This is a genomic window from uncultured Imperialibacter sp. (assembly GCF_963974565.1).
Taxonomy (GTDB): domain Bacteria; phylum Bacteroidota; class Bacteroidia; order Cytophagales; family Cyclobacteriaceae; genus Imperialibacter; species Imperialibacter roseus.
Genome location: NZ_CAXBCJ010000006.1, coordinates 1 through 230,686 on the forward strand (window position 1 = coordinate 1; position 230,686 = coordinate 230,686).

Here is a 230,686-nt window from a genome sequence, read left to right on the forward strand (position 1 = left end):
AAGCAGCTCAAAAGGCTGCTTTTCCTTTTTCGACTATGTTCACCGTTTACGCACTCCCTCCTCATGCTTTAGGATCAATCTGTATTTCTGAGGGGATTGATTTTTGGCATGGTTATTTTGTGCTTGCATAAAAAAGCAAAAGGTCCAAACCTATCCGACTGGAGAAGCCCGACCGGGCGAGACGCATTGAGCCAGTTTTACTTTTTTATTGCCGCCTATTTACTGCATCGAATAACTTTCCCTTTGAGTTTTATCGTTCAGGTTTTCCGCTTGATCCATGCGTTATTGGTTCCGAAAATATATTTGACATCAGTTGAGACTTGAGCATATTCGCTAAATATCGTTAAGGTTTAATTGCATATTTTTACCAACGCCTATAGCTACTTAAACTTATTCTAATGAAGGATTCACCTACTAAAACTACTGTTCAGCAGCTTCAAAGTATTCCCGTAATGGTGGCTGCACTGGGGTACCTTGTCGATATGTATGATCTATTCTTGTTTAGCATCGTTAGGGTGCCAAGTTTAAAGTCGCTTGGTCTTACAGATGAACAGGTGTTGAGTGATGGAATTCTACTGCTGAACCTGCAGATGGTGGGGATGCTCATTGGCGGGTTGTTTTGGGGTGTGCTTGGCGACAAAAAAGGAAGGTTGTCTGTTCTGTTCGGGTCCATTTTAATTTATTCGATTGCCAATATTGGAAATGGGCTGGTGACAACTATTGAGCAGTATGCCGTGCTAAGGTTTATTGCAGGATTCGGTCTTGCCGGCGAATTGGGAGTGGGAATTACTTTGGTCGTAGAAATCCTCCCTAAGAATATTCGGGGTTATGGAACGACATTAGTAGCTACTATGGGCGTTTTTGGCGCATTGCTTGCCTTTTTGATTGTCCAGTTTTTTGAGTGGCGAGTTTCCTATTTTATCGGAGGTGGACTTGGGCTGTTGCTCATGGCATTAAGATTAAAAGTTTTTGAATCTGGTATCTTCCTGCAATTAAAACAGCAAAACGTCAGGCGGGGAGACATACGTATGCTGTTCAATAATAAAGCGAGATTCTTAAAATATATGACCAGCATTGTTGTTGGCATGCCTATATGGTTTGTGGTCGGCATCCTGATTACCTTCTCTCCTGAAATTGGCAGAGCGATGCGCCTTGGCCAACCAATTGATGCGGGACAGGCAGTGCTTTTTGCGTTTGCGGCACAGGTGGCGGGCAATCTGGCAAGTGGTTTTCTCAGTCAATATTTACAAAACAGAAGACAGGTGATTTTTTCGTTCATGCTGGGCTCATTTTTTCTGACAGTTATCCTCCTATTAGCACCTTTCTCAAGCACAACTCTGTTCTACCTGCTATGTGGTTGCCTGGGCTTTTTCAGCGGCTATTGGACACTTTTCATCACTGTGGCAGCCGAGCTGTTTGGCTCCAATCTGCGTGCAACCGTGGCTACCACCGCCCCTAACTTTGTGAGGGGAACGATCATTCCACTCACCTCTATTTTCCTGGTAATGAAAGGCTATATCGGAACCATTAACAGTGCCCTGGTTACCGGAGTTCTCACTTATTTAGCAGGCATGATCGCACTTTACTATCTGGAAGAAACCTTTAAGAAAGACATGAGCTTTGTCGAAGAAGCCTGATATGAGTAAAAGTGATTTCATATTGCGGCCGCTGAAATTGAACGATATCAGTGCAGCAATGAACTTATCAACTGCTGAAGGCTGGAACCAAACAGAAAACGATTGGGCACTGCTTATTACGGAGAGTGAAGGCACTTGTGTGCTGGCAGACCATGATTCAAAAGTTATTGGCACCACCACGGCTATCAACTATTCACGCCAGCTAGCGTGGATTGGTATGGTGCTGGTCGATAAATCGTACCGTGGCCAGGGGGTAAGCAAAGCTTTGCTCGACCATGTTTTCAAGAACACAAGCGACATATCGATCAAACTGGATGCTACTCCCGATGGGCAGCGGGTGTATCGACGGTTTGACTTCAAAGACGAGTACCTTATCGACAGAATGGTGAATGTATCGTTGGCTAATTTTGCGTCATTCGACAACAGCGGCATAGAACCAGAGCCAGTGAAGCCCGAGAATATCAAAGAGATTGTTGCTTTTGATGCTGCTGTTTTCGGCACAAAAAGAGAGCAGCTCATTACCTCACTTGTAAAGGAATATCCAGGTAAGGCATGGATGGTAAGGCATAACAATCGGGTGACCGGGTTTGTGCTGGGAAGAGATGGCAGTAAATACCATCATGTGGGGCCGGTTTCTGCCTCAACTATTGAGGACGCTCAGGCCCTCATTGCAAAATCGGTCGGGGTGCTGATCCAAAAACCCGTGGTGGTAGATGTGTTGCAAGACAAGCAAGCTTTGATTGCTTCGTTAAAATCGCTGGGATTCACCAAACAAAGGCACTTTGTGAGAATGTACAAGGGCGAGAATCATTTCCCAGGCATTACCGGGCATTACTACTGCATCTGCGGCCCTGAATTTGGCTAGCCCACTTATTAAACCCGGGTTTTAAACCGGTTTGGGAGAACTATTGAGAATTATTTAACAGTCCTGCTTTGCAGAAATGCCTGCACAAATTCATCATCAGTCAAATGCCTGTAACTTTCACAAATCCGATCAATCTCTTCAGCCTGCCCGCCCGAAAGCACTTCCTCTGCATTTAGACAAAACCCTCCTGGTAAAAGGCCCTGCCTGCGCAGTACTTCATGAATGCCAGGAATACATCCCTTGAAAGCGTTCCTGGCATCAAAAATAACGGCATTCATATCAGTTACCTCCACCCCTTTTGCCAGCAATGTTTCTACACCTGCATAATCATTTGCGACACACACCTTTATTTCATTGAACAGCTCAACTGCTTGCTTCGTCCAAACAGCCCAATGCCCTAACAGCCCACCAACAAACGTTTTTTCAACCTTGTCTCCATTCACCATGAATTGGTAAGGTGTGAGCAAGTCGGCAACGATGTTGTCGTCATTGCCCGTGTAGAGTGCGATTTCCTTTCTTCTGCTGGAGTGACACACCGCCCTGACCACGTCCAGCGTCTGGTACCGGTTGAAGGCGGCGACCTTGATTGCTTGCACATTGGGGATTTCGGCGAAGTCCCTCCAGAAATCATAGCTCAAATAGCGACCTCCCACGGCAGGCTGGAGATAAAAACCAAAAACCGGAATTATTTCAGCGACCGCCTCTGTGCGCTTGATGAGTTCAGCTTCTGTGTAATTGTTCAACCCACCATTGCTGAGCAAGCCAAGGTGGTAGCCGTACTTCCGTGCTAACTCAGCTTCTTTAAGCGCTTGCTCCACCGGCCCGCAAATACCCGCTACTTTAATAAAAGGACGTGCCAATTGCGCTATTGCAATTTCATCAGCAGTCATTTTGAGTACCGGCTCCAACAAATTGATTTCTGGTTTACGGATTTCGAACTGCGTGGTGTGAACGCCTACTGCCACCCCTCCTGCTCCACTGCCTATATAATAACGGGTGAGCTGTCGCTGCCTGGCTTCATCCAAATGCAATGCTGATGTGAGCGCCAGTGGATGGGCCGGAATAACCGTCCCCTTGTTTAATAAATTCGCCACAGAGGAATCGAGTTGTATATGTTTAGGCATGGGCTTAGAATTTTCCTTTTCTTTCTGAAAAGTGAGTGGGCTTATTTAAAATTTCACCCCCCTCAACGTACCATTCAAGGATAGCCTCCATCATTTGTTTCAAGCTCACTTTGGGGTAGCCAAAAAGACGAAAGGACTCGGCTGCATTCGATAATAATGAGGTGGATTGCTCTTCGTTGATAAACTGAGGCGCTATGCCCAGTATTTCTCCAAATTCTTCAGCCAGCCATCGGACTGAAACAATTTCGGGTCCGGTGACATTCAATATCTTGGCTGGTGTAGCACAATGGTGAAGCGCTCGTAAAGCTATTTCGTTGGCATCGCCCTGCCAAATCACGGTTACCGTGCCCATGGCCAGGTCAATCGGTTTGCTCTCCTTCACGGATTTGGCTATTTCCAGCAACACGCCATACGAGACGTCGTTGGCATAGTTCAGCCGGTAGATTAAAATGGGTGTGTTGCTTTTGGTGGCGAAGTATTGGAAAATGCGTTCACGGCCCAGGCATGACTGGCCATACTCGCCAATGGGCTCCGGTGGCAGCGATTCGGTAGCCCCGCCACTTACTACGGGGACGAACGGATAGACATTTCCTGTGGAGAAAACGACAATGCGGGAATTTTTGAACTTCTCTGCTACTCGTCCGGGCAGGTAGGTATTCATGGCCCAGGTAAAAGATTCATTCCCTGTGGTGCCAAACTTTGTTCCAGCGAGGTAGAGGACATTAGGCGCCTCCGGAAGCGCCTGTAGCTGGTCTTCATCGAGCAAATCAGCTGTAATTGTTTCAATACCATTTTGATGCAGCCTGGCCTGAAGACCTGGTTCAGAAAAACGGGAGACACCAATAATCCGCTTTTTTATTCCTGACTGATCCACCGCCTGCCTTGCTAACAGGGCAAGCGCCGGCCCCATTTTGCCCCCTACCCCTAAAATAAGTATGTCTCCTTCAAGCCTGGCTATGTCAGCGATAAGGGCTTGGGATGGCTGTAAATACTGCTGGTATCGTTTTTCTAAATCGTTCATCTTAATCATTCAATACAAATTCCTTTTTTGCGGCCAATTGAATCAAGGCAGCTGATTGATAGCAGTGACGTGGTGGCAATTCAGCATTCCTTCGCTCGTTCTTCTTCTTCGGAATCGTTCACCACATATTTGGAGACGAGCGGATTCTTCTAAATGTCTGTCTCACATTTTCCGTCAAGCAATGATGTCTGTAAAACCACTACTAGCCGTCTTATTTCTGGCAGCAATGTCAATTTTCAACTCTCAGTGGCGAGTTCCAACAAGTGATTAACTCCAGTTAGAAGTGCGTCAAACTTCATCAAGTTAACCCCTTCACAAGGTATAATTTTGCTGATAGTTTTAGATAGAGAAATCTAAAAATGTTACCGAAGGGAGATTACACTATTCAATAGACCTCATCAGTTCAAAACAAAGATTGTCAATCAATTGCTTCCTGCTATTGAAGGTAGCACCGACGTTAGTGAGGACGATCACCGCCGTTTTTTTATCGGGGTCTATCGCCATCGAAGTTTTGAAGCCCCCGCTCCCACCATTGTGCCACAAGAATGGTTTTTCCGTTTTGTTCTTAATGATATGCCAGCCAAGTGCAATATCAGTGTCAGGTGTTACCGAAAAGCTCATCTGCTTCATTAAACTAAGTTCACCGTTTAAAGCATCAAAACTCCAAAGGGCGTATTTCGCAAGGTCTGCTGTAGTCGAATAAATGCCCGCTGCGCCTTCCAATGTCCCCATGTCCCAGTAGGGTGTCCGTTTTCCGTTGCGGTTATAGCCCTGAACGAGGTTTTGTTTGACAGCCATCCTGTCGGCCGTTGTATTGATCATGTTGAGGCGATCAAATATCTGCCGCTGAAGCATCGTTTTGTAGTCGGTATCCTTCATCTCCGCCAACACATATCGGAGCAACCCCATGCCCAGGTTGGAGTACTCATATTTTTCACCGGGAATGCCATTGAGTTCAAGTTTTTCTGACAGATAAGTCTTCAGCTTAGTCTCTGAGCACTTCGCATAGGGGTTGTCAGCATTGAATATTGTCGTACCCATATTGGAAGGGATACTTGGCAGGCCTGAGGTGTGATTGGCTAATTGCCGGAAGGTAAAATCGGGGTTTCCCTTGAGCTTTGCACTGCTAATTTCTTTCACTAGGCCATCCAAATTGATTTTTCCCTCGTTGACCGAATTGATCAATAAATTCGTGGTGAACACTTTCGACAGAGAGCCAAGTTCAAAGACGTTATTTGAGTTAAATACTCTATGAAGTTTGTCCTCCTTTCTTTCGAGTCCATAAAAAACCAGCTTGCCATCATTAATAATCGCAATTGAAAACTGTGTCTCATTTGGAAACATGGAAACAACCTCAGCAATACTATCAATTTGAGGATCGGTTAGCCCACCCGACTGCCCCAAGTTCTCGTAGGCTGCTTGCTTGACTGGTTTAGTGACCTTGCAGCTAGCAACAATCAGAAGAAATAAGCCCAAAATCATTTTGCTAAATAGGAGGCTTGTGGATAATGAACTTGTCTTCAATTTGCTCTTGTTAGTTATTGCTTGATAGATGCGCAAATCGTAAAAAGGTTGTTTATGTAATTTCGTCTTTTGCTGCTATTCTTAAAAAATGTCACTTCTCAAGCTTAAGCCTGATTTTGGTCATAACCAAAAACGAGGCCCTTTTCTTCCTTTGTAGAAAATATAGTGAATTATGCAGCAGCAGTCATCCCTTCTTTCCAAATACAATATACCAGGACCCCGCTATACCAGCTACCCAACCGTGCCTTATTGGGAGTCGGACGATTTCACCTGCAAGCAATGGACCCGAAGCTTCCAGCAAGCATTTGCTGAAACAACCGATGAAGAGGGCATTAGCCTGTACATTCACCTACCCTACTGCGAAAGCCTGTGCACATTTTGCGGGTGCAACAAGCGGATTACCAGGAACCATGGAGTGGAAACGCCCTATATCAGCACTTTGCTGAAGGAATGGGACTTGTACATAGCAAGGCTTCCAAGAAAACCCGTGATTAAAGAGATACACCTGGGCGGCGGAACACCCACTTTTTTTTCTCCCGTCAGCCTGCAATGGCTAATTACCGGTATCCTTTCAAAGGCCCATATGCATCCCAAAGCATCTTTCAGTTTTGAAGGCCACCCTAACAACACCTCCTATGAGCATTTGAAAACACTGGGCGAACTGGGTTTTAACAGGGTAAGCTATGGCATTCAGGATTTCGACCCGGTAGTGCAGGAGGCCATCCATCGCCATCAGACGTTTGAAACAGTGAAGCAGGTGACAGAGTGGTCAAGGGAATTGGGCTATACATCTGTCAACTACGACCTGGTTTACGGTTTGCCTTTCCAAAGATCAAACTCCATCATAGATACGATTAAGAAAGTAAAAGAACTGAAGCCGGATCGCATAGCATTTTATAGTTATGCCCATGTGCCATGGATCAAAGGAAATGGGCAAAGGAAGTTCTCAGAAGCTGATTTACCAAAAGATGATGAAAAACGAGCATTGTATGAACTTGGAAGAGACATGTTGCTGGACAACGGCTTGGTGGAAATAGGCATGGATCATTTCGCCACAAAACAGGATGAGCTTTATGAATCATCAATTAACGGACAGCTTCACCGTAATTTCATGGGCTATACAGCGTCTTCGACCAAATTACTGATCGGGTTGGGCGTTTCTTCTATCAGCGACTCATGGTATGGTTTTGCGCAGAATCACAAGGATATTGAGACCTACCAAGAGTCCGTCGAAAGTGGCTTTTTGCCCGTTTTCAGAGGGCATATACTCAACCAGGAAGATCTCATCCTCCGACAGCACATACTCGATTTAATGTGCCGGTTCTCAACAACACTGCATGAGGCACAAATGTCGTACCGCTCCATACTGGAAAGGCTGGCTGAGCCTATGCAAGATGAGCTAATTGAATTGAGCGGAGACGATGTCCGCATCACTGAAAAAGGACGTGCGTTTATCCGCAACATTTGCATGGCATTCGATAAGCGGCTTTGGCGCAAGCAACCCGAAACCCAACTTTTCTCATCCACTATCTGATGGTATGAGAGGTTTGGTGACTGAAAGGTTTGTGCTTTACTTTGAGCAAAGCCTTTTACCCAATGAAAAAACCTACCTACCTGTTATTTGCTTTGGCACTCACGATGGCCGCTTGCCAACTGTCATCAAAAAAACAAACGCTGAATGAGCTGAAGCAAAACATCGCAGCGGATTTTGAAGCCAACACCGGCGACTATGCCATTGCCTTCAAGGATCTCAGCAATCCTGACAATCAACTGTACATCAACGAAACGGAGACGTTTCATGCTGCCAGCACGATGAAAACGCCGGTCATGATTGAGCTGTTTAAGCAAGCCCGTGCGGGTGAGTTCAGCCTTTCCGACTCCATTCTGGTTGTTAATGAATTTAAAAGTATTGTGGACTCATCGGCCTATACCATGGATATAGGCGAAGATAGTGGCGAAGGACTTTACAGCTTTATTGGCCAAAAGCTCACCATTTATGATCTGACGTATGAAATGATCACTGTGAGCAGCAACCTGGCCACCAATATCCTCATAGAATTGGTAGGTGCTCCGAACGTAATGACAACCATGAAATCATTCGGAGCTAACGACATCCAGGTGCTGCGTGGCGTGGAAGACCAAAAGGCCTATGAATTGGGCATGAACAACACCACAACAGCTAAAGACCTGGCCATTGTGATGGAAATGATTGCAACAGACAAGGCCGGTGCCCCGGAAGACTGCTCAGCAATGATTAAAATTCTGAAAGACCAGCGATTCAATGACATCATCCCAGCCTATTTGCCGAATTCAGTTTCTGTGGCGCATAAAACAGGCTCCATCACCAAATTGCATCACGATTCTGGCATTGTTTATCTACCAGATGGACGGAAATATGTGTTGGTACTGTTGTCTAAGAATCTGAATACCATGGAAGAAGGCACTGAGGTGCTGGCAAGGGTGTCGGAGAAGGTTTACAGCTATCTGAATCAATAGTCGGCAACAGCACTAGTGTCAAAAAGAACGCAACCGAATCAATCGGGCAAAAGCAGTCTGTCTCGAGGTTAACATGTTTACCGCCCTCCTTTGAGATATTTGTCTACCAGAGTTGCCGTATATCTACCTATTTTGCTTGCTCAAATTAATTTGACATATATTGATGAAACAACACCTACTTGAAAAGGCATCGTTGAAGCTTCTGCCTTTCGTCTTTATCACCCTCATTGGATTTTCTTGCAGCGAATCACGTGACAGCTCACTTTTGGTTGTTTACGAAAAAAACCATGCGTTATCGGCATCAATTGGCCAACTGATGGCCGATGCTACTGCAAAAGGCATAAAGACCGATACATTGTCTATCACCAGCGAACGCCCTGGCGACAATCTTTGGAAAAGCAAGGGAGTACTTTTGCTGGCAAATACAAATCACTTTACTCCACAGTGGCAGACCGACATTGAACGTTATGTGCAAACAGGTGGAGCGCTCCTCGCTCCCAGCGACACGGTTAACCAATATCAATGGCCCTGGCTATATGCGGCAGGAGGAACCGGCTCAAAAAACTATGATGGTGGAAAAATCACCTTTTTCACAGCAAGCGACTTGAGCAGTGAGATGATCACATCCTCGTTATCGGACAACGCTATCGTGGAAGAAAGTGTGAAAAGTTTAGCCGCACCAGATGTCAGTAGATTCACCAAAATCATTCTCGACGCTGAGGTCAACGAGCCAATGGAGCTGGATATACTTCCTGATGGCAAGCTGCTATTTATCGAGAGAGAAGGCAACCTGAAAATGTTTGATCCGGAGTCGAACGAAACAAAGATTCTTCACACCTTCAAAGTAAATACTGAAGGTAACTACGAAGACGGCATGCTTGGCCTGGCAGTAGACCCGAACTATGACCAAAACAACTGGATCTATATCTACTACTCTCCCCTTGGTGGTGCTTCCAGGCAAAACCTATCCAGGTTCACGCTGCTGGCCGACAGCCTGATAGTGGGCAGTGAAAAAATTGTACTGGAGGTAGGCGTGCAACGGGAAACCTGCTGCCATTCGGGCGGAGGTATTGTGTTTGGCCCTAATGGTCATCTTTACCTCAGCACGGGCGACAACACCAGCTCGAAGGAATCGAGCGGCTACTCCCCTCTTGACGAGCGCCCTGGCCGTGGGCCTTTCGATTCACAAAAGGGCTCTTCCAATACGCATGATCTTCGTGGTAAAATTCTAAGGATCAAACCTACAGCGGACGGCTCCTACACCATCCCCGATGGCAATCTATTTCCGAAGGACGGTTCACAGGGACGACCCGAGATTTACGTCATGGGTTGCAGAAACCCATTCCGGTTCACAGTAGATATGAAGACCGGCTACGTGTATTGGGGCGATGTGGGGCCCGACTCTGGCAGAGACAGTGAAAAAGGCCCTCAAAGCTACGACGAATGGAACCAGGCAAAAACACCTGGTTTTTACGGCTGGCCTTACTTCGAAGCGAACAACATTGCCTTTCCTATGGTTGATTTCGCAACAGATGAAATTGGCCCCAAGCAGGATCCTGCCCATCCTATCAACGAATCGCCCAACAATACCGGCTCCAGAGAATTGCCTCCTGCAAGGCCTGCCATGATTTGGTATCCTTACGGCCAGTCGGACATTTGGCCGATGCTGGGCACCGGCTCCAGAAGTGCTATGTCTGGCCCTATGTACTACAAGCCAGCTGGCGCTTCCAAAGCTGGATTTCCTGAGTATTACGATGGTAAGCTCTTCATTTATGAGTGGGCACGTAGCTGGATCAAGGTGGTATCGTTTGACGAGGACTGGAACCCGACGCAAATTGAATCTTTTCTGCCTGACGAGCCATTCGTGAAGCCCATCGACATGGAGTTTGACAAAAACGGTGTGATGTACCTGCTGGAGTATGGCTCCAACTATTTTGCCAACAATGTGGACGCAAGGTTGGTAAGGATTGAGTACGCCGAAGGCAACAGGGCGCCTGTGCCAGCGATAGCCACAGATAAGACAAAAGGTGCAGTACCCCTCACCGTTAATTTCTCAGCTCAGGGCTCTTTTGACTACGACAAAGACGATGCTTTGGTATTTAGCTGGACAACCAAAGACGGCAAGAAGTATGAAGGCCGTGATGTGAGCATTACTTTTGATCAACCCGGTGAACAAGAAGTGAAGCTTACTGTTACTGACTCCAAAGGCGAAACTTCATCAGCCTTTACCAGGATCATAGCCGGTAATGAGCCTTCCAACATCGTTTTTGACTACAGCGGTAACCAATCCTTCTATTTTGGTAAGGAAACCAATTCTTACAAAGTAATCGTAACCGACAAAGAAGACGGCAGCACAGAGGATGGCAGTATTACCAGCGAGGCAGTAAGCGTCAACTTCAGCTATCTGGAAGGCGGCTACGACCAGGCCAACCTGGGTGAGGATTTCTTCAAGAACCCTGCTATCAATGTGAAGGGCAAAAACATGATCGCTAACAGTGATTGTTTGTCGTGCCACTCCGTCGATCAGAAGTCGATAGGCCCGGCCTATATCGAAATTGCCAAAAGGTATGCTGATGATCCATCATCACGAGACATGCTGGCAGGCAAAATCATCGAAGGCGGCAATGGCAACTGGGGCCACAGCCTGATGGCAGCCCACCCGCAGCTAACACTCGACGAAACAAGGGTGATGGTGGACTATATCCTGTCGCTGGTGAAGGAAAGCCCTACGACAAGTTTGCCTTTGACGGGCAGTGTTACGCTGACTAAACAGACCGCTGAAAACCAAGGCGCTTATGTTGTCGGCATTCGGTATACCGACAAAGGAAATGGCACCATTCCTGCCATCGAGTCTTCAAAGATGATTATGATCAAGGCGCCAGTACTCGAGGCTGAAAACTACAATTTCTTCAACGATGTGCAACAGCAGCGGCCCAACGGTGGCGACTTTGCCTTCCTGAGCAACATCAACGATGGCTCATATATTGGCTACAAAAACATTGACCTGAAGGGAATCAGCAAAATTTCTGTGACCTTAATGGCTGTGGAAGGTGGAACTATCAATATTGTTTCAGGTAGCCCCACAGGCAAGGTAATAGGCACGGTGGATGTACCTGCATTCGAAGGTTCATGGAGAGATCGCAAATGGACAAATGCTGACATCACTATTGGTAAAGTGGATCAGATTGGCAATCTGTATTTTGTTATTTCTCATCCTGAAAAGGAAACTAATCTGATGAGCCTGGATAAAATCAGCTTTCTCAAATAAATAGAAAGTAAGTCATAGTCGAATAGGAAAGCACCTGTCTTAGTGAGATGGGTGCTTTTTTGTTTCCAGTCATTTATCATGAGCTGGTGAGATACAGCTTTTCATTTTAGTGCCACTATGGTCCCTAATGTCCAGTTAGAGTCCAGTTAGATTGACCTAACCTTCACTGTCCTGCTGAATCTGTTTTTGTGGACGAAGGACTGGCATCAACATCCACTGGTGCCATTCCAATTCTCCCAACGGCTGGAAGCTCAAGCGCCAAATCAAAAACATCCAGCTCCACGCTGAGCCCCAGCACATTCATTTCCAAGCCTTCCTGAAAACCTACTGTCAGACCCAGTAAGCCATATACGGAAGCTTGCACACCAGTTCCGCTGGCTGACCATCCAAAGGTTTCTTTCCATGGCCGCCAGTCCTTTCCAATGGCTGTAGATGGAAGGTCGAGACCAAGCCCGGGCACTTCAAGACCAAGCCATGCAATAAACGTATTGCTATTGGGCCCCGGCCAAACTGTATAAGTATCAGCGTATGGATATCTCTCAATAGCTGCTTCCACCTGGCCGATGAGCATTTGTGCTTCGCTTCCCCTTTTATCCAACAGCAATGTGGGTTCATTGCCATACCAGCTTTTGTCGGGAATACCAGGCTCTGTAAACAAGGCAGTTCCATTTCTGCTTAGCGCCCAACCAATGATCTGGCTGACCTGATAGTGGTCAGCACCCTGGCGTTTTGTGGCAATCCAGGTGTGTACAGCAAGTATTTTTTTGGCACCCCATGTGCGAGCGGCATACACCTGGATCACCGCACCTTCATACTGTTCGGGTTTGGGGGCCAAGCCATAGCTGTAGGCCGAGCCACCAATGTCAGAGGCAGCGAGGCGTTCCCGGTGAATCTTAAAAGGTTCGATCAGGTATATACCATAAACATAGCATAGCCCAAACACTAACCAGGCCACTTTCGATAAGCGAAATTTTTTCTTTGGTTTGACATTGAGTTGACGATCCATAAAAGCGATTACTTCCAATTTACGGCTAGTGACTCAAAAGGTGACACTGCCTCATCACTTTAGGCTAATCACCTCCCCGATTAAACGACAAAAGCAGCCCCCGTATCCGAAAGCTGCTTTTTGTATTCAATATGATAGGCCTTATTTTTTTATCCCTTTTCCAGTAGCGGCCCAATAAATACCACCATATAAGTGATCAAGGAAGGTTTGATCAGAGTAAATAGCACCAATATGGCCCAGGCCTGTGTAGAAAGCCCTGCCCCCATCGTAGTTGTGGTACCAGGCAATTGGATGGAAATCGCCCATGCCCTTTCTGGCAGTGCCTCCCCAGTTGGTTGACGCATCGTAGCTTTTTTCATCAACAGTCAGTAGAAACTTCAAATCATCAGACTTAAATGGCTTTTGGTACTCATACCATTCATCAGTCCATAGTAATCTTTTGGGAAAGCGCTCCATGCCAGGGAAATTACTATCTACTACATCCAAATAGGCGGTTTGCTGCTGGGGGTGAACCTGAAACATCATTCCCACCATTTTGGTGTACCATTCCCATTCATATTCAGTGTCGGCTGCGGCGTGAATGCCTACCCAGCCCTTACCGGACTTAATGTACTTTTCGAAGGCAGCCTGCTGCTCATCGTTCAGGATGTCGCTGGTGGTGCTGAGGAAGATCACCACATCGTAGTTGGCCAGCTGCTTGTCGTTAAAAACCGACGCATTTTCCTGCCAGTCGACACTGAAATTGTGGCGAGCTGCCAGCGCACGGACGCCATCTACTCCTTCATGAATAGACACATGATGGAAACCGGCTGTTTTAGTGAAAAGGAGCACTTTGAACTGCTGTGCTTGTGCAACAGACACCATACAAATGGCAAAAAGCAATGAAAGTATGTTTTTCAACATGGTTTTTAGGGGTTTTAAGTCTTCGTAAATAATTGATAGAAAGTAAACATGCGAGTATATCACGCCCTGCACATCTCAGCTTATGAAAAGTGCTCAGGCTCCTGCTCAATCAAAGTTTATGTATCAACTGTAATTACGCCAGAAACTATGAATTTACCTACAATGCTGTGTAGCAGACACCCATGAAAGGGATGAATGGCCTCCCTCCTGCTACAGCTCCCTGAGAAACCTGCCATTTTGAAGTATTGCTGCTAAATTCCCGTCGTTTGTTGCAGCCTATCTACCATTTTATTCACTAAATTGACAAGAAAGTTTTGCCTTGAAAAGAGCCATTACCATTTGCATTTTACTCTTTGAAATTGCTTTATGCTCATTTGCACAAGGCCCTAAAGTGGACAGTCTTCGTCAGGTAGCAAAGCAGCACCCCAAAGACACAACAGGAGTGAATGCATTGCTAGGGCTTGCGAGCGAATTTTTGAGAACCGATCTGGAAGAGGCCAAATCGCTTGCCTTTCGGGCAGTTCCTCTTGCGGACTCTCTTAAGCAACTGCGGGGATTGAGTGTTGCTTACTTGTACCTCGTTGTTATTTACCAAAACGCTGCTCAACAGGATAGCGCTGTTTATTACCTCGATCAATTGAAGGCCTTAGCAGAGGCTAATCCTTCTGACTGGAAATTAGTCGTCAACTACAATCAGTCGGCTGGGTTGTATTACAAAAACCAGGGCAATTACAACAAGGCACTACCCTATCTGCTCGAAAATCTCAAATTTACTGAGCCTGACAGCGAAGGAACTGCGGGCCTTTATCTGAACATTGGCAACCTCTATTTCAATCTCTCCGACTATCGCAACGCCATGCACTACCATTTGGAGGGACTTACCATTTTCGAAAAGGTCGGCAGCCTGAGAGGCCAGTCATTTTGCATGCACAGCCTGGGAAATGATTTTTTTCATCTCAGTCAGTTCGAGTTGTCAAAGAAATACTACCTCCAGGCGATGCAAATCAAGCAGCAGCTTAACGACAAGCGAGGATTGATTACCACCTGGACAGGTCTTGGCGACGTGTATGGTCAGCTAATGCAATATGCCCTTTCTGAGAAGTATTACTTACAAGCAATAGCTGCGGCCCGGGAAATGAAGCTTCGTGGAGAGGAGATGAAACCTCTTTACCAGATAGGGTTATTGTACAAAAAAATGGGAGGCTTTGATCAGGCGATAAAAAACATTACCAGTAGCCTGCTCCTTGCACGGCAAATGGGCGACAGCACTGCCAGCGCCAAGGCCCAATCGGAGCTGGTGGGAATCGACATTGCACGGCAGACCAAAAAAAATGACGAAAGCACCCTCCTTGCCAGTCTTAAAACAGTGATTGAGGCCGGGAATAGAGATGGGGAGTTGGTCGAGTATGGTCGGCTTGGTGAGTACTATGCAATGAATAAGCAATTTGAAAAGGCTTATGAGTATCTGAAAAAATATGAGCAGCTAAAGGATGAAATTGAGGGCACAGAGGTGCTGCTGGAGTTAAAAGAATTGGAGGGACAATATCAAACTGAAAAAAAGGAGCGGGAAATTGAACTTTTAAAAAAGGATCAGGAGCTTCAGACCCTGGCACTGGACAGGGAACGAGCCAATGTGATCATCATCGCCATTATACTGGTATCAGTAGTGCTGACCGGCTTTTTGCTTGTCAATAGGTACAGGGTGGTGGCTCGTGCCAAACGAACAATAGAAATGGAAAGGATGCGCAACACCATTGCCAGAGACCTTCACGATGACATTGGTTCAACGCTCTCCAGCATCAATATTATGAGCCAACTTGCCCTCAAAGACAATAACGGGCAGGCAGGGCAATATTTTCAGAGTATCCATGAGCACTCGTCCAAGATCATGGAGAGCATGTCGGACATTGTTTGGTCTATTAACCCCAACAACGACTCGCTGGAGCAGGTTCTGGTGAAAATGAAGGAATTCGCTGCCGAAATACTCGAGCCAAAAGGGATCGCTTTTTCCTTTCAGGGGGTCGACGAAGTAAAGAACATCGTGCTGGCTTCTGAAAAGAGAAAAAATGTCTTCCTCATTTTCAAAGAAGCCATAAACAACGCAGCCAAGTACAGTAACGCTTCAGAAATTATCATTCAGGTGGCAGGCCAAAATGGGAATATCATTTTCTCCATTAGCGATAATGGCAACGGCTTTGACTCTGAGAAGGTGAAGCCCGGAAACGGGCTGAAGAACATGGAAGCCCGGGCAAAAAGCCTGCTCGGCGCACTTCGCCGCACCAGCGCCATTGGAAACGGCACACATATTAATCTTGAATTCCCTATCACATGATTAGGGTATTGTATCAACTCAGGTATTAGCCGACTTTTATCATTTACCACTAATCGACCTCGTTATGCCCCTTTCTGTGCTGCTATATGAAGACGATGAGCTCCTTCGCAGCAGTCTGCAAAGTATGATTAGCCTCAATGAAAACTTTCTATGCTTGGGTGCCTATAGCGACGTGCTACAGGCGACCGATCAAATCCAGCACCTCCGCCCCGATTTGGTTTTCATGGATATTGACCTGCCTGGCATGACCGGCATAGAAGCGTTGAAAAAAGTGAGAGCCTCCAATCAGGAATTGCCCATCATCATGCTTACCGTATTTGATGATAGCACCCACGTACTTGATGCCATTTTCGCAGGTGCTTCCGGATATCTGCTAAAAAAACATATTTCTACCCGCCTTTTCAACGCCGTAGAGGAAGTGCTGGCTGGTGGTGCCCCCATGTCGCCCAGCATAGCCCGTATGGTAATTGATTCGATGAGGCAAAAGCCTGTGGAAAACAATTATCAGCTTTCCCCCAGAGAGAAAGAAATCCTTACTTCCCTCAGCCAGGGCAACAGCTACAAGATGATTGCTAGCGATTTTGCAATAAGCATAGACACTGTTCGCACCCACATCAAAAGAATCTACGAAAAGCTCCAGGTGCACTCCCAAACTGAAGCTGTGAGTAAGGCGATCAATGAGGGGCTGGTTTAGGCTCATTGTCAACTGCTGTCCCCTATTGGAACTGCCTACTCACTTTCTGTAACCTGCCTTCACAATCCCGTCACATCATCATGCGATTTACTTCCTTCTTTGTTTTGGTGAGCTTTGATTGAAGTTAGTTCTCTGGTTATCAGAGGAGTAATACATTTTTTCAAGTAAGTAAAAACCGATAACTTTTTATGAAAAGTGCTACCGGAAAGCTCACTACCCGCAAGTTATTGTCCCTCAGTACCTTGTTGTTTTCGCTTCTGATCTTATGCTCAAAAAATGTACTTGCCCAACCAGGCTCTCTTGACCCTGCTTTTTCGGGAGATGGAAAGCAAACAACGGATTTTGGGGGTCTTAGTGATGAGGCTTACGCCGTTGGTTTTCAAAGCGATGGAAAAATAATCGTCGCCGGCTATTCTTTCGTCACAACCGACGATTTTGCGGTTGCCCGCTACAACACCGACGGGTCGCTGGATGCCACTTTTGGAACCGCTGGAAAGGTGATCACACCTATCGGTACTTTCGACGACTATGGCTGGTCACTGGCCATTCAGTCGGATGATAAAATAGTGGTGGCTGGCTACTCATTTAATGGTTCCAACGAAGACTTTGCGTTGGTGCGCTACACAAGCAACGGTGCCCTGGATACTTCATTCGATACTGACGGAATTCTCACAACGGCTATTGGTACAGGCGATGACCAAGCCTTTGCCGTAGCTATTCAAAGCGACGGCAAAATACTGGCAGCAGGGAGGAGTCACAATGGTTCAAATTTTGACTTTGCGCTGGTGCGTTACAATACGGATGGTTCTCTGGATACTTCGTTTGACACCGATGGCAAACTGACAACCCCCAATGGGAGTGCCGGTGACGAGGCCTGGTCTATTGTTATTCAGCCGGATGGCAAGATTGTTCTGGCCGGTACAAGCACCAATTTACAGGCGGACTTTACCATGGTGAGATACAACGCTAATGGCTCCTTAGACACTGGCTTCGATACCGACGGAAAGGTCACGGTGAACATTGGATCAGGGACAGCAGATGACCAGGCCTATTCTGTTGCCTTGCAAACTGATGGCAAAATAGTGGTGGGCGGCTCCCACAATTCCGGAAACCTGGATTTTGCTCTGACTCGTCTAAATGGCGATGGCTCTCTGGATACCGGGTTTGGCACAGCCGGAAAGGTCATTACCGCTGTCGGTAGCTCGCACGAAACCGGACGTAGCGTTGCTATTCAAGCCGATGGTAAAATTCTACTGGCGGGCTGGAGTAACAATGGCTCCAACTACGATTTCGCATTGGTTCGCTATAACACCGACGGCTCGCTGGATGGCAGCTTTGGTACTGCGGGAAAGGTAATTACCCCTTTCGGCGCATCCAACGACCATGCCTATGCCGTAGGCATTCAAAGTGATAAAAAAAAAGTCCTTGCCGGGAGAACCAACGCCTCAACCTGGGACATGGCGCTCGCCCGCTACATCGCTGCCATCGACCAATCAATCACGAGCTTCTATCCCCTATCGGGTGTTGTTAGCACCGAAGTTACTATTACGGGGACGGGGTTCAGCACCACGCCGGCCGACAATGCAGTTGCTTTTAATGGAACGGCGGCCATTGTAACTGCAAGCACGGCGACAACAATCACCACTTCGGTACCTGCCGGGGCCAGCAGCGGCCCCATAACGGTGACAGTTGCAGGCAATACCGTGGCATCAGACGTCGATTTTTACGTTACCGCAGCATCAATATCCATGAGCGATGGAGACGTTTCGGGGTGTGATTTTCAATTTACAGACTCAGGCGGGCCAGACGATTACGGAGCTAGCGAGGATTTCACTTTCACCTTTGCTCCTGAGAACCCAGGTGAGAAAATGAAAATCTCTTTTCTGTCCTTTGATACCGAAACCAGCGAATATTTAATCGTCTACGATGGGCCAGATACTTCCTCTCCATTCCTGAGCTATATGAGTGGCACCACTGTACCAAAAGACGTCATAGCAACCAGCGCTACCGGCGAAGTCACTTTCTTCTTTCACTCCAATAACGACGGCGAAAGGCCTGGATGGGAGGCCCTGGTTTCGTGTGTAACCGACCTGATTACCATCGATACCCAACCTCTGAACTACACTGGTTGCGTAGGTGATATAGCCACTTTTGAGGTCGCAGCGAGCGGTACAACCAACCTCACCTATCAGTGGCAGGAGTCAGACTACGAAGGTGGCTGGTATGATTTGACTGATGTCGATGGTTTTTCGGGCACCAGCACTTCTGTTCTTTCAGTGAATACTGCCGCATATTTTGGTCAAAATTATTACCGGTGCATGGTTTCCGGAGACCTCTCATCTAATGCATTCTCTGATGAGGTATATCTCGAGATCGGGCCAGATAAACCTGCTGTTTCTAACGTGGTCAATTGCGGGCCGACTTCTTTTACGCTCACAGCATCTGGAGGTGCTGAAGGGCAATTCCGGTGGTACACAACCTCCACCGGAGGCTCACCTATTATCGGAGAGACGAGCAGTACGTACACCACACCTCCCCTAACCAGCACAGCTTATTACTACGTTGCTATTAACGACGGCACATGCGAAAGCGAACGAAGCGAAATCCAGGCTGGCATTAGCACCTGTGAGCCTGAACCTGGGTTTGTTTGGGCACTTGGCGCTGGCTCTGGTGGAGGTACATCGGCTGCTTCAGAAACTATCTACACATCCGATGGCAACCTTCTTGTATTTGGGTCATACGGAGGCACCATCGATTTTGATACCGGACCCGGGGAAGCTATCGTTACAGCTACAGGCAGCGATGCATATATGTTCAAATTAGGCCCTGATGGTAATCTCCTTTGGGTAAAAACCGCCCAGGGAACCGGATTAACCAGTGTGGCTGCTGCATCCGAAAACGGAGCAGGAAATCTGTATGTCCTGTTCAGGTTCTATGGCACCACGGACTTTGACCCGGGTGTAGGGGAAGCCTTTCTCACAAGCGTGACAAGCTCTCCCAACAATAAAAGTGACCTGGCCATAGCGAAGTACGATGCCGACGGCAACTTTATCTGGGTGCGGCAAATTGGCGGAAATAGCGACGAATTTGGAGGTGGAATTACAACCGATGCAGATGGAAATGCCTATGTAACGGGAGCCTTTCGGAGCACCACCAGTGTAGGTGGTATGTTCTCGCTCACAGCCAGAGGCAGTGGAAGCACAGACGCTCTGTTCTGCAAAATCGACAAAGACGGCACTTTCTTGTGGGCTTATAATATTGGCTCAGATACCACCACGGGCGCCAACCTTTTCAGTGACTATGCTTCCGGAGTCGCTCTGAGCGGCTCCAACCTTTACATAACCGGGAGGCTACACAGCAGTGGCGTTGTTGACTTTGATCCGGGTGCTGGAACCGCTAACTACACTTTAACATCAGGCACCGCTTTTATTTTGAAGCTGAATTCCGACGGAATCTATCAAAGCCATCAGGTAATCGAAAACAGTGGTGCTTCAGGTTCCATTGGTATCGACAGCGAAAGCAATATATACGTTTGCGGCCAGTTCGCTGGAACCATCGATATTGACCCCGGGCCTGGCACCTTCGAGGTAACTTCAACAGGAGATGCCGCTTCCTACCTACTAAAATTGAATCCTGCCGGGGATTTCGTTTGGGGCTTGTCATTCGGCGGTCAATACAACTCGTTTGCAATGGGTAATATTACGATCGATGCTAACGACAACATTTTCACCTCGGGGTATTTCCAAAGCACCACTGATTTTGACCCCTCTGATCTGGTGGAAAGCAGGGGAAGTAACGGCCTTTTTCTCAACACTTTCACTCTGAAACTAGACAAAGATGCCAACTTCAAATGGATGATTGACATGCGAAAAATCGATGGGGGTTTTACCTCAACGAGTGCCGGCCCTTTAGCATTAAGCCCCGAAGGCGATATTTATCTGGTGGGTGGTTTCGCCCGGCACATCGATTTTGATCCAAGTGAGTGCGTCTTCGAAATGAATAATGTAAACGGCACCGACTTCTTTGTCAGAAAAGTAAGCCCCGCTGCGCCCACTGTTTGTTTTGACGCAGAACCTGTTAATAAATTTGCTTGTACAGGCTCTACTGCCACATTTGCCACCACGGTACTTGGTACCGACCCATATAACTTCCAATGGCAGAAGTTGAATACTTCAACGTCTATCTATGAAGACATTTCCAACACCGGGGGATATTCGGGAGTTTTGACTTCAACTCTTTCCATTAATACAACCGGCGACTTCGGTGCCGGAACGTACCGATGCAAAGTGTCAGGTAATTCAACCATCGATGACTTCTCGGGAAGTGCCACACTCACTATTGGCCCTTTGACGCCCCCAAAAGCAACAGACGTCAGCACTTGCACACCGGAAAGTGTAACACTCACCGCCTCCGGCGCTACCACCGGCCAGTATCGCTGGTATGATGTTGAGACAGGCGGCACTGCCATTGTTGGGCAGGTGAATAGCTCCTTCATCACTCCCGAGCTCTCCCAAACAACTACATTTTATGTGGCCATCAACAACGGTTCGTGTGAAAGCGAAAGAGTTCCAGTGACCGCCACACTCAATACCACGCTGGATCCACCTTTAGCTACTGAGGCTGCCATTTGCGGCGGTGAAACAGCGGCACTGATCGCCACAGGAGGCACCGATGGCCAATACCGATGGTATGAGGTTGAAAGTGGTGGCACTGCCATCAGTGGAGAAACAAATGGCATCTACACCACACCCGCTCTCTCGACCACTTCCACTTATTATGTTGCGCTAAACGATGGAAGCTGCGAAAGTACAAGGACGCCGGTTGTCGTCACGGTAAACTCACCTCCTTCCGCACCTTCCACCACCGATGCGGTACTTTGTGGATCGGGTTCTGCTGCAGTAACTGCCTCGGGAGGCTCGGACGGGCAGTACCGTTGGTATGACACGGAAACAGGTGGAACTGCCATTGCCGGAGAAGTGAATGGCGCCTACTCTACTCCTATCTTAACGGCCACAACAACTTACTATGTTTCCATCAATGATGGTTTTTGTGAAAGCGCCAGAACGGCCGTAACTGCTGGCATTAGCCCAGCCGTGACGCCCCCGACAACGACAGATGTCTCTATCTGTGCGCCGGAAAGTGTCACCCTTACTGCCACTGGTGGTGCGGAAGGTGAGTACCGTTGGTACGACGTCGAAACAGCCGGAATCGCAATTTCCGGTGAGGTAAACAGCAGTTTCAACACTCCCATCCTATCGGCAACCTCTAGCTATTACGTCGCTATCAACAACGGAACTTGCGAAAGCAGTCGAACACGTGTTACCGTCGAGATTGGCTCCGACGTTACGCCACCAACCGCTGCTGCCGAAGTAAGCACATGCCCTGACGAAAGTGCGACCCTTACAGCTACCGGAGGCACCAACGGAAGCTACCGATGGTATGAGGTGGCCACTGGCGGCGCTGGTATACCCAATCAAGTCAATAGTACGTTGGTCACTCCTGCGTTGACTTCCGATGCTACTTACTACGTCGCCATTAACGATGGCACTTGTGAGAGCACCCGGGTACCAGTGGCGATTTCGCTGCTGCAGGAAATAGCAATCACCAACCAACCTGCCGACCAGTCGGTGGAAGTGGGTGAGCCTGCCTCCTTCTCGGTCCCGGCCTCCGGCGATAACCTAACCTACCAGTGGCAAAAAGACCTGGTAGATTTGGAAGGAGAAACAAGCGCTGAACTTGCCTTGCCAGCAGTAAGTCTCGAGAGTGAGGGAAGCTATTTATGTATTATTAGCAATGACTGCGGCAGCCTAGTGAGCGAGGCTGCCATTTTAACGGTATTGGAGCCTGTGGTAGGCCAAAACGGGGACGAGATCATCGTCTACAATGCTGTAGCGCCCAATGGCAACAACAAAAACGAATTCCTCAAAATAGCCAACATCGAAAGTCACCCGGATAATTCCGTAGAAATCTACGACCGCTGGGGCGTGAAGGTGTTTGAGGTATCCAACTACGATAACCAGGACTCAAATGCCAGGTTTGAGGGACGTTCCAATGTTGGAAGCAGCCTCAACCTGGTAGAAGGCACCTATTTCTATCTTGTTCAGGCCTCAGGACAAAAACTGACAGGCTTTTTACACCTAAGAAGATAATATGAAGAACGTCCTCTGCTTATCCGGCCTTTTATTTGTTGTTCAGTGCTGCCTTGCCCAGCAGGATGCACTCATGAGCACCTATCAGCTGAACCAGCTATTTATTAATCCATCGTACGCTGGTGTAAACGACATCACAAGCTTCGATCTGCATTACCGCAGCCAGTGGGGCAACCTCAAGGGTGCACCCAGAACCATGCTGCTTTCAGGCAACACTTCACTTGTCGACAACCAGGTAGGCTTGGGTGTGTCGGTGCAGCACGACAATATTGGTGTGATCGAAAAGACCGACATTAACCTGGCACTGGGCTACAAAATCAGGCTGGACAGCACCTACAGTTTGTCGTTTGGTTTGCAAGGTGGAGTGAATGCGCTCAACTACAATTTCGGAAAACTGACCCTGGACGACCCTTCTGACGAGGATTTTGTTTTCAGCGGCCTGTCCTACTCCAAACCTAATTTTGGTACGGGCATCTTTCTTTCGTCCAAAAATTTTTACCTGGGACTGTCTGCCCCAAGGTTGCTCAAGGTAACCCAAGAGCTTGACGGTGGCAACCAACGGTACCACAGGCAGCTGTATGTCTCCAGCGGGCTCATCTTCGACAAAATACAGGCGGTAAAGCTAAAAGCATCAACGCTGGTTCGTTACAGTGCTGACACTCCCCTCTCCTTTGATCTTGGAGCCAGCGTGCTGATGCTGGATGCGGTATGGGCCGGGCTCTACACAAGAAGCTTCAATACAGTAGGCATTAACATCTTCTTTATGGCGGAAGGTGGCCTCAGGCTGGGCTATTCGGGAGAACTCGCCACCAACAGTTTGGCACCTTCGAGCTTTAGTACTCATGAAATCACACTTGGCTATGACCTCAGTCTATTTCCTAAACAGGTGCCCAAGGTGAGGTATTATTAACCTTCCAAAACGGGAGTTCTGATCTGCATAGAAAAAGAACTAAATACCTCTAAATCACACAAAAAGCTACATCTTCTTTCTCAAACTGAACAGCGTCTCTAAACATGCAAGAGCTGGGTCAAATCTTCCCTCCGGGCTTTTGTTGTATTTTTACAAAAAATATAATGCCAATTAGTAGAATTGCGTATATTCATCCTTGTGTATACGCCTACTCCATTTCGGAGATTTTTTTAACAAAAGCTCAAGTCTGCTGACCCATAGTATAGCTTGGACTTCGTGTAACTTTAAATATCTACTGGGGTATCTTTTCTGGGAACACTAGTAATCAGGATTTATTAACGATGAACAACAGACTATCGGGTACAATTTTTTCAAAGGTCTTCTTTTTGCTGACCCTAATCTACGGCATTACTATCGCCGGATGTAAGTCACAAAACACCGGTACTTCTGAAACCAAAGAGAACGACGTTGGCGGAAGCAGTACTACAAGCCCCTATGCGCTAACAATTCAGCAAAGCGATAACACTTCTATCCAAATACTAGGCAAAGGCAACAGGCAAAATCCTTATACCGAAACCATTGACGGCTATACTATCCTGAGAAACGAATCCAAAATATATGAATATGCGGTACCCCGATCGAACGGTAAACTTGAGTTAAGTGGTGTTAAAGCCAACGATCCTGATCAGAGAAAGCCTGAAGAAGTCCAGTTTTTGAAAACGATTGAAACACATTTAAGAAACCAATAGCTCTAATACTTTCACTATGAGAACCAGCTTTAAAGTGTTTTTTTTACTCGCACCATTTTTTGTTTCACAACTCTGTGCACAACCCGGTTTGAGTCCTTCAAATTGTCCTGCATCTCCCTACGCTGTGGAAGTCACCCAGCCCGACAACTCTAAACTACGGGTAGTTGGCAAAGGCAATATGGCCAACCACCACACGGAAACGGAGGATGGTTATACGGTAGTAAAAAACGCAAAGGGTATTTATGAATATGCAGCGCTAAAAGATGGGAAACTGGCCCCGTCTGGTACAAAAGCTTCCAACCCGTCGGCCCGGGAAGCTTCTTCCAAATCGTTTCTAAACAGCCAACCCAAACACTTACGAGGAGCGATAAGCAAATCTGCTTCAAGCAACTCTCCCATGAATGTCAATCAAAGTAACTCGCCAGGCATCGAGTACGCCTTCCCTACCGCAGGAACCAGAAAAGTGCTGGTAATTCTCATTAAATACCCCGACCTGGCCAACACCTACACCGGTACCGACTTTGATGACATGATGAACGAAGTCAACTATAATAGCACGGGAAGCTTCAGAGACTATTTTCTGAAAGTTTCTGATGGCGAACTGGACGTAGACGCTGATGTATTCGGGTGGTACACCGCAGAAAATAATTACGAGTACTACGGGGATGAAAATGGCGATAATGTGGCCAGAGAATTGGTGGGCGAGGCCATTGATGCTGCAGAAGCTGCCGATGTAGATTTTTCAATTTATGATAATGACAATGACGGCTTTGTTGATGGGGTGATCATAGTGCATGCAGGCCCCGGCGCTGAGGAAGGTAGCCAAACACAATATATCTGGAGCCACAGGTGGACACTTCCTGGCAGCTATGGCAGAACTTACGATGGCGTAACGTTCTATGATTACATGATCAACCCCGAAATCCGTCAAACCGACAACATGGTGGGTATCGGCGTCTTTTGTCATGAATTTGGACATGGTCTTGGCCTGCCAGATCTATATGATATCGACGATTCGAACGGAGATTCAGAAGGCATTGGTAACTGGGGGCTGATGGCAGGAGCCGGCTGGCTAAATAACGAACGAACACCTGGTTTTATGAGTGCATGGTCCAGGGCAAAATTAGAGTGGGTCAGTCCTACTTTAATAGGCAGCGGCGACTATTCACTGGATCCTTCGGTTAGCAGTACTACAGTGTATAAGATAGCCACCAACGACCCGAAAGAATACTTCTTGCTTGAAAACCGACAAAAGACCGGTCAGGACGCTTACCTACCCGGAGAAGGGCTTGCGATTTGGCACATCGACGACAATAAAATCACCAACGGTGACGAAACCCACAAACTTGTAGACCTTGAAGAGGCAGATGGGTTAAACGGTCTCGATAATGAAACCAACCGTGGCGATGCTGGCGACCTCTACCCTGGCACGAGCAGCAATACGTTGTTTGACGATACATCTAACCCAAACGCCAAGCTGTATTCTGGCAGCGTCAGCAATATTCAGGTGTCTGCAATTATTGAAAACGATTTGCAGGTTTCATTCACACTCCTACAGGGAGATATCCCTAATCCCTGCGAAGATGCCATATCAATAGCTGGTACCGGAAGCGAAAATTCAGAAACTTTTACCGGTGGTGGTGAGGGAGATTGGGACCTCGCTCTGTGCGACAGTTCTGCACCTGGGACTGAGCAAATCTATAGTTTCACTGCTCCTTCCACTGGTCTCTATAGCCTAGAAGTAACCTCAGCCACCGGAGCCGTAGATTATGCCTGGAACACAGCTTGTGGGCCGGCAGGTTGGGTTTGTATCGGCGATATTGATGCTATTGGCACCTATGGGTCAATGCCGTTGACTGTCGGAGAAACATACTATCTGCTGCTGGATGACGAAGATGATGACACTGGAAGCACCCATGAATTTTACATAAATGAACCAACCACCCCGTGTGAAAATATCACAGCGATTACAGGAACAGGGTCGGAAAACAGCTATACATATGCCAGTGAGGGTACGGGTTTGTGGAACACTGAGTTTTGTGACTACTCTACACCAGGAACAGAGCAGGTTTACAGTTTCACTCCTTCCGAAACAGGTTTCTACAGCCTCGTAGTGACTTCTGCCACAGACTGGGCTGACTATGGATGGAGCACCAGCTGTGATGAAGTGGGGTGGAATTGTATTGGGGACATCAACGGGGGTGGAACTTATGGCTTTATGGAATGGACTGAAAGCGTGACATACTATGTTTTAATTGATGCTGAAGACATCACGTCAGTTACACATGAATTTTATATCGAGGGTCCTGTTGGTGGCGGTACCGTGTGCGAAAACGTGATTGCAATATCTGCGACAGGGGAAGGAAATACTCAAACCTATTCTGGAGCTGGAACAGGGCAATGGAGCACCAGCTTTTGCGGGTTCTCCACACCTGGTATTGAACAGGTTTATAGCTTTACGCCAAGTGCCTCTGGTTCCTACAGCGTCGTGATCACGTCAGCCAATGGCTGGGTTGATTATGCCTGGGGTACGAGCTGTAACATCGATGGTTGGGACTGTATAGGTGATATTGAAGAGGGCGGTACATATGGAGAAAGATCTTTGACTGAAGGGGTAACTTATTACCTGTTGCTTGATAGTGAAAGTAACGTTTTAGGTACCCACGAATTTTACATAAGTGATCCTGTTGTAGGCCCGTGTGATGAGGTGATTGAAATTACTGGCACAGGGGCCGAAAACCCTATCGCTTTTGAGGGAGGGGGTACCGGGGCATGGAGCACCAACTTTTGTGGATATTCAACCCCTGGAAAAGAGCAAATATATCGCTTTGTAGCTCCATATACCGGAGACTACTCAATTACTGTGTCATCAGCAACTGACTACGTCGACTATGCCTGGGGCACCAGCTGTGGGTCGAGCGCCGGTAATTGGAGTTGCATCGATGACATTGTCTACCCTGGCACCTACGGATCCTTGGCATGGACTGCCGGCACGACGTATTTTCTGCTACTTGACGACGAAACGATAAGTGGAAGCAACCACGAGTTTTATATCAACCTCCCTGAAAGGCCCGAAATTGAAGTCACCCCTACCTCCCTCACACAAACGCTAACAGAAGGCAGATCGGGATCTAAAGAACTCACTATCCAGAATACAGGCGATGGCGAGCTTACTTATTCTATCAGCCTGGAAGAGGATTGGACGGGTGTAGACCCTGCTTCCGGAACCATTGAACCTGGTGAATCAGCTTTGATCACCGTCACCTTCGATGCAACAGCACTGACGCCCAACGTATACCAGTCAGATATCACCATAGCCAGCAATGACGATGATGAGGCAGAAACCGTAGTGACGACGTCACTGACTGTCGAGGAACTCATTGAATACACCATTTCCCTTGCAGCTAATCCCGAAGAAGGAGGAGAAGTAACAGGTGCTAAAACCTATGAAGCCGGTGAGACAGTGGAAGTGACAGCGGCAGCGGCAGCCGGCTATGCTTTCCTCAATTGGACTGAAGGAGCAACAGAAGTCTCATACAACGCTGTTTATAGCTTTACTGCCACCGGAGACAGGTCGCTTGTCGCCAACTTTGAAGAAGTGATTAGTATTGCTGCAACGGCAAGTCCATCAGCCGGAGGCACGGTAACAGGCCACGGGGATTTTAGCCCAGGCACAGCGGTTAGCCTTACAGCAATAGCCTCAGAGGGTTACAACTTCGTTGACTGGACGGAAGGCGAAACAGAAGTATCGACAGAAACGGAATTTAGTTTTACTGCTTCTGCTAACAGAACCCTGGTTGCCAATTTCCAGATACAGTCATTTGTCATAACGGCGGTTGGCGACTTTACCGATGGTGTAAATGTGACTGGCGGTGGCACGTACAACTTCGGAGAAACAGTTTCGCTGCTCGCAATTCCAGGCATAGGGTATGACTTTGTCAACTGGAAGGAAGACGGAGAAATAGTGTCTGAGCTTACTTCAATGAGCTTTCTCGCCAAAGCGAACAGAGACCTGATCGCCCATTTCCAGCCACAGACCTATGAAATACAAGCCACTCCGAATATCGCAGGTGCTGGGGAGATAAGCGGTGCAGGAGCCTATAGTTATCTGGCGTCCGCAGAGGTGACAGCCACCCCTTCTGCCGGATATAGTTTTGTCAATTGGACAGAAAATGGGCAGACACGGTCGAGCAATGTCACTTTTGGTTTTACGGTAACGGGGAACAGAACCCTCGTGGCAAATTTTGAATTAAAATCATTTGCAATCACAACCACTTCCAATCCAGTGGAGGGTGGTTCTACAGTAGGATCAGACAACTACTCCTATGGAAGTTCTGTTTCTGTAGTCGCAACTCCTGGAACAGGGTATAACTTCGTAAACTGGACCGAAAACGGCACTGAAGTCTCGACAGATTTGACCTACACGTTTGTCATCGGGCAAGCCAGAAACCTCGTCGCCAATTTTGAACTCAAATCTTTCGAAATCACAGCATCAGCAAGCCCTGCCGAAGGAGGTGCCGTAGAAGGTACAGGCATCGTCAACTTCGGAACGACAGTTACCTTGACCGCAAGTCCTGCCACCAGCTACGAATTCATCAACTGGACAGACAATGGATCTGAAATAGGCACCAATCTATCCCTTAGCTTTACAGCCGAACAAAGCCGCTCGCTGACGGCCAATTTTGAATTCAACCCATCCACTTCGGTAAAGTGGGAAGCCGAACTGGCTACCGTCTACCCCAATCCGGTTACAGACTACCTAACCGTTGAAATGGATGATTTTGTACAGGCTGTAGTTTTCGAGTTGACCGGAAAAGAAATTCACAGGTCAACATCAAAAAGTCTTGATCTGAGAGATTTGCGGCCCGGCATGTACCTGATCAAACTGGAGGATTCGGATCATAGGCAGATGTCGTTTAGAGTGATAAAGGAGTAATCTTGAGCTTTTATATATCATAATTTTGCAATAAATGGAGGAGACCACCCAAACCTACTATCCCACCCTCAAGCAATCGTTTGGATTAATAGGTCTCCTCCTGCTTTTTTCTCTGGCCGGAGCTATTCCGATGATCATTATTAAAGGAATGCATTTGAACAACGGTGTTTATGAGCAGGTAGCCCAACTGGCTATGTATGTGATTTCGTTTGCTCTTGTTATCGAATTGGCCTGGAAAAACATTCGGAAACAAGGGCTTTGGGATCCAACTCCTAAACGGCAAATGGTTGGCATGGAAATAATTGCAGTACTAGTGATAATGACGATTGCCACGATCATCATTGTCGATCCAATTATAGAGCTTATTCCCATGCCGGAATACTTCAAACGGCTTTTCGAAGAGCTTATGAAGCCGGATCTGACTAGCTTTCTCACATTAGTTGTTGCTGCGCCTATTCTCGAAGAGCTACTTTTCAGAGGTATTATTCTTGAAGGACTTCTTAAAAACTACAGCCCCCCAAAAGCCATCATCTGGTCCGCACTTATTTTTGGAATCGCACACTTCAACCCCTGGCAGGCAATTGGCGCCACAGCGACAGGCGTCTTGATTGGTTGGGCTTATGTCAGGACAAACTCCTTAATCCCTGGCATCATCATACACTTTTTCAATAACCTGTTTGCCTTCGCTCTGATGGCATTCATCAGCGGTGATGTAGAGGACATGACGCTGCCCAATTTAATCGGGAATAATGCGGTGTACCTGGCCATACTAGCTATTGCTTTGGCAACACTTGTCGTTGGCTACCGCTTTATTGAGAGGTGGAGTGAAATAAAAAGTTGATTCCCCAGCGCAAAGATCCTCTTTTGCCAATCTTCTTTCTGGCGTCCGCCTCGAGTTTCAATCCACCTTACCTCACCCCCATCTCCTCATACACAATCGTATGGATCGTTGGTCTTACGGCCAGGTCGTAGATGGCCGTGCTGTTTCTGGTTGGATACACCCGGTTAGACAAGAACACGTACATGAAATCGTACTCGGGGTCGAGCCACACGAAAGTGCCTGTGTAGCCTGAATGCCCAAAGCTTGAAGGCGATGCCTGGCGGGCTACGCTGCTGCTTCTCTTATTGTATTCAATCAGTGGCTTGTCGAAGCCGATCGCCCGGCGGTTGCCCTCCTCGCAGAACTGGCAAACAGAAAACTTCTCCAGCGTTTGAGGCGAAATATAGCGCTCTCCACCGTAGGTACCCTCATTCAGGTACATCTGCCACATGGCCGCCAGGTCGTAGGAGCGGGCAAATAGCCCGGCGTGACCCGAAACTCCATCGAGCATGGCAGCCCCCTCGTCATGCACCACGCCATGCAATTGGGTCATGCGGAAGTAGTTGTCGTTCTCTGTCGGAATAATACGATCCAGAGAATACTTCCTTCCCGCATTGTAACCAAGTGTTGTGCCACCTATTCTATCATAGAAATTCTCATTCAGGTATTCCTGAAAGTCAGTGCCAGTCAACGTTTTTACGATATCCGGATACAGGTAGAAGCTCATGTCGGAATACACATAGCCAGGCTCAGGATTGAGCTTCGACTTTTTGATCTTCTTCAGCAGTGTTTTTTTGTAGTCTTTGTACTCATACAAATTATCTGTGAGCTTGATAGGATAATCGGCAGAGGGCGTGAGTGACAACGTGTGACGTTTGTAGCTGCTATCTTTTTTGTACGCTGATTGATAGAACGGAATCCACGACTTTAGCCTCGCCTGGTGTGTGAGAATATCAATGAACTCCAGCTTGGCTTTGTTTGACCAGCCGAAGTACGGATAGTAGTCTTTTAACCTGGCATGCAGATCGAACTTGCCGTCATCGTGCAGCTTCATGATCGCTGCCAAAGCCGCCGTAATCTTTGTTACCGAGGCCAGGTCGTATATGTCTGTTTTCTTCACTTCCAGCAGGCTGTCGTAGGTGTGAAAACCGTAAGTTTTATGGAAGAATACTTTCCCCTCTTTGGCCAGCATCACTTGTCCCCCAGGAAAAGCTTTTTTCTCAATAGCCAGTGTCATGGCACTATCAATTCGGGTTTCCAGCGTCCGACTGTTGATGCCCAGCTCCTCTGGCAACGTAAATTTAAAGCGCACCCCACCCTCAGTGGTCAGTCCGTGTCCGGCAGGCCATCGCTCATTCACCGTTACAGGCAAGTGCCCTTTGGCTCCAATGCCTCCGAAAATAAGCTGAGCTGCCATGTCTTCAGCTGTTGCGTGCTCCTGATAGGTCGTAAATACCGCATCCGGCTCTGCTATCCAGTCAAGTTTGGAAAGCGTATAAGGATTCCTCATGGCCGCTACCACGGTTGCTTTGCCTTCGACAAGCTCTTTCACAAACGCCTGCACGTTGGCTGACATCCCTTCCCTGTTATTAGCTCTGAGCCCGGAGTGCAACCCAATGAGTACCATGTTGTAGCTTTTCAAGCTATCCCTCACTGCCTCTATTTGCGCTGGGGTTGCATCATTGGGCAATACCAGATGAGGCATTTCAGTATAATCATTCAGTCGGTGCTGGAAAGGAGAAATCGCCTCTACTCCTACGCTAAGGCTTGCCAGCTCCAATGTATCGAGTCGCTTGAGAGGCAAAAGGTCGTTCTTGTTTTCCAACAAAGTAACAGATTCCTCAAACAGCCTCCTGTTAAGCATTTCGTCGCTGGGCCGGTGCAGGTCTTCTAAAACGTGCTCATTGCTCAAAGGACTCCAGCGAGTCATGCCTGTCACATATTTGCCCATCAAAATCTTTTTCACGCTCTCAGCCAATCGCTGCTCTGTGATCTCTTTCTTTATCACAGCCGCTTTCAGGTACTCAAAGGCAACATCCACGTCCTCTGCAAACTCCAGCGCATCGTTGCCGGCCAGAAAAGCCTTTTTCTCCAGCTCGCCTGAAGCGTGGTATTTGGTGACGCCTTTCATATTCAGTGCATCGGTATAAATAATCCCCTTGTAGCCAAGCTTTTCTTTCAGCAAGTCGGTTACCACAGGCTTCGACAAGGTAGTCGGCAAATTCGGCGTATCGTCCAATGTCGGAATTGACATATGGGCCACCATAATACCGGACACGTTGGCTTCGATCAGCTTTTTGAAAGGGTAAAGCTCTACACTATCAAGCCTTTGCATGTCGTGCTTAACAACCGGAAGGTCGTAGTGAGAATCCGTACCTGTGTCGCCATGGCCGGGAAAATGCTTTGCCGAGGCCAACACCCCCTGGCTTTCCAGCCCTTTCACATACGCCAACCCTCTTTGGGCCACCTCGTCCCTGTTCTCGCCAAAAGAACGGTAATTGATCACCGGATTGTTAGGGTTGTTATTCACGTCTACTACAGGCGCAAAATTGACCTGCGTCCCTACCCTCTTTAGCTGCCGGGCAATCGCCTGCCCCATTTGCTCGATCAAGGTAACGTCTTCGATAGCACCCAGGGTCATCTGGTAAGGAAACGACATCGTGCTGTCGAGCCGCATGCCTACACCCCACTCGGCGTCCATAGCGATGGTTAAAGGAAGTTTGGCTTCCTTCTGTAGTTTGTTGATCAAATTGATTTGCCTGACCGGGCCACCCTGAAAAACCACCAAGCCGCCAACATGGCGCTCTTTGATAAGTCGGATAAGTTCCTGGGTGTGGGCTTCGTCTCTGTTCGAATATGCCGCTATCATGAGCAGCTGCCCTATTTTCTCATCAAGTGTCAGGGAGGAATAAACCGAATCTACCCATGCTCTGGCTTTCTCTACTTCGTTGAGTTGCTCAAAGGGCCGTGGAATGGCAGTCTGAGCATAAGCCGAGGTGAAATGAACAAGGACAAGAGAAAAGAAAAAGGTAGCTCGCAGGTAGGTTTTAAACATCATCGATCAGGTTTACTAAAAATACAATTCTACTTAGAAGTTAGCCAGCAGGCAAAACCCATTAACTAAAGCTTCTTAACGCCCAATCCGGGCTTATCAATCAAACTCATCATGCCTTCTTTGATGGTAAAGCCGCCCGACACCACATCTTTGGCCAGATCGAGGCTACCATCGAGGTCTATATACTTTGTGTGAGGGCACGAAAAGGCCACATGCAAACCAGCTGCAATGCTGATGATGCTTTCGTCGTTGCAGCCCCACATCAGGTCAATGCCTGCCTGTCTGGCTATGGTGGCAATTTCTCTGGCTGGCTGAATGCCCCCGCATTTCATCAGCTTGATATTGTAGATGCCGGCTGCCTTGGGATTGTTGGCCAGGCTGAAAGCATCTGCCGGGCCCACCAGTGATTCATCGGCAGCCACCAGGTTCTTCACATAATCGGGAAACTTGCGGTACTCAGCAATGGCCGACTGCTTCAGCGGCTGCTCTATCAGTTCAATGTCAAGATCCTTTGTCGCACTTACATAGGAGATCGTTTCGTCAAAATTCCATCCCTGGTTGGCGTCGATCCTTATCAGGGCCTTATTCCCAATATGCTTGCGAAGGGCGATCGTTCGCTCGATGTCCTCCTCTATCGTCTTACCAAGTTTGACCTTGAGTATTTTGAACCCACCTTTAATAAAATCATCTGCCTCTCTGTGCGTCTCTTCAATACTCATAATCCCAATGGTAACCGAAGTAGCCATCGATTTGTGGTGAGCACCCAGAAAGTGAACCAATGGCACACCCAGGGACTGTGTGAATAGATCGTGCAGGGCCACGTCGAGTGCTACTCTGCATCCCGCACTGGAATCAAAATTGGTATGTATTCCATTGAGTAGTTCGTAAAAGCACGAAACGTCAGAACCCTTCAGAAAGGAGAGATCACTGGAGGTTAAAGTTTTATAACATTCACCTACATCCTCATTCACCACATACTTACTGGGGTTGGCCACGCCCATGCCAACCATACCGTTGTCTGCAACAAGCTCCACAATCACGTTTTCCACCGAATCCACTGTTTTGTAAGAAATGGAGTACGGCTTAGCCAGTTCCAGATTTTCCTTGCGGATATTAATTTCCTTTATTCGCATTCTTTCGTTTGATCAACTCTCTAATTGGTCCTAAAATGTCATCCACTCCTCTTTCCACTGGCAAAGCCACCGGAATACCCAGTTTTTGCTCATACTCCTCTTTGTGCCGAAGCGCCTGATCAATAGTAAGGCCTCTTGTGTTGAGCGTCACTGCAATAACTTCCTTGCCATACATTTTTATCAAAGCAATGTCCTCAGTAATTGGGGGTATCTTGGCATCCAGGTACTCAAAACCGTCGTAGTGAACCCTGGCGGGAGCATGTTGCAAAACCACACCGTCCACGTCGCCAGAAAGCAAAAACTCGGAACCGCATGGCCCGCTAATGTTACGCAAGGCTGCCTGTCCTTCAATCACCATCAGGTCCGGGTTCAGGTCCCTGTCACAGGTTACGAGGGCATTTTCCAGCTCGCCCGACACATAGTCGTTGTAAGTGGAGTCGAGGATAAACCCGTACTTCCATCCTTGCATCCACCCCGTTTGTCCTGTGTAAATCATTTCGGAAATCATACCCTCCTTACGGATGGCCTCCACTATAAACTTGGAGGTGGTGCGCTTTCCAAGTCCGCAGTCGGTGCCCATTACTGCAATTTTGGCAGATTTTATTTTGTATACGTCACCCGTCCAGAACTTCAGGTATTTCCGTTCCCTTGGCTGCCTGATGTCGTGAATTGTGACACCCTTCTCTCTGGCAATAGCAACCAGTCTCTCATTGTCGTTAAGAAATGAGTGAAGTCCGCTGACCACGTCCATACCATTTTCCATGGCAGTAACAACGTCTTCTTCCATCGACTTTGGCAGCTGACCACCTTTCGGAGCCACTCCCACCACACAGTTTTCGGCCTTGCCGCCTGCAGCTATGAAGTCTTTAACTGTTTTGTAAATAGGAATTCCTCTTTCCCTACCATCCAGCACTTTGCCTGCATCCTGGCCAAAAAACACTGGATCGATGACAGCGAGGATATCATATCTGACAGATCCCCTGATAAGCCCGTGGGCAGTTTTGGCCGACTTCGTATCAAAGCTGCCATTGGACAATACGATTGATTTTAATTGCATAGATTGTGAAAAGACAAATAACAAACTCCAAAGCACAAAGAAATTCCAAAAGCCAAAGTTTAAAAACCCAAATGGCATACCCGAGGTAAATCAGCCACATGCGGTCAGCAGATGGTTCGATTGCTTCGGGAACTGGCGCCTATTTGACATTTGTCTTTCGTTATTTGGCGTTTTCGGTCTTCGGTGTAAATTTTACTAAAATTCCACACTCTTCGTTCATAAATTAGAATTTTTCATTGAAGCATTATTTATTCGGGCAATGGTAAGGATAGCAGCTACAAAAAACCATATGAAAAGAAAAAGTACAGCGTTCCCTGCTGATAGACCGAAGTCTCTTGACTACCTGTGGTTTACGTTGGCAGTAGTGCTCCTGGCCACTCAGTTTTCGTGCTCACCGCAACTTGTGCTCAGCAAAAAAATAGTGCTGAAACAAATGGTCAGCAGGTCGCCGGATTTTGCCGATCATTTTACTGGCTTTGTGCTGTATGACCCTGAAACGAAGACTTACCTCGCCGAGCAGAATGGCGACAAGTATTTCACACCCGCCTCCAACACCAAACTATTCACCTACTATTCCGGCCTCCGATTGCTAGGCGATTCCATCCCAGCCTTGAAGTACGCCGAAGCCAACGACACGCTTTTCTTTACCGGCACAGGCGACCCCACCTTCCTGCATCCCGACTTCGAGTATCAACCGGCTTTTGAGCTTCTGTCAGACTCCACTAAAGCGCTGATATGGCAACCTGAAAACTACAAGGATCCGGTTTTTGGGCCAGGCTGGTCGTGGGACGACTACCTCTATTATTATCAGCCAGAAAGAGCGGGGTTGCCAATGTATGGCAATTTCATCCGATTCAGCATGTTCCCGGGAGACACAATGCCGAAGGTAAACCCTCCCTTCTTCCAACAGTTTGTGGAGGCGAGACCTTTCGAAAAGCAAAGAACATTGGTAGAAAGAGACCTTAGCTACAACTCTTACCTGTTTTTTACACCTGAAAAACTCGATACAATAGAGAGAGACGTACCTTTCAAGTACTCATTTTCGCTGGGAAGGGAGCTGCTTCAAGACACCTTAAAGAAGCCTGTCGTCTTTGGTTACAAGCCGGATAGTTTACCATGGAAAACCCTCAAAGGCTATCCCTCGCAAAAAGTGTATCAGGCCATGCTTTGGCCAAGCGACAACTTTATTGCGGAACAGATTCTGGTGATGTGCTCGTCTGGGTTTGGGGATACCCTAAGTGGCAACAATGCCTTGTGGTTTGTGAAGAACAAATACCTCAATGATTTGCCAGATGCACCTATATGGCATGATGGCTCTGGGCTATCGAGGTACAACATGTTCACGCCACGAAGCCTGGTGGCCTTGCTGGAGGAAACTTCTACGCTAGTTGAACAAAAGGAGTTATTCAGGACGCTGGCTATTGGTGGCCAGGCTGGCACCATACGCCGATGGTATGCAGGCGAAACAGAGCCCTATGTTTTTGCCAAAACTGGCACCTTGAGCGGCGTGCACTCTCTCAGCGGATTTATAAAAACCAACTCAGGAAAAGTGCTGATCTTCAGCTTTATGCACAACAATTACCCAGGGTTCACTAACCCTATCAGAGAGCAGATGCAGGAAGTGCTGGAGTTTATAAGGGACAGGTATTGAGGAATTTGAGATTTCTGATTTGAAATTAATGGTTCGCTTAACTTCAAATCAGAAACCCCAAATCAAAATCTTCATGGTTATTCGGTTTCGTATTCTTCCAGAATGCCGCCGGTAAGGCGCATTAGCTCCACTTCTGACTCCACAAGGTTATACTTGGTCTGAAGTTCACTCAACGCAGACCGCAAATAGTTCAATTGCAAATCACGGAAGTCGAATGAGCTGATCGTTCCATTACGATAACGATCCTCACCAAGGGTCAAATTGAACTCAGCTGTTTGTCTGTTTTCAATAGCAATCTGGTAAAGCCGTGCCCGAAGGCGATAAAACTCCAGTGTATTGATTAGATTGTTCTTAAGGCTTTGTTTCAACTCATCAACCCTAATAGCGGCTATTTGCTCGTTGACCTTTGCATTTTCAATTTGTCGACGGATTCTACCTCCGTTAAATATCGTAAAGCTGAGTGTAAAGTTGGCGTTGTAGTTGGTGTTGCCCGACTTGATGCCTGACTCACCCGCCATTCCGTTTGAAAAACTAGCTTTAGTTAGGTTCTGTACCTGGTTATTGTCAGACCCACCCAACGTCATGGTTACGCTAGGATACATCGCCGACCTGGCAATGCCAATGTCTCTTTTGAAAATCTCCTGATTGATGTACTGATTCTTTAGGTTGCTGTTGTTCGCCACCATCCTTGCATACAGCTCATCCAGCGTAAATGGCTGAATTTGCACGGTCAGTGAATCAGTCAAATCGTAGCTCGTTTCCACATCAATACCAAGCAGCAGGTTCAGGTTTCTTATGGCATTCTGAACATTGTAAAGCTGGGTGATGTAATTGGAGGAATCAGTCAGGTAGGCGCTTTTGTCCTGAAGAATGTCAAATGTAACGGCACTTCCCAACTCCCCCTTGAGCTTGCTGTAGTTGTATTTGTCCTTAGAAAGCTGAAGACTGCGTTCGAAAATAGTCAATTGCTCTTCCTGAAGACGAACAGTATAGTAGGCTTCAACTATCCCCTGTATGCTGTTTTCAATCACAATGGTCGCATTTCCCACACTCTGCTGTTGTAAGAACTCCAGCCTCTCCTTGGTGATTTGAACATTAAAGCCATTAAACAGCGTCCAGTTAAGCGACAAGGAAGGTTGCAGATTTCTCGACTGAATAGCTCCCTGCACAAAAGAAGTTGGGTTATTGATTTCAGTCCGGCTGAATCCCTGAGAGAGGTTGAAGGTTAGCGACGGATACAAACCAGCCTGCCCCCATGAGTTGTTACGGGTGGCAATATCAATATTCTGCTTTTCAATCTTAATTGAGAAGTTATTGTCCAGACCTGTGGCAATCGCTTCAGAAAGCGACAGTTCCGTTATGTTTGGTTCTTCGGTCTGGGCATATGAGTTCAGGATGGCCAACGCCATCCCGAACGTTAAGAGTATTTTCTTCATTACAATTGTTAGATCAATGATTAGCTAAGGGCGTAGCCCTTTTTCATTTCTTTCACTGCCGGCTCCACCTCTTCTTTGTTAGGCTTCTCTCCACCAAATAGCAGCCACTTGGAGTATACCCTGATGTCGTTCATCACCATCAAAAACACGGGGAAGAAGAAAAGGATAAACAGCGTTCCCAGCGCAACCCCATAGGCAATAGATATGGCCATTGGGATCAGGAACTGTGCCTGGAAGCTCGTCTCAAGAATGATAGGATAAAGCCCTGCTACGGTTGTTGCCGACGTAAGTACAATAGGTCTGAATCTACTAACACCGGCATCAATCACGGCATCGTGCATGTTCATGCCTTCTTTGAGGTTTCTGTTGAATTGGTCCACCATCACAACGGCATCGTTGATAATTACACCCGATAGCGCCAGCATACCGTAGGCACTAAGAATAGACACTGTCTTGTCCTCAATCCAGTGCCCAAAAATAGCGCAAATGAATCCTAGTGGTATGAGCGAGAAAATCATGAATGGCTGTAGGTAAGACCTTGTCGTAAGCATCAACAGAAGCAAAGTAGCCACCAGACAAAGGCCGAAAATAACCGCACCCGAATCAAGCTCTCTTGAAGCACGACGCTGCTGGCCTTCGAAAGAATATTCCAGCGAGGGGTGCTTCGCCATAATCGGCGGCATTATATCAGCAGTAATTTTCTCAATCAGTGGAGGCATGGATGTGTTATTATTGGCCAGGTCGGCTTCGACTCTTACCTCCCTCTTTCCATTGAACCGGTTAATGCTTAGCACACCTCTTTCGACTTCGTAACTGGCCAGCTGCGATAAAGGATACTCAGCACCATTAGCTGTTCTGATTTTCATCGACTCGAGCTGGCTTACATTAATCCTATCCTCTTCAGGGTAGCGCACCCATACTCTTACTTCGTCGGTACCAATGATGAGCCTCTGCACTTCTTCACCGAAAAAGCCCTGGCGAATTTGCTGAGTTATATCCTGATGATTCAAGCCCATGAAATACGCCAGCGGCTTTAGCTCAAGCTTAATTTCCCGCTGCCCTATGGCCGAATTGTCCGTAATATCTTTCAGTAGATCAATCCTTCTCAGGCTTTCCTTCAGCTCAGCTTTTGCCTCCTCTATTTCGTCAATAAACTTACCTTTCAGTGCAATAGAAACAGGCTTCCCCCATCGCTGAGCCGCCCCTACTGTAAAGTTCTCAGCTTCGGGAATGGGCCCTATTTTCTTCCGAATTTGGTTAGCAACCTCGAACGCTGAAATGTTTTTACCCTCAAGGTCTTCGAAATTAACTCCAACATATCCTACATGGCTGCCGCTGCTACTTCTGCTTGCGCCGGTGCCAATTATTATGTCCACTGATGAGAAGAACGGTTCTGTTAACCCAGCCTCCTTCTTCATTTCTTCATGCACTTCCCATACCTGATCCTGAAATCTTCTCAGGTAGTCTTCGGTGATGCTTTCTCTGGTGCCAGGCTTGAGCATCAAATCGACCTGCAAATCGTCGAAAGGCGTTCGGGGGAAAAACTCAAACCTTATCAAACCTCCTTGTGACATCCCCACTACCATCATCACAAACACCAACGGCCCCATCATGGCAATCCAACGCCATTGAACCAAAAACTTAATGGAGTTTCCGTACAACTTGAAACGAACAAAGTCAATGCCTTTCTCCATTGTTGTCCTGAACCGGTCATACAACGTATCCGGCTTTCTCTTCGACAAAATGGCTTTAGAGGCCAGGTGAGAAGGCAGAATTAAGAAAGCTTCCACAAGCGAAAAGCCAAGGCAGGCAATTACCACCACTGCCATTTCATAGCTGAATCCACCGTTGTCCAGGAAAATCAGTGTTACAAAAGCCAACATAGTAGTGGCAACCGAAGTAAACACCGAAGGCATCATTTCTAATGTACCATCCACCGCAGCCTGTTCGGGTGTTTTCCCTTTTTCAAAATGGGTATAAATATTTTCGGAGATAACAATACCATCGTCCACGAGTATCCCTACTACCAGGAGCATCCCAAATAACGACAGCATGTTAATAGTGATACCTGCTATGCTGCCGACCACAAACATGGCCAGAAAGGAAATCGGGATACCTGCAGCCACCCAAAACGAAAGTCTCAATGACAGGAATAGCCCTAGTGTGATCATTACCAACACGAGGCCCAGCACAAAATTGCTGGTTAACAGGTCTATTCGCTGCTCAAGTATCGAATAGAAATCAAAGTTTGTAAACAAAGTTACGCCTTCATTCTGTGCATTGAAATCTGCTACGTACTTGTCCAGATATTCAGAAATGGCAAGCAGATCCTCCTCAGGCAACTTGCTTACAGAAATATTTACAGCCCTTACATTATTGCTATAATACTTGTTGGGGATGTCAGCAAAACCTAGTGTAACGGTGCCAATATCCTTGAGCAGCACCCGTGTGCCATCGGCATTGGCCTTCAAAACGATATTCCCAATTACTTCTGGGTCATAGTCTTTGGCATTAGCCCGTATCCTTATTTCTTCCTCTGATGTTTTGATAGTACCGCCCGATACGTCACGGTTGTTTACACGAACCGCATTGGCTACTTGCGTAAACGTGATACCGTAGCGAGATAGATTCTCCTCCGGCACCTCAATTGATATTTCCAGATCAGGGAAACCCGACACCCTTACCTGGGTAATCAGGCCCGATTTAAGAAGGTCGTCTTCAATCTTTTCTGCAATGGTCTTAAGTTCCCTAAGGGGCACATTCCCTTTGAGGCCGAGGAAAGAAGCCATGCTGGTGGATTGCTGCTTGAAGACCGTCGGCTTCTCAGCACCTACGGGAAAGGAGTTGATCCTGTCAACTGCGTTTTTTACTTCGGTGAGAACTTCGTCAAGTTCATAGTTGGTTGATGTTTCAATGGTGATGGAAGCTGAGTTTTCGCTCGACACAGACCTCACCTCCACAATACCAACAATTCCCTTCAGTGCCTCCTCTATTTTAATAGTAATACCCTCCTCCATTTCCTCCGGAGCCGCACCCGGGTAAGACACCGACACGGTAATCATGTTGGGCGTTCTTTCAGGGAAGAAGGACTTCTTCATGGTCAGGAAGCTGGCCAGCCCCAGAAGAAACACCGCAAACAGTATTACGTTGGCCCAAATTGGATACTTAATAAAGAATGATAAAATTGTTCTCATATCCTCGGGGTTATTTAATGATTTCCACTTTCATTTTCTCAAATGCATTCAGCGGGGCCTCGGTCACTAGCGAATCTCCTTCCTTCAGTCCTGTAATCAGATAAGTATTTTCATTGTTTTTGATCACTGACACACTTCTGCTGCCCAGCTGTCCATTATTGTAAACAAAGACTTCACCTTTATTCCTCACCACACCTCTTGGCACTTCTATAGCGTTGTCGACCATTTTCCCCGGAATCACAACCTTCAGGTATAGCCCGTCATACAAAGCCTGCTTCTGGTTGTTTTCCACCGACACATACACATGGAAAGTCTGTGTAGTGGGATCGATATAGTCTGTCATTCTGATGACTCGTCCCGTCAGAGGGTTCGACTCATCCTCACCCTTTATCACCTTCACCCGCTTGCCAAGCTCTACAAACTGAATGTCCTTGGCTTCAATGGGCACCTTAATTTCGAAGGCATCAGTACGCAGGATTCGGCCGATATTGGATCCGGGGTTTACATAAGTTCCAGGCTCTATATTAACGACAGAAATACTGCCATTATAGGGAGCAATCATGTGGTACTTTCTCAGGTTCTCCTCAAGTCCCCTAATAGAATAGAATTCACTTAGAATGTTCTTGGTGGCTAAAAAAGTCTTCTCCTTGATGTCTGTTATTTCAGGAAGTTCCGGAAGCGGGCTATCTGTTTTAATGTTCCCAAAATAGGTTTGCCACGCTGGGAAACTGCTGGCATAGTCCACTTTCAGGTCTGGCAAAATTGAAGCGATGAGGTTAAGGAAACTGCTTTTTCTCGCTTGAAGATTCAGCCTTGTTTCTACGTCATTGACCCTAACCAGCAGTTGGCCTTTCTTAAAATTCTGGCCTTCCTTCAGTGGTACATCACCCATGATCAACCGTCCTCCAACCTCTGCCAACAAATCGATGGGCTGCGAAGAACCTACTCTGCCATAGGCTTCAACTTCCGTTTCAACGTTCTGGAAAGCCACTTCCCTCACCTTCACATAGTTGACAACAGCAGGGGCTTCTTTTTCAGGGGGTAGTTCCTTTTTTGCCGCCAAAAAGCTGTAAAGGCCAATGGAACCAGTCACCATTAACACGACAACGAGAAACGCAATGAGTTTTCTTCTTAAAGACATAGAAATTTATAGGTCAAAATTATATTACTTAGTTATGTGAAGGCTGTCTAATGCTAAATAATGGATTCTATTTTTACAATAGGCTCTAATCTCGAATAAACCCGCTCAGGGTGGGCTTTGTTTTCTGCTGTGGATTAATAAAAGCAATACGCCGACAGTTTGCTGCGTACTGTCTATCGGACGCAAAAAGCTTGCAAAGGTTGTTTAAAATGCGGATAATTTTCCTGGTTTCGGACGATTGGCTGAATTATCGGGAAGTTCTACCAAATTTCATAGAAGAGTGGAAGCTGTTCGGGGAAATGCCTGCTAATTGGTAGCTGCATCAGTTGATATTACCTCAGCAATTGGCTAAATTGAGCAAGACTCAAAGGCATCAACCCACTGTCAAACTTGCGAAGAATGGATGACAAGGAGAAAATCCTGACACTTCACCCACAGGGTAAAAAGGGTGTGAATATTATGAAACATAAATATGATGTGATTTATGATTTCATAGCAAAGGAGTTGAAAGACGGAAAACTCAGGACATTCGAAAGCCTTTCTGACCAGGCAGTGAGGGAGTTGACAGCCTCATTCGATGGAAAAGTGATGTGGTATTTCGTTACCGTTAAACTGGATATGGAAGCCAGAGGAATTATTGAGCGAGTTCCTAAGACCAGCCCCCATCAAATTCGGCTGCGAACGTAGCATCACACCTTCCCAAACCTTTCAAATGCCTTCCTTTCCAATGCCTCCCTGTGGTCGGGGTGGGCTATATCAATTAGCAAACGAGCTCTTTGATGCAGTGTTTTTCCGTACAGGTAGGCCACCCCCCATTCGGTAACTATATAATGAACATGGGCTCTGGTAGTCACCACCCCGGCTCCTTCTTTGAGAAATGGTACAATCTTGCTTTCTCCTCTGCCCGTGACCGAAGGCAGGGCTATGATCGGCTTTCCTCCTTTTGAATAGGACGCTCCTCTTATGAAATCCATTTGTCCCCCTACTCCGGAGTAGTGCAGCGTGCCGATGGAGTCAGCGCAAACCTGGCCTGTGATATCAATTTCGATGGCCGAATTGATTGATGTTACTTTGGGGTTGCGACGGATAGTGGCCACATCGTTAACAAAAGCGACATCGTAAAGATTGACCGATGGGTTGTTGTCGATAAAATCATAGGTAAGCTTGCTGCCCATTACAAAGGTTGACACAATCTTGCCTCTGTTAATAGCCTTCATGCTGCCGTCGATTACGCCGGATTCTACCAGCGGCACCACGCCATCCGAGAACATTTCGGTGTGAATACCCAAATGCTTGTGGTTGGTAAGCTGAGAAAGCACTGCGTTGGGAATGGCTCCAATACCCATTTGCAGGGTGGCACCGTCTTCTACCATGCCTGCAATGTGCTGACCAATCTTTTTCTCAACCTCACTGATCGGAGGCGAAGGCACTTCATGTATCGGCACTTTTCCATCAACCAAATAGTGAAACTTACTCACCGGTAAACAGCTGTCTCCGAAAGTACGAGGCATCAATGGATTCACCTGAGCAATCACTACCTTAGCCGTTTCAATCGCAGCCAGAGTGGCATCCACAGACACGCCGAGCGAACAATAGCCGTGTTTGTCAGGTGGGGTAACCGAAACAAGCGCCACATCAATCGGGAGGATTTTCTCTCTGAAAAGCCTAGGAATCTCACTTAAAAATATGGGTATGTAGTCAGCTCTATGCTCCTGCGTAGCTTTGCGCACATTGGCACCCACAAAAAGCGAATGAACGTGGAAGCTTTCGGCATATTCAGGCTTTGCATAGTCAGCAGAGCCCTCGGTGTGGAGGTGCATAATTTCCACATTTCTTAGCTCGGGCGCTTTCGCCACAAGGGCGTCTATCAGTACCTTGGGTGCCGCAGCCACACTGTGAATAAAAACCCGGTCATTAGACTTTACAACCTTCAGCGCTTCCTCGGCACTTACAACTTTCCTTTCCATGATTGAGATGATTTATGTTGGTACAAAGGTATTACCCACTATAAAACGTCAGGATGATTTCGCTACCAAAGTATACTGATTATTATCATGCAGTTATAATTCACCTTTGAGTCTTATATTCGCAACATCAACTGAAAAGCATGCAATACGATATTACGATCATTGGTGGAGGGATTGTGGGATTGGCCACCGCTTACCAACTAAAAAAGAAACGACCCGGACTTAAGGTTTTGCTCATCGAAAAAGAGCCCAGACTGGCAGCTCACCAAACGGGCAACAATAGTGGGGTTATCCATTCCGGCTTATATTATAAGCCAGGGAGTCTGAAAGCGACGAATTGCATCAATGGCTATAACATGCTGCTTGAATTTTGTAACGAACAAGGAATTGAGTATGACCTCTGCGGGAAAATTGTGGTAGCCACGTCGAAAGAAGAGTTACCGCTGCTGAATAATCTTTTTGAAAGAGGTATCCAAAATGGTCTGGTGAAAAATGAACGGCTTACTGCGGAGCAATTAAAAGAAAAGGAGCCATACGTAAATGGCATTGAGGGGATTTGGGTGCCTTATACCGGCATTATCAGCTACAAAGATGTATCGGCCAAACTGGCCGAAGTGATAAGAAAAGATGATGGTCAGATTCATATAAGCGAAGCAGTTAGGGAAATCAGAAAGGAAGCCGGAGGTTGCACGGTGGTCACTAATAAGGACACCTACCAAACGAAACTGGTGGTGAACTGCGCCGGTCTCTATTCCGACAAAATCGCCCGGATGACCGGACAGGAAGTCAATATCAAGATTGTGCCATTTAGAGGTGAGTACTACAAGATAAAAGAAGAAAGAAAGTACCTGGTCAAGAACCTGATCTACCCGGTACCGGATCCTAATTTCCCATTCCTTGGCGTACACTTCACACGAATGGTGGGCGGCGAAGTGGAAGCTGGCCCCAATGCGGTGCTGGCCTTCAGAAGAGAAGGATACAGCAAGTCAAAAATCAACCTTTTTGAGCTGGTAGAAACACTGGCCTGGCCAGGATTTCAGAAAGTGGCCTGGAAATACTGGAAAACAGGCTTTGGCGAAATGTACAGGTCGTTCAGTAAAACAGCTTTCACCACTGCCCTGCAAAAGCTCCTTCCTGATTTGAAAGAGTCGGATCTTGAACCGGGCGGAGCAGGTGTGCGTGCCCAGGCTTGCGACCGAAACGGTGGCCTGCTCGACGACTTCCTGATTTTGGAAAATGACATAGCTGTGAATGTTTGCAATGCGCCGAGCCCGGCAGCCACCTCCAGCCTTTCGATAGGAGAAACCGTATCGAATATCGTACTCAAGAGGTTTTGAGTGCAGCGTGAGAAGTGCGAGGGTGAGGATAAACCTTTTTACTTTCACTATTAACTGATAAATTTCTTCCATGTCCAGATACGCTCGTCATTTGTCGCTTAAAGAAATAGGCCCAGCTGGTCAGCAAAAGATTGCGGAAGCCAGGGTACTGGTGATTGGTGCGGGCGGATTAGGCTGTCCCGTCTTGCAATATCTTGCTGCAGCCGGCGTAGGGCGGATTGGCATTGTTGACAACGACGTCGTTTCCATCAGCAACCTGCAACGACAGGTACTCTTCAGAGAAAGTGACATAGGCAAAAATAAGGCTGGAGCTGCCAAAAGCCACCTAATGGCGCTGAACTCCACTATCGAGTTAGTAGCTTACGAGGAGAAAATCACCTCTGCAAATGCACTCGATATTGTCGCCGGGTTTGATCTTGTGATCGACTGCACCGACAACTTCCCCACCCGCTACCTCATGAACGATGTATGCCTTTTGGCAGACAAGCCATATATCTATGGTGCGATTCATCGGTTTGAAGGGCAGGTGGCCGTGTTCAACCTCACAAAAGAAAGTGCTAACTACAGAGACCTCTACCCTACTCCTCCAGCGGCCGGTTCGGTGCCTACTTGCGAACAAGAGGGCGTATTAGGTGTGCTTCCAGGACTTATCGGAACCATGCAGGCCATAGAAGCACTCAAAATCATTACCCAGTCTGGCGAAGTGCTGGATAGTGCCTTAGTAATGCTTGGTGCGTGGGACAACACCCGCCAGCGGATGATGATAAAGCCAAAGGGTACCAGAGCCAAAGTGACCAAGCTTATCGACTACGAGGCGTTTTGCGGCATTAAGAACTACCAGGAAAATATGAAAGAGATAACCGTTCAGGAGCTAGACTCATGGAAGAAAAACGGCGTCAGCTTTCAGCTGATCGATGTAAGGGAGGCCCACGAATATGAAACGGTGAATATGGGTGGAGAACTGATGCCCATGAGCGAGCTTCAGGAGTATCTGGACTTGATTGATAAAGACCGTCAGGTGGTAGTTCATTGCCACCATGGAGGGCGCAGTGCCTCGGTTATTCAAGCGCTGCAATCACGGTACGGGTTCGACAACCTCTATAACCTCATCGGCGGCATTCATGCCTGGGCCGAAGAGATTGATCCAAATCTTCCAACTTATTAAAGATGTCACTTACAATCGAAGTAGTCTGCTACAACATCACTTCAGTGCTCAACGCCATTGAAGGTGGTGCCAGTCGCATAGAGTTATGTGATAGCCCTGGCGATGGAGGCACCACACCCTCCGCTGGAATGATCCTGACTGCTAAAGAAAAGGCACGAATACCAGTGTTCGTCATGATCAGGCCAAGAGGTGGCGACTTCCTCTATTCCGATGAGGAGTTCGAGGTAATGAAAAAAGACATTGAATCGGCGAAAAAACTAGGTGCAGACGGTTTGGTCTTTGGCATACTCAAAGCCAATGGGGAAATAGATACGGAAAGAAACAGGGAGCTTGTGCAGCTTGCCAGGCCGCTGAAAGTCACCTGCCATCGGGCATTTGACATGACCAATGATCCCCACGAAGCCCTCGAAGCCTGCATTGAAGCTGGCTTTGACAGGATCCTCACCTCCGGGCAGCAGGCCAATGTTTACGACGGCAGGCTATTGCTAGCGGAGCTGGTGAAAAAAGCCGGCGACCGAATCATCATCATGCCAGGCGCTGGCGTAAGCGAAGAAAATGTGGCCGATCTGGTGAAAACCACTGGAGCGAAAGAAATCCATATTTCAGGGAGGAGCTTTGTCGACAGCCCCATGGCATACAGAAACCCCGCCGTGTCTATGGGAGACGACCCAAGAGAGTACCAGAAGCTGGTGGTAAGTGTGGCAAGAGTGAAAAAAATTCGCTTTCTAGCAGAAGGTGTCAAAAAATAGTAAGGGGCTGTCTCAAAAGCCCAATTGGTTTATTGAGACAGCCGCACTATGGTGTTACCTCTCCCAAAAGAACGGCGGCTGAATGCCCAGCGACCGAAGGTACACATAGCCTTGTCCCCTGTGGTGAATCTCGTTGTCGATGAAATAGAAAAGGTTGGACACCACCGTTCCCTCATACTGCCCAAAAAGCTTGATTTGCTCCTGGAATCTTTCTGCTGAAAGCTGCTTCCAGTAGGAGTTAATTTGCTCTGTAGAGTCGTCCCATGCCTTCAGTACATTTTCTTTTCTTCCTTCAAACTGCATCTCTTCATTGAAGGGCGATGTTTTGCCGGTAACAATTTCCTTAAGGCCTGGCACCGCTATGGCAAGCATCTCACTAACGAGTTTCGAAAATGGTCGCATGCCGCCAATGGAATGTTCAAAAAACTCCTTTTCAGGGAAAGATTCTATCACCCGGCGGGTCAGGCTTCTATGTCCCTGCCAGTGTTTGAGCAACTGCTCTGGTGAAATTACTCCGGCTTCAATCTGAGTGTTTAGCTGATTCATGATGTGTGATTTTAGGTTTAAAATTTCTTTGATGAAGCCAAGCTAGCACCGGCCACTGACAGCTGTCTGTCAGTGGATTTTTTTACATAAAAACTTTTTTCTTCAATTAGTAAACCAGCCAAATGTCTGTTCAACTTTGTAGTTTGATAATACTCTCAAAAATTCTAGCTTCAACCCTATGAAACAATACCTACTCGCCGAGTGCAACTGGAAAGACATCAAGGATCGCCAAATCGATTTGGCCATTTTACCCTGGGGCGCCACAGAGGCCCACAACTACCACATGCCTTATGGCACCGACGTATACGAAGCTGACAGCATAGCCGCTGAGGCAGGTCGTATCGCCTGGGAAGCTGGCGCAAAATTGACAGTGCTACCCACTATCCCCTTTGGCGTAAACACCGGCCAAACTGACATCAAGCTAGACATTAACCTCTACCCCAGCACGCAGCTGGCTATTCTCAACGATATCGTTGAGGTGCTCAACCGGCAGGGCATTTTCAAGCTACTGATTGTCAACAGCCATGGCGGCAACGACTTCAAAACCATGCTGCGAGAGTTGGGGGTTAGGTACCCAAAAATGTTGCTCAGCACCTGTAACTGGTTCCAGTCAATGGACAAGAAACAGTACTTTGAAGAGCCTGGAGATCATGCCGACGAAATGGAAACCTGCCTCATTATGCACCTGAGACCCGAGCTGGTGCTGCCGCTCGACCAGGCCGGAGACGGGAAAGACAAAAAGCCACGTATTCAGGGTTTCAAAGAAGGCTGGGCCTGGAAAGAAAGGGAGTGGTCAAAAGTATCGGCAGATACAGGTATTGGTAATCCGAAAAAATCTACGGCGGAAAAAGGAGCCAGGTTCTTCACAGACGTTACACAAAAACTTGGCAAGTTGATGTTGGAGCTTTCGCAAATTGGTAAAGAGGACTTTTATGAATAGTTTTTTCACCCGCTTAAAAAGTAATTAAGCGGGCCGTAAGCATTTCTTTGGCTTTTTGATAAATCCGCAGCATCTTAGAAATGGATTGAATCAATTCGTTCCATTGCTACATTATGAAAAAGACATATACCTACACCCTATTTATTGCTTTAGCATTATTAGTCGCCGCTGCCATTGCCGGCATTGGACTTAGCTCCCCAATCAGTGGACCCTTGTTGATTGCAGGCCTTCTCTTACTGGCGTTTGCATTTCGAGGAAGTGAAAAAGCAAAAGGCTATAGTTACTCTGTAGTCATTTTTTCATCGGTTGCTGCCGCTATGTACTACCCCGCACCGTTTCAGCAAATCGGCGACTTCAAGCTGGGCACTTTGATAGTTCCGCTGCTTCAAATCATCATGTTCGGCATGGGCACGTCCATGAGCATCAAAGATTTTGAAGGAGTGGTCAAAATGCCCAAAGGAGTAGGCGTTGGTTTGCTGTGTCAGTTTACCATTATGCCGCTGCTCGGATTTGGAATAGCCAAGCTTTTTAACTTCCCTTCTGAAATAGCCGCCGGTATTATACTGATTGGCTCGGCTCCAAGCGGGTTGGCCAGCAACGTGATGGCCTACCTGGCTAAAGCTAATGTGGCCCTTTCGGTAACAATGACAGCCGTAGCCACTATGCTGGCCCCGCTAATGACACCCTTATGGATGAAGTTACTAGCCGGACAATATGTTCCCATCGAATTTTGGGGGATGATGTGGAGCATTGTCAAAATTGTGATCATCCCGATCATTGGTGGCCTGATCTTCAACAAACTCTTTCACGGAAAGGCCCCCTGGGTCGACAGAGCGATGCCCCTTTTGTCAATGGCGGGCATTGCCATCATCATCAGTATCATTACCGCCTCTGGCAGAGATGCTCTCCTCACTTATGGCGTTGTCCTCGTTTTCGCAGCCCTGCTGCACAACACGGCTGGTTACTTTCTAGGTTATAAGCTTTGTAAAGCCATCAAATTACCAGAAAGAGACTGTAGAACAATTGCCTTTGAGGTAGGTATGCAAAATGGCGGACTCGCTTCGGGAATAGCGCAGGGGATGGGAAAAGTTGCTACTATGGGCCTCGGCCCCTCTGTCTTTGGTTCATTGATGAACATTACGGGATCTATCCTGGCAAATTGGTGGAGAGATAAACCAACGGGTGAAAAAGACCCAAAATGAAAAGGCTTCTGCTTCCGGCAGCCGTTTGGCTACTTTTCACACAAGGTGTTTTCGCCCAAACGGCCTCTTCCTTTGATGTCAACGACAGGCTGGGGCGTGGCATCAACATGGGCAATTCCTTTGAGGCACCTACCGAAGATGCCTGGAGCAACCCCTGGCAGCCGGAGTACTTCAAAATAATAGCTGACCTTGGCTTTCAGCATGTGAGGCTCCCCGTCCGCTGGGAAACACCGGAACGGAGCATGGTCGACTCGCCTTATACGATCAATGCAGACTTTTTGCAGAGAATTCAGGCCGTTGTCGACACGGCACTGAAATACAAGCTGCATATCATCGTGAATATGCACCACCACGACTCGCTTTTTGAGAACGTGGCCCGGGAAGAGACCCGGTTTCTTTCGCAGTGGAATCAAATTGCCAACCATTTCAAAGATTACCCCGACAGCCTCTTGTTTGAAGTACTGAACGAGCCACACGGAGAGATAACCCCAGCACTATGGAACGACCTTTTTGCGAAAGCGCTGACTGAAATCCGAAAAACGAATCCTACAAGAAGCGTGATATTGGGAGTGGCAGAGTATGGTGGACTTACTGCTGTTCCTCAATTGGAGATTCCTGCTGATGACCACCTCATTCTTAGCATCCACTATTACAACCCCTTTCACTTTACCCACCAGGGAGCTGATTGGGTGGGCCCGGAAACCCAGGCATGGCTTGGTACTGAGTGGAATGATACGGAAGCCGAGCGACTGACAGTCGTCAACGAATTCAAGGTGGCCCAGGCTTTCGCCGAGGAACACAACCTGCCGTTCAATGTTGGTGAGTTTGGTGCCTATAGCACAGCCGATATCGACTCAAGGATTCGCTGGACTACCTACCTCGCCCGCTGGTTTGAGTCGCAAAAGATGAGCTGGGCCTATTGGGAATTTAGCGCAGGATTCGGCATTTACGATCCTGCCAACAAATCGTTTCTTGAACCTCTGGTAGATGCCCTGCTGCACAACCCCATGCCGGAGCCCACCCAAGTCAATACCAAAGTGGTGTACCAAAGTGATTTTAGCTCTGGTCGGGATGGTTGGCTTGTGGTGAATCAGGGAGGTGCCGCCTCGCTATTAGACAATGCTGGCAATAAACTCACAGTGGCGATATCAGGCGGTGGCACTGAAGGCTGGCATATTCAACTCACCAAAACCGGTCTTTCGTTCACGAAAGGAAAGACTTACCAAATAGGCTTCAGCGCCAAAGCAGATGAAGCCCGGGCGGCTACCTTCTATGCCGGCAAAAACAGCGACCCATGGACGGCATACAGCGGATACAATGGTGTGACCATACCGGCAACAGAAACGAGGTTTATTTTCACCTTTACGATGAACGAACCCACCGACGATCAGGCGAGATTGGTGTTTGATCTTGGTAAATCGGTAGTGGATTTGAGCATCTCCGATATTTTGGTTGAAGAGGTTCTCAACTCAGTTACTGCACTGGACGATGAGTCGGGGGGAAATATTAGGGTATTCCCCAACCCTACTTCGTCCCAATTGTTTGTGAGTGGATTGGAAAATTACCACAGTGCCCGGGCATTCGATATGCAGGGCCGTTTTGCTGGTATGCTCCCCTTTGAGCCAGCCAGCAGATCAATCGACATGGGTCGGCTTCCGGCGGGGCTCTATTTGGTTAGGCTAACGAAGGGAGCGATCAGCGAGACTTTTCGGGTAATAAAAGAGTAGCTCTCAGAAAATTATTTAAGAATTTCGCCTTTTGAAGGTGATATTCTCCCTCTTTTCTGCACTTATAATAAAAGCTATTACATGGAAGTAACCGAGAACCTTGAAAGAAAGCCCTTCATGGCGGCGACGGCTGACGACAGACTCGCCTTTTTTGAGGCGCTCTACGAAGACGCTTTCCCCGCAGCAGCCAGGTTCGTTCACCGTATGGGTGGCAATCTGGAGGATGCCCGTGATGTTTTTCAGGACGCCCTGGTTCTCTTTTATGAGAGCCTCACTGCGAAAAAAGTACATGTGGAAATTTCCCACAAAGCGTATTTACTTGGAATATGTAAACACTTGTGGATTCGAAAAGCAAAAGCCCGAAGCAACGAAGTCCACCTGGAAGAGTGGGAAAAGTGCCTCAACGTGCCCGACCTCAACGAAGCGCATCCTTCGGCTAACAAACTGCTCGCCCTGCTGGAACTTGCAGGCCAAAAATGTCTGGACCTGCTGAAAAGCTTCTATTATGATCGCCTGAGCATCCCACAAATAGCCTCCAGTTTCGGCTTCGGCAGCGAGCGTTCAGCTACGGTGCAGAAGTACAAATGCATGGAAAAGGTAAGAAACGAAGTAAAATCAAAAGCACTGCACTATGAGGACTTCACTGACTGAAATAGCGCAAATTGAAAGCTACCTTCAGGGGAATCTCGGTATCGCTGCCACCCTCCTCTTCGAGGTAAGGATGCTGCTGGAGCCATCGCTTAGCGCTAGCGTAAAGCTCCAAAAGATCATTTCAGAAACAGTTCTTCTTCATGGACGAAACCAACTTAGAAAGGAACTTACTGCAATAGATCACAAGCTTTTTACGGCTGCCGACAAAAGAGCTTTCAGAACGGAGATCGATCAAATTTTCAACCAGGATAAATAACATGAACATCCAAGCCAACCTTGTTCCCATGGTGATTGACAACAATAGCCGTGGGGAGCGAGCCTACGACATATTCAGTCTGCTGCTCAAAGAGCGCATCGTTTTTCTTGGAACCAAAGTCGACGACGTGTCGGCCAACCTGGTGGTTGCCCAACTGCTCTACCTCAACAGCATCGACCAAAAGTCGCCCATCAACTTGTACATCAACAGCCCAGGCGGGGTGGTGTACGCAGGCCTGGCCATTTACGACACGATGCAGATGATACAGGCGCCGGTATCTACGGTAGCAGTAGGCGTAACAGCCAGCATGGGCACAGCGCTGCTTTGTGCAGGTGCAAAAGGTAAGCGCTATGCTCTACCCCACTCCACCATCCACATGCACCCGACCGGCGGCGGTGCTCAGGGCTACACCGAAGATGTACGAATTGCCACCCGGGAGCAGGAAAGGCTGCAAACTCAGCTATTCCACTTAATGGGCAAGCACACCGGGCACAGCTGGGAAGAAATTGAGGCGTTTTTTCTGCGTGACAAATACCTGAACGTCCTCGAAGCCAAAGCCTTCGGCATCATCGACGAGGTACTCGGCAGCACCGACGACATCGTTGTGCTGGAAAAAGAGGGTTTTAAAGTGCGTTTGGCCTCTCCCAAATAAATCGCCCAAGTGCAGAAACTTCAGAACTACGATTTACCACCATGGCGGGTGGCCGAAAAATTGGCGGGCAGATGCGGGTAAAGGCCTGTGCGTTTAATTTTTCAAGACTTTTGCTTACTTTTTGTCGTTTGAAAAAGTAAGAGCCCAGCGGCTTGAGCGAGATTACTCGCTTGCACACCTCCCGTTCTCTCCCTATCTTACTCGACCAACCCGCTTAACTCATGAAACTACTCTACACCCTACTTCTACTTATGCCCTTTGCTGCCAACGCCCAAGCCCCCGGAAGCCTGACCATCAAAAAAGTGGCCGACTTCGACGTAAAAGAAACTCCCGACAAAACCTGGGAAGCTGCCAGCTGGGTAGAAGTACCTCAGAGAAGCGATAACGGTGTGACCTATGCCACCAAAGCGAAGATCTTGTATTCTGAAACCGGCATTTACTTTCTCTTCCACTGCGAAGACAACAAGCTCACCGCCACCATGACCCAGGATTTCGACGACCTGTTCAAAGAAGATGTGGTGGAAGTATTTCTATGGACTGATGAAAGCACCCCAATCTATTTCGAATACGAGCTTTCCCCTCTCAATTATGAGCTACCCATCCTCGTGCCCAATTACGGTGGCAAATTCCTGGGCTGGAGGCCCTGGCACTATTTCAACGAAAGAAGAACAAAGCACGTAACGACAGTTGAAGGTGGCCCAAAACGAAGCAATGCCGACATCAAAGCGTGGACGGCCCAATTTTTCATTCCCTATGTGTTGTTAAACCCGTTAAAGAATGTACCTCCCACCAGTGGCACGAAATGGAGGGCCAATATGTACCGCCTCGATTACGACGGCGGCAAGCAAACCCGCTGGGCCTGGCAACCCATCCGCACCAACTTCCATGATTATGAGATGTACGGGACTTTTGTGTTTGAGTGAGGTGACTATCTACGGGTATGCTTTCGTAAGACTTCCTTATTGCTTTTCACCTCTCCCCTTTCTATTTGACCTTCTGCGACATCCAGTCGCTGCAACTGAGCATTTGTAAGAGTAACAGCTTCCTCTGATTCTTTGAGAATATCATAGATTTCGCTAAGAAGCTCCTCATTCTGGTTTTCTTTTACCAGGGTCATTATTTTATCCTTGATAGTCATATATCAAAAATAGAAAAAGTGGCCAAATACTTTTCTGCTCAACAACAGATTAAAATTCAAAATCCCCAACGGACTCGGCAGCCCATCCGCACCAACTTCCATGATTATGAGATGTACGGGACTTTTGTGTTTGAGTGAACCGACAAGAGGCTATTTCTGGCCGATTCGCTTCACTCGACTTTCTTCAAGCTTGTCATTGATATAATGTTGCCGTTCCTTGAAAGTCACTCCCTGTCCCTCACTGCTAATTTCATTCCTGGCAGCCAGCATCATCTTTGCTGTATCGAAAGACTTTACTTTTTTAATCGCTTCTATATTTTAAAAAGTCGTTAGGGCTTCTGGCGTCGATGATGGAGTAGCCCCGTCTCAAATTTAAATCTGGAGTACTCAATCTAAAAGGTAGCTACACAAAGACAAAAAAGCTTATAGCTGTTAAATATGCTAGAGAGTGGTAAATTTAATTCCTTTGAAAGCCATCTTTAGAATTTTGCGGCGGGTTGAGCTAAAATCTTTCTTCGGATGCCCAAGTGATATTCTCCCTCTTGAACCAGAACGTTACATAGTCATCCGAGGCAATTTCTTTTATTAGGGCCATGGCGATATCATAACCATTGTTATGATAAATAACAATCTTATTGAGATCGTTACAATAATATAATGTTCTGTCTGGATATTCTTTACTGTCCAGAACTTGATAGATATTTTCTTGAATTCTTTGCACATCTATCATCTTAAATGATATCAAAAAACCATCTCCATCAGTTAGAAAATACCATTTGGCCTCACCATCAAAATGTTTTACATCACCAGATTTATCAAAAACCTTATAAAACCCTTCGAATTCATAAATTTTATGAAGGTTTGATTGACAAGTGGCTGAAGTAAACCCCAACGAGAGCAAGAAACTAAGTGAAATCTTCAATGATCTCATAAAGACTTGTGTCGAGCTATATGATAAATGTTTTTTACATAGGTTCAAATTAACCGATGTTTCAAATGAATGGAAATTAAAAAATAGAAGAGGAAGACTCTTCCAGTCTCCCAATAAAAGGGGCTTAATCCCTCTTAATATCAAATCAGTAATCATTGATCACCATTTAACAGAAACCTGAGTCCTCCCTGTCTAAAAATAACAGCATTAAATGTCCTAAGCAAATAATCTCTTCACTTAGACAAGCCGTCTAAGACGGGAAACTAAAAAAGTAACGAAAAGAACTGACAAATAGGGGTAACTCCTGCCTTCGAAATGATGCCAGTACATTTAAGGACATTTTAACTATCAGTAACTGGCGGGGATTTTACTAGTTTTCTGGCACAATGTCTTGCCTATCGTACTTCAAGACATTCGATAAAAAACCTGCATCAGAAATCTCAAATCCAAAACCCCCTACAACTCCACCGTCTTCCCAGTCCTGAAGCTTTCATCAGCTGCCAATACTATGCGTAAACTGTTTACCGCATCGGCCAGGTGGTCAGTCAGGTCAAGGTCTTCTTTGATGGCTTTGAGCAGATACAATTGCTCAAGCTCGCAAAGCCCGTCGTGGTCAGGTTCGCTGGAAGTGTCCACAATTTGGTCGGGCTTTACATACTCACCTTTGTCGTTAGTTGCCGCATAGTGTACTTTCAGGCTGCCCGTTTTGCTGTGGCCGTCAATGTCCTGTGAGCCATCTCCTTTGGGAGCATCCACTATGTTGACGCAACCTTTCGGCCCAATCACATCTTTGACAAAGTAAGCCACCTCGCTCATCATCGGCCCCCAGCCAGCTTCGTACCAGCCTACTGAACCATCGTCGAAAGTCACCTGAAGCTGACCGTAATTGTACATGGTAGGTTTGATCTCATCCGTCAGCCTGGCGCCAATAGCACTTACACGAATCGGCTTGGCCCGGGTCATCATGCACATCACATCTACGTAATGCACACCACAGTCCACAATGGGCGACATCGTATTCATCAGGTTTTTGTGGGTTTGCCAGTGCTTGCCGTTGCTTTGCTGGTTCAGGTTCATGCGCATTACCAGCGGCTTACCGAGCCCCTGCGCTATTTCCACAAACTTGGCCCAGGCCGGATGCACTCTTAGTATATAACCTACTACTACTTTCTTATTCACCGACTTCGCCATGTCCACCACACGCTGCGCTTCCTCTACGGTAATGGCCAATGGCTTCTCCACAAACACATGAGCGCCAGCTTTCAGGCTCTTCAGTGTATAGTCCACGTGGGTTTCGGCGTAAGTATTTACCGAAACAACATCTGGTTTGGCAAGTGCCAGTGCCTCGTCAAAATCGGCATAACAAGGATAATCTCCACCCAACTCCTTATTCAGTTTCTCCCGGCTTTCTGCCGTGCGGCTTACAAGCCCCACAATTTCAAAATCGTCCAACTTGTGGTAGGCCCTTGCATGTGATGCACCCATATTGCCGCATCCGGCTACTAATACTCTCAATTTATCGCTCATGTCTTTGGTGTTGTAATTTTGCTACTTCAATTAACCCTCCAGGGGCTCGCAGCCCTTGGAGGGTTGAAACCTGCTTTAAATAGAAACTTTTTTGCCCTCTTTTCAAAGTAAGAGATGATTTGCCTAAAGAAGCAAAGGATAACTGGTCAATCTGCTTCCTTAACAATAAATTGACCTCGAATTATCTAATATTGCCTTTCTAATGTCTGCTTATTCCATCTCTCACATAAAAAAGGAACTTCAAGTCCTTGATCCTGAACAACTCCGGCAGGTAATCCTTCGCCTGGGCAAATACAAAGTGGAAAACAAAGAGCTGCTCTCCTACCTCCTTTTCAAAGCACACGATGAAGCCATTTTCATTGAAGAAGTAAAGGAGGGGATCGATGAAAGCCTTTCCACTTTGAACGATAGCAACCTCTACTGGGCCAAAAAAACCATCAGGAAAGCCCTCCGATTCGCCAACAAAAACATCAGGTATTCAGGCATCAAAGAGACAGAGGTAGAGATCAGGATTTATTTCTGTCAGCAAATGAAAGCGACCGGTCTCCCCTTTCAGCGCAGCACCACTCTTGACAACCTCTATACCGGCCAGCTCAAAAAGATCGAAAAAGTGCTCAGCACCCTGCACGAAGACCTGCAGTTCGACTACCAGCAGCAAATTGACGAATTGAGATAAGGGATCGAAGGAGACGGGAGGCCGAGTTGATGCAAGAGAGAGTGGCGACACCTTGCACATTTAAGTCCTGAAGGTTTAATTTTTCGATGACTTTTGCCTACTTTATGAGCCCTCCTGAAAGAGCTTGAAAGCCAGGAGCGCTATTGCCTGCCGACGAATGGTGGGACTTGAAGAAAAAATGATCGTTTAGCTTAGTAACCAGCGCCACCCGAAAACCATGAACAACAGTAGCATAGTCGCCGGCATTGCCTTTGTCTTTCTCATTTCGTGGCAGAGCTCGATGGCTCAAAAATTCAAATTCACAGAAACCCCGGAGGGCATCAGCCTCACTGAAGGCACTCACCCCATCTATTTCTACCAGCAGAAAACAAAATCCCTCGACGGAAAATACCCCAGGGCGAACTACCTGCATCCTCTTTATGGTTTAAACGATGAGGTACTGACGGAAGACTTCCCGGCCGACCACCTGCACCAAAGAGGAGTCTTCTGGGCCTGGCATCAACTGATTGTCGACGGTGAACGCATCGGCGACGGCTGGGAATGCAAAGGCATTGAATGGAATGTGACCAGCACGGCTACCAAAGTAAGCAGCAAGGCTGCCCGACTGGAGCTGGCAGTAGACTGGAACACGATATGGAACGGCGACAGCATTACCTTCGTCAAGGAAAACACAGTCATCACCACTTACAAGACCACGGCAGACTACAGGGAAATAGATTTTGATATCAGCCTTACTGCCAACGGGCACGACGTGTGGATCGGCGGGTCGGAAGACCACAAAGGCTACAGCGGCTTTTCTGCCAGAACCATCCTACCCGATGATATAAAATTTCGTTCTGAAAAGGGAGTTTTGACCCCCACTGATCCGGCTATGCAGGTGGGTGGTTGGGTCGATATGATTGCTACCTTTGGAGAAACAAAGTCGGGATTCACCATGATGGCGGATACGACACAGATGGCGTCGTGGCATGGCTGGATATTGAGAAATAAGAAAAGCATGCAAAACGCAGCTTTTCCGGGTAGGGAGCCTTTTAAAATTGCTAGTGGAAAAACTTTGACGATGAGCTATAAGCTGGTCATACATAAAGCCGATTGGCCTCTGCAGGAAATAGAAAGCAAATTCAAAACCTTTATCGATAAGAAATGAAGCACTTAAATTTCAGGAATGGAGATCAAATGCCAGCCATTGGGCTGGGTACGTGGAAAGCAGCTCCAGGCGATGTTTACAAGGCAGTAAGAGAAGCTATTAAAATTGGCTACAGGCATTTTGACTGTGCCCATATTTACGGCAATGAAGATGAAATTGGAACAGCCTTCGCCGACGCTTTCAAAGCTGGTGAGATAAAACGAGAAGAGCTGTGGGTTACCTCCAAGCTGTGGAACAACAGCCACCGGAAAGATCAGGTAGAACCAGCGCTGAAAGTCACTCTCAAAAACCTACAACTCGACTACCTTGATCTTTATCTCATTCACTGGCCGGTGGCTCTGCAAGAAGGCATCGGTTTCCCTGCTTCACCAGCCGACTTTATTCCTATCGATCAACTTCCGCTGACAGTTACCTGGTCAGGCATGGAGGCTGTGGCCAAACAAGGCCTGACAAAACACATTGGCGTTTCCAATTTCAATATCAAAAACCTGAAGGTCATAAGCGAGGGAGCCACCATCATTCCTGAAGCCAACCAGCTGGAGTTACACCCCTACCTGCAACAAAATGAGCTGGTGGACTACTGCAAAAAAAATGAGATCGTTGTCACAGGCTACTCTCCTCTTGGCTCCTCCGACCGGCCAGCCAGATTGATTAAAGAAAGCGATCCTACCCTTTTGGAGAATGAAGTGATCAAGCAGATAGCAGCTACAAAAAACTGCTCGCCAGCACAAGTACTTCTTAGCTGGGCGGTGACAAGAGGAACTTCGGCCATTCCAAAGTCAGTGAACCCGAAGCGTTTGAAGGAAAACCTGGAGTCTGCCGCTATTGAGCTTTCTACGGACGACCTGAAAAGGATCGCAGACTTAGACCTGAATTTCCGATATATCAACGGAGAAACCTGGGCAAGCCCTGGGTCACCGTATACGCTGGAGTATTTGTGGGGTAAATAAAAAATGATTGAGAGGCTGTGTCCCCAAACGATTTACAGGAATTAGCACGGCCTCTTATTTTTTTTGTAATCATCAGATAAACATAGTGCTACCTATCTACTCTACTTTGCCAAATAGTGTTCCGACCACGGCAAAGAAACTAGTAGAGTGATCCTCAGCTCGCTAGCTTGACCAGACTTGGTTTATTCATTCCTCAAACTATCCACCGGGTTGGCATGGGCCGTTTTCCAGCTTTGCCAGAACACAGTCAGCAGCGCAATCGCCAACACGGCAGCACCAGCAACAATGAATATCCAGGGATGGAGCTGCATGCGGAAAGCATAGTTATCGAGCCAGTTGTCAGCTAATAGCCAGCTAACAGGGATGGCTACTAAAAATGACACCACCACCAGGGTGATAAACTGCCTGCCCAGCAAAGACAAAATTTGGCCGAATGAAGCGCCCAGCACTTTGCGGATGCATATCTCTTTTGTGCGAGTGGAAGCCACATAATACACCAACCCTAGCAGCCCCATGCATGCCACCAGGATGGCCAGGCCAGAGAAAATACCAAACACCTTCCCCACCTGTTTATCCCGCTCATACTGCGCATTGAAATGATCATCCAGAAAATATTCCATGTACAGTTCATCCGGAAATATTTCCATGAAATTTTCCCGGACGCTGAATGCAGCCTGATAGACATCGTCGCCGTTCAGACTGATGGTGAAATAGTCTGGTTTGAACTGCCACCAGCCTGATTCATTGAAGGGGCAGAGAACCAGCGGTTGTACTTGCTGAGACAATGATTGAAGGTTAACATTTCTAAAAATGCCTAAGATTTCATAGTCTGCCTGTCCCTCTAACTTCATTTGAATCTTACTTCCTATGGCTTCAGCGTTTGATGCGTAACCCAACATATGCGCCGCCATTTCATTGATCAAAACCTTTTGTTTGTCGGCAGGAGCGTCTTTGTGGAAATTCCGCCCTTCCAAAAGTTCAATCTGATAAGTTGGTATAAAAGAATCGTCGGTAAATATGTAGGGTGAAAGTATCGCCTCACTTTCAGTGTCTTCCTTTCTCTTAATGGATGAAATTGTTTCGCTGGTATGCCCGGGGATATCCGATGAAGCCACAAAGTTGGTTATATTCGGATGCGTCAGAAGAATATTTTCAAACCTTTCGACACGTACTCTCATAAGGGAGTCATAGACAAGTGGCGCTTTTACCACCAGCATCTCATTCGTCTTAAATCCCAGCTGCTGTCGCTGCATATATCTAAGCTGACTGACCATCACTATCGTGCCTGTAATAAGGGCATAGGAAATACCAAACTGAAAAATTACCAGGGTGTTTCTGAGACCGAATTTTTGACCAGAAGCTTGAAACTTACCTTTTAGCACTTTGATCGGCAGGTAGGATGACAAGACAAGTGCCGGGTAAAGACCCGCCAAAAAACTGCCTACGATCAAAATGCAAGCAAAAATTGATAGGTTATTTTCTACGACCCAGAATTTGTAGGTAGATAAACCAGTTACTACAGGATTTCCTATTAACTCATTGAATGCCGATGCTGATAGTTGAACCCAAATTAGTGAAAGCCCAAGAGCCACAGCGTTGATCAGTGTAGATTCCACAAAAAACTGAATGATCAGTGTACCCCGACTCGCTCCAATCACTTTCCGAATCCCCACCTCACTGGCCCTTTCGAAGGCCCTGGACGTTGATAGGTTAATAAAATTGATCCATGCAATTACGAGAATCAAAATCCCTACTGCAGACAAAAAAAGAACGGTTTGATAACTCCCGTTTGACTCAGCTTCTCTCAGTAAATGGCTGTGAAGGTGAATATCAGACACAGGTTGAAGGTTCATGTGTTCGGTGATGCCGTTGGCATGCATCGCTTCGCCCAGATATTTATCGACAAAAGAATCCAATTTACGTTCAAGCATTCTGACGTCAGTCCCCGGACGTACTTTCACATACGTATAGTAATTGACATCACTCCAATCGTTGAGAGACTGTGGGGTTTCCGTAGAATGGATACTTCCAATACAATCGATCTGCAGGTGACTATTTGCCGGCAGGTCTTTATAAATACCTGCGACCTTGAAAGTGTAATGAGAGAACTTAACGGTTTTTCCAATGGCATATTCATCGCCGAAAAGTCGATTAGTCACCGTTTCGGACAGCACAATGTTAAAAATGCCTGCTAAAGCCGAGTGGGGATCGCCATCAACAAACTGCAGGTCAAAGATATCAATGAACCCCTGATCTCCGGCGTACGAGTTCTCCAGTGAAATTTCTCGCTTATCTCCTTCATTCGGTATGTAACTAATACGCTGATCAGTCAAACCCCATGAAGTAATCTTCAATATTCTACTGGTTTGTTCTATCTCGGGAAAATCAGATTTGATAGCAGACCACACAGGTTTATGGTTGACCGCATAAATACCTGACCCCAGTGACTTGGATCCCTCAATTCCCAATGTCACTCTGTAGACATTATCCACATCTGGAATAAACCGATCGTAGCTCAGCTCAAACTTCACATACTGAAAAATGATGAAGCAGGCAGCCATGCCAATGGAAAGGCCCATGATGTTGAGCGCAGAGAAACGCTTACGCTTCAAAAGGTTGCGCCAGGCAGAGGTGAGATGATTTTTGAACATACCGTAATTGTTTAGTCTGTAAGCACCACCCAACGGCCTTATGATACCCGGCCGGAATAATTTGAGAACCTCAAGCCATACGAGTAACCCTGCCCTTCCCGCACCAACCAGCTCAAGATGTTCTTCATAAAGTTCGTGTACATCTCCCTCCACATCTTCCAGCAGCACTGGATGGCAAAACAGCCGGAGAAACCTGATGGCAATATGTGGCTTCTGGGATTTCAAGTGATTTTAAAATCAAAAGCCATTTTGGGTATTGATTCCCACAGCAGTTGGCGACTTTCCATGACTTGTTCAAGCGCCCGCTTGCCGGCAGGAGTAACTTTGAAATAGCGCTTCCTCTTCCCTCCCCTTACGCTGGTAGCTTCTCCGAACTCTGATTTCAAAAAACCTTTCTTTTCCATCCGGCTGAGCGCAACCCGCATCGCTCCCACGCTCACACCCCGCTTCAACCGAATCTCTATCTCCTTTTTGATCGCAATCCCATAGGCTTCCGGGTACAGCACCGCCGCTGTCAGCAAAACCACCTCTTCAAACTCTCCTAAACTCGCATTTCCCATTACCATAATCTTATTGCAATTCATTATTAAAGTCCTAAATGTCGCTATTATTTATTAAAATCCTATTTGTTGCTTTAATATTTTTATTCTACACCCAAGAGTTCTTATTTCCACCCAAATAATTCTGTCTGCATTTAATCAGAAGAATAGCTACATTGAGTCAAATCTCTGAAGCTATGAAAAGGGTTCTATTTGCTTTGTTGGCGTACACATTTACTTTCAGTGTTAGTGCACAGGTATTTAATGCCTATACACCACCCACACAAAAGCCTCCTCTCCACGGGAAAAACTGGATGGCCATTACCGGCAAACCATTGGCCGCCACAGCCGGAGCCATGACTTTCCAGAAAGGTGGTAACGCCGTAGACGCAGCCTGTGCTATGATTGCAGCTACCAGCACGATGTGGGACGTGCTCAGTTGGGGTGGTGAAACCCAGGCCATGATCTACAACCCCAATACCAAAAAAGTAATCGCCATCAATGCGCTGGGCGTAGCCCCTACCGGTGCAACTCCGGAATATTTCAAAGGAAAAGGTTTAGACTACATTCCCGAATACGGGCCTCTGGCAGCCGTTACTCCGGGCACCCCCGGTGGCATTATGGTGATGCTGGCTGAATATGGCACCATGAGCCTGAAAGAGGTGCTAGCCCCCGCCATGGAGCTGGCAGCGGGCTACCCTATTGAGGCTCAAACTGCCAACGCTATTGAACGGGGTAAGAGTGAAATCAAAAAATGGCCGTATTCCACCAAAGTGTTCCTCACCCACCCCGGCGAAGAAAGAGAAGCACCTGAGGCCGGAGAAATCTTCGTTCAGAAAGACCTGCTGGCTATGCTCACCAAATTAGTGGAAACTGAGCAGGCTGCCCTTAAAAAGAAGAAAAGTCGTAAAGAGGCTATTTATGCCGCCTATGATCGTTTCTACAAAGGCGACATTGCCAAAGAAATTGCCCGGGGCACACAGGAACAGGGCGGATTGATTACCGAACAAGACCTCGCCAACTGGGAAGTGAAGATCGAAGAGCCTATGATGGTCAACTACAAGGGCATTGACGTGTACAAGCTTTCCCAGTGGACACAGGGGCCTGCCTTATTGCAGTCGCTCAATATGCTGGAGAACTTTGACCTGAAAGCGATGGGCTACAACTCAACCAAATACATCCACACCTTGTACCAGGTCATGAGTATGGCATTTTCTGATCGTGACTTCTACTACGGCGACCCTTACTTTGGCCCCGAAGAGCCCATGAAAGGGATTCTTTCGAAAGAATATGCCAAAGAGCGTGTGAAGCAGATCAACTGGGAAATGAACGATGCTAAAATTGGCCCTGGTGATCCCTACCCTTTTGAAGGCAAAGTGAACCCCTACAGCGAGCTGCTGAAGCAAAAAAGTCAGGCCTCACTCTCCGCACCCGATTCATATGAAGATTTCATGAGAGGCTTTCTGGCTGGCACCACTTCTGTGCAAACAGCCGACAAAGACGGCTGGGTAGTGTCGGTCACGCCAAGTGGTGGGTGGATTCCAGCTTGTATTGCTGGCAATACTGGTATTGGTCTGAGTCAGCGCATGCAAAGCTTTGTGCTGAATGAAGAAGAAGGCCCTTTCAATGTGGTGGCGCCCGGCAAGCGACCTAGAGTTACCCTCACTCCTTCTATGGCATTGAAAGAGGGCAAGCCATTCCTTTCATTTGCCGTGCAGGGTGGAGACACGCAGGATCAGAACCTGCTGCAGATGTTCCTTAATGTGGTGGAATTCGACATGACTATTCAGGAAGCTGTTGAAGCCGCCAATATTAACAGCTACCAGGTGAGTAGCTCCTTTGGTAACCATGAAAGCATTCCGGGCTCCCTTTTGTTGAGAAACGACACACCACCCTGGGTACAAAAAGAGCTCATAAGAATGGGGTACAAACTGCGATTTGACGACCGCAGCTCCGGGCCTATTAACGCCATCTACTTCGACTGGAAACATGGCAGCTTCTGGGGCGGCTCAAGCAATTATGGAGAGGATTATGGGATTGGGTGGTGATCACATACTAACACCAGGTAGGAAAAATAACCAGGAGAGCTCGCTTCCCAGCATTTATGCAATTTTCAGTTCAAATAATCGTTGATATGTAGTTGCCAAAAACCACTTAATCAACTGTAATGAAATCGAGCTACACTGTTATCATCATCTTCATTCTCCTGTCATGCGGAAAAGCTGATGACACACCGGAAACCGGTGCTTTTGGTGAAGTAAGCTACAAAATCAATGATCTCGAGCAGACCACCACAAACGTTGCCCTCAAGTTGGATGTATCACCTAATTCAAAATTGTGTGATGGAGAACATTTCACACTGACGATCGACAACCCTGAAAGCAGGTTAAAAACCAGAAGCAACGCCTACGAAACTCTATATTTTGATAAACTAACACTGGAAGCGGGAAAAAGACAGGTTGGCGCCACCAGGTGCGAGAATGGCCCCCAGGTCGGAGTTGCCCTCTTTTCGAGCGCTGGCGATGTGCTGTATGCCAGTTATAAGTTGATTGGCAATGAAGAAGAAAACTGGATTGAAATCGCCAGCTACGATGAGCTGTCTAAAACGCTAACCGGGGAGTTCAACCTAAACTTTGCCGTCGAAAAGGAGCATCCAGACAACCCAGTGCCTGACACAGTCCATTTCACGAATGGAAGAATTGTAGCTGTGTTGCAAAACTGAAGCTTTCCAAAAAAAACTATATACTCTCTTTTGTGAGGTTGCTGACAGCTCCACGATTGTGATAGGCTCTCTTTAGCTTAATGTGTACGCAAACACCGCCTACTACCCATCCATCCCTTTTCCCTCACATTTGTATAATCAACAAAGCTTTGCTTCATGATAATTCTTATATTGAAGTTAATTTAGGAAGTGCCTTAAATCACTTCCACGGTGCTGACAAACAAAAGTACAACCCATAAACACCCATATCACATGGACAATAAAAGAACAAGAAGGGATTTCCTTAGAAATACCGGAACCCTGGCAGCTGCTTCTGCCCTGCCCTTTTTCAGTAGAGTGCCTGCCTTTGGCAACCCGCTGGATACGAAAACGCTGAGAGTAGGCCTTATTGGATGCGGTGGTCGTGGCACTGGTGCTGCCAACCAGGCTTTGGCAGCTGATGACAACGTGGTGCTGGTGGCTATGGCCGACCTGTTTGATGACCGGCTGACCGAGTCGCACGCTAACCTGACTAAAATCCATCCCGATAAAATGAAGGTGGACAAATCAAGAAGGTACCTTGGGTTTGATGGTGCTGATAAGATCATCAATGCCAAAGACATAGATGTGGTCATACTTACAACTCCTCCGTATTTCCGTCCCGAGCATTTCGAGAAGGCTGTCAATGCGGGCAAGCATATTTTCTGCGAAAAGCCAATGGCCGTAGATGCGCCTGGCGCCAGAAGAGTGATGGAGGCAGTAAGGGTAGCCGAGCAAAAGAAACTCAATATTATGTCGGGCTTCTGCTGGAGATACCATACTCCGAAAAGAGCCACCTTCCAGAAAATACTGGACGGTGCGATTGGCGAAGTAACTACGGTTTACAACACATACAATACCGGAGCGCTTTGGCTTCGTGATACTCAGCCCGGGTGGTCCAAGCTGCGCAAGGATATGAGAAACTGGTTGTATCACACCTGGATTTCTGGAGACCACCTTATCGAGCAAGCCATCCACAGTGTGGATATGCAGTCGTGGGCATTGGGGGATGTGCTGCCAGCCAGCGTGACTGGCACGGGTGGGCGTCAAAGCAGGGTTGAGCCTGAATTTGGCAATGTTTACGACCACTTTGCCCTTGTTTACGAGTACGATAACGGAGCAAGAGGCTTCCATTTCAGCCGTCAACAGAAGAACTGCAGCAACAGCTACGCCGTGGAATCAATCGGCACGGAAGGTACAGCCATGGTTAACTGTATCCGCAACCGCCATACCATTACCGGTAAGGAAACATGGAAATACGATGGAGAGGACAACGACATGTACCAGCAGGAGCATGACGAACTATTTGCCGCCATCAGAGCAGGTAAGCCTGTCAACGATGGAAAACGCATGGTGCAGAGTACTATGTTAGGCATTATGGGCAGAATGGCTGCCTACACGGGGCAAACCATCACCTATGAGCAAGCCTGGAACTCTCAGGAAAAGCTGGGCCCCGATACTGTGGACGAAGACACCAAGTGGGAAGATGCACCAGTGGCACAGCCCGGCATCACACAGTTTTCATAACTAATACCTAAAACCTCCGGGGTTTGTCTCTTGTCTGTTTCAGGCAAGGCAAGCCTCGGAGGTTTCTCTTTTTCCGCAACACCCCACCTATCCAAATACTATGAACAGAAAAGAATTTATCAAGAAATCTACCGGAGCGATTGCTTCTGCAGCTATTCTGGGTTCAGGAGCCATCAGCCCTCTGTCTGCATCACCTGAAAAAGAAACCCTGGCAAAAGTCAGCATCAAAAAGAGCCTTAAGTGGGGCATGGTAAAGGAAGACCTGTCCATCATGGACAAATTCAAGATGCTGAAAGACCTTGGCTATGACGGTGTGGAGCTGGACAGTCCCAACGACCTTGACAAGAAACAAGTGCTTGCTGCCAGAGACAAAACCGGACTGGTAATTCCCGGCGTTGTCAATTCTGTTCACTGGAAAAGCCCTCTCTCCCATGCCGATCCCAAAGTTAGACAAGCATGTGCCGATTCGATGAAAACTGCCTTGCAAGATTGCAAAGACTACGGCGGCACCACGGTACTGCTTGTGGCAGGCGTAGTCAATAGCGAAATCAGCTACGACGATGCTTACCGCCGCTCCCAGGATGAGATCAGAAAGATGATTCCATGGGCGCATGAAACAGGTGTGAAGATTGCCATCGAAAATGTCTGGAATAACTTCCTGCTAAGCCCAATAGAAGCCGCCCGCTTTATTGACGAGCTTAATGACCCAATGGTAGGATGGTACTTCGACATAGGCAACGTGGTACGTTATGGCTGGCCCGAGCAGTGGATCAAAGTGCTGAATCGCCGCATTATGAAGCTGGACGTAAAAGAATACAGCCGGAAAAAACAGAGCGATGAAGGCATCTGGAAGGGCTTCGACGTGGAACTGCTTGAAGGAGACAACAACTGGCCCGTGATCATGAGAGCCCTTGAAGCTATCGACTACAAAGGTGGCTGGATGAGTGCCGAAGTGAATGGCGGCGACAGAAAAAGACTCCAGCAAATAAGCGAATTGATGGATAAAATCATTGCGCTCTAAGCTTGCTTTTGAGAGCAAATTGGGAAGGATGATGGCCAGGCTGGCTATCGTCTTTCTTTTTAATAGTACTTGGTGTCGATAGTAACAGAGCACCCACTTTCTCTTACCACGAAACTGCACTCTTCGAAGTTCGGCGCCCTCATCCGTACTTTAGGGTTGTTCGAAAAACCGAAACCTTCCGATGGCATTCCAAGCCACGAGTATTGCATTTCTCCATCCAGGTTTTCGTCGTGCATAAAGGTGATAGCATAGGTGCCGAAAGATGCTGGCAAGGAAACGGTCGCCTTATTATTGGTAATTTTAGATGTGGTCGCTATGGCTGATTTTTCCAGTTCCTCCGGAAACCCGTCCGAGTTCCTAAACAGATACAGCCTTACCTCCCCGTTATCATTCCTAAGACCCGTCACTGTGATCTCGCAGTATTGTGCGACCAACTTTAAGGAGGAAAAAAGAAAAAGCAAAAAGACGACTGGTAAAAAACGTATCATAGAATTTCAAATCCGCCTGATTGCACTCAGGTCGCTGGCGAAATGGCCACTATAAAACGTGGGCTCACTTAGGCCCTTGACTGTTCATCCTATCTTCAATTTCCTTGATCTTCGCATACACAAGACCAAGTTCCTGGTCTTGTGCATCAGAGAGTTCGTTAAAGGCCTCATAAAGAAGGGTCATGTGATCACGAAGAAATTTCAGTTTAGCATCTATTACAACTCGAAGTCGCTCTACTTTTTTATTTATCTCTTCTATTGTCATGTTGAAAGGCTTCCATTATTAACGATAATATACAAGTTAAAAGTTTGTTCCACAACACCGAACATTCAAAGGCCTCACTTGTATCCCAATAGTTCAAGCGTTCGCCGGGCCACGTTGGCTTGGACATAGATAACCTCCCATACTGAACTATTTCCCGCCCCTCCGATTCGCTAGCTGATCGCTTCCAAAAACTCCAACGCCCTCCGCTCAGCCCAGTTTACCGCATCGCCCGTCTGCGTAAACCCAACATGTCCGCCAACTTTTGGGGTTTCCAAATACAAGTAGTTGCTCTCTCTGGCCATTTCATAAGGGTAGCATTTGTCTCCCAGCATAGGATCATTCAAAGCATTGGCAACCAGCGCCGGTCTTTTCAGGTTGGGATAAAATTGATCCGACGTGGCTTTGAGATAGAAGTCATCTCTGCTGCTGAATCCATGCAGAGGCGCCGTATATCTATCATCAAACTCATCGAAGGTCGTGATGAGGTCGATACCTGTGGCATCTACCACCTCCGGATGCCTCAATGCTTTCACCTTCATTTTTATCTTAAGCTTATCGAGAAAACGATCCTTATAAAACCTATTGCTTCGCATGGTGAGTTGCACAGCACTGTCCCACAAATTGCACGGAACTGAAAAAGTGGCAGCACCTATTATCTCTTTCCTGACCTGCGCCCCTCTTTCGCCCAGGTACTTCAGGCTCATGCTCCCTCCCATGCTGAATCCTATCAACGCCACTTTGCTGTATCGGCCCGATTTCAAACCATGCTCTACAACAGCCGAAAGATCTTCGGTGGCCCCGTGGTGATACAGTCTGGGCAGTCTGTTCATTTCACCGCCACAGGTCCGGCAGTTCCATGCCAGCGCATCCCAGCCGTTGGCTGCGAAGTACTTTGCCATCCCGGTAATGTAGGGCCTGTGACTACTGCCTTCAAGCCCGTGAGTCAACACCACCAACCTGTCATTACCTCCCTTCAACCAGTCCGCATCCAGGAAATCTCCGTCCTCCAGTTCCACCCTTTCCCGGACGTAGGTAACACCCTTAACTTTTCTGAAAGCGGAGGGGACAACTGTTTCCAGGTGGGGGTTAAAAAGATAAGCTGGGCGCCGCTTGTAACTGCTTTCGGGAATTAGTGGCATCTAATTATCTCATCTAAATCGTTTGCGGCTTAAAAATACATGAAGAGGTTTTTATAAGAACCCTCCATTGCATATTTTTCAAAACTATTTGCTTAGCAATTTAACTCTAACAACCCCTTTTCATGAAAGAAATTGCCATCGGTATTGACATTGGCGGTACGAACACCAAGTTTGGTTTAGTAGACAAAGATGGAGAGACCCTTTTTCAAAAATCGATCCCAACAAGAGCCGAAGGTGATGTCAACGAGTTCTTTAAAGACCTTCAGGAAAGTATCCAGGGAGCCCTTAAAAACTTCCCTGACGTCGACATAAAAGGTGTAGGCATTGGCGCCCCAAACGCCAACTATTACAAGCAAACGATAGAACACGCTCCTAACATCCGCTGGGGGACAATTGTCCCTTTCGGAGAAATTTTCAAAAAATACTTCAAGTACCCGATGGTGATGACCAACGACGCCAATGCTGCTGCTATTGGGGAAATGGTGTATGGGGCTGCGAAGGGAATGAAGGACTTCATCGTCATTACGTTAGGCACAGGTTTAGGAAGTGGCATCGTCGTTAACGGCCAGCTGGTATACGGCCACGATGGTTTTGCCGGAGAGCTCGGCCATGTAATAGTAAACCCCAACGGGCGATACTGCGGCTGTGGCAGAAAAGGCTGTCTTGAAACCTACGTGTCTGCTACAGGCATCAAACGCACAGTTTTTAAGCTCCTGGCTGATTATACCTACAAGAGCGAACTGCGTGCTATTGCCTTCGATGATCTAACCGCCGAGTTCATCACCCAGGCAGCTATGCGCAAGGATCCTATTGCCATTGCTGCGTTTGAGTACACCGGCAGAATACTCGGCATCAAACTGGCCGACACCATGGTGCACACCAGCCCCGAAGCCATTTTCCTTTTCGGAGGCCTTGTAAAAGCTGGAGACTACATCTTCAAACCAACGCTGGAGCACATGGAGAAAAACATGTTCCCGGTCTTCAAGAATAAATTAAAGCTCATTCCTTCTGGCCTTATGGATAAAAATGCGGCCGTGCTTGGCGCAGCGGCACTGGTATGGAAAGAGTTTGAAACGCCTTAAACAAGAATCCTTACACATACAGAAAAGGGCCGGAAGTATTTTCGGCCTTTTTGTTTTTATGAGTGCCTGTCAACCCTTTACTTTTGCACGCATATGACACCAATGCACATCGCAGTAGCCGGAAATATCGGAGCCGGAAAGACCACCCTTGCTGAGAAGCTTGGTAAGCACTACAACTGGAAAGTGCAGCTTGAAAGCGTGGAGGAAAACCCCTACCTCGAGGATTTTTACAGCGATATGAAGAGGTGGGCATTTCATGTTCAAATACATTTTTTGAACAGCCGTTTCAAACAGGTTAACGAATTAAGAGACTCCAGGGTGTCTATTGTCCAAGACCGCACCATATACGAGGACGCTTACATATTCGCTAAGAGCTTGTATAGCTCAGGGCATTTTTCAGAAAGAGACTATGAGAGCTACCTCAACCTTTTTGAGCTGATGATCACTTATGTGCAGCCACCAGACTTGTTAATTTACCTAAAAGCAGATATTGGCAAGCTTGTTTCACAAATCGAGAAAAGAGGCAGGTCGTTTGAAAACGCTATTCGCATCGACTACCTGAAAACCCTCAACCAACACTACGAAGATTGGATTGGTAGCTACAAACTTGGCAAACTACTGGTAATTGATGTAAACAACCTGGACTTCGTATCGAAAGTGCAGGACTTCTCCTACGTTGTTAATCAGATAGACGTGGAATTACACGGGCTCTTCAGCGGCGACAGCAGGTAATCCAAGCCTTCTTCTCAAATACTTAACGAACGACACATAGTGATCTCCTGAGGGAGATTTTATCAACTCTCCTACTGTAAGCAGCTTCCCTCCTGACATAATTTGGTCGTAAATAGAAAAGTGTAAAACTTCATACCCCTCCAGCTTGGCCAGCATGTCTCTTAACATGTTCCGAAAAGCAAGCATTTTCCAGCCAGAGCTACCGTTTCCAAAAAAATCCCCGGGATCGGATGCCTCCCCAAAATGATTGTTGCCAACGGGATTGCTCCAAACACCGGCAATAAGGCCAACTTTCTTGCAACCAACTTCAAACTGCCGACAGTACCGAAGAGACGCCTCCACGTTCAATCCTTCGATGTCTGAATAAAATGGCGCTCGGAGGCAAACGGCGGCATAGCGGTTGTAGGCCAGCTCGTCGTTTCCAACAATCACCTTCCCTTCAAACACAATCGGGTAAGCTGGTACTTCGATTTCAGTAATACCTCCAGTAAGTTGGCCTCCAAGTTTTTTGTAGATGTCGTCTACTTGTGGCCGAAAATCACTTCTCCACAGGCGTTGCCGATTCCCAGATCGCACCTCTGTCTCATATGAGAGTTTCTCACCTTCTAAAAACGCCTCTATTCTCCTTAACACGATATTAGACATGCACAGATTTGTTCTTGATCAACACAAAACTAGTTACTTTTTCAAACCTAATTATTTGGGGCTCCATCTGTCACCCAGCAAACAATCTTGTTGATCTCATCTTCTTCCAGTTGAGCAATTCCCTCCTGCATGGGAGGCATTCCTCTGTTTCCTACTCTCAGCCCAATTTGCTTTGCGTTGTCCTGTATGCCTTTAAAGCTCGTCATGTCAGGAAACTGACTTCCTGTGACATGGCAACCATCTACAGCGCACTTATTTTTAATAATTGTAGCAATTGCTGTATCGAAACTTAAACCGGACGGCACAATAGCTTTGGTGTGAAACTCACAAAAACCGTCCTTCACGGCGACTGAATACTCTCCGTTTGCCAGGCCGCTAAAAACCGAAGATTCTACGAAGTTTTTACCGTCGATACTGTATAAGTATGTGCCGCTACCGCCCGTTGCCGACAACTCAACTGAGCCTTCCGAGCCTTCACAACCAGCTACATTTGCTATAAAACTTAGCGTTAAGTCGTTCTCCACCGCCAACCCAACCGAGGTAGTAGCTGTACACTCGTTGGCGTCCATTACAGTCAAAGTATACGTTCCGGGGGCGAGACCGCTAAATTTACTGCTTGATTGGAAATCGAGACCATTGATGCTAAAGGTGACAGGATCTGTTCCACCAGAAACAGCGACGGTAACAGTTCCCGGAGTGCTGCAGGTAGGGGCTGCCGTGGACTCCACACTTATTGCCGGGCCGGACACTGAGCAGTTGACGGTCATGTCATCATTGCGTCCGCAACCTGATATCATAATCACAAAAATGCACAAGCAAAAGGCAGCAAAAAAAAGTCTAAACAAGGTGGTCATAGTTCATTTGCTTTTTCCACCCCGGTTACCCAAACATCAGCCTACTTATTAACTCCCCGGCTGGCATAAAACATCTCTTGAAGGTGGTCATCAATACAACAACAAACATATCACAGCTACCTATAACAAGTGAAAAAAACTAGCCAACATGAGACTCCAAAATTTCCCAGGTGTGATCGCTCAAGAGTTTTACCTTTGAGAGGTATTGCTGAAACGGCTTGCTTCTTCCCCACTCCGTCGGAGCAATCATCGACAGCACATCATCCCCATCGGCCCTGGAATACAGATAGTAAATCTTCCCGATGATGGGCTCAAAACTAACCTGAGCCTTGTAGATTCTTTCCGACACTTCTACCCTGGATTGTATGTCTTTTGCCTGCCTGGCAAGCAGCTGCATTTGCTCGTAAATCTGGCTGAGTTCCCGGTCGGTTTGCTCGTACATAGCAGCCACCGATCTACCCCTTATTTTGCCCCGGTCTTCAGGCTTTACCAGGGCACTGCCGGCGTGATGCGGATAGGCAAGAATTCCCGGATTGGCAGCAACTTTCTCAGCCTCCTTTTCCATGTCAATCTTGTCGATATCAATCTTCTTTCCCGCTTCCATTTTTGTGCTATTTATTATCACCCGGAGCTACTTCATTTCTGAGATGAGACTTAGATCCTGGGAAGGTCGTCCGCCTCGAAATGTCCCAACCGATGATGATCATGATGACCATAAAGACAGCCGCCACCACCAGAAATATTTTCTTCGATTTACTCATGCCTACCTCTTGTTGTGATTAACTTCATTCCAACACTGAATGTTCAAAGTTAGTCAACTTGACAAAAAGATTCAGAAAGGTTCAGAGAAATGAAAGCTGTAGAAGGTCAGTTTCCTTTGAGATAAAATGAGCCTTATCACCATAAATCAACACCGGGGTTTTTAGGTAATCGGGGTGCTTCACGATCAGGTCGATGTACTGCTTCGGGGTGCTCAGGTGCAGGTAGTATTCCTGGCTCTTCAGCTGCTCGCAGTCATGATCGACGAGGTCCTGATACCCCACCCCAAGCCTGCCTGACAGGTCAGCTAGAAATGAATACTCCAGCGCAGAAGACTGAACGTCCAGCTTCACAATTTTGTCAGAAAAAACACTGATATAGGCAAGCGCCTGCTTGTCAAGATCACGCTTGCTATTGTACACAAAAATCATCTCGCTGGATCCGCCCTCTATCATGGCCATTGTTCATATAATTCAGAAACCGAAGTTAAAGGGTGGCCCTATCATTAACCTTGATGAAGATCAGTAAAGCGCCCGTAAACTGATGATTTTAGTCAAACAATCAGAGAAAGGTCACCTCCTCAAAGGGGCATTAGTAAGTAAAAATCAAAAAAAGATATCCTCTAAATGACTTGAAATAACCACTGCTAATTCACTCGCTACTAAATTACTATACTATCCCAACGTAGTTTAAGCTTTAATATATGACATAATGACAAAGCCCATTTTTTTCGATTCAAATTGGCCTCATTGAAGATAGTGGCTACCTTTGAAGCCTAAACACGACTAACTTATGGATATCAAGGGAAAACTTCTCGAGAAAAGTGAAACAACTAACGTGACAGCCTCTTTCAAAAAGCGTGAATTTGTTGTGGAATTTGCGGAGAATCCTCAGTATCCGGAGTACGTTAAGTTTGAGCTAATCCAGGACAAGTGTGACCTACTCAACGACTTTCAGCCAGGTCAGGAAATTGAAGTACACTTTAACTTGAAAGGCAGAAAATGGACTGATCCGAAGGGCGAAGTAAAGTACTTTAATTCGCTTCAGGCATGGAGGATTTTGCCAGTCGGTGCCCAGACTTCAGCGGGTAGTTCTCCTTCGGGCGAGGCACCCCCACCAGCAGAAGAACCGGAATGGCTGAGTGCCTCATCAGAAGACGACGATCTTCCGTTTTAAGGTTATCTTCTTACCTTCCTTCGGCCTCCCCCGCCTCCTCCACCTCTTTCTCTTGGAGAACTTTTAGGGTGCTTGGCATCGTACACCGGCCCCTCGCCTATCGATGACGGAAGCTTCACCATGCGTATGCTCTTGCCAATAAGATTCTCTATTCGGCTGAACTTTCTCTGGTCATCTTCATTCACCAGAGTGAACGCAATGCCATCCGTTTCTGCCCTCGCTGTCCGGCCAATTCTGTGCACGTAATCCTCCGGATCCTGGGGCACATCATAGTTGATCACAAGGTTAATATTCTCTATGTCAATACCCCTGCTCAGCACGTCTGTTGCAATAAGAATATTGATCTCCTTGTTACGGAATTTTAGCAGGCCCGACTCCCTTTCATTTTGCTCAAGATCCGAGTGAATCGACTCCACCTTTCTGCCGTCTTTTCGCAGCTGTCTGTCCAGCTCTTTCACAGTGGTTTTCCGTGAGCAGAATATCAGAATCCGGGGCAGCTGTCTGGCGTCCAATATGTGGCTAAGCAGCAAATTCTTCTGAGGATTGTAGACTGAGAAAGCGGCCTGAAATATCTTCTCAGCTGGCTTCGAAATAGCTATGCTTATCTCCACAGGGTTGTTCAGCATTTGAGCAGTGAGCGTTCTTATTTTTGGCGGCATGGTCGCAGAGAACATCAGGTTCTGGCGCTTAGCCGGAAGCATGTTAACGATCTTTATCAGGTCATCAATGAAACCCATGTCCAGCATCCTGTCTGCCTCATCAAGGATCAGGTGCCGGAGGTTGCTGAAGTCGGCATAGTCAAAACTCATGTGTGTGATAATCCTGCCGGGCGTAGCCACAATAATATCGGCACCTTCCTGCAAAGCCTTTTTCTGCGAATCCCAGCTCGAGCTGTCAGAGCCACCGTAAACAGCAAAGGAACTCACTCCCGCAAAGTAGCTCAGTCCATTTATCTGCTGATCGATTTGAATAGCCAGTTCCCTTGTCGGTGCCAATATCAGCGTCTTGATCTTTCCGTCAGCATTCTTCTGATTGTCATTAATAACAGGTATCAAATAGGCACCCGTCTTTCCAGTTCCCGTTTGTGCGCAGGCGATGATGTCTCTTCCAGATAAAATCACAGGGATGGCTTGCTCCTGTACCGGAGTCATTTTCTCAAAGCCCATCGCTTGTACAGCATCCTTGAGCTCAGGAGAAATCTCTAATTCTTTAAAATCCACTTTTGAGTCTTTACGTTTTTATTGTGCTTTCCTTTCTATCATCAAACTTTGATACCATTCATCAATTACGAAAACGAAGTGTTTGAAGCATCCTTCTATATTCGGGGTTAGGAGGACTACATGAGAGGAATTTTACTACTAACAACACTGACCATTTTTGCTTATGGTATTTCTATTCAACTAACGAAGGCACAAAATACACTTCCATCGTTACATATACAGAAGGCAAAGGGAAAAATAATTTTGGATGGCGCTCTGAATGAGGCAGATTGGGAAAGTGCAGAAGTCGCTGGAGACTTTATGCAGTACTTCCCTTACGACACTTCTCTCGCCAATTCGCAAACTGAAATCCGGATTACTTACGACGACGAGTTTCTGTACATGGGTGCCAAAATGTACAACCAGGCGAAAGACCGAAAGTATGTGACCCCTTCCTTAAGAAGAGATTACCGGGGAGAAGCCAACGATGGCATCACGCTTATTTTGGATCCATTTCAGGACAAAACTAATTCATTTCAGTTCGGCGTTAACCCGTTTGGAGTTCAAAGAGAAGGTCTTATTGCCAATGGCGGCTCCGGAGGCGGGCAAAACCTCAGTCTGTCGTGGGATAACAAGTGGTACACGAAGGCCGTGCAGTACGAGGGCTACTGGATAGCAGAGCTGGCCATACCATTCAAAACCATCCGGTTCAAGGAGAACTCACAAAAGTGGAACATGAACTTCTACCGGATCGATAGTGAAAATGGCGAACGATCATCATGGGCTCGCATACCACGAAACTTCAGCCTCATCACGCTGGCATTTAACCGGGAAGTAGTCTTTGATAAACCACTCAAAAAACCGGGAGCCAACATCTCACTTATTCCCTTTGTAGCGGCGGCATATGAACACGACCAGGAAGAAGGCTTGTCGCCAGCCAAATCAGCTGACTTTGGCGGCGATGCAAAAATAGGTATTGGCCCATCGCTCAACCTGGACCTGACTTTCAACCCCGACTTTTCGCAGGTTGAAGTCGACGATCAGGTTACCAACTTAGACCGATTTGAAATTTTCTATCCCGAGAAAAGGCAGTTCTTTCTGGAAAATGCCGATCTCTTTGCTGACTTTGGTACGCAGAACCTCCGTCCGTTTTTTTCCCGTCGCATTGGCGTAACCAGAGACGAGAGCACCGGGCAAAATCTGCAAAACAAAATTCACGCAGGTGCCCGCCTTAGCGGCAAGATTAACAACAACTGGCGGGTGGGACTGCTGGACATGCTAGCTGCCAAAGATGATGCACTGGGACTCCCCTCCACCAACTACTCTGTAGCCAGCTTTCAGCGCAAACTATTTACCCGCTCCAATGTGGGAATGATTTTCGTGAACAAAGACCCCACGGGGCCTTTGCAAGCGGCTGACGGCAGCGATAGCATACGCACCTACAACAGAGTGTTGGGAATTGACTACAACCTCGCTTCAGCCGACAACAAATGGAATGGTAAGTTCTTCGCTCATCGAACCTTTAGCAATGAAGGCCTCAATGATGCCTTTGCTCTGTCTTCAGAAATAGAATACAATTCACTCCGCTGGGAAATTTCAGGAAGGCTACAATCCATAGGCGCTAATTATGACCCTGAAACCGGTTTTGCCCGCAGAAACGGTTACAACCGTGCGTCGCAGAGTATTTGGTACAACTTCTACCCAAACTCAACCATTGTGAACAGGCATGGGCCCGGCTTTGACACCGACAATATATGGAACAGTACATATGGCACCACCGATAGGGACATCAACCTGATGTACCGGATACAGTTCAAAAACACCTCAATGTTCAATATGCGGCTCAGGCATGATTATGTGTTCTTGTATTTCTCTTTCGACCCGACAAATACCGGCGGCATAGAGCTGCCAGAAAGCTCTGAGTACGGTTACTACTCGGTTATTGCCAATTATGACTCTGACGCAAGAAAAAAAATGTTTTACAGCCTTAATACAAGATCTGGTGGCTATTTCAACGGAACACGAGTGAACCTTGACTCGGAAATTGGATACAGGATACAACCCTATGGGATTATTTCGTTGGTCACTAATATCAACCGGCTGCGGCTTCCGTATCCTTACAACGATGCCGACCTGCTCCTGATTGGGCCAAAGTTTGATGTCACGCTCAGCAAGTCATTCTTTCTGACCACCTACTTCCAATACAACAACCAGATCGATAACATTAATGTCAATGCACGGCTCCAGTGGCGCTTCAAACCTGTGTCCGACATTTTCCTCGTTTACACAGAGAATTACCTGCCAGAAACATTTTACTCACGAAACCGCTCACTAATTTTCAAAGCGACCTACTGGCTCAATCTTTAAAGCTGACAAGGTTATCGTATCCAGCCCAAAATGGTTGGGATTTACTGAGAAAGGCTTACCTTTTTGAGGAAAGAAGAAACAGCTTCAACCGACTGGCTACCAACTTCCTGAAGAGTGGATTGGCTTACCAAAGGCTGATCTTGAGGAAGCTCATTTGGAAACATCACCAGAGATGAAAGATCAAGGAAGCCAGGGGTTAACAAAACAGCAAGCAGAGCCACTATCACCCCGAGGGTAATTAATGTAGTGCTCATTTTATTTCTTGCCTGTTGCATGACTAGTTGTAATACAAAGTTGATGCCAATTATATAAAAACCTATTTTACAGGTAGTTACATTTTCATTCTACTACTTAGTGACCAATAGTGTACAGTTTTTGATCACAGTATCGAACGCTTTGTATTAGTACTCTTGTAGATCGAAAAGATTACAACTTTGCGTTAAAAAAAATAGAAGGTCTCGCCTGGATCCGGGAAACGGCGAAATGAAACTGGCTTATTCTATGAGTTCGACCTCGAAAACCAAAGTGGCATTGGCAGGAATTTGGCCACGGGCCATGCTTCCGTAACCAAGGTTGGCCGGCACCCGGATGTAAGCCCTGGAGCCTTTCTTTAGCAGCCCTATGCCTTCGTCCCATCCCTTGATTACCTGGCCGGCACCCAGCACAAAGCTAAAAGGCTTACCCCTGTCAACCGAACTGTCAAACTTTGTCCCATCTTCAAGGTAGCCGGTATAATGAACCGTGACTCTGTCGCCTACATTAGGCAAGTCACCAGTGCCTTCTACAAGCATCTTCACTCCGAGGCCGCTGTCTCTATAGGTGTAGCCAAAATTTCTTCTTTCTATTTCCCATGCCGACAGTGCCTTCTGGAGAAAGAGTATCTCCAAAGCAGACAGCTTCAACTTAGAATCGGCAGCCAGAGAAATGAGGTACTCCTCTGTGGCTTTATTGACTGATGGGATGTATTTCCCCTTCTTTCCGTTTTGAATGAGGAAGTTTGGCTGCGTTTCCGAAAACTGAACGCATATGCCTGCAAACTTACTGTCCGTGAAACAGAAATCTGCCACATAGGCCAATTTCGATTCACACTCAGTGCACTGCGCATAACCTTCTGATACCAAACCCAACAAAATCACCGCTACCAGAAACTTCCGACAAAGATCTTCCATAATGCTTTCGTTAAAAAGAAAGCAAAGAACAGGCGCTTAGAAATAAAAATCAATAATTTATTTCCTCTTCTTCCTGAACGTGATTGGAATGAAATCGTCGGTCGGGATGCCGATGTGGGCCAAATCCCATTCAGGGTTGTATCCGCTAATGAGGCGCTTAATACATTCGACCCGGTCATGGGTTGGAAATTCGCATTCTTCCCAATAAAAAATCTCGACCCTGTAATGATACTGTTTTTTGATTCCGTTGATTCTTACTTCAACTTCGATCTCCTGCTCTTCTAAAGTGCGGGGAATCTCTATACCAATAACTGCCATATAATATGTTTCATTTGCATCAGGTGTACATCAAAAAACATACCTGTATACTAAATTACTGATTATCAATTATTTGATTGATTGGTGCAAAATGAAAATGAACGATTTCAGGACAATAAAGTGTTCATTTTTAAAGAGTTAGTTGAGCCACTATTGATATTGAAAGAGTAGGTTTGCAGTTTTCACAGCAAATAACGCGGCTCGTTACAACGAATCAGCTAATAACGCCGTTAAACCCATCCCATGGTAGAATGAAGTAAGAATTTTGTTTATTTACGAACTTGAAATAATTATAATAATATCTTATGAAAACGCCAGATTCTAACCTTTTGACTAAGTTGAGCGCTATTGGATTACTTGTACTTTGCGGACTAACGTTCGCAAGTTGTTCCTCTTCCTCTAAAAGCGAATTTTCTGATTCAGAAACCGTTGTGGAAACAGAAGATGATGCCGAAGACGACAAATCGCAAAGACCGAGCCCTCCGGCATCAACAACTGCCAATGTAAGTGGAGTAAACGTAACTATAGACTATAGTGCCCCTGCCGTGAAAGGCAGAACCATTTGGGGCGAGCTGGTTCCTTATGGTAAGGTAGACAGAACGGGAGCCAATGAAGCCACTGTGTTTTCAGTCGACAAGGATGTCTTGATAAATGGAGAGCTGCTGCCCGCTGGCCAATACAGTTTGTTCAGTATTCCAACAGAGACTGACTGGACACTTATTTTCAACAAAGAGGCCGAGCAATGGGGCGCCTATGATTACAAAGAGTCTGAAGATGCCCTAAGGGTTACTGTCACGCCATCCATGGTGGACGATTTCAAAGAAAGGCTTGAATTCAAAGTTTCATCCGACGGCACAGTAAATTATCACTGGGAAAAACTTGTATTCAGTTTTACTGTAGCACCTTCTCCGAATAGCTAAAAACAAAAATAGGGCGGTGCTAATAATTGAACCGCCCACTCTCTCTTAATTGTCATTGACAATCGACCCTGAGCCATTGTCGGTCTCATCAACAACGGCATCGCCTCGGTAAAAAATAGATCCGCTGCCGGACACAACCGCTTCAAGTTCATCAGTCACGTGCACTTTGGACGACCCGCTTCCCGAGTTAACTACCTGCGCTTTTGTGGCAGCCATTTCATAGGCGTCAATACCACCCGATCCTGAACAAGTCGCTTTCAAGAAGTCAGCTGCCCCGCTTAACAAAACACTTCCCGAGCCAGAGTGAGAAACCGTGACATTGGTAAAATCTCCTGTAAAAGTGATTTTACCAGAGCCTGTTAGTGCCACATTTGCCTTCTCTCCTTGCCCTGCATAGGTTATCTTACCCGAGCCCGACAATAAAATATCTACGTCATCGTCAAACGAGTCCAGCGTTGTGATACTACCCGAACCAGTAAGTATAATGTTTTCAAGCTCCGGCAGAGTGATAAACACCGAAAAGTCTTTGTGATTGGAGATGCAGCTTCGGGGATAGATAGTCCATTGTCCATCTTCCACATCGGTGCTGATGAGGTCGAGAATGTTGGGCTGCCCCTCAATCTCAACGCTCAGCGTCTCCCCTCTTTCTATGGTTACGGTGCCTGCCATGGTCATGTTTATGCCTGTAAACGCTTCTATGTCCAGAGCTCTTCGCACAATATCACCTTTACCCCTCTCACAAGGGCCATCTACGATACTACATCCCTGACTAGCGATGCCAAAAGCTAAAACAGTCACCAATCGCCAATGTGTCAATACAGTTTTCATAATAGTTAATTGCGTAATTTTTACCGCTTACTCCCCTATAGTCGTTATTCAACGGAATAAGGTTGCCGTTGTGTGAATATTATTCTCGCACTATTGACTTTTTTTCATTTACATTTGCGATTCTTTTTTCAATAAGCATGACGAAAATAGCAGATTTAGCGAAGTTCAAAAGGGAGGTACTGGAACAATGCATTCAGCGCCAGGAACAGCAAATAGCGAGCTTGAAAGAAGCCATTGAGGCTGCCATTGAAAGTGCGCTGAGCGAAAGTGGCAGTTCGGAAGACAGCCAGGATTCCTTCCGAGAGCAGATGCAGCAAGAGCGAAGCATGTACAACAACAAGCTGGCGGAAAGCAGTGAGCTTTTGGCAGGTCTCAAAAGAATCAATCCAAATGCGGTGTTTAGCCAAATTGGACAGGGTGCGCTCGTAGTTACTGACAAGCAGATTTTCCTTATTGCAGGAAGCATCGGCAAAATCACCTTTGACTCACAGGATATCTTTGTCATTTCTACACAGTCTCCTATCTATGATGCGATTGCCGGACTGAAAAAAGGAGACAAATATGAATTCCGGGGGCAGCATTTTGTCATTACCGACTTGACGTAATTTTTCCGGATAAAATTTTTCCGGTTTCAAACGATTGAAAACTGCCTTCTCTCTACAAAAGTATTCGTAGCACTGGTTCAACTGCCAATTTCAAAGTCAAAATTGTATATTCGGTGCCGCCTTTTATTAGGATGTATCTGGAAATTGAATGTGTAGTGTATGACTGTAGAAAAGAGAAGACTTGAAGAGTGCCGAAATGGAGTTCGCTGGAAAGAATGGGGCCCTTATCTTTCAGAAAGGCAGTGGGGAACAGTTCGTGAAGACTACAGCAAATACGGTTCGGCCTGGGAAAGCATACCACACGACCATGCCAGAAGCAAAGCCTATCGGTGGGGGGAAGATGGCCTCGGCGGTTTCAGCAACGAGGATCAGCGAATTTGTTTTGCATGGGCATTTTGGAATCACAAGGATCCTATTCTAAAGGAAAGGCTATTCGGGCTGTCTGGTATCGAGGGAAATCATGGTGAAGACGTGAAGGAGCTGTACTATTACCTCGACAGCACTCCTACCCACTCCTACATGAAGATGCTTTACAAGTATCCTCAAGCAGAGTTCCCCTACAAAAGCCTGCTTGAGAAAAATCAGAAAAAGAGCAAGCTCGAAACTGAGTACGAGGTCATGGATACCGGTATCTTCGACAAAGACGAGTATTTTGACATATTTCTTCATTATGCCAAGGCTGATGTTGAGGACTTCCTTTTTGAGGTTGAGATAATTAACCGCAGCAATAAAAAAGCCCCAATCACAGTACTACCCACATTTTGGTTTCGCAACACATGGTCCTCTGGTAAGGACAAATTCATCCCCTCCTTGGAAGAATTTGACAAGCAGCATATGTTTTTGTCTCACCACCTACTTGACGACTTCCACGTCTATTTTGACGAAAATATTGAAGAGCAAGCTTTTACAGACAACGAAACCAACAGATCGAAGCTATACGGCATTTCCAATACGGCTAAATTTTTGAAAGACGGCATCAACGACTACATAGTTGATGGAAAAAAAGAGGCCGTTAATAAAGAAAAAAGAGGCTCGAAAGCGAGTGGAATCTACACCTTTAGCATAGCAGCCAATAGCAGCAAAAAGGTGCAAGTTAGGCTAAGCAGAAAAAAACTCGATAACCCATTTGGGGATTTTGATGCTGTGATGTCGCTTAGAAAAGCGGAATGCGATTCGTTCTACCGTTCTTTGCAATACAAAGTAGCCGACAGGGACTTGCGAAACATCCAACGGCAGGCATACGCCGGCATGATGTGGAGCAAGCAGTTTTATTACTATAATATTAGAGAGTGGCTTGGTGGTGACCCCGGAAGAATACCTCCACCTCAGGAACGTCGTCATGGCAGGAATCACGACTGGCAACACATGGACAGTGCCGATGTCATTTCAATGCCCGACACGTGGGAGTATCCCTGGTATGCTGCATGGGATCTTGCTTTCCATTGCATACCTATAGCGAGGCTGGATCCTGATTTTGCCAAAAATCAGCTCCTGCTGTTACTCAAAGATGAGTACATGCACCCCAACGGACAGATTCCCGCCTATGAGTGGAACTTCAACGACGTTAACCCTCCTGTTCATGCCTGGGCCGTTTTAAGAGTGTTTAAAATGGACAGGAAAATGCAGGGCAAAGGTGATTTTGATTTCCTTCAAAAAGCCTTTAATCGTCTGTTGCTGAACTTCACCTGGTGGGTCAACCGAAAAGACGCCGATGGCAAAAACATCTTTCAGGGAGGCTTCCTTGGGCTGGACAATATCGGAGTGTTCGACCGCAACCGTCCACTTTCGGAAGGCTCCTCACTCGAACAAGCTGATTCCACAAGCTGGATGGCCATGTTTGCCCTCAATATGCTTCGCATGTCGCTGGAACTGGCTGAAGTTTATCCCGCCTATCAGGACATGGCCAACAAGTTTTTTGAGCACTTCCTTTACATCGCCAGTGCTATGAACAGCTCTGATGATGATACGGTGAACCTCTGGGATGATGAAGACAACTTTTACTATGATGTGATGCATGTAAAAGGCCAGGATCCTCAGCAAATGAAGGTTCGTTCAATGGTTGGTCTGATTCCGCTTTTTGCAGTAGAAACGCTAAGGTTGTCGACTTACGAAAAGTTGCCGGAATTCAGAGAAAGGCTGGACTTTTTCATGAAGCAACGCCCAAAGCTCGCTTCGCTGGTAGCCCGATGGGAAGATCCGGGGCGGGGAGAAAGAAGGCTACTCTCACTTCTTCGTGGCTTCAGGATGAAGAAGATCCTGGAAAGAATGCTTGACCCTAATGAGTTTTTATCCGACTATGGCATCAGAGCCTTATCGAAATACCATAAAGAAAATCCGTACGTACTTGAAATGGAGGGCGAAAAATTCGTTGTTGAGTACCTTCCCGGAGAGTCAGACTCTTCGTTTTTTGGTGGTAATTCGAACTGGCGGGGGCCGATTTGGTTCCCTCTGAATTACCTCGTTATTGAGTCGTTATACAAATTTCACTTTTATTATGGTGACGACTTTAAAGTCGAATATCCTATCGAGAGCGGAGAATATGTTACCATTAAAGATCTGGCTGGAATGTTGGCAGAAAGGTTGATGAAGCCATTCCAAAGAGATGAAAACGGCAATAGACCTGTGTTTGGAAACAACGAAAAGTTTCAAAAAGACCCTCACTTCAAGGACTACATTCTGTTTTATGAGTATTTTCATGGAGACAATGGAAGAGGTCTTGGTGCCAGTCACCAAACTGGTTGGACAGGACTTGTGGCAGACATCATTCACAAATACTACAACCCTTAAACCCTGCAGAGGATGTTTTCTTTTTTCAAAAGAGAGAAAAGCAAAGAACTACCAGCGATAATGGTATTCACCTCAAAAGTACAGCTATACAAATGGCTGATAGCCGATGCCGTGCAATCTCCATCTACTATTTTCTATTTCTTCGAAGAAACCGGCAATGAGCTAAGAGCACTTCTTGATGCGGCTGGGGCTGAGGAGATAAAGTTATTAAACTGGAAAGGTGCTGATAAGAAGATGATATCGGGCAATGTGTATGTTGCCGAGCTTTACCCTCTATCAGGCCCATATACCAACCTCATCAACGGCCTTCAGCAAAATTCAAAGACCAGCGTACAGACGCTATCTCATCTTGACAGCCCTATTTTCACGAAGATGGGAGGCGAAAATCTAAAGGCTCTTGTGGCACGCCTTGGGGTCAAGGCGGACGAGTCTATTTCCCATTCCATGGTTACACGAGCAATCAGCAATCTCCAGTCAAAACTTGATCAAAAGGTGGCCACAGAAAGAGAAGCGAATTCTATTGAAGACTGGTTTCGTATCAATCTAGGTGACTAGTCTGTAAAATATATATCTGGCCAAAAGCACCACTACGTTACGGAATCGGATATTTTAGTATATTCGCTTAACTATTTCCTTTTTTTAACTTACTAGTAGCGTCTTTTTAATCAGAATGTAATGAAAAGATTTTCTTGGTCATCAATCCCGTTCTTGCTTCTATTGTTTGCAGGCTGCGGCGATGCTGGAATTGGCTTCAATATTACACGGAATGTTCCCATTATTTTCGAAATAGCCGTCCCCGGAAATGATCCAGGCATCGAAATAGACCCTCCGGCATTCAATAAGACTTTCAGGCTGTCCGACGTCAGCGCTTTCAAGGATGCTTTATCTGACCTGGCTGAGTCTGATGCAGTAACCGTTAATTCCGTTACCTATACCATCACCGATGTCTCAAATGAGGAAGAGGTAGAACTGGATGAAATAAGTCTGAGTGTAGCGTCGCAAGTCACTCAACAGCGTAGTGTTTTAGCAATCACTGGTAAGCTTCAAAACACCTCAGAAAAACCTGCTGGCGTGAGTGATGCCGAGGCCGGCACGATTAAACAAATCCTTACAACCTACAAGGAAGTAGACAACACACTCACATTTGATTTCGCTGAGGTGCCCAGCTCCGATCTCAACTTCACTTTTACACTTTACTACAACATTACCTTAAGAGTAAGGTATTAATCACCAACTTGGTTATGAAAAAGCTAATACTATTTTTTGCTCTTGTGTATGCCCCATTTTTGAGCCAATCCCAAAGCTTAGACGTCTTCATCGAGGGGGGGGTAGATGATGCAGAAGAGTTGTTGAAAAATTACTTTGAGCCTGCTTTTTTGGGTTTCGGCTATGGGCTTACCAACAACTGGGCTAATACCGCCAAGCCTCATCAACCCCTGGGATTCGATATTACACTGTCGCTATCGGTCGCCTATGTACCGGAAAAAGCCACTTTTTTCACATTTAAGCCAAACGACTACTCAAACGTGACACTGGCCGATCCAAACAAAGATCAACTGCCAACAATTTTTGGACCCAATCTGGATGCAGATGATATCCCGGAAATTATTTTCAATGAGGGCAAGCAAGAAAGTGAAGTGAAATTCACAAGCCCAACCGGCCTTGGCATGGAAGAAGTTATCGGGTTCAATGCGGTTCCGGCCCCAATGATACAAGCCGGATTAGGCTTGATCAAAGAAACAGATTTGAAAATCAGAACGATACCAACCTACACTTATAAAAACGGTGACACAGAAGTAAAACTAGGCATGCTCGGTTTCGGTATTCTGCACGACATGAAGCAACACGTGCCTGCTTTCGCATTTGCACCTTTCGAACTGTCTATTCTTGCTGGTTTCAGCCGAATTTCTGTCGAAACAACGCCTGATATTAACACCCCTGATAACGTGACCAGATTAAGCGTGAAAGGAGCTACAATACAAGTGCTCGGCAGCAAAGACTTCGTGAAAATTATCACACTGTACGGTGGCGTGGGATTAAACGGAGCATTTACAAGAGTGAGGCTCGACGGCAGCTATAAAATAGAAAGCTCGCTGCAATCGCTGGTAAATCCTATTGATTTTAAGTTTAGCAATTTCAGTCCACGAGCAACAGTGGGCGTCAAACTAAACCTGGCAATCATTACTATCAATGCAGATTACACAGTCCAGAAATACAACACTCTCTCAATGGGTCTCGGTGTGAGCGTAAGATAGTGGGGAGTTATTTGGCTGCCGCTATAGCAGTCTAATAAGGTGCCACACAGCCATTATCTTTACTTTCGGCGTGCCGTCGGTTAAAGCTTAATGAAAACCTTCTTCTTGTAGAGAAAATAGACGGGTATGAAGCAAATGACGAGCGAATAGAACAACGCCCAAATAAGGGATGAGAGCTTTTCCGGAACTCCCACTGCGACCAGGCCGTCAAAAAAACCGCTTCTCAATGGAATATTGGCTAATGCCAACAATTTCAAGATCACACCATGAAGGACATAGGCCACCACAGCGTTGGAGCCAAATATAACACCAAGCTTTGTCCAGCTTACCTTGCCCTGAACATCTACCAGCCATACGAAAAAGGCTAGAGACATCGCTGCCAGACCAGCGGCATATAACACATAAGAGCTGGTCCAGATGTGCTTATTGATGGGAAAAAACCAATCAAATACGTTACCGGCCACAAAGGCACTGAATCCTGCCACAAACAACCAAATTACCTTTTTATCCGAATCCAGTTTACTCAGCAGCAACCTTCCGGTCAGCATACCGGCAATGCCAGTTCCTATAGCAGGAAATGTGCTCAGGAAGCCCTCAGGATCCCAGGTTTTTTCCCACAGTCTGCCAGGCACAAGCCTTCGGTCAAGCCAGGACTCCATGTTTGTGCCAGGTTCGTAATTAGCTGCAATAAGCCCCTCGCCAACCTTCCTTATTCCGTCCACGGTTACCATACCCCCGCTTCGCAAAGTCTCACCCGTGCTGAGCGCCTGCTGAATCACGTCATCGATTGGAACAGGCACAAAAGTCATTATCGCCCAATACCCCACAAGGAGACCAACCGCCCACTTTACCTGAGCTTTCCAGTCGCCGTAAATGTACAGCAGTGAGCAGGCGAGAAAAACGATACTGATACGTTGAAGGACGCCGGGAATCCGAATATTTCCCAGGTCAAATTTTGGAAACATCCACAGAAAAATACCCAGTATAAATATTTTCAAGGCCCGTACAAGCACTTTTTTCACCAGTTCTTTTTTACTCTTTCCCTGATCTAGCTGCCGCTCAAAAGCCAGCGCAATAGAAACACCCACTATAAACAAAAAGAAAGGAAAAACGAGATCCGTTGGCGTAGCACCATGCCAATGGCTATGGAGCAATGGTGAGTAAACATGGCTCCACGAGCCGGGTACATTCACTATGATCATAGCCAAGACGGTAAATCCCCTCAGTGCGTCAAGTGATACAAGACGGGAATCAGCCGTAAGTCCTTCAAGTTTGCCTGCCATATTCAATTTTAGTATCAACCTACGCCCCCGTTCTCACTACCGCCACTAAATATTTACTTAGGCCACCAGAAAGTTGTGAACGGCAAATTTTTAAGTTTGAGCCCGACTGACCAAAGTCATGGCGAGATAAAAGTGTACTTTTATATCTTTTACTAAATTAGGCCTCAAAAAATTGAACTAAACAAGGTATATGAGAAGGCTATTAGATGCACTGGAAGATGTGGAGAGAATTTGGGTAAAGTGGCTGGATAAGCATGCTTACGATTGCCTGAGAATTAGCATTGGGCTCATTTACCTTATTTTTGGCTTGCTCAAGTTTTTTCCACAATACAGTCCCGCTGAGCAGCTCGCTGCCGACACCATCTGTATCATCACATTCGATGTGCTTTCGGGGAATGCCGCATGTATCGTTCTTGCAATTATGGAAACCCTCATTGGAGTGGCCCTGATTGTCAACTTTAAAGCCAGGGCAACCATCTTAGTAACTATCTGGCATATGTGCTGCACTTTTCTGCCGCTGGTACTACTCCCGCAGTATGCATTTAATCAGGATCCTTTCAGCTTTTCAATCGTGGGACAGTACATTTTCAAAAATCTGATTATTCTGTCTGCGTTGATGGTGCTTTACAGGAACCTTGCGAGTAAAGCATCAAAACACGCTGTGCTTGACGTAACAGAAAGGAAAAATTAGGCGTCTATGATGATCAGCTAAAAGCCCGTCTTGGTCAGCTCGCCCCCCACTTTCATAAGCACCTGACTAACAGGCTATTTCTTGGCAAAGTCTAGCTTCACATGTGCATTTGTCATGAATCCCATTAAAATATTCCAAAGCTGCTCGTAAGGAACAATCTCAACTTCAGCAAAAGCGTCACCCGGCTCAGGGGTAATTTTGAGTCGTTCCAAATACCGCTTGCCTTTTTTGGCTGCCATGTCGGGATTGAAACTACACTGCACAATAATGGAGATCAGTTTAAGAAATAGTTTCTCTCTTTGACTTTCCGGATTCTGATTTAAGTACCTGTAAATGTAGCGCTCAGAGTTGGGCAACTTGGTCAATGCCAGATCAAGCCTGTCTTTCTTAAGAAAGTCCATAAACTCTAAAATGAGAATCGCTACCATGAATCCCTGTTTGTCTTGGCTGTAGAAAGGGAGTCGTTCATAGATGTCCTTAAAACTCAGCACATCTTCCACATTCCGATCAGGCATTATAAAATATAAATATCCCTTGTATAGCTCCCACCTTTCCTTCGACTGAGTGCTAATTTTGTCCACATAGGGGTTTCTGGTTACCTGGTGAATCACTTCATCGGCCAAAAGATAGTTCTTATTGTGAAGCGCCAGCAGTACGTAATTCTCCATGTGAGAAAACCAGTTCCTCGAAGACCTTGATATGTGGTTCATCCCCTCCTCAGCATATTTAATGCCCTTGTCGTAGTCCTTGGCTCTCAAACAAGCATAGGTACGAGTGTAAACGTGGTGACGCATGTCAAACCTCAACGGGTTTACGGCACCTTTATTCACCAAATCATAAGCTTCATCGGCAATTGCAACAACACTTCCGTAGTCGCCCAAAAGCTCATTTGTCCACAACCGAAGCCTGTAGTAATTTTCAAAAAGTGCGTATGATCCTCCTTTCTCCCATAATTTCCTAAGAACTTCCACCGCCTTAATAGTAGACTCCAGGTGTACTTTCCTCGAATGGACAGACTTGCCCAATTGCATCCATTTTAAATAAAAAATATCAAGCGACTCCTCCTCTAGTCGATTGATCACTTCGTATTTTTTTATCTGTCCAATGGCTTTCCTTAAGTGGTTCGGGCGAAATGACTCTGAGTATATTACTCTCAGCATCTTCAGACCGATCAGTGTCAGGTCAGTAAACTCTGATTCCTTAGAGATGGTCAGTGCCTTTTTTATACTTTTTTCAGCGAGCTCGTATTCTCCTTCCTTGTAAAGTATCTTGGCTCTGAAAATATGACTGTGGCACTCCTGCTCAAAAGGAAAACTAATGTTACCCCTCGAGTCATTAAAATCAGCAAAATACAAAAGGTTATTCAGCTTGGTACGCAATCTGGACTTAAGCATCCTATAGCGTTGGTCTGTGCCATTTGTGCCATACATCCCAAAAGCAGCGTCATCATCTGTCGTGTAAACGCCACTTTGTATGCTATTAAACAGTTGCTGCTCTTTACCTGGGTTGTCTTCATTATTTACAACATCGATAAGAGAAACATTTTTTTTGACTCTGTTTGTTACAATTCTGACTATTTTTTTGATCTCATTCATAGTGAACACTTCAAATTTTAAGCTTCAGGAGGAATTTCACCGACTTTATACCGTAAACTACTAAATTTTTTATAGTTAGCAAATGTTACAAACTGTCGTAAATGGGTAGTAGGTATTCCACCATCTTCGAGGCGTGTAATTCACTTAACTTAACCAATGAGACTATGGCACAGTATGTTTTCTTCTTGATTCTTTCTCTAGGCCTCTATTTTGCTTCGCCTTCAACAACTTCATCCTCATCTACCAAAAAACCAAAGCAATCATTGCGAATTATTAAAACAGACGATGGTGGACAGGGTGGCTGGGTAGGAGGCGGCAAATAATACATATTGCTGAAAGTTTACTTGTTAAAAAAGGGTAGTCAGAACATCTCCCTTTTTTAACAAGTTAATGGAGCCGTATCGCCCCACCCTGTTTGGTGTTTTCTGCTGAAACAAATTCTTTTAAGTTATTCCAACCCAACTATTGCCTTTTGCCAAATTGGGTAGTTTGAAATATTTTGAATGCCGGAAAGACACCATTGACGCTAAAAAGCCAAAGAACACTCTGACAAACTAAGAAAAAGAGTTTGAACAAAAGGTACGAGTATTGGCCTTAAAATGCTAGTATGAGCGGATTCTCCCCGATTCGTCGGCAAGTTTTCTTAAATAAGTGCTAAAACCATCTTCCTTAAGCAGTTCCTCAAGTGTAAGGTGAAGTCTGTATTTCCAATAATGCTGCGGGTTTGCCGGCACATTAATCCTTTCCTCGCTGGGGGAAGATCTTCGAAGCCTTTCATCCATTGCCAGCAAATCCTGTATAGGGAAGATTGCCCACATGGCGGGTGCTTCCATATGTTGCCGGATAATTTCTGAAGCAATCCATGGCTCGCAGTGAACAGGCGCTTCGCCGGTTTGCCTCAAAATGGAATTGAAAAATCTTTGAACCTCCTGCCTGTCCTCTTCCCACCAGCCTCTCAAAGTAGAAGTATCATGACTTGAGGTAGTAGTAACCGACAAATACGGGGTTTGAGAGGGAGGCCAAAACTCCCAGTCCGGGTTATTGGGCATGCGCTGCACAGCAAGACTGAGAATTTGCATTTCGGCCATAACGCCCGGAACGCTTTCAGGAACCATACCCAAATCCTCGCCACATATCAACATATTAGTAGCTGCCTTCAGCGCAGGGAGCTTTTCCATGGCCCGGTGTTTCCAAAAATCGTTGTGTCGTTTGTAGAAATAATGAACATACAGCCTGTTCATTACCTCTTTGCTTCGATCGTCGAGATCTCTGTAGCTATAGGTACTGTGAAATCCAATTCTGGGATTGAACAGACTTGCATCATCCGTCGGCAGGAAAAGTACTTCCGCATGCAGCCTGAAAAGTTGACTTCGCAACCAAATCAAATGCTCACTATCAGCATTGCCGCTCTGCATTATTTCCTCAATATGAGTACTGAGCTTCCGTTGAGTAGTGTATTTCTCCTTAAACCGATACTTACCCTCTTCAAATTCATCCAGATAAGTCTCCTTTACTTTGTCGCTGTGTGCACCGAAAATTTCTGAGAGCATATAAGCCCTGATAAATGGCTCGCAATAACGCTCTTTGTTAAATTGCAAGCCCCAATTGCCCAATTCGTCAACGCCGAACGGCAAACAGGGGTTAAAGTGCCCGAAAAGCCCCTCCACTGCGTGCATGGGTATTTCCCAAATTCTAAAAAAGCCAAGGATGTGATCGATACGGAATACATCAAAGTAGTCCGCCATTTTCTTCAAACGCTCTTTCCACCAGGCATAGTCATCTTTGGCCATCTCTTCCCAATTGTAGGTTGGGAAGCCCCAGTTTTGCCCCGTAACAGAAAAATCATCCGGTGGTGCACCCGCCTGGCAGTCCATGTTGTAGAGCCTGGGTGCTATCCATGCATCCACGCTATTTCGGAATATCCCGATAGGAATATCACCTTTGAGCACCACGCCTTTCTGCCTGGCATAGGCAGTGGCCTCCTTGAGCTGCTTGTCGAGATGAAACTGGATAAAGTAGTGGATAGCAACATCATCATAGTGCTTTTGCTTCGGGTCAGCAAATTTGGCTATTTCCTTTTCGGAATAGACCGAATATTGGGGCCATTGACTAAAGTCCGGCGTGCCGAATCGGTCTCGCAGGCATGAGAATACCGCATATGGCAACAACCAGTGTCCATTTTGAGCAAAGAATGTTTTGAATTCCTTACTTTTCAAAACGACCTCTTTGTGTTCAGCATAGGCAAGCTTAAAATACTCAGCTTTGGTATTCATCACCTGCTCATGATCAACATGATCGAGACGGTTCAGCGCTATTCTCTTTTTATCAAATTCCTTCTGCCGCTTACGGTCACTGAGCGCTCCCATTGACTGGAGATTAGCATAAATGGGATGAAGAGCAAAAACTGAAATGCCGGCGTATGGGTAAGAGTCTACCCAGGTGTGAGAAGCTATGGTGTCGTTAACAGGAAGTACCTGGATAAGTTTGTTGCCCGTTTTAACAGACCAATCGACCAACTTTTTGATGTCTTCAAACTCACCTACGCCCGTGCCCGACTCTGACCGCAATGAAAAAACGGGAATGGCCACCCCAGCGCCCCGCCAGTTGCCCGACTGGAACCGAAAGTGCTCATCGGCCTGAATGGTAAGCCCACCTTCTTGCGCCGAAGCACTTCGTGGCAGGTAGCGATTCTCACCCCCCTCCCATTCTTCAACTCGTTTGGTCTTCGTATTGTAAAGGACATATTTATACTCAACGGGAAGCTCTTCCAAAGCAAAGTTTACGTCCAATTCCCATACCGGAAATTCAGCATTGCCCATGAGCACCACCTTCTCTTCCTCCCACTCACCGAGAGCTTTATGGCTTCCTATCAATCCCACCTGGTAGTCTTCTGCAACCCTGGGCAAACGAAGTTGCAGTCTGTAAGACAAACCAGGGCCACCAACTACATTTTTCTTTGGTTTCCCCTTTTGCTTAAAAAACGCCTGCATAAAGGGCGAAGTGTTCAATAAATTCTGATCATCAGTCGTAGGCCTCCAGTAGTCCCGCACCTCAACAGTCTCATACAGACTTGCGTCAATATTCTGTCTTCGTTTGTCACCAAATTCCCATTCCGTAGTGCCAAATCTCTCATCAAGCAGGTAGTATTTATAGTCAAAGGATTTACCCTCGGCTTCATCCATTTCAACCGCTATCGACCACTGGTCGCCACCAGTTGGCACCAAAGGAACAGCCTTGGCCTCGCTCCAGGAGCCCAGGCTTTTCGCCGAACCACAAATGAAAAGGCGTTGGCCCCAAACTGTTCTGTAGTCAATATTGAACCTTACTTTAATCATACAAATCAAAATATGTGGAACGGCCTCCCGAAGTAAAATGAAACGAATCGATGCACCTTGTTGGCATTTTTTTTATCGTATTGGTCTAAATTATCCCGACGCAATTAAAACATGGCGATCAAGAGCCGCAAATATAAAGGGACAAGCCTCATTGTATCACCTTCCTTTTTAGAATATCAAGTGATAGATGTTTCAAGATTGCTTACTCGGAAGGCCCCTTTCCACTGCAAAAAACAAATCAGTTCTCGTCTTTAACCAGCAGCACCATGACAGCGGCAACCATAAACGAGACTCCCCCAATGATAAGTGCGTAAATAGCTTCCCCTTCGAAGACCCGTTTAACCAAAAATCCCAAAAGAGAGGCGGCACATATTTGCGGGATAACTATAAAGAAGTTAAATATCCCCATGTAAACCCCCATTTTCCTGCCTGGTATAGCGCCTGCAAGAATAGCATAAGGCATGGCCAAAATACTTGCCCAAACCAGGCCAACGCCTAAAAAAGGAATAACAAGTAATTCAGGAGACTTTATGAAAGAAATTGAAATAAAACTCACGCCCCCTATGATCAGGGAAATCGTGTGAGTGATTTTTCTTGACGTCTTGCCTGCCAGCCAGATAAGTCCGAAAGCCAGCAAAGCCGCCGCACCATTGTAAACTGAAAACAACACTCCCACCCAGTCAGCTCCATCATTATACAGCTGAGACGTGGCATCCTGTGTGCCGTAAACGTGGGAAGTGATGGCGGCTGTGCTGTAAATCCACATAGCAAATAGGGCAAACCAGGAAAAGAATTGCACAACAGCCAGCTGTTTCATAGTAACTGGCATGTTGTTCAGGTCCGTAATAATAGATGTAAGCCCATTACTAATACCGGATTTTGACATCCAGCCAACTATCACCTCTATAAGCCCAAAAACGATAAGTCCAATCGCCAGTATGTACACTTCCTTTTCTGCATTTACATACGCCAACGCCAGGGTCAAACCGATTCCCAGCGCCAGCAAAACCAGCCCCACGTTGAGGAAAGTTGATACTTTGGCGACCCCCTGTTCTGGCTGGGCCAAGCTGGCTCCCTCATCGTTGTCAAACTGAGCAAGTTCATCCGGCGGATACTCTTTTGTCTTCAGCACCGTCCACACAATGGCTATCATAAATATGATTCCCCCGATATAAAAAGAGTACTTAACAGAGGGCGGGATAATTCCCTCGGCTGCCGTATTGGGTATTCCCAACCAGTTAGTAAGCACATAGGGAAGTGCCGAAGCAACCACAGCGCCAGTACCTATGAAGAAGCTTTGCGTGGCGAAACCTGTGGTACGTTGATCAGGAGGAAGCATGTCGCCAACAAACGCCCGAAAGGGTTCCATGGAAACATTGATGGATGCATCCATGATCCAGAGCATGCCGGCTGCCATCCACAGAGTGGGCGAGTTGGGCATGATTATGAGCGCCAGCGAAGCCATAATAGCACCCGCCAGAAAATAAGGCCGTCTTCGGCCCAGCCTGGTCCAAGTGTTATCGCTCATGTGGCCAATAATAGGCTGTATGATCAAGCCCGATACCGGCGCAGCGATCCAGAGAATGGGGATATTGTCAATTTCTGCACCAAGTGTTTCAAAGATTCTCGACACGTTGGCATTTTGCAAAGCGAATCCAAACTGGATGCCCAGGAAACCGAAACTCATGTTCCAAATCTGCCAAAAACTAAGACGGGGTTTTTCCATGTTGTTTAAGCAAGTAGGTAAAATCAAAAAATCCGAAATGCAAACATATCGGATTCGGTTATAATGCTCCGAGCTCAAATTGGAGCAGCCGGATACAAACAAACGGGAAGGTAATACGCTTGTTTGAAGACTATCTCATTGAAGATTTTCTGATAATGAGTTTTGTTTTCAACACCTCAGTACGAGGCACAAACTCATCCTCATCTGCTTCACTTTGCTCAATAAAAAGCTGAGCCGCCTTCTGGCCCATTTCAAAACCAGGCTGCGATACGGTTGATAGTGACGGTTGCATAAGGGAAGAAATTTCCCAGTCACTAAAGCCAACGATAGCCACATCCTTTGGAACAGAAATGCCTCTGTCACGCAGCGCTATCATTGCACCGATCCCCACCATGTCGTTGTTGGCAAATATGCCATCAAAAGTCAGCTTTTTGTCAAACAGGGTGGCTATTTGCCGACTCCCCTCATCAAAGGTTGTTTGCTCACAGTGGATGATAAGGTTTTCGTCTATCGGTATATTATTCTTTTTCAAAGCCGCCAAATACCCGTCTCTCCTGTTCTTTGTGATATCAAGATTTTTTGGCCCTTCGAGGTGCACAATCGTTTTGCAACCTATGCTGATCAAATGCTCGGTGGCTTGAAAAGCACCATCGTAGTCATCCACAATCACACGACTGGTATTCAGCTCTTCACAAACCCGATCAAAAAAGACAAGAGGAATTCCTCTGTCAATAAGGTTTTTAAAATGATCATACGAAACTGTTTCCTTGCTTACAGATGCAAGTATGCCATCCACCCTACTGTTGACCAGGGCGTTGGTATCCGACACTTCTCTGAGGAAAGACTCATTGGTTTGTGAGATGATTACGTTGTAACCAGCCTTATAGGCAACATCTTCAATTCCACTGATGATGGTAGAGAAAAAGAAATGAACTATCTCAGGGATGATAACACCAATAGTGTTAGTCTTACTCTTTCTTAGGCTGAGGGCAATCAAATTAGGCTGGTAATTCAGCTTTGCAGCCAACTCGCTAACGGCCTTTTTTGTCTCTTTGCTTATGTCCGGATGGTCTTTTAGCGCCCTGGATACTGTAGAGGGAGAAATGTTCAACTCCCTTGCAATGTCTTTAATGGTTACCGGTGGGTTCTTCATTTATATCAAGGTTTATCCGCAAGGCGAAGAGCGAAATTAAAAGTAGGCATCAAATTCTACAAACTTGGCTAAGAAGTTATAAATTTTTCAACTAAAAACCGATTTAGGCTATTTGCCAAGTCTAAACTTAGCTCCCTCTTTGCTTATTTGTCTTTTAGGGATAATTTTGATTTTTCCCTCTGTAAATAACAAATTCAATAAAATATAATACTATGAAATTCAGACCAGGCGTAATATCAGGCGACGAAGTAAAGGAAGTGTTTGACTATGCAAACAAAAACGACTTCGCCCTTCCTGCGGTCAATGTGATCAACACCAACACGGTGAATGCAGTACTTGAAACAGCAAAGGCTGTTAATTCACCCGTTATCATACAGTTCTCCAACGGAGGCTCTTCTTTCTTTGCAGGCAAAAGCCTGAGCAACGACAACCAGTTCGCTGCTATTGCGGGCGGTATTTCAGGCGCTCAGCACGTGCATTTAATGGCAGAAAAATACGGTGTTACAACCATTCTTCACACCGACCACTGCGCTAAAAAACTTTTGCCATGGGTTGACGGACTGCTTGACGCTGGTGAGAAATTTTACGAAACACACAAAAAGCCTTTGTATAGCAGCCATATGCTCGACCTATCCGAAGAGTCGATTGAAGAAAACATGGAAATAAGCACCAAGTACTTCAAGAGAATGGCAGCAATGGGCATGACACTTGAAATCGAATTGGGTGTGACTGGTGGAGAAGAGGATGGTGTCGACAACTCCGACGTTGACAGCTCAAAGCTTTACACACAGCCCGAAGAAGTCGATTTCGCCTACACACAGCTGAAAGCCATTTCCGACAATTTCACAGTAGCCGCTGCCTTCGGCAACGTTCACGGCGTATATAAGCCAGGCAACGTGAAGCTGATGCCGGTAATTCTTAAAAACTCCCAGGAGTTTATCATCAAAAAGCATGGAACTGGACCATTGCCAGTTAATTTCGTATTCCACGGCGGATCAGGATCAAGCAGAGCTGAAATCCGTGAGGCTATTTCTTACGGAGCCATCAAAATGAACATCGACACCGACATGCAGTGGGCATATTGGGATGGTGTGAAAGACTACTACAAGAAAAACGAAGGCTACCTGCAGTCGCAGATTGGCAATCCTGAAGGCTCCGACAAGCCGAACAAAAAGTTCTACGACCCAAGAGCCTGGCTCAGAGAGGGTGAAAAAACTTTTGTAGCTCGCCTGAAGCAATCGTTCGAAGACTTGAATTGCATCAATCGTAACGCTTAGTTGCCTTGGTGACTTTCAGATTATTGGAAGTAGTTAAACTGACGGCAACTGTCGTTGTCTCTTGTTTTCTTATCCAATGCTCAACCCCTGAAAGTCACCAATCTTCTTCCACCCTAGACTCCTCTTTTATGGCTGGTAAATCAGATAAAATAATCGTTTACCAAATAATGACACGGCTTTTTGGTAACAAGGTCAATGCCAATAAGCGGTATGGCACCATTGAAGAAAACGGAGTTGGCAAAATGGTTGACATCAATGCCAAAGCGCTCAAAGAGCTAAAGAAATTTGGCGCTACACATATTTGGTATACCGGTGTGCTTGAGCATGCCACGATGTCGGACTACACCTCGATAGGCATTGCGCTTGACGATGTGGATGTAGTAAAGGGCAGAGCAGGCTCGCCTTACGCCATCAAAGACTACTATGACATCAGTCCAGACTTAGCCGTAAACCCAAAAAACAGGAAAAAGGAATTCCTTGCTCTTGTCGACAGAACCCACAAAGAGGGACTGAAAGTGCTTATCGACTTTGTGCCCAACCATGTGGCCAGGGGATATTCCTCCGATGCCGCACCTGAAGGTGTAAAAGGATTTGGTGCTGACGACGATGTGTCGGTAGCATTTAAAGCATCTAACAATTTCTACTACATTCCAGGCCAGCCATTTCAGATTCCGGCGGGGTATGATCCCTTGCCCGGCCATGAGCACCCTACCAAAGACCAATTCTACATGGAGTCGCCCGCAAAAGCCACGGGGAATGACGTTTTCTCCCCTACTCCATCCATCAACGACTGGTTTGAAACGACAAAACTTAACTATGGGGTTGACTACGTCAATTTCAGAGAAAGACATTTCGATCCTATTCCAGACACCTGGAACAAAATGCTGGAGATTCTGACCTATTGGACTGAGCAAGGGGTAGATGGTTTCCGGTGCGACATGGCAGAGATGGTGCCCGTGGAATTTTGGGAATGGGTCATTCCGAAAGTGCAGGCCATCAATCCTGACATCATTTTCATTGCAGAAATTTACAACCCCAACGAATATAGAAACTACATCGAAAAGGGGCATTTTGACTATCTGTACGACAAGGTAGAGCTTTACGATACGCTGCGGCACATCATTGAAGGCAAAGCCAACACAGATCACATTACCACTGTGTGGCAGAGACAAGAAGGTATTGCCCAACACATGCTGCGCTTTCTTGAAAACCACGACGAGCAAAGAATCGCCTCTCCTTTTTTTGCTGGCAACGCAAAATATGCTATACCGGCCATGGTACTAACGGCCGCCATGCACACGGGGCCAGTCATGGTTTACTTCGGTCAGGAAGTAGGTGAGCCAGCTACTGGCAGTGAAGGATTTTCGGGAGAAGATGGCCGAACAACCATTTTCGATTACTGGGGCGTACCCAATCACCAGGCATGGATGAATGGTGGTAAGTTTGATAGTGGAAACCTGTCTGCTGAAGAACAAGAACTACGAGAATTCTATCAGTTTATTCTGTCCTTTTCTTCAAAAGAACCAATCATTGCATCAGGCGGCTTTTACGATCTGCACTATTTCAACCGGAGCGCTGAATTTACAGGGCACAGCAACAATGTATTCACTTTTTTGCGCCACAGCGACAAAAACGCCTTCCTGATAGCGGTTAATTTCAACAAGGAAGGAAGCGAGCAAGTGCGTTTAAAAATACCTGCTGATGCGCTAGCGGTGTTTAATATGCATCAGAAAAAATCGATCACCTTTACTAGCTACCTCGACAAGGGTGAAGCGGTTGTTGTGCCGACCGATGACCTGACATCGAAAGATTCGTCGAATGCGTTGTCTTTTGAAATGGAACCGAATTCCTTTAAAATATATCGGCTAACTGGCAAAAATTAACTCCTATGACCAGGCGAATAATTCTTATTTTTCTGTTGGCGGGGCTCTTTTCTTGCCAAAGCCCCAGACAGGAGGCGTCGGCCCCTGAAACGGTAAAAGCCCCATTTCTTTGGGAGAATGCTACTGTCTATTTTCTGCTAACGGACCGCTTCAACAATGGCGACACAACTAACGATGTTAATTTCGATAGAACCGGTGAAGCTGCACCGCTGCGAGGGTTCATGGGCGGCGACATCAAAGGAATCAATGCGAAAATTTCGGACAACTACTTCACCGACCTTGGGGTAACGGCGCTTTGGTTTACGCCTGTTGTCGAGCAGATTCACGGCTCAGTTGATGAAGGCTTTGGTAACAACTATGGCTTCCATGGCTACTGGGCCAAAGACTGGACAACCCTTGACCCCAACTTCGGTACGAAAGAAGATTTGGCAGCATTGGTCAAGGCAGCTCATGAAAAAGGAATCAGGGTGGTGCTGGACGTGGTGCTGAACCACACCGGCCCAGTTACTGAAGTAGATCCAGTTTGGACAAACTGGGTAAGAACTGAGCCACAGTGCGTTTACCAGGACTATGAAACTACGGTAGCGTGCACCCTCGTAAAAAATCTGCCAGATTTGCTGAGTGGAAGCGATGAGGAAGTGGCGCTTCCCCCTCATTTGGTAGAGAAATGGAAAGTTGAAGGTCGATACGAGCAAGAGCTGGCCGAACTTGATGACTTTTTTAAGCGCACAGGCTATCCTAGAGCACCCAGGTATTACATCATCAAGTGGTTAACTGACTACGTGAGGGAATTTGGTATCGATGGTTTCAGGGTGGATACTGCCAAACACGTAGAAGAATCGGTTTGGAGCGAGTTGTACAAAGAAGTGATAATCGCTTTTAATGACTGGAAGCGCTCCCACCCCGATGAGGTGCTCGACGACAATGCGTTTTACATGGTGGGCGAAGTGTACAATTACGGTATCAGCGGTGGTCGTTGGTATGATTTCGGCGATAGAAAAGTCGACTACTTCGACAAGGGGTTTCACAGCCTGATCAATTTTGAGTTCAAGTATGATGCACAGAAGGACTATGAATCTATCTTCAAAAAGTACGATACATTGCTACACACGAGCCTCGTAGGCAAAGGAGCACTGAATTATTTAAGTTCGCATGACGATGGGCAGCCATTTGATGCGACCAGACAAAGAGCTATAGAAGCGGGAACCAAACTCTTGCTAACCCCTGGTGCCGCCCAGATCTATTATGGCGATGAATCGGGGCGCCTTCTACAATACGAGGGAGCATCGGGCGACGCAGTGCTTAGGTCTTTCATGAACTGGGAACAAATCTCTGACAATGCGAGTATTGGAGACCAGCGTGCGCAAAGCATTCTCGATCATTGGAGGAAACTCGGCACGTTCAAAAGAGACCATGTGGCCGTCGGTGCCGGACGCCATGAGCAAATCAGTGAAATGCCTTATGTTTTTTCACGCATTTACAAAAACAGTGTACTAGAAGACCGGGTTGTAATTGCATTGGATGCGCAGCAGGGTGAAAAACTAATACCGGTTGGTGGGGTTTTTCCCAACGGAACCCAATTAAAAGACTATTATAGCGGCCAAACTGGAGAGGTAAGAGACGGGGAGGTTGCTATCAAGTCCGGCTACAATATTGTTTTATTAAGTCCAATAGGCACTTAGTGCTTTCATATCGCTGGATAGAGATACCTGCGATTTCCGCCCGAAGGTTGACGGCCAACGCCATTCAAACATTAATTCCCGGGAAATTTTGCTTAGTTCTGTTTACTTGCAAGAATATTTGACTGGATCAATCTTCCGTTAGGTTAATACTTACTACATATGAGAATATTGAGATATTTTACGCTAGCCGTTCTAACTGCCTTCTTCTTAACCTCCTGCTCTGATCATTCAGCTGAAGAAAGTGCGTCAGTTGAGGTTCCCGACGCCCTTCCAATGAAGCTTGTTTCTCTATCGGACTTATCCGGGTTCACTGATATTGGCAAAGAGTGGGCTATTGCAGGCGAGGTGCTGGCCGTTCCAGGTGGCTTCGAAGCGAAAGCAGGAAGCGGAAGCCTGGTAAAAAGCGGCAAAGACTCTGGACAAATTTCCAGCGGAATTAAGCACGCTGATTTGGAACTGGAATTTAGCTTTGCTCTATCAGAGGAGGCAGATTTAAAAGTAGTTCTACTGGAGCAATACCCACTTATCGTGTCAGAATTTGCCAATGGGCAACAAACCGAAAAGTCTGGCGGAGGCATTCCAGTACGAATTGACAGTACTCAGCGTACAACTGTCAACGCCTTAAAAATGCCCGGCCTGTGGCAAACTTTGAGGATAACGTTCAAAGCGCCTCGGTTTGGCAGCGACGGGCGGAAAACTAAAAACGCTATATTCTCCGAAGTGTATTTAAACGGGTTTCTCATTCAATCCGGCGTAGAAGTGAAGGAAGCAATATTCACGCCCGACAACGAAGAGTCGGCTTCTGGCTCGTTTATCTTTACTGCGGCAAACAACTCAGTTGCTCTGAAGGACATTAAGTACAAATCTTTTGGCCTTGAAAAACTTACACTAAGTGACCTTGAATATTCGCTTTATCAGGGCACGTGGGACAAGCTCCCCGACTTTACCACAATGACCCCGGCTAAAACCGGCAAAGTAGATGAGCTATCTATTGTCGGTCTGGCTGACGGTAACGACCACTATGGCGTGATTTTCAAAGGCAATCTCTCGGTGCCAAATTCTGGCGACTACCTTTTTGAAACTTTGATTGATGATGGTGGGGACTTAATCATTGACGGGCAAGTTGTTGTGCACAATGACGGAGAGCCCGGTTTTGGTGCCGTCAAAGGGCTTGTCACGCTGGAAAAAGGGGTACACACCTTTCAAAGCTCGTATTTTCAGGATGTGTGGAGCTCCATGTTGATGATTTACTACGAAGGCCCTGAGATTTCCAGGCAATCGTTCGGGGTAAACCCTTACGGTGGTTCAGGGCGAAAGCAGGAGCCGATGGTCGTTAAACCTGAAACCGAGCCCCGGCTGGTAAGAAGTTTTCTCGAGTACAAAAACACCCGAAAGACTCATCCAATATCTGTAGTGACCAGTGAAAGGGTCAATTATTCGTATGATTTGCTAAATGGTGCCCTCATCAAGGGGTGGAAAGGCGCTTACGCCGACGCAAGCGAAATGTGGCGGGGACGTGGTGAACCTCAGCTTTTGAAACCGCTCAACTTTAGCATCGACTTTTCCGACCAGATTCCGGTAGCCAGGCTGGTAACACCTAGCGACAAGTGGCCTTTAGAAAACCCCGAGGGATTTAAAATGTTGGGTTACGACATCAATGGGCAAGGATACCCTGTGGTTCGCTACGAAATGAATGGGCTTAAATTTGAAGATTCCACCAGGCCTTCTAGTGACCTTAAGGGAATCTCAAGAGAAATTAACTTTACAAATCCGGACTCCAATGGCCTCCATTGGTTCCAGATTGCCTCAGGAGAAAATATTTACCAATTGTCTAATGGCTGGTATTGCGTAGACGGAAGCTACTACATCATAGTCGACGAAAAAGCAGACGCCAATGTGACAAACAGGTTCGATAAGGAGCTCATTCTTCAACTACCTAATGCTCCTGAAAAATCGAGTCTCACCTATTCTATTGTATGGTAATTGAATTGTATCCAACGTTATGAAATTTAAAAACACAACTTCGCATATACTTCTTATACTGTTTATTGGATTGTCTGCTAGCGTACAGGCCCAAACGGATATCCAAAAAAAGGAGGCCGCTCATTTTAGCATCTCAAAAGTTCCCATTCCCTCTGACATCGTATTAGAAGTTGGTGGTCTGGCTTTTGATGACAATGGGAAGCTTGGAGTAAGTACCAGAAGAGGCGACATATGGCTGATTGAAAACCCGTCTGGCAGCACTCCGATATTTAAAAAATATGCCACGGGATTGCATGAGCCGTTGGGGCTGGCATTCAGAGACGGTATTTTTTACACAGCTCAAAGAGGCGAATTAACCAGGTTGTCCGACCTTAATAAAGACGGTAAGGCCGACAGATATGAAACGATTTACAGCTGGCCGCTTGCTGCCAATTACCATGAATACTCTTATGGCCCGCTGATCTTGCCAAATGGCGACATGATAGTAACGCTCAACCTTGGTTGGGTTGGTCGTGGTGCCAGCCTTTCAAAATGGCATGGATGGATGGTAAAAATTACTCCCGACGGAAAAATGACCCCCATTGCCGTGGGCATGCGTTCACCGGCCGGTTTCAATGTCAATGCCGAAGGAGATATCTTCTATGCAGAAAACCAGGGCGACTGGGTGGGTTCTGGCAGAATGACCCACATAGAGTCGGGCGATTTTGTTGGGCACCCTGAAGGGCTCAAATGGTCTGGGGAAAAAGGCTCCCCTATCAGCTTGAAAATGGAGGACATCGTGGACACGCTTGGCTACACCCTGCATGAATATGCCCAGATCGTGCCTGAGATGAAAGCTCCGAGCGTTTGGTTCCCTCATACGCTGATGGGCATCTCTACTTCCGACATTCTGCTAATCGACAACGACAATTTTGGGCCTTTCAAAAATCAGTTTCTTGTTGGCGACCAGGGGCATAGCAAAATCATGAGGGTGTACCAGGAAAAAGTAAATGGCCAATACCAGGGCGTTTGCTTTCCTTTTAGGGAGGGGTTTTCATCTGGTATTCTTCGCATGCAGTGGTCACCGAAAAGAGATGTTATTTACGTGGGCATGACGAGCAGAGGCTGGTCTTCAACCGGACAGGACAACTTCGGGTTGGAAAAACTTCAGTACACCGGAAAGCTTCCATTTGAGATGAAGACAATTCGAGCATTGGAAGACGGCTTTAGCATTGAATTCACTGAGAAAGTGGATCTCGCCACAGCTTCCAATCCGTCTAACTACTCAGTTCAGGATTTTACGTATCTGTACCATCACAACTATGGCAGCCCTGTAACCGACCTTCAAAAAAGAAACATAACCAGTGTGGAAGTTAGCTCCGACCAGCTAAGAGTGAAGCTTGTCATTGATCAGGTAAGGGATGGCTATATATATGAAGTGAAGCCTACAGGAGTGAAAAACAGCAAAGGACAAACCCTGCTTCACAACACCGGCTACTACACCATGAACAATGTGCCTGGCCGGGTAAGGGGAAGTGGCGAATCGGCCGATCATTCTGACCACAAGGCGTCAGCAGCTGGCACTACCAATGTGACAAGTAGCAAACGAGTAGTTGAGATGCCTGCATCCTGGACTAACGGGCCAGATCAGACCGTTACGTTGGAGCCTGTTCCAGGCCTCAAATTTGACCAATCTGAAATAACCGTAAAGGCCGGAAGTAAGATCAAGATGGAGTTCAACAATCCTGACGATATGCTTCACAACATGGTTATTGTGAAACCAGGCGCTGCCGACAAAATTGCTCAGTTGGCCATTGACCTTGGTTTGGAAGGACAAAGCAAAGCTTATGTTCCGGAGGCAGAGGAAGTTCTTTATCATACCAAGCTAATAGGCCCTGGTGAAAAAGATGTTATCTATTTTGAAGCACCTACAGCGCCAGGCAGATACACCTATGTGTGTACCTTTCCCGGTCATGCTGCCAGCATGAGAGGGACACTAATTGTTGAATAAAACACATTGGGTAGCGGTGGACAGCCAACATCGCCATCTCCTTTATCCACCTGAACTATCCATCCGGTGGATAAAGGAGGTCGATCCAACTCTTTCAATCAGCAGCACATAACCTGCGATAACCATCGGTAGCGATATACGCAGGCAATCGCACACAAAGTAATTGCCCCATCTCCTTTCCAGGTATCTGCCGATGGCACCGCTCTAATTCCACGCCTTTGAGGGCGTAGAAAGCCAAAAAGTTGAGGTTTTTCAAATGAATCAAAATCCTCTTTGAGAATTACTCAACAAAGCATAAGTTCTATTGCCAATTATACTTTTCCAAGATTTCACGGGGCATTTACGGAAACGTTTTCGCAAACGATTACATTATTATAATGACAACAAAAACGTTTTTGTTTGAATTTTTTTAGCCTTATATTTTAGCTAAATTGATTTTTTTTAAGAAAATTGTAAGGATTTTCACCCGTCTAAAAAGGACTATCGCAACATTTGCTCTTCATGCTTCTGCATGTTTGGCTATATTTCGGCAGTCCCGAAACGGACGAGTAGATCACTTTAAACAAGTTTTACCAAACAACTATTAAACTACATTTTTATGAGACAACGACTACTGAAGTACGTTTTCCCTGTGGTTTGTCTTGTGGCACTGACAGTGGGTCAGGTGCTGGCACAAGACAGGCAAGTCAGCGGAAAGGTAACAGATGCGGAATCCGGAGAAGGCCTACCGGGTGTTAACATTTTGGAGGCTGGAACCTCCAATGGTACAGTCACAGACATTAATGGAAACTATACTATTAGTGTGGGTGCAAATGCTTCTATTTCTTTTTCTTTTGTTGGCTACACCCCCCAGGTTATTGTTGTGGGTTCCAGAGCAGTCATTGATGCTGCCCTTGAGCTTGATGTGCAATCACTTAGTGAAGTAGTGGTGGTGGGATACGGTACTCAGGACAAAAAAGAGATCACTAGTTCAGTAACTAGTGTAAAAGCCGAAGACTTTAATAAAGGAACAGTAAACAGCCCCGCTCAGCTTCTACAGGGCAAAGTGGCTGGTTTGAACGTAGTAAGACCTGGTGGTGACCCCAACGGTGGGTTTCAAATTCGCCTGAGAGGTGTGTCAACAGTAGGTGCCAACGCTGAACCGCTTGTTGTTATCGATGGTGTGATCGGCGGTTCGCTAAACACAGTTGACCCTAACGACATTGCTTCTATCGACGTTTTGAAAGACGGATCTGCAGCTGCGATCTACGGAACGAGAGGTTCCAGTGGAGTAATTCTTATTACGACCAAGTCTGGTAAAGCTGGTAAAGTATCTGTTGAATACAACGGATCCATTGCTATGGAAAATGTTGCAAGAAAAATTCCTGTGATGGACGCAACGGAGTACAAGAAGCTTCCTGGCGCCATCGACCTTGGCTCAGACACCGACTGGCTCGATGTACTCACAAAAACCGCCTACTCTCAAGTGCACAACCTGTCACTTGGTGGAGGAACAAGCAGCACTACCTACCGTGCATCGCTAAACGTGCGTGATGCCGAAGGTGTGGGGATCAACTCTGGTTTCCAGCAACTTAATGGTCGATTGAACCTTACTCAAAAGGCACTGAACGACAAGGCGGTTTTCACTGTGAACATTTCGTCCACTTCGAAAGACGCCACTTATGGCGATGCCAACTCATTCCGTTATGGCATTATTACCAACCCAACAATGCCTATCTATGACAACACCACAACCAGCCCTACTGCTGGTGGTAACTTTGCAGGCTATGCAGAAAGGGACATTTTCGACTGGTACAACCCTCTTTCTATTGCTGAGCAGAATATTCACGATGGCAAAGACACTCGTTTGTTGACAAGTATCCGTGGTGAATACAATTTCACAAGTAACTTTAGAACAGCCGTGTTCTACTCTCGCCAGTGGGAAAGTGACTGGAGAGGTAATTATTCTCCTAAAACTGCCAAGTTTGGTGGTGGGTTCGGCAGATCTGGTCTCGCTGACATCTCACGCAACGACAGGTTCAACGAACTGTTCGAAACAACAGTTAACTACGACATCTCAGCAGGTGATGCCAACATCGCTCTATTGGGTGGTTATTCTTACCAGGACTTCCAGAACGAAGGCAATTACATGCAGGGTGGCAACTTCCTGACTGATGCTTTTACCTACAATAACATGGGAGCTGCACTTGACTTTGCCAATGGACTTGGTACCATCTCAAGTTACAAGAACTCCAACAAACTGGTGGCATTTTTTGGCAGGGCCAACATGAACTATCAGGGAACCTATTTCCTTTCAGCCAGTGCTCGTTATGAAGGATCTACAAGGTTTGGTGCTAACAACAAGTGGGGCTTATTCCCTGCCGTTAGTGGTGGTGTTACATTGTCCAACCTGTTCGATCTTCCTGGTGTTAACAGCTTGAAATTCAGAGCCAGCTGGGGTATTACTGGCAACCAACCTCCTGGGTCTTATGCCTCTCTTCAGCGATTTGGACGTCAGGGCAACTTCTTCATCAATGGAGCCTATGTACCTTCTTACGGTCCTGTATCGAACGCCAATCCTGATCTTGCCTGGGAAACTAAAAACGAAATTGACTTCGGTTTAGATTTTGCCATGCTCGACAGCAGGTTGACTGGTACCTTAGACTTCTACAAGAGAAATACTAAGGATCTTATTCTTTCTGTAAACGTTCCTGTGCCACCCAACTTGTTTGGACAGACCCTTGTAAACATTGGTGAGTTGGAGAACATTGGATTTGAAGCAGCGTTCAATTATGCAGCTGTGAACACCTCCGACTTCAGCTGGACACCCGGCATCAACTTCTCAACATTCAGCACGACGGTGGTTAGCTTGACTTCTGGTGATTTGAGTTTTGGTAGCGGAGGCGTTCTTTACAGAGCCAACATGGGATCTCCTGGTCAGAATGCTACTAACCTTGTTCGTGTGAAAGAAGGTGAAAAACTGGGTCAGCTTTGGGGGCCTGTTCAAGTAGGTATCCTTGACAACGGCACACCGGAATTCAAAGATATCGATGGCGACGGCACTTTCTGTGATTGCGATGATGACAGAACTGTTGTTGGTAACGGCTTGCCTGACTTCACCTTTGGATTCAACAACTCCTTCACTTACAAAAACTTTGATGTGAACTTATTCTTCAGAGGAGCCGTAGGCCATGAGCTTTACAACTCGTACAGAGGCTTCTATGAAAACACTCAGGGTACTACAACAGACAACTATAATGTAGTAAACACTAAGTACTTCGATCCAGAGATCAAAGATGCCAAGGTAAACAGCAGCCACGTGGAGAAAGCAGATTTCATCAAGCTGGACAACGCTACGGTAGGTTACAGGGTCAACCTGGCTCCTGGTAGTGCTTTTAGTAACTTTAGAGTTTATTTGTCAGCGCAGAACCCATTTGTTGTTACAGGTTACACGGGCATTGATCCCGAGGTGAGATTTGTTGACTCTGGAGACGATTCAAACCCAAACAACGATGATCCCCTGTCTCCCGGTATTGAAAGAAGGGTGACCTACTTCACCACTCGCATATTTACTTTCGGCATCAATCTTGGATTCTAAACTTTAAAGAATTAAAAAATGAAAAAATCATTCTTAAGACGTATTCTTTTAGTTGGGCTGGGATTGACAGTTTTTAGTCAGTCTTGTACCGACCTGGAAGAAGAACTATATAGCGATATTACTGCAGACAACTTCTTCAAAAATGAAGAAGAGTTCATAGCAGCGCTTGGCCAGGCTTATTCAGCCTTTGGCGGGCTGGGCAACCACTTCAACCTTTGGTCAATTAATGAAATTTCATCCGATGAAATTGCAATTAGCCAAAAAGGTGGTGACTGGTACGATGGTGGTGTACTTATTCAGCTTCATGAGCACAATTTCCCTGCCAACAACGGGCTGTTCAACAGTGCCTGGAGCATGATTTACGGTGGCATCAACACCACCAACCGGTTGATCTACTCATTTGAGCAGCTGGGAACACCTCAGGCCGACGCATTTATTGCAGAATTGAGAGCGGTGAGAGCGCTTTGGTACTATTGGGGAATGGATGCCTTTGGCAACATTCCTTTGGTGACTGACTTTACTGACACTGAGCCGCCGACAAATGCACCAAGACAGGAAGTATACAACTTCATTGAGTCTGAGTTGGATGCGGTAATTGGTCTGCTCCCTACCGAGAAAACAGCTGCAACTTATGGAAGGATGACCAAATGGGCTGCCCTTGCTATTAAAACAAAGATGTACCTGAACGCAGAAGTGTACACTGGAACAGCCCAATGGGCCAAAGCAGCTGATGCAGCGGAGCAGATCATCAACAGCGGGCTTTACTCACTGGAGCCAGTTTACTCAGATAACTTCGCCATCAGTAATCAGAATTCCGGAGAAAACATCTATGTATATCCTTATGACAAGGTGTTTGCCGGCGGATTTAACTGGGTAATGATGACCCTTCACCTTGCTAGCCAAACTACTTTCAGCTTGACTCAGCAGCCCTGGAATGGTTATCAAACGGTAGAAGAGTTTTACAATTCTTATATCGATCCGGTAAAGAACCCCGGTCCACAAGGTGATGTTTGGGCTGGCTTGGCATTGGAGCCTTCTACTGGTACTCAGGATGACCGTTTGTCTAACTTCCTTGTTGGTCCGCAATTCAATCCTGATGGCACGAGAACACAGGATCCGGGAGTGGATGCCGCTGACCCTGACGGTCCGGATCTTACTTTCACGCCTGCTTTGAATGAGTTATTCCCCAATGGATGGAGACAAGGTGGTGCCAGAATTGGTAAATACGAAATTGAGCGTGGTGGTACTAACAACATGAGCAATGACTTCGTTATTTTCAGGTTGGGAGACATCATTCTTTCTTTGGCGGAAGCCAAGTTCAGGATGGGCAATACAGGCGAAGCATTGGTTTTGGTTAACCAAATCCGTGAAAGAGCTGGCGTAGATCCTTTCACTACTTTAACCAGCGACATGTTGTTTGAAGAAAGAGGAAGAGAAATGTACGTAGAAATGACTCGTCGTCAAGATCAGATTCGCTTTGGCAAATGGCACGATGCGTGGTGGGCAAAAGCAGCTGACCCTGCGGACACTCATGAAATCATCTTCCCGATCCCTCAGCAGCAAATCGATTCTAACGACAAGCTGGTTCAGAACCCTGGATACAATTAATTAAATCAGGGCGATTTCCTCACCCTGGAAATCATCCAAAAAATATGGACTCCTGAGCTGCTTGCTCAGGAGTCCTATTTTTTAGCATTCCTTTCACCAAAAAAACGCATGGCAATAGCCAATTGCTTAATTTGCAACTTATTTCAGACAGAGGGGAAGTGAAATCAATTCAGTCTACATTTATTTGTCTTATCTTGATTGCAGCATTTTTAAATGGCTGCAACCAGGCTGCAAAAGCGCCAACCCAGACCAATCCCCTATTTTCGCTTCTTGATGCCAGTTCCACAGGCATCGAGTTTAACAATGAACTAACCTACACCGAAGAACTCAACCCCTACACGTTTAGAAATTTCTTCAACGGTGGCGGCGTCGGCCTTGGCGATGTCAATAATGACGGGCTCATCGACATATTTTTTTCAGGCAACCTGGTGGACAATAAGCTTTACCTCAACAGAGGCAATTTTAAGTTTGATGACATTTCGGGCAAAGCCGGCATTACCAGCCAGGAAGTGTGGACTACTGGTGTAAGCATGGTCGACATCAACGCAGACGGTTGGCTGGATATTTACCTTTGTAAGTCAGGCCCGTCAGGAGGCCCCAATCGAAGCAATGAACTGCTGATCAACGACGGAGATACCGTTAACGGCCCTCATTTTACTAACCAGGCTGTGGCTTATGGGATAGCAGATATTGGGCTCTCTGTTCACGCAGCTTTTTTCGACTATGACAAAGACGGGGACCTCGATTTGTACCTTCTGAATAACAGCATCCGAACTGTCGGTGGCTATGACCTGCGAAAAGGGCAGCGTGACATTCCCGACCTGGATGGTGGAAACAAGCTCTACAAAAACGATGGCGGGAAATTTACCAATGTAAGCCAGCAAGCAGGTATTTACACCAGTGCCATTGGGTTTGGACTTGGTGTGACCATTGGTGACCTCAACAAAGATGGCTGGTCAGACATCTACGTTTCGAACGATTTTTTTGAAAAAGATTACCTCTATATCAATAACCAGGATGGCACCTTCACTGAAGATCTCGAAAGTTACATCACGGAGCTCAGCATGGGCTCGATGGGTGCGGACATGGCCGATATCAACAACGACGGCCTACCTGAGGTTTTTGTAACAGAGATGCTCCCGGAGGGCGATGCCAGGCTTAAAACCACCACACAGTTCGAAAAGTGGGACAAATATCAGGTAAGTGTCGATCAGGGATACTACCACCAATTTAGCCGAAACGTGCTTCAACTTAACAATGGCATCGGGCCCGACGGTAAGCTTAGCTTCTCCGAAGTTTCAAGACTAACAGGTACACATGCCACCGACTGGAGTTGGGGTGCGCTGATCTTTGACATGGATAACGATGGATTAAAAGACATTTTCGTTGCCAATGGCATTGGGAAAGACCTGCTTGATCAGGACTATGTAAATTTCATCGGAGATCCGGAGGTAGTAAGGAGCATCCTTCAGCAGAAAAACAATGTGATAAAGCAGCTAATAGACTCTATTCCCTCCAACAAGGTGCCTAACTATGCTTTCAAAAACATCAACAACCTGCATTTCGAAAACTTCGCCGGCCAGTGGGGACTAGACCTGCCCTCTTTTTCCAATGGCTCTGCCTATGGTGACCTCGACAACGATGGAGACCTGGACCTGGTTCTCAACAATGTGAACATGCCTGCCTTTGTGTATAGAAACAACACCAAAGAACAGCACCAGGAAAATCACAGCCTGACCGTCTCGCTACGTGGCGAACAACAAAACTATTTTGCCGTGGGCTCAAAAGTAACACTCTTTAGCAACGGCCAGGTGTTTTATCAGGAGCTTTCTCCCATGAGAGGGTTCATGTCGTCAGTCGACTATCGTTTGCATTTCGGACTCGGCCCAATCGATATGATCGATTCGCTGGTGGTGGAATGGCCCAATGAAACGATTTCTGTATCGACAAATCTCTCCCCCGACAAAACAGTTGAGTTCTTCCAGACAGAGGGAATAAGAAAACCAAATGCGGCAACTAGCGGTCCACATAAAACGATATTCACCCGGGAAACTTCCCCTAAGGGAGTGAATTTCAAGCATATCGAAAGTTCGTTTGTAGATTTCGACAAGGAACGCCTGCTATTCAACATGCTTTCCAATGAAGGCCCCTGCACCTGTGTGGCCGACATCAATGGCGACGGCCGGGACGACTTCTACATCGGAGGTGCGAAAGGGCAAGGTGGCAGGCTGTTCAAACAAACCAAAGACGGCAACTTCCAGGAAACATCGAGTCAGCTTTTTGATGGCGACAAAGAAGCTGAGGATACCGACTGCGTGTTTTTCGATGCCAAAGGAGACAATTTGCCCGATTTGTATGTCACCAGTGGAAGCAACGAAGTACCCAACATTTCTCTTTCTCTGGTTGATCGGCTCTATATCAACACCGGGAAAGGCCAGTTTGAGAAAAGCCAGCAAATTCTCCCCACCAGCACCAAATTGGAAAGCACGTCGGTGGTAAGAGCGATGGACTATGACAATGACGGGGACACTGATCTTTTTGTGGGCGTGCGGATGACGCCAGGGTTTTATGGAGAACCAAAAAATGGCTACCTTCTCAACAACGACGGCCAAGGTATATTCCAGAATGTCACCGTTGAATTTGCACCAGATCTCAACAGCATAGGTATGATCACCGATGCGCTTTGGAGCGACGTGAACAACGATGGAGCAGTGGACCTGGTGGTCGTTGGAGACTGGATGCCAATAAGGGTTTTTCTTAACCGAGATGGGAAATTTGTTGAGTCCTCTAATACGTCTGGCTTGACTGGTTCCGGTGGCTGGTATCAGGCTGTGGCTGCCGGTGATTTTAATGAAGACGGTCTGATTGACTTTGTAGTGGGCAACCACGGCTTGAACTCGAGGTTCAAAGCAAGTCAGCTTGAGCCTATTTCGATGTATATCAATGACTTTGACAGAAACGGTTCTAAGGAGCAAATACTTACCCGCTATGACGGCGGTAAGGAGCTGCCGCTGGTCATGAGAACAGACATGGTGATGCAAATACCTGCACTGAAAAAGAAATACCTGCGATTCAAAAACTACGTTGGCCAGGGCATGGATGAAGCATTTACTTCCGAGCAAATTTCAAATTCTATCATTCTGCAAGTCAATGACCTCTCCTCCCAGTTACTTCTCAACAAAGGCAATGGCCAGTTTAGCTCGCAACCTCTTCCGTTGGAAGCTCAATTTGCTCCTGTATACACCCTGCTCGTTGAGGATTTTGATAATGACGGCCATTTGGATGTATTTTTAGGTGGTAATCAATACAGGGCAAAGCCGGAGACAGGGATTTATGACGCCAGCTATGGCTTAATGCTTAAGGGTGATGGAAAAGGAACCCTGACCACTGTCAGAGGTGCCGAGTCCGGCATACATACCAAAGGAGAAATCAGGTCAGCACAAAAAATCAAAGTGGGAAACCAACAAATGATAGTAATAGGGAAAAATAATGACGTCCCGGAATTTTATAGTTATTAAAATGATAAAAATGAAATTTAGATCAATTGGTGCAATAGCTACCTGCATGTTTTTAGGTACCACATTGTTTTTTTCATGTGATTCTTCGGTTGGCAGCAATAACAAGAAGGAAAACTATGACAGTCTCTTCCTGGGCTTCCATTTTGGCATGGATCGCAAAGAGTTCTTCCGGTATTGCGCCGAAATGAATCAGAAAAAGCTTTTTGCCCATGGTACGGGCGCAACAAGCGTACAATACGAACTAAAAAATGAATTCAAGGCTCCTGTGATAATGAGGTTCTACCCGTCGTTTCACGAGGAAAAAATATATGAGATGCCCGTAACCTTCACCTATGAGGCCTGGGCACCGTGGAATAAGCAATACTGGTCGGACGTTCTACTGGAAGAGATGTATGAACAATTTAAGATCTGGTACGGCGACGATTTTCAGGTGATTAATCACCCAAATCAGGGCAAAGTGTATGCAAAAATGGACGGGCGCCGGAGAATCAACTTGTTTATCAGAGACGACCAGTTTGTGCAAGCTGTATTTTCAGACATGAAAGTGATCACAGAATTAGAAAAACAGAAAGAGAACTAGTCCCCTTCAAAAGACGGTAAAATGACCAAATATCAAACAGCGAAGAGTTTTTTCCTTAGCCGTGTGGCTCCCATCATCACACTGATGTTTACTGTCGGCTGTCAGTCGGAATTGGACAATGCGGCCCCTACCCTCTTCAGAACAGTGAAAAGCAGTGAAAGCGGTATCGACTTTGAAAATAACCTGACTTTCACCAAAGAATTTAACATATATACCTACAGGAACTACTACAACGGAGGTGGTGTAGGTTTGGGTGACATGAACAACGACGGGCTTATTGACATCTACCTGACCGCCAATATGTTGCCTAACAAGTTATACCTTAACCAGGGTAACTTCAACTTCAAAGACGTAACGAAGACAGCAGGTGTAGCTGGAACAAAGGCGTGGTCTACTGGTGTAAGTCTTGCCGACGTTAATGGCGACGGCCTTATAGATATCTATGTTTGCAACTCAGGCGATATAAAGGGCGACAACAAACAAAATGAACTGTTTATCAACCAGGGGCTTGATGCGGAAGGGCTTCCTGTTTTCAAAGAAAGCGCTGAAGAATACGGAATAGCGGATCAGGGGTTTTCAACTCATGCGGCCTTTTTCGACTACGACAATGACGGTGATCTGGATCTTTACCTCCTCAATAACTCCTATCAGGCAATAGGAAGCTTCAACCTTCGAAAAAACGAGCGACCTATAAGAGATGATGTGGGTGGCGACAAGCTATTTAGAAATGATGACGGCCACTATAGCGACGTGAGCATTGAAGCCGGTATTTACGGCAGCGTCATCGGGTTTGGCCTGGGCGTTACCATCGGCGACATCAATAAAGACGGTTGGCTGGACATCTATGTTTCTAATGACTTTTTTGAAAGGGACTATCTTTACCTGAACAACGGAAATGGTAGCTTTAGAGAGGTGCTTGAATCAGAAATGAGGAGCATTAGTGCTGCGTCGATGGGCGCTGACCTTGCCGATATCAACAACGACGGCTACTCCGACATCTTCGTTACTGATATGCTGCCTGAAGCCGAGGAACGGATCAAAACCGTTACCACTTTCGAAAACTGGGACAAATATAAACTTAACCTTGACAACGGATACTGGCACCAATTCAACAGAAATATGCTCCAGTTAAATAACGGAGACGATACTTTTAGTGAGATTGGGAGACTGGCCAATGTGTCGGCTACAGACTGGAGTTGGGGAGCGCTCATTTTCGATTTCGATAATAATGGCTATAAAGATATTTTTGTTGCCAACGGCATTTATCAGGACCTGACCAATCAGGACTTCCTCAAGTTTGTCACCGAAGAGAGTACTATTCAGCGTATTATTTCGTCGGAAGGAGTTGACTACAAGCAGCTGGTGGAATTGATACCTTCTCAGGCTGTGCCTAACTATGGCTTCATGAACAACGAGAATTATTCTTTCACCAACAAAGCCAAAGAGTTGGGGTTGGGCCAGCCCAGTTTCTCCAATGGGTCTGCGTATGGCGACCTGGACAACGACGGTGATCTTGACCTCGTGGTCAACAATGTGAACATGCCGATATTCCTGTATGAAAACAAAAATGAAGATTTCAACCCTGACAATGGTTTTTTGAAATTCAAATTGGAAGGTGTTGGAAACAATACATTTGCCACTGGAACCAAAATAACTGTCGTCGCCGGAGGAAACAGGCACTATATCGAGCAAATGCCTATCAGAGGGTTTCAGTCAACCGTCGACTTTCGCCCTAATATTGGATTGGGCAAGGCCTCCAAAGCCGACTCCGTGATTGTGCAATGGCCAGATGGATCTGTTAGTATACTGACAGATGTACCCACCAGGCAGACACTGACTCTTAGCCAGAAAGATGGAGTGCGTTCACAAAACAATCAGATGAAAACTGGCGCAAATTCCAGAGAAACGATGTTTGAGGCCATTGCCGCAGATCAGGTAAAGGCAAGTATAGACTATAAGCACAAAGAGAATCTGTTCGTCGATTTCGATAGAGACAGGCTGATCTTTCATATGTTGTCGACAGAAGGGCCATGCATGTGCAAGGGCGACGTAAATGGCGACGGAAGAGAAGATGTGTTTATCGGTGGCGCACGAGAAATGACCGGCGAACTGTTTATCCAGAATCCCGACGGAACCTTTCGGTCCGAAAGCAAGCTGACTTTTGAAAAAGATAAGAGCGCTGAAGACATAGATTGTGTCATATTTGATGCCAATGGCGATGGCAAAAATGACCTGTATGTGGCCAGCGGAGGTAGTGAAGTGACAAACAGCTCCCCTTCCCTATCCGATCGTCTTTATATAAATAAAGGCAGTGGCAGCTTTGAAAGAACTGCCCAGGTGCTTCCGGCCAATAAGTTTGAAAGTAGCTCAACCGTAAATGCAGCTGACTATGACGGCGACGGTGACGTGGACTTGTTTGTAGGCATAAGAACAAAGCCCTATTTCTATGGAGTGCCCGGCAATGGTTATCTCTTGCAAAACGATGGTCAGGGAAATTTCCAAGAAGTTAGCAGCACAATTGCGCCGGGTCTCAAAAATATCGGAATGATTACTGACGCCGTTTGGTCAGACGTTGACGCAGACGGTGACCAGGATTTGTTGGTTGTCGGAGAATGGATGGCAATAAACCTTTTCAGAAACGATGGCGGAAAGTTTACCAATACCTCTACCGAAGCTGGCTTTGCGAATACTGAAGGTTGGTGGAACGCCATTGAAATGGCCGACCTCAATGGTGATGAACTGCCCGATTTCATTGTGGGCAATCACGGACTGAACTCCAGGTTCAAAGCCTCAGTTCAAAAGCCCATCAACCTCTTTTTGAGCGACTTCGATCAAAATGGCTCATTGGAGCAAATACTGACTCAGTATAATGGTGATTTCTCGTATCCCGTGGCGCTTAAGCATGACCTGGTGATGCAACTACCCGGTCTCAAAAAGAAATACCTGAAGTACGAAAACTTCAAAGGACAGAAAATGGAAGACATTTTCACTACAGAGGAATTAGCGAATGCCTCCAGGCTTACTGCAAATATGCTGGAATCAGTGGCTCTTATTAATAAATCGAATGGGCACTTTGAAATCGTGAAACTGCCACAGGAAGCCCAGTTTTCACCAATCTACTCTATTCTTGCCAACGATTTTAACCAGGACGGGTCGACGGATATTCTTTTAGCAGGTAATCTTTATGATACTAAACCTGAAGTTGGCCGATACGATGCCAGTTATGGTGTGATGCTTCAAGGCAACGGGCAGGGAGGCTTCAAAAACATTTCAGCCAAGCAGTCGGGCTTCTCACTAAAAGGTCAGGCAAGGGAAATGGCCTTCATGAAGGTAGGAAGCCAGCAAATGATCCTCGTAGCCAACAACAATGATGCGCTGCAAATGTTTGTCTACCATCCAACCTCTGTCATTATTCCGCAGAAAACAATCGAAATTAACAAATGATGCTGTACCTGCGTCATCCAAAATATGGGCTACCAGGCCTGATTTGTATTTGTCTCCTGCTATTCTCAGGCTGCAACGATGGGCAGCCTAAGGCCACTCATTTGTTTGAAGCAGCTTCACATGATCAAACGAATATTGCCTTTTCCAACACCCTCACAGAAGACGAAGAATTCAACCTCATAGATTACCTCTACTTCTACAACGGAGGGGGTGTAGCCATTGGTGATGTAAACAACGATGGGCTGCTCGACATCTATTTTTCTGCCAATCAGGAAGATAACAAGCTATATATCAACAAAGGCGACTGGACGTTTGAGGACATTACTGACAAAGCTGGCGTGGCAGCCTCAGGCGCATGGAAAACCGGCGTGACGATGGTTGATATCAACGGTGACGGCTTTCTCGATATTTACCAATGCCGACTGGGTAAATACAAGGGTATTGAGGGCTCCAATCAGCTCTTTATTAACAACGGAGACCTTACATTCTCCGAAAAGGCATCCGTGTATGGTTTGGATTTCAGTGGCTTCAGCACGCAGGCCGCATTTTTCGACTACGACCTCGATGGCGATCTCGATGCCTACCTGCTCAATCATTCGGTGCACACCGAACGAAGTTACGGGAGGGCTACACTACGCAAATACGATGATGGAAACGCCGGAGACAGGCTTTTCAAAAACGACAATGGGAAGTTTACCAGTGTGACCAAACAGGCTGGCATCTATTCAAGCAATATCGGCTATGGCCTTGGGGTTGGCATCAGTGACGTCAACGCCGATGGCTGGCCAGACATCTACGTTTCCAACGATTTCAATGAAAACGACTACCTGTACATCAACAATGGGATGGACACGCTTGGGCTGGTCAGCTTTACTGAGTCTATAGCGCAGACAATTGGACACACCAGCCGATTCTCCATGGGAAATGATTTGGCCGACTACAACAACGACGGTCTGATCGATATCATCTCGCTGGACATGCTCCCTGAGGATGAAGAAATTATCAAGCGATCAGCCGGTGACGACTCGTACGAGATTTATAGTCTCAAGCTCAAATTTGGGTACGGTCGGCAATTTACCAGAAATGCTCTCCAGCTCAACAACGGTGTCCAAAGCGATGGGCTGCCCAACTTTTCCGAGATCGGGCAGCTGGCTGGTATCCACGCCACCGACTGGAGCTGGTCTCCCCTGCTCGCCGACTACGACAATGACGGTTACAAAGACTTGTTCATATCGAACGGTATCAAAAGGAGGCCCAATGATATGGACTACATCAATTTTCTTTCAAATAGGGACTTAAGAGACGGGCTCGTCAATAATCCAAATTTGAGTGATCGCCGGCTGGTGGATGAAATGCCTGACGGAGCTGTGCACAACTACCTGTTCCGAAACAACAAAGACCTGACTTTCTCCGATGTGAGCGACCAATGGGGAATGACAACTCCTTCCCTATCCAACGGTGCCGCCTACGCCGACCTTGATAATGACGGCGACCTTGACCTCATAGTCAACAACATCAATGAGGTCGCTTCCTTGTATAGAAACACTACGGCTGAGTCGGCCAGCAAAACAAAACAATCGTATTTAAAGGTAATTCCACTGGGTAAGGGGAAAAACACGTTTGGGATAGGCGCCAAATTGTTTGCGTACGCAGGTGGTAAAGTCTTTTATCAGGAAAATTTTGTCGCCAGAGGTTTTCAATCTTCCGTGAGTCCATGGGTACATTTTGGCCTTGGGGAGATCAAAACACTTGACTCGTTGAGGGTGGTTTGGCCTGGCGGAAAAACGCAGCTTCTGACAAAGGTTGAAGTTAACAGGTCAATTCAGCTTGACGAGACTGAAGCCAAGTTGTTTTACCGTGCCATTGAACGAAAAGAACGCCCCTTTTTGACAGACGTAACCGATAGCCTGGGTATTGACTTTATCCACAAAGAAAACAACTTCAATGATTTCAATAGAGAGTTTCTTATCCCTCATTTGGTTTCCAAAGAAGGTCCCAAAGTCGCAGTAGTGGACTTTAACGCAGATGGAAGGGACGACTTCTACATCGGCAATGCATCCGGTGCATTGGGCTCTTTCTTCATTTCGGCCAGCGACTCCACCTTTTCTAACTTGCTACTGCCTCGCCAGGTCGACAACATGAGGATGGAGGAAACCAATTGCCTCTTTTTTGATGCCAATGGGGATGGTCTTCCGGATCTCTATATTGTTTCAGGAGGCAACGAGTTCTCTCCACGAAATAGTAATCTAAAGGACAGGCTCTTAATCAACAATGGAGTTGGAGGATTTACCGATCAGAGCAACGGGCTGCCAGACGCCTACCAACACGGTTCGGTAGCCGCTGCCGCCGACATTGACCAGGATGGCGACCAGGACTTATTCGTTGGGGGGCGGGTGGTGCCAGGGCAGTACGGTGCGCTGCCACTCAGCTATGTGCTTCTCAATGATGGTACGGGCAAATTCATCGACGCAACCGCTGACATCGCTCCTGCCCTGAGCGAGGTGGGCATGGTAACCGATGCACAGTGGATCGACCTCAACGGCGATACTTATCCTGAGCTTGTGGTCGTTGGGCAATGGATGCCCATTGCCATTTATGGTAACAACAAGGGGCAGCTTACCAGGCTCTATTTCGAAGGACTTGCCCATTCGAATGGATGGTGGAGTTCTTTGAAACTAAGTGACGTAGACAACGACGGTGATACTGATTTTATCGTTGGTAATCTGGGAACAAACAGCCGTCACAAAGCATCGCTGGAGTTTCCAATGCATCTCTACAGCAACGACTTTGATGACAACGGCTCACTGGATCAGGTTCTTTGCTACTCTACTCCGCAAGGGGTTTTCACCGTGAATACCAAAGACGAGTTGATCAAGCAAATCCCCTCTTTGAAAAAGAATTTCGTAAAACATGCAGACTTTGCGGGCAAAACGGTAGAGGAAATTTTTGGCGAAACGGCGCTGAACAACAGCCTCCACTTGCAGGCTACTAACTTTCAGTCAGTTTGGATTGAAAACATCAACAATCAGGGCTTTACCATTCATGCCTTGCCTGTAGAGGCGCAGTTTGCTCCCGTTGCGGCTATCGAAACAGCTGACCTCAATGGTGACGGACATATCGACATGTTGCTGGGTGGAAACAGCTTCAGCAGCTCCCCCTATTTTGGAACTTACGACGCCAGCCAGGGCCTGGTACTTTTAGGAGACGGAAAAGGGAAGTTCACCTCTGTGAGCGTCAGAAAAAGTGGGCTAAAGGTCGCCGGTGAGATAAAAGACATCAAAACGCTACATTTTCCAGGAAAACTGCTTTTCGTCATTGCAAGAAACAACGATAAGCCCGTCATTTACATGTTAAACAATACAGTCGAGAATATTTTTTAATTTTGCACCCAGAAGAACAAAGGAGAAAGTGATGTTAAAACGTTTTTTACTAGGAACATGCAGTTTGGTCATTATTGGTTTAACCCTAGATGGCTGCAATTCATCAAAAGGTGAATACAAGGAGGTGCTGAAAGACCCCCAACTTTACCATGCGTCTGTAAAAAAACTTACAGACATTATCGTTCATGATATTTTTTCGCCGCCCGTCGCCAGCCGTATTTATGTATACCCCAACATTGCGGCCTACGAGGTGCTTGTCAACCAATACCCTGACTATCAGTCGCTGGCTGGCCAACTAAACGGCCTGGGCGAAGCTCCGAAGCCAGACCCTGCCAAAGAAATGGATCTGCACCTGGCTTCAATACATGCTTTTCTTACCGTTGGCAAAGCGCTGATATTCTCTGAGGATAAAATGGACGTTTTCAGAAACAAGCTTTACAACAAAATACAGGAGACAGATATTCCCTCAGATGTTTTTGACAACTCTATTGAGTATGGTGAAACAATGGCCAAGCATATCATGGATTGGGTGGCGCTGGACAACTACAAGCAGTCCAGATCCTTCCCTAAATACACTGTGATGGACAACCCAGACTACTGGAAGCCGACACCCCCTGACTACATGGAAGGCATTGAACCACACTGGATGAAAATCAGAACTCTTGCCCTCGACTCATGTAATCAATTTGTACCGAAACCACCTACTCCTTACGACATGGCAAAAAACAGCCAGTTTTACAAGGAGCTGATGGAGGTATACGAAACGGGCGTTAACCTAAGCGAAGAGCAAACGGAAATTGCCAAGTTCTGGGACTGCAACCCCTATGTATCGCACCACAAAGGCCACGCAATGTTTGCCACCAAGAAGATAACGCCAGGCGGACACTGGGTGGGGATTACCGCCATTGCCACCAAGCAAGCCAACTCCAACTTCATGCAAACCAGTGAGGCATATACCATGGTGACCATCGGCCTCTTCGACGGGTTCATTGCCTGCTGGGATGAAAAGTGGCGCAGCATACTGATCAGGCCCGAGACTGTTATTAATCAATTTGTGGATGAAGATTGGGTACCCCTGTTGCAAACTCCTCCCTTCCCGGAATACACCAGCGGACACAGCGTTATTTCCAACGCAGCTGCCTCCGTGCTGACCAAGCTGTATGGCGAAAAATTCAGCTATCACGACACCACTGAGATGGAATATGGCCTGCAGCCCAGAAATTTCGACTCGTTCTTTGCTGCCAGTGAAGAAGCCGCTATAAGCCGCCTCTACGGAGGCATTCACTACATGCCAGCTATCACTGAGGGCATTACCCAGGGCAGGCAAGTGGGTAGTTGGGTGCTCGACAACGTGAAGACCAGAAAAGGCTCGTTATCGGAGGCTAAAAAGGAAGATTAGTACCCACTAATAAAAATGCCCGCAATCGAAGAATCGATTGCGGGCATTTTTATTTATTTGATCAGTCTTTGTTGATAACAAGGTTGATAACAAAAGCGAGAGCGATAACGCCGAAGCAGCCAATGACATTGTACCATAAATAAGCGATGTCGGTAGTTTTGAAGAGCACTATAACGACAAGCTGAGAAATGACGGCTGCCCAAAAGACTGCTGGGCCTTTAATAACCTTGATAAAAAAGGCGACCAGGAATATGCCTAGAATGCTGCCATAAAATATGGAACCCAGGATGTTCACGGCTTCTATGAGGTTCTCCACCAGATTGGCGAAAAGGGCAAATCCAATGGCTACAAGTCCCCAGAAGGCGGTGAAGAACTTCGACGCATGGACAAAGTGTTTTTCAGCCCCGTCTTTTTTCACCAGCCGCATATAGAAATCGACGGTGGTGGTCGAAGCAAGGGCATTCAGTTCCGAAGCCGTCGACGACATGGCCGCAGAAAATATGACAGCGAGCAACAGCCCAATAACCCCCACTGGCAGGTATTCAAGAATAAACGACAGGAAGATATAGTCCGAATCTTTGGTCTCTGTTGACTCGTCTACAGACGTCAGCAAATCCTTTACCTCCTGTCGTGTAGCCTCGGTCTCCGCCTGATACTGGCGTACTAAAGACTCGCTTTCTTCGATCTGATTTTCATCTCCTGCCATGCGAGCAGCCTGAAGATTGGCAAGTGCTTCCTTTTTCTCATCAAAAATCTCCCGGTGCCTTGCCTCCAGAGCCAGATATTCGTCAGCTTTAGCAGATCCCTCAATCATCTCAACATTCGACACCTTGAAATGAACGGGAGGCAGATTGTACTGGTAAAAAACAAACACCATTACCCCCACAAACAGGATGAAGAACTGCATGGGTATTTTCAAAATGGCATTGAACATCAAGCCCATCCGGCTTTCCGCAATGTTTTTGCCTGAAAGATAGCGTGACACCTGCGACTGGTCAGTACCAAAATATGACATCTGCAAAAGCAACCCAGCAAACAAGCCGTTCCAAAATGTATAACGCACACTGCCATCAGTTGAAAAATTCACTACCTCCAGCTTACCCAGGTTGCCAGCCACGCTCAGGGCTTCTTTGAAGCTGATATGCTCAGTAATGAGGTAAATCAAAATACCAAAGGCGACAAACATACCAATCATTATTACCGCCATTTGTTGTTTTTGCGTGATGCTAACTGCTTTGCTTCCCCCACTCACAGTGTAAATAACCACGAGTCCTCCAACCAGCATAATTGTGTAGGAAAGATCCCAGTGGAGCACCGTGGAGATGATAATAGCTGGCGCATAGATGGTAATACCGGCCGCCAGGCCTCGCTGCAGTAGAAAAAGGAAGGCACCCAGGAGTCTCGTTTTAAGATCAAACCTCTTTTCTAAAAATTCATAAGCAGTGAATACCTTCAGCTTATAGTAGATCGGGATGAAAACTGCAGAAACGATAATCAGGGCAAGGGGCAATCCAAAGTAGTTTTGCACGAAACCCATACCGCTTTCGTAGGCCTGGCCTGGCGTCGAAATAAAAGTGATGGCTGAGGCTTGCGTGGCCATCACGGAAAGCCCTATGGTTCCCCATTTAAAACTTTTGTCTCCCAGTAAATAGCCGTCAATATTGGAGTGGCTCTTATATTTCAGCGTGCCGTACCCTACAATGAACGCAAGGGTACTTAATAATACAATCAGGTCAATGTTGCTCATGCGTAGGAATTAGGGTCAGGATTGATACGTGACAGTGAACCAGTAAAACAGCCCAATCAGTACCGCAAAAAATGCCATTACAAAAAGGTAAATGGCCTTCCATGAGCCCAAAAAGGGTGCGTCATCCATCTCATCCTCCCGAAGTTCTTTTTTTTCAATCACAGTAGTTGTAGGTTATTTTTTTCCTAATGAAATCAAGTTAGTAAAGAGGCGATAAGCACCCGGAACCCCTGCAGGAAGCTCCCGAAACCATGAATACCCCGTATATACATAATATCCTTTGCCATACTGTGCCACAAGCAGTCCTCCTGAAAGAGGCTCTTCTCCCGGGTCGTTGCTGCTCAATACTGGCTTGAAATGGTCATCCCATTCCGATGCGAAGTAGAGACCACGCTCCTGCACCCAACCCTCAAAATCTTTTTCGGTGATCTTGTTAGGGTAGCTGAGCACCTCGCTTTTTTCATCCAGGAACCTTACAGGAGCTTCCTCCACTGTCACCCTGTCCCTCCCAATCTTGATTGGATAGGGGGCTATTTTATCGGTAACCATGCCACCGGAAGTCAGGTATTGGACAATCACCGTTCCACCATTCTCTGTGTATTTGAACAGCTTCTCATTTTCATACTTAAGCTGATCCATTGTGTTAAAGGCCCTTACCCCCAAAATGATGGCGTCATACTTTTGCAAATCCTTCGATGCCACGTCTTCCACCGTAAGCTCATCAACGGTATAGCCAATTTGTCTTAGGCTCGCCGGAATCTCATCGCCAGGACCCATCAGATAGCCTACAAGCTGCCCCTTCTTTTCAAGGTCTATTCTCACCACCTGCGCCGAAGATTCAGGAAAGAGCGTTTGCACAGGAATATGTGCGTAGTTGATTTCGATCAGGCCCTTGCTGTAAATTTTGCCACCAACCGTGGCAACAGCCGTTACCGTGCCGGTTCCCTGCTTTTTCGGTGGTGTTACTGAAAACTCAAACACCTGACTTGCCCCTTTTACTGCCAGGTTAAATGGCTGGCTGGCTGGTTTCGACTCCCATCCTTTTGGTAAACTTAGAGCAATAGTTCCGTCAATATTAGCCTTGCCCGACTTCACTGTTACTTGAACCATTCTGGGCTCACTGTCGGCAAACACGTAAACCTTTTCATTGATGTCGGCAAACACAGGCGGCGTCACCACAAAAGGCCTGTAAACCTCGCCATCAACTCTATCGTTTCTTTTAAAGATCAAAGGCATTTCCAGGTCCAGCTCCAGGCCATCAACAGCCACAACATAGTTGACCATTACAGCAGGCGGATTTTCAGGAAGCCCTCTCATTAGTTGATCATCTACAGCATACATTCCAATTGTTCCTTCCTTTTGCAGCCAATAAGGCTGCGAGTAAGCCATGCTGGCCGGGATAACGAAGCTCTTCTCCAGTTGAAACCCCTGATTGTTTTCCAGTTTTTGATCCAGCGATATACGGTCATTCAAAGCATTGACAACTAGCGCCTTGAGGGTAAGCGTGGCGGGGGACCGGTTGATTACCTCAAAATTCACTTTTATTGAGTCGCCGGGAGTCACTGCATAGTCATTAGCCTTCGCTTCCAGAAAAAGGCCTGTGATACCTTTGATAAGTGTTCTGATTTCTTCCTGCTTCACCTCTCTCCAATACACATCACTTATGCCATTCAGTGCCTGATAAGCCTGCATCAAGTCAGGAAGAATAAGTGTGGGGTTTTCGGGGTCAAAGTTGATAAATGCATTTTCGGTATGAAACGCTACTTTGTCGCCGCCTTTTACCCGCCTCCAGGTGGTTTCTACACCCTCCATCACATCTTCTTTGGCCGCTTCTCCACCAAGATGCTGAAGGTATTCAACGTTTGTTCCTCTCGAACCAGTGGCACCAAATCCCTGGCTCTTGTGCATACTCCTGCTTTCAGCAGACAGCTCTGTGTACGACTTTCCCAGCAAGGTGCTATAGGCGCCCACGTCCACGCCAATCCAATCCTTCGAGTCGTACTCTCCCGGGTTGGCATAAAACCATCGGGAAGTATTCCAAAGGATGCGTTTCGGCTGCCAGGTGGTGACGTATTTCAGTTGTTCAGGAAATCTCTTTGGGTCAGCTGCGGCTTTAAAAGCCTCGACTGCCAGAATCGCCGAGGCAGTGTGATGCCCATGGCTCTGTCCGTCTGGTGGGAATCTGGTGATCAAAACGTCGGGGCGAAATTTTCTGATGTTCCAGATCATGTCTGAAAGCACTTTCTCCCTGTCCCAAATTTGAAATGTCTCCTCCGGGTTCTTTGAGTACCCAAAGTCATTGGCTCGTGAAAAAAACTGCTGTCCACCGTCGGTTCTTCTCGCAGCCAGCAGCTCCTGAGTTCTTATCAACCCCAGCAGCTCTCTAATCTCAGGGCCAATTAGGTTCTGTCCCCCATCGCCTCGGGTGCAAGCCATGTAGGCGGTTTGGTACAGCCGCTCATTGGCCATATAGGCGATCATCTGCGTGTTCTCGTCGTCCGGATGAGCCGCTATGTACATAACCGAACCCAGCACATTGAGCTTTTTTAGCATTTGCTTTAGCTCAGCGCCATTGTATCGTGCTGGTTTTTGTGCTTGTAAAGAAACGGAGAGTAATGTGGCAACAAAGAATAAAACAATAGGTTGGGTAAAGAACCTCTTTTTCAAACGCATAGACAGGTGGTTTAACTTGCAACTTAAACGCCTCAAAGTTAGGAAGGTTTGGAAAATTAATCGGGTGGTGAAATAGCAGGAGTAGTGGCAGAACTGTCAGGTTAGGCACAAAAGAAAGACCACAGGGCGATTACCTCCGTGGTCTTTCTTAATGAGTTGAAATTAACCTCCTTTGCCTACAAATTAGGCTGGGGAGTAAGCCTCAGGTACGGCTTTATCTTCTTATATCCTTTGGGGAACTTCTTGTCTGCATCTTCATCGCTGATAGCCGGTGCGATCACCACTTCCTGACCACTTTCCCAGTTAGCCGGAGTAGCTACTGAATAATTGGCTGTTAGCTGCAGGCTGTCGATCACTCTCAACAACTCGTTGAAGTTTCTGCCGGTAGAAGCCGGATACGTAATCATCAGCTTTACTTTTTTGTCGGGGCCAATGATGAACACGGATCTCACCGTCAGCTTTTCGTTGGCATTTGGGTGAATCATGTCGTACAACTCAGCCACTTTCCTGTCGCCATCTGCAATGATCGGGAAATTCACATTCGTATTTTGGGTCTCGTTGATGTCTTTGATCCAGCTATTGTGGCTATCCAGTGGGTCAACGCTGAGTGCCACCACTTTCACGTTCCGCTTTTCAAATTCACCTTTGAGCTTGGCTGTTGTTCCCAGTTCGGTGGTACAAACCGGCGTAAAATCGGCAGGGTGCGAGAACAATATACCCCAGCCATTGCCCAGCCACTCGTGAAAGCTGATAGGCCCTTCTGTCGTTTCTGCTTTGAAATCCGGCGCTATATCGCCAAGTCTTAGTGTTGCCATAATTGATGTTTATTAATCTACTTAATTGATAGAATAAAGGTAAAGTACTTCACCAGAACTTTACAACACCGGACAATGAAAAAGAGTTTGGGGAAATTAAAATCCTGTGCCGGTGGTATCGGCTGCGTCCAGAGGTAGCTCAGGCTCCAAAGCTTCGTCCTTTGGCTTTTTGTTCCTTTTTCGGAAAAGCCCTTTCTTTTCTACAGGGGATTCATTGCCCAGGGAATCCAATTGCGGGGTAGCTGCGCCATCAGTCTGAAGAGAATCTTCTGCAGCTGGCGCCTCCTTGGGAGCCACGAACACCTCGCCAAACAGCTTGTTGTAGAATATTTGCTCTTCATTAAACTGGTCTTTCGGATCGTAGTTTCTGATGTACTTCTTCGGTGCGGGCTTTGTCGGAGGCGCTGTGGCAGGCTTGTCTACACCAGAAGAGTCGGTTGACACAGGTGCAAGTGAATCTGTGGCTGCCATTTCATCCTGGTACAAATCTTCATCGAACGTAACCGAATCAGCAGAAATAGGAACGAACTGGTTCTCCATTTTCACTGTCTTCAGGTTATAATTCTTGACCAGATAAGGATCACGGGTGATAATACCATTCTTATTCTTCTTCACCCAGGGCCCATATTTAGGCATAGAATCAGGGCCGAATGGCGAGAAAGCCAACATCCGCAGTGAGTCGTCAAGGATAAAGGTGCTTTGAAAGGCAGGGCAAATTTGATTGCTTTTACAGGAGATCAGTCCGGCAATTGTTATAACTACAATTAAAAAATAAAGGCCAGAGCGATATCTCATTAAATGCCGATGGGTTGATAGTCAGTCAGACTGAAAATTGTATTATAAAAAGCTAGCCGGCGATATTTGATTTACTAGTAAACGCCAAATATAAAAATATTATTGGAGGCGAAAAAGGTTCTTTCTATTTGATCATCTCTTCAACTATGGGGAAGATTTCGGATACCCATTGAGTATACATCTTTCCTGAAGGATGCAAACCATCGCTTGCCACCAATTCAGGGTCGTTGGCTGCTTCTCTCGACCCCGGGGTGATGTTTACAAATGCCACGCCAAACTTTTTGGAAATAGCCTCAGCTGCTCTATTAAAAGCATCTATCTCCTTCCCTATCTTCTCAGGGTTTCGGTCAGCGGCGAAAGGGGTGACACCATAATCAGGAATACTAACCACGAACACCTTTTCAGCTTTTCCATCTGCAAAGTTGATGGCTTGTACCAAAAGCGCTTCAAATTGTCTCTTGTATTCATCAAGCGAGCGGCCCCTGTATTGGTTATTCACGCCGATCAGCAAAGATACAAGATCATACGGGGGCTTCGGGGAGGCCTTTTCAATACCTTTTTGCAGCTCATCGGTAGTCCAGCCAGTGGTGGCGATAATTTTCGGAGGTGCCACGGAGACCCCACTTTGGCTAAGCGCAGCAGCCAGTTGAACAGGCCACCTCTCGTTTTCAGCAACGCTTTCACCAATGGTGTAGGAATCACCAAGCGCCAAAAACTTCAAACTGCCGACCTGATCCATACTTTCAGTATTTTGTTTATTTTCCTCGTTGCACCCCAAAAGTGCTATATACGAAAGTAGGAAAATGGCTAGAAAAGTGTATTTCGATTTACTCATAGTTGGCAAGCTCCTCCTTCAATTTCTTTGGCAGGCTGTCAACAATCAACATATAGGAGTGATCGATCAATTCGTACAAGAGTTTGTCTCCTACCGACCCATCGGTGTCCACGGTGTTCCAGTGCTGCTTGTTCATATGGTAGCCGGGCTTAATTCCTTCGTAACTTTCTCTTAGCTGAATGGCCCTGTCGGGATCGCATTTGAGATTGATGCTTCTGAAAAGCTCCACGTCGGCAAGGGCAAACATCTTGCCCATTACTTTAAACACGAGCGTATTGCTGTCAAAAGGGAATCCTTCGGTGACACCCGGTTTGCGAATGCAATACTCTCTATACTCTTCTATATTCATTACATCAAGCGGCGAATGGTCCAGATAATTAGTGCCATTAAAAATAAAAGGATCGATATTTTGTTGATCCCATGCATCATCCTAAGGTTGAAGTTTGGCTTGTTATTGGGATCCTTTTTACGGAAGTAGTATTTAAACACTTCGCTAAAGTCGAAGTAGTTGGTGCTTTCTTTCTTCTCCTGATTCTCTGAGTTTGCCATACTGGTTATGCCTCCACTTTTTCGGGATCCGTCCATCGGCCGTCTTCCCTGATGATTTCTATTAATTCGTCCACTGCCTTTGCTGAGGCGACTGACCTTTTCACTACCTCCTTGCCTTTGTACAGGGTGATTTTACCTTTGCCTGAGCCCACATAGCCATAATCGGCATCGGCCATTTCACCCGGACCGTTTACAATGCAACCCATGATACCAATCTTCACGCCTTTCAGGTGATCAGTGCGCTTGCGAATCATGGCGGTGGTTTCCTGCAGGTCAAACAGCGTTCTGCCACAAGAAGGGCAAGAAATGTATTCGGTCTTCGACATTCTGGTGCGAGCCGCCTGCAAAATGCCGAACGAGGTATCGTTGTACAACTTAATCTGTGGCTTGACAGCGTCGTTCCCTTCCAGCGTTTGATTGGCCCAACCCAACATAATGCCGTCGCCGTAGCCATCGATAAGCAGTCCGCCTACGTCGGTGGAAGCAAATAACATCAGTTTGTCGTCAGAAATGGGCTCAAAATCTCGCCGGATAATAACTGGTAACTTCACTCCTGCGTCCTCCAGCACAAAGAACATTCGGCGCAGCGCCGGGTAGGCATGTGCATTGTCTGTTTTTATAATGAGCACAATGTTCTTCCTAGCGGCCAGCATTTTCCAGTCAACATCAAAAGCTTCCTCATCCGAGAGCTGAACAAAATTGAGCTCCGGGTGCAATTTGGCAATGCTTAAATCGTTGATATCAATCAGCGGATAAGTGTTTTTCTGATCAGCATGGTTAACCCAAACGGCGTAGTCTATGATCTCTCTCAGGCCATTGGGCAACATAAACGGAACTGGCGTGCTTCCTGAATACACATAGTCAGTGCCGTAGTCGTTCATTCTCCATTTGTCGGGCTCCGGTAGATAAAAATGACCCGTTACCTTCAAATCAGGATACTCCGGGTTTTGCAGTCTGCTGATGTCCGTAATTACCCGGGGAACATTGTCACCACCGATATTGGAGACTTCCTGAGAATGGCGTTTCGTGTATTCGAAGGGGCTGTAAGGCGGATTTTCAACCGGAACAATGGTGTTGTGCCTAGCCCGGTGATCATATCTTTCGACCAATGCGCTCGCCACTGGCAGCTCCAGCTCAGGCTCTTCAGTCAACGACACCCTGACTGTATCACCCAAACCGTCCTCCAGCAAAGTGCCGATGCCCACAGCCGATTTGATTCTGCCGTCCTCAGCCTCACCAGCCTCAGTTACTCCCAAATGCAGCGGATAGGGCTTGAATCCCTCGTCGTCCAGCATCTTCACCAAAAGGCGGTAGGCCTGCACCATCACCTGGGTATTGCTCGACTTCATGGACAGCACAATGTTGTAGTAGTTCAACTCTTCAGCAATCCGCAGAAACTCCAGGGCCGACTCCACCATGCCGAGTGGTGTGTCGCCATAGCGGCTCATAATGCGATCGGAAAGTGAACCATGATTGGTGCCAATGCGCATGGCAGTGCCATACTCCTTGCAGATCTTTACCAGCGGAATAAACTTCTCCCTGATGCGTTCCAACTCCTGCTGATAAGCGTCGTCGGTGTAGTCAATGACTTCAAATTTCTTCTTGTCGGCATAGTTGCCAGGATTCACCCTTACCTTTTCCACAATTCTTGCGGCAAGCTCAGCTGCATTGGGGGTAAAATGAATATCAGCTACCAACGGTGTGTTATACCCTCTTTTGACCAGCTCTTTTTTAATGGCCTCCAGGTTCTGGGCTTCCTTTACGCTTGGTGCCGTGATACGCACATACTCACAGCCCGCCTCGATCATTCTGATAGACTGCTCAACCGACCCCATCGTATCCATGGTATCGATAGTAGTCATAGACTGCACCCTGATCGGGTGATGGGCACCCATGGGGGTATCTCCAATGGTTACCTCAATGGTTTTTCGCCTCGAATAAGAGGTGAGACTGTTGCAGAAGTTGATTTTTGACAGAAGGGCTGCGTCCGCAGTGTGCATAAACTAATCGAATTATAGATTCTGCAAAGTTAACTAATAAAGTGTTTAAGTGTTTGGAAGTGGAGGAGGAAAGAGTGGCCGGGAGGTTTGAAGACGGAAGACCGGAGTCGGGAGAGGCGTTGGTAGGTGAACTGGCCTGAGCGGTGGAGACGACAGCCTCCAGTGAGGGTCTGAAAGACAGGAGGCCAAGTACGGCTGAGAACCCTGGTACATAGGGCTTTATCCGATGTGGCGGTATATCGCTTCGTCCAGGCCCTTTCAGGGGCGCCCCGGCTCTCGGCTTAGATGATGACAAGCCCTGAAAGGGCGACATACACCCAGGATGGCGGTGAAGCCGCATCCTGAAAAATGGTGCTCAGAAAAACAACCGGTGTCTGACGGCTCTTGCATTGTGGCTAGGTGCCGTGCCGACACCTATAACCTCATCCTGAAAAAGCCTTAAATATCTCCCAGCTGAGGTCTTATCAAAATATCCTCCACCACGGACCTGGGTGACAGACTATACGCTGCCCAAACCATAGTAGCTACGTCTTCTAACGGAATAAAACGTTCTTCAGGTATATTGGCTTTTTCCCAGCTGGCGGTAAAAGTCGCTCCGGGCAGCACTGAACTGACCCTGATTCCAAAAGGCTTCATTTCTTCCCGCAGCACCTTGCTCATGCCGTACATGGCAAACTTGCTGATGGCATAGCTGCCCCCATTGGCATAGGCAACAATGCTGGCAATCGAACAAATATTAAAGATGTGGCCCTTGCCAGCCTCTTTCATTCCGGGAATAATTCCTCTCGAAAGATGATAGGCACTGTACAGATTGGTGTCAATCATTGTTTCCAATGCGTCCTCCTCCTCAGTATGCACCTGCCCGGGGATAAACACACCCGTGTTGTTGACGAGCACGTCTACTGGCCTGCCTGTTTTTTTAACAAATTGCAGAAAGGCATCAACTTCAGCTCTTTTGCTTAGGTCGGCTTTAAAAGTGTGCACTACAGCTTTAGGCGCCATCTTACTTACCGCCGTTTTCAACGACGCAAGCTGGTCTTCTGACCTTGCACAGGTGACTACGTCAAACCCATGCTGAACAAACGCTTCAATAATACCCCTGCCAATGCCTTTTGTGCCCCCAGTGACAACAATTAATTTATTCATTTTACTATCGTTTAACCTGACTTTCAAGCAACTAAGTGCCGGATTCTCTTTAAAATTGTGGAATTGCGCTACCCGAAGGGTAACCAATATCCCCGAAAGTTAGTTTAATCTTCTTTTTTCCTGTCCGAAACTTTCTTTAACGGTGGGGATGTTTTTTCTTGGAACAAATTTGAGCAAATGGAAAGCATAGGCAAATTCATGATCTTTTTGGGGCAGCAGTTTACCCGCATGGAGTCGTTCAAGACTTACGCCAAGAGAGTTGTGGATGAGGCCATTCTGATCGGCTACAACTCCCTTCCCCTATTTGCTATTATTGCCACTTTTATGGGGGCTGTTACCACCCTGCAAACAGCCTACAACCTTGTGAGTCCGCTTGTTCCACTTTACATTGTATCAATGGTAGTGCGTGACATGACTCTCCTCGAACTGGCCCCAACTATCATGGCCATTGTGTTTGCGGGTAAAGTTGGTTCCAATATTGCCGGCGAGCTGGGCACTATGAGGATCACGGAACAGATCGATGCGCTTGAGGTAATGGGCATCAACGCAACCTCTTATCTCGTGCTGCCAAAAATTATCGCCTCTATCCTAACCTACCCTATGCTCGTTGTGTTCTCAGGCTTTCTGACAATCCTGGGAGGCTACCTGATTTCTCTTGCTACAGGTGTGCTTACAGGCACGGAATACATCTACGGCATTCGATACGAATTCGTGCAATTTAACGTCTCCTTTGCGCTGATCAAATCGGTGGCATTCGGCTTTTTAGTAGCAGCCATCTCTGCTTACAAAGGGTATTATACTGTGGGAGGTGCGCTGGAGGTAGGCAAATCGAGTACCAGCGCAGTGAACAATAGCTGCATTGCCATTCTGGTTGCCGACTACGTACTGGCCCAACTTCTTATTTGATTTTGTATGATCGAGATAGAAAACATCAAGAAATCTTTTGACGGAAAGGCCGTATTGCATGGCATTTCCGGCAAATTCGAAAAGGGCAAAACCAACCTGATCATTGGTGCCAGCGGCACAGGAAAAAGTGTGCTTCTCAAGTGCATTGTGGGCCTGGTGAAACCCGACGAGGGAACGGTGACCTACGATGGGCGGGATTTCACACACGGCGACAAGAGCCTCAGAACGGACATCAGACGTGAAATAGGCATGTTGTTTCAGGGCGGAGCGCTGTTCGATTCCATGAATGTGGAGGCCAATGTGATGTTTCCACTCAATGTGCTTACCAAGATGCCTCAGGCCGAAAAGCTCGATAGGGTCAACTTCTGCCTCGAAAGAGTGGGACTGGCCGGTGTGAACAAAAAAATGCCATCGGAAGTGAGTGGAGGTATGAAAAAGCGGGTTGGGATTGCCAGGGCCATTGTCAACAACTCCAAATACCTGTTTTGCGACGAACCCAATTCCGGCCTGGATCCACAAACATCGATCACAATAGATAACCTGATTCAGGAGATCACCTATGAATTTGATATTACCACGGTGGTCGTTACCCATGATATGAACTCAGTGATGGAAATCGGGGACTACATTCTGTTTATGCATCAGGGGTACAAAAAATGGGAAGGCAGCACCGCCACTATTGCACAGGCAGATGTGCCCGAACTCAAAGATTTCATTTTTGCCAACAAGCTGATGAGGACGATGATAAAAAAGTGAAGTAGGACTATGGCCTTTCACTCATTTCGTTTTACCCACGAAATAAAAAATAGATTTGAATTATCAATCAGGGTTGGTCAATGAAGCATGACCTAACAACCGTTTTTTCCAAATGAATAGCAAGGTTTCCTTTTTCCGTTTTGTTGCCACCGTTGAAGGCATTTCATTCCTCGTATTATTATTAATCGCTATGCCATTGAAGTACTGGATGGGTCAGCCACTAGCCGTCAGGTATGTGGGAATGGCTCACGGTGTCCTGTTCCTGCTATACATTCCAGCCTTGTTGTTAGCGGCTCCTGTGTTAAAATGGGGCTTTTTAATGATATTCAGAGCGTTCCTGGCCTCACTTCTGCCGGGTGGCACTTTTTTGCTCGACAGGCAAATTATAAAAGACTGGAAAGAGATCAATTCTTCAGCAAACAACAGCTAACTGCCGGCATTTAAGTGCCCTGAAATAGTACCTTGATAGAATATTGGCTTTCTTTATCGCAACCACCGGATCATTTAACCTATGAAAACCCTTCTCTTTTCCTCGCTGCTCCTAGTCACCCACTGTCTCTTTGCCCAATCACCACAGGCGTTTGAAATCTACAATTCAAAAGGCAAGCAGGTTGCTTACGAAAAAATGCTAAAGGACATTTCCCGGGCTGATGTGGTCTTCTTCGGTGAGCTGCACGACAACTCCATCAACCACTGGCTCGAGCTGCAGGTAACTAAAAGCTTATACGCTGAACATGGCAAAGACCTGGTAGTCGCTATGGAGATGTTCGAGGCTGACGATCAGCTAGTGCTGGACGAGTTTATGACAGGCCTGATTGAAGAGAGGCATTTGCTCAAGGAGGCTAAAATGTGGGATAACTATAAAACAGACTACAAACCCATAGTAGAATTTGCCAAAGAGCACCAGCTGAAGGTGGTGGCATCAAATATCCCCCGAAGGTATGCCAATCTTGTATACAGAAAAGGGCCTGATGCGCTCAATAATCTGCCCGACGAAGCAAAAAAAAACATTGCCCCTCTACCCCTGGAAATTGACTTTAACTTGCCTGGCTATCAGGAAATGATAGAGTCGATGGGTGGGCACGGTGCCCCGGGAAGCGCCGAAAACCTGGCCAGCTCTCAAGCGAGCAAAGACGCAACAATGGGCTGGTTCATCAGCAAAGAAAGCAAGGGCAAGGTCATTCACTTCAATGGCTCTTACCACTCCAAAAATGGGGAAGGCATCATTTGGTACCTGAACAAATACAATAAGAAAGCGAGCGTGGCCACCATACATTGTGTGGAGCAGGAAAACATTGGAGAGCTGTCCGAGGGGAATGTTGGTGCTGCAGATTTTATCATTGTGATTCCCTCTGATATGACGAAAACCTACTAAACTTACTGTCCACATAAGCTCAAATCGAATTTCGACACACAGATATCGGATTATTTTTTTACTTTCATACAATTTTAAGCTCCAACAGGCTTCTATTTTTTCAACCAGCAAAATGAAGTTACTTACGAAAGCACTCCGGAGGCTCCTACCTACCAGAGATGCCTCCAGGCCTATAGAAGAAAGGCTTTTTGAGATCACACTCTGCCTCACTATTCTCACGCTGCTGCTATGGTCGTCAGTCGGTATATTTTCCCAATTCAATCCGACTGTCCTCGGCATCTATCTGTTCGCACTGTGTTTTTACTCTGCGGTCTATTTTGCTGTTAAAAAAGGCATATCCTTTCGCCTCACTACCTCTGTTTATTACATCTCTGCGTTGCTTATCATCTCGTTTGGCTGGCTCCCCTCTGGCGGCATCCGTGGCGCTGTGATGCACATGTGTGTGCTCATCTACATCTCAGGGCTTTTGGTTTTACCTATACGCCGTTATATCTCCTTTATCATATCCACGATTTGCATGGTGATCATTTTCGTCACCATCGAGTACTACCACAGAGACCTGGCCGTGCCCTACACTGACTATGTGAATGAATGGAGAGATCTTTCGATAGCGGGAGTGGTCATGCTGGTGGTGATGGGCTTTGCTTTCTACATTTTTAAAAAAGAGTATTTGCACGACAGAGCGCATTTGCAACAAATGAACCTCGAGTTGGGTGCTGCCAAAGAAAGGGCTGAATCGGCTGACAAAGCTAAAAGTCAGTTTCTGGCTACTATCAGTCACGAAATGCGGACGCCTTTAAATGGCATCGTGGGGCTTGCCGAACTAATCGAGAAAACTAATCTTGACAAAGAACAAAGCGAGCTTGTAAAAAACCTCTCCACCAGCAGTCAAATTCTATCAGGCTTGATTACCGATGTGCTTGACATCACCATGATTGAAAACAATCGGGTGACCTTACAAGAAGACGCTTTTGAACTGAAGGACGTAACGAAAGATATCAGCCAGCTATTTTATGGATTTGAGTCGGTGAAAACCGGCAAGGTTTCCATCGAACTGGTGCACGCCAGTAAATCCGACATTCACCTGATGGGTGACCTTAAGAGGATCAGGCAAATCCTTATTAACCTGGCAACGAATGCGGTCAAATTCACGCCCGCAGGAAAAGTGACCATAGCTACGACCGTTGTGAGAAAAGAAGATAAGACCGCCATAGTTCTTTTCAAAGTTGACGACACTGGCATTGGAATTCCAAAAAACCAGCACCCAAAAGTGTTTTCCAGGTTTTTTAAGAATGAAACTGACTTGGCGGTGGGAGGCACCGGGTTAGGGCTTTCCATTGCCAAGAGCCTGACCGACTTGATGCATGGGAAGATTTGGTTCTATTCCACCGAGGGCAAAGGCAGTTCGTTTTATGTGGAACTGCCACTACCGCTCGCTACCCATGGCGAGCATTCGCCCGCTGAGAAACATATCCAACCGATAAATTTCAGCGAACTATCCATTCTTGTAGCCGAAGACGTACACATCAACAGGCTTGTGATGCTTAAAATACTCAAGAATATTGGCATCACTAAAATAGAAGTGGCTGAAGATGGAGAGCAGGCTGTAGCCCTTGCTTCTTCCGTGGACTTCGACTTTATATTGATGGACGTTTTGATGCCCAGAATGGACGGCATTGAAGCAACCAGGGAAATTCGCAGGATTTTTCTGGAGAGAAAGCAAAGCCCTCCTTTCATCGTCGCCGTTACGGCCAATGCCACTACAGAAGATGAAAACAAGTGCAGAGAGGCCGGAATGGTTGACTTTATCACCAAACCATTTACTACAGACGTCCTCAGTGCGGTTTTCACCCGCCTTTGGGCTTCAGTCTAGCTGTCGTCACCAGCATCATTATTTATACACAAATCATTTCCAACAGCCACTCGACACATCGGCTTGGCTAACTTTGAGAAAAATGTTTAACTTACTACGAAGCTTTAGCAGTCAACCTTTGACTTTGCCGACCTTATAAAAAAACTCACTGTTCTTTATATAATTTTTTCTTGAAATAATTAAATTATTTACAGAACCGTGCTTTTTTGTCTATATTTAAGTGATCAGCCTAGCCATGGGAAATACCGTTGCCATTTACAATTTTAAAGGAGGGGTGGGTAAAACCACAACCGCTCTCAATCTTGGCTACGCCTGGTCCCGGCAATTTAAAGTACTTTTGATCGATTGCGACCCACAGTGCAACCTCAGCAACTCCCTGGGTGCCGACAATTCTACCAAGTCCATTTACAGATACATCAAAGACCTGCTGCACGACAATCTTCCGGAGAGCATTGAAGCACAGGAAGTAACACCGTATATGCATCTGCTACCTGGAGACTACCTGATGACTGAAATGGAGTCGAACAGCAGGTTTATTTCGTTTGGCCCTAATATCGTGCAGAAGCTTGGATACGTACTGCGAAAGGACTACGACATCGTGATCATGGACATGCCCACTCATTTTGGAGGACTTGTAAAGTCTATGCTTACCGATGTCGACAGTATCCTGATTCCGGCCCTTGCTGATTCGTTCTCCATCGATGGCATTAAGAAGTTACTGACTTTTCTCTACACTGTTGAAAGAAAAAGGCCGCTGAACATATTGGGCATCTATTTCAACATGTACAAGCAGTCACTTATCCACCACCGGGAAAAGTACGCTGAGGCAATGACCGAATTTGAAGACTTGATACTGGAGAGCACTGTATCCAACTCCATCAAGGTAAGCGAAGCCATAGATATCGGGAAATCCATGAACAGGGTCAACCCTGAAAACAAGTCAGCCATCGACTTTCTCAAGCTCAGCGACGAGCTGATGGCCAAGTTCAACAACACTTTTTTGTCATCGAAATTCATCTCAGAAGAGTTTCTGGAGAATATCAAAACGAGGTAAGCCGCTGAAAAGGATTCAACCGCTGAGAAAACCGAAAACACAGCGCTAGGGAGAAATATCGCCCGGCTTTCGGTAAACGCAAACTCCTCACAGTAGTCCCGTAGGGACGACACATAGGTAAACTCCACCAACACGTAAAACAAGCACTGCCAGTGCCGTCAGGTACGGCACATGGCGCACCCACGTGCCTGCCAAAAAACTCCTGACACTATCTGAGCTATACAAAATCCACTCTTCACCTTTCAGATGTTGAAACCGCAGGGCAAACGCATTTAAAACAAAAAGGAGTCAAATTTTTTTCAAAGCTGTTTTTTTACCCCGTTCCACGTCGGCGACCCTTAAGGGTGAAACAGCTTTGAAATTCGTCTTTCCCTTTAGGGCTAGGGTAAAAAGAAGAATTTCGAAGCCAAATGGTTTTAAATGCGTTTGCCCTGGTTAAAACCGCCTCAATCGCCCCATCGCTTCTCATCAAAAAGGCTAAGCATCGTTCTCCTCAAATTCCTATATTCAATCAAAACATACCTTAACTACAAATTATACCATGGAAAACGAGAACAATAAAACCAATATTGGCCGCCGGGAGGTCATCAAAGGACTGGGCCTTGGGGCCACCGGCACGTTTCTGGGGGCTGCCAATCCGGCCGTGGCTGGCGTATACGAAGCTGCCACCAAAGCCCTCCCTCCTCTTACCATCACCAATGTCAAGGCTATTTCTACCTGCCCACACGGCATAGAGCTGATTGTGGTGAAAGTGGAAACCAGCGAACCCGGATTGTATGGCCTAGGCTGTGCCACCTTCCGCCAGCGGGCCAGGCCTGTTATCTCAGCCATCAACGACTACCTCAACGATTTCTGCAAGGGCAAAAGCGTCGACAACATAGAAGACATGTGGCAAACCGCCTATGTTAGCTCCTACTGGCGCAATGGCCCCGTGCTCAACAATGCCCTTAGTGGCCTCGATCAGGCCCTGTGGGACATCAAAGGCAAGCGTGCCAATATGCCGGTGTACCAGCTACTGGGAGGCAAATGCCGGTTTGCCATCCCCTGCTACTCTCATGCGTCAGGCAACTCCCCGGAAGCCGTCGCCGACGATGCCAAGCGCATCATGAACGAGGGCTACAAGTACGTGCGCATTCAAATGGGCGGCTATGGGGCTGCCGGCGTGGCGTCAGTGCCCGACTTCAAAGCCAAAGGCTTTGGCATGCCCGACGACAACTACATGGATCCCTACTTCTACATGAAAAGCGTGCCCGAAATCTTCGCCAAAACCCGGGAGGTGTGCGGTGAAAGAGTGGAGCTATTACACGACATCCATGAACGCCTCCAGCCCAACGATGCCATCAACATGATCCGCCAGCTGGAAGAGTTCAGGCCTTTCTTTATAGAAGACCCCTTCTCTCCCGAAAACATTGGCTATTTCAGGCAGCTTCGGCAGCAGAGCAGCGTGCCGCTGGCCATGGGAGAACTCTACAACAACCCCCACGAATGGGTGGGCCCCATGAGCGAAAGGCTGTTTGACTTTATCCGTATTCATATTTCACAGATAGGTGGCATTACCCCCGCTATGAAGGTGGCCAGGCTGGGTGAAGCGTTCAATGTGAAAACAGCGTGGCACGGACCTGGAGATGTGTCGCCGGTAGGCCATGCTGCCAATGCCCACATCGACTTTGCGGTATGGAACTTTGGCATTCAGGAGAGTGTGAATTTCTCCGACACGCTGAGAGAGATCTTCCCCGGCAGTCCTTTTATGAAAGATGGCTATATGTACGTTAACGAAGCGCCTGGCCTTGGTGTAGATATCAACGAGAAGCTGGCGGCCAAGTACCCTATTCCTGAGAAGCAGCTGAACGGCTGGACACAGCTGAGAATGCATGATGGTACGCCGGTGCGGCCTTAGGATTTCTCCCTTTTAACCCTCCAAGGGGTTTTGAACCCCTGGAGGGTTTGACTACCATCCTGACTTTAGAGATGCCTGCCTGCGCAGGGTTGGCGGAACAGTGGATCCGTATCGAGCATTGAGACCCTACTCCTTCCGAATCACCAGGGGAAAGTCCTGCCCTCTGGAAAACGTATAGGGATACTGCGGCGTGCCCTTTAGCTTCTGAGTGAGCTCGGGTACCTGGTCGTCGAGGAAGGACTTGAGTTCGTAGATCGTGACCTTGCCATCTTTAGGTGCGCCATCAGCTACCCCTTGCAGGCCGGTGATGAGCAGGTAGGTAAACAGCCCATGGCCCAGCTCGGCAAACTCCGTGGCAAACTGCTCACTGCCCGCCGACGCCATTACATGAATGCCTGCACTCCGGGAAAGCTGCGCAATGGCCTTCTCTTCCGCAGCTCCACGGGTGGCCAGCAGCTCTATAGAAGCACCCGACTGGCAGGCATCCATCACAATAAGCTGCTTAAGTGCATGGATACTTTTCAGGTGTTCCTGTAGCTCACTGGCCTCAATGGCGTTCTTTTTCAAAGAGGAGACGTCGTACAGCCTAAGGCTTTCTGTGGGGATAAAGTAAAAACTATTGTCGACCATGCTGCCATGACCGGCATAGTAGAAAATGAACACATCTTCGGGGTGTACTACAGCGCTGAGCTCATCCAGCTTTTTAATGATGTTTTCTTTCGAAGCCTGGTCATCGAACAACGTGTGCAGCTTGATTTCTTTGAAAAGGGATGTGCCGTTGTCGTCAATCATGCTGCTGAACGACTCAGCATCGGGTCGGGCGTAGTTCAGCGTCATTTTAGGGTTTTGGTACTTATTGATGCCCACAGCCAGGATATGGCAGGTGGCACTTTTGGAAGAATGATCCGCCACTACCTCCACGTTACTTACCGCCGATTCAATATTGTCATTATTTGCCGCCCTGGCTTCGAAAGTGTTAGCACCCCCTATCAGGTCGACCGTGTGACGGTAAGTCGTGCTCCTGCCTTTGCCGGAAGGGTAGCTAAGGCCCTGCGTGTTCAACGACATGCGCTTGCCGTTGTGAAAGAGGCGGAGTTCACTTACTCCGCCGCCATTGTCAATCATTTTAACATATACTTCAGCTTTGGTAACATCATCGGCTGGCATCGTTGCAATCTTTACCGTGGGAGGCGGGGACTTCAGCAGCTTGGTCTGAATGTCTTTTAGGTTGCCTGCCCCTCCCCTGTTCGAAAAAATCTGCGGTAGCAGGTCAGGGCGATAGAACTCCTCAAAAAACTGATCCACAGAATAGGTGGTGGTTTTATCAACAAAGTGGATATACTTTCTGGACTCGTCGGTGCCGTTGAAGTAGCCTTCCGGGTTTTTCACCATCCATTCGTTGGCACCAAAGTGGATGTGCTCGAAAAACTCCTTCCCTGAGGCCAGATCCCAAAACTTAGTGGTGCCATCCAGGGCATGACTGATCAGCATTTTGTTGTCGTTGCCCAGCAGCAGGGAAGTGACTTCGGCGGTGTGGCCTTCAAATGTCTTTACCTGTAAAGAAGTGTTGTAGTCCCACACTCTGATGACCCTGTCGGCCCCCGCAGAATAAACAAGGTCTCCGTCAGGGCTGAAAATCGCTTTGTGCACCGGGCCGCCGTGGCCCGTCAGCTTCTTCGTCATCAGGCCGGTGGCAATGTCCCAAATGCGGATGGAGCCATCCCAACTCGTTGTGAGCAGCTCTTTCTGATTGGGGCTCAGGGTCAGTGAGGAAACAATATCGGTGTGCCCGATGAAAGTGCGAACGGGCAGATGTGTGTCCAGCTCAATCATTGCCAGCGAATTGTCGAGCCGGGCCACAAACACATACAAGTCGGTGGGGTGAAATAGCAGGTTATAAACCGAGTTGGACTGGAAGTCGTAGTAGTTCACTCGCTCGCCAGTGGCCACATCGTAGATCTTGATGGTGGCGTCCCAGCTGGCGGAGATGAGGTGCTTTTCGTCATTGCTGAATTTCACATCGAAGATGGGCTCCCTGTGGGCTTTGATGGTACGGAGCGTATCGCCGGTAGCCACGTTCCAGAGGATGATTCGGCCATCGCCGCCACCCGTGGCCATGGTAAGGCCATTGTCCGTCAGGTCATAGCAAAGGGCCGCCTTCTCGTGGCCTTTGTACTCCATGACAGTTTTGCCTGAGGCGATGTTCCACCGCTTTACCTTGGTACCAAACTTGCCTTTGATCAGCTCCGTGCCGTCTTTGGAAAGCATCAGGTCATTTTTGAATCTGATGTATTTGGCAATGTACGAGTCCCAGTAAGAGTTGGGGTCGTAGTTGATGCCCCCTTTGTCCCGCTCGTTGAGTAACCCCGTGAGGGTCGTTTCAATTTGATCGGTTTTGGTATTGAGCTGGTAGGCGGTGTTGTTGTCGCATGCCAGCAACAGACTGCCATTAGCTGCCATGTGGGCTTCGTTGATTTCCGTCTCTGTGTCCGGCGTTATTTCCTTCACAAGCTTGCCTGACTGATTCTCCCAAATGATGGCCTTTGCTTTGGTCACCGCCCACACCTCGTCTCCATTTTTGCTGAAACCAACGCCGGAGAGCTCTTCCACCTCATCGCCATAGGTTCGAATCAGGTCTCCGTTAGAAAGCTTGTATTTTCTTACGACAGTTTTGTTGGACGCTACCAGCAGCGTTTTGCTGTCGGCGCTAAAAGCCACCCAGGTAGCGCAGCCCCCACACCAGCCCTCTGCCTGATCGAACATGTATACCTTCTCCCAGGTAGCTGTGCTGTACACATTGGCTGTTCGGTTGTCCTCTCCTATCGCCAGCCACTTGCCATCTTTTGAAAAAGCCACATTAATGCCATAGCCCAGGCCCTGGTCTGCATTTACTCTAAAGGACTGAACTATCTTTTTCGTCTCAAAATCCCACAGGTGTGCTTCGTCGGGATAGCCCCCTGTGAAGAAAAACTTGGCATCAGCACTAAAGGCGACTGCTGTAAGGAACTTGCTTGCCACCGGCGTAGTGAAAATGGTTTTGCCTGTAGCCACTTCCCAAATGCGGGCTGTTTTATCCCCGCTACTGGTGATCATGTATTGGCCATCGGCAGAGAAATCAATGCAATTGACGCTACCGGTATGGCCCAAAAAGCTGCGCACTTCCCTGCCCGTAGAAATCTCCCAAAGCTTCGCCGTTTTATCCCGGCTGCCAGTGGCTACCAAACTACTATCAGGGCTTTGAGCGACGCTCAGCACAGCCAGCTCATGGCCTTGTTGGATGACTGTTTGGAGGTTTTGGGCAATCGCTGCAAAGAACTGGAAAAACAGCAAAGAAGAGGCTAAAAAGTGCTTCATGGATTCGTATGGTCAGCTAGATGTGGCAAGTTAATAAAGTTGACTGGTTGAAGCGGCGGGGAATGGAGGGAAGTTGCGTTTGGGGGTTGGGTATTGAGTTTTGGCGACAAGGGCCTTTTAGAGAGATTCAGGCGGGGGATTGACCGAGAGCTACGAACTCTCTCCTCTTTTTTAGTAGATACCGAGTGAACGAAGAACTTATTTAGAAGAACTCACTTTACTATTTCAAAACAGTAAATCTTGGAGCCGTCACTTCCTATCAATAAATCACCCTGGTATGGTCTCCGAACAAAATTAATATTTGTAAGATCTAATTCGCTATCATATATCCCACCGGCAATATCCTTCGAAGGGAACTCCTCTGATGTAAAAGTTGCATATTCAATTTCATGAGAACTTCTGCTAAGAGCGGACAAAGCATCAACTCCTCCTTCACGTCCTTTTTGGTAGAAAAATATAAATTCGTTATGAATGATTAAATCGGATCGAATAGGCAAGTCTTTCGAAACCCAAAATTGATCGCCTGTACTCGCACTGAGGCAATAGACGTTAGTCGGCGACTTTGCAAAGATAGTATCTCCATCAAAAGCAATTTGCATTGTGAAATCTGACACTTTCATGTTTGTTAACCATTTTTCCTTCACTGTTCTCTTGGCCAAATCAATAACGATAAGTCCATCTTTTCCAGCCCATAAATAAAGTAGGTCACCTGATATATTTATCTCAGAATTGAGCGAACCTTCGTTTTCTGTAGTAAGAGCCACATTCCAAATAATTTCTCCAGTATTTTTATCTATCTGATAAAAGGTAGTCTTGGTTGTGAGGTTAACGATACTGTCTCCCCCTTCTATAAAAGCATAAATCATTTCTGGAAATGACCGCTGCCAAACGATTGACTTAGTTAATATGTTTACACAGTTAAGGATATTGTTTTTTTCCTTGAATAAAAATGTATTTGATTTCAGTAGAATTGGAGTTTTGCTTTGAATTTGATAGCCTCGCTGTTTACCTCTCTTATATAGAATCTCTCCCGTATAGAAATCTTTTACTACAACCAAATTCATCAAATCGTAAAGGACTAAACTATCTTTTAATTTAGACCTGATAATATCATCGTATTCTTTATCACCCACATGAAGTCGTTTTCGTTGGCTGAGATCGTAGACAAAGCTGTTATCGAAATGTTCTATCAAAATTCCATTTTCAATTAATGGCTTCTTATCATAGATGCTCAAGTCATTTCGAGTCACCTCGAATTCGAAGGTTAAATCCAAAATCTCTGACAACGGCTTGTCAGCGTATGAATTCATCTGTGAATAACATGGCTCGCAAAAATTAAGTAGTGCTATTAGCGCCAATGAAATTCTCACACTCTCAAAATCTATTAGTTTCCACATATTCAAAATGCATATAGTCTTTTCTATCACCCCAATCCCCTCCCCAGGATATAACTTCATTTCCATTGGTGTCACGGGCAGTATAGAATTCTCTTACGAACGATTCGTCAATTACAATAAAACCTTCCAGGGCGATCCTCTTCATTAAATCCAAATTTCCTTTTACGACGTCTGTTAATTTTGCATACGGCGCAGCACCCAAAATAGCAATCAATTGCTGAGTAGAATTTTCTAAATATCTAGTCACCCCAGAATAAGACTGAGTATTCGGCACATCCTCTGGCAGCAAAATGTTAACACCGGTCACCCAACCACTATATTCACCATTTTCCGGTTGAGCGCACGCCTCTTTCAAACTTTCAACACAAGAAACAATATTCAGTCCATTTAAAAGGTGCATTAATTTAGAGTCAAGCGTTGGTAAGTGTTTTTGAACCAATAGTGCCTTTCGAAATCCCATTGTGTAGCTGGAACTCAATACGGTCAAATTCTGCTTAAGAATTTTTAGAAGATCATCTGCTTTCCTTGGAAGAAGGACATGTAAGCTCTCGATTAACTCCTGCTGATCTGCTAGACTTTTTTGGTTGAGAAAATGTATCTCATTTCGGAGGAACTTGTTTTCTTCGACCAAATTATTGAATTGATTTGAAAACTGGCCAATGAGACTCGCCACCGACTCAATATGATTACCTAATTCTGACACTGAAAGTTCATTTTCATTAATATAAGCTACTCCAAGCGCCAATGAATCAATTTCTATTTCTTCTAGCTCTAGGTCAAGTAGGCGCTGGTTGATTTCCTTTTGCTCCTCGACCGTCGATCTGTTATTGAAAAACTGAAAATTAGCAAGAATCCCCAGGAAGGCTAGCGATGGGCGTACAAAGAAGAGGTTCCGATCTGCTCCAATATCTAAGGCCATTCCATAGGAATGATTACTCACATACTTGTCGGATCCTCGTTGAAACCGGATATTGAAACCACCAATCGTATAATATGGGTTATTGAAATATTCACGACCAAGTCTAGTCTCAATAGTACTAACGTACGGCCAGTAGCTATCATGGATCATTATTTCTCTACCTAGAAACGTTCGAGCTCTGACTTTCTGTGATAGATAGTCGAGACTTCCTTGATAGCGCAGCTTCCACTCTTCATCTTTCTCTCTAGAAATTTCCAAAAACATGGGGCCAGCGAGCTTAATAAAATATTTAAATTTATCTAGCTTGGTTTTTGCTTCAATGTATTTGGCAATTTCATAGTTATCTAAAAAAGTGTCAACATATTGATTAACAGAGGCATTTGATTCGTCCTGAAAACTATTATTGAATTCCGAATCCACACTTGCACTAATTTTAATAGTGAAAGGCGATTCATCGGTTCTTATGAAAGATTGATCGGAGCGTGCCTCGGCTTGACTTATGTGGCCAGTCCAATAAAAGATACCGTTGTCAACTATTTGTATCTTTTGGTTATTTGAATATACTAACTCCCCATCGTTCTTATATATTTCTATTTTTGCATGGCTCAACGGGAATTTTTCGGTCTTTTCAATCGAGTAATGTATTTCAACGGAATCTTCTGCTATTCCTGGAATGAACATATTATCGTCTATCGGTTCAATCGTCACCAACTTAGGGCGCTCCTCTTGTGTATCTTCGATAATGAATGGGCAAACCATTTCCAAAAGCTTTGTTTTCACTCCATCGGACAGCTCTGGGTAAAACGGCGGCACCTTTTCTAAAAATGTAAGTCCTATCACTTTCAATAACTCTGAATTATTCTCATCGGCGGCTAATTGTTTCAAGAAATCATCCACAGATTCGGTCAGTTTTTGAATATTCTCTAAAATAGTTTCGGCGCCTGCTTCCCTATGCACAAAGCAAGCATTAAGCTTCTCCCAGGGCCTTTCAACATTTTCTTGAACCGCCTTTTGCCATTCTTCTATATTTTCTCTCGCACTCGCTAATGCTTCTTTAATAATTATTTTCTGTATCCCCTCTAACGAAGCGTCGGCCGCTTTCTGGTCTTTCATTTCCACAGAGCCTGTCTCCACCCGCTGCAACGCCGCTATCAACGCACTCACTACTGTTTCTTTGGCTTCGTTGGGCGTGGCGAAGGCGGTGTTGCCCAGCTGCTGCTGGCTGGTGGAGGCGGCAATGGAGTCAACCTCGGCCTGGCTGATGCTGAGCAGCTCATAGACCGTCGATGTTTTGCCCGTCAGCTCCAGCCGGGTGGTGTAGCCAGTGGGTGGCCCCTCGGTGGAGGCAGGTACAAAGATGATCTTAGCGGCCAGCAGGTTGTCGTTGTCTGCCTTGTTGATTTTGTTGAGACGCTGTTGGCGGAAGATCCTGGGCCAGAACTCATCGCTGTCGATGTAGCCGATGGTGAGCACCTGGATATTGTTGCGCTGCATAAAGCCGTCGGTGAAGGCGGTGAGGCGCTCGTCTTTGGCAATGCGGCCCAGGGCCAGGGAATGCGTGAGCCGGGGCAGGTCGAACAGGCCTTTCATGATGTTGCGGGCTTCGTCCTCCGATATGGTGACGTTATCGAGGGTGTCGCCTTCTTGTGGAGAGACTGAAGGCTGCCGGGCATGGCTTTCAGGCACAATTGCCAGCAGAAGCACCCATAAAATCAGGTAAAATGCAGGGCTATATACCTTCGATATCATGCCTGCGGAGATGAAATTAATAGATGGTATCCCGCTATTTTAAAAAATGATTTATACGAAACCAACTGTAAAACTAACTCCATCCGGCTAAAAATAGGTTCTAGGCTGAAATAATATAATGAGATATTAAAATACGTACTTATTTTTTATTTGCAAATAGGCGTTGGTTTTAAGGAAGAAAGTAATGCTGGAAACAGCGGTTGGTGAGGTTTGAGGTGATGGCGCTTTGGTACGAAGGGTGGCGGCCCTTCGCATGGGTATCACACTCCGTACGGGCCCTTTCAGGGCTCGAATGCGACCTGCATGCAGCACCACCAGTCCCATTAGGGACAATATGGCGGATCAAAAAGACGTTACTATGGAAGGTTGAGCTTACACTCCTTCGAATCAAGGCCGTCAATCAACTATGTATTCAAACTCTTTAAGGTCTTTGTTCCAAGCCAACTTGTGAATATCCCAGTTTTTAGAAGCCGCAGGTCTTTCAAGTTTTTGGGCGATCATTACCCTTTCTCCATCAGAGCGCACATTGATCATCCCATAAACAGTGACGACCCTTTCCATTTTCTTGTTTGGAGGCAGTTTTGTTAAATCAATAAACTCTTTGCCTGACCGGGCCAATTCAGTGCAAAAAATCAAAGACCGCTCACCCCGACTGAATTTGCCAATGGTACCGAGCGTATCCGGCCTCGGATGGCAGTATGGTTCCTCGTCACCGCTAGAAATGACGGTGGCAATCGGATTAAGTGCCTGAAGAAATTCACTGGTAAAATCGGCACTACCATGATGGCACGATTTGGCAATATCCACTTGGAAGTGTTTTCTGGCTTTGCCAATGGCATCTGCCAGCTTTTCCTGGGCTGCGGCCTTCTGCTCAGGCGTAGCAGCCTTGTCCTTTATCTTTTTCACAAGTTCCCCAACATTCTGCTTACCAAAGTGCGTAAGCAAATATTCTTCCGAATCAGTATTCAGGTCACCCCCTAGCAATATCTTAAGCTTACCAATGCTCAGCTTTAAAATGACTGAATGGCCATTTTTTGTTTTTCCTTTATTATCATCGAAAACAGGAAGCGCATCTTTTCCTGCGACCTTTTTTGCGACAGGGCCAAGCACTTCTATTTTTAGTCCACCCTTGTCGTAGATAGTCCCGCTACCATACCGCAGTGACTTCTTCGGTGCGCTGGTCTTCTCCAGTAGTTTGATATAGTTGCCCTTTTTTGAGGCAGTAGCTGCCCGCTTTTTAAATGAAGCTTCGTCATCACACAGGTCGGTAATGTAGTCCTGGCCATTTCCCACCACTGTTCCAAGTGTTTCAACAGGGGAGCCGCTCTCTTCTACCATCCCATTGTGATAGATAGTATCGAACGAAAACTGATTTTTCGAATTCTTCTGAGCGGTGAACAGTTTGGCAAATCCACCATAGTGGTCGGCGTCGGAGTGGCTAATGATCCCGGTGAAATTTGGTGGTGATGACTTGGCATATTTTAGGTTAAACCGCCAGGCAAGAAATCGAAACATGTTATCGCCCTTCCCGGCATCAATGATAAAGTGTTTGTCATCGGGAGTCACCACGTGGCAGCCATCGCCCTGCCCTATGTCGATAAAATTGACCTCGAGAACCCTGTCTGGAATAATCTCCGACGGCTTGATATAGCCATCTGCATTTCTGGCCCTCACCATTAGGTAACTGCTCTTGCCTATCTTAACTTCGACAGGCTGGCCATTTTTAAGTATAGGCCTTACATAGTCACCGAACAAGAGCTCTTTCCTAAAAGAAAAGGTTTGCTTCCCCGTTTTAGTGTCCGTTTTAAAGTACTTCAGCTTTACGGATGGGTAATTGGCAAATCCAAACCCCTGATTGAGAATTTTGGCATCCATGGTGTTAGTAATTAAGAGTCACTTGGTTGAATTATTTATTTTTCTATCAAAAAGAGGAGTGCCACAGAGGCAAGGGTGGTCTAATCCTACCCACAAGCCTGAAAAAAGACAACAAGGTAAAGCGCATCGCCATCAGAGCGCTTCTTACCTATTGAATTCGGCAGGACTATGGCGCTTTAGCGGGACTTCTGTTTTTCAATCTCCCCTTAATTGAGCCAACTGCTGACTTATGTCGTTTGAAGGAGCTACCGCACTATTGAAGTAACTGTTAAACTTGTTGGCGTAGTAATCATAAATGAACCTTTGTTGCTCATTGCCTCGCTCCACTTTGAAATAAAGTCCACCAAACAATAGATTTTCATTGGCTTGCTTGTAGGGGTAAAGCTTTAAAAACACCTCGCTAGTGCCATCGTTTAATGTTACAACATGGATTCGCTCATCCATTTGAGCATTAAGTAACCTTATCTCGGCTGGATTAGACGGGAACTCAGCATTCAGGTCAGTTACTTCAATAATAGTTTGGTTGATCAGGGAGGCAGTAAGCCTCACCTGATGAACGCTAACTGATTCAGTTTTTTTAGCACTGCCTCTTTCTGTCTGTCGGCTAATGGTAATTTCGTCAGTGGGGTCAGTGATGGTAATGCGCACTTTACCACCATTTGAAAGAATCCGCCTTATTTCGGCCAAAATAGCGGCTACGCCATTTTGTAGATGAGCACCGGCAATGTCTAAAGACTTAATTTCTTCTACGTGAGCTTTTATGTAGTTGTACAGGTTCCCATCGTCATAAAGGCTTACTTCGGCAACCCCGATGGGCGCTTCGTTTTGCTTTTGACGATCTTCTTCAGGAATTTTAGAAGCATCGTTTGAAACGATTTCTTGCTTACCGTTCTTCAATTCGGCCACAAGGCCAGCAGAGAATAGGAGCAGCGTAAAAAACATGTAGACGAAAATACTCACAAGCATCATCTTCCTAACGGGGTCTTTCTTTTGTTCCAGGTAAAGCAGGTAGCCCGAAACGATGAAGAGAAAGAAAGCGACACCCAGAATACCGTGTTTTAAGAATTCTGGTGCTTTTGATAGAACATTAACAATCGAATCCATTTTGATTTAGTTAAGTGGTTAGTATTAGCAAGTTTTCATAAAGGTCCTATATTCATAATATTGGGAACAGTTCGCCTAACGCCCCTTTAATGTCGATGGCATGCTTTTAATTGCCTTCTGAATGCCGATCATTCGAAGTCGCTAGCTGAATTTTACATGAACTAATACAAGAAAGGAACGGGAGGATGGTGAAAATGATCCTCTGCTTGACCATAATAGTATCATTTAAGTTATGTGAGATAACTATGAGGGTAGCTCCCTTTTCTCAAAAAAAATCAATCTATTGGCGCAAATCCAAAGTAGCTGTAACATAAAGCCAGAAGTACCGAGACTAATTGCTTAAATACACTCTAATATCGAAATACTATTATTCTATAAAAATACCGATTTATAAGTATTTGCCCACTGTCAGCCTTATCATCGAAAAACTAGTTTTTGGTCAGATTGCAGGCAGTATGTCTGGGGGATTCCTCTCCGCCTCCCGAGCTATCGGGGTGGCGGATCGAAATGACGTTGTTATGAAAGGATTGGCAGGTCAGCAGCCGAACTTGCAAAACCATTAAAGAGGTTACTACTTGCAGGAGCGCACAGAGTAACCTCTTTAATTGGGCACAAAAAAATCCCGCACTCTCATGCGGGATTCTAGGTTGGGCTTTTACACCTCTGGTGATTGATCATTCTTCGTCAGGTTCGTTCGACAATAGGGTGCTTGATAGCTCGGTGTACTTGGTATACCTCACTGTACCCATGTTTTCCCTCATCTCTGCGCTTGGCAAGAAGCTGATCTTGTTGCGCTTGATGCTGTAGTTACCCACCTCATCAGGCGTGTCGTAGCCTTTGCTGCTGATGTTCACCCGAAAGCTTCCCAGCTGACTCAGGTTCACTGTGCGACCATTGCGCAGAAACTTGGGTATCAACTCGAGAAAGTTCTCGATCACTGCCATGGCATCGGCGGTAGTCACGGTGCTGCGAGACGATATCTCCCGCACCATTTCTCTCAGTGTAACTTCTCGCTCTCTTTTGATGCCAGCGTAGTACTTGATTTGTCCTCCTCCAGCCACTCCCGGCTGGGTACGACCTATTGCTTTATATAAGATAGACATGACTTTAAAATTTAAATGGTTAAACAAATGATTTAAAACTGCTTTTCTGCATCGTTTAGTTAAGAGGTTCGGTCTCCCAATTCTATTTTTACCCCTCCCCTAAGCCGGGCGCCCCTAAAGGGTGATGAATTACCATTAGCATGCCCCTTCAGGGATAAAAGGGTAAAATGCTCTTAACTAAACAACATTGAACTGTGTCTCAGCCTGTGAAGGGTGTGCCAATTTTACTCCTCCTGCTATGCGAACTCCCACACGGGCATGTTCTAAGAGGATGACTCCGATGACCTGGTCTTCTAGAGCATCCCGATACCCGGTGAGCCCACAGAAGGAAAGGCAAAATGCACTACTTCAAAAGATAAAACGGTAATTGATTTTGGAAATCCGGCCGGTTTTCCTGGAGTGAAAAAGTGATTCGTTTGAGGCCTCAGCGGAAGTGATTCTTACTCCTTGTGTACGGTAAATTCTAATTCAATATTGATGCCAAAAATGAATTTCACCGTGCCAAATGTGGAATTTTTTTCTATTATTTTTTCAATTTATAATTTTATAGAAAATCATAAGGAAAACCCCTCTTTTAAGCCAACCAAAACAGCACTCCTCCCGTTTAAACACCCGGCGTTTTAGGGTTGATTAATCAATTACAATCGTTTGCATTTGGCTATTCGCATGTTGACAACCTGCATCAGCTCACGTTCTACTTCCGCCGCCCTCAATTGAGCGATATTCCCCCATTACAATTGTACTTTTCCGTGACAATTGCGCTACTCACCAGACCTCAATAGTTGGATTTTTGACTGCCGGCTTTTGGCCCTCCGGAGACAAGCGCTTGTGCCACTATGTGTTAAGCGCTTATGCCGGTACCTGATAAGCGCTTGTGTGGGTACCTGATAAGCGCTTGTCTCACCCCCTCATAAGCGCTTAACACGAGACGAATAACAGCAAGACTTGAAACGAATAAGCGCTATACATGAGGCGGATAAGCGCAATACACCCACCAGGGTTAAAAAAGTTCGATTGCAGCCAATAGAGAAGGTTTTTGATAGGCTGGCGCAAAAGAGAAACCGGTAACCGGAATAGTGGGCAGGAAAAGTAAAACAACCCTATTGGCTGCGATATGTAATAGGATTAAACCATTCCTCTTAGTAGAAAAGCCAGTTCGCTCACAGCATCGAATAAATCAGGGTTGGAAATGTCAATTATAACGATTTTTATATATTACCAACTCATAACTGTTACATAACCTATCCGTCAGGCAAATGAACCGACCAGTCAACGTAAAAAATCTCTCTTTCTTCCTCCTTTTATGCCTCCTCGCCTTTAGCTCCCTCACCAGGGCTCAGTCTATCCTCCCCGACACCCTCGGCCTTGTGAACAAGCCCATGACATTCTACTTTACTTACAGAGCCGAGCCTTTCACCGACCTGTCGTACATGCATTTCAAATTCAGGGAGGTCAACGACCATCAGCTCATGAACAGCTACTACAAATACCAAAAGACCCACAAGGCCACCCGAATTACCAGCGCTGCTGGCGCCTTCCTGATTGGTTTTGCCGGCGCGGCATTGCTCCTCAACACCCGACGACAGGAATTCGACAAGCCGCCCATGTACGCCCTGCTGGGCACAGGCATAGTTACTACCGGTGTTTCAATATGGCTGGAACGGAAATCGATCAAACATGCCCGCAAGGTGGTAGGGCGGTACAATAGTTTGGTGAGGTAGGGGGCTAACAATTAATCTTTGCTCTCATTGATTAATTCAAAGTACTTTTTATCTGTATGCAGTGAATAAAAATGATAGTAAAGCTCTGCACACTGCCTGTAAAACAGTTTGAGATAATTCTTAAACATTACGAAAAAGCAAGCAAAGAAAATGATCAGTATGATCCAATTTGAAAACTTCATGGGGCTTTCAAAAAACCAGCTAAACACAACTATTCGCATGAATGTATATACCAGTATTGATGCGGCTATATTCCGGCTAAATCCATATAAATTCAGGAAGTGAGATACTCTGTTGAATGCTACCGGGGTATACTTGGAAATATCGGAGAAGCACAGCCAAAAATAGTCCTTAGGTCGAGGGTTTTTTCCAAACCTTTTCTCAAACACCCTCTTAAAGTCGCTTATAAAGCTCTCATTGAAGTGACTTGTATAGTTTCTGAACAACTTCTGAAGCCCTTTTCTTTCATGTAAACTGAGCAGATTTTCAGAAGGAAACCCCAGGAGCGACTGATTCATCCATCTCTCTATTACCAGGCTTGAAATAGCTGCGATGATGTGCCCCAGCACATAGCAGAAAAACAGGAGCAGAATCAGTGTGGTAAACTTGAAATCATCGTCGGAGTTCCAGGTAAGGAAGTTGAAAAGGTAGTCGAATTTGAATTTTAGGTTTGCTTCCTTTAAGCCATCGAGGGTATCGTTCTCCCAATAGAAATTCAAGATGCTACTTATATCATACTCGATAATAATCAAGCACAAGAAGAAAAAACCAGGCAGAAAGTACCCGAAGATATCGTAGACGAAAAATGAGTTTCGAAATGACTTGATGTTTATCATGAGGAAGGTTTAGTGTCGAAATTTTGCTTTGAAACTTTGCAGCTTTAGATGATTCTTGCCTTTACTGAAAATTTGCTGGTGATGAGCATCAACATTGGCATGGCATTCTGTGCACAAAACCTCCAAGTTTGAGGCCTTATTATTTAGTCTGTTCCTGTCTTTGTGATGTACTTCAAGGAAATTAGCATTATTGAATTCCAATAATATGCCGCACCTTTCGCAAGAAAAATCCTCCTGAGCCCTTCTGGCAAAAGATACCTGATTCCAGTCTTTTGAATAGCCATCTTGCCTCACTGATGTTTCATCATACTCATTGTTGCGGGTTCTTTTCTCTGCAATTTCTATGATCACATCGAACCAATTCTTATTCGGCTCTCCGTAAGAGAAGAAGTTGAGTTTTCGGTTACAGTTTCGGCAGAATTTCAGGCGCTGCTCCCCAATCGACTTATTTTGATCAGTACAGAAGACTTTGACAGGCATCGAAGAGGCAAATACATAATTACTATACTGCTCTCTTGTTTGACACTCTTCTATATGAAATCGGGGTAAATCATTCCAATGAATAGTTGCATACCTATTTTTGTAGGCGAACATATATGCCTCGTTTTCGCCATCATCGTAGACGAACCGATCATTTTTTATTTTGATTCGGTTCCATACGATATTTTCAACATGCTTATACTGATATACGCTACCCTCCTTTAGTTTCCGATATAGCTTCTCTTCCAGCCAGTCGGCGGTAGGACCTTTGAGGAAATCATAGATCTTGCTCATCGTAGATTTCTTTGACGAGCTTTTCACTCGAAGTTACTATTCTGAACTCAACCCTTCTTGATTTATCATTGTCTATGGCCTTATTTTCACTTGTGTAAACGACTTCTCCCTCACTGTTTAATGCTCTGGAGTATGACATTCCATTAGCAGTAAGCAAAAACTCCAGTCTCTTTTTGATGGGTAACTCAAGTGAAAGAAAATCGTGCGAACCTCGCACCTTTTCAAGCACACTTTGTGCTCTGGAAGACGAGAGAGCAAGATTGTAGCTATAGCTATCCATTCCTGATCTCGGCGGAACGGTGTCTGTATGCCCTTCTATCCTAATCTCTTTGATGTAGTCGAGATTTCCGTAGGTGGTGATTGTTTGAAGGTACCTTGGTATGAAATCATCCAAAATTTCGTGGAAATCAGACGTCAAGAGATTGCTGCCCGTGCGAAAAAGTACTTTATCCGCTGGATTGAAAGTTACCGTCCCGTCCGGACTAAGCTGGATTTCCTGCTCCTCAATCTCTTGCTGGAACTCCTCTGACAACGCATTGTATACATCCTGCTCAACAAACTTGTACTCTATCACCTGCATGATGTAGTTGATAGCAATGAACATAAAAACGACCATCAAACCGGTCATCATGTCTGAGATAGAAATCCAGTTCGATTCGTCCTTTCGAGACCTCATTTCTTGAATTTGCTTTCCAGGTAAATGATATACTCTTTCATCACATTGTCAAGCCCCTGAAAAGTAGCGTTGAGGTTATCCATGAACTTATCGTCCAATTTATTAAGACTTGATATCTCAAACTTCTTGAGCTCCTGCAAGCTGTGCGAAAGTGCATTAACACTGTCCCTCACTCCGTCCTCCCGCTCCAACCACAGCGATATCTCATCTTTAGATTCAATAAATGCGTCCTTTACCTCGCCCAGACTGTCGGCATGCTTCACAAGTGCCTGAGAAGCATCCTTCATGTTGGAAGCTGAATCCTTGACCTGATAGATTATTTCACTGAACCTCGACTCATCATCTGTAATCGCCTTGAACTCTTCAATGATAGCAGCCAGGTGACTGGTTTGGCCAGCAATTTCATCGAGGGTATCCACCCAGTTCTGCGTCGTTGCTACAAAAGTTTGGTGTCTTTCAACAAGTTGTTGATAGGCATTTTTAATGCTCTGTATTTCATCAAAATATTCCTCCTGCCATGTTGTAAGGCGGTCTATCGACTCGGTCAGCCGATCAAAGTTCTTTTCTATTAGTTGGTCAATGAAAGATTTGAAGGTATTGTTAACGTCATCCACCACTCCCTTTAAAGATTCTACAATAGCATTATCGATGGAGTTGGCAAGGTTGGCAGATAGGCTAGCGAGGTGATCATTCATCTTATTGAGCTCGGCCATCTCGCTTTCAAACTCTGGCTCCCTGGCATGGCCTGCATGCATCTTGTACTTCACAATGTTGCCAAAGATCAAGTTCAACACTATACCATAAATTGAAGTGTAAAAAGCAGTCTTGAGTCCATCCAAAAGGTCGCCAATACTGTCCTTTATCAAATCTGGAGAAGTATCAAAATTGATCAAACCATAGGCAATTCCCATAAAGGTGCCCAAAAGACCAAGAGTTATGAATATTTGAGGAATAGACTCAAATACGTAAAAGTTGGTCATCTTACTTCTAAGAGCAGCAGAGAAGTTCAAGCAAACCATCACCGAGTAGACTGTCCAGCCTATTAATAGAAACCATGGAAGCTCTGTTAACAAAAACTCCATGGCATCAGACCGTTAAAACCTTCGTGCTCTCCTCTCCAAACTGGCTGATCACCCGGACAGCGATCTTTTGGCCTTTCTTCTTCGCAGGTATTGGGTGCGACTGGAAGCCGTACAACCTGTCGAAGGCTTCGTCGTCGATTTCCACTTTGAGGGTGCGCTCGGCGTTGCGCTTGGTGGTTGCTTTGGCAAGGTCAGAAAGGCCCCTTTGCCATTTGCTGAACTCGGATTTTTCGCCGCCGCAAAAGAATACCTGCTTCACCACAAAGTTGCTGCCATCGTAGTCGTCGTCCACCATCCAGTAGGCGATGTCGTTGACATTGCGGCTTTTTACCTCGTCTTTGATAGGGTCGTAAATGTCGAGACCACGGATTTCAACGTGCACGGTGTCTTTGCCAGGCACCAGCACTACATCCGGTTCTCCGATAGTAATGAAACTGCCTGCTTTTTTGTCCTTTTTCAGCAGACCTTCCTGCAGCAGGTCGTCGTGCATACGCACCTTGGTGACTTCGAAACTGCCCATACTGGTGGTTTGCTGCTGGTTTTGGATGTCGCTTTCGAAGCTGAAGCCAAGAATAATGAGCCAGTCGGCATCGCCCCGCTGGCGGCACTCCTTTACTGCCTCGCTGACGGCCTGCTTGCTCACGGTGCCAAATTGCGGGCCAATGTGCAGGTAGGCCTTCTTCTCGCCACCCGTGCTCATATAGAAGCCCTCCGCATGCAAAAAACCCGACACTAAACGCTCTACCCGAATGAATCGGGCTGTTTCGTTTTTATCTCCATTTTTGACACCGGCGGTACGCAGGTGTTCAAATACCTTTTCTTCAAAGTCTTGTGCTGACGCTGCTTCGGCATACCCTTCCGTTTCTGCCGTCAGTGCTTCTGGCGATATCGGCTCAAAGTTTTGTAACGTTTCTACTGTAAAGGGGCCCGCTACCCTTAGGCGCTTCTTGTCTTCGTAAGGTTTGTCGTACAGGGTTTCAGTTTCCGGCGGTTCGTCATTAGCCAGACTCTTGAGCGTGATGTGTGGCACTTCTTCGTACACAAAACCCTGACGGATGTCTCCCTCAGGTTTGGCCCTTGGTGTGATCGTCTTTTTGATTTTTCCCTCTTTCACTTCCTGCTTCACGTCCACATCGCTGTAGAGATGGTAGTAAGGGAAAGTAGCCGTCATGAGGCGGGTTTTGGCAATATTGAGAGCAATACGGCTGGTATCGACGGTGATCCATCGCCGACCCCATTGCTCCGCTACAAATGCACTAGTACCACTTCCACAGGTTGGGTCAAGAACTAAATCGCCAGGATCAGTGCTCATAAGAAGGCATCGAACAATTGGCAAAAATGGTGTTTGAACAACATAATGTTTTTCACTAAACGTGCCAATTATCGTGTCGGGCCACACATTATCGTAGGGCATTAGCGGGAAGTCGTTTTCATATCTTTTGTAAGCGAGTCTTTTACCATTTACTACCACTCTCCCCTTGTCAATGAGTTTGTACATTCCTGAGATTTTTGTTTTCCAGTGAGAACCTGGGCTTGGAAAGAACTCCCTGTCATCAAATTTTATCGGCTGAGAGCCACTCGTTGTCTCTCCGGGGCTAACTATATTATCCGCACGGAATCTCTGTCCGGCTGGCATTGGGTCAACTCCGTCTCGCTCTTTACTTGTAAGCCGTCTTACACTACCATCCCGAAGTTCGATCATGTTAAACGTACCACCCTCAGTTCTTTCAACTCGTTCTTGCCACAAACGGCGAAATTTCAAATTTTGGCCATCCTTGGCGAACCAAATAATATAATCATAGGTGGAACTGAGAGCGTTTGTTGTAAAGGAAGAGGTTTTAGCGAATCCAATTAATGAAACAAAATTTTCGCTCCCAAACACTTCATCCATTAAGCAACGCACCAGGTGCACATTCTCATCACTGATCTGCACAAAACAGGAACCGCTTTCGGTGAGCAATTCTTTCGCCACCAAAAGCCGATCTCTCATATAGCTTAGGTAGCTATGGATGCCCAGCTCCCAGGTATCCCGGAAGGCTTTGATCATTTCGGGCTCGCCAGACAGGCTTTCGTCAGCGCCATCCTTCACATTGCGATCGTTGAGCTTGTTTTGCCAGTTGCTGTTGTACTTGATGCCGTAGGGTGGGTCTATATAAATCATCTGCACCTGGCCGGCCATCCCTTCCCGTTCCAGCAGGCTGGTCATGGTGAGCAGGCTGTCACCTTGTATAAGTCGATTCATCCATCCATCTGAGTAAGAATAGTAGGAGCTTACCTTTTCTAATTCGTCATGCTCAAGTGCATTACCAAATACTTCGTTCGTGGAAAAAAGATCCAGCTGGTCAGGATTGTTCTTTTCTTCCACTATCTCATACAGTCCTTTGATCAGCATTTCGGGGCTGATATGCTCGTGGCGGTAGAGCGAGCGGATGTCTACCTTCAGCCGGTCGTTGGTGTCGTCGGCTCCGTACTTATTCATCCAGAATAGCTCCGGGTCTTGCCCACGGTGTACCACTGGGTTTTTCGGCAAATCAAGCACCTTTTTACCTGCTTTTACTTTGGGGTTGGCTTCTTCGTAACCAGCCTCTTCTTTGGAAGGGATGTGGGCACGTTTGTCGGAGCTATGTTTGTATGATTCAGGCATGGTTTTCAGGTGTTATGGAAGTAATCGGGTTTATTCAATCTCTTCTCTTCGGCTTTGGCAGCTTTCTTCGTTTTGCATGACAAAGTTCGGTATTCAAGGTCTTTCAAGTTATTAGCTATATCAGCCTGCTTTCTTTTATTGTTTCTTGTTCCCGTTCCACCGCACTCAGGAGGAAGAAGTGACGTCATTCGAACTGCCACATTCTTGCTTTCTCCGAAGAGCAACCGTTGGCCGGTTCTAGCATTTTTTATTTCATATACTCCAGGCCCAATAGGAGCTTTTAGAATTCCATGATCCAATGGATCGGGAAACTTATACCATTCTGACCAGCTCATATCAGCGTTATTTTTGAATTGAACCTTACGAAGTCCTTCGAATTCATAGTGAAGAGTCTGGTGATACCATGCGATACCATGAAAGCCACAATGCGGGTGTCGTGTGCATTTTTGCCGGAAACAGCATGCTCTGCTACCAATTGCTTCCAGTTGTCAAACAGATCTTCCTTATCAGGAATGAGGGTGTACACAGACAGCAGATCGTTTATTTCCTTGCTAGCCACGTCTGGTGCAAGGCCAAAGCCTCTCTTGTCGGCAGGTCGGGTCGCCACCACATAAAACTCGTAGATTACCTGGGGACAGATGCTCAGGTTGGCCCCCTCAGCTTTTAGCCTTATAAGCGTGTCGGTGACTGAAACATGGTCGGGGTGGCTGGGCTGCTTGGATGCAACGAGGATGTTAGCGTCGAGTAGTATCATCTGCCATCCTCCCCGTACAAGTTTTCTCTTCTCAGGTCTTCCGCCGTGATGACCACATCACTCTTGATGGTGCCAAACGACTTCTTTAATCTGGCCACTGGGTCTTCTTCAATATCAAGTGAACGAATCTTATCTATCAGGTCGTTTCTTATGTTGCGGATGTCATTGGCCACTTCAATAAATGCCCACTCATTCATTTCATATTTTTCACGCACGGCGTTTATGGCAGGTAGCCAACGGTTTTCCACATACCATTTCTTCTCAGCCTTTTCCTTGTTCATGCCGGTGATCTCCACCACCAGGTTCACTTTTTTACCCTTTGGGGTGGCTACCTCAGCAATAAAGTCAGGGAAGTATTGCCTGTCTACCCCATCCTTCACATATGGAATGGCGAACCCGAGGAACTGATTCTTGACATAGCTCCCCACCTCCTCCAATTCTTCAAAAGTTTTCGCAGCAATCGCCTCCCAGTCGGAGTCCATGACTACTTTGTTGACATGGGATTTTGTCGTGTCAAAGGTATCCTTTATCGTGTGGCCCGAAACGTATTTGGTGCTATTGAACGGGTTGTAATGATTGAGCACCGGCCGGATGAACTCGACGGTGTTGAGATGCTGATTAATAGCGGTGGCTATGTGATCCGATATCCGTTTTGGATCCTCATAATACAGCAGTCGCTTGAACTCGTCTCCACGAATGTTTAGCAACAGGACTTTGGTATTATACCATTCGGTCACAATCTCTTTCAGCTTGAAGAAAAGGTGATGCTTGGGTGCCCCGTCATCATCAGAAAATTTATAGTGGATCAAATCTTTAGTGATCAGGTAAATAATCTCCTGATCCCTTTTTTCCAGCACCGTTGCTACCTTCATTACCTCCCGCTGGTTGGTAAATGCATTTCCCATCTCGGTTTGAGTGGGAAATTTCGACCCGTCAAATTCAAAATTCCCGATGTTAGAAAAGTCCCAGGTCAGGTCTTCACCTTTAAAGTCGACCCTATAGCCTGCTACCACAGGAAACACGATCTCATGGGCACGTTGCCTTTCAGGTAGTGCCTTCACCATGGTATAGGCAGGAGGAGGTGGCGTAGGCCCTACGTCGCCTCCTTTGAACATATTGAACGGCACGCCAATGATATGCGCATACTCTGGCGGAAACTTATAATTGGCGATCTTTCTCTTGTCGGCCGTCGGCAGTCCCTCCTTATCGTAGCCCTGAAGTTCGTAGTTCATTCTTCGCAGTGCTCGCCCAGCCACTTGCTCGCACAACAACTGCGAGCCGAAGGCCCTTAGTCCCATGATATGAGTCACCGTATTGGCATCCCACCCCTCAGTAAGCATAGAAACCGACACAACACAGCGAATATGCCCTCCCAACTTACCAGGCTGGCCGACAGTGTTAACAACCTCCCTTAGTATTTCGGCATCAGTTATTTTCTCGGCTGATCCTTGTCCGTGCAACCGGGCATATTCCTTTTTGAATTCCTCAATTTCGCCTGCGAAAACCTTTTTGAACTCCTCATTTACTTGTCCCCCTTCGTCCAGTGCTTCTGAGTCGATGAGTAGCGTGGGTGATTTATGTTTTAATCTATTGTATTGGTCATAGTTGGAGAATAGGTCGAAATGCCCGGACACCACTCTGGTGCTACCTTCCTGATCATGGAATTCGTAACCCGCAATAAATTTATAGACCTCTTTAGAGACCGACGTATTGTTGCAAACAGCTATGAATACCGGAGGCTTGCTATACAAATCTGCTTCCTTCTCGCCCTTGCCTCTTATGTTTTTCTCGTAATCCCGATAGTGACCATAAAACTGGTCGAGTGCTCCTTTGACCAATTGAGGAAGCTGAGGGGGCTCTTCCAACAGGACATTGCCCTCTTTTTTTGCTTCCGATTTCTTTTTGCGTTGGCCTTTTTTGGGTAGCTCATCCCTGACGTGGTCATACAAGTTTTTAAGCATGGCACCGGTCAGATTTTGTGTGTTATCACCTTCGGGCAGGAAAGGTATTTTTACCAGTCCCGACTCCATGGCCTCTACAAGGCCAAAGTCGGTTACCACCCAACCGAAAAGACTATAGGAAGGATAGCCAGAGCCAGACAGATAATAAGGTGTCGCACTCAGGTCGTACACATACTGAAGTTTATACCTTTGTGCAATTTCGGCTAAGCCAGAGAACCAAACTGCGGCTTTGGCGTTCTCATCGCTTTCCTCGCTGTCTTTTGTTTTGCCCTTACTTCTTGGTTTGTAGCAGTGGTGTGCTTCGTCGTTCAATACCAGTAGCCTGGAATCTTTTTTAAAGCCACTCAACACACGCTTAATTACCTGATTGAAGTCTTCAAGCGCTTCTTCCTTTATTGGTTTTCCGTCTTTATCGTAGCCTTTGATCTTCCCATCAAATGGGCTTCTTTTATTCCCCTGAAGTGTTCTGGGCATAAAAGAGTGATAGTTGGTGATGATTATTTTGGCATTCAGCTGGCCCAGATACTTCTCATAGTTTTGCGGAACAAGGTCTCTAACGGCGTAATAGTCTTTTCGCTCGTTCTTGTTGCCCGCTCTTTTATCAACAAAGAGGACACTTAGCCTATCCCTGATTGTAATTCCGGGAGCAACGATCAGGAAGTTATCGGCAAACCGCACATCACCACGATATTCCTGGCGGTTAAAGAAATGGTATAGGATCAATGTGCCCATCACCACCGTTTTGCCTGTGCCTGTGGCCATTTTAAAAGCTATTCGTGGCAGGTAATCGGCCGGCTCATCAGATACTGCTTGCTGCGCTCCTCTGATCTTATTCAGAATATTTTGCCCCGGGTTGGATTTTGTTGCCACCTCATTGAGCCAGATGGCTGCTTCGATGGCCTCTCGTTGAGCGAAGAAAAGCCTCTTATTTGGTGATCGTTCTTCGTTCTTAAACCAAAACGTCAGTAAATCTCTGGTTACTCTCGTCGTATCAGTGTAACCTTCGTCTCTCCACTTCTTGACTTCCTTTCTAACCAAATTGATTAATTGCGGCCCATATTGAACTTCGTAGTCATTGACATCAAAAATACCCGATTGCTCTTTCTGCCGTTCCGGAATGGAGGGGACGTCTGGTGAAAAAATTCTTCGCCCCACTCTAACGTCTTCATAGTTCAATGCACCGTTTTCGTCGGTGGCATAGTGCGACAGAGGTTCATCATATGGGTTGTTTAGAATAGGCGATTGACTCATGAGATTTTCCAGAAATCGAATTTGGCTTAAAGTGTTAAATTATAAATTATTATTGGAAAAAATGGGAAGTATCATCGGGACTGGATCAAAATATAAAGTATTCCAGTTTTCAGATGAGGGTGCGTCAAAAAAAATTGGAACTGGATTATATACCTCTTTGGTAATACAACAAATTAGATCAGGGATTTAGCTATTGATGTATTTCCTTCTCCCTGCGTGAGGGACAGAGCCATTGTTGGAGCCCGTTGTTGGTTTTTCGTGCGTTGGCCGGCGACTGGTGATGGCCCGACCCCTGCCGCCGAAACGGGTGGTCGGGTGAGTAATAACGCTCCGGCGGCAAGGGGGCACGCCCAAGTTATTGAAGTATTTTTGATTGGGTGGTGGAGGGATTGGGGTGCAACTTTTCATTTCGTCGGGGAAGATTAAAGAGGTTACTATGTGCTGAAGCGCAGAGAGTAACCTCTTTAATAGTTAACGTTGAGATTAAAGAGGTTACCATTTGCAGGGGAGCAAAGAGTAACCTCTTTAATTTGGTTCTGTTGCAGGAGCGCAGAGAGTAACCTCTTTAATAGTTGCCGTTGAGATTAAAGAGGTTACTATTTGCAGGGGCGCAGAGAGTAACCTCTTTAATTTGGTTCTGTTGCAGGAGCGCAGAGAGTAACCTCATCAATAGTTCACGTTGGGATTAAAGAGGTTACGACTTGCAGGGCGCAGAGAGTAACCTCTTTAATTTGGTTCTGTTGCAGGAAAGCAGAGAGTAACCTCTTTAATGGTAAAACCGCCACGTCGTTTTAAAGTCCTTCGGAAGGGTTTGGTTGGTGAGAATGGCCCGCACCATTTCCACTGGCATGGCGTTTTCGTGGAGCACGGCGTCGTGGTATTGCTTGAGGGTCATTTTGCCACCGTCCACGAGTTCTTTTTTGAGGGCGTAAAACTGCAAGCCGCCAGTAAGGTAGGCTACCTGGTACAACGGCCCGTAGCCGCCCGTGAAGGAGCGCCTCACCTCCCCTTCGGCATTGGCCCGCTCGTGCCCTACCCTGTCGACGAGGAAGTCGATGCACTGCTGGGGGCTCCACTTGCCCATGTGGTAGTTGAGCGAGAAGATGATGCGGGCACAGCGGTGCATGCGCCAAAAAAGCATGCCGATGCGGTCTTCAGGCGAGCGGGGAAAGTCCATGTCCCACAGCAGCAGCTCCCAGTAGAGGGCCCAGCCTTCGGTCCAGAATGGGGTGCGGAAGTGACGGTAGGTTTTGTAGCGGCGGTTCATGAAACCCTGCAGGTGGTGGCCGGCAATGAGCTCGTGGTGCACGGTGGATCGGGAGAAGTGAGGGTTGTTGCCCCGCATGCTCATCATGCGGTCTTCATACTCCATGGTGTTGGTGGGGTAAGAGATGATGAAGTTTTCGCCGCCCAGGAAGAACGGGCTCACCTTCTGGCGCTCGGCCGCCATCATGGTCATGCGCCAGCTTTCTTCGGCAATGGGCGGAATGGTGACCAGGTCGTGCTCCTTGAGGAAGGCCATCGACTGATTATAGAGCTCCATCATGGCTTCGGGCTGCTGGCCAACGGGCACATAGGAGTTTTTGACTTTCTCCTGTGCCGCCTTCCAGTCGTCGCCGAAGCCCATTTCACGTGAGGCTTTGAGTAGCTCAGCGTCGCACCAGGCAAACTCTTTGTTGGCCAGCTCAATCAGCTGATCGGGTGTGTAAGGGATCATTTCAAACTCCAGCTGCTTGATGATTTCGTCACGGCCAATTGGGCTTCCCACAATGCCGCTGCCGTCGTCTTTTTGCGTGGTGATGAGCCTGGCCTTGCTGGTCATCACCTTTTCGTAAACGGTCAGCAGGCTGTCGACCCGGTTGATGGGCATGGTGACCCACCAGGTGTACATGGGGTCGTATTCGTTGTAAAAACTGTGGATGCTTTTGATGCCTTCCTGTATGCCTTTGATGGAGGTGGACGCTCGCCTGGTGAGCTTTTGATCGAAGGGCTCGGCGGCTTTTAGTTTGGTGGTGATGGCTTCTATCTCATCGCCTGTGTCGGTCAGCTTTTTGGCGACTTCCTGCCATTCGAGTTGGTTGCCCCGCCGCCTGAGGTTTTCGATTTCGTAGAGATAGGGAGCAAATGGAAGCCACTGCTTCACGGCTGCCAGTTCGGCGCCTTCGAGGGTAAGGGTGCGCAGGTCTTCCTGCACATCCCGTTTGAAGAGGAGATAGTCGACCCGGGCACCGGTGCCGAGGGCATTGTAGTCCATCGCCTCCAACTGCCTGAGGTAGTCCTGGTCGAGGGTTTTGAGGCGCTCAATGCGCTCGGGCGAGCTGTCCATATAATAGAAACGGTGCAGGCTGCCGTAGTCGGCATCGTAGCGCACCATGAGGTTGTTGACTTCGGAGGTTTGCTCGTAGAGGGGTTGCGAGAAGGCGCTGAGCATAATCAATGCAAAGAAGAACGAGAGCATTGTCTTTTTCATAAGGCAGATAGGTTGAATCCAATGCATAAGATGTGACGGAAACACAAGTAAATCAACGGAAGCTGGACAAAGGGAAAGAAAGTGCGGTGGGTGGTGGCCTTTGGCTCCCTTTAGGGGCGCCAGGGGTTTGAGGTTGGGAAGGGGTAAAACAAAGGCCAAGTGTTGGCATTTAGAAACCGGCGGTGGATACACCTGCCGGAACGGAGGGCGGGCGACAACGTTGTGAGCAAAGGCGTCGGCACGGCCCGTAGGGCTGTTGGGGCCGTCAACCGCCGAAAAGGTTGAGGAAACACCCTCAGAAAACCCAACCCGGCGTCTGACGGCCCTTGCTCGGTGGCTATTTCGCCGTGCCGACACCTTCGTTCGTCCAAGCCTTAAGCCGGGCACCCCTGAAGGGGCGTGATACAAGGAGGATGGCGGTGAAGCCCCATCCGAATAAGGAAGCGGCTTGCAGCTCCCCCCTCTCCCCACGGGAGAGGGCCGGGGTGAGGTGGCCAAGCCCTAAAACAACGCCGTCACCTGCACCCCACCAAAGTGAATCACCGACTTACTCGGCGACTTACGTCCATCGTAGTTGATCTGCAAGCGCAGTCCACTTTTCAGCCTTTGCTGCCACTGTAGCCGCCACGTATAGTTAGTGCCTGGCCGCAGTGCCTCCAGCATCTCATAGCCCAGCGGACTGGCTTCGTCACCCTTGAAGTTCATATTGATCACCTTCACAAAGCCGGAAATGGTCGACTGTAGCGACTTATTCATCTGCCAGTCGATTTGGTATTCCGTCAAGTCACTCCCCTGCTCTTCGGAGACTGGCAAAGCCCTTTTGTGGGAGTAGCGAACACTGCTGGTAATACGAAGCCATTGCAACGGCATCCACTGCAGCTGAGGTTTTACCTGCCGCTGCCTGATCAGGTAGTTCCGGTTACTGAAGATGTCGCTCGACGACTCCGTCTCTCCTACCTCACTTTGCAGGAAAATGGCCCAATCGGCCGACAGGTTGGTTCGGGTATTGAGCTGCCACACCTTTTTATTTCTGGCCTCCCAGCCACCGGTGAGCAGCTGTCGGCCGGCGGTAGACTGATAGCCAACATCCAGACCGTACTTCGGATCGGCCCGGTTGAAAAACCAACGGCTTCTAAGGGCGTTCTTATAAGCCAACTCGTCTTCTGAAGTACCCGGCGTGCTCCACACGTCAAAGCGTTGCGCCCAGTTGCTGTCCTGTGTCTTTCTGTCCACCAGCACCGCCGATACGTTGGAGAACCTGCCGAGAAACGACTTGAAGCCACCTGCAGACTTCCATTCTGCCGGCGCTGTCAGCTCAAGGCTGTAGTTGAGGATGGTTTGGTAGGCCGAGATGTAGTTATCTGTGGGCACAAATATCTTAGCGTAGGTGCGCTCATCAGGGTTGATGGCTTCGTAGAATTCATTCAGGTCCTGTACCCCATCACCGTTGTCATCCCGCCAGGTGTGTGTACCCTGTCCGGGAATCACCTCGATGTACACATACTCCCGGCGCAATTCCCGTCCATTGAGCAAAGCCAGAGATAGGTCCGAACGGATCGACCGCTCCCACCAGGCACTCTGCCAGTTGATTCTGCCCTGCACGGTTTCCTCTTTCTCCTCGCTGGTATCAAGGATATCGTCCAGCTGCCTGTAGGTGAAAACACCCGACACCACGTGCCTGTCTTTCCATTGAGTGGTGAAGGAAGCATTGGAGGTGTAGCTGATATCGCTTCGCTGCAGCACGCCGTCCACAGGTCTGTCGTCTATGCGTCGGTTGGCATCGAGCCGGAAGGAGGTGCCGCTTTCAGCGGTGTCGGCCGATTGCAGAAAAACCATGTGCTGATTGTAGTTCATCGCTGACGTCACCACCGAGTCGGCAGGTTGGTTGGTAATAGCGTTCCTGTCGCTCTGAAAAGTGTAGCCAGGCATCAGCTTGCCCAGCTTATACGCAGCCGTTAGCTGTGCCCTTGTCCAGGTCGATTCATTGACACCCTGTGCACTCTTCAAGTCAAAAAAATCACCGCTAAACGTGGCTTTGCCTAGCTGCTGACGAAGCAATGCCTTCTGCTGCCAGCCATCTATTGCCTGACCTTTGTTGCGATACGAGGCCTGGTAGTTCCAGCGGTTAACGCTGCTCTTTTGCATACCCAGCCTCCCCACCAGTATATGATCCTCAATGGCGGCCGGCTCCTGCCCCGACTGAAAGATGGGTGTATAGCTCCAGTCCCTATCATATTCTATGTAGCGGTACCTGTCGATAGGCCGGAAATACTGGTGGTTCCATTCGTACGACGCCTCCGACAGCCATTTGTACTCTTTCAAAAACCCTACTTCCCTTCCTTCCGATCGTATCCCCGATTTTTGCGCCCAGCCCTGGTTGTCCTGCTGGTCGAGGGTGGAGAAAAGGTTTTTGTCCTGGTTGCTGGCCGAAAGCTCCGTGTAAACCGTTTCATACGGCGTTATTTTGGAGCTGACCCCTCCTACTACCAGCTGCCTGCTGTTGGGGGTTACCACAGGAATGCTAGGCGAGTAGTCGCCCTGGGGCACCCCATTCACAGGTGCCACCCACTCGTACACTTTGCCATTCAAGCCCAGCGGCAACTGTACATAGTCACCCGCCGACACTTGGCTAAAGCTGACCTGGTACACGGCTGCTTCGGGGTTACTGGAATATTGATAGATACTGTAGACACGGCCCTGCGCATCGACCGTGTCTATCCTGGCATACAAGATTCGATTATCCGAATACCCCACACTGTCAGCGCCTGAAATGGCTGCCAGCGACAGGTCGTCACCAATGCCGGACAAGGCAAGCCGGTCGGCTTCGGTCAGGTCATAACTAAGTGGCCGGAACGGGTTATCCTTTTCCCGATACACCTCGAAGTAGGCCGTTGTCTTCCCATTCGACTGCCTGTGTGACGCTGACAGTATGGAACGGCTGAAGTTTTGAGCCGTGTATTCAAAGTCGACCCGTATCCTGGAGAATTTGGTGATCAACACCTTAGGCGTGAAAGTGACCTCCGCCAGGTTATAGTCAATCACATAGTCTTCGTTAAAACCTCTTTTCAGCAGCCGGCCATCCAAATAGATTTTTTCCGAATTGGCAATCACAATGATGAACCGCTCCCCATCCGGCCCTCGAAGCCTGTAGGGGCCACTTAGCCCTTCCACCGCTTCAAGGAGTGTCGAAGAGAACTTTCCCTTGGCTATAGACGCCGTAACGCTGGTGGAGGCTTTCCAGCTGCTCCCGAGGTCGTACTTGTAAGCCGCTCTGCCACCCTGCACATTCTTGTAGTATTTCAAAAAGTAAGTAGAGTCGTTGCGCAGTACCACGTCGCCAGCCATAAGGGAGAACTTATCGTTGTAAAGGCTGACCAGCACTTTGTCGAAGTCCTGGATCTGCTGCGTATTTCCTTCCGGCTGAAAGGGCACCTGCTGGTCAGTGATCACAGCGTTGATGAACAAATCATCCGCAAGCTGACCATCGAGCTGCAGGTTGAGGCTCGACGTCACTCCGAGGTTGTTCGTATTACCTACTGTAATGCCCCGGCTGATGCTTCCCGACTTGTACAGTGATTCAGTAGCAAAAAGCTCCTCCTTTACCAAAGGCGTACTGCCTGTTGGTTGGCTACTTTCCGACAAATTCTCCCTCGGCCCTTCGGCCGAGTAGAGCGACATATCGTACTTGTAGATGGGTTCGTGAAGCACAAAAGGGAGCACCTGGTAGCAAACTTCTATGGCCTCTTCCAGGGGCTTTTCAAAAGTCAGCTCACCCGTGGCCAGGTCATAACTATACACAATGCCATCTGGCAGCTTAATGCTCTCTGGGTTGACTGAAAGTGAGTCGAGTTGAAACTGGAGCCGCCCTTGAGGTATCGATCTGCATTTTGTGTTTGCAGCCTGAGCCAACGACAGCATTGGGAAACAAATGAGAAGTGATGCCACAAGGTGAGGGATCCTGATCTTTCGCAGGAAGGCTGTGAAGATATAAGCAGCATTTTGGCTTGGCCCCATTAACCTAAAGGTAGTGAAACATAAAAAGTAGTTCCATACCCATGTACCGTTTCAAACCAGATGCTTCCGCCGGCTTGCTCTACACCTCTTCTGGCCAATGCCAGCCCTATGCCCGATCCTTCTTGTTTGGTGCTGAACGAGGGAACAAACACTTTGTCCTGAATGTCCTCAGCTATGCCAATGCCGTTGTCCTTAAACGAAATCTCGGCCTCTTTCTCCTTCACCCTTATGCCAATTTCCAGGCGGGGGCCTGGTCTGCCTTCCATAGCCTGGCAGGCATTAATAATCAGGTTGGTGAAAATGCCTGAAAGCATCTTTTCATCGGCAACAACAAACACCGGCGCTATCGGCGATTGGTACACAAAATCCACCCCGGGTTTGCTGTGCAGCTGCACCAGCTGGCCAAGCAAGCCAGAAATATCAAACCTGCTTGGATCCGGAGCAGGGAGCTTCGCAAAAGTGCTGAATGAGGTAACTATATCGCTCAGGTTATCAATTTGTCGCAGTAGGTTATCAATCGACTTCTTCAGCCCCTCATCTTTGTCATCTGCAAGCCTGCGCATGTGCTGAAGCGTAAGCTTCATGGGCGTCAGCGGATTCTTGATCTCATGTGCCACTTGCTGGGCAATCTCTTTCCATGCCGACTCTTTCTCGCTCCTCACCAATGCGGCCCGGCTGGTTTCCAGCTTCACCAGCATAGAGTTATATTCAGCTACCAGCAACCCAATTTCGTCTGAGGTATTCCAGTGAATAGGCTCATTTGTTTCGTTGAAAGTCGTTTTCCGCAGCCGGGAGGTAATGATCCGCAGTGGATTGGTGAGCACCCTCGATGCCATGAACGATATGACCAGCGAGATAATAAAAATGAAAGTGAAGATATTGATGATGTTGGTGAACACCTCAATCTGTTGGTTTTGCTGTTGCGCCCTTGATTCAAAAAAAGGCATACTCATGATGCCCAACAAGCTGGCGTCATTGAATGACTTGATAGCCAGGTAAGTCGACTTATAGTTGAGGGCGCCCAGGCTTTCCGAAAGAATAATCCTTTCTCCATCATCCTCCCTGATGCGTCTTAATGCTTCCGGGTTAATGTACTCCGACAGCAGCTTGTCATCATAGATTGTTTGCTGGCTGGAGGCCATCAGCTTTCCATTCACGCTAAACAGGTTGATATCAGCCTGCGAAAACCTGGCAATATCGGTCAGCTCGTTGGACAGCACCTCTTTATTGATCACGTTGGAAATGTAGTTGTCCATCAGCGACACCAGGTAGCCGTTCACACTTTCGGCCTTCTTCATATACTGCTTGTCAATATCCTCCTTGTACGAATTATTGATAGCGCTGAGGGTTGCCACAGTAACCACTACCAGCGGAAGAAAGAAAGCGATGCTGAGGTAAATCTGGATCTTGGAAGCCAGCGTAAGCCCGGTGTTGGCAAATCTCACCTCAAGCGCATTAAAAACCACTGTAAGAGCTATGCCACCAATAAGTACCAGAAATAGGAACGAGAAATTGGAAACCATCCAGCTCACCTCGTACATCGGCGAGGTAATAATGATTCTTTTCTCTCTTGATCCCTTTATCCCCAAATGATGGAACCCATTGATTTCCAGGCCTGTGGCATACAAGGTTTCCCTGTCAAAAATACCCTGAGGTAGATTGGTGATATAGTTGAACGTCCCAGACTTATACCTCAGATTCGTACCCTCATAAATGCCGTAGCTGTAGTTTTCATCTGCCGGCTCATTCATAAACCGCTCGTCCACCAGCAGGCGTGGGTACACGGTGCTGGGAAGGTATTTCTTCAGGCGAAGCTGCAAAACAATGTATCCGATTGTCTTATCATACCTTTCCAGGCCTATAAAACACACATAGCGCTTGGTAGATCCCGGTGAAAAGTTGCTCTCAAAAAAGATATTCTGATAATCGGTTTTATAAATCGGCTTGTCATAGGTCTCCTTTATCGCTGAGAAAGTAACACCGGGCTCGTTGGGAAAAGGATCGCCTTTCGAATTATACATCGATACCTGCACATCGTACTTGTCGAAGTAGCTGTTCATGTAAAGTCGCTTGATACGCTGCTTTATCATGTCTTTAGCCAACACAGGGCTCATCATGCGGGTCAAAATAAAGATGTCGCTCTTAATGGATTTCATGATACCATCTAGCTGAAACTCGCCCTGAATATCATTTTCTATGAGCAGGCTATTAGCAAATTTTTGCTTTTGGACGTTCCTCTCAAATTCGCCGTATTTATAGATTGAATAGCTACCCAGTACGGAAGAAAACGCCGCCGCCAGAAAAAAATAAAGGAAGGCCTGAAACTGTATGGGGCGAATAAACTCAGGCAGACTGAACCAAAAAATAATGGAGAAGTAAGCGGCATGTAGCACGGGCACAATGGCCAAATCATCATCTATAATAATCGCCGCAACGAACAAAATGGCAGCCATGACAAGATGAACCAGCCAGGCAAACTGTGCGGAGCCAGTGCGTAGGTGCTTAAGCAGGATGTAAGAAGCATGAGCAATGAGAAAATAGCTGAAGCAAAATAGAAAGTACACGACCAGCGTTCCCATCCGGAACATATCGAGGTGAATGCTACGGTTTACATCTAGGTGGATTTGAGAGTTCTTAAATATCTCCTGCAAAAGCAGGTAGGTATACCCCATAAACCCATAGCCCAGCAGTATGACAACAATGGTGATCAACCATTTTACCTTTTGCGAAGCACCGGAGAAGTAAGCGTATGCGTCGCTTCGAAAAACGGCATTGGAAGTAAAGTAGACAAAGTAGGCGAGCAAAAAGGCTGTGATCATCAAGTCACCTAATGACTTGTGGAGCGAAGAAATAACAAGGTACCGTGAATTGAACAGGTCGAACTGGTAAACCGACGACGGGAAGTTGGTTGCCAGCAGCAGCCAGCGGATAAACACCACTCCTGCAAGCAATAAAGCTATGCCTGCATAAGGCCTGCCATTTTCTGCCAGGCCAGCAGCGGATCGCTGGAAGAAGAAAAAACCCAGCACAAACGCCACAGAAAGCAAGCTGAAGATAAGGAAGCGGTCAAAACGGGACGAAACAGCTGGCGGCGACTGAATGGTGAAATAGCATACTACCTGATCATGATAGCTAAAGGCAAAGCTTCCTTCCACCTCCTTGTCATATACGAAAACCCTCAGCTCGTCAAAAATGCTCTTATCGTACCCTCCTCTGATCAGTTCATTCTCAATCGGAAAGTTACGATAGATGGGCAGCACGCCCACATACTCCTTCCGAACCCCTGCTCTTTCGGTATATTCCTTCAGAGCAATAAATTTATTGCCCTCCCATTCCAAATATTGAATTTGGTAGTCACCCTCGAGCACTCTGTAGTCGGGCACAAAAGCATTGGAACTCAGCCCGGTGAGCGACCGATTCGTGTAAATCTGGATAGGGTAATTGGATTGCAGCGTGCCTGGCACCTTCCCGCTGCTTTTCGCATTGGCCAGGTCACTGTCAATGAGTTGCAACTGGCTAACCAGCCGTTCACTGATTTGCTCATAAGCCTCCTGACCTCTCTTCGAGCTCTTACCAACAAAATACCAATAGAAGAACGCAGAAGCCCCGAACAGGGCTGCAATGAAAAGATATTTATAGCTTACTACATGGGAGGCCAAATGGAACAGTTTTATCTTACCTATTTGTCTTTGCTCGACACACCGAAAGATGCATCATATTTTATGCCACCAAATGCATGAAGATAAAGAATTCTGGAATATCTGAACATAGTTGTCGACAAAAGCAACACAACGGTGACGATTGCCGCCATGTAAACCCACATGTCGGGGTTGTCAAATATGAAATAGACTGAAAACCCTACTATGATGGTCAGCGCCACGGAAATGGCATAACTCACGTACATGGCACCATTGTAAAACATGGGCTCCGGCTCAAAGCGAAGGCCACAAACCTCACACTTAACCGGCATTTTATCAAAATCTTTTAACCTGAAGTTCGGCTCAACAAACATGTTGCCAGACCGGCAACGGGGACACTTACCATGAACGATTGCCTGAAGGGCGGAGGTTTTTGACATTTTTCCTGCTGTTTCTGTACCAAAAAAAGGCAATCACTGCTAACAATAAATATGGGGTGAAAAACAAGTAGAGTATGCCAAAGTTAAGGCCCGCTGCAAAATTGGCTGTTTCTCCATTGCTCATATTTGCCTCCAGCGTCGACCGGCACATGGCGCATTGAGCCCAGCTATCCACATTGGTCAAAAGGAGTACCACAGCAACAAAAAGGGTTTTGATAAATACTTTCATATGCTAACTAACAGTCGTTGACTTTCCTCAGTTCTTTCATGTATAAAAAGGTCTGATCATAAAATAGACAATCACTCCGGTAACTGACACATAAAGCCAGATCGGGTATCCGAACTTCACAGCCTTTTTGTGTTTTTCAATCTGTCCGGTGAGTGCAAAATACAATGCCATAAGCACAAAAGGAACCACAACAATAGAAAGCCCTATGTGCGACAGCAAGGTAATCAGGTAAATGGTTCTGCTATTGCCCATTGCCGCCATTTCCGCTTCCGAAAGTAGCCCATCCGCATTGGTGTCGCCGTACTTCACCGATGGCACAGACGCATGGTAAATAATGTACGAAACAAGAAAAATGGCGCCCAACGCAAATGCGCCCAGCATCACTGCCCGGTGATGATCCACCTTTTTATTCTTGATGAAATACAGTCCAAGTAACAACAAGGCCGCCGTTGCGCTGTTAATCACGGCATTCAAATGAGGCAAAAACTTTACCCAATCTCCAGCATTTAACCTTGCTGGCATGAATATCAATACAGCCACTGCCACTGGAATGATCACCGAAACAACGCTTATCCAGCGTAAATAATTAGGCGTAGTATTTGAAACAGCACTCATTTTTCCTGCATTAAAACATCCAACTCAACTAACAATCTATCCATCTCACCCTTTTCAGCACTTGCGTAAAAGCCCCTAACCCGACCGACCTTATCTACCAACACAATTCTGCTCTTCGAACCCTCGGTTTTGAGGGTGAATTGAGAAAGCAGTAGTTGACAATTCATCAGCTTTTCCAAGCCATCAGCACAGGCTGATGTCACCACCCAATACTTGATTTCTGCTTGTGAAACAGCTAGCTTATCCCACTTATCCACCTGCTCCTCATTGCTCATGGTGATTAACCGATAATCCAGCGGTTTGGTTTCTTCCACCAGCCTTCTCATTTCATTCATTTCACCTGCTATATCCATTTTAGAAGGGTCAGGGAAATGAAAGAGATAGGTTTGCTGGTCGCCCAGCACCACTACATTGGTGCTGTCGCAGGTAAGCTTGCTTACGGTATAGCCAGCTGAAACTGTTCCGCAATCGGCTGACACATATGCCGTTTCCGGGTACACCGGCAGAGCGTACATGTTTTCGCCGAAAGCTTGCAGAAAGAGATAAATAGACACCGGCAGCCCGAGCGTTACAATTAGAATAATTCCCTTTATCAGCTTGCTCATGAATGGTATGAGGGTACAAACAAAACATGCCGGTAGGTATACCGGCATGCTACTATCTTTTACGTCGCTAAACTTATCGCACCAGTAGCACTTGACCACCCTGATAAATCAATGCTATGATCAGCCATACCAGAAATATCAAAGGAATCAAAATAGACCAGATAAGGGTCTTTACTTCGTGGCCAAGGTGCATAAATTCGCTTACTATGTAAAACGCTTTTACGATAGTCAAAGCTATGAAGACAGCAGTCCTCAAAATCCCTGCATCAACCGTAAAGGCAATGGCAAACTCAATCATTGTAATGACAAACAAGATCAGTGTTACCTTCAAGAACAGTCTGATTTTCGCCTTATCGACTGGCTGAACTACAACTGTTGATTCTTCGTGATGTTCTGCTGACATTTTACTAATTGTTTATAGAACGGAAAATTAAACCAAATAGAAGAAGGTAAATACAAACACCCATACAAGGTCTACAAAGTGCCAGTACAAACCGACCTTTTCGACCATTTCGTAATGCCCCACTTTCTCAAGCTTACCTACTGTTGCCTGATAGAATATCAGGAAGTTAAGGCATACCCCACTAAATACGTGGAAGCCGTGAAAGCCTGTGATAAAGAAGAACAAAGCCGCAAAGTTAGGCGGGCCATATTGATTTTGTGACAGGTTGGCTCCATGAATGAAAGTGCCGTCCAATAATCTGCCACCCTCTTCTGTGCCTACTATAAAGTGCGTCCACTCCCAAGCCTGGCAGCCTAAGAAGGCAAGTCCGCCCAGAATCGTCCAAAGCATCCACTTTTCGACACCCTTCCTGTCCATACGCTGACCAGCTTCCACAGCAAGCACCATGGTTACACTACTCAAGATCAGGACAAAAGTCATAATACCCACAAACACCAGCGGCAAAGATATGCCGTGAAGGAAAGGAACAGCTTCGAATACTTTTTCAGGTATTGGCCAGTACTCCTGCGAGAAAACGAATTCGTCGGGGCTGCCCTGAAATGCAGGGTGGCTGAAACGGATCATTCCGTAGGCAATCAAAAGGCCAGAAAAAGAAAAGGCATCGGAAAGCAGGAAGAACCACATCATAAGCTTGCCATAGCTCGCTTTTAGGGGCTCATTACCTCCCATCCAGAGGTCCTTGTCAGAATCGGATGCAACTACTGCAGTGCTAGACATAGACGATTAGTTCAGATTAATTATTTAATAATAAAAATAAGTACAAATATATCCAAAGTCCACTCAGGAAGTGCCAGAATGTTGTACACATTTCAATCTGGGTCATACTTTTTGAGTGTACCTTAAATCTCAGGGTCGAAATTAAAACAATAATCAAAAAAACAATACCTGCCGCCAGGTGAAAGGCATGTAAACCTGTCAAAACGTAGATAAAAGATCCTGCCGGGTTACCGACAAAGAAAACCTGTTGATCAACCAGCTGCCCCCAGCCGAGATACTGCACAATCAGAAAAACCAGAGAAAGTGCCAACGTAGCGCCAACAGCAACCTTAATTTGAGAAAGATTGTCTTTTTTAGCCGACCAGTACGCCCACTGCATAGTGGCACTGCTCAACAGCACAACAATGCTGGAGTAAACAAAAGCCTGAGGTAAGTCAAAAATCAGCCAGGCTCCTTCTGATTGCTTCACCACATACGCACTGGTGAGTGAAGCAAATATCATTACGATAGATACTATAAACAGCCAAAGCAAAAACTTCCTGGGGTGCATCGATAGCACCTGAGCGGGAGTTTCTATATCTGATTTTTTGGCGCTCATCATAATTTATCTAGTAAAAAGGCTATTTGAACAACTGGCAGGTAAATAAATGAAGCAAACATCAGCTTCAGCGCAGCCTCACGGGTGCAGTCCCTTATCAGGATAAAAGTTTGGCTTAGAAACAATACACCGCAAATAGTAGCTACCACCGCAGAATTTATTCCTGTGATGCCAAAGTAAGCTGGCAACAACCCGAGCGGAAGCAAAAACAGTGTGTAAATCATGATGTTCACAGCCGTAGTGAAATCCTTCTTTCCGCCGAAAGGCAATAGCTTAAATCCTGCTTTTTTATAATCTTCATCCGCTACCCAGGCAATCGCCCAGAAATGCGGAAACTGCCAGATAAACTGGATGCCAAAGATGATCAACGCTTCGTGTGTAATAGCACCCGTGGCCGCTACCCATCCCAGCAAAGGTGGAAGTGCTCCGGGAATTGCTCCCACAAACACAGCGATAGGCCCTACCCGCTTCAGCGGGGTGTAAACAAAGCTGTACAACACCATCGACACGACAGACAGCACCACAGTAAGCGGGTTCGCATAAACCAGGATCAGCCCCAGCCCTATGGCAATTACCATCGCAGCAAAAACGATGGCTTCGCCAACTCCTACCCGATTGGTAGGCAATGGCCGACCCATCGTCCTCTTCATCAATCTATCGAGATCCTTCTCTATCACCTGATTGATAGTGATACTGCCTCCGGAGATCAAAAACCCACCAAGCGACAAAAAGCCCAATGTAGCCCAGTCAACAGCCCCTCTGGCTCCCAGCAAGTAGCCAAAACCACACGAAAAGGCCACCAGAAAAGAGAGCCTGAATTTAAGCAATTCGTAGTAGGCCTTTAACCTCCCAATGACGACAAAACCCGGCGATATGTATGAAGCTTGATTCAAATCGAGTGTTTAATATTGAGCGCACCTTTTCTACTGATGCGGAGAAACAAATATACCTGAAAACCGAACACTACGCTTGCCAAAAGCAAATGAATCGGCTGTAGAAAGGCAGGAATGGAGAAATAACCCATTGCTGCTCCCGAAACAATCTCAAGAAATACCACTAGTGTCAAAACTGCCGAGAATTTAATGGAAAATGAAAGCGGAGAAGTCGTCCACAAAAAGTACGTTAGCAGCACATGTCCGATGAGCAACGCCCATGAAAAAGATCTGTGGAAGTAAAACTTAAAGCCGATCCAATCAAGTACTGCACTGCGCTCTATCCCGGAAGACAGCCCGGAATCCACGCCTTCTCTCACGTTGATGCCAACAATCAATTGGACAATAAACAACGCTGCACACCCCAGCAATAGCCATTTTACATTTTTAGAGTCCCCGACTGTTTCCTTTTCGGCAACTGGTGGGTCAACCACAAAATAGGTATATATAAGCAGCATAACGATCAGCAGTGCCAGTAGCATGTGAAAGGAGATCATTCCTGGAAGCAAATTCGTAGAAACTACAATTGAGCCGACCCAACCCTGAAAAACTACCCCTACAAATGCCAGCAACGAAAATATAAATACTTTCGGCTGCGTCTTTCTGAATCGAATGGAGTAAACAAAAGTGGCGAAAATAAGCATCCCTATCACCACTCCCACCAACCGGTTCACATATTCTATCCATGTTCTCAATGGATTGAAGTCAGCCTCTTCCCTCACCGATGGATCGTTCTTCAACTTGTTGGCTGTATCGGAAAAACCTAACTTTTCAAGGTAGCCTGTCAGTCGAATATTCTTCTGGTGTCTCTTTTCTGAATACACTTCCTTGTAATTGGCGGGGAGCTGCTCAACACTGGTTGGTGGTACCCAGTTGCCAAAACACTTTGGCCAATCCGGACAACCCATACCCGAACCAGAACTTCTAACAATGCCGCCTACCAAAATCAAAAGGTAGACGGCAATGATAGTACTTATAGTAAGTTGTTTGTATCTCTTTAGAGACTTAGGATTTTCCTGCATTAGCAGCTTTCACTTCTATCCCTTCTTCCTTCAACTGCTCTATTTCGTGGGGTAGGTTCGACTCTGGTGTCTCCGTTAAAGGAATGTGCTGCGGTATGAAGTCTTCTGGAGCGCCCGGCTTGCTATAATCATATGGCCAGCGATAAACCTTAGGAATATCACCTTCCCAGTTACCGTGCCCGGGCACTCTTGGTGTAGTCCACTCCAATGTGTTGCTTCCCCAAGGGTTAGCTGGTGCCTTTCTACCTCTGAATATGTTGTAGAAGAAGTTGAAAAGGAAGATAAACTGCGCAGAGAAAGTAATGATAGCAGCCACACTCACGAATGTATTCAGGTCAGTAAAATCCTGGAATGCATCGAAGTTAGTGAATGAATAATAGCGACGTGGGAAACCTGCGATACCAATATAGTGAAGCGGGAAGAACACCAGATAAACACCAACAAAAGTTAGCCAGAAGTGGATATATCCTAACTTCTCATTCATCATTCTACCAAACATTTTAGGGAACCAATGGTAGATACCTGCCATCATTCCAAAGAAGGACGCACTACCCATTACAAGGTGGAAGTGGGCAACCACAAAGTATGTATCATGCAAATTGATGTCCACCGCAGAGTTACCAAGGAAGATTCCCGTTAAACCACCAGAAATAAAGAATGAAACCAGGCCGATAGAAAACAACATAGCTGGCGTAAATATTATATTTCCTCTCCAAAGTGTCGTTAAGTAGTTGAATGCTTTCACGGCACTTGGCACCGCAATGATCAATGTCAGGAACATGAAAATAGATCCAAGGAATGGACTTAGCCCTGACACGAACATATGGTGCGCCCAAACCACGAACGAAAGAATAGTGATTCCAAGGAGCGATAAAATCATCGCCTTGTAACCAAAAATAGGCTTTCTTGAGTTTGTAGCGATAACTTCAGAGGTGATTCCCAAAGCCGGAAGAATTACAATATATACCTCCGGGTGACCGAGGAACCAGAACAAATGCTGGTATAGTATTGGGCTACCGCCAACGTTCGGCAGAGCCTCCCCTCCTATGTAGATATCTGACAAATAGAAGCTGGTACCAAATGATCTGTCAAATACAAGCAGCAACGCTGCAGAAAACAATACAGGGAAAGAAAGTATACCAATAACGGCTGTCAAAAAGAACGCCCATATCGTCAGTGGTAGTCTGAAAAATGACATACCCTGCGTACGGAGGTTAATCACGGTGGTCACATAGTTAATACCACCCAGCAACGATGACACGATGAAGAAAACCATGGCCACCAACCAAAGTGTCATTCCAAGCCCCGATCCCTGCATGGCCGTTGGCAACGCACTCAAAGGTGGGTATACTGTCCAACCCGCTGATGCTGGTCCGGTTTCTATAAAGAATGAAATGAACATGATAACTCCTGATAGAAAGAAGAACCAGTATGACAACATATTCAAGAAGCCAGACGCCATATCTCTTGCACCAATTTGCAACGGGATAAGGAAGTTACTAAAGGTACCACTCAACCCCGCCGTCAAAACGAAGAACACCATAATGGTGCCATGCATAGTAACAAGAGCCAGGTAAAATTCAGAATCAATTTGTCCAGTGGATGTGATCCATTTGCCCAGGATTGGTCTAAGCCATTCCAGGTTCATGTCTGGAAACCCTAATTGTAAACGGAATATGATAGACAATCCACCACCAATAAGCGCCCAAATAATTCCAGTGATAAGGAACTGCTTAGCAATTGTCTTATGGTCAGTGCTGAAAATATATTTCTCAACGAAATTTAGCTCGTGGTGCTCATGGTCATGGGCATCGTCGTGACCTATATGTTCGTTTGTATGTACTGCTGTTGTTGACATAACAAATTTAATTTAAAATGCTCCTACCATTTCTTCCTCTTCTTCAAGGCCAGTAACAGCCTGTACTTCCGGATTGTTTTCCATTCCGGAAGAAATTATAGCCACCTCTTTCAAGTGTTGAGGAACACTCGAAAGGTATGATGGATTTTTAGCCAGCCATGCCTGCTGCTCATTGTACCACTTATAGTAATCGGCAGGCTCGTCAACAACGATGAGGTATCTCATCGCAAAGTGACCCTTTCCGCAAATTTTGTTGCACACCAACTCATAGTTGAATTCCGGGTTCCCTGTTTCCTCCCTCATGTCTTGCGTGCTCTTTGTTGGCGTAAACCAAAAAGTGGTTGGCATACCCGGAACAGCATTCATCTGAAGCCTGAAATGAGGAGCGTACACACTGTGTATTACGTCTCTCGCCCTGATATTAAACTTGACCGGCTTTCCCTTAGGGACATGGATTTCTCTTGGGATAAAGTCATCAAAAGAGGCTTTGTCTTTGAAGTCCATGCCCATAGCGTTTTCAGCATCAATCAGGCGGAAATCGTAGTCTCCAAGTTGCTTGTCTTTACCAGGGTAGCGAACAGACCAGGCAAACTGATACCCCATCACTTCTACCACTTCAGCTTCATCTGGTGCCTTGTCGGTAATGCTTACCCATGCTCTCCAGCCAGAAAAAATAAGAAGCGTCAAAACAATGGCGGGAACAATAGTCCACATCATTTCCAGCTTATTATTGTCCGGATAAAACAAAGCCTGATTACCCTCTTTATATCTGTACTTCCAGCCAAAACCGAAAAGTAAAATTTGAGTGATCACGAAAACAATACCTGTTATGGCCATTGTCACCCAGAAAAGCTGATCCGTTACGGCCCCATGCTCAGACGCCAACGGCAGATTGTATCTGTCGAACTCAGTGTATGAATAAATGAAGAACAACAGTAACCCACCAATCAGGAATAAGACACCTAAGCCTGCATTTACTCCGTTACTTTTCGTAACCTTCTTCTTAGAGCTGCCTTTTAGCACATCTACAAGCGTGCTGACCCTGAACAGTGTGAACAGGATAATTGCTACTAAGATTAAACCAATAATTACTACCGCATTGAACATAGCAGATGTTTTTACCTTTCCAGTTAAATATGATGATGTAAGCTTTCCTGCAACATAGGGTGGTTTTTACCAACCAGTGGTGCTTTAGAAAGGTTTAAAAGAACTACATATAAGAAAGCAGCGACAAAAACCGTCAGCATCCCTACTTCCACTAAACCAAAACCACCATTATCCTTCAGTGTCCCCGGAGTAACCATCAAATAGAAGTCCATCCAGTGACCGAAAATCACCGCCGGGCAAACTATTTTAAGTATTCTCGAATGCCTCTTAGAGTCCCTGGTCATTAACACCAGGAAGGGAAAGAAGAAGTTAATCGCAAGATTGAAGTAAAAGAACGGTGCGTAATGACCACTTTTCCATCTTTCCACAAAATATATAGTTTCCTCAGGAATATTAGAGTAGTAAATCAGGAAGAACTGCGAAAACCAGATATAAGTCCAGAAAACACTGAAAGCAAACACAAACTTACCCAAGTCATGCAAATGATTAGCGTCTACTACCTTTAAGTATCCTCTATCCTTCAACAAGACAACCACAAATGTGATTAACGCCAGGCCACTCACCCACCAGCTGGCAAATGCGTACCAACCCATCATCGTGCTGAACCAGTGTGGATCTATCGACATAATCCAATCCCAGGCCGCTATTGAAGAAGAGAATGCAAAGAATACCAGGAATATAGCCGAAAGCTTGCGAAGTCTGAACCAGTAGGAGTCATCACCCACTGTGTCTTCCTCGAACATCAGCGAACGAATCTTGGTGAAGATGAAATACCAAACCCCGAAGAAAAATACGAGGCGAAACAGCCAAAACACCGGCACCGAAGGATGTTCACTCATGGGCCAGTAAAAGAACCCCTTTTTGCCATCGAGTATGGGGTCAAAATCAGGAGATGCAGGATCATACAAATCGTGGTGCGCCCAGTGAAAGATGTCATGTCCTCCTAAAAGGTAGGTTACTAACATTAATACAAATGCGATGGGCAACCAACCGCCAAACGCCAATGGTACTCTCACAATACCAGCTGACCAACCTGCCTGTGCAGCATATTGAATCGCCACAAAGAAAACACCAATGAGAGCAAGTCCACCAAAGAAGACATTGTTGATCCACAAATTAGCCCAAATTCTTTGCATCCAGTTAAAGGCGTGATGCCCCCCTTCAGCTGCCTCAGCCGTCTCTGCACCGTGTGCATCATGTCCCCCACCTGAGCTCATCATAACGATGCCTAGCGCAAGTACTGCTAGCCCTACCACGAGGGTAATGATAAGCCTCTTCTTAGCAGCGGATGTAAATTCGTATCTTTCTTCAGTCATGGATATTGGCTTAAAGAATTAATTATTGTCTTTGAAGAGTTTGTACATACCTAACTATTTTCCATCTGTCCTCCACACTTACCTGAGAAGCATGAGAATACATCCTCCCTTTTCCGTAGGTAATTACATGGAAAATATGCCCAGCTGGTGCATCTTTCACTGCTCTTGAATTATAAGGAGTGACGCCTTTATACACTTTGCCTACAGGCCCGTCTCCTTGTCCGGTGTCTCCATGACAATGGCGGCAATAACGTAGGAACAGCGCCTTACCATCACTGATAACAGAAGCAGTTGAATCCAAAGGATTCTTCATCACTCTGCCAGCAAGTGCAAATGAATCTTTAGGGATTCTGTAAGGAAGGTAACCGTTAGCATTTCTCTTAACCGTTCCTTCAACTGGCATTCTCATGGTCATGCCGCTCGGATTAAGCGGATTCGAATTATAAAACTCAGCGGGCCCCTCGTCGAGCGATGTCAACCATCTACCTGCCTCCTCGTCCTGCACCTGCGAAAGCTGCTCGTAAGGTACCGAATGATACATCTGAGGAGCATACTCAACACCTGGATAATCTCCCTTAGCAGCGCATCCCGCTAGCAACAGCAACCCAGACAGTTGAAATAGTTTCTTTACAATATGATTATTTCCTATCATCTCCTGTGTCTCTTTAAAATACCTTTTCATTTACTTCAGAAGCACCGCTGTCCTTCAAGCTTTTCTTTATATCGGCTTCCGCAAGCTTGTTTTTCGACAAATCGATCGCCATAATATGCTTATCGTCAGTACTTCTGATATCAAATATCTTCGGCTTTCCCCAAGGCTTAAGGTTGCTAACCACAAAGAAGGTACCTACCATTCCAAATGAAGCCAAAAGCACTGTAAGCTCAAATGACACAGGTATAAAGGATGGCAAAGGCAGATAGTCCTTACCACCGATGATCATAGGCCAGTCAACAGTCATCATGCCAATTTGCATGGTTAGTGCCAAACTGGTTCCCAGCAAGCCGAAAAGAAAAGCAGCTATTGGTAGCCTCGATCTTCTGTAGCCAAGAGCGTCATCCAATCCATGTACAGGAAAAGGTGTGAAAACCTCATGGATTTTAACCCCACCATTTCTCACGGCTTTCACCGCATTCAACAGGGTTACCTCATTGTCATAAACCCCAAGTATGTATTTACTATCTGATGACATCGGATTATTTTTTTACTTTTTCAGAATCAGAAATAATAATGCTCTTCACTTCAGCAATGTTGATCACCGGGAAATATTTAGCAAACAATAAGAATGCTGTGAAGAAAAATCCAAAGGAGAACATATACATACCCACATCATATCTGGTTGGGTAAAACATTGCCCAGCTAGATGGAAGATAATCACGATGGATCGATGTAACGATGATTACAAACCGCTCGAACCACATACCTATGTTCACAACAATAGAAAGCACAAATGTGGAAGCCAGGTTGGTACGAATCTTCTTGAACCAGAAAAGCTGCGGCGAAATAACGTTACACGTCATCATGGAAGCATAGGCCCACCAGTAAGGACCTGATACCCTGTTGATAAAAGCATACTGCTCGTACTCAACACCAGAATACCAGGCGATGAAAAGTTCAGTAATATAGGCCACTCCCACGATCGAGCCAGTAATGATGATAACGATGTTCATCAATTCGATGTGCTCGATAGTAATATAGTCCTCAAGTTTGTACACCTTTCTGGTAACCAAAAGAAGCGTCAACACCATAGCAAAACCAGAGAAAATCGCACCAGCAACGAAGTATGGTGGGAAAATAGTGGTGTGCCAGCCGGGTATTACAGAGGTGGCAAAGTCAAACGATACAATGGTGTGAACCGAAAGTACAAGGGGTGTAGCTAATCCGGCGAGGATCAGGGCTACAGACTCATATCTCGACCATGTTTTGGCAGCGCCATCCCAGGCAAAGCTCAAGGCACCGTAAACCGCTTTGGCTATTGGTCCTGTGGCTCTGTCTCTGATGGTAGCAAAATCGGGAATAAGTCCGATGTACCAGAAAACGAGGGATACAGAGAAATATGTACTAATAGCGAAAAAGTCCCATAGTAGTGGTGAGTTGAAGTTCACCCACAGCGATCCGAAGGTGTTGGGAAGCGGGATAGCCCAGTACATTCCTAACCACGGACGACCCATGTGCAAAATCGGGAACATCAGTGCACAGATTACAGCGAAAATAGTCATCGCTTCTGCCGCTCTGTTGATCGACATTCTCCACTTCTGACGGAAAAGCAAAAGGATAGCAGAAATTAGTGTTCCTGCGTGACCAATACCCACCCACCATACGAAGTTTGTAATATCCCAAGCCCAGCCAACGGTCTTGTTAAGACCCCACATGCCTATACCGTCCCAAACGGTTCGGTAAACAGCATATCCGCCAACCATGAGAAGACCCAAAGCCACCGTGATGGCAAACATCCACGTTTTGGTTGGCTTCTGCTCTACCCTTGAGCAAATATCTTCGGTAACATCGTGGACGGTCTTTCCATTGGTTACCAGAGGGTTTCTTACTGATGCTACTGCTTGCATAGTATCGATCTTAGGCTTGATTATCAGTTAATTCTTTATTTCTAATCTTCGTGAAATACCAAACGTTTGGTTTCACACCAATTTCCTCGAGCACATTGTAAGCTCTTTCTTCCTTCACTTCCGTGTCGCCTTCTTCAGTAGCAGAAAGACGAAGTAGCTGAGAAATTCTGCTGTTAGAATCTTTCATATCACCAAACACGATGGCTTCTGTAGGACACGCAGTAGCACAAGCTGTAGAAATCTCACCATCAACAGGGCGTCGGCCTTGCTTCTTGGCGTTTAGCTTACCAGCCTGAATTCTCTGCACGCAGAAAGAGCATTTTTCCATCACACCACGGGCTCTAACCACCACGTCCGGATTCAACACCATCTTGCCAAGCTCATTGTTCATGGCAGTGTTGTCAGGGAACTGACGGTTGTCGTGGTATTTGAACCAGTTAAAGCGACGTACTTTGAAAGGACAGTTGTTGGCGCAATACCTAGTACCAATACAACGGTTGTAAGTCATTTGGTTGAGACCTTCAGTGCTGTGAGTAGTGGCAGCAACAGGACAAACAGTCTCACAAGGAGCGTTGTTACACTGCTGACACATCATTGGCTGGAAGGTTACCTCAGGGTTTTCAGCTGCCTTTTCGAGCATACTCAAACCTTCCATCGACTTGTCCTCTTTGTTTCCCTGGCTACTGTAGTACCTGTCGATTCTCAACCAAGCCATTTCACGACGGTTGACAACTTCTTCTTTTCCTACAACCGGAATATTGTTCTCTACCTGGCAAGCCACTGAACAAGCAGCGCAACCAGTACATGAGTTCAGGTCAATCACCATTCCCCAATGGTGGTTGTTGTATTCATGGCCTTTCCAAAGAGATACAGCATTAGGCTTCTTAGGGCCTGAATAGCTGGATATCATTGGCTTGTAACGGCCGGCAGAGGCATCAGCTTTGTATTCAGCAAGCGTAGCCTCCTGAATAACTGTCTCACGCCCCATAAAAGTCTGGTGCGTTTGGGTCTGCGCAATTCTATAGCTTTCTCCTGTTGGCTCAATGGTTACACCAGCCACAGAATAAACAATTCCTTCATTATTTGAGCTCAGCAATGCAAAGGCATTTACACCCACACCATCAGCAACTTTGCCCGCTTTAGTACGGCCATAGCCAAGGGCCAATCCAACAGTGCCAGCTGCCTGGCCTGGCTGAACTACTACTGGCAATGTGACGGTAGCAATACCCGCCTTAACATTTACCTTGGTAGTAAAGCCTTCCTTCATCTCAATGCCCAGTTCGTTGGCAGTGGATTGAGACATGCTGATGTAGTTTTCCCAACAAACCTTGGAAAGTGGATCGGGCATCTCCTGCAACCATGGGTTGTTAGCCTGCTCGCCTGCTCCTATCGCTATACTCTCATAAGTTACCAGCTCTAAACCAGTACCTTTCTTGTATTTACCAGCTACTTTAGTACCAGCAGCGGCTACATCACCTGAAAACTCTACAGCGCTCATTGTAGAGGTTGCGTCGCCCTCAAACACGCCGTTGTATAGGCACTGATCCCAAAATGTCTGGAAGTCAGCGATCTCAGTTTGGCTGGCAAAATGCGTCTCTTTCCAATTTTCCTTGATGAAATCAAGATATGAGGTGGATACATTGCCCCAGGTTAAGAAAGACTGCTGTGCCTGGCGGGTGTTGAATATATTACTGATGGCAGGCTGCGAAAGGCTATATTGCCCTTTGGCTGGCTCAGCATCGTTCCATGATTCCAAATAGTGATTATCAGGGGCTACATAAGTCACCTGAGAGGTGGTTTCATCTACTCTATCGGAAGTCGACAGTGTAAATTTGGCCTTGGAAAGGCTTGAAGCAATTACAGCACCTTTAGGATGGTCGTATACTGGGTTGCAATTGAAGAAGATAACTCCGCTCACTAACCCCTGAGACAGGTCGGTGACGAAAACGTCCATCATAGCGTCGTCTCCCTGTTTCGTCATCACAGGAGCATCCCAGCTGAGCGTGCTTCCGTAGTTGCCAAGCAGGTTATTAATTGCATTGACAACAGTCTGAACGTTGATGTCATTTTCACCCGAGACCACAATCGATGATCCCTTGCTGGCCCAAAGATCATTAGCTGCCTTAGTCAAGGTGGCAGTATCATCAACTTTGGTCACTGAAATGGCCGGTGCTCCTGCCTTAGCGGCAATGAGGTTGTATAAGTTGCCTACATAAAGACCAACCTCTGAAGGACGGATAGGTGACCTGTAGTCAGCGTTTGCTCCTGTAAGAGAAAGGTTTGATTCAAAGCTATAAAGCCTTGACATTTCTTTCTTCTTAGGTCCAAGTTTCCTGGTCTCAGCAAATTGCTTCGAAAAAGCAACAGGATTCAACCATGTTCCTAAGAAATCTGCTCCAAAAGAAACAGTAGTCTTTGATTTATTGAAGTTGTAAGATGGAAAAGCACGAATACCAAATGATGAAAGATTAGCATTCAACGCTCCGCTATAAGACGACGCATCGTAAGTAATTACCTGAGTACTTGGGTAAGCAGCTATGAATTTAGCAATAGCCTTCTTTGTCGAAGGGCTTACGATACTGTGCGTAACGATTTTGATTTGCCCGCCAGCCGCAGCAATCTCTCCTAGCTTGGACTTTACCTCAGCATCAAGCGCATCCCAAGTTACGGCTGCACCAGCTTTCATCGGGTTTTGCAGCCTTTGCTTGTCGTAAAGAGAAAGTACGCTTGCTTCTACCTGAGCAGTTGTTCCTCCGCCTGAGAATTTCGAAAGCTTATTGCCTTCAATTTTGATAGGCCTACCTTCTCTTGTTTTAACTACCACACTGCAGTAGTCGCTACCATTTATATAGGTAGAAGCATAGTAGTTGGCAACGCTTGGGTCGACATCTACTGGCTTGTTAAGGTAAGGTATCGCCTTTCGTATTGGCGCTTCACAAGCTGCCAAAGAAACGGCGGCCACTCCAAATCCCATTAATTTCAGGAAATCACGACGTGAGTTTCCATTTTCATTTTCACTAATTGGGAGGTATTCTGGAAATTCTTTGTCAGCATTCTTAACGAACTCAGGGTCGTTCTTCAGTTGCTCAATTCCCTTCCAATATATTTTAGTATTTTCTTTCATGTTGTCCCAGGAGATGATTTTTCAATTAATAATGACACTTAGCACACTCCAAACCACCGTTGTCTTCGACGGTCATTGGCTTTTTGCTCTTCTTTTCGTGGAGCTCCACTAATTTGTCATAATAAGCGTTATCCTTGGTATTTATTTGTGTTTCTCTATGGCAATTGATACACCAGCCCATTGTTAATGGAGCGAACTGATACACTACATCCATTTCCTGAATCTCTCCATGGCAAGTCTGGCATTCAAGTCCTCCTACCTTCACGTGCTGTGAGTGATTGAAGTACGCCAGGTCAGGCAGGTTGTGAACCCTCACCCATTCGATCGGCTGATTGTTGTCAATAGCGTTGTATATTTTCTGGATTTCAGGAGACATCCCTGTTTGCCCGCCTACATTCTGAATTACCGTATGGCAATTCATACAAATATTGGGCGATGGGATATTGGCTGATTTGCTTGTTCTAACTCCCGTGTGGCAATAGTTACAGTCAATTTCCATTTGACCAGCATGCAGCTTGTGAGAGAATGCAATGGGTTGAGCAGGCTGATATCCTTGCTGAACTCCGACGGTGAACAGACCGTCGATTACGCTCTTGAGCACAATGGCTGTAAAAATGAACACCGCAAAGCCCATGAAGGTATTTCCTTTGAGGGTTTTAACGAGGTCAAACTTGTTCTGAACGACGTCTTTGTCCACTTCGTCGAGGTCGTCCTTTTGAGCAAGGTATTTTGTTAAAACTGACACAATCAGCACCAGCACCAACAGGATCAATGCCAACACTACCAGAAGGCCTATTAGTATGATGTTGATATACTCAGATGGAACACCTGAACCACCTCCCTGAGCTACCTGGCCGTCGGCCGTAGTAGTAGTGGTAGCCGCTGTTTCGGCAGGTTTTGTAGATTCCGCTTTTAAGTAAGCAACAATTGATGTGATTTCTTCGTTTGAGAAATCAAACGAGGTCATTTGAGTCTTGTTGTACTCGTTGTAAAGCTTGACGGCATAGTCGTCGCCGCTTTGAATTACCTTTTGGGAGTTCTGCACGAAGCTGATAATCCATGGCAAAGGTCTGCGAGTGTGAACGTCACGCAAAGCCGGGCCCACAACCCGATCATTCACAGCGTGACACACTGTACAATTTTGCTTGAATAATGCTTCTCCGGCTGAGATGATCGCCGGGTCAGAAGGAATGCCATCGTCCGCTCCGCCTGATGCAGCTTCACCGTCCTGAGCAAACGCTACAGCAGCGGAGAATATTAATGCAACGAGGGATAGACAAAAGGTGCGGGTTAGGTGTCTGCTTTTTTCCTTGAAAGGAGAGAATTTTACAGGTTTTAGCATCTTTTGTGTTGTACCTTTTAGAGTCCTTGCAAATCTAATATGGGAGTCAATCTTTTCAAAAACTTATTTAGAGGTAAATTTTTGTCCGATTTTGAACTACTGTGCAATAATATCTAAAACCTTTGAATACCAATTAATTAAAAGGGCTTATCAATGAAAAAATGATCTATTTAGAATTATTTTAAATTAGGCCAGGATTGAACATTTTGAGGAGGGGTTAAAATAAGAAAAGAGAGGCGAATTGCCTCTCTTTTTTATTGAGGTCGAGAGCGGATTCGAACCGCTGTAGGAGCTTTTGCAGAGCTCTGCCTAGCCACTCGGCCACTCGACCATTTTTGGGACTGCAAATCTAGAAATTATCTATATCAGTCCAAATGTTTCAATGGTAAAACAATCAAAATAAAAAAAGGTGCCGAAGCACCCTTTTCTATTTATTCAGTTATTCTGATTTCTCATCATCAGCGTCGGCTTCATCAGCCTTGGCTTTTTTCGCCTTTGGCTTGGCTGCCTCAGCTGCAGGCTTTTCTTCAGCCTTAGCTTTTGCCGCTGGCTTTTCTTCCTCAGCCTTTGCTGCTGCCTTTGGCTTTGCTGCCTCCTTCTTCGGTGCAGTAGCCTTGCTTTCCATCTGCTCTTTCAATGCTGAAAGTGCTTCAAGATCGCCAAGGGTTGTTTTCTCAGCATCTTTGTTGATTCTGTCAACCGCCTTAGACTTTCCTTTTACATCTTTCTTAGCAGGAGCCGCCTTTGGTCTTTCCTGAGGCTGTGGCTCGCTAAAGATAGCAGTATGAGAAAGAGCAATGCGCTTCTCATCTTTAGAAAACTCCATTACCATGAAGTCAAGTGTTTCTCCAGCTTCAGCAACTGATCCGTCTTCCTTTGTAAGGTTTTTGGTAGTTGAGAACCCTTCCAAACCATAAGGCAATTCAAGGATTGCTCCTTTTTCGCTCTTATTGATGATGGTACACTTATGAACAGATCCTCTGGTGAATACTGTTTCGAAAGTATCCCATGGGTTTTCTTCAAGGTGTTTGTGGCTTAGTGCCAGTCTTCTGTTGTCAACGTCAAGTTCAAGAACGACTACTTCAAGCTCGTCCCCTACTTTCACGAATTCAGATGGATGCTTGATCTTCTTAGTCCACGACAAGTCAGACACGTGTACAAGGCCGTCGATACCTTCTTCAAGCTCGATGAACAAGCCGAAGTTAGTCAGGTTACGAACCACACCTTTGTGCTTGGTGCCTACTGCATAGCTAACGATAAGGTCTTGCTTCGTCCATGGGTCTTCAGAAAGCTGCTTGATGCCAAGTGACATTTTGCGCTCGTCTCTGTCGATAGTCAACACAACCGCTTCGATTTCATCGCCAATGCTGATGAAGTCTTGCGGATTACGCAGGTGCTGAGACCATGACATTTCAGATACGTGGATCAAACCTTCAACGCCAGGAAGCAATTCAAGGAATGCACCGTAGTCTGCTACGTTCACAATCTTGCCCTTCACTTTAGAGCCAATTTCGATCTCTTTGCCAAGTGAATCCCAAGGATGTGACGTAAGTTGTTTCATACCCAGAGAAATACGCTTCTTCTCATCGTCGAAGTCAAGTACAACCACATTGACTTTTGCGTCAAGCTGAAGTACTTCTTCCGGATGGTTGATACGTCCCCAGGAGATATCAGTAATGTGCAACAGGCCGTCTACACCACCAAGGTCGATGAACACACCAAAGTTGGTCATGTTCTTGATCACACCTTCGAGTACCTGACCTTTTTCAAGGTTGTTCAGGATTTCAGCCTTTTGCTTCTCAAGATCTTTCTCGATCAATACTTTGTGAGATACTACCACGTTGTCGTTGGTGTAGTTGATCTTCACAACTTTCACTTCCATTTTCTTGCCAACGAATACATCGAAGTCACGAATTGGCTTCACGTCAATTTGTGAGCCTGGAAGGAATGCCTCAACACCATAGATGTCGACGATAAGACCACCTTTGGTACGGCGTTTCACCATGCCTTCGATCACTTCATCGTGCTCATAAGCGTGTTGGATGGTTTCCCATGCCTTAACGATTTTGGCTTTTCTTCTTGAAAGAACAAGCTGCCCATTGGCATTTTCCTGCTCCTCAATATACACCTGCACTTCGTCGCCGACTTTCAACTCAGGTCTGTCACGAAATTCAGACAGGGCCACAAGTCCGTCGGATTTGAAACCGATGTTAACGATTACGTCACGGTCAGTAATACCTACAACCGTTCCGTTGATCACTTCTTTTTCAGTGATCGAATTAAGAGTGCCTTCATAGAGTTTCTCCATTTCGGCACGCTTTGATTTTGAATAGCCTTCGCCAAATCCTTTGGCTGACAAGCCTTCCCAATCAAATTCTACTGCTGTTTCTTCCATAAAAATAAAGGTCCAAAATTACACTGTTGCAGCAGGACCAGCCCACAACAATATTTAGTTTAAACTCATCCAGAATACCCGGAAGCCCATTCACCCGAATGGGAGCGCAAAATTAGACATTTTTCACTAAGATTAAAAAATAGGCCTGTTAATAACAGGCAAACACATTTAAAAAAAGATTAGTCGAACTTTTTTAAGAGCTGTTTTTTTACCCTTCCAGGTCGGCCCGTTCCACGTCGGCGACCCTTAAGGGTGAAAGCAGCTTTGAAATTCTTCTTTTCCGCCAACTGGCGGATCAGGGTAAAAAGAAGGATTTCGAAGCAAATGGCTTTAAATGCGTTTGCCCTACTGTTAATAGAGGCTCCAGGTCAGGAATAATTCTTCTTTGAAAAAAGAAACATTAGTGAGTATTTCGAGCTTACTCAGTTTTAACCCATTTGAAAAAGTATATGAAACCAACCATTCTACTCATTGTTCTGGGCCTGGCATTTGCAGCCTGCCAGGAAACACCAAAGGCCGATATGGTCATTTGGGGAGGTAATATTTACACCGCCGTGGGCGGACAGAAGGCCGAAGCTGTGGCCGTAACAGGCGACTCTATAATATATGTGGGTGGTAAAGATGGCGCCGAAGATATGGTGGGGCCGGAAACCCAGGTCATTGACCTTGAAGGCAAAACAATGACGCCGGGATTTATCGAGTCTCATGCGCATATTATGGGCGTGGGTTACAACTTGATGAACGTTGATTTGATGGCCACAACCAGTTACGAGGAGCTTGTGGCACAGGTAAAAAAAGCCGCAGAAGAAACCCCCGAGGGTGAATGGATACTCGGCAGAGGCTGGCATCAGGACAAGTGGATAAAGCCAGCGGAGAGAATGGTCGACGGCTTTCAAACGCATCACTTGTTAAGCGAAGCAGTTCCGAATCACCCTGTGTTTCTGTCGCATGCGAGCGGACATGCTGGTTTTGCCAATGCCAAAGCCATGGAACTTGCCGGCATCACGAAAGAAACGAAGACACCAGACGGCGGCGATATCTTCCGTGACATTAACGGCGAGCCTACGGGACTATTTAACGAAACAGCTCAGGGCCTTATCAGGGCAGCTATTCCAGAAAACACTATGGAAAAGCAACAGAGGGCATTAGAATTGGCCGTTCAGGCATGTTTAGAATTAGGCATTACCAGTTTTCAAAACGCTGGAGCGGGCAAAGACGATATTGAACTATTCAAACAGTTTGCTGAAGAAGGAAAGCTCAAAATCAGGCTATACACCATGCTGAGCGGCCACGACCAAAACCTGCTGGAGGAATACTACGACAAAGGCCCTGAAATTGGCCTGGGTGACAATCACCTGACTGTTCGTTCGATCAAGCTGTACTCAGATGGTGCGCTCGGTTCAAGGGGTGCCTGGCTGCTGGAAGAATACAGCGACATGCCGGGGGTGTTTGGACACAATGTGACGCCAATGGAAGAGATTGAAAAAGTGACCAACGAAGGCCTGGCAGCTGGCTTCCAAATCTGCACCCATGCGATTGGCGACCGGGGTAATCAGGAAGTGCTGGACATTTACGAAGCAGCTTTGAAGAATAACCCTGAAAAAGCCAAAGACTCCCGGTTCAGGATTGAACATGCACAACACCTGGACCTGGCAGACATTCCAAGGTTTGCAGAGTTGGGAGTGATTGCGGCTATGCAGGCCATTCATATGTCGAGCGACAGACCGTGGGCAATCAACAGGCTGGGCGAAAAAAGAATTGTCGATGGCGCCTACGTGTGGCAAAAGCTTTTGCAAAGTGGTGCTAAAGTGATCAACGGAACCGATGCGCCGGTGGAACCGCTTGCCCCACTCCCCTCCTTTTATGCATCGGTGACTCGTAAAACGCTGAAAGGAACCCCTGAAGGCGGTTATGAAGCTGACCAGAAAATGACCCGGGAGCAGGCCCTCGTTTCCTACACGCTGGATGCTGCTTATGGCGCTTTTGAGGAGGACATCAAAGGGTCTATTGAAGTGGGCAAACTCGCTGATTTCACTGTTTTTGATAAGGATATCATGACTATCGACGAAAAAAACATTCTTGACACTCAGGTGATGATGACCATTGTGGGCGGAGAGGTGCTCTTTGAAAAGTAAAAATTAACCCCGGCCAAAAGCCGGGGTTTAACCTCCACCTACCAAACTACTGAAACTTACTTTTCAATTTTGTGACTTGTTAGGGGTTCAATCGCTGACCATCCTCGAGCAGTTTCTTTTTCAAAGCGTCGTAGTTGACAGCCTGCACGCTTTGACTGTTGTCGATGGCCAATGCAGCTGCTGTGGCTGCCGACTGACCCAGTACCATGAACACTGGCTCCATTCTGATTGAGCCAAAAGCGATATGGCTGGCAGAAAGCGCCACAGGCACCAGCAGGTTGGTAGCCTGGTCTTTCTTCGGCACAATGGAACGATAGGATATCGGATAAGGAGGAAAACCTCCAACTTCCACGTTTCCTTCATTTTTCACCATGCCATCCACTACTATGCGCTGGCAATTGTGTGAGTCCATTGTGTAAGCAGCTAGCCCAACAGGGTCGCTAATTACTTCCTCCCCAACACAGTTGGCTTGCGTCATGACGTATTCACCGATCATGCGGCGAACTTCTCTCACATACAACTGCGGCGACCAATTGCCGTTGCTGGTATATTCATCTTTGGGGTAGCCCCAGGTTTTCATTTCTTCCCTAAGCTCTGCTGGCACCCGTGGATCAGAAGCGTAGAAATAAAGCAGCCCTTTTGTGTAGTCCACGTGCTCTTTAACGATGGCCTCCCTCTCCTCGTAGCTAGCCTCGGGATAGGCATGACTCATACCGATCATGTCAGTAGAAAACGCACCCCTGTTGTTAATGTCTGTCTTCTCATTGGGCATGTGGCTCCAGATAAAGTGGTTGTTCAGCTTTCTCCTGTCTGGCAAGGCCTCCAGAAGTCTCAACAGCAGTCCATATCTGGCAGGGTCGTAGTTGTCAGGCTCGGTGATTGGCACCATATTGTCCTGATTAGTCGTAAGGCAAATCCTGAAGTTGTAAGTCTGCACCAAATCGTCGCCACTACCCTGCTCCTTCAGTTCGTCGTCCGTGATGCCCCAGAGCAAGCCGCTTGTTGGATCACCTTTTTTGACGTAAGGATCAATGCCGTCGGGGAATTGATGGCCGTCCAATAGTTGCACTCCGTTGTAGGTCTCGTTGTAGACATTGTTTGCTTCACGGCCTACGTGGTAGCTCACACCGGCCGCCGCCATCAAATCGCCCTCGTAAGTGGCGTCGATAAACACTTTGCCAGTGTACACCGTGCCATCCTGCATTTCAATTTGAGATATACTGGTTCCATTCATGGTTACACCAGATTCTCTATTGAGCTTTTTGTTGGTGACAAGCTCAATTTTTTCTTTGGCTATCATTTGGTCATAAACCTTCATTGCTGCCGAAGGCTCAAAAGTCCACATAGTAGGCTCACCTTCCACTGTACGGGTTTGCCCACCATCCATATAGGCGGATGGCTCCTGCCATTTCCAGTTGGCGGGGTCGTTGTAATGGGTGCGGATATTGGCATAAAACTCCCGTGCTATGCCGCCGATGGCTTGTTTGTTGCCAATATCTGTTTGCCCCAGTCCGCCAGTAGTCAAGCCACCAATGTGTTTTGATGGTTCGATAAGTAGCACTTTTTTGCCCATTCTTGATGCCTGAACAGCCGCTGCAATGCCGCCGGAGGTTCCCCCGTACACAACAATGTCGTATCCTGACGATTGTTCCTCGCTGGTGGAAGAAGAACAAGAAAAGATGAAAACTAAGGCAAGTAATAAGATGATATTTTTCATAAAGATTGTAGTTAGTCGGTTGTTTAGATGTCTTCCATTGTAAGCTTCTGAGTGTCTTTAATAAGTTGCGCTTTGAGCTTCTCATAGTCTACTCCCTGCACTGGTACGTTGTCAGCTATTGCCTGCACGGCAGCAGTGGCAGCACTCTGCCCCAGGATCATGAAAACTGGTTCCATTCTGATAGAGCCGAAGGCAATATGCGTGCTTGATACACAAACAGGCACCAGCAGGTTTTCACATTCACTGGCCTTGGGCACGATAGAACCATATGAAATGCTGTAAGGCTGTGGTGCATGGACTCCAATGTCGCCTTCGTTTTGGACAAAGCCATCTGTAGTTACGTACCGTTGAGAGTTGTGAGCATCCAGGGTGTAAGAGCCCATCCCCACTGGCTTGGGCACTACATTGTGGTTCAGCACGTCGTGCTCAGTCATTACGTGGTCTCCTATCATGCGCCTTGCTTCCCGCACGTAAATCTGATGAGGCCAGTTGCCATTGTCGGTAAATTCATCCCTTGCGAGGCCCCACTGGCTCATCTCGGTACGAACCTCCTCGGGTACATTGGGATCATTCGCCAGGTAATACATCAAGCCCTTCTGATATTTCTCGTGCTCAGCAATGATCTCCCTTCTTCTTGCATAGCTGGCCTCGGGGTAGTCATAGTTCATACCAATAAAATCTGTACTGAAAGGGCCATGATTGTTGGTGTCGGTCTTCCGATTGGGGATGGGGTCGAATTTCTGAAATGTTTCGCCCCAGCCGGCAGCATACACCCTGGCCAGCAATTCGTATTTTGACGGGTCATAGCCTTCCGGTTTGGCAAAAGGCACACGGTTGTCGGGGTGGTTGCTCAGGCACATACGGAAACAATAGGCCTGTATCTTGTGGTCGCCAGAGCCGTTAGGGCCAGGCTTGTCACTTGAAATGTAAGGAAGAAGCCCGCTTGATGGGTCTCCTGGCACCACATAAGGGTCAATATTTTCTTTAAAATAGTGGCCATGGTGAAATACACCCGCCTGCACACCATTCCATTCTTCACCATACACGCTATTGGCCTCACGACCTACGTGAAAGCTTACACCAGCGCTTGCCATCAGGTCGCCCTCATACGTGGCATCGATGAACATTTTACCTGCGAAGGTCTTTCCGCTCAAGGTTTTAAACGAAACAATTCGCCCATTTTCCTTCACCAGACCTTCCTCCCGGTTCAGCCATTCGTCCCGGTAAATCTCGATCTCATTTTCGGCTATGAAATCCTCAAATACGTTCTCGGCTGCATGTGGTTCAAAAATCCACATTGTCCGTGAATTGCCGTCTATGGCTGGAGTTCCCTGACCTTTGTTGCCGTACTCCGACTGCTGCTGCCATTTCCACGAGTCAGGTTTTTGGTAGTGCTGGTAGAGCCGGTGGTAAAACTCCCTCGACAGGCCTCCTATCACTTCTTTTCTGCCAGTGTCGGTGAATCCAAGACCGCCCGACGACAGTCCTCCGAGGTGGATATCGGGAGACACAATGATGACCGTCTTTCCCATGTTCTTGGCCTGTACGGCAGCAGTTACTGCTGCAGAGGTGCCTCCATACACGACAATGTCCGCTGAGTAAACAAGTGGATCACTTGTCGAAGATTTGTCGGGAGTGCAAGCGGAAGAGACAAGTGCAAGTGCCGCAAAGAGTGTTAGCCATTTTTTCATAGTTAGATTTTTTTAGGTTAAAGTTTTGGGTCTGATACCAATAGACAAAACAGATTTTTATGAGTATTCCAAAATGGCGTACTACAACTGAATGTCCGAAACAGCTATTCTATTCACCCAAATTCAATTTTTGCTTGTCTTTTATTAATTGCATTTTAAGCTTCTCATATCCTACTTTTTGAACCGGGACCTTCCCGTCAATGGCAAGGGATGCCAGCGTGCCAGCAGCCTGGCCCATGATCATGAATACTGGCTCCATCCGTATCGACCCAAAAGCGATATGCGAACTGGACACACATACCGGCACGAGCAGGTTTTTACACTCATTTGACTTCGGCAATATGACCCCAAGCGGTATCTCGTACGACTTGTGGGGCTCCAGAAAGTTTCCTTCATTCTGCACTTCGCCATTATAAACTACCCTTTGCACATGGTGAGAGTCGGGCCCGTACGAGGCCATCCCTATTGAATTTGGTTTAGTCACTGTTTCCTGACAGTCGGCTTGAGTGAGCACGTGCTCTCCTATCATTCGTCGGGTTTCCCTAATATACATTTGCGGCGTCCAGTTGCCCGAGTCGACAAATTCGTCTTTTGGCAGTCCGTACGACAGCATTTCGTCACGCATGGTTTGTGGCAATCTTGGATCGTGGCCAAGGAAATAGAACAGACCGATGGTAAAATCGTAGTGCTCTTTCCAAATACGTTCTCTTGTGACATAATCTCCCTCCGGGTAGTCCCAATTCATTCCGTTATAGTCGGTGGAGAAAGGCGAGCCATGCCCTCCATCATTGATGTCAGTTTTAAGATTGGGGATGGCGCTGATGGTCAGCACCTGGCTGATTTTCGTAAGCTTCTTCATCTCAATGTATCTGTATAGCAATTCATACTGCATGGAGTCATAACTTTCAGGCCTTTCGATGGGAATTTTGTTGGGTTCGAAAGTAGTAAGGCAGGTTCTGAAGTTGAATGCCTGAATTTTGTTATCTCCCTGCCCCTGCTCACCCATGGGCACGTCCTGAATGGTGGGGAGTAATTGACCGTTATCATCATAAGGGGAGATTTCCGGACCAAAAAACTGTTTGGGCTGCCTAACCTTGATGGTTGGCCCCAAGACACCCGCAAGAGGCTCGTTATAGGTATCCCGGCTTTCTCTGCCTACGTGGTAAGACACGCCAGCCAATGCCAACAGGTCGCCTTCATACGAGGCATCGATAAAGAACTTGCCCGTAAATACCTTTCCCGATTCTGTCCTTAGCGCTTTGATCTCTCCGTTCTTCTTTTGAACACCCTTTTTCAGATCAATGCGCTCATTGTAAACCACTTCTATTTTCTGCGGAGCTGAGGCTATCATTTCCAGCAGAATTTTTTGAGCCACTTCCGGTTCAAACGTCCACATAGGCCCCCCTTCAGAGATGGCATGATTGCCATTCAGCCGGTACGATGAACGGGACTGTGCTTTCCACGCTGATTCATCCTTATAATACTCATATACTCGTTGAAAGAATTCCAGCGACATACCTCCAATGGTCTCCTCATTGCCGATGTCTGACCATCCCAGGCCGCCGGTCATTGCGCCACCCAGACGGTTTCCTGGTTCGACAATCACTGCCTTTTTTCCCAAACGAGCTGCTTGAACAGCAGCAGCAACCCCAGCCGACGTTCCTCCATAGATCACCAGATCATAAGAGGGGCTCTTCTCGCCTTGCGGTGGCGGCTGATGAAAAGATGTGGCCAGAAAGAACAGAGCAAGCACACAACTAACCATTTTTAGCTTCATAGTTTTGATTTTAAGCAGGCCAATTGAAAGGAATGGAGGTAAAGGGGCGGAGCTTTATTCTGCCTCCACCCCACTTACCAACCAACCTAGTTTTTAGTAACCCGGATTTTGATCCTGTTGTGTAATAGCGGGATTGTTGTTGATTTCACTTTCAGGAATAGGCCATAGCATGCGCTGGTCAATAAATGTTTTGCCAACGGCCGCAAAAGCTTCTTTGACTTTGCCCGTGCGCTTTAAATCCCACCAGCGACGGCGCTCCAAAAGAAACTCGTAGGCACGCTCTTGTAGCACAGCCTCAACAAATTCATCTCCGCTCATTCCTGCAGGGTAGTCTACCGCTGAAGGTCCCTGTAGAGGCAGACCATATGCTCTGCGTTTAATCATGTTAAGGCGCTCTAAAGCAAGCGCTGAAGGCGTTGTTGTGGCCCTGGCAGATGCCTCAGCATAAATAAGAAAGGCCTCAGTAAACCTGTAAACAGGCACACTGTAAACACTTTGTCCTGCTTCATTGGTAATGAATTTTTTGAACAGAACTGGTGTAGTGGAAGGCAGCGGCACCCACTGACCTGACGCATTTTGGAACTCTCTGTACAGGTTGAAAGGCTTTCTTAGGTCATTGTCGTCCCAGCTGGCACCTATAAATGAGGTAGTATCAGGCAACCAGGCGAAGAACCCAGAGCTGCTATAGTTGTATGGATAATTGCCTCCCATGTGTATGTAGGTAGGAATTGTTGATCCACTTATTTCTGAGTGGTGCACCGACATGATGTCCTCAGTGCTTGTTTCTGAAGCAAATATCTTATAGAAATCATCGGGCTCGCTTACCGTCACCAGAGAATATGGGCCACCTGTGATCACCTCGTCGGCTTTCTGTGCGGCAAGATCCCACTCTTCGATCGTCAGGTACACATCGGCCAGCAACATTTTTGCTGCCCATACCGAGGCCTTTCCGGTTTCATTGCCAACTTCACCAAGCGCAGCTTCGGCGGCTTTCGCATCGTCGATGATCAGTTGGTATACGACTGCTTCAGGTTCCCTGGCTGCAGACAATTCCGACAGATCAGTGCTTTCGGTGGTTTTTATTGGCACAGCACCCCAACCCCGAACCAACTCGAAATAAGCTATAGCTCTCAGAAAATGTGCTTCTGCCACGATTCGTTGTTTTGCATTGTCTGATATGTTCACTATCTGCGGCACATTGTCGAGAACAGCGTTTGCTTTGTTGATAGCGCTATACAACGTGCCCCAGTTAGATGCCGCTCTTTGAATGTTTTGCTGATTCAGTACCTGATCAACGATGGAAATTGGCGCTTGCGAACCCCTCCCATTCAAATAGTCCCCCTGCAACTCTGTCATCAGGTAGTTCGTAATGCCGTAGAAATCCGGCCCAATTGAGCTATAAGCTCCATTCAGTGCCCCTTGCGCATCTGCTTCGTTCTGGTAATAATTCGACCTTGAAACAAAGTTTTTCGGTACCTCATCCAGCATATCGCTACAAGAGAGGAGGAAAACAGATGATATTAATATGATGGCCAGGCCATTTATGTTTGATACTCTTTTCATAACAGTCAGATTTAGAAGTTGATTTGGAGACCAATTGACGTCAGCTTAGCGTTAGGATAGCTGCTTTGGTCGTGGCCCATTTCTAATCGATTTGAGACATTCTGATTGTCAACACCCTTGGTGTTAACTTCCGGATCAAGTCCTGTGTATTTGGTGAAGGTAAGCAGGTTGATACCCGACACATAAACCTGTGCCTGATCCGCCCAATTCATCCCCCAGTTCTTTACGGGAAGGTTATAGGCCAGCTTAACCGATTTCAACCTGAGGTAGCTACCCATTTCGATGAACCGATCAGAAACGTCCACTCCTGTTGCTGCACTAATTTTGGGGTACTTGGCATTTGGATCAGGATTTTCTGTAGTCCAATAGTTACCAATCAAGTCCCGAAACTGATTGCTGCCTCTCTGAAATGAGTTGAGGTGAGTGCCATTGGTGGCGTTAAAGATCTGGTTACCATACACTCCTTCGAAGAACACATTCAGATCGAAGCCCTTGTAGGTAAAATGAGAATTGATACCGTAGAAGAAATCGGGGTTAGGGTTGCCCAGGATGGTGCGGTCCAGCGAATTGATCACACCGTCTTCATTCAGGTCTTTGTACTTGATAAATCCCTGGTCAGTCAATCCATCCTCAAGATAGCCGTAAAACATTCCCAAAGGCTGCCCTACACGTGCGATGTTGGTGCTTGACCAGACAGCTCCCTGACCTGCACTGAGGATATCGCTTCCGCCTGCCAGATCAATCACTTTGTTCCTGTTGAGGGAGAAACTACCAGTTACATCCCAGGTAAGATCCCGGGTTAGTATGTCTGCATTCACAGTAAATTCAAATCCCTGGTTTTGAATTTCGCCCACATTTTGCAAGATAGACCCAAACCCAACTGATGGAGGAAGCGGTACCGATGCCAGAAGATCAGTGGTATTCTTTTTATAGTAGTCTAATGTAAACCTCAACCGGTTGTCAAGCATTCCAAAGTCTACTCCCACGTCGAGTTGTGCCGTCGTTTCCCAACGGAGGTCAGGGTTTGAAATTCCGGATGGGCTGTAACCCACAGCAAACTTTTGATCAGCATAAATAGCCCTTACCGAAGACATTCTATCCAATGATTGGTAAGGAGAAAGAGCCGTGTTTCCGGTAATACCGTAGCTCGCTCTAAGTTTCAAGTCACTCACTGCCGATACGTTACTCATAAACGCCTCCTCAGAAATTCTCCACCCAATTGCTGCAGATGGAAAAACAGCCCACTTATTATTAGTGCCAAAACGAGACGATCCGTCTGTTCTCATACTAACAGTAAGCAGGTACCTGTCGTCAAAAGAGTAATTGGCCCTTGCCAACCACGAAGCCAGCGTCCACTCGGAAATGCCTGAGCCCGGCGTGCCAATTGTTTCGGCCGCCCCCAGGTTGTAGTTTCGGGTGGTGTTGTTGGAAAAACCATTTACACTCACACCAAAGCTACGGTTCATGTCTGTTTGGTAGGTGTAACCAGCCACCACGCTTAGGTTATGAATATCACTAAAGGTTTTATTGTAACGTAGCGTGTTTTCATTCAAAAATGAGCTCCTATAGTAAGTGTTTTGGCTGGCGTAACCCCTGTCATTTGGGAAAATAATAGGAGAATAGTAGTCTACCAGTGTATAAGCATACTCAATACCCAAAAGGGTTTTAAAAGAAAGATCGTCAGTCAGTTTTACTTCAAAGTTCGAGTTGCCGACTACATTATTGGAGATGTTGTCTGTTTGATTTTGTGCGAAAATCATCGGATTCCTCATGTCAGCCGAGCCAAAGCTGTAGGCTTTCTCAATTTGAGTGGGCAGGCCGTTTTCGTCGTAAACTGAAAGGGTCGGGGGTGCTGAAGCAGCCGCCGAAAGCACCGTCGTTCCACGGTAACCGTTATTGTTAGGAACGGTCAATTGTTGCCGTCTTGAAATATTCAAATTCACACCAGCCTTCAACCAGTCGTTTACCTCATGATCCAGGTTTAACCTCACAGAGCCCCTTTTTGCACCGGTGTTGATCATGATTCCCTCCTGGTCAAAGTAATTACCGGAAAGGGAATACCTTGTTCTGTCGCCGCCACCGGAAAGAGCAACTGTGTGATTTTGAATAGGTGCGGCCTGAAGGACGGCATCCTGCCAGTCGGTGCCGGGGTTTTGTACAGCGTTTACATCAAAATAGGGCTGTTGTCCACCGTTCTTCAACCACTCGTTGGCAACTACGGCGTATTCCCGGGCGTTCATCAAATCGTACCTTTTCGTCGTAGTTTGCACACCATAAGAGCTATTGACCTCTATCTTCCCTTTTTGATCAGCACTACCTCTTTTTGAAGTAATGATCACCACACCATTGGCACCACGGGCGCCATAAATGGCCGTTGCGGAGGCGTCTTTCAAAATGTCGATGGACTCTATGTCGGCGGGGTTTAGGAAGTTGATGCCACCTGTCATAGGAAAACCGTCCACCACGTACAAAGGCTGGTTGCTGCCAATCATCGAATTACCACCTCTTATACGTACTTCAATTCTTCCACCGGGCTCGCCGGAGTTCTGCGTTACCTGCACACCTGCAGCACGAGCCTTGAGCGCTTGCTCTACGTTGAAAACCGGAACTGCCTGCAGCTCCTCACTTTTTACCTGCGCCACAGAGCCGGTAATGTCAGCTTTCTTCACCGCACCGTAGCCAATCACAACTATCTCCTGAAGCGCCTGTATATCCGCCTGCAATGTTATGTCGATAGTGCTTCTCCCTGCAATAGACACTTCCTGACTTTGATAGCCAACAAAAGAAACAATAAGACTCGTTGCATCATTGGGCGCCAATAAACTAAAGCCGCCGTTAATATCGCTGATAGTGCCTACTGCCGTTCCTTTCACCACTATCGTAGCGCCAGGCAATCGATCGCCATTCTCGTCAAATACCTTTCCTGATATCGGCACGTCAGCAGCGAAAACACTAATCACCTCTTCCACCTGATCGGAAGTGTCTTCCTTTTTACTGACATGAATGTTATAGTCTATTCGCCTGAAGTTCACTTTGGCTTTTTGGGAAACTTCCTCGAGAATGTCTCCAAGAGATTTGTCTGTGGCGCTGATCGAGACCTTTGAGTTGAGGTCTACCTGGTCGCTATTATAGGTGAACTTAAAATCCGTTTTTCTTTCTACGTATTTAAAGAATTGGGATACCGTTTTGTCTTGCTGATAAACGTCCAGCTTGATCTCGTATATACTCTCCTGGGCCGCAATATCTCCCGCATTGAGCAAAGAAATAAAGAACGCCTGCACAAATATTCCATATAGCATCAACCTGGACATAAGAATAATTTTCCTCAGTAGTGCATTTTTCATAATTTTAAATGTTTTAGTGAATCCGATTTTACTAAGCACCTTAACCAATACATTTAGTGGACGCCAATCAACTGGAATGAATTGATTAAGGAATGGGGGCCGGGAGTTTACTTCCGGCTCTTTCTTTTAGGGGGAGTAGGTCGTTTCGTGTTTCATAATTAATTGGTTTGTAGTTTAATGGTAATTTCTTCGTTTTCTACTGAGTAGGTGAGCTGCGAGGTATAACAGATACCCTCCAGCACTTTTTCCAGGGAGGCATTTTTGAATTCGCCGGTGTAGGTTCCCTGCAATATTTTATCAGAATCAAGCTTAATGCTTACGCCGTACCACTTCTCGAGCCGCCTGAATACTTCTTTCAGTGGGTTGTTTTTAAAATAGATGATGCCATCCTTCCAGCCGAACTCCTCCTTTTCATTAAAAGTGGTCTTGTTAAGGTTCTCGGTGTCTTTGTACAACACTCCCATCATGTCAGGATACAGCACTTCCTTTTGCCCTCTCCGGCTCTTCACCTCCACCACTCCTGAAAGCACAGATACTTTTACCGACCCTGCTTCATCGTAAGAAGAAATATTGAAAGAGGTTCCCAGCACTGTGGTGGTCAGTCCGCCAGCGTCGATAACAAATGGGCGGTTTTCGTCTTTGGTCACTTCAAAAAAAGCTTCTCCTTCCAACACCACCTTTCTTTCCCTGCCCTCAAATGGCTGGAGGTACGAAAGACTACTTCCGGCATTGAGCTTTACGATAGTGCCATCGGGCAAACCGACGGTTCTCTTCTGCCCAAGCTCGGCAGTCTTGATAACAGTGGAAGGGATCACTTGTACAACCTCTGGCTCCTTTTTTCCGGGCACCATAAAGTAAATGGCCACAGAGGCTACAATTGCCACAACGGCAGCCACCCGGAACAATTGCCTCCAGGCAAACCCGGTTCCAATCTGGTCGTTGCCCAGGTCAGCCTGCGCCCGCATAATGTTCTCCAAAATGCTGGAGCTGTCTTCTTCAGAAAGAATATGCTCGTTTTTGTAGGTGGTTGAGAGTATGATTTCTCTCGCAAGCTCAATCTGAGGTAGTTTTTCCTGGTTCTGCCTGATCCAATCCTGCCAAAACCTATCAGATTCTCTCGATGGTCTCAAAACCCAGTTCGTAAAGTACTGGTCTTGTAAAAATTGTTCGACGGTGTATTCGCTATAGTTCATTGAATGCCGATAAGTGCCCGAGCCTTACTGGTAAGCCCGCTTTGATAACCCTGGTTACAGTTATATAAAGGCAAGCACTCTCAAAATGACCATAGCATTTTTGAATATTTACACTAGAAGATAGTATAATCAAAAAACACACGATGAAACAGCAAAGAATAGTGGTTTTCTTTGCCAAATTTGTAACTTTCTACCTCTTGAAAAGACCGAGGTAAAACAGCAGGAGTGGTAGCAAATCGGATTTGTAGGGGGTTAAAAATTCTGTCATGGCAGAAATAGCCCTGTAGAGTAGTGCTCTCGCTGACTTCACTTTACCGATCTCCATCAGGTCACTTATTTCGGTATAGCTGAGCCCTTCATAAAAATACAGCAAGATGGCTTCACGCTGAGAAACCGTGAGCGCATTAATCGATTTTTCCAGAAGCATTCGCTGATTTTCGTCCAACTGGGTCTTTAGAAGCAGCAGCTCGGGTGAGATGCTAACAGCAAATGATCCCTGTTCCTGAATGTCATCAGTAACAAACAACTTGCTTTGCTTTTTGAGTGCTCGCACCAGCTTCCGGCGCAAAGACTTATACAGATAAAACTTGACCGAGGTGGTTGAGCCCAGGCTGGCTCTGCTTTTGATCAACTCTATAAAAAGATCCTGGATACAGTCTCTTACCAACTCGTGGTTTTTGGTAAACTGACAACCATAGTTGTAAATGTCTTTCGAGTACAGGGAGTAAATTTGAGACAATGCCACCTCGCTCCCCCTCTTAAAATCCTCCCACAAAGCACCTTCGTCGATACTACCCACCCTCTCTTTTGCTTGCAAGTCGGCTGTGTCAGGGAGATTGAGAAAATGTGATTTCAAGGTATTGTCCTGTGTAGGTATTGAAGACATGGCTCTAAATCTGGTGAAAAAAAATGAAATCTTCAATTCGCTGACGATCCCAAAAACAGGCATCTGAAAGTCCGAAAGGCTTTACCCTCGAAAAGAATATACCAGCGAAGCTATTGTGGACAGATGTGGCTGGAAAAACTTAAAACACCGAAAAACAATGATAAAGCATAAGCTTTCCTAATTTTAGGTTCTCTATGAAAATCGACGAAAACAAGAGCCTGCATCGCTATCACACGTTTCATCTGGATGTAAAAGCCAAATACTTCACCGAGGCCAGATCGGTTGGCGAACTAAAGGAAATTATCAGTTCAGACATCTTTAAAAGTAATTCTCATCTAATTCTTGGTGGTGGCAGCAACGTTCTGTTCACGAAAGATTTTGATGGTCTGGTGGTAAAACTTTCGTTGCCAGGGGTTCAGGTTCAAGAAGAAAGCCAGGATGAGATCGTTATAAAAGTAGGAGCTGGCGTGGTGTGGCATGAGTTGGTAATGCATTGCGTGGCGAAGGGCTGGGGAGGCATCGAAAATTTATCGCTGATCCCGGGGACGGTAGGTGCAGCACCCATGCAAAATATTGGAGCCTACGGCGTAGAGATCAAAGACGTGTTTCACAGCCTCGAAGCTGTGGAGATTGAATCGGGAAAAACCAGAACATTCAATAACAATGAATGCGAGTTTGGCTACCGGGAGAGCGTTTTCAAAAAGGCCCTAAAGGACAAGTTCATCATTACATCAGTCACTTTTGTGCTTCAAAAAGAGGCTAAAGTCAACACGACGTACGGTGCCATTAATGAGACGCTGGCAAGCTGGAATATCGAACACCCTACTATAGCCGATGTGAGCAGGGCGGTCATTCACATCCGCCAATCGAAACTTCCAAATCCTGAGGAAATTGGCAATGCAGGCAGCTTTTTCAAGAATCCAACCATTGCAAGTAAGGCTTATGAGGCACTCAAAAGCGATTACCCGGCGATTCCAGGCTATCCGCAGGAAGACGGGTCAGTGAAGGTGCCTGCCGGGTGGCTGATAGAGAAAGACGGCTGGAAAGGGAAAACTATTGGGCAAATTGGTGTGCATAAAAACCAGGCCCTGGTGCTGGTTAACTATGGAGGCGGCAAAGGGGGCGATATCTGGCAGTTGGCGCAGGAAATCCTAGCTTCGGTAAAGAAGCGATTTGGTGTTGAACTGTCGGCGGAAGTAAATATTGTTTAAGCGACAGATAGGGCGCTATTTACCCCATCTCTTCACGATATCTCCATAAGCATCAATTCGTCTGTCTCTGAAAAACGGCCAAATCCTTCGAACATCCTCTGCCCTGCCCAGGTCAACATCCAGCACCACATTTTCCGCCAAGTCCGATGGGCTCACATACAAAAACTCACCCTGAGGGCCGGCCACAAAGCTGTGTCCCCAGAAGCGGCTGCCATTCCCTACTCCGCTAAAGTCTGGCTCAAAGCCCACCCTATTCACACTCACTACCGGTAAACCGTTGGCCACGGCATGGCCTCTTTGAGAAATGATCCAGGCATCCTGCTGCCGTTTTTGTTCTTCCTTGGTGTCGTGCGGATCCCAGCCGATGGCTGTTGGGTAAATCAGCAGATCAGCCCCGGCCATGGCCATCAGCCTTGCCCCTTCCGGGTACCACTGATCCCAGCACACCAGCACACCAAGCTTTCCAACAGAGGTCTCCACTGGATTGAAGCCCATGTCACCTGGTGTGAAATAAAATTTTTCGTAATACCCCGGATCGTCAGGAATATGCATTTTGCGGTAGGTACCAGCAATGGTACCGTCCTTTTCCAGCACCACGGCAGTGTTGTGATACAGGCCTGGGGCTCTTTTTTCGAATAGTGAAGTCACTAGCACAATGCCCAGCTCCTTGGCAATGGCTCCAAACTCCTGAGTGGAGGGGCCCGGAATGCTTTCGGCCATGTCGAACCGGTTGACATCCTCCGCCTGGCAAAAGTACACACCGGTATGCAGCTCTTGCAACACCACCAATTGCGCCCCTCTCCTGGCGCATTCTCTTATCCCGGCAATGCTCTTAGCCACATTGTCTTTCCTCACTTCGGAGCAAGACTGCTGCACATAACCAACTTTCAGTATTTTCTCTGCCATGGTTTTTCTGGTTTTGAAATTTATTCAACTACCCCCACAGGGTATTGCATGGTTACACAATGTAAGGAGCCATGCTGGAGGATCAAAGGCCTGCAATCGATCCCCACAATTTCGTGCTGAGGAAAGGCCCTTTGAATGATGGCTGCCGCCTTCTGATCTTTAGGCGACTGGTAAAAAGGAACCAAAACGGCCCCATTGATGATCAGGTAGTTAGCGTACGTAGCAGGCAGTCTGTTGCCTTCATCGTCAAATGCCACGTCGGCCATCGGCAGTGGCATCAGTTCATAAGGCATTCCATTCGAATTGGTCAGGTTTTGCAACTCTGCCTCCATTTTGTTCAACGCCTGGTAGTGCTCGTCGGCGGTATCATCGCATTTCACATACAGTATTTTATTGCCAGGCACGAGCCTCGCCAGTGTGTCAATATGTGAGTCGGTATCGTCGCCTGCCAGGTATCCGTTATTCAGCCAAAGTACTTTTTTAACTCCAAACAACTCTTTCAATTTGTCTTCCACTTCCTGCTTCGATAGATGCGGATTTCTATTTCGAGAAAGCAGGCATTCGGTGGTTGTGAGCAGCGTCCCTTCTCCATCAGATTCAAAAGAGCCTCCTTCGAAAGCCAAACCCGCATGCCGCATGGGCACTTTTCCAAAGATTCCTCTTTCGTGAAGTCGCCCGGAAATCAGGTTGTCCTTGTCGGCGGCAAACTTCAATCCCCAGCCGTTGAAAACGAAATCCAGCAAAACCGGCTTTCCATCCTCTTCAATGCTGATAGCACCATGGTCTCTGGCCCAGGTGTCGTTGGTGGGCAGTTCCACCAGCATCAGATTCGCTGACTCCGAACCGATCTGCTTTCGCACAGCCTCGCTGTCTTTGCATACTACCACCAGCTTTTGTCTTTTCAATATCTCTCTGGCGATGGCAACAAAACATGGCACCACAATATCCATGTCGCCAGCCCAATCGCTCTCTTCATGTGGCCAGGTTAACTGCACCGCACTTTGCGGTTCCCATTCTGCCGGAAGGCGTCTGTTTGTCATGGTGCAAATATAGATTTCTGGAAATTAAATGAAGAAAAAACGAGAAGGGCGAAATAACAAATAGCAAGTATGAAAACTCAGATAAAAACGGAGCGAAGAAGCACGAAACTCCAAAAAGCACTGCACAACCGTGCTTACGATGGCAGGCTCATGTTTGCCATTTGGAGCCTTGGTGCTTGTTTGAAATTTGAATTTTGGCTCTTGGGGTTTCCACTAAATCATGTGCGTGACGTTGGTCAACGTGCCTTCGTACTTCACGGCCTCCACACCAAACTTCCTAAGAAAGTCTATCCCTTCGTCGTTGGGAATACCCTTGTGTTCGGCGTACGACTTGAGGTAAATTACCTTTGAAATTCCCATGGTATAAATAATCCTGGCACACGAAAGACATGGGGAAAGTGTAACGTAAATAGTGGCGCCATCAACCGTTGCTTTGTTTTTCACCGCATAGAGTATGGCATTTTGCTCAGCGTGGATCGCCAATGAGCACCCGCCTTTCGAATCCCGGGGACAGCCTACCTCTGGCCACTCAAGATCGCAGTTGTGCGTGCCTGCCGGCGGGCCATTGTAGCCAATAGAAATGATCCGTGTCTCCTTGGTAAGCACGGCCCCCACATGGCGCTTGATACAATGAGACCGCTTGGCAAGGTTCACTGCCAATTCCATATAAATGTCATCAAATGCGGGTTTTTCCATCAGGATGAGGGGACTTGCCAGGTTTTGAACTTTTACTGGAAGTATTTGGTTTAATTAACACTGATTGAACACCTTACAAAAGTGTAAGGTCAAATCTTTTGGTTTAGGTTAGGTTGTGAAAGGAGGTACTAAGTACCTCCTTTTCATTTTAACCCTTTTGATTCTCAGGCCTTGTAGGTAACTCTGTAAATCACTCCAGCCTTGTCGTCGGATATAAGCAGCGAGCCATCAGGCATTACCTGCACATCTACAGGGCGTCCCCAGGCTTCCTGCTCTGCTTCATCAAGCCAGCCATCTGCAAAAGTCGAGTAGTTAACAGCCTTACCATTTTCCACTTTCACCAGCCCTATTCTGTAGCCAGACTTCTTGCTTCTGTTCCATGAACCGTGCTGCGCTATGAAAATACTGCCCTTGTATTCTGCAGGGAACATGTCTCCATTATAGAATCTAAGACCGAGTGGCGCTACATGAGCACCAAGCTTCTGAGCAGGAGCAACGAAGTCAGAGCAAGGGAATTTTGAACCGAACTCCGGGTCGGAGATGTCCCCTGCGTGACAGTAAGGGTAGCCAAAGTGCATGCCAGCCTCGGTGGCTTTGTTGAGCTCGCAGTCAGGCATATCGTCACCCAGCATGTCCCGGCCATTGTCAGTAAACCACATATTTCCTTCAGCATCCCAGGTCATGCCTACCGTGTTTCTCACACCTCTGGCAAAAATCTCACGACCTGTTCCGTCAGGGTTCATTCGGGTAATGGTGGCGTAAATTTCGTTCTCACTTTCGCAAATATTGCATGGTGCACCGACCGGCACGTACAACTTGCCGTCCGGGCCAAAGGCTATATACTTCCAGCCATGATGCTCGTCGGTTGGGTAGTCGTCATAAACAACAACCGGCTCACCAACAGCTTCAAGATTGGCCTCCACATTTGGGTATTTCAGAAGCCGGCTGATCTCACCAACGTACAAATCGCCATCTTTGAAAGCCACACCATTGGGCGTTTTCAGGCCTGAGGCCACAACAATTGTCTTGTCTGCTTTGCCGTCCTTGTCTGTATCCTGAATAGCGTAGATTTTGTCTCCTCCTCTATTGCCCACGTATATTGTTCCGCTGGGGCTTATCGTCATGGATCTGGCGTGATCTATGCCGCTTGCATAAATAGAAATTTCAAAGCCTGCAGGCAGATTAATCTTACTAAGGCTGTCGCCATCATTGGTCATTACGTCCTCAGCAACCTCCTCTGTTGTGGCAGCCTCCTTATTTGACTCACCGCAAGAAGAAATTGCAACTGACAATACACCTACTGAGAGGTAAAAAGCTAGTCGAATTGGTTTCAATATCATGATTAGAGTTATTTTTTCAATCTGAACACATAGTTAGCCAATTTGGTTGAGAAATAACCTGAAAATTGACAAAAGGTCTTTGCCAAAACTTTCGTTATTCGTCGTAAGGGCTCTAAATTTGCCGAATGATCTCAATCAATAATTTGAATTACAATATTGGCTCAAGAGTGCTGTACGAAGGGGCCAACCTGCACATAAAACCCAAAGACAAAATAGGGCTCATCGGCCTTAACGGAACAGGTAAGTCCACGCTGCTTAAAATGATTGTTGGTGACCTCACTATCGACGGTGGGGACATCAGCCAAAGTAAGGACTGCACCATTGGCTTTCTCAACCAGGATCTCCTCTCCTACCAATCTGCCGAACCCATTTTGGACGTGGCCATGAAAGCTTTCGCAGAAGCTGTCGACATTCACCACAAAATTGACAAGGTGTTGGCTGAAATGGAGGCCAATTATAGCGATGACCTGGTAACCAAACTTACCAAACTTCAGGAGAGATTCGAAGCGCTGGACGGCTACGCTATTCAATCAAAGGCTGAAGAGATATTGGAAGGTATCGGCTTTAGCACTAAAGACCTTACCAGACCCCTGAAGGAGTTCTCTGGTGGATGGAGAATGCGGGTGATGTTAGCAAAGCTGCTGCTTGAAAAGCCTTCGCTCCTCATGCTTGATGAACCTACCAACCACCTTGACCTTCCGTCCATTCAATGGGTAGAAAGCTACCTCAAAACATACGAAGGTGCGGTGATAGTGGTGTCTCACGACAGGCATTTTATCAACAACACGGTAAACACGATCGTGGAGGTAAGCAATGGAAAACTTAACCTTTACGCCGGTAACTACGATTTTTACCTGCAGGAGAAAGAGCTGAGAAATGAGATTCAAAAGAACGCCTTTGAAAACCAGCAGCAAAAGATTAAGCAGACCGAAAAGTTCATTGAACGATTCAAAGCCAAGGCTACCAAAGCCCGCCAGGTGCAAAGCCGTGTGAAAGCACTGGACAGAATGGACAAGATAGACGATGTGCTGGATGAAAACGCCAAAGTCAACTTCAGGTTCAACTTCAATAAGCCCAGCGGGCGCCATGTGATTCAGCTCACAGACGTATCCAAAAGCTACGGCGATCTCGTCATTCTCAAAAATACCAATGCTCATATAGAGCGAGGCGATAAAATCGCTTTGATCGGAGCCAACGGAAAAGGAAAGTCGACTTTGCTGCGCATCATCGCCGGCACCGACAAGGTGAATGGCAAGAGGGAGGAAGGCTACAACGTTATCAAGTCGTTCTACGCACAGCACCAGCTGGAGGCATTGAACATCGAGTACGAGATTCTTGAAGAAATGAAAGCTTCAGGAACAGACAAGACGGAGATGCAGCTGCGAAGTGTGCTGGGTTGTTTTCTTTTCTCCGATGAAGATGTTTTTAAAAAAATAAAGGTACTTTCCGGGGGCGAAAAGTCGAGGGTGGCGCTGGCCAAAACGTTGATTTCTGAGGCCAACTTCCTGCTGCTTGATGAACCTACCAACCACCTCGACATTCAGTCGGTCAACATCCTCATCCAGGCCCTGCAGCAGTATGAGGGAACATTTATTGTTGTATCTCACGACCGCTACTTTGTAACGGAAATCGCCAATAAAATCTGGTATATTGAGAACAACGAAATAAAGGAGTACCCGGGCACCTACGAGGAGTACATGTGGTGGAAAGAAAAGCAAGCGGCAGCAGCCCCCACCGTGCAGCCCCAGGTGAAAAAAGAAGAACCCAAGGCTAAGCCAAAGCCAGCCCCAAGCCAGAGCAATAACTTATCGATGGAGGCTCAGAAAGAGCTAAAAGCCTTGCGCAAAAAACTGGATGGAATAGAAAACGAAATTCTGGAGACTGAGGTAAAGATCGAAGAAGCAGAAAAAGAGCTTGCCTCGCCCGAGGTATTCGAGTCACCCGATGCTCTGGCACAAAGCAATGAAAAATACCAACTGATCAAAGCAGAGCTTGAAAAGCTAAATGATCAATGGGAAGAAACCGGAATAAAAATTGAAGAGTTGGAGAAGCAATTAGCCTGATTCAGCCCTTCACCTTTTTTTCAATTCTGGCCACCTGAGCCTTCAGCTCCTCAAGGAGGTGTTGAAGTTCTACGTTTTCCTCGTGTACAAATTCTTTAAGTTTTCGCTCCTCTTCGTCGATATCGTATTGATGGAGTTCATTCATCGTGTTCACTACAATGGCGATAAAAATATTGAGCGTGGTGTACGTAGCCAGGAGTATAAATGGCACGAAGAACACCCAGGCATTGGGCAGCTGCTCCATCACCGGCCTCGCTATGCCCGAGGCCCAGCTCTCCAGCGTCATTATCTGAAACAGCGTGAACATGGAGGCTCCAAGGTTACCAAACCACTGTGGAAACTGTTCTCCATAAAGGCTGGTGCCTATAACAGCGAAAATGTAAAAGATGATCATTACCAGCACACCTATCCAGCCAATGCTGGGAATCGATTTTAGAAGGGCTTCAATAATGATCCTCAGCTTCGGTACATTCTTCAGTAATCTAAGTGTGCGGAGTATCCTGAGCGTACGGAGAATAGACAAGTTACCGGCTGAGGGGATCAACGCAAGCAGCACGATGGAAAGGTCAAAGATGTTCCACGATTCGCCAAAGAATTTGGCCCGGTAAACCAGCAGCTTTACCAATAGCTCGACAACAAAAATCCCCAAAATGACCTCATCGAGCAGGTAAAGCCAATCTCCTGTGAAGGCCATTATGGTGGGAGATGTTTCAAGCCCAATAGTGATTGAATTCAGTACAATAAGTCCTATGATGAAATACTGAAAACGATCGCTTTCAAGAATCTTCTTTACTTTTTCCACGCAGCAAACTCTTTAATATTCAACATGCACTAAGCGGATGCAAAAGTAATTTCAAAAACTGAATCATGAACGCATTTCTTCTAAAATACATGTTTTGTTAAAGAGAACTTCTTTTTATTTTTCGATCTGAAAAAATCTGATCAAAAATGAAGGCAACTATTATCAACTCCATCTTTCTTGCAGGACTTTTTCTTGGTTGTTCGCAATCACAAACGGTGAGTGACGGTCCCGCATTTGCTGACCTCCCCCCCAGCGCGGTACGAACACCCTACCCTGGCGATGAATCTCTTGTGAAGGTACATGTGCTCGACATCAACGATAAGATAACAGCGGAGGGCGACTACTTGAATGGGCAAAAGGAAGGCAGCTGGACAGAATACTATCCGACTGGAGTGGTAAAAATGGTTACCAGCTATGTGAAAGGCAAAAAACAAGGCCCGCAGGTGATTGTAGATGAAAACGGGCAGGTGACAGAAAAGGCCTATTTTTTCGATGGTCAGCTGCATGGCACCTATGTTAAATACAACAGAAAAAACATAAGGGAAGAACGTACCTATCAGTTCGGTAAGCTAAATGGCATGTTGAGACTCTATCACGACAATGGCAACTTGATGGAGGAGAGCCCCTACGAGAATGGCGTGAGGGAAGGCATTGCGAAATGGTACAATACCGACGGCGAGGTAACAATCGAATACCTGTACAGAAATGGGGAGTGGATCAAAGACGAATGAAATCTTAGAAAGCCATTGATACTCCGAAATATACTCTTCGGATGGTTCTGGCTATGTTTTCGAAGCCGCCTGTTGTTCCCCACCAATTAGGGATACTGGCTTCTGAATAAATATTCTGAATCTTGTACCCGGACTTCAAATACACTGCATTGTTCCGACCGGCGATTTTCAAACCACCTCCAATATGCCACAAAAAGCCACCTCTCACTTTGTCGTAATTTCCCCAGTCGTTCGACCTTGCCCAGCCCAGGCCATAGCCCACGTTTGAGAAATAAAAGGGAGTTACCCGGCTTCGATAAAGGTCGCCTGTGAGGCTTAAAAACACCGGCATGATACGGAAATCGCCTGCCTGCTGGTAGCCAACACCGATGCCCGGCTGCAAAAACCGATTAACTACATAGGCATGGTTTGTTTCAAGGTACAAGTACGGCGAAGCCACATCCCACTGGTTGGCCTTGCCAAAATCGAGACCGAACTCAGCAGAATGCCAAAACATCCCCTTGGTTGGCATTTTCAGAGAGTGAATAATCTTCGTGTTCATCACCCTGCCGGCATCTACTATGAGGGTGTCTCCCGTTGTCCGGAGAAAAACAAAGTCCCCTGCGGCATTGTATTCAAGCACTTTACCCCGCACAACGCCTATTTTTTCTATTCTGGCCTTGTCCTTTACCTGCATCTGTGCCATAAGCTGTGCAGGCGCAAAAAAATAAAAGAGACAGCCCCACAGGAGCCATCCCTTCCGGTTGAAAATGATATTTTTAGTAGTTTGATTACTCATCGGTCAGGCTACAAAGCTAACACAGGTATTGTGCTCAACAGCTCAAGCTTTCCTTCACAGTCATACTCATATTGGTACAGGCCGTCTTCTCCGATCATCATCAGTACACCATTGAGTGGAATGACGTCAAAAGCATGCATATTGGTATAGTTGGCCACCAAATGGTCATCTATGGCTGTCAGATCTGTTTTATCAAAAAGCTTGAGGCCAAACTCCCCTTCGCAGATAAACAGGCACTTTCCATCTACCCCCAGTCCATGTGGGTTTTGCATCGGATAGGTTTGAAACGATTTTGGATTTTTTAAATCTGATATGTCAACAATCTCGAGCTGATTGGTGAACCCCTGACAAGCATTGCCTGACCTTAGCGTCACATATGCGTAGTCGCCTTCTACAACCACAGGGTCGCAGCTTTGAATGTGCTGGTACGTTGAAAGGTGCTCCGGTGCTTCCGGATTTGCATTGTCGTAAATGTGCATGCCGTTATTGGCACCTATAAACAGCTTATCTTCATAGGGAAACAGTGTCTCTATTCCCCAGCCAATGTCTACTCTGGCACCCGACTGTGGGTCATCAAGCTGTGTGATGTCGAATAAATACAACGAACTGGCGTCGATAGTGTAAAGGAAGTCTTCATAAATGGCAAACCTGGCCATTGATCCACCTACACCTGCATCGGCAGAGGTGGTGGCTGGTGCGGCGCCCGAAGTATTAGCGACAAACTTAGTACCTGATGCGAAACCAACCGCAGACTCTGCATCAACGGCATAGTAGATCAGGCCTCCGCCGCCAGTCTGGCAGTCGATTTCACTAACCTCAGCTACGCTGGCCTCTTCGTAGGAAGTAACCACACCGCTCCATGCGTCAAAGTTGAACGGCAGGTTGGCGAACTCCTGAAAAGCACCTTCCACCCGCTTCACCATCTTGACATCATTGACATTTGAGATGTCAAATACCAATAAGTCGATATAGCTGTCAGCGTACAGGTAATTTCCTTTGGCGGCCATATCAAAGTTGCCTGGAATGGTAACAAAAGACAGCTGACGGGGCGAAGATGGGTTCGTGTTGTCAATAATGTGAATGCCCTCACCTACTTCGTTGATAAAAAGGATGCCATCCTTGAAGTAGATTTTTCCGGGCTGGTTAACAGATTGAGGAGTACCAAAAGCTACTGCGCTTCTAATTTCTTCCGTTGTGGTGTATACCGGCTTGAAATAGGTATACGACCTGTCTACTTCACAAGTGTCGGTACAACCGGTCGACAGAAAACCTATGACAATCAATATCACAATTGACACAACCGTGATTCTGAAAATGTCTTTGACTTCGTGGGGGTGAAATTCTGCATTCATCTGAATATATTTTTTTTAAGCGGCCAGATGGAATAGCCACCATCTCCTTGAAAATGAAAATCGCATGTTCGATAAATTTTTTCATGTCCGTTGGCAATGGAATTCGCTATGGCTATTTCATATACTAAAAGAATAGGTGTGCACAAATGACACTGTCATATGCCGATTGGTTGGAAACCTATCTCAGCTCATACCGAACGCCCGCCTGCACTCCCCATAGCCTTGGCGCACTAGCATATCCATCAGTGTTCTTGGTCAGGCTTGTAATCGCCTGGCGGTAATACGGTTCCACAACGACTTTATAGTGACTGTTGATGGCGTAATTAACCTCCAAGCCAAGAGTCCCATTTAAATACACGCTCCGGTAAGGCGATTGGTCTCCAGATTTTGTTCTCACATCCTCAAGGTCTTTGCCTTTTATCACACTCCCGAGCAAAAACTCATTAGAAACACCGGTGTTCAAAACGATCCCGGCCCGCCTGTCCAACAGAATCACGCCGACCTTTACCGGCACAGAAATGAACTCATACGTATTGGTGATTTTCGTTCTTTCTCCATCGTAGGAGTATTGTGAGGATGAAAACACATTCTGAATGTCATCACTCAACAGACTCACCTGATTCAGCGCATAACGCTTATCGTTCGACTCGTCGTTCAACACCAGGTTGGTACTTCCGTTGCTATTGTACCTTCCATATTGAAGCCCCGTATGCAACAGAATTTTCCTGAAAATGCGTTTACCAATGCTTGCTCCAAATGAGAACGTTCCGCCCTGTGCGTTCGACTCATTGTATGTTCTGGAAGAAACAGCTCCAACCAGCCCATTGGCGGCGTTAAAATCATTTGTCTTTAGCTCTCCACTGTTTTCTGCTACAAGAGAGGCTTCGTCGGCGCTGGCAGAAGCAAACAAGTTGCCTCCAGACCGGAAACCATAATTAGGATTAAAAGTACCACTACCAACTCCAAGGCCAGCCAACAAAGGCTGATCTCCCATTTCCTTCTTTTTTCGCTGCATGGGACGTACCACACCATACAAGTGATTCACCTCCAGTTTCGATAAGTTACTGGCCAGCGTTTCGGAACTGAAAATGCCGGTAACAGAAGGGATAGCCACATCAAACATATTTTCTTCAGAGGCTGAAGTCTCGTCTATCGGAGTTAACTCCTGCTTGGCAGCTTCACTACCACTATTACCAACTGTAGCTACCGCCAAAAAGGGCTTAGTATCCTTTTGATAAAAATCAGGCTTATCATCTTCGGTGAGTGTGGAGGTTGTGGAAGCTACTTCATTTTCCATCTTCATATCCCTAAGTTCAGGGCTTTGTGCGGCTTGAGAATTGGCAGCGTTCTCTTTGGTGTTGCCAGCAATCTCATTGTCAACCAGAGAGGAGGTTCCATTGAGCAAAAGTGCCACACCCAAACCAACGGCGACGGTTGTCATGGCGGCAGCTGCCCATCTGTAGTAAAAGATGGCCTTCCTGTACTTTCCTTCTTTTTGAGTGGCAAGCCTTGCTTCTACTCTCTCCCACACCATAGGAGACGGTGGCACGCTGGCTCCGTCAAAAGCCTGTCGCCACTGGCTTTCGAAAAATTCGTTGTTATCTGCGGCTTCCATAATTTGTACTTTCTAATTTCTCAAGTTTCTCCTGTAGCAGCTGCTTTGCTCTGGCATACTGCGACTTGGAGGTTCCCTCGGTAACACCAAGGAGCTCTGCTATTTCATGATGTTTATACCCTTCAATAGCATACAGGTTAAATATTGTCTGACACCCCGACGGAAGATCCTGAATCATTCCCATTAAATCTTCCAGTTGAAGTCCCGCAAGCATGTCGTGATTCGTCGATGGTTGCCGTAACTCAGCCACATCCACCATCGGATACATATAAAGCTTGTTGCGCTGATGATTGAGCGCAGTGTTAATCACGATCCGCTTGATCCAGTAAAATAGCGATGACTCCTTACGGAATGTTTTGATGTGGTTGAATACCTTCACAAATCCTTCCTGCAAAACATCTTCAGCTTCCTGCTGCATTTTGCAGTACCTCAAACAAATGGCATACATCTGCCCACTATACTTTTGGTATAGCTGATATTGCATGTGTCTGTCCTCTTTGGCACATCCCTCTATCAACTCTTCATCAGTAGGCATTCTGCGAGTTATCGGTTTAGGTTTTGACTTTTATGACACCAGGTCTGAAAAAATGGTTGGAATTATGCAGATTTGTAGAAAATGAATTTAGTTGCCGTTCGTTTAGCTATCGATGAAACATCTCAACTACTTCTTACTCCTAGTCATTTTCTGCTTATTTTTCACTGGCTGCCTTCCCCTCGAGCAAGTTGCCAATACCAGCACTTCGGACGCTGTTCTGGAGCTCAGCGACAGATCATACGAAGATAACATCAGGTTGGTTCGCCTTTTTCCAAATTCCGGAAAAACTGAAGATACTATGCAGCCCCCTATCGTGCATATCAGCCAACCTTCAGCGCTCACACTCAAATTTGATGAAATTCTAAGTGACTTCCAGCAATACAACGCCTACATCGTTCACTGCAATTTTAATTGGGAGCGATCGGCCCTTACCGACATGGAGTTTCTCAATGAGTACAACTCCTACCCTGTCAACAACTATCAGTACTCCCAAAGCACCATCGTTCCTTACACGCAATACTCGCTTGAGCTTCCTAGGGTGAAAAAATCCGGAAACTATGTAGTAGTAGTGTATCGGGGAACAAACAAATCAGATATCATATTAAGCAGGCGTTTTATGGTGTTCGAAGGCGGGGCGGATATCCAAATGGAGGTTCGGATTTCGTCGAGTGTTGCAGAAAGAGAAGAAAATCACCAGGTTGAATTCTCTGTTAACTATGGCGGACTAACGTCGACCAATGCTTACAACGACTTTAAGGTAATGGTGCGCCAAAACAGAAGGTGGGACAACGCCATTCTCAACCTGAAACCCACGCTGGTGAGAGAAGACCAGAGCTATATGGAGTACCGAAATTTTACGCTCCAGAACAATTTCAAATCAACAAGAGAATTCAGGTTCTTCGATATCCGATCGCTGAGTTACAACGGTCGCAATGTGGGCAAAATAGAAAAAAGCCAAAATGAAATAAGGGCATTACTTTTGAAAGACGCCTCCCGGTTCAGCGAGCCCTACAGCAGAATGCAGGACCTTGACGGCAACTTTTTCATCGGTTCCACAGAGCCTAACACCAGTGATTTACAGACCGACTATGTGAAGGTGATGTTTTTCCTGGAAACAGAAAAAGTTGAAGCAACCGAAGTGTACGTAATCGGCGGCTTTAACGACTGGCAGAAAACCCCTCAGAACAGGTTGGTCTACGATGATCTCTCGGGCATGTACACCGCATCCTTGTTGCTAAAGCAGGGATTTTACAATTATATGTATTGGGCAAAAGGGAACGACATTGATCCCTACATGTTTGAAGGGTACAACTTCCAGGCTGAAAATGAATACGAAGTGTTCGTTTACTTTAAAACTCCCGGGTCATTTGTAGATCGACTTGTCGGCTACCAGAGCATCATCCACAACGGCCCGAAAAACTGATCAGGTAGTAGTTTCAGCGAACTCATAGGTAACCGCTCTCTTGCTTGGATCGGCATTGGCGATGTCAAGCATACCGAAGCCCTTGTGGCAAAACTGCCCCAACCCACAGGTGAAAATAAACTCCTGAACCACCTTAGGTGCATAAAGGACAAAAGGAAAGGTATAGCCCCTTATTTCGTATTTCAAGTCCTGATCATACAGCGGGTATATCCTGGCGAACTTCTTTTGACTTTCCCTTATTTTATTTAAATAGTCCTCATCAGGAACCAACTGAAACTTACCAATACCTTCAATTTTCTGAGGATCTTCTCCGGCTTGCTCCATCCTTTGAATGGTGGATTCAAAAAGGAGATCAGAGAAGGTGTCTGTTTCTGGTGAAATGAATTTTTTAGCTTCTGCGTCATACAAAGACGGCTGAAGCACTACGATAGGCGAAATGCAAATATACCTTGAGGCATCAGTTATTTCCGGATGATCCTCCAGCTCCACTGCCTCCGGCTCTAGCATTAAGTTGCCAATATCTACCTTAGGAAAGGTAAACAACACCCTGAGGAAGTAGTCGATAAAAGCCTTGTTATTGCTTGCAACAACCAGCGTAACTCTCCGGCTGTAAAAATGCAAACCTTGCCTGCTTATCTTTGTCTGTCCTTTAAGGCCGCTGAAATTGTAAAAAGGGTAGTCGATAAACTCCTTCTGACCTCCTTTTACGAGCATTCCCTTAATAAGCTGAGCTAAAAGATACTGGTGATGGAAGGGAACAAACCCTCCCTTATTCTTAACTTGAAAAACGATACGTACCCTCAATAGCGTAAAAATTATGTAGAAAATAGGCCTGAACAATCAAACTCCATTTTCCTCGTACTTAAAATGTTCATGAGAAAAACAATAAATCCAAAAAATTGTTCATCCCTGGGCATAAAAGAGCTGGTTAAACATTAAATCTGAAGTGCATGATATCACCATCCTGCACTTCGTATTCTTTGCCCTCAATATAAATCTTACCAGCCTCTTTACAAGCATTTTCGGAGCCATATTTCTCGTAGTCGGCCAATTTTATTACCTCTGCCCTGATAAATCCACGTTCAAAGTCGGTATGGATAACGCCAGCCGCTTTAGGCGCCTTCCAACCTTTTTCTATGGTCCATGCCCTTACCTCCTTCACTCCTGCTGTAAAGTACGTAATCAGGTCAAGTATATTGTATGAAGCTTTAATTAGTCTATTCAATCCCGAATCTTTGAGCCCATACTCCTCTAAAAAGAGTGCTCTTTCATCGAGATCTTCCAGCTCGGCTATCTGCGACTCTATAGCGGCACAAAGGATGACCACTTCGGCATTTTCTTCTGCAACAGACGCCTTCAACTTCTCCACCCATTGGTTACCCGCTGGCAACGAACCCTCATCCACATTGGCTACATAAATAACCGGTTTTATGGTGAGCAGCTGCAAATCTGCCACGGCTTCTCTGCCTGCTTCAGGCATATCAAGCACTCTGGCATTCTTGCCAGACTCCAAATGCTTCTTATAAGCCTGCACATATCCCAGCTCAGTCCGTGCCTTGGCGTCACCCGATTTGGCTATTTTCTCAAGACGCTGTATCTTTTTATCAACCGACTCCAAATCCTTCAACTGAAGTTCAGTGTCAATCACCTCTTTGTCTTCCACCGGGTTTACCGTGCCGGACACGTGCACGATGTTGTCGTCTTCGAAGCACCTCACTACATGGATGACTGCATCTACTTCCCGGATGTTGCCAAGAAATTTATTACCCAACCCTTCACCCTTGCTGGCACCCTTCACAAGGCCTGCAATGTCCACAAATTCGATAAAAGTCGGAATGATTTTCTCAGGATGAACCAATTTCTCCAGCACCTGCAGTCTTTCGTCGGGCACAGTGATCACGCCCACATTGGGCTCAATTGTACAAAACGGGTAATTGGCCGCCTCGGCCTTAGCATTCGAAAGAGCATTAAACAGTGTCGACTTGCCTACATTAGGCAGTCCCACAATCCCACATTGCAATCCCATGAAATATGATCAATTGTTACTTTTTGAATATCTGATACCCCTTAAAGCCAGCATAAACCTCAATTGTAGACACTCTTAAGATTGTGTACGTAGGGATGGCTGCTATCATTCCGGGGATACCTGCAATTGTTGCGCCGGCAAAGATAATAACAAATATTTCTAATGGATGGGCTTTTACACTTTTTGAGAAAATGAGCGGCTGCAACAATATGTTGTCGGCAGCTTGCACAATACCAAACACCGACAGAATTTTCACCACTATAATCAAAAGATCCTGAGAAAGGCTAATATCTCCACTAGTTGAAACGCCCACTACTATCCCAAAACTGGCACCCAGCATTGGCCCGAGGTAGGGAATAAGGTTGGCTACCGCTGCAAATACAGCAATCGTCAATGCGTACTTTACCCCTAGTATCGACAAGCCCAAAGACGCAATGCTGAAGATGGAGGCCATCTGGAAAAGCAGCCCAATCAAATAGTTGCTCAGAAGTTTTTCTATCTTAAACATCGCTGCTATAAACACCTCAAAATACTGATTAGGTATCAGAGCAATGATTTGCCTCCTTAAAATCCCGTTCTCCAGCAAAAGAAAGAAGGTGATAAATGACACCGCCAGGAAACCAACCAAAAGCCCTCCGGTCACCGATATCAGGTTATTCAACAGCAACGTAAAGTCAACCTCCGAAAGCAACCCAAAAAGGCTCTCTCTGATCGACTCAAAAAGAAAGCCTTCCTGCTGAACTGTCAGCTTATTCTCAATAAGAAATTGCTCTATACTATTAAAAGGCTGGCTTACGGATGTCAGTACCGAATCGTAGCTTATTTGTGAAAGCACCTTCACCTGTTCGCTGAAAAGTGGGATAAACAGCATCACAAAGAGCGTAACTACGACAATGACTATCGAAAACGAGAAAATGATGGCAATTGGCCTTGGAATTCTGTTGTTAAGAACGTGGATCTGATGGATGGTGTTGGTTAGTGGCCTAAGCAGGGTCGCTAAAACCAATGAGAAGATCAGATAAATAAATATGTTGGAGAAATACCAGCTAATAAACACCAGGACAACCAGCATCAAAAGCAGGTAGAGCAGCATTCGTCTAACCATGTGCCTAAAGTAAAAAAAGAAAGCCCTTGTATACCAAGGGCTCGCAAAATATTGTTTGAAGAATCAGATCAATCCCACTTCAACTCTGAATCATCTTCGGGAATATCTTCGTCGCCCCCTGCTTCCATTTTCACTTCGAACTGTGAAAAATCAACCCCCGGAAGAAGTTCCGTTTTTACATGATTAACCGAGTCGTTCAATGCTTCGATAAACTTATCGAAGTCTTCCTTGTACAAAAATATTTTATGCTTTTCGTAGAAAAACCCATCCTCCTTAAATTTCCTTTTACTCTCGGTAATAGTCAGGTAATAGTCGTTGGATTTTGTGGCTTTGATGTCAAAGAAATAGGTTCGCTTACCTGCCCTTACTTTCTCAGAATACACTTCACCTCTGCTTTTATCCTTATTCTCTTCCACTTGATTCCGGTTTAGGTTTGGTCAAAAATAAAAGTTTATCGGAAATACCCGAATATTTGTTGAATACAATCGTTCAAAATAGAAAATACGCAAAACACTCACCAGGATCATTCAGCCTCTTTGCAATAATGGGATTGAGTAACCCAAACAATATTTATTGGTTATCCGAAAAATAACAAGTTAATTCATGACAATCAATAATTAGAGACATTCACTTAGTCAATGTTATTAATTAATTCAAATGAAGGTTGATTTCAGCAAGGTAAAGGAATACGGTGGGTTAGAATTTTTAGCCCGACAAATGGTAGAGGGCTTCATCACGGGAATGCACAAATCACCCTACCATGGCTTTTCAGTCGAGTTTGCTGAACACCGGCTATATAATACCGGAGAAAGCACCCGCCATATCGACTGGAAGGTGTTTGCCAGAACGGACAGGATATACACCAAGCGATTTGAAGAAGAGACCAACCTGCGCTGCTACATCGTGTTGGATCACTCCTCGTCCATGTACTATCCCGAAAAAACACACGGCAAAATTAAGTTTTCCGCTCTGGCGGCGGCGGCTTTGGCTTATTTGCTTCACAAGCAACGTGATGCCGTCGGTCTTTTCACCTTTGCAGAAGAAATTGAGCTTCAAACACAGGTAAAATCTACGTCCAGCCATATCCAAAAGCTTTTCATTTTGCTCAATGGCCTGCTGGAAAGCACTCCTACCCTCAAAAAAACCAATGTTGCTGAAGTGCTGCATCAGGTAGCAGAAAAAATCCACAAACGTTCGCTCGTCATCATCTTCAGCGACATGTTTCAAAACTACGCCGACCACGAACAAATATTTTCGGCGCTGCAGCATTTGAAACACAACCGGCACGAAGTATTGATGTTTCATGTTACCGACAAGTCGACTGAGATTGATTTCTCTTTCGAGGATCGGCCTTACGAGTTCATGGATTTGGAGGGTGGAGAAAAAATTAAGCTGACGCCTTCACAGGTAAAAGAGTCGTACCACAAGGCTGTGGCAGAGTTTGCCAGCACCCTCAAGCTAAGATGTGGTCAGCTAAAAATAGACCTGGTTGAAGCCGACATTCAGGACGACATCAACAAAATATTGACGGGCTACCTCATTAAAAGGACAAAACTTAACTAGAATGGCACAAAAAAAGCGGCTTATGCCGCTTTCATTCACACATATCTGAATACTATTCGTCGTGTAGCCAGGTCTTCTTAGCGGTAAGCTCTTCCACTGTTTCTCTGTAGTCTGGGTCATCCACACAACAGTCAACCGGACACACCGCAGCACACTGTGGTTCTTCGTGAAATCCAGTGCACTCAGTACACTTTTGAGACACTATATAATAGAACTCATCAGAAAATGGCTGTTGAGCTTCGTTTCCGTCAACTACTGTTCCGTCTTCAAGCTCAACCTGAGTAAGCTTGGTTCCGCCAGCCCAGGTCCACTCCACACCGCCTTCATAGATAGCGGTATTGGGGCATTCTGGCTCGCATGCACCACAGTTGATACACTCATCGGTGATCATTATTGCCATATTGATACTTAATTTTTGATTCTACAATTACCTTTACCAAACAAAAGTAGAAATGGAATGTTTGAGTTCCAATTTATTTTTGCTTTGCAAAATAATCCAAAATGAAGTTAGAGGAAAGAGTAAATGCAATATCCGCCCTGGGCGACTACTTAAAAGAGCTGAATGAGGCTGCGAAAAGTGACCTGTTTCTACGGGCAGCCAATGAAAACCCTTGGTTCACAAAGGAGAGCCTTCACCTTGCCTGGCAGGGCATTCTCAATTTTCTCTCAAAGGAGAAACTAACACAATGGACTTCTTCCTATACATTTACTAACGGCAAACCAAAAAAAGTGGGTCTCGTGATGGCAGGTAACATTCCCATGGTGGGCTTTCACGATCTTTTGTCCGTTATCATTGCCGGGCACAGAGCATTGGTAAAACCCAGTTCTCAGGACAGTGCCCTCATTCGTTTTATTATCGACTCGCTCAACGAGATTCAGCCTGAGCTGGGCAGGCAAGTAGCAGTGGTAGAAAGGCTCAACGACATGGAAGCCGTCATTGCCACCGGCAGCGACAACTCGTCTCGCTATTTCGAATACTACTTCTCGAAGGTGCCCAACATTATCAGGAAAAACAGAACCTCGTGTGCTATCATTTCAGGTGAGGAATCTTTGGAGGATCTGCTGGCGCTCGGCGACGACCTGTTCAGCTACTTTGGCCTTGGCTGCAGAAATGTATCCAAGCTTTATGTGCCTGCAGGTTATGCATTACCTACTCTGCTCGACGCCATTCAACCTTTCAATCAGCTGCTGGAGCACCATAAGTACAGAAACAACTACGATTACCACAAGTCCATTATGCTGGTAAACGGAGAACCCCACCTTGACTCTGGATTCTCCCTTTTCCGGGAAAGCA

General features: G+C 46.5%; 170 protein-coding genes, 1 tRNA gene and 1 pseudogene (1 of these 172 cut by a window edge). 69 read left to right on the forward strand and 103 right to left on the reverse strand.

Annotated features, from left to right (window positions below; all coding sequences use genetic code 11):
• Nucleotides 1–398 precede the first annotated feature (398 nt).
• Both AAC052_RS09880 and AAC052_RS09885 read left to right on the forward strand, forming a co-directional pair.
• Nucleotides 399–1,637, forward strand: coding sequence for an MFS transporter (locus tag AAC052_RS09880; RefSeq protein WP_339812906.1), 1,239 nt, complete (start codon nucleotides 399–401; stop codon nucleotides 1,635–1,637).
• Between the two features lies 1 nt (nucleotide 1,638).
• A complete protein-coding gene (locus AAC052_RS09885; RefSeq protein ID WP_339812907.1) occupies nucleotides 1,639–2,502 on the forward strand; it encodes a GNAT family N-acetyltransferase in 864 nt (287 codons plus the stop codon).
• Nucleotides 2,503–2,552: 50 nt separating this feature from the next.
• Here the strand turns inward: AAC052_RS09885 and AAC052_RS09890 are convergent, their stop codons facing one another.
• From AAC052_RS09890 to AAC052_RS09900, 3 genes are all read right to left on the reverse strand, one after another.
• Nucleotides 2,553–3,626 carry a dihydrodipicolinate synthase family protein gene (locus AAC052_RS09890; RefSeq protein ID WP_339812908.1) on the reverse strand — a complete coding sequence of 358 codons (1,074 nt, stop codon included), beginning with the start codon at nucleotides 3,624–3,626 and terminating at the stop codon, nucleotides 2,553–2,555.
• Between the two features lie 4 nt (nucleotides 3,627–3,630).
• Nucleotides 3,631–4,647 carry an NAD(P)-dependent oxidoreductase gene (locus tag AAC052_RS09895; RefSeq protein WP_339812911.1) on the reverse strand — a complete coding sequence of 339 codons (1,017 nt, stop codon included), beginning with the start codon at nucleotides 4,645–4,647 and terminating at the stop codon, nucleotides 3,631–3,633.
• A 381-nt stretch (nucleotides 4,648–5,028) separates the two neighbouring features.
• Nucleotides 5,029–6,171, reverse strand: coding sequence for a serine hydrolase domain-containing protein (locus tag AAC052_RS09900; protein WP_339812913.1), 1,143 nt, complete (start codon nucleotides 6,169–6,171; stop codon nucleotides 5,029–5,031).
• 172 nt (nucleotides 6,172–6,343) lie between these two features.
• Between AAC052_RS09900 and hemN the strand changes: the two genes are divergently transcribed.
• From hemN to AAC052_RS09915, 3 genes are all read left to right on the forward strand, one after another.
• Nucleotides 6,344–7,705, forward strand: coding sequence for an oxygen-independent coproporphyrinogen III oxidase (gene hemN, locus AAC052_RS09905; protein WP_339812915.1), 1,362 nt, complete (start codon nucleotides 6,344–6,346; stop codon nucleotides 7,703–7,705).
• Nucleotides 7,706–7,767: 62 nt separating this feature from the next.
• Nucleotides 7,768–8,667, forward strand: a complete 900-nt coding sequence (locus tag AAC052_RS09910; protein WP_317492129.1) for a serine hydrolase — start codon at nucleotides 7,768–7,770, stop codon at nucleotides 8,665–8,667.
• Nucleotides 8,668–8,830: 163 nt separating this feature from the next.
• A complete protein-coding gene (locus AAC052_RS09915) occupies nucleotides 8,831–11,935 on the forward strand; it encodes a PQQ-dependent sugar dehydrogenase (RefSeq protein ID WP_339812916.1) in 3,105 nt (1,034 codons plus the stop codon).
• A 163-nt stretch (nucleotides 11,936–12,098) separates the two neighbouring features.
• Here the strand turns inward: AAC052_RS09915 and AAC052_RS09920 are convergent, their stop codons facing one another.
• The gene (locus AAC052_RS09920; RefSeq protein WP_339812920.1) at nucleotides 12,099–12,941 is read right to left on the reverse strand and encodes a DUF3750 domain-containing protein; all 843 of its coding nucleotides are present in this window, start codon (nucleotides 12,939–12,941) and stop codon (nucleotides 12,099–12,101) included.
• Nucleotides 12,942–13,082: 141 nt separating this feature from the next.
• Complete coding sequence (locus AAC052_RS09925) at nucleotides 13,083–13,844, reverse strand: ThuA domain-containing protein (RefSeq protein WP_339812922.1); 762 nt, start codon at nucleotides 13,842–13,844, stop codon at nucleotides 13,083–13,085.
• A 319-nt stretch (nucleotides 13,845–14,163) separates the two neighbouring features.
• On the opposite strand from AAC052_RS09925, the gene AAC052_RS09930 reads away from it, so the two are divergent.
• The 7 genes from AAC052_RS09930 (at nucleotide 14,164) to AAC052_RS09960 (ending at nucleotide 30,455) form a co-directional block, all read left to right on the forward strand.
• The gene (locus tag AAC052_RS09930) at nucleotides 14,164–16,176 is read left to right on the forward strand and encodes a tetratricopeptide repeat protein (protein WP_339812923.1); all 2,013 of its coding nucleotides are present in this window, start codon (nucleotides 14,164–14,166) and stop codon (nucleotides 16,174–16,176) included.
• A 64-nt stretch (nucleotides 16,177–16,240) separates the two neighbouring features.
• The gene (locus AAC052_RS09935; protein ID WP_317492134.1) at nucleotides 16,241–16,870 is read left to right on the forward strand and encodes a response regulator transcription factor; all 630 of its coding nucleotides are present in this window, start codon (nucleotides 16,241–16,243) and stop codon (nucleotides 16,868–16,870) included.
• Nucleotides 16,871–17,058: 188 nt separating this feature from the next.
• Entirely contained in the window at nucleotides 17,059–23,019 is a 5,961-nt protein-coding gene (locus tag AAC052_RS09940) for a gliding motility-associated C-terminal domain-containing protein (RefSeq protein ID WP_339812926.1), read from the forward strand.
• A 1-nt stretch (nucleotide 23,020) separates the two neighbouring features.
• Nucleotides 23,021–23,929, forward strand: a complete 909-nt coding sequence (locus AAC052_RS09945; protein ID WP_339812928.1) for a type IX secretion system membrane protein PorP/SprF — start codon at nucleotides 23,021–23,023, stop codon at nucleotides 23,927–23,929.
• A 341-nt stretch (nucleotides 23,930–24,270) separates the two neighbouring features.
• Complete coding sequence (locus AAC052_RS09950) at nucleotides 24,271–24,678, forward strand: hypothetical protein (RefSeq protein ID WP_339812929.1); 408 nt, start codon at nucleotides 24,271–24,273, stop codon at nucleotides 24,676–24,678.
• 16 nt (nucleotides 24,679–24,694) lie between these two features.
• On the forward strand, nucleotides 24,695–29,614 hold the full coding sequence (locus AAC052_RS09955; RefSeq protein ID WP_339812931.1) for a M6 family metalloprotease domain-containing protein: 4,920 nt from the start codon (nucleotides 24,695–24,697) through the stop codon (nucleotides 29,612–29,614).
• Between the two features lie 34 nt (nucleotides 29,615–29,648).
• On the forward strand, nucleotides 29,649–30,455 hold the full coding sequence (locus AAC052_RS09960) for a CPBP family intramembrane glutamic endopeptidase (RefSeq protein WP_339812933.1): 807 nt from the start codon (nucleotides 29,649–29,651) through the stop codon (nucleotides 30,453–30,455).
• A 67-nt stretch (nucleotides 30,456–30,522) separates the two neighbouring features.
• On the opposite strand, the gene AAC052_RS09965 is transcribed toward AAC052_RS09960, so the two are convergent.
• From AAC052_RS09965 to AAC052_RS09975, 3 genes are all read right to left on the reverse strand, one after another.
• Complete coding sequence (locus tag AAC052_RS09965) at nucleotides 30,523–33,492, reverse strand: glycoside hydrolase family 3 N-terminal domain-containing protein (RefSeq protein ID WP_339812934.1); 2,970 nt, start codon at nucleotides 33,490–33,492, stop codon at nucleotides 30,523–30,525.
• Between the two features lie 62 nt (nucleotides 33,493–33,554).
• Nucleotides 33,555–34,622: a dipeptide epimerase gene (locus AAC052_RS09970; protein WP_339812937.1), complete on the reverse strand. Its 1,068-nt coding sequence runs from the start codon at nucleotides 34,620–34,622 to the stop codon at nucleotides 33,555–33,557.
• The gene (locus AAC052_RS09975) at nucleotides 34,603–35,679 is read right to left on the reverse strand and encodes a DUF1611 domain-containing protein (RefSeq protein WP_339812939.1); all 1,077 of its coding nucleotides are present in this window, start codon (nucleotides 35,677–35,679) and stop codon (nucleotides 34,603–34,605) included. The genes AAC052_RS09970 and AAC052_RS09975 overlap by 20 nt, the downstream gene beginning before the upstream one ends.
• Nucleotides 35,680–35,968: 289 nt before the next feature.
• On the opposite strand from AAC052_RS09975, the gene AAC052_RS09980 reads away from it, so the two are divergent.
• Nucleotides 35,969–37,330, forward strand: coding sequence for a D-alanyl-D-alanine carboxypeptidase (locus AAC052_RS09980; protein WP_339812941.1), 1,362 nt, complete (start codon nucleotides 35,969–35,971; stop codon nucleotides 37,328–37,330).
• A gap of 77 nt (nucleotides 37,331–37,407) precedes the next feature.
• Here AAC052_RS09980 and AAC052_RS09985 read toward each other — a convergent pair whose 3' ends face one another.
• The 3 genes from AAC052_RS09985 to AAC052_RS09995 are packed head-to-tail and all read right to left on the reverse strand — an operon-like array spanning nucleotide 37,408 to nucleotide 43,101.
• Nucleotides 37,408–38,766 (reverse strand): TolC family protein, encoded by a 1,359-nt coding sequence (locus AAC052_RS09985; RefSeq protein WP_339812945.1) that lies wholly within the window; start codon nucleotides 38,764–38,766, stop codon nucleotides 37,408–37,410.
• A 20-nt stretch (nucleotides 38,767–38,786) separates the two neighbouring features.
• Entirely contained in the window at nucleotides 38,787–41,960 is a 3,174-nt protein-coding gene (locus tag AAC052_RS09990) for an efflux RND transporter permease subunit (protein ID WP_339812947.1), read from the reverse strand.
• A gap of 10 nt (nucleotides 41,961–41,970) precedes the next feature.
• Nucleotides 41,971–43,101, reverse strand: coding sequence for an efflux RND transporter periplasmic adaptor subunit (locus tag AAC052_RS09995; RefSeq protein WP_317492146.1), 1,131 nt, complete (start codon nucleotides 43,099–43,101; stop codon nucleotides 41,971–41,973).
• A gap of 399 nt (nucleotides 43,102–43,500) precedes the next feature.
• Here AAC052_RS09995 and AAC052_RS10000 point away from each other — a divergent pair, with 399 nt between their 5' ends.
• The gene (locus tag AAC052_RS10000) at nucleotides 43,501–43,788 is read left to right on the forward strand and encodes a hypothetical protein (protein WP_317492147.1); all 288 of its coding nucleotides are present in this window, start codon (nucleotides 43,501–43,503) and stop codon (nucleotides 43,786–43,788) included.
• 2 nt (nucleotides 43,789–43,790) lie between these two features.
• Here the strand turns inward: AAC052_RS10000 and AAC052_RS10005 are convergent, their stop codons facing one another.
• The gene (locus AAC052_RS10005; RefSeq protein WP_339812950.1) at nucleotides 43,791–45,068 is read right to left on the reverse strand and encodes an acetyl-CoA hydrolase/transferase C-terminal domain-containing protein; all 1,278 of its coding nucleotides are present in this window, start codon (nucleotides 45,066–45,068) and stop codon (nucleotides 43,791–43,793) included.
• Between the two features lie 128 nt (nucleotides 45,069–45,196).
• Between AAC052_RS10005 and lhgO the strand changes: the two are divergent.
• From lhgO to AAC052_RS10020, 3 genes and pseudogenes are all read left to right on the forward strand, one after another.
• Nucleotides 45,197–46,405 (forward strand): annotated as a pseudogene (gene lhgO, locus AAC052_RS10010) (L-2-hydroxyglutarate oxidase); the annotation flags it as partial.
• A gap of 70 nt (nucleotides 46,406–46,475) precedes the next feature.
• Nucleotides 46,476–47,570, forward strand: a complete 1,095-nt coding sequence (locus AAC052_RS10015) for a ThiF family adenylyltransferase (protein WP_339812952.1) — start codon at nucleotides 46,476–46,478, stop codon at nucleotides 47,568–47,570.
• 2 nt (nucleotides 47,571–47,572) lie between these two features.
• On the forward strand, nucleotides 47,573–48,319 hold the full coding sequence (locus tag AAC052_RS10020) for a copper homeostasis protein CutC (RefSeq protein WP_339812955.1): 747 nt from the start codon (nucleotides 47,573–47,575) through the stop codon (nucleotides 48,317–48,319).
• A 54-nt stretch (nucleotides 48,320–48,373) separates the two neighbouring features.
• Here AAC052_RS10020 and AAC052_RS10025 read toward each other — a convergent pair whose 3' ends face one another.
• Nucleotides 48,374–48,865 carry a DinB family protein gene (locus AAC052_RS10025; protein ID WP_339812958.1) on the reverse strand — a complete coding sequence of 164 codons (492 nt, stop codon included), beginning with the start codon at nucleotides 48,863–48,865 and terminating at the stop codon, nucleotides 48,374–48,376.
• Nucleotides 48,866–49,043: 178 nt separating this feature from the next.
• Here AAC052_RS10025 and AAC052_RS10030 point away from each other — a divergent pair, with 178 nt between their 5' ends.
• The 7 genes from AAC052_RS10030 to AAC052_RS10060 all read left to right on the forward strand — a co-directional run bounded on the left by AAC052_RS10030 (nucleotide 49,044) and on the right by AAC052_RS10060 (nucleotide 55,216).
• Nucleotides 49,044–49,805, forward strand: coding sequence for a creatininase family protein (locus AAC052_RS10030; protein ID WP_339812960.1), 762 nt, complete (start codon nucleotides 49,044–49,046; stop codon nucleotides 49,803–49,805).
• A gap of 113 nt (nucleotides 49,806–49,918) precedes the next feature.
• Nucleotides 49,919–51,007: a bile acid:sodium symporter family protein gene (locus AAC052_RS10035; RefSeq protein WP_339812963.1), complete on the forward strand. Its 1,089-nt coding sequence runs from the start codon at nucleotides 49,919–49,921 to the stop codon at nucleotides 51,005–51,007.
• Nucleotides 51,004–52,734 (forward strand): cellulase family glycosylhydrolase, encoded by a 1,731-nt coding sequence (locus AAC052_RS10040; RefSeq protein ID WP_339812966.1) that lies wholly within the window; start codon nucleotides 51,004–51,006, stop codon nucleotides 52,732–52,734. Before AAC052_RS10035 ends, AAC052_RS10040 begins: the two co-directional genes overlap by 4 nt.
• Before the next feature lie 81 nt (nucleotides 52,735–52,815).
• A complete protein-coding gene (locus AAC052_RS10045) occupies nucleotides 52,816–53,385 on the forward strand; it encodes a sigma-70 family RNA polymerase sigma factor (protein WP_339812968.1) in 570 nt (189 codons plus the stop codon).
• On the forward strand, nucleotides 53,366–53,641 hold the full coding sequence (locus AAC052_RS10050) for a hypothetical protein (RefSeq protein WP_339812970.1): 276 nt from the start codon (nucleotides 53,366–53,368) through the stop codon (nucleotides 53,639–53,641). The genes AAC052_RS10045 and AAC052_RS10050 overlap by 20 nt, the downstream gene beginning before the upstream one ends.
• Nucleotide 53,642: 1 nt before the next feature.
• Nucleotides 53,643–54,293, forward strand: coding sequence for an ATP-dependent Clp protease proteolytic subunit (locus tag AAC052_RS10055; RefSeq protein WP_339812972.1), 651 nt, complete (start codon nucleotides 53,643–53,645; stop codon nucleotides 54,291–54,293).
• 221 nt (nucleotides 54,294–54,514) lie between these two features.
• Entirely contained in the window at nucleotides 54,515–55,216 is a 702-nt protein-coding gene (locus AAC052_RS10060) for a carbohydrate-binding family 9-like protein (RefSeq protein ID WP_339812974.1), read from the forward strand.
• A gap of 5 nt (nucleotides 55,217–55,221) precedes the next feature.
• Here AAC052_RS10060 and AAC052_RS10065 read toward each other — a convergent pair whose 3' ends face one another.
• The 3 genes from AAC052_RS10065 to AAC052_RS10075 all read right to left on the reverse strand — a co-directional run bounded on the left by AAC052_RS10065 (nucleotide 55,222) and on the right by AAC052_RS10075 (nucleotide 57,889).
• Entirely contained in the window at nucleotides 55,222–55,431 is a 210-nt protein-coding gene (locus tag AAC052_RS10065; RefSeq protein WP_339812975.1) for a hypothetical protein, read from the reverse strand.
• A 502-nt stretch (nucleotides 55,432–55,933) separates the two neighbouring features.
• Entirely contained in the window at nucleotides 55,934–56,518 is a 585-nt protein-coding gene (locus AAC052_RS10070) for a hypothetical protein (RefSeq protein ID WP_339812977.1), read from the reverse strand.
• A 300-nt stretch (nucleotides 56,519–56,818) separates the two neighbouring features.
• Nucleotides 56,819–57,889 (reverse strand): Gfo/Idh/MocA family oxidoreductase, encoded by a 1,071-nt coding sequence (locus AAC052_RS10075; RefSeq protein WP_339812979.1) that lies wholly within the window; start codon nucleotides 57,887–57,889, stop codon nucleotides 56,819–56,821.
• A gap of 202 nt (nucleotides 57,890–58,091) precedes the next feature.
• On the opposite strand from AAC052_RS10075, the gene AAC052_RS10080 reads away from it, so the two are divergent.
• From AAC052_RS10080 to AAC052_RS10090, 3 genes are all read left to right on the forward strand, one after another.
• Complete coding sequence (locus AAC052_RS10080) at nucleotides 58,092–58,565, forward strand: hypothetical protein (RefSeq protein WP_339812981.1); 474 nt, start codon at nucleotides 58,092–58,094, stop codon at nucleotides 58,563–58,565.
• Between the two features lie 217 nt (nucleotides 58,566–58,782).
• Nucleotides 58,783–59,712 carry a DUF6807 family protein gene (locus AAC052_RS10085; RefSeq protein WP_339812983.1) on the forward strand — a complete coding sequence of 310 codons (930 nt, stop codon included), beginning with the start codon at nucleotides 58,783–58,785 and terminating at the stop codon, nucleotides 59,710–59,712.
• Nucleotides 59,709–60,662, forward strand: a complete 954-nt coding sequence (locus AAC052_RS10090; protein WP_317492166.1) for an aldo/keto reductase — start codon at nucleotides 59,709–59,711, stop codon at nucleotides 60,660–60,662. Before AAC052_RS10085 ends, AAC052_RS10090 begins: the two co-directional genes overlap by 4 nt.
• Nucleotides 60,663–60,844: 182 nt before the next feature.
• On the opposite strand, the gene AAC052_RS10095 is transcribed toward AAC052_RS10090, so the two are convergent.
• Both AAC052_RS10095 and AAC052_RS10100 read right to left on the reverse strand, forming a co-directional pair.
• Nucleotides 60,845–63,538: an ABC transporter permease gene (locus AAC052_RS10095; protein WP_339812985.1), complete on the reverse strand. Its 2,694-nt coding sequence runs from the start codon at nucleotides 63,536–63,538 to the stop codon at nucleotides 60,845–60,847.
• Nucleotides 63,535–63,873, reverse strand: coding sequence for a helix-turn-helix transcriptional regulator (locus AAC052_RS10100; protein WP_152000160.1), 339 nt, complete (start codon nucleotides 63,871–63,873; stop codon nucleotides 63,535–63,537). The genes AAC052_RS10095 and AAC052_RS10100 overlap by 4 nt, the downstream gene beginning before the upstream one ends.
• A 176-nt stretch (nucleotides 63,874–64,049) precedes the next feature.
• Between AAC052_RS10100 and AAC052_RS10105 the strand changes: the two genes are divergently transcribed.
• From AAC052_RS10105 to AAC052_RS10120, 4 genes are all read left to right on the forward strand, one after another.
• The gene (locus tag AAC052_RS10105) at nucleotides 64,050–65,900 is read left to right on the forward strand and encodes a gamma-glutamyltransferase (protein WP_339812987.1); all 1,851 of its coding nucleotides are present in this window, start codon (nucleotides 64,050–64,052) and stop codon (nucleotides 65,898–65,900) included.
• A gap of 119 nt (nucleotides 65,901–66,019) precedes the next feature.
• Nucleotides 66,020–66,574, forward strand: coding sequence for a hypothetical protein (locus AAC052_RS10110; RefSeq protein WP_339812988.1), 555 nt, complete (start codon nucleotides 66,020–66,022; stop codon nucleotides 66,572–66,574).
• A gap of 252 nt (nucleotides 66,575–66,826) precedes the next feature.
• On the forward strand, nucleotides 66,827–68,119 hold the full coding sequence (locus AAC052_RS10115) for a Gfo/Idh/MocA family oxidoreductase (RefSeq protein WP_317492169.1): 1,293 nt from the start codon (nucleotides 66,827–66,829) through the stop codon (nucleotides 68,117–68,119).
• A gap of 100 nt (nucleotides 68,120–68,219) precedes the next feature.
• Nucleotides 68,220–69,140 (forward strand): sugar phosphate isomerase/epimerase family protein, encoded by a 921-nt coding sequence (locus AAC052_RS10120; RefSeq protein WP_339812990.1) that lies wholly within the window; start codon nucleotides 68,220–68,222, stop codon nucleotides 69,138–69,140.
• A gap of 59 nt (nucleotides 69,141–69,199) precedes the next feature.
• On the opposite strand, the gene AAC052_RS10125 is transcribed toward AAC052_RS10120, so the two are convergent.
• The 3 genes from AAC052_RS10125 to AAC052_RS10135 all read right to left on the reverse strand — a co-directional run bounded on the left by AAC052_RS10125 (nucleotide 69,200) and on the right by AAC052_RS10135 (nucleotide 71,032).
• Nucleotides 69,200–69,628, reverse strand: coding sequence for a DUF2141 domain-containing protein (locus AAC052_RS10125; RefSeq protein ID WP_339812991.1), 429 nt, complete (start codon nucleotides 69,626–69,628; stop codon nucleotides 69,200–69,202).
• 64 nt (nucleotides 69,629–69,692) lie between these two features.
• Complete coding sequence (locus AAC052_RS10130; RefSeq protein WP_339812993.1) at nucleotides 69,693–69,893, reverse strand: hypothetical protein; 201 nt, start codon at nucleotides 69,891–69,893, stop codon at nucleotides 69,693–69,695.
• A gap of 170 nt (nucleotides 69,894–70,063) precedes the next feature.
• A complete protein-coding gene (locus tag AAC052_RS10135) occupies nucleotides 70,064–71,032 on the reverse strand; it encodes an alpha/beta fold hydrolase (RefSeq protein WP_339812995.1) in 969 nt (322 codons plus the stop codon).
• A gap of 122 nt (nucleotides 71,033–71,154) precedes the next feature.
• On the opposite strand from AAC052_RS10135, the gene AAC052_RS10140 reads away from it, so the two are divergent.
• Together AAC052_RS10140 and AAC052_RS10145 are read left to right on the forward strand one after the other, a co-directional pair.
• Nucleotides 71,155–72,114 carry an ROK family protein gene (locus AAC052_RS10140; protein WP_317492173.1) on the forward strand — a complete coding sequence of 320 codons (960 nt, stop codon included), beginning with the start codon at nucleotides 71,155–71,157 and terminating at the stop codon, nucleotides 72,112–72,114.
• Between the two features lie 102 nt (nucleotides 72,115–72,216).
• Nucleotides 72,217–72,846 carry a deoxynucleoside kinase gene (locus tag AAC052_RS10145; RefSeq protein WP_339812996.1) on the forward strand — a complete coding sequence of 210 codons (630 nt, stop codon included), beginning with the start codon at nucleotides 72,217–72,219 and terminating at the stop codon, nucleotides 72,844–72,846.
• On the opposite strand, the gene AAC052_RS10150 is transcribed toward AAC052_RS10145, so the two are convergent.
• From AAC052_RS10150 to AAC052_RS10170, 5 genes are all read right to left on the reverse strand, one after another.
• Complete coding sequence (locus tag AAC052_RS10150; RefSeq protein ID WP_339812997.1) at nucleotides 72,814–73,491, reverse strand: hypothetical protein; 678 nt, start codon at nucleotides 73,489–73,491, stop codon at nucleotides 72,814–72,816. The two genes, AAC052_RS10145 and AAC052_RS10150, sit on opposite strands and share 33 nt — an antisense overlap.
• A 47-nt stretch (nucleotides 73,492–73,538) precedes the next feature.
• Entirely contained in the window at nucleotides 73,539–74,345 is an 807-nt protein-coding gene (locus tag AAC052_RS10155) for a hypothetical protein (RefSeq protein ID WP_339812998.1), read from the reverse strand.
• Nucleotides 74,346–74,484: 139 nt separating this feature from the next.
• Nucleotides 74,485–74,949: a DUF2452 domain-containing protein gene (locus tag AAC052_RS10160; RefSeq protein WP_317492177.1), complete on the reverse strand. Its 465-nt coding sequence runs from the start codon at nucleotides 74,947–74,949 to the stop codon at nucleotides 74,485–74,487.
• Between the two features lie 7 nt (nucleotides 74,950–74,956).
• Nucleotides 74,957–75,106, reverse strand: a complete 150-nt coding sequence (locus AAC052_RS10165) for a hypothetical protein (RefSeq protein ID WP_317492178.1) — start codon at nucleotides 75,104–75,106, stop codon at nucleotides 74,957–74,959.
• A gap of 81 nt (nucleotides 75,107–75,187) precedes the next feature.
• Complete coding sequence (locus tag AAC052_RS10170) at nucleotides 75,188–75,565, reverse strand: hypothetical protein (protein ID WP_317492179.1); 378 nt, start codon at nucleotides 75,563–75,565, stop codon at nucleotides 75,188–75,190.
• Nucleotides 75,566–75,896: 331 nt separating this feature from the next.
• Here AAC052_RS10170 and AAC052_RS10175 point away from each other — a divergent pair, with 331 nt between their 5' ends.
• Nucleotides 75,897–76,280, forward strand: coding sequence for a DUF3127 domain-containing protein (locus AAC052_RS10175; protein ID WP_317492180.1), 384 nt, complete (start codon nucleotides 75,897–75,899; stop codon nucleotides 76,278–76,280).
• A gap of 2 nt (nucleotides 76,281–76,282) precedes the next feature.
• Here the strand turns inward: AAC052_RS10175 and AAC052_RS10180 are convergent, their stop codons facing one another.
• Nucleotides 76,283–77,500: a DEAD/DEAH box helicase gene (locus tag AAC052_RS10180; RefSeq protein ID WP_201568434.1), complete on the reverse strand. Its 1,218-nt coding sequence runs from the start codon at nucleotides 77,498–77,500 to the stop codon at nucleotides 76,283–76,285.
• A 120-nt stretch (nucleotides 77,501–77,620) separates the two neighbouring features.
• Between AAC052_RS10180 and AAC052_RS10185 the strand changes: the two genes are divergently transcribed.
• Complete coding sequence (locus AAC052_RS10185) at nucleotides 77,621–79,846, forward strand: DUF5916 domain-containing protein (protein WP_339813005.1); 2,226 nt, start codon at nucleotides 77,621–77,623, stop codon at nucleotides 79,844–79,846.
• Between the two features lie 41 nt (nucleotides 79,847–79,887).
• Here AAC052_RS10185 and AAC052_RS10190 read toward each other — a convergent pair whose 3' ends face one another.
• The 3 genes from AAC052_RS10190 to AAC052_RS10200 all read right to left on the reverse strand — a co-directional run bounded on the left by AAC052_RS10190 (nucleotide 79,888) and on the right by AAC052_RS10200 (nucleotide 81,333).
• Nucleotides 79,888–80,100 (reverse strand): hypothetical protein, encoded by a 213-nt coding sequence (locus AAC052_RS10190; protein WP_317492184.1) that lies wholly within the window; start codon nucleotides 80,098–80,100, stop codon nucleotides 79,888–79,890.
• 240 nt (nucleotides 80,101–80,340) lie between these two features.
• Nucleotides 80,341–81,015 (reverse strand): FKBP-type peptidyl-prolyl cis-trans isomerase, encoded by a 675-nt coding sequence (locus AAC052_RS10195; RefSeq protein WP_317492185.1) that lies wholly within the window; start codon nucleotides 81,013–81,015, stop codon nucleotides 80,341–80,343.
• Between the two features lie 57 nt (nucleotides 81,016–81,072).
• Nucleotides 81,073–81,333: a hypothetical protein gene (locus tag AAC052_RS10200; RefSeq protein ID WP_317492186.1), complete on the reverse strand. Its 261-nt coding sequence runs from the start codon at nucleotides 81,331–81,333 to the stop codon at nucleotides 81,073–81,075.
• Between the two features lie 305 nt (nucleotides 81,334–81,638).
• Here AAC052_RS10200 and AAC052_RS10205 point away from each other — a divergent pair, with 305 nt between their 5' ends.
• Entirely contained in the window at nucleotides 81,639–82,253 is a 615-nt protein-coding gene (locus tag AAC052_RS10205) for a DUF2911 domain-containing protein (RefSeq protein WP_317492187.1), read from the forward strand.
• Nucleotides 82,254–82,298: 45 nt separating this feature from the next.
• Here AAC052_RS10205 and AAC052_RS10210 read toward each other — a convergent pair whose 3' ends face one another.
• Nucleotides 82,299–83,081 carry a head GIN domain-containing protein gene (locus AAC052_RS10210; protein WP_339813008.1) on the reverse strand — a complete coding sequence of 261 codons (783 nt, stop codon included), beginning with the start codon at nucleotides 83,079–83,081 and terminating at the stop codon, nucleotides 82,299–82,301.
• Between the two features lie 137 nt (nucleotides 83,082–83,218).
• On the opposite strand from AAC052_RS10210, the gene AAC052_RS10215 reads away from it, so the two are divergent.
• The 5 genes from AAC052_RS10215 to AAC052_RS10235 all read left to right on the forward strand — a co-directional run bounded on the left by AAC052_RS10215 (nucleotide 83,219) and on the right by AAC052_RS10235 (nucleotide 88,728).
• Nucleotides 83,219–83,686 (forward strand): hypothetical protein, encoded by a 468-nt coding sequence (locus tag AAC052_RS10215; RefSeq protein ID WP_317492189.1) that lies wholly within the window; start codon nucleotides 83,219–83,221, stop codon nucleotides 83,684–83,686.
• Between the two features lie 159 nt (nucleotides 83,687–83,845).
• Nucleotides 83,846–86,473 (forward strand): glucosidase, encoded by a 2,628-nt coding sequence (locus AAC052_RS10220; RefSeq protein WP_317492190.1) that lies wholly within the window; start codon nucleotides 83,846–83,848, stop codon nucleotides 86,471–86,473.
• Nucleotides 86,474–86,485: 12 nt separating this feature from the next.
• Complete coding sequence (locus AAC052_RS10225) at nucleotides 86,486–87,028, forward strand: hypothetical protein (RefSeq protein ID WP_339813010.1); 543 nt, start codon at nucleotides 86,486–86,488, stop codon at nucleotides 87,026–87,028.
• A gap of 120 nt (nucleotides 87,029–87,148) precedes the next feature.
• Entirely contained in the window at nucleotides 87,149–87,700 is a 552-nt protein-coding gene (locus tag AAC052_RS10230; protein ID WP_317492192.1) for a hypothetical protein, read from the forward strand.
• A 14-nt stretch (nucleotides 87,701–87,714) separates the two neighbouring features.
• On the forward strand, nucleotides 87,715–88,728 hold the full coding sequence (locus AAC052_RS10235; RefSeq protein ID WP_339813012.1) for a DUF6588 family protein: 1,014 nt from the start codon (nucleotides 87,715–87,717) through the stop codon (nucleotides 88,726–88,728).
• An 80-nt stretch (nucleotides 88,729–88,808) separates the two neighbouring features.
• Here the strand turns inward: AAC052_RS10235 and AAC052_RS10240 are convergent, their stop codons facing one another.
• Entirely contained in the window at nucleotides 88,809–90,011 is a 1,203-nt protein-coding gene (locus tag AAC052_RS10240; protein WP_339813014.1) for a DUF5009 domain-containing protein, read from the reverse strand.
• A 190-nt stretch (nucleotides 90,012–90,201) separates the two neighbouring features.
• Between AAC052_RS10240 and AAC052_RS10245 the strand changes: the two genes are divergently transcribed.
• A complete protein-coding gene (locus AAC052_RS10245; protein WP_317492195.1) occupies nucleotides 90,202–90,702 on the forward strand; it encodes a DoxX family protein in 501 nt (166 codons plus the stop codon).
• Between the two features lie 74 nt (nucleotides 90,703–90,776).
• Here AAC052_RS10245 and AAC052_RS10250 read toward each other — a convergent pair whose 3' ends face one another.
• The 4 genes from AAC052_RS10250 to AAC052_RS10265 all read right to left on the reverse strand — a co-directional run bounded on the left by AAC052_RS10250 (nucleotide 90,777) and on the right by AAC052_RS10265 (nucleotide 98,511).
• On the reverse strand, nucleotides 90,777–92,297 hold the full coding sequence (locus AAC052_RS10250; RefSeq protein WP_339813017.1) for a hypothetical protein: 1,521 nt from the start codon (nucleotides 92,295–92,297) through the stop codon (nucleotides 90,777–90,779).
• Between the two features lie 602 nt (nucleotides 92,298–92,899).
• Nucleotides 92,900–95,632, reverse strand: a complete 2,733-nt coding sequence (locus AAC052_RS10255; protein ID WP_339813021.1) for a 4-alpha-glucanotransferase — start codon at nucleotides 95,630–95,632, stop codon at nucleotides 92,900–92,902.
• 238 nt (nucleotides 95,633–95,870) lie between these two features.
• On the reverse strand, nucleotides 95,871–97,358 hold the full coding sequence (locus tag AAC052_RS10260) for an MFS transporter (RefSeq protein ID WP_339813023.1): 1,488 nt from the start codon (nucleotides 97,356–97,358) through the stop codon (nucleotides 95,871–95,873).
• Between the two features lie 130 nt (nucleotides 97,359–97,488).
• The gene (locus AAC052_RS10265; RefSeq protein ID WP_317492200.1) at nucleotides 97,489–98,511 is read right to left on the reverse strand and encodes a LacI family DNA-binding transcriptional regulator; all 1,023 of its coding nucleotides are present in this window, start codon (nucleotides 98,509–98,511) and stop codon (nucleotides 97,489–97,491) included.
• Between the two features lie 212 nt (nucleotides 98,512–98,723).
• Between AAC052_RS10265 and fbaA the strand changes: the two genes are divergently transcribed.
• The 12 genes from fbaA to AAC052_RS10325 all read left to right on the forward strand — a co-directional run bounded on the left by fbaA (nucleotide 98,724) and on the right by AAC052_RS10325 (nucleotide 124,832).
• Nucleotides 98,724–99,788: a class II fructose-bisphosphate aldolase gene (gene fbaA, locus AAC052_RS10270; protein ID WP_152000132.1), complete on the forward strand. Its 1,065-nt coding sequence runs from the start codon at nucleotides 98,724–98,726 to the stop codon at nucleotides 99,786–99,788.
• A gap of 167 nt (nucleotides 99,789–99,955) precedes the next feature.
• Nucleotides 99,956–101,671 (forward strand): alpha-amylase family protein, encoded by a 1,716-nt coding sequence (locus tag AAC052_RS10275; protein WP_339813025.1) that lies wholly within the window; start codon nucleotides 99,956–99,958, stop codon nucleotides 101,669–101,671.
• Nucleotides 101,672–101,676: 5 nt separating this feature from the next.
• Nucleotides 101,677–103,353 (forward strand): alpha-amylase family glycosyl hydrolase, encoded by a 1,677-nt coding sequence (locus AAC052_RS10280; RefSeq protein WP_339813026.1) that lies wholly within the window; start codon nucleotides 101,677–101,679, stop codon nucleotides 103,351–103,353.
• A 159-nt stretch (nucleotides 103,354–103,512) separates the two neighbouring features.
• Nucleotides 103,513–105,336 carry a family 16 glycoside hydrolase gene (locus AAC052_RS10285; protein WP_339813030.1) on the forward strand — a complete coding sequence of 608 codons (1,824 nt, stop codon included), beginning with the start codon at nucleotides 103,513–103,515 and terminating at the stop codon, nucleotides 105,334–105,336.
• Nucleotides 105,337–105,355: 19 nt separating this feature from the next.
• Nucleotides 105,356–107,326 carry a plastocyanin/azurin family copper-binding protein gene (locus tag AAC052_RS10290; protein WP_339813032.1) on the forward strand — a complete coding sequence of 657 codons (1,971 nt, stop codon included), beginning with the start codon at nucleotides 105,356–105,358 and terminating at the stop codon, nucleotides 107,324–107,326.
• Nucleotides 107,327–107,924: 598 nt separating this feature from the next.
• Nucleotides 107,925–110,903, forward strand: a complete 2,979-nt coding sequence (locus AAC052_RS10295; protein ID WP_339813034.1) for a SusC/RagA family TonB-linked outer membrane protein — start codon at nucleotides 107,925–107,927, stop codon at nucleotides 110,901–110,903.
• A gap of 18 nt (nucleotides 110,904–110,921) precedes the next feature.
• A complete protein-coding gene (locus AAC052_RS10300; RefSeq protein WP_339813036.1) occupies nucleotides 110,922–112,511 on the forward strand; it encodes a RagB/SusD family nutrient uptake outer membrane protein in 1,590 nt (529 codons plus the stop codon).
• A gap of 194 nt (nucleotides 112,512–112,705) precedes the next feature.
• Nucleotides 112,706–116,029, forward strand: a complete 3,324-nt coding sequence (locus tag AAC052_RS10305) for a VCBS repeat-containing protein (protein WP_339813039.1) — start codon at nucleotides 112,706–112,708, stop codon at nucleotides 116,027–116,029.
• A 10-nt stretch (nucleotides 116,030–116,039) separates the two neighbouring features.
• Nucleotides 116,040–116,609 carry a hypothetical protein gene (locus AAC052_RS10310; RefSeq protein ID WP_317492208.1) on the forward strand — a complete coding sequence of 190 codons (570 nt, stop codon included), beginning with the start codon at nucleotides 116,040–116,042 and terminating at the stop codon, nucleotides 116,607–116,609.
• A gap of 21 nt (nucleotides 116,610–116,630) precedes the next feature.
• The gene (locus AAC052_RS10315) at nucleotides 116,631–120,053 is read left to right on the forward strand and encodes a VCBS repeat-containing protein (protein ID WP_339813042.1); all 3,423 of its coding nucleotides are present in this window, start codon (nucleotides 116,631–116,633) and stop codon (nucleotides 120,051–120,053) included.
• Entirely contained in the window at nucleotides 120,050–123,433 is a 3,384-nt protein-coding gene (locus tag AAC052_RS10320) for a VCBS repeat-containing protein (RefSeq protein WP_339813044.1), read from the forward strand. Before AAC052_RS10315 ends, AAC052_RS10320 begins: the two co-directional genes overlap by 4 nt.
• A gap of 31 nt (nucleotides 123,434–123,464) precedes the next feature.
• Entirely contained in the window at nucleotides 123,465–124,832 is a 1,368-nt protein-coding gene (locus AAC052_RS10325) for a vanadium-dependent haloperoxidase (RefSeq protein WP_339813046.1), read from the forward strand.
• A gap of 61 nt (nucleotides 124,833–124,893) precedes the next feature.
• Here AAC052_RS10325 and AAC052_RS10330 read toward each other — a convergent pair whose 3' ends face one another.
• The 10 genes from AAC052_RS10330 to AAC052_RS10375 all read right to left on the reverse strand — a co-directional run bounded on the left by AAC052_RS10330 (nucleotide 124,894) and on the right by AAC052_RS10375 (nucleotide 135,392).
• A complete protein-coding gene (locus AAC052_RS10330; RefSeq protein WP_339813048.1) occupies nucleotides 124,894–126,579 on the reverse strand; it encodes a sodium:solute symporter in 1,686 nt (561 codons plus the stop codon).
• 15 nt (nucleotides 126,580–126,594) lie between these two features.
• Complete coding sequence (locus tag AAC052_RS10335; RefSeq protein ID WP_317492213.1) at nucleotides 126,595–126,741, reverse strand: hypothetical protein; 147 nt, start codon at nucleotides 126,739–126,741, stop codon at nucleotides 126,595–126,597.
• 12 nt (nucleotides 126,742–126,753) lie between these two features.
• Nucleotides 126,754–129,252, reverse strand: a complete 2,499-nt coding sequence (locus AAC052_RS10340) for a PIG-L family deacetylase (RefSeq protein WP_339813052.1) — start codon at nucleotides 129,250–129,252, stop codon at nucleotides 126,754–126,756.
• A gap of 176 nt (nucleotides 129,253–129,428) precedes the next feature.
• Nucleotides 129,429–130,067, reverse strand: a complete 639-nt coding sequence (locus AAC052_RS10345) for a peroxiredoxin (RefSeq protein ID WP_317492215.1) — start codon at nucleotides 130,065–130,067, stop codon at nucleotides 129,429–129,431.
• Between the two features lie 96 nt (nucleotides 130,068–130,163).
• Nucleotides 130,164–130,862: a hypothetical protein gene (locus AAC052_RS10350; RefSeq protein ID WP_339813054.1), complete on the reverse strand. Its 699-nt coding sequence runs from the start codon at nucleotides 130,860–130,862 to the stop codon at nucleotides 130,164–130,166.
• Between the two features lie 124 nt (nucleotides 130,863–130,986).
• A complete protein-coding gene (locus AAC052_RS10355) occupies nucleotides 130,987–131,697 on the reverse strand; it encodes an SGNH/GDSL hydrolase family protein (protein WP_317492217.1) in 711 nt (236 codons plus the stop codon).
• The gene (locus tag AAC052_RS10360; protein WP_339813056.1) at nucleotides 131,690–132,046 is read right to left on the reverse strand and encodes an MmcQ/YjbR family DNA-binding protein; all 357 of its coding nucleotides are present in this window, start codon (nucleotides 132,044–132,046) and stop codon (nucleotides 131,690–131,692) included. Before AAC052_RS10360 ends, AAC052_RS10355 begins: the two co-directional genes overlap by 8 nt.
• Nucleotides 132,046–132,246 (reverse strand): DUF6728 family protein, encoded by a 201-nt coding sequence (locus AAC052_RS10365; protein WP_152000115.1) that lies wholly within the window; start codon nucleotides 132,244–132,246, stop codon nucleotides 132,046–132,048. The genes AAC052_RS10360 and AAC052_RS10365 overlap by 1 nt, the downstream gene beginning before the upstream one ends.
• 5 nt (nucleotides 132,247–132,251) lie before the next feature.
• Nucleotides 132,252–134,246: a (E)-4-hydroxy-3-methylbut-2-enyl-diphosphate synthase gene (ispG, locus tag AAC052_RS10370; protein ID WP_339813058.1), complete on the reverse strand. Its 1,995-nt coding sequence runs from the start codon at nucleotides 134,244–134,246 to the stop codon at nucleotides 132,252–132,254.
• 438 nt (nucleotides 134,247–134,684) lie between these two features.
• Nucleotides 134,685–135,392, reverse strand: coding sequence for an SDR family oxidoreductase (locus AAC052_RS10375; protein WP_339813060.1), 708 nt, complete (start codon nucleotides 135,390–135,392; stop codon nucleotides 134,685–134,687).
• Between the two features lie 177 nt (nucleotides 135,393–135,569).
• Here AAC052_RS10375 and AAC052_RS10380 point away from each other — a divergent pair, with 177 nt between their 5' ends.
• The 7 genes from AAC052_RS10380 (at nucleotide 135,570) to AAC052_RS10410 (ending at nucleotide 143,253) form a co-directional block, all read left to right on the forward strand.
• On the forward strand, nucleotides 135,570–136,298 hold the full coding sequence (locus tag AAC052_RS10380; RefSeq protein ID WP_317492221.1) for an ABC transporter permease: 729 nt from the start codon (nucleotides 135,570–135,572) through the stop codon (nucleotides 136,296–136,298).
• A gap of 6 nt (nucleotides 136,299–136,304) precedes the next feature.
• On the forward strand, nucleotides 136,305–137,054 hold the full coding sequence (locus tag AAC052_RS10385) for an ATP-binding cassette domain-containing protein (RefSeq protein WP_339813062.1): 750 nt from the start codon (nucleotides 136,305–136,307) through the stop codon (nucleotides 137,052–137,054).
• A 112-nt stretch (nucleotides 137,055–137,166) separates the two neighbouring features.
• The gene (locus AAC052_RS10390) at nucleotides 137,167–137,484 is read left to right on the forward strand and encodes a DUF3817 domain-containing protein (protein ID WP_339813063.1); all 318 of its coding nucleotides are present in this window, start codon (nucleotides 137,167–137,169) and stop codon (nucleotides 137,482–137,484) included.
• Between the two features lie 81 nt (nucleotides 137,485–137,565).
• A complete protein-coding gene (locus tag AAC052_RS10395; protein WP_339813064.1) occupies nucleotides 137,566–138,429 on the forward strand; it encodes a ChaN family lipoprotein in 864 nt (287 codons plus the stop codon).
• Between the two features lie 112 nt (nucleotides 138,430–138,541).
• The gene (locus tag AAC052_RS10400; protein WP_339813065.1) at nucleotides 138,542–140,302 is read left to right on the forward strand and encodes an ATP-binding protein; all 1,761 of its coding nucleotides are present in this window, start codon (nucleotides 138,542–138,544) and stop codon (nucleotides 140,300–140,302) included.
• 235 nt (nucleotides 140,303–140,537) lie between these two features.
• A complete protein-coding gene (locus tag AAC052_RS10405; protein WP_339813067.1) occupies nucleotides 140,538–141,356 on the forward strand; it encodes a ParA family protein in 819 nt (272 codons plus the stop codon).
• 541 nt (nucleotides 141,357–141,897) lie between these two features.
• On the forward strand, nucleotides 141,898–143,253 hold the full coding sequence (locus AAC052_RS10410; RefSeq protein WP_339813069.1) for an enolase C-terminal domain-like protein: 1,356 nt from the start codon (nucleotides 141,898–141,900) through the stop codon (nucleotides 143,251–143,253).
• A gap of 126 nt (nucleotides 143,254–143,379) precedes the next feature.
• On the opposite strand, the gene AAC052_RS10415 is transcribed toward AAC052_RS10410, so the two are convergent.
• From AAC052_RS10415 to AAC052_RS10440, 6 genes are all read right to left on the reverse strand, one after another.
• Nucleotides 143,380–146,607, reverse strand: coding sequence for a caspase family protein (locus AAC052_RS10415; protein WP_339813070.1), 3,228 nt, complete (start codon nucleotides 146,605–146,607; stop codon nucleotides 143,380–143,382).
• A 212-nt stretch (nucleotides 146,608–146,819) separates the two neighbouring features.
• Nucleotides 146,820–148,004 (reverse strand): PQQ-binding-like beta-propeller repeat protein, encoded by a 1,185-nt coding sequence (locus AAC052_RS10420; RefSeq protein ID WP_339813072.1) that lies wholly within the window; start codon nucleotides 148,002–148,004, stop codon nucleotides 146,820–146,822.
• A complete protein-coding gene (locus AAC052_RS10425) occupies nucleotides 147,982–150,609 on the reverse strand; it encodes a M15 family metallopeptidase (RefSeq protein ID WP_339813073.1) in 2,628 nt (875 codons plus the stop codon). Before AAC052_RS10425 ends, AAC052_RS10420 begins: the two co-directional genes overlap by 23 nt.
• Before the next feature lie 459 nt (nucleotides 150,610–151,068).
• The gene (locus AAC052_RS10430) at nucleotides 151,069–152,547 is read right to left on the reverse strand and encodes a hypothetical protein (protein ID WP_339813075.1); all 1,479 of its coding nucleotides are present in this window, start codon (nucleotides 152,545–152,547) and stop codon (nucleotides 151,069–151,071) included.
• 195 nt (nucleotides 152,548–152,742) lie between these two features.
• Nucleotides 152,743–153,651 carry a hypothetical protein gene (locus tag AAC052_RS10435; protein ID WP_339813076.1) on the reverse strand — a complete coding sequence of 303 codons (909 nt, stop codon included), beginning with the start codon at nucleotides 153,649–153,651 and terminating at the stop codon, nucleotides 152,743–152,745.
• Nucleotides 153,652–154,325: 674 nt separating this feature from the next.
• Entirely contained in the window at nucleotides 154,326–154,754 is a 429-nt protein-coding gene (locus AAC052_RS10440) for an HU family DNA-binding protein (protein WP_151997326.1), read from the reverse strand.
• A 1,256-nt stretch (nucleotides 154,755–156,010) separates the two neighbouring features.
• Here AAC052_RS10440 and AAC052_RS10445 point away from each other — a divergent pair.
• Nucleotides 156,011–156,475, forward strand: coding sequence for a hypothetical protein (locus AAC052_RS10445; RefSeq protein ID WP_339813079.1), 465 nt, complete (start codon nucleotides 156,011–156,013; stop codon nucleotides 156,473–156,475).
• 11 nt (nucleotides 156,476–156,486) lie between these two features.
• Here AAC052_RS10445 and AAC052_RS10450 read toward each other — a convergent pair whose 3' ends face one another.
• From AAC052_RS10450 to rpsA, 30 genes are all read right to left on the reverse strand, one after another.
• Nucleotides 156,487–157,311 (reverse strand): hypothetical protein, encoded by an 825-nt coding sequence (locus AAC052_RS10450; RefSeq protein ID WP_339813082.1) that lies wholly within the window; start codon nucleotides 157,309–157,311, stop codon nucleotides 156,487–156,489.
• A gap of 9 nt (nucleotides 157,312–157,320) precedes the next feature.
• Nucleotides 157,321–158,085, reverse strand: a complete 765-nt coding sequence (locus AAC052_RS10455) for a hypothetical protein (protein ID WP_339813084.1) — start codon at nucleotides 158,083–158,085, stop codon at nucleotides 157,321–157,323.
• Nucleotides 158,069–158,761 carry an OmpA family protein gene (locus AAC052_RS10460; RefSeq protein WP_339813087.1) on the reverse strand — a complete coding sequence of 231 codons (693 nt, stop codon included), beginning with the start codon at nucleotides 158,759–158,761 and terminating at the stop codon, nucleotides 158,069–158,071. The genes AAC052_RS10455 and AAC052_RS10460 overlap by 17 nt, the downstream gene beginning before the upstream one ends.
• Complete coding sequence (locus AAC052_RS10465) at nucleotides 158,758–159,843, reverse strand: MotA/TolQ/ExbB proton channel family protein (protein ID WP_339813090.1); 1,086 nt, start codon at nucleotides 159,841–159,843, stop codon at nucleotides 158,758–158,760. Before AAC052_RS10465 ends, AAC052_RS10460 begins: the two co-directional genes overlap by 4 nt.
• A gap of 4 nt (nucleotides 159,844–159,847) precedes the next feature.
• Entirely contained in the window at nucleotides 159,848–162,487 is a 2,640-nt protein-coding gene (locus AAC052_RS10470; RefSeq protein WP_339813093.1) for a site-specific DNA-methyltransferase, read from the reverse strand.
• Between the two features lie 5 nt (nucleotides 162,488–162,492).
• Nucleotides 162,493–162,822, reverse strand: a complete 330-nt coding sequence (locus AAC052_RS10475) for a hypothetical protein (RefSeq protein WP_339813096.1) — start codon at nucleotides 162,820–162,822, stop codon at nucleotides 162,493–162,495.
• Nucleotides 162,819–163,241: a PIN domain-containing protein gene (locus tag AAC052_RS10480; protein WP_339813099.1), complete on the reverse strand. Its 423-nt coding sequence runs from the start codon at nucleotides 163,239–163,241 to the stop codon at nucleotides 162,819–162,821. Before AAC052_RS10480 ends, AAC052_RS10475 begins: the two co-directional genes overlap by 4 nt.
• Complete coding sequence (locus AAC052_RS10485; RefSeq protein WP_339813102.1) at nucleotides 163,238–166,453, reverse strand: DEAD/DEAH box helicase family protein; 3,216 nt, start codon at nucleotides 166,451–166,453, stop codon at nucleotides 163,238–163,240. The genes AAC052_RS10480 and AAC052_RS10485 overlap by 4 nt, the downstream gene beginning before the upstream one ends.
• Before the next feature lie 766 nt (nucleotides 166,454–167,219).
• The gene (locus AAC052_RS10490; protein ID WP_339813288.1) at nucleotides 167,220–168,884 is read right to left on the reverse strand and encodes a DUF885 family protein; all 1,665 of its coding nucleotides are present in this window, start codon (nucleotides 168,882–168,884) and stop codon (nucleotides 167,220–167,222) included.
• Nucleotides 168,885–169,424: 540 nt separating this feature from the next.
• Complete coding sequence (locus AAC052_RS10495) at nucleotides 169,425–172,937, reverse strand: hypothetical protein (protein ID WP_339813104.1); 3,513 nt, start codon at nucleotides 172,935–172,937, stop codon at nucleotides 169,425–169,427.
• A complete protein-coding gene (locus tag AAC052_RS10500; protein ID WP_339813107.1) occupies nucleotides 172,937–176,596 on the reverse strand; it encodes a HAMP domain-containing sensor histidine kinase in 3,660 nt (1,219 codons plus the stop codon). The genes AAC052_RS10495 and AAC052_RS10500 overlap by 1 nt, the downstream gene beginning before the upstream one ends.
• 20 nt (nucleotides 176,597–176,616) lie before the next feature.
• Nucleotides 176,617–177,015: a DUF983 domain-containing protein gene (locus AAC052_RS10505; RefSeq protein WP_317492247.1), complete on the reverse strand. Its 399-nt coding sequence runs from the start codon at nucleotides 177,013–177,015 to the stop codon at nucleotides 176,617–176,619.
• Entirely contained in the window at nucleotides 176,975–177,244 is a 270-nt protein-coding gene (locus AAC052_RS10510) for a hypothetical protein (protein ID WP_317492248.1), read from the reverse strand. The genes AAC052_RS10505 and AAC052_RS10510 overlap by 41 nt, the downstream gene beginning before the upstream one ends.
• Before the next feature lie 36 nt (nucleotides 177,245–177,280).
• Nucleotides 177,281–177,859, reverse strand: coding sequence for a DUF420 domain-containing protein (locus AAC052_RS10515; protein WP_317492249.1), 579 nt, complete (start codon nucleotides 177,857–177,859; stop codon nucleotides 177,281–177,283).
• Nucleotides 177,856–178,464, reverse strand: a complete 609-nt coding sequence (locus AAC052_RS10520) for a hypothetical protein (protein ID WP_317492250.1) — start codon at nucleotides 178,462–178,464, stop codon at nucleotides 177,856–177,858. The genes AAC052_RS10515 and AAC052_RS10520 overlap by 4 nt, the downstream gene beginning before the upstream one ends.
• A 73-nt stretch (nucleotides 178,465–178,537) precedes the next feature.
• A complete protein-coding gene (locus tag AAC052_RS10525; RefSeq protein ID WP_317492251.1) occupies nucleotides 178,538–178,867 on the reverse strand; it encodes a cytochrome C oxidase subunit IV family protein in 330 nt (109 codons plus the stop codon).
• A gap of 27 nt (nucleotides 178,868–178,894) precedes the next feature.
• Complete coding sequence (locus AAC052_RS10530) at nucleotides 178,895–179,644, reverse strand: cytochrome c oxidase subunit 3 (RefSeq protein WP_317492252.1); 750 nt, start codon at nucleotides 179,642–179,644, stop codon at nucleotides 178,895–178,897.
• A 16-nt stretch (nucleotides 179,645–179,660) separates the two neighbouring features.
• Nucleotides 179,661–180,242: a cytochrome c oxidase subunit 3 gene (locus tag AAC052_RS10535; RefSeq protein ID WP_317492361.1), complete on the reverse strand. Its 582-nt coding sequence runs from the start codon at nucleotides 180,240–180,242 to the stop codon at nucleotides 179,661–179,663.
• Nucleotides 180,242–181,135 carry a heme o synthase gene (cyoE, locus tag AAC052_RS10540; protein WP_317492253.1) on the reverse strand — a complete coding sequence of 298 codons (894 nt, stop codon included), beginning with the start codon at nucleotides 181,133–181,135 and terminating at the stop codon, nucleotides 180,242–180,244. The genes AAC052_RS10535 and cyoE overlap by 1 nt, the downstream gene beginning before the upstream one ends.
• On the reverse strand, nucleotides 181,132–182,196 hold the full coding sequence (locus AAC052_RS10545; protein WP_339813113.1) for a COX15/CtaA family protein: 1,065 nt from the start codon (nucleotides 182,194–182,196) through the stop codon (nucleotides 181,132–181,134). The genes cyoE and AAC052_RS10545 overlap by 4 nt, the downstream gene beginning before the upstream one ends.
• A complete protein-coding gene (locus AAC052_RS10550) occupies nucleotides 182,180–184,054 on the reverse strand; it encodes a cbb3-type cytochrome c oxidase subunit I (RefSeq protein WP_339813114.1) in 1,875 nt (624 codons plus the stop codon). Before AAC052_RS10550 ends, AAC052_RS10545 begins: the two co-directional genes overlap by 17 nt.
• A gap of 12 nt (nucleotides 184,055–184,066) precedes the next feature.
• A complete protein-coding gene (locus AAC052_RS10555; RefSeq protein WP_317492256.1) occupies nucleotides 184,067–185,161 on the reverse strand; it encodes a cytochrome c oxidase subunit II in 1,095 nt (364 codons plus the stop codon).
• A 23-nt stretch (nucleotides 185,162–185,184) separates the two neighbouring features.
• Entirely contained in the window at nucleotides 185,185–186,477 is a 1,293-nt protein-coding gene (locus AAC052_RS10560; RefSeq protein WP_339813116.1) for a quinol:cytochrome C oxidoreductase, read from the reverse strand.
• A gap of 22 nt (nucleotides 186,478–186,499) precedes the next feature.
• Nucleotides 186,500–187,159, reverse strand: a complete 660-nt coding sequence (locus tag AAC052_RS10565; RefSeq protein WP_317492258.1) for a cytochrome c — start codon at nucleotides 187,157–187,159, stop codon at nucleotides 186,500–186,502.
• The gene (locus AAC052_RS10570; protein WP_317492259.1) at nucleotides 187,143–187,667 is read right to left on the reverse strand and encodes a DUF3341 domain-containing protein; all 525 of its coding nucleotides are present in this window, start codon (nucleotides 187,665–187,667) and stop codon (nucleotides 187,143–187,145) included. Before AAC052_RS10570 ends, AAC052_RS10565 begins: the two co-directional genes overlap by 17 nt.
• Nucleotides 187,668–187,671: 4 nt before the next feature.
• Nucleotides 187,672–189,039, reverse strand: coding sequence for an NrfD/PsrC family molybdoenzyme membrane anchor subunit (gene nrfD, locus AAC052_RS10575; protein WP_317492260.1), 1,368 nt, complete (start codon nucleotides 189,037–189,039; stop codon nucleotides 187,672–187,674).
• A gap of 10 nt (nucleotides 189,040–189,049) precedes the next feature.
• The gene (locus AAC052_RS10580) at nucleotides 189,050–192,163 is read right to left on the reverse strand and encodes a TAT-variant-translocated molybdopterin oxidoreductase (protein ID WP_339813118.1); all 3,114 of its coding nucleotides are present in this window, start codon (nucleotides 192,161–192,163) and stop codon (nucleotides 189,050–189,052) included.
• 25 nt (nucleotides 192,164–192,188) lie between these two features.
• Nucleotides 192,189–193,505, reverse strand: a complete 1,317-nt coding sequence (locus tag AAC052_RS10585; RefSeq protein ID WP_339813121.1) for a c-type cytochrome — start codon at nucleotides 193,503–193,505, stop codon at nucleotides 192,189–192,191.
• 260 nt (nucleotides 193,506–193,765) lie between these two features.
• Nucleotides 193,766–193,836: transfer RNA gene (locus AAC052_RS10590), tRNA-Cys, on the reverse strand.
• 108 nt (nucleotides 193,837–193,944) lie between these two features.
• Complete coding sequence (gene rpsA / locus AAC052_RS10595) at nucleotides 193,945–195,900, reverse strand: 30S ribosomal protein S1 (RefSeq protein WP_339813124.1); 1,956 nt, start codon at nucleotides 195,898–195,900, stop codon at nucleotides 193,945–193,947.
• Nucleotides 195,901–196,349: 449 nt separating this feature from the next.
• Here rpsA and AAC052_RS10600 point away from each other — a divergent pair, with 449 nt between their 5' ends.
• Entirely contained in the window at nucleotides 196,350–198,035 is a 1,686-nt protein-coding gene (locus AAC052_RS10600; RefSeq protein WP_339813126.1) for an amidohydrolase, read from the forward strand.
• A gap of 79 nt (nucleotides 198,036–198,114) precedes the next feature.
• On the opposite strand, the gene AAC052_RS10605 is transcribed toward AAC052_RS10600, so the two are convergent.
• The 7 genes from AAC052_RS10605 to AAC052_RS10635 form a co-directional block, all read right to left on the reverse strand.
• The gene (locus tag AAC052_RS10605; RefSeq protein WP_339813129.1) at nucleotides 198,115–199,752 is read right to left on the reverse strand and encodes an FAD-dependent oxidoreductase; all 1,638 of its coding nucleotides are present in this window, start codon (nucleotides 199,750–199,752) and stop codon (nucleotides 198,115–198,117) included.
• 23 nt (nucleotides 199,753–199,775) lie between these two features.
• Nucleotides 199,776–201,443: an FAD-dependent oxidoreductase gene (locus tag AAC052_RS10610; RefSeq protein ID WP_339813131.1), complete on the reverse strand. Its 1,668-nt coding sequence runs from the start codon at nucleotides 201,441–201,443 to the stop codon at nucleotides 199,776–199,778.
• A 109-nt stretch (nucleotides 201,444–201,552) separates the two neighbouring features.
• Nucleotides 201,553–203,220 (reverse strand): FAD-dependent oxidoreductase, encoded by a 1,668-nt coding sequence (locus AAC052_RS10615; RefSeq protein ID WP_339813133.1) that lies wholly within the window; start codon nucleotides 203,218–203,220, stop codon nucleotides 201,553–201,555.
• A 93-nt stretch (nucleotides 203,221–203,313) separates the two neighbouring features.
• Nucleotides 203,314–204,783, reverse strand: coding sequence for a RagB/SusD family nutrient uptake outer membrane protein (locus AAC052_RS10620; protein ID WP_317492268.1), 1,470 nt, complete (start codon nucleotides 204,781–204,783; stop codon nucleotides 203,314–203,316).
• Nucleotides 204,784–204,794: 11 nt separating this feature from the next.
• Nucleotides 204,795–208,127 carry a TonB-dependent receptor gene (locus tag AAC052_RS10625; RefSeq protein ID WP_339813135.1) on the reverse strand — a complete coding sequence of 1,111 codons (3,333 nt, stop codon included), beginning with the start codon at nucleotides 208,125–208,127 and terminating at the stop codon, nucleotides 204,795–204,797.
• A gap of 158 nt (nucleotides 208,128–208,285) precedes the next feature.
• Nucleotides 208,286–209,320 carry a FecR domain-containing protein gene (locus AAC052_RS10630; protein WP_339813136.1) on the reverse strand — a complete coding sequence of 345 codons (1,035 nt, stop codon included), beginning with the start codon at nucleotides 209,318–209,320 and terminating at the stop codon, nucleotides 208,286–208,288.
• A 190-nt stretch (nucleotides 209,321–209,510) separates the two neighbouring features.
• Entirely contained in the window at nucleotides 209,511–210,206 is a 696-nt protein-coding gene (locus AAC052_RS10635) for a sigma-70 family RNA polymerase sigma factor (RefSeq protein ID WP_339813137.1), read from the reverse strand.
• A 194-nt stretch (nucleotides 210,207–210,400) separates the two neighbouring features.
• On the opposite strand from AAC052_RS10635, the gene murB reads away from it, so the two are divergent.
• Nucleotides 210,401–211,417, forward strand: coding sequence for a UDP-N-acetylmuramate dehydrogenase (gene murB, locus AAC052_RS10640; protein ID WP_339813139.1), 1,017 nt, complete (start codon nucleotides 210,401–210,403; stop codon nucleotides 211,415–211,417).
• Between the two features lie 15 nt (nucleotides 211,418–211,432).
• Here murB and AAC052_RS10645 read toward each other — a convergent pair whose 3' ends face one another.
• The 4 genes from AAC052_RS10645 to AAC052_RS10660 form a co-directional block, all read right to left on the reverse strand.
• The gene (locus AAC052_RS10645) at nucleotides 211,433–212,323 is read right to left on the reverse strand and encodes a carbon-nitrogen hydrolase (protein WP_339813141.1); all 891 of its coding nucleotides are present in this window, start codon (nucleotides 212,321–212,323) and stop codon (nucleotides 211,433–211,435) included.
• A 20-nt stretch (nucleotides 212,324–212,343) separates the two neighbouring features.
• On the reverse strand, nucleotides 212,344–213,363 hold the full coding sequence (locus AAC052_RS10650) for an agmatine deiminase family protein (RefSeq protein WP_317492274.1): 1,020 nt from the start codon (nucleotides 213,361–213,363) through the stop codon (nucleotides 212,344–212,346).
• Nucleotides 213,364–213,576: 213 nt separating this feature from the next.
• A complete protein-coding gene (locus AAC052_RS10655) occupies nucleotides 213,577–214,059 on the reverse strand; it encodes a dCMP deaminase family protein (RefSeq protein WP_151997368.1) in 483 nt (160 codons plus the stop codon).
• Nucleotides 214,060–214,223: 164 nt separating this feature from the next.
• Nucleotides 214,224–215,399, reverse strand: coding sequence for a PQQ-dependent sugar dehydrogenase (locus AAC052_RS10660; RefSeq protein ID WP_317492275.1), 1,176 nt, complete (start codon nucleotides 215,397–215,399; stop codon nucleotides 214,224–214,226).
• Between the two features lie 125 nt (nucleotides 215,400–215,524).
• Here AAC052_RS10660 and AAC052_RS10665 point away from each other — a divergent pair, with 125 nt between their 5' ends.
• Nucleotides 215,525–217,462, forward strand: a complete 1,938-nt coding sequence (locus AAC052_RS10665) for an ABC-F family ATP-binding cassette domain-containing protein (RefSeq protein WP_339813145.1) — start codon at nucleotides 215,525–215,527, stop codon at nucleotides 217,460–217,462.
• Between the two features lies 1 nt (nucleotide 217,463).
• On the opposite strand, the gene AAC052_RS10670 is transcribed toward AAC052_RS10665, so the two are convergent.
• Entirely contained in the window at nucleotides 217,464–218,264 is an 801-nt protein-coding gene (locus AAC052_RS10670; protein ID WP_339813147.1) for an ion transporter, read from the reverse strand.
• Nucleotides 218,265–218,410: 146 nt separating this feature from the next.
• Between AAC052_RS10670 and AAC052_RS10675 the strand changes: the two genes are divergently transcribed.
• The gene (locus tag AAC052_RS10675; protein WP_317492278.1) at nucleotides 218,411–218,995 is read left to right on the forward strand and encodes a toxin-antitoxin system YwqK family antitoxin; all 585 of its coding nucleotides are present in this window, start codon (nucleotides 218,411–218,413) and stop codon (nucleotides 218,993–218,995) included.
• A gap of 4 nt (nucleotides 218,996–218,999) precedes the next feature.
• On the opposite strand, the gene AAC052_RS10680 is transcribed toward AAC052_RS10675, so the two are convergent.
• The 4 genes from AAC052_RS10680 to AAC052_RS10695 form a co-directional block, all read right to left on the reverse strand.
• Nucleotides 219,000–219,773 carry a hypothetical protein gene (locus AAC052_RS10680; RefSeq protein WP_339813149.1) on the reverse strand — a complete coding sequence of 258 codons (774 nt, stop codon included), beginning with the start codon at nucleotides 219,771–219,773 and terminating at the stop codon, nucleotides 219,000–219,002.
• Nucleotides 219,774–219,781: 8 nt separating this feature from the next.
• On the reverse strand, nucleotides 219,782–221,125 hold the full coding sequence (locus AAC052_RS10685) for a hypothetical protein (protein ID WP_317492280.1): 1,344 nt from the start codon (nucleotides 221,123–221,125) through the stop codon (nucleotides 219,782–219,784).
• Between the two features lie 178 nt (nucleotides 221,126–221,303).
• A complete protein-coding gene (locus AAC052_RS10690) occupies nucleotides 221,304–222,740 on the reverse strand; it encodes a hypothetical protein (RefSeq protein WP_317492281.1) in 1,437 nt (478 codons plus the stop codon).
• Entirely contained in the window at nucleotides 222,724–223,275 is a 552-nt protein-coding gene (locus tag AAC052_RS10695; RefSeq protein ID WP_317492282.1) for an RNA polymerase sigma factor, read from the reverse strand. Before AAC052_RS10695 ends, AAC052_RS10690 begins: the two co-directional genes overlap by 17 nt.
• 298 nt (nucleotides 223,276–223,573) lie before the next feature.
• Here AAC052_RS10695 and AAC052_RS10700 point away from each other — a divergent pair, with 298 nt between their 5' ends.
• A complete protein-coding gene (locus tag AAC052_RS10700; RefSeq protein ID WP_339813152.1) occupies nucleotides 223,574–224,698 on the forward strand; it encodes a type IX secretion system plug protein domain-containing protein in 1,125 nt (374 codons plus the stop codon).
• On the opposite strand, the gene AAC052_RS10705 is transcribed toward AAC052_RS10700, so the two are convergent.
• The 4 genes from AAC052_RS10705 to AAC052_RS10720 all read right to left on the reverse strand — a co-directional run bounded on the left by AAC052_RS10705 (nucleotide 224,699) and on the right by AAC052_RS10720 (nucleotide 228,245).
• Complete coding sequence (locus tag AAC052_RS10705) at nucleotides 224,699–225,412, reverse strand: CRISPR-associated endoribonuclease Cas6 (RefSeq protein WP_317492284.1); 714 nt, start codon at nucleotides 225,410–225,412, stop codon at nucleotides 224,699–224,701. It abuts the gene before it with no gap.
• A gap of 214 nt (nucleotides 225,413–225,626) precedes the next feature.
• The gene (gene ychF, locus AAC052_RS10710) at nucleotides 225,627–226,724 is read right to left on the reverse strand and encodes a redox-regulated ATPase YchF (RefSeq protein WP_317492285.1); all 1,098 of its coding nucleotides are present in this window, start codon (nucleotides 226,722–226,724) and stop codon (nucleotides 225,627–225,629) included.
• 16 nt (nucleotides 226,725–226,740) lie between these two features.
• Nucleotides 226,741–227,829 carry an AI-2E family transporter gene (locus tag AAC052_RS10715; RefSeq protein ID WP_317492286.1) on the reverse strand — a complete coding sequence of 363 codons (1,089 nt, stop codon included), beginning with the start codon at nucleotides 227,827–227,829 and terminating at the stop codon, nucleotides 226,741–226,743.
• A gap of 68 nt (nucleotides 227,830–227,897) precedes the next feature.
• Nucleotides 227,898–228,245, reverse strand: coding sequence for a DUF3276 family protein (locus tag AAC052_RS10720; protein WP_339813155.1), 348 nt, complete (start codon nucleotides 228,243–228,245; stop codon nucleotides 227,898–227,900).
• A 241-nt stretch (nucleotides 228,246–228,486) separates the two neighbouring features.
• Here AAC052_RS10720 and AAC052_RS10725 point away from each other — a divergent pair, with 241 nt between their 5' ends.
• Complete coding sequence (locus AAC052_RS10725) at nucleotides 228,487–229,392, forward strand: DUF58 domain-containing protein (RefSeq protein WP_317492288.1); 906 nt, start codon at nucleotides 228,487–228,489, stop codon at nucleotides 229,390–229,392.
• 52 nt (nucleotides 229,393–229,444) lie between these two features.
• Here the strand turns inward: AAC052_RS10725 and AAC052_RS10730 are convergent, their stop codons facing one another.
• Nucleotides 229,445–229,792 (reverse strand): 4Fe-4S binding protein, encoded by a 348-nt coding sequence (locus tag AAC052_RS10730; protein WP_317492289.1) that lies wholly within the window; start codon nucleotides 229,790–229,792, stop codon nucleotides 229,445–229,447.
• Nucleotides 229,793–229,893: 101 nt separating this feature from the next.
• Between AAC052_RS10730 and AAC052_RS10735 the strand changes: the two genes are divergently transcribed.
• A protein-coding gene (locus AAC052_RS10735) for an acyl-CoA reductase (protein WP_339813157.1) crosses the window boundary here: on the forward strand, nucleotides 229,894–230,686 show its 5' portion. It continues 218 nt past the right edge of the window; 793 of the gene's 1,011 nt are visible here — the first part of the coding sequence; it begins with the start codon at nucleotides 229,894–229,896; its stop codon lies beyond the right edge, outside the window.

What these genes read in the sequence shown, in the direction of transcription:
- AAC052_RS09880 (WP_339812906.1), top strand. Translation starts at nt 399, where the DNA reads ATGAAGGATTCACCTACTAAAACTACTGTTCAGCAGCTTCAAAGTATT.
- AAC052_RS09885 (WP_339812907.1), top strand. Translation starts at nt 1,639, where the DNA reads ATGAGTAAAAGTGATTTCATATTGCGGCCGCTGAAATTGAACGATATC.
- AAC052_RS09890 (WP_339812908.1), bottom strand. Translation starts at nt 3,626, where the DNA reads ATGCCTAAACATATACAACTCGATTCCTCTGTGGCGAATTTATTAAAC.
- AAC052_RS09895 (WP_339812911.1), bottom strand. Translation starts at nt 4,647, where the DNA reads ATGAACGATTTAGAAAAACGATACCAGCAGTATTTACAGCCATCCCAA.
- hemN (WP_339812915.1), top strand. Translation starts at nt 6,344, where the DNA reads ATGCAGCAGCAGTCATCCCTTCTTTCCAAATACAATATACCAGGACCC.
- AAC052_RS09910 (WP_317492129.1), top strand. Translation starts at nt 7,768, where the DNA reads ATGAAAAAACCTACCTACCTGTTATTTGCTTTGGCACTCACGATGGCC.
- AAC052_RS09915 (WP_339812916.1), top strand. Translation starts at nt 8,831, where the DNA reads ATGAAACAACACCTACTTGAAAAGGCATCGTTGAAGCTTCTGCCTTTC.
- AAC052_RS09920 (WP_339812920.1), bottom strand. Translation starts at nt 12,941, where the DNA reads ATGGATCGTCAACTCAATGTCAAACCAAAGAAAAAATTTCGCTTATCG.
- AAC052_RS09925 (WP_339812922.1), bottom strand. Translation starts at nt 13,844, where the DNA reads ATGTTGAAAAACATACTTTCATTGCTTTTTGCCATTTGTATGGTGTCT.
- AAC052_RS09935 (WP_317492134.1), top strand. Translation starts at nt 16,241, where the DNA reads ATGCCCCTTTCTGTGCTGCTATATGAAGACGATGAGCTCCTTCGCAGC.
- AAC052_RS09940 (WP_339812926.1), top strand. Translation starts at nt 17,059, where the DNA reads ATGAAAAGTGCTACCGGAAAGCTCACTACCCGCAAGTTATTGTCCCTC.
- AAC052_RS09945 (WP_339812928.1), top strand. Translation starts at nt 23,021, where the DNA reads ATGAAGAACGTCCTCTGCTTATCCGGCCTTTTATTTGTTGTTCAGTGC.
- AAC052_RS09950 (WP_339812929.1), top strand. Translation starts at nt 24,271, where the DNA reads ATGAACAACAGACTATCGGGTACAATTTTTTCAAAGGTCTTCTTTTTG.
- AAC052_RS09955 (WP_339812931.1), top strand. Translation starts at nt 24,695, where the DNA reads ATGAGAACCAGCTTTAAAGTGTTTTTTTTACTCGCACCATTTTTTGTT.
- AAC052_RS09960 (WP_339812933.1), top strand. Translation starts at nt 29,649, where the DNA reads ATGGAGGAGACCACCCAAACCTACTATCCCACCCTCAAGCAATCGTTT.
- AAC052_RS09965 (WP_339812934.1), bottom strand. Translation starts at nt 33,492, where the DNA reads ATGATGTTTAAAACCTACCTGCGAGCTACCTTTTTCTTTTCTCTTGTC.
- AAC052_RS09970 (WP_339812937.1), bottom strand. Translation starts at nt 34,622, where the DNA reads ATGCGAATAAAGGAAATTAATATCCGCAAGGAAAATCTGGAACTGGCT.
- AAC052_RS09975 (WP_339812939.1), bottom strand. Translation starts at nt 35,679, where the DNA reads ATGCAATTAAAATCAATCGTATTGTCCAATGGCAGCTTTGATACGAAG.
- AAC052_RS09980 (WP_339812941.1), top strand. Translation starts at nt 35,969, where the DNA reads ATGAAAAGAAAAAGTACAGCGTTCCCTGCTGATAGACCGAAGTCTCTT.
- AAC052_RS09985 (WP_339812945.1), bottom strand. Translation starts at nt 38,766, where the DNA reads ATGAAGAAAATACTCTTAACGTTCGGGATGGCGTTGGCCATCCTGAAC.
- AAC052_RS09990 (WP_339812947.1), bottom strand. Translation starts at nt 41,960, where the DNA reads ATGAGAACAATTTTATCATTCTTTATTAAGTATCCAATTTGGGCCAAC.
- AAC052_RS09995 (WP_317492146.1), bottom strand. Translation starts at nt 43,101, where the DNA reads ATGTCTTTAAGAAGAAAACTCATTGCGTTTCTCGTTGTCGTGTTAATG.
- AAC052_RS10000 (WP_317492147.1), top strand. Translation starts at nt 43,501, where the DNA reads ATGGATGACAAGGAGAAAATCCTGACACTTCACCCACAGGGTAAAAAG.
- AAC052_RS10005 (WP_339812950.1), bottom strand. Translation starts at nt 45,068, where the DNA reads ATGGAAAGGAAAGTTGTAAGTGCCGAGGAAGCGCTGAAGGTTGTAAAG.
- AAC052_RS10015 (WP_339812952.1), top strand. Translation starts at nt 46,476, where the DNA reads ATGTCCAGATACGCTCGTCATTTGTCGCTTAAAGAAATAGGCCCAGCT.
- AAC052_RS10020 (WP_339812955.1), top strand. Translation starts at nt 47,573, where the DNA reads ATGTCACTTACAATCGAAGTAGTCTGCTACAACATCACTTCAGTGCTC.
- AAC052_RS10025 (WP_339812958.1), bottom strand. Translation starts at nt 48,865, where the DNA reads ATGAATCAGCTAAACACTCAGATTGAAGCCGGAGTAATTTCACCAGAG.
- AAC052_RS10030 (WP_339812960.1), top strand. Translation starts at nt 49,044, where the DNA reads ATGAAACAATACCTACTCGCCGAGTGCAACTGGAAAGACATCAAGGAT.
- AAC052_RS10035 (WP_339812963.1), top strand. Translation starts at nt 49,919, where the DNA reads ATGAAAAAGACATATACCTACACCCTATTTATTGCTTTAGCATTATTA.
- AAC052_RS10040 (WP_339812966.1), top strand. Translation starts at nt 51,004, where the DNA reads ATGAAAAGGCTTCTGCTTCCGGCAGCCGTTTGGCTACTTTTCACACAA.
- AAC052_RS10045 (WP_339812968.1), top strand. Translation starts at nt 52,816, where the DNA reads ATGGAAGTAACCGAGAACCTTGAAAGAAAGCCCTTCATGGCGGCGACG.
- AAC052_RS10050 (WP_339812970.1), top strand. Translation starts at nt 53,366, where the DNA reads ATGAGGACTTCACTGACTGAAATAGCGCAAATTGAAAGCTACCTTCAG.
- AAC052_RS10055 (WP_339812972.1), top strand. Translation starts at nt 53,643, where the DNA reads ATGAACATCCAAGCCAACCTTGTTCCCATGGTGATTGACAACAATAGC.
- AAC052_RS10060 (WP_339812974.1), top strand. Translation starts at nt 54,515, where the DNA reads ATGAAACTACTCTACACCCTACTTCTACTTATGCCCTTTGCTGCCAAC.
- AAC052_RS10065 (WP_339812975.1), bottom strand. Translation starts at nt 55,431, where the DNA reads ATGACTATCAAGGATAAAATAATGACCCTGGTAAAAGAAAACCAGAAT.
- AAC052_RS10070 (WP_339812977.1), bottom strand. Translation starts at nt 56,518, where the DNA reads ATGATTACTGATTTGATATTAAGAGGGATTAAGCCCCTTTTATTGGGA.
- AAC052_RS10075 (WP_339812979.1), bottom strand. Translation starts at nt 57,889, where the DNA reads ATGAGCGATAAATTGAGAGTATTAGTAGCCGGATGCGGCAATATGGGT.
- AAC052_RS10080 (WP_339812981.1), top strand. Translation starts at nt 58,092, where the DNA reads ATGTCTGCTTATTCCATCTCTCACATAAAAAAGGAACTTCAAGTCCTT.
- AAC052_RS10085 (WP_339812983.1), top strand. Translation starts at nt 58,783, where the DNA reads ATGAACAACAGTAGCATAGTCGCCGGCATTGCCTTTGTCTTTCTCATT.
- AAC052_RS10090 (WP_317492166.1), top strand. Translation starts at nt 59,709, where the DNA reads ATGAAGCACTTAAATTTCAGGAATGGAGATCAAATGCCAGCCATTGGG.
- AAC052_RS10100 (WP_152000160.1), bottom strand. Translation starts at nt 63,873, where the DNA reads ATGGGAAATGCGAGTTTAGGAGAGTTTGAAGAGGTGGTTTTGCTGACA.
- AAC052_RS10105 (WP_339812987.1), top strand. Translation starts at nt 64,050, where the DNA reads ATGAAAAGGGTTCTATTTGCTTTGTTGGCGTACACATTTACTTTCAGT.
- AAC052_RS10110 (WP_339812988.1), top strand. Translation starts at nt 66,020, where the DNA reads ATGAAATCGAGCTACACTGTTATCATCATCTTCATTCTCCTGTCATGC.
- AAC052_RS10115 (WP_317492169.1), top strand. Translation starts at nt 66,827, where the DNA reads ATGGACAATAAAAGAACAAGAAGGGATTTCCTTAGAAATACCGGAACC.
- AAC052_RS10120 (WP_339812990.1), top strand. Translation starts at nt 68,220, where the DNA reads ATGAACAGAAAAGAATTTATCAAGAAATCTACCGGAGCGATTGCTTCT.
- AAC052_RS10125 (WP_339812991.1), bottom strand. Translation starts at nt 69,628, where the DNA reads ATGATACGTTTTTTACCAGTCGTCTTTTTGCTTTTTCTTTTTTCCTCC.
- AAC052_RS10130 (WP_339812993.1), bottom strand. Translation starts at nt 69,893, where the DNA reads ATGACAATAGAAGAGATAAATAAAAAAGTAGAGCGACTTCGAGTTGTA.
- AAC052_RS10135 (WP_339812995.1), bottom strand. Translation starts at nt 71,032, where the DNA reads ATGCCACTAATTCCCGAAAGCAGTTACAAGCGGCGCCCAGCTTATCTT.
- AAC052_RS10140 (WP_317492173.1), top strand. Translation starts at nt 71,155, where the DNA reads ATGAAAGAAATTGCCATCGGTATTGACATTGGCGGTACGAACACCAAG.
- AAC052_RS10145 (WP_339812996.1), top strand. Translation starts at nt 72,217, where the DNA reads ATGCACATCGCAGTAGCCGGAAATATCGGAGCCGGAAAGACCACCCTT.
- AAC052_RS10150 (WP_339812997.1), bottom strand. Translation starts at nt 73,491, where the DNA reads ATGTCTAATATCGTGTTAAGGAGAATAGAGGCGTTTTTAGAAGGTGAG.
- AAC052_RS10155 (WP_339812998.1), bottom strand. Translation starts at nt 74,345, where the DNA reads ATGACCACCTTGTTTAGACTTTTTTTTGCTGCCTTTTGCTTGTGCATT.
- AAC052_RS10160 (WP_317492177.1), bottom strand. Translation starts at nt 74,949, where the DNA reads ATGGAAGCGGGAAAGAAGATTGATATCGACAAGATTGACATGGAAAAG.
- AAC052_RS10165 (WP_317492178.1), bottom strand. Translation starts at nt 75,106, where the DNA reads ATGAGTAAATCGAAGAAAATATTTCTGGTGGTGGCGGCTGTCTTTATG.
- AAC052_RS10170 (WP_317492179.1), bottom strand. Translation starts at nt 75,565, where the DNA reads ATGGCCATGATAGAGGGCGGATCCAGCGAGATGATTTTTGTGTACAAT.
- AAC052_RS10175 (WP_317492180.1), top strand. Translation starts at nt 75,897, where the DNA reads ATGGATATCAAGGGAAAACTTCTCGAGAAAAGTGAAACAACTAACGTG.
- AAC052_RS10185 (WP_339813005.1), top strand. Translation starts at nt 77,621, where the DNA reads ATGAGAGGAATTTTACTACTAACAACACTGACCATTTTTGCTTATGGT.
- AAC052_RS10190 (WP_317492184.1), bottom strand. Translation starts at nt 80,100, where the DNA reads ATGAGCACTACATTAATTACCCTCGGGGTGATAGTGGCTCTGCTTGCT.
- AAC052_RS10195 (WP_317492185.1), bottom strand. Translation starts at nt 81,015, where the DNA reads ATGGAAGATCTTTGTCGGAAGTTTCTGGTAGCGGTGATTTTGTTGGGT.
- AAC052_RS10200 (WP_317492186.1), bottom strand. Translation starts at nt 81,333, where the DNA reads ATGGCAGTTATTGGTATAGAGATTCCCCGCACTTTAGAAGAGCAGGAG.
- AAC052_RS10205 (WP_317492187.1), top strand. Translation starts at nt 81,639, where the DNA reads ATGAAAACGCCAGATTCTAACCTTTTGACTAAGTTGAGCGCTATTGGA.
- AAC052_RS10210 (WP_339813008.1), bottom strand. Translation starts at nt 83,081, where the DNA reads ATGAAAACTGTATTGACACATTGGCGATTGGTGACTGTTTTAGCTTTT.
- AAC052_RS10215 (WP_317492189.1), top strand. Translation starts at nt 83,219, where the DNA reads ATGACGAAAATAGCAGATTTAGCGAAGTTCAAAAGGGAGGTACTGGAA.
- AAC052_RS10220 (WP_317492190.1), top strand. Translation starts at nt 83,846, where the DNA reads ATGACTGTAGAAAAGAGAAGACTTGAAGAGTGCCGAAATGGAGTTCGC.
- AAC052_RS10225 (WP_339813010.1), top strand. Translation starts at nt 86,486, where the DNA reads ATGTTTTCTTTTTTCAAAAGAGAGAAAAGCAAAGAACTACCAGCGATA.
- AAC052_RS10230 (WP_317492192.1), top strand. Translation starts at nt 87,149, where the DNA reads ATGAAAAGATTTTCTTGGTCATCAATCCCGTTCTTGCTTCTATTGTTT.
- AAC052_RS10235 (WP_339813012.1), top strand. Translation starts at nt 87,715, where the DNA reads ATGAAAAAGCTAATACTATTTTTTGCTCTTGTGTATGCCCCATTTTTG.
- AAC052_RS10240 (WP_339813014.1), bottom strand. Translation starts at nt 90,011, where the DNA reads ATGGCAGGCAAACTTGAAGGACTTACGGCTGATTCCCGTCTTGTATCA.
- AAC052_RS10245 (WP_317492195.1), top strand. Translation starts at nt 90,202, where the DNA reads ATGAGAAGGCTATTAGATGCACTGGAAGATGTGGAGAGAATTTGGGTA.
- AAC052_RS10250 (WP_339813017.1), bottom strand. Translation starts at nt 92,297, where the DNA reads ATGAATGAGATCAAAAAAATAGTCAGAATTGTAACAAACAGAGTCAAA.
- AAC052_RS10255 (WP_339813021.1), bottom strand. Translation starts at nt 95,632, where the DNA reads ATGATTAAAGTAAGGTTCAATATTGACTACAGAACAGTTTGGGGCCAA.
- AAC052_RS10260 (WP_339813023.1), bottom strand. Translation starts at nt 97,358, where the DNA reads ATGGAAAAACCCCGTCTTAGTTTTTGGCAGATTTGGAACATGAGTTTC.
- AAC052_RS10265 (WP_317492200.1), bottom strand. Translation starts at nt 98,511, where the DNA reads ATGAAGAACCCACCGGTAACCATTAAAGACATTGCAAGGGAGTTGAAC.
- fbaA (WP_152000132.1), top strand. Translation starts at nt 98,724, where the DNA reads ATGAAATTCAGACCAGGCGTAATATCAGGCGACGAAGTAAAGGAAGTG.
- AAC052_RS10275 (WP_339813025.1), top strand. Translation starts at nt 99,956, where the DNA reads ATGACACGGCTTTTTGGTAACAAGGTCAATGCCAATAAGCGGTATGGC.
- AAC052_RS10280 (WP_339813026.1), top strand. Translation starts at nt 101,677, where the DNA reads ATGACCAGGCGAATAATTCTTATTTTTCTGTTGGCGGGGCTCTTTTCT.
- AAC052_RS10285 (WP_339813030.1), top strand. Translation starts at nt 103,513, where the DNA reads ATGAGAATATTGAGATATTTTACGCTAGCCGTTCTAACTGCCTTCTTC.
- AAC052_RS10290 (WP_339813032.1), top strand. Translation starts at nt 105,356, where the DNA reads ATGAAATTTAAAAACACAACTTCGCATATACTTCTTATACTGTTTATT.
- AAC052_RS10295 (WP_339813034.1), top strand. Translation starts at nt 107,925, where the DNA reads ATGAGACAACGACTACTGAAGTACGTTTTCCCTGTGGTTTGTCTTGTG.
- AAC052_RS10300 (WP_339813036.1), top strand. Translation starts at nt 110,922, where the DNA reads ATGAAAAAATCATTCTTAAGACGTATTCTTTTAGTTGGGCTGGGATTG.
- AAC052_RS10310 (WP_317492208.1), top strand. Translation starts at nt 116,040, where the DNA reads ATGAAATTTAGATCAATTGGTGCAATAGCTACCTGCATGTTTTTAGGT.
- AAC052_RS10315 (WP_339813042.1), top strand. Translation starts at nt 116,631, where the DNA reads ATGACCAAATATCAAACAGCGAAGAGTTTTTTCCTTAGCCGTGTGGCT.
- AAC052_RS10320 (WP_339813044.1), top strand. Translation starts at nt 120,050, where the DNA reads ATGATGCTGTACCTGCGTCATCCAAAATATGGGCTACCAGGCCTGATT.
- AAC052_RS10325 (WP_339813046.1), top strand. Translation starts at nt 123,465, where the DNA reads ATGTTAAAACGTTTTTTACTAGGAACATGCAGTTTGGTCATTATTGGT.
- AAC052_RS10330 (WP_339813048.1), bottom strand. Translation starts at nt 126,579, where the DNA reads ATGAGCAACATTGACCTGATTGTATTATTAAGTACCCTTGCGTTCATT.
- AAC052_RS10340 (WP_339813052.1), bottom strand. Translation starts at nt 129,252, where the DNA reads ATGCGTTTGAAAAAGAGGTTCTTTACCCAACCTATTGTTTTATTCTTT.
- AAC052_RS10345 (WP_317492215.1), bottom strand. Translation starts at nt 130,067, where the DNA reads ATGGCAACACTAAGACTTGGCGATATAGCGCCGGATTTCAAAGCAGAA.
- AAC052_RS10350 (WP_339813054.1), bottom strand. Translation starts at nt 130,862, where the DNA reads ATGAGATATCGCTCTGGCCTTTATTTTTTAATTGTAGTTATAACAATT.
- AAC052_RS10355 (WP_317492217.1), bottom strand. Translation starts at nt 131,697, where the DNA reads ATGAGTAAATCGAAATACACTTTTCTAGCCATTTTCCTACTTTCGTAT.
- AAC052_RS10360 (WP_339813056.1), bottom strand. Translation starts at nt 132,046, where the DNA reads ATGAATATAGAAGAGTATAGAGAGTATTGCATTCGCAAACCGGGTGTC.
- AAC052_RS10365 (WP_152000115.1), bottom strand. Translation starts at nt 132,246, where the DNA reads ATGGCAAACTCAGAGAATCAGGAGAAGAAAGAAAGCACCAACTACTTC.
- ispG (WP_339813058.1), bottom strand. Translation starts at nt 134,246, where the DNA reads ATGCACACTGCGGACGCAGCCCTTCTGTCAAAAATCAACTTCTGCAAC.
- AAC052_RS10375 (WP_339813060.1), bottom strand. Translation starts at nt 135,392, where the DNA reads ATGAATAAATTAATTGTTGTCACTGGGGGCACAAAAGGCATTGGCAGG.
- AAC052_RS10380 (WP_317492221.1), top strand. Translation starts at nt 135,570, where the DNA reads ATGGAAAGCATAGGCAAATTCATGATCTTTTTGGGGCAGCAGTTTACC.
- AAC052_RS10385 (WP_339813062.1), top strand. Translation starts at nt 136,305, where the DNA reads ATGATCGAGATAGAAAACATCAAGAAATCTTTTGACGGAAAGGCCGTA.
- AAC052_RS10390 (WP_339813063.1), top strand. Translation starts at nt 137,167, where the DNA reads ATGAATAGCAAGGTTTCCTTTTTCCGTTTTGTTGCCACCGTTGAAGGC.
- AAC052_RS10395 (WP_339813064.1), top strand. Translation starts at nt 137,566, where the DNA reads ATGAAAACCCTTCTCTTTTCCTCGCTGCTCCTAGTCACCCACTGTCTC.
- AAC052_RS10400 (WP_339813065.1), top strand. Translation starts at nt 138,542, where the DNA reads ATGAAGTTACTTACGAAAGCACTCCGGAGGCTCCTACCTACCAGAGAT.
- AAC052_RS10405 (WP_339813067.1), top strand. Translation starts at nt 140,538, where the DNA reads ATGGGAAATACCGTTGCCATTTACAATTTTAAAGGAGGGGTGGGTAAA.
- AAC052_RS10410 (WP_339813069.1), top strand. Translation starts at nt 141,898, where the DNA reads ATGGAAAACGAGAACAATAAAACCAATATTGGCCGCCGGGAGGTCATC.
- AAC052_RS10415 (WP_339813070.1), bottom strand. Translation starts at nt 146,607, where the DNA reads ATGAAGCACTTTTTAGCCTCTTCTTTGCTGTTTTTCCAGTTCTTTGCA.
- AAC052_RS10420 (WP_339813072.1), bottom strand. Translation starts at nt 148,004, where the DNA reads ATGTGGAAACTAATAGATTTTGAGAGTGTGAGAATTTCATTGGCGCTA.
- AAC052_RS10430 (WP_339813075.1), bottom strand. Translation starts at nt 152,547, where the DNA reads ATGGATGCCAAAATTCTCAATCAGGGGTTTGGATTTGCCAATTACCCA.
- AAC052_RS10435 (WP_339813076.1), bottom strand. Translation starts at nt 153,651, where the DNA reads ATGGATTCGATTGTTAATGTTCTATCAAAAGCACCAGAATTCTTAAAA.
- AAC052_RS10440 (WP_151997326.1), bottom strand. Translation starts at nt 154,754, where the DNA reads ATGTCTATCTTATATAAAGCAATAGGTCGTACCCAGCCGGGAGTGGCT.
- AAC052_RS10445 (WP_339813079.1), top strand. Translation starts at nt 156,011, where the DNA reads ATGAACCGACCAGTCAACGTAAAAAATCTCTCTTTCTTCCTCCTTTTA.
- AAC052_RS10450 (WP_339813082.1), bottom strand. Translation starts at nt 157,311, where the DNA reads ATGATAAACATCAAGTCATTTCGAAACTCATTTTTCGTCTACGATATC.
- AAC052_RS10455 (WP_339813084.1), bottom strand. Translation starts at nt 158,085, where the DNA reads ATGAGCAAGATCTATGATTTCCTCAAAGGTCCTACCGCCGACTGGCTG.
- AAC052_RS10460 (WP_339813087.1), bottom strand. Translation starts at nt 158,761, where the DNA reads ATGAGGTCTCGAAAGGACGAATCGAACTGGATTTCTATCTCAGACATG.
- AAC052_RS10465 (WP_339813090.1), bottom strand. Translation starts at nt 159,843, where the DNA reads ATGGAGTTTTTGTTAACAGAGCTTCCATGGTTTCTATTAATAGGCTGG.
- AAC052_RS10470 (WP_339813093.1), bottom strand. Translation starts at nt 162,487, where the DNA reads ATGCCTGAATCATACAAACATAGCTCCGACAAACGTGCCCACATCCCT.
- AAC052_RS10475 (WP_339813096.1), bottom strand. Translation starts at nt 162,822, where the DNA reads ATGAGCTGGTCAGAATGGTATAAGTTTCCCGATCCATTGGATCATGGA.
- AAC052_RS10480 (WP_339813099.1), bottom strand. Translation starts at nt 163,241, where the DNA reads ATGATACTACTCGACGCTAACATCCTCGTTGCATCCAAGCAGCCCAGC.
- AAC052_RS10485 (WP_339813102.1), bottom strand. Translation starts at nt 166,453, where the DNA reads ATGAGTCAATCGCCTATTCTAAACAACCCATATGATGAACCTCTGTCG.
- AAC052_RS10490 (WP_339813288.1), bottom strand. Translation starts at nt 168,884, where the DNA reads ATGCTCAGCGCCTTCTCGCAACCCCTCTACGAGCAAACCTCCGAAGTC.
- AAC052_RS10495 (WP_339813104.1), bottom strand. Translation starts at nt 172,937, where the DNA reads ATGGGGCCAAGCCAAAATGCTGCTTATATCTTCACAGCCTTCCTGCGA.
- AAC052_RS10505 (WP_317492247.1), bottom strand. Translation starts at nt 177,015, where the DNA reads ATGTCAAAAACCTCCGCCCTTCAGGCAATCGTTCATGGTAAGTGTCCC.
- AAC052_RS10510 (WP_317492248.1), bottom strand. Translation starts at nt 177,244, where the DNA reads ATGAAAGTATTTATCAAAACCCTTTTTGTTGCTGTGGTACTCCTTTTG.
- AAC052_RS10515 (WP_317492249.1), bottom strand. Translation starts at nt 177,859, where the DNA reads ATGAGTGCTGTTTCAAATACTACGCCTAATTATTTACGCTGGATAAGC.
- AAC052_RS10520 (WP_317492250.1), bottom strand. Translation starts at nt 178,464, where the DNA reads ATGAGCAAGCTGATAAAGGGAATTATTCTAATTGTAACGCTCGGGCTG.
- AAC052_RS10525 (WP_317492251.1), bottom strand. Translation starts at nt 178,867, where the DNA reads ATGTCAGCAGAACATCACGAAGAATCAACAGTTGTAGTTCAGCCAGTC.
- AAC052_RS10530 (WP_317492252.1), bottom strand. Translation starts at nt 179,644, where the DNA reads ATGTCTAGCACTGCAGTAGTTGCATCCGATTCTGACAAGGACCTCTGG.
- AAC052_RS10535 (WP_317492361.1), bottom strand. Translation starts at nt 180,242, where the DNA reads ATGAGCGCCAAAAAATCAGATATAGAAACTCCCGCTCAGGTGCTATCG.
- AAC052_RS10545 (WP_339813113.1), bottom strand. Translation starts at nt 182,196, where the DNA reads ATGCAGGAAAATCCTAAGTCTCTAAAGAGATACAAACAACTTACTATA.
- AAC052_RS10550 (WP_339813114.1), bottom strand. Translation starts at nt 184,054, where the DNA reads ATGTCAACAACAGCAGTACATACAAACGAACATATAGGTCACGACGAT.
- AAC052_RS10555 (WP_317492256.1), bottom strand. Translation starts at nt 185,161, where the DNA reads ATGTTCAATGCGGTAGTAATTATTGGTTTAATCTTAGTAGCAATTATC.
- AAC052_RS10560 (WP_339813116.1), bottom strand. Translation starts at nt 186,477, where the DNA reads ATGACTGAAGAAAGATACGAATTTACATCCGCTGCTAAGAAGAGGCTT.
- AAC052_RS10565 (WP_317492258.1), bottom strand. Translation starts at nt 187,159, where the DNA reads ATGAAAAGGTATTTTAAAGAGACACAGGAGATGATAGGAAATAATCAT.
- AAC052_RS10570 (WP_317492259.1), bottom strand. Translation starts at nt 187,667, where the DNA reads ATGTCATCAGATAGTAAATACATACTTGGGGTTTATGACAATGAGGTA.
- nrfD (WP_317492260.1), bottom strand. Translation starts at nt 189,039, where the DNA reads ATGCAAGCAGTAGCATCAGTAAGAAACCCTCTGGTAACCAATGGAAAG.
- AAC052_RS10580 (WP_339813118.1), bottom strand. Translation starts at nt 192,163, where the DNA reads ATGAAAGAAAATACTAAAATATATTGGAAGGGAATTGAGCAACTGAAG.
- AAC052_RS10585 (WP_339813121.1), bottom strand. Translation starts at nt 193,505, where the DNA reads ATGCTAAAACCTGTAAAATTCTCTCCTTTCAAGGAAAAAAGCAGACAC.
- rpsA (WP_339813124.1), bottom strand. Translation starts at nt 195,900, where the DNA reads ATGGAAGAAACAGCAGTAGAATTTGATTGGGAAGGCTTGTCAGCCAAA.
- AAC052_RS10600 (WP_339813126.1), top strand. Translation starts at nt 196,350, where the DNA reads ATGAAACCAACCATTCTACTCATTGTTCTGGGCCTGGCATTTGCAGCC.
- AAC052_RS10605 (WP_339813129.1), bottom strand. Translation starts at nt 199,752, where the DNA reads ATGAAAAATATCATCTTATTACTTGCCTTAGTTTTCATCTTTTCTTGT.
- AAC052_RS10610 (WP_339813131.1), bottom strand. Translation starts at nt 201,443, where the DNA reads ATGAAAAAATGGCTAACACTCTTTGCGGCACTTGCACTTGTCTCTTCC.
- AAC052_RS10615 (WP_339813133.1), bottom strand. Translation starts at nt 203,220, where the DNA reads ATGAAGCTAAAAATGGTTAGTTGTGTGCTTGCTCTGTTCTTTCTGGCC.
- AAC052_RS10620 (WP_317492268.1), bottom strand. Translation starts at nt 204,783, where the DNA reads ATGAAAAGAGTATCAAACATAAATGGCCTGGCCATCATATTAATATCA.
- AAC052_RS10625 (WP_339813135.1), bottom strand. Translation starts at nt 208,127, where the DNA reads ATGAAAAATGCACTACTGAGGAAAATTATTCTTATGTCCAGGTTGATG.
- AAC052_RS10630 (WP_339813136.1), bottom strand. Translation starts at nt 209,320, where the DNA reads ATGAACTATAGCGAATACACCGTCGAACAATTTTTACAAGACCAGTAC.
- AAC052_RS10635 (WP_339813137.1), bottom strand. Translation starts at nt 210,206, where the DNA reads ATGTCTTCAATACCTACACAGGACAATACCTTGAAATCACATTTTCTC.
- murB (WP_339813139.1), top strand. Translation starts at nt 210,401, where the DNA reads ATGAAAATCGACGAAAACAAGAGCCTGCATCGCTATCACACGTTTCAT.
- AAC052_RS10645 (WP_339813141.1), bottom strand. Translation starts at nt 212,323, where the DNA reads ATGGCAGAGAAAATACTGAAAGTTGGTTATGTGCAGCAGTCTTGCTCC.
- AAC052_RS10650 (WP_317492274.1), bottom strand. Translation starts at nt 213,363, where the DNA reads ATGACAAACAGACGCCTTCCGGCAGAATGGGAACCGCAAAGTGCGGTG.
- AAC052_RS10655 (WP_151997368.1), bottom strand. Translation starts at nt 214,059, where the DNA reads ATGGAAAAACCCGCATTTGATGACATTTATATGGAATTGGCAGTGAAC.
- AAC052_RS10660 (WP_317492275.1), bottom strand. Translation starts at nt 215,399, where the DNA reads ATGATATTGAAACCAATTCGACTAGCTTTTTACCTCTCAGTAGGTGTA.
- AAC052_RS10665 (WP_339813145.1), top strand. Translation starts at nt 215,525, where the DNA reads ATGATCTCAATCAATAATTTGAATTACAATATTGGCTCAAGAGTGCTG.
- AAC052_RS10675 (WP_317492278.1), top strand. Translation starts at nt 218,411, where the DNA reads ATGAAGGCAACTATTATCAACTCCATCTTTCTTGCAGGACTTTTTCTT.
- AAC052_RS10680 (WP_339813149.1), bottom strand. Translation starts at nt 219,773, where the DNA reads ATGAGTAATCAAACTACTAAAAATATCATTTTCAACCGGAAGGGATGG.
- AAC052_RS10685 (WP_317492280.1), bottom strand. Translation starts at nt 221,125, where the DNA reads ATGAATGCAGAATTTCACCCCCACGAAGTCAAAGACATTTTCAGAATC.
- AAC052_RS10690 (WP_317492281.1), bottom strand. Translation starts at nt 222,740, where the DNA reads ATGGAAGCCGCAGATAACAACGAATTTTTCGAAAGCCAGTGGCGACAG.
- AAC052_RS10695 (WP_317492282.1), bottom strand. Translation starts at nt 223,275, where the DNA reads ATGCCTACTGATGAAGAGTTGATAGAGGGATGTGCCAAAGAGGACAGA.
- AAC052_RS10700 (WP_339813152.1), top strand. Translation starts at nt 223,574, where the DNA reads ATGCAGCCCCCTATCGTGCATATCAGCCAACCTTCAGCGCTCACACTC.
- AAC052_RS10705 (WP_317492284.1), bottom strand. Translation starts at nt 225,412, where the DNA reads ATGCTCGTAAAAGGAGGTCAGAAGGAGTTTATCGACTACCCTTTTTAC.
- ychF (WP_317492285.1), bottom strand. Translation starts at nt 226,724, where the DNA reads ATGGGATTGCAATGTGGGATTGTGGGACTGCCTAATGTAGGCAAGTCG.
- AAC052_RS10715 (WP_317492286.1), bottom strand. Translation starts at nt 227,829, where the DNA reads ATGGTTAGACGAATGCTGCTCTACCTGCTTTTGATGCTGGTTGTCCTG.
- AAC052_RS10725 (WP_317492288.1), top strand. Translation starts at nt 228,487, where the DNA reads ATGAAGGTTGATTTCAGCAAGGTAAAGGAATACGGTGGGTTAGAATTT.
- AAC052_RS10730 (WP_317492289.1), bottom strand. Translation starts at nt 229,792, where the DNA reads ATGGCAATAATGATCACCGATGAGTGTATCAACTGTGGTGCATGCGAG.